General features: G+C 45.5%; 166 protein-coding genes, 3 tRNA genes, 1 other RNA gene and 1 pseudogene. 81 read left to right on the top strand and 90 right to left on the bottom strand.

What is annotated here, in order from left to right:
• Positions 1 to 126: 126 nt before the first annotated feature.
• The 4 genes from HMPREF9446_RS07725 to HMPREF9446_RS07710 all read right to left on the bottom strand — a co-directional run bounded on the left by HMPREF9446_RS07725 (position 127) and on the right by HMPREF9446_RS07710 (position 1,687).
• Positions 127 to 199, bottom strand: a tRNA-Gly gene (locus tag HMPREF9446_RS07725).
• Positions 200 to 207: 8 nt separating this feature from the next.
• Positions 208 to 290, bottom strand: a tRNA-Tyr gene (locus HMPREF9446_RS07720).
• Positions 291 to 362: 72 nt separating this feature from the next.
• Positions 363 to 857 carry a 6,7-dimethyl-8-ribityllumazine synthase gene (gene ribH, locus HMPREF9446_RS07715; protein ID WP_009125023.1) on the bottom strand — a complete coding sequence of 165 codons (495 nt, stop codon included), beginning with the start codon at positions 855 to 857 and terminating at the stop codon, positions 363 to 365.
• Positions 858 to 1,003: 146 nt separating this feature from the next.
• The gene (locus tag HMPREF9446_RS07710; protein ID WP_039968768.1) at positions 1,004 to 1,687 is read right to left on the bottom strand and encodes a tetratricopeptide repeat protein; all 684 of its coding nucleotides are present in this window, start codon (positions 1,685 to 1,687) and stop codon (positions 1,004 to 1,006) included.
• Positions 1,688 to 1,845: 158 nt separating this feature from the next.
• Between HMPREF9446_RS07710 and recF the strand changes: the two genes are divergently transcribed.
• Both recF and HMPREF9446_RS07700 read left to right on the top strand, forming a co-directional pair.
• Positions 1,846 to 2,955, top strand: a complete 1,110-nt coding sequence (gene recF, locus HMPREF9446_RS07705) for a DNA replication/repair protein RecF (RefSeq protein WP_009125021.1) — start codon at positions 1,846 to 1,848, stop codon at positions 2,953 to 2,955.
• On the top strand, positions 2,952 to 3,242 hold the full coding sequence (locus HMPREF9446_RS07700) for a DUF721 domain-containing protein (RefSeq protein WP_009125020.1): 291 nt from the start codon (positions 2,952 to 2,954) through the stop codon (positions 3,240 to 3,242). Before recF ends, HMPREF9446_RS07700 begins: the two co-directional genes overlap by 4 nt.
• Before the next feature lie 58 nt (positions 3,243 to 3,300).
• Here HMPREF9446_RS07700 and HMPREF9446_RS07695 read toward each other — a convergent pair whose 3' ends face one another.
• From HMPREF9446_RS07695 to gap, 6 genes are all read right to left on the bottom strand, one after another.
• Positions 3,301 to 3,837: a 5-formyltetrahydrofolate cyclo-ligase gene (locus HMPREF9446_RS07695; RefSeq protein WP_039968767.1), complete on the bottom strand. Its 537-nt coding sequence runs from the start codon at positions 3,835 to 3,837 to the stop codon at positions 3,301 to 3,303.
• Positions 3,749 to 5,494 (bottom strand): S41 family peptidase, encoded by a 1,746-nt coding sequence (locus HMPREF9446_RS07690; RefSeq protein ID WP_039968766.1) that lies wholly within the window; start codon positions 5,492 to 5,494, stop codon positions 3,749 to 3,751. Before HMPREF9446_RS07690 ends, HMPREF9446_RS07695 begins: the two co-directional genes overlap by 89 nt.
• Positions 5,495 to 5,586: 92 nt before the next feature.
• Positions 5,587 to 6,027 carry a dCMP deaminase family protein gene (locus HMPREF9446_RS07685; protein ID WP_009125017.1) on the bottom strand — a complete coding sequence of 147 codons (441 nt, stop codon included), beginning with the start codon at positions 6,025 to 6,027 and terminating at the stop codon, positions 5,587 to 5,589.
• Between the two features lie 14 nt (positions 6,028 to 6,041).
• The gene (locus tag HMPREF9446_RS07680) at positions 6,042 to 6,560 is read right to left on the bottom strand and encodes a DUF4847 family protein (protein ID WP_009125016.1); all 519 of its coding nucleotides are present in this window, start codon (positions 6,558 to 6,560) and stop codon (positions 6,042 to 6,044) included.
• Positions 6,557 to 8,614 (bottom strand): M3 family metallopeptidase, encoded by a 2,058-nt coding sequence (locus tag HMPREF9446_RS07675; protein WP_039968765.1) that lies wholly within the window; start codon positions 8,612 to 8,614, stop codon positions 6,557 to 6,559. Before HMPREF9446_RS07675 ends, HMPREF9446_RS07680 begins: the two co-directional genes overlap by 4 nt.
• A 139-nt stretch (positions 8,615 to 8,753) precedes the next feature.
• The gene (gene gap / locus HMPREF9446_RS07670) at positions 8,754 to 9,764 is read right to left on the bottom strand and encodes a type I glyceraldehyde-3-phosphate dehydrogenase (RefSeq protein ID WP_005835458.1); all 1,011 of its coding nucleotides are present in this window, start codon (positions 9,762 to 9,764) and stop codon (positions 8,754 to 8,756) included.
• 140 nt (positions 9,765 to 9,904) lie between these two features.
• Here gap and mscL point away from each other — a divergent pair, with 140 nt between their 5' ends.
• The 4 genes from mscL (at position 9,905) to guaA (HMPREF9446_RS07650) (ending at position 13,544) form a co-directional block, all read left to right on the top strand.
• Entirely contained in the window at positions 9,905 to 10,342 is a 438-nt protein-coding gene (mscL, locus tag HMPREF9446_RS07665) for a large-conductance mechanosensitive channel protein MscL (RefSeq protein WP_039968764.1), read from the top strand.
• 11 nt (positions 10,343 to 10,353) lie between these two features.
• Positions 10,354 to 10,566, top strand: coding sequence for an HU family DNA-binding protein (locus HMPREF9446_RS07660; protein WP_262360193.1), 213 nt, complete (start codon positions 10,354 to 10,356; stop codon positions 10,564 to 10,566).
• Between the two features lie 76 nt (positions 10,567 to 10,642).
• The gene (gene guaA, locus HMPREF9446_RS07655) at positions 10,643 to 12,196 is read left to right on the top strand and encodes a glutamine-hydrolyzing GMP synthase (protein WP_009125011.1); all 1,554 of its coding nucleotides are present in this window, start codon (positions 10,643 to 10,645) and stop codon (positions 12,194 to 12,196) included.
• 40 nt (positions 12,197 to 12,236) lie between these two features.
• The gene (gene guaA, locus HMPREF9446_RS07650; RefSeq protein WP_009125010.1) at positions 12,237 to 13,544 is read left to right on the top strand and encodes a glutamine-hydrolyzing GMP synthase; all 1,308 of its coding nucleotides are present in this window, start codon (positions 12,237 to 12,239) and stop codon (positions 13,542 to 13,544) included.
• 68 nt (positions 13,545 to 13,612) lie between these two features.
• Here guaA (HMPREF9446_RS07650) and HMPREF9446_RS07645 read toward each other — a convergent pair whose 3' ends face one another.
• Complete coding sequence (locus tag HMPREF9446_RS07645) at positions 13,613 to 14,275, bottom strand: Crp/Fnr family transcriptional regulator (RefSeq protein WP_009125009.1); 663 nt, start codon at positions 14,273 to 14,275, stop codon at positions 13,613 to 13,615.
• A gap of 161 nt (positions 14,276 to 14,436) precedes the next feature.
• Here HMPREF9446_RS07645 and HMPREF9446_RS07640 point away from each other — a divergent pair, with 161 nt between their 5' ends.
• The 5 genes and pseudogenes from HMPREF9446_RS07640 (at position 14,437) to HMPREF9446_RS07625 (ending at position 20,098) form a co-directional block, all read left to right on the top strand.
• Positions 14,437 to 15,033, top strand: a complete 597-nt coding sequence (locus tag HMPREF9446_RS07640) for a MarC family protein (protein ID WP_009125008.1) — start codon at positions 14,437 to 14,439, stop codon at positions 15,031 to 15,033.
• A gap of 4 nt (positions 15,034 to 15,037) precedes the next feature.
• Positions 15,038 to 15,157: pseudogene (locus HMPREF9446_RS19075) on the top strand (HAD family hydrolase); the annotation flags it as partial.
• Positions 15,158 to 15,428: 271 nt separating this feature from the next.
• Entirely contained in the window at positions 15,429 to 17,369 is a 1,941-nt protein-coding gene (locus HMPREF9446_RS07635; RefSeq protein WP_009125004.1) for a glycogen debranching enzyme N-terminal domain-containing protein, read from the top strand.
• A 15-nt stretch (positions 17,370 to 17,384) separates the two neighbouring features.
• On the top strand, positions 17,385 to 18,653 hold the full coding sequence (locus HMPREF9446_RS07630; protein ID WP_009125003.1) for a glycosyltransferase family 4 protein: 1,269 nt from the start codon (positions 17,385 to 17,387) through the stop codon (positions 18,651 to 18,653).
• Between the two features lie 17 nt (positions 18,654 to 18,670).
• Positions 18,671 to 20,098: a glycoside hydrolase family 57 protein gene (locus HMPREF9446_RS07625; RefSeq protein WP_009125002.1), complete on the top strand. Its 1,428-nt coding sequence runs from the start codon at positions 18,671 to 18,673 to the stop codon at positions 20,096 to 20,098.
• A gap of 368 nt (positions 20,099 to 20,466) precedes the next feature.
• Here the strand turns inward: HMPREF9446_RS07625 and HMPREF9446_RS07620 are convergent, their stop codons facing one another.
• Positions 20,467 to 22,038 (bottom strand): DUF4270 domain-containing protein, encoded by a 1,572-nt coding sequence (locus tag HMPREF9446_RS07620; protein ID WP_009125001.1) that lies wholly within the window; start codon positions 22,036 to 22,038, stop codon positions 20,467 to 20,469.
• A gap of 22 nt (positions 22,039 to 22,060) precedes the next feature.
• Positions 22,061 to 22,885, bottom strand: a complete 825-nt coding sequence (locus tag HMPREF9446_RS07615; RefSeq protein ID WP_039968763.1) for a glycogen/starch synthase — start codon at positions 22,883 to 22,885, stop codon at positions 22,061 to 22,063.
• A 319-nt stretch (positions 22,886 to 23,204) separates the two neighbouring features.
• On the opposite strand from HMPREF9446_RS07615, the gene panC reads away from it, so the two are divergent.
• On the top strand, positions 23,205 to 24,050 hold the full coding sequence (gene panC, locus HMPREF9446_RS07610) for a pantoate--beta-alanine ligase (RefSeq protein WP_009124999.1): 846 nt from the start codon (positions 23,205 to 23,207) through the stop codon (positions 24,048 to 24,050).
• Positions 24,051 to 24,074: 24 nt separating this feature from the next.
• The gene (gene panD / locus HMPREF9446_RS07605) at positions 24,075 to 24,428 is read left to right on the top strand and encodes an aspartate 1-decarboxylase (RefSeq protein WP_009124998.1); all 354 of its coding nucleotides are present in this window, start codon (positions 24,075 to 24,077) and stop codon (positions 24,426 to 24,428) included.
• Between the two features lie 85 nt (positions 24,429 to 24,513).
• On the opposite strand, the gene HMPREF9446_RS07600 is transcribed toward panD, so the two are convergent.
• From HMPREF9446_RS07600 to HMPREF9446_RS07525, 16 genes are all read right to left on the bottom strand, one after another.
• Entirely contained in the window at positions 24,514 to 26,823 is a 2,310-nt protein-coding gene (locus HMPREF9446_RS07600) for a bifunctional dihydroorotate dehydrogenase B NAD binding subunit/NADPH-dependent glutamate synthase (protein WP_009124997.1), read from the bottom strand.
• A 523-nt stretch (positions 26,824 to 27,346) separates the two neighbouring features.
• On the bottom strand, positions 27,347 to 28,621 hold the full coding sequence (gene serS, locus HMPREF9446_RS07595) for a serine--tRNA ligase (RefSeq protein ID WP_009124994.1): 1,275 nt from the start codon (positions 28,619 to 28,621) through the stop codon (positions 27,347 to 27,349).
• A gap of 143 nt (positions 28,622 to 28,764) precedes the next feature.
• Positions 28,765 to 29,034 (bottom strand): 50S ribosomal protein L27, encoded by a 270-nt coding sequence (gene rpmA / locus HMPREF9446_RS07590; protein ID WP_009124993.1) that lies wholly within the window; start codon positions 29,032 to 29,034, stop codon positions 28,765 to 28,767.
• 22 nt (positions 29,035 to 29,056) lie between these two features.
• Positions 29,057 to 29,374 carry a 50S ribosomal protein L21 gene (rplU, locus tag HMPREF9446_RS07585; protein ID WP_009124992.1) on the bottom strand — a complete coding sequence of 106 codons (318 nt, stop codon included), beginning with the start codon at positions 29,372 to 29,374 and terminating at the stop codon, positions 29,057 to 29,059.
• A gap of 206 nt (positions 29,375 to 29,580) precedes the next feature.
• Positions 29,581 to 31,581 carry an HAD-IA family hydrolase gene (locus HMPREF9446_RS07580; protein ID WP_009124991.1) on the bottom strand — a complete coding sequence of 667 codons (2,001 nt, stop codon included), beginning with the start codon at positions 31,579 to 31,581 and terminating at the stop codon, positions 29,581 to 29,583.
• A gap of 321 nt (positions 31,582 to 31,902) precedes the next feature.
• Complete coding sequence (locus HMPREF9446_RS07575; RefSeq protein WP_009124990.1) at positions 31,903 to 32,787, bottom strand: TraB/GumN family protein; 885 nt, start codon at positions 32,785 to 32,787, stop codon at positions 31,903 to 31,905.
• Between the two features lie 97 nt (positions 32,788 to 32,884).
• Complete coding sequence (locus HMPREF9446_RS07570) at positions 32,885 to 33,397, bottom strand: C40 family peptidase (RefSeq protein WP_009124989.1); 513 nt, start codon at positions 33,395 to 33,397, stop codon at positions 32,885 to 32,887.
• 4 nt (positions 33,398 to 33,401) lie between these two features.
• Complete coding sequence (locus tag HMPREF9446_RS07565) at positions 33,402 to 34,118, bottom strand: ABC transporter ATP-binding protein (protein WP_009124988.1); 717 nt, start codon at positions 34,116 to 34,118, stop codon at positions 33,402 to 33,404.
• Positions 34,119 to 34,205: 87 nt separating this feature from the next.
• Positions 34,206 to 35,696, bottom strand: a complete 1,491-nt coding sequence (locus HMPREF9446_RS07560; RefSeq protein ID WP_009124987.1) for a DUF5687 family protein — start codon at positions 35,694 to 35,696, stop codon at positions 34,206 to 34,208.
• A gap of 83 nt (positions 35,697 to 35,779) precedes the next feature.
• Positions 35,780 to 38,599, bottom strand: coding sequence for a M16 family metallopeptidase (locus HMPREF9446_RS07555; protein ID WP_039968762.1), 2,820 nt, complete (start codon positions 38,597 to 38,599; stop codon positions 35,780 to 35,782).
• A gap of 73 nt (positions 38,600 to 38,672) precedes the next feature.
• On the bottom strand, positions 38,673 to 39,476 hold the full coding sequence (kdsA, locus tag HMPREF9446_RS07550; protein ID WP_009124985.1) for a 3-deoxy-8-phosphooctulonate synthase: 804 nt from the start codon (positions 39,474 to 39,476) through the stop codon (positions 38,673 to 38,675).
• 78 nt (positions 39,477 to 39,554) lie between these two features.
• Positions 39,555 to 40,481 (bottom strand): diacylglycerol/lipid kinase family protein, encoded by a 927-nt coding sequence (locus HMPREF9446_RS07545; RefSeq protein ID WP_009124984.1) that lies wholly within the window; start codon positions 40,479 to 40,481, stop codon positions 39,555 to 39,557.
• Positions 40,482 to 40,580: 99 nt separating this feature from the next.
• Complete coding sequence (gene miaA, locus HMPREF9446_RS07540) at positions 40,581 to 41,501, bottom strand: tRNA (adenosine(37)-N6)-dimethylallyltransferase MiaA (RefSeq protein ID WP_039968761.1); 921 nt, start codon at positions 41,499 to 41,501, stop codon at positions 40,581 to 40,583.
• Between the two features lie 311 nt (positions 41,502 to 41,812).
• Positions 41,813 to 42,433, bottom strand: a complete 621-nt coding sequence (locus HMPREF9446_RS07535) for a LysO family transporter (RefSeq protein WP_009124982.1) — start codon at positions 42,431 to 42,433, stop codon at positions 41,813 to 41,815.
• Positions 42,430 to 42,708 (bottom strand): LysO family transporter, encoded by a 279-nt coding sequence (locus HMPREF9446_RS07530; protein ID WP_009124981.1) that lies wholly within the window; start codon positions 42,706 to 42,708, stop codon positions 42,430 to 42,432. Before HMPREF9446_RS07530 ends, HMPREF9446_RS07535 begins: the two co-directional genes overlap by 4 nt.
• Positions 42,709 to 43,054: 346 nt before the next feature.
• Entirely contained in the window at positions 43,055 to 43,951 is an 897-nt protein-coding gene (locus HMPREF9446_RS07525) for a helix-turn-helix domain-containing protein (protein WP_039968786.1), read from the bottom strand.
• A gap of 152 nt (positions 43,952 to 44,103) precedes the next feature.
• Here HMPREF9446_RS07525 and HMPREF9446_RS07520 point away from each other — a divergent pair, with 152 nt between their 5' ends.
• Positions 44,104 to 45,963: an SLC13 family permease gene (locus tag HMPREF9446_RS07520; RefSeq protein WP_009124979.1), complete on the top strand. Its 1,860-nt coding sequence runs from the start codon at positions 44,104 to 44,106 to the stop codon at positions 45,961 to 45,963.
• 22 nt (positions 45,964 to 45,985) lie between these two features.
• Here HMPREF9446_RS07520 and HMPREF9446_RS07515 read toward each other — a convergent pair whose 3' ends face one another.
• The 16 genes from HMPREF9446_RS07515 to HMPREF9446_RS07435 all read right to left on the bottom strand — a co-directional run bounded on the left by HMPREF9446_RS07515 (position 45,986) and on the right by HMPREF9446_RS07435 (position 67,890).
• Complete coding sequence (locus HMPREF9446_RS07515; RefSeq protein WP_009124978.1) at positions 45,986 to 47,194, bottom strand: hypothetical protein; 1,209 nt, start codon at positions 47,192 to 47,194, stop codon at positions 45,986 to 45,988.
• A gap of 49 nt (positions 47,195 to 47,243) precedes the next feature.
• Positions 47,244 to 47,888, bottom strand: coding sequence for an ATP-binding cassette domain-containing protein (locus HMPREF9446_RS07510; protein ID WP_009124977.1), 645 nt, complete (start codon positions 47,886 to 47,888; stop codon positions 47,244 to 47,246).
• Positions 47,889 to 47,903: 15 nt separating this feature from the next.
• Positions 47,904 to 49,457, bottom strand: a complete 1,554-nt coding sequence (locus HMPREF9446_RS07505; RefSeq protein WP_039968785.1) for a DUF4836 family protein — start codon at positions 49,455 to 49,457, stop codon at positions 47,904 to 47,906.
• A 23-nt stretch (positions 49,458 to 49,480) separates the two neighbouring features.
• Positions 49,481 to 50,179 (bottom strand): 16S rRNA (uracil(1498)-N(3))-methyltransferase, encoded by a 699-nt coding sequence (locus tag HMPREF9446_RS07500; RefSeq protein ID WP_009124975.1) that lies wholly within the window; start codon positions 50,177 to 50,179, stop codon positions 49,481 to 49,483.
• Between the two features lie 4 nt (positions 50,180 to 50,183).
• Positions 50,184 to 50,759: a bifunctional nuclease family protein gene (locus HMPREF9446_RS07495; protein ID WP_009124974.1), complete on the bottom strand. Its 576-nt coding sequence runs from the start codon at positions 50,757 to 50,759 to the stop codon at positions 50,184 to 50,186.
• A 33-nt stretch (positions 50,760 to 50,792) separates the two neighbouring features.
• On the bottom strand, positions 50,793 to 52,037 hold the full coding sequence (locus HMPREF9446_RS07490; RefSeq protein WP_009124973.1) for a nucleoside permease: 1,245 nt from the start codon (positions 52,035 to 52,037) through the stop codon (positions 50,793 to 50,795).
• Positions 52,038 to 52,313: 276 nt separating this feature from the next.
• Entirely contained in the window at positions 52,314 to 53,495 is a 1,182-nt protein-coding gene (locus HMPREF9446_RS07485) for a class I SAM-dependent rRNA methyltransferase (RefSeq protein ID WP_009124972.1), read from the bottom strand.
• A gap of 95 nt (positions 53,496 to 53,590) precedes the next feature.
• Positions 53,591 to 54,286, bottom strand: coding sequence for a 3'-5' exonuclease (locus HMPREF9446_RS07480; RefSeq protein ID WP_009124971.1), 696 nt, complete (start codon positions 54,284 to 54,286; stop codon positions 53,591 to 53,593).
• A gap of 12 nt (positions 54,287 to 54,298) precedes the next feature.
• Positions 54,299 to 54,871, bottom strand: a complete 573-nt coding sequence (locus tag HMPREF9446_RS07475) for a DUF5063 domain-containing protein (protein ID WP_009124970.1) — start codon at positions 54,869 to 54,871, stop codon at positions 54,299 to 54,301.
• A gap of 335 nt (positions 54,872 to 55,206) precedes the next feature.
• Positions 55,207 to 56,928 carry a RagB/SusD family nutrient uptake outer membrane protein gene (locus HMPREF9446_RS07470; protein WP_039968760.1) on the bottom strand — a complete coding sequence of 574 codons (1,722 nt, stop codon included), beginning with the start codon at positions 56,926 to 56,928 and terminating at the stop codon, positions 55,207 to 55,209.
• A 22-nt stretch (positions 56,929 to 56,950) separates the two neighbouring features.
• Positions 56,951 to 59,938 (bottom strand): SusC/RagA family TonB-linked outer membrane protein, encoded by a 2,988-nt coding sequence (locus HMPREF9446_RS07465; RefSeq protein WP_407707625.1) that lies wholly within the window; start codon positions 59,936 to 59,938, stop codon positions 56,951 to 56,953.
• A gap of 775 nt (positions 59,939 to 60,713) precedes the next feature.
• The gene (locus HMPREF9446_RS07455) at positions 60,714 to 62,612 is read right to left on the bottom strand and encodes a glycoside hydrolase family 35 protein (protein ID WP_009124966.1); all 1,899 of its coding nucleotides are present in this window, start codon (positions 62,610 to 62,612) and stop codon (positions 60,714 to 60,716) included.
• Positions 62,613 to 62,668: 56 nt separating this feature from the next.
• Positions 62,669 to 63,913 carry a YyaL domain-containing protein gene (locus tag HMPREF9446_RS07450; protein ID WP_039968759.1) on the bottom strand — a complete coding sequence of 415 codons (1,245 nt, stop codon included), beginning with the start codon at positions 63,911 to 63,913 and terminating at the stop codon, positions 62,669 to 62,671.
• A 47-nt stretch (positions 63,914 to 63,960) separates the two neighbouring features.
• Complete coding sequence (locus tag HMPREF9446_RS07445) at positions 63,961 to 65,679, bottom strand: DUF4091 domain-containing protein (RefSeq protein WP_245532256.1); 1,719 nt, start codon at positions 65,677 to 65,679, stop codon at positions 63,961 to 63,963.
• Between the two features lie 150 nt (positions 65,680 to 65,829).
• A complete protein-coding gene (locus HMPREF9446_RS07440) occupies positions 65,830 to 67,407 on the bottom strand; it encodes a DUF4874 domain-containing protein (RefSeq protein WP_009124962.1) in 1,578 nt (525 codons plus the stop codon).
• Positions 67,408 to 67,605: 198 nt separating this feature from the next.
• The gene (locus tag HMPREF9446_RS07435; protein ID WP_009124960.1) at positions 67,606 to 67,890 is read right to left on the bottom strand and encodes a RagB/SusD family nutrient uptake outer membrane protein; all 285 of its coding nucleotides are present in this window, start codon (positions 67,888 to 67,890) and stop codon (positions 67,606 to 67,608) included.
• A gap of 163 nt (positions 67,891 to 68,053) precedes the next feature.
• Here HMPREF9446_RS07435 and HMPREF9446_RS07430 point away from each other — a divergent pair, with 163 nt between their 5' ends.
• The 5 genes from HMPREF9446_RS07430 (at position 68,054) to trxB (ending at position 74,043) form a co-directional block, all read left to right on the top strand.
• Entirely contained in the window at positions 68,054 to 68,503 is a 450-nt protein-coding gene (locus HMPREF9446_RS07430) for a sigma-70 family RNA polymerase sigma factor (protein WP_009124959.1), read from the top strand.
• A gap of 374 nt (positions 68,504 to 68,877) precedes the next feature.
• Entirely contained in the window at positions 68,878 to 69,489 is a 612-nt protein-coding gene (locus HMPREF9446_RS07425; protein ID WP_009124957.1) for an HU family DNA-binding protein, read from the top strand.
• Between the two features lie 298 nt (positions 69,490 to 69,787).
• Positions 69,788 to 72,292: an FtsK/SpoIIIE family DNA translocase gene (locus HMPREF9446_RS07420; protein WP_009124956.1), complete on the top strand. Its 2,505-nt coding sequence runs from the start codon at positions 69,788 to 69,790 to the stop codon at positions 72,290 to 72,292.
• 90 nt (positions 72,293 to 72,382) lie between these two features.
• The gene (locus HMPREF9446_RS07415; RefSeq protein WP_009124955.1) at positions 72,383 to 73,015 is read left to right on the top strand and encodes a LolA-like putative outer membrane lipoprotein chaperone; all 633 of its coding nucleotides are present in this window, start codon (positions 72,383 to 72,385) and stop codon (positions 73,013 to 73,015) included.
• A gap of 77 nt (positions 73,016 to 73,092) precedes the next feature.
• Positions 73,093 to 74,043 (top strand): thioredoxin-disulfide reductase, encoded by a 951-nt coding sequence (gene trxB / locus HMPREF9446_RS07410; protein WP_009124954.1) that lies wholly within the window; start codon positions 73,093 to 73,095, stop codon positions 74,041 to 74,043.
• 290 nt (positions 74,044 to 74,333) lie between these two features.
• On the opposite strand, the gene HMPREF9446_RS07405 is transcribed toward trxB, so the two are convergent.
• Both HMPREF9446_RS07405 and HMPREF9446_RS07400 read right to left on the bottom strand, forming a co-directional pair.
• Positions 74,334 to 75,035: a Crp/Fnr family transcriptional regulator gene (locus HMPREF9446_RS07405; protein WP_009124952.1), complete on the bottom strand. Its 702-nt coding sequence runs from the start codon at positions 75,033 to 75,035 to the stop codon at positions 74,334 to 74,336.
• Positions 75,036 to 75,271: 236 nt separating this feature from the next.
• A complete protein-coding gene (locus HMPREF9446_RS07400; protein WP_039968781.1) occupies positions 75,272 to 77,461 on the bottom strand; it encodes a glutamine synthetase III family protein in 2,190 nt (729 codons plus the stop codon).
• A gap of 249 nt (positions 77,462 to 77,710) precedes the next feature.
• Between HMPREF9446_RS07400 and HMPREF9446_RS07395 the strand changes: the two genes are divergently transcribed.
• From HMPREF9446_RS07395 to HMPREF9446_RS07365, 7 genes are all read left to right on the top strand, one after another.
• On the top strand, positions 77,711 to 79,972 hold the full coding sequence (locus tag HMPREF9446_RS07395; RefSeq protein ID WP_009124950.1) for a DUF5686 family protein: 2,262 nt from the start codon (positions 77,711 to 77,713) through the stop codon (positions 79,970 to 79,972).
• 58 nt (positions 79,973 to 80,030) lie between these two features.
• A complete protein-coding gene (gene coaW, locus HMPREF9446_RS07390) occupies positions 80,031 to 80,867 on the top strand; it encodes a type II pantothenate kinase (RefSeq protein ID WP_009124949.1) in 837 nt (278 codons plus the stop codon).
• 164 nt (positions 80,868 to 81,031) lie between these two features.
• A complete protein-coding gene (gene rpsA / locus HMPREF9446_RS07385; RefSeq protein ID WP_009124948.1) occupies positions 81,032 to 82,822 on the top strand; it encodes a 30S ribosomal protein S1 in 1,791 nt (596 codons plus the stop codon).
• Between the two features lie 223 nt (positions 82,823 to 83,045).
• Positions 83,046 to 83,960 carry a ribonuclease Z gene (locus HMPREF9446_RS07380; RefSeq protein ID WP_009124947.1) on the top strand — a complete coding sequence of 305 codons (915 nt, stop codon included), beginning with the start codon at positions 83,046 to 83,048 and terminating at the stop codon, positions 83,958 to 83,960.
• Between the two features lie 200 nt (positions 83,961 to 84,160).
• Positions 84,161 to 84,715, top strand: coding sequence for an RNA polymerase sigma factor (locus tag HMPREF9446_RS07375; RefSeq protein WP_009124946.1), 555 nt, complete (start codon positions 84,161 to 84,163; stop codon positions 84,713 to 84,715).
• 47 nt (positions 84,716 to 84,762) lie between these two features.
• Positions 84,763 to 85,128 (top strand): hypothetical protein, encoded by a 366-nt coding sequence (locus HMPREF9446_RS07370; protein WP_039968757.1) that lies wholly within the window; start codon positions 84,763 to 84,765, stop codon positions 85,126 to 85,128.
• Positions 85,129 to 85,157: 29 nt separating this feature from the next.
• On the top strand, positions 85,158 to 85,631 hold the full coding sequence (locus HMPREF9446_RS07365; protein ID WP_039968780.1) for a hypothetical protein: 474 nt from the start codon (positions 85,158 to 85,160) through the stop codon (positions 85,629 to 85,631).
• 175 nt (positions 85,632 to 85,806) lie between these two features.
• Here the strand turns inward: HMPREF9446_RS07365 and mazG are convergent, their stop codons facing one another.
• Entirely contained in the window at positions 85,807 to 86,601 is a 795-nt protein-coding gene (gene mazG, locus HMPREF9446_RS07360) for a nucleoside triphosphate pyrophosphohydrolase (RefSeq protein ID WP_009124943.1), read from the bottom strand.
• A gap of 1 nt (position 86,602) precedes the next feature.
• Entirely contained in the window at positions 86,603 to 87,655 is a 1,053-nt protein-coding gene (locus HMPREF9446_RS07355) for a DUF3810 domain-containing protein (RefSeq protein WP_009124942.1), read from the bottom strand.
• 100 nt (positions 87,656 to 87,755) lie between these two features.
• On the opposite strand from HMPREF9446_RS07355, the gene HMPREF9446_RS07350 reads away from it, so the two are divergent.
• Complete coding sequence (locus tag HMPREF9446_RS07350) at positions 87,756 to 90,398, top strand: valine--tRNA ligase (RefSeq protein WP_009124941.1); 2,643 nt, start codon at positions 87,756 to 87,758, stop codon at positions 90,396 to 90,398.
• 65 nt (positions 90,399 to 90,463) lie between these two features.
• Here the strand turns inward: HMPREF9446_RS07350 and HMPREF9446_RS07345 are convergent, their stop codons facing one another.
• The 4 genes from HMPREF9446_RS07345 to HMPREF9446_RS07330 form a co-directional block, all read right to left on the bottom strand.
• Positions 90,464 to 92,875, bottom strand: a complete 2,412-nt coding sequence (locus HMPREF9446_RS07345) for a glycoside hydrolase family 9 protein (protein ID WP_009124940.1) — start codon at positions 92,873 to 92,875, stop codon at positions 90,464 to 90,466.
• 5 nt (positions 92,876 to 92,880) lie between these two features.
• Complete coding sequence (locus HMPREF9446_RS07340; RefSeq protein WP_009124939.1) at positions 92,881 to 93,810, bottom strand: ThuA domain-containing protein; 930 nt, start codon at positions 93,808 to 93,810, stop codon at positions 92,881 to 92,883.
• On the bottom strand, positions 93,807 to 94,292 hold the full coding sequence (locus HMPREF9446_RS07335) for a hypothetical protein (RefSeq protein WP_009124938.1): 486 nt from the start codon (positions 94,290 to 94,292) through the stop codon (positions 93,807 to 93,809). The genes HMPREF9446_RS07340 and HMPREF9446_RS07335 overlap by 4 nt, the downstream gene beginning before the upstream one ends.
• Positions 94,293 to 94,596: 304 nt before the next feature.
• Complete coding sequence (locus tag HMPREF9446_RS07330; RefSeq protein WP_039968756.1) at positions 94,597 to 95,187, bottom strand: RNA polymerase sigma-70 factor; 591 nt, start codon at positions 95,185 to 95,187, stop codon at positions 94,597 to 94,599.
• Between the two features lie 132 nt (positions 95,188 to 95,319).
• Between HMPREF9446_RS07330 and HMPREF9446_RS07325 the strand changes: the two genes are divergently transcribed.
• From HMPREF9446_RS07325 to HMPREF9446_RS07300, 6 genes are all read left to right on the top strand, one after another.
• The gene (locus tag HMPREF9446_RS07325) at positions 95,320 to 96,336 is read left to right on the top strand and encodes a FecR family protein (RefSeq protein WP_039968755.1); all 1,017 of its coding nucleotides are present in this window, start codon (positions 95,320 to 95,322) and stop codon (positions 96,334 to 96,336) included.
• Positions 96,337 to 96,645: 309 nt separating this feature from the next.
• Complete coding sequence (locus tag HMPREF9446_RS07320; RefSeq protein WP_245532255.1) at positions 96,646 to 100,005, top strand: TonB-dependent receptor; 3,360 nt, start codon at positions 96,646 to 96,648, stop codon at positions 100,003 to 100,005.
• Between the two features lie 13 nt (positions 100,006 to 100,018).
• Positions 100,019 to 101,968, top strand: coding sequence for a RagB/SusD family nutrient uptake outer membrane protein (locus HMPREF9446_RS07315; RefSeq protein WP_009124933.1), 1,950 nt, complete (start codon positions 100,019 to 100,021; stop codon positions 101,966 to 101,968).
• A gap of 23 nt (positions 101,969 to 101,991) precedes the next feature.
• Positions 101,992 to 102,708 (top strand): DUF3823 domain-containing protein, encoded by a 717-nt coding sequence (locus HMPREF9446_RS07310; RefSeq protein ID WP_039968779.1) that lies wholly within the window; start codon positions 101,992 to 101,994, stop codon positions 102,706 to 102,708.
• A gap of 20 nt (positions 102,709 to 102,728) precedes the next feature.
• Positions 102,729 to 105,743, top strand: coding sequence for a glycosyl hydrolase family 28-related protein (locus HMPREF9446_RS07305; protein ID WP_009124931.1), 3,015 nt, complete (start codon positions 102,729 to 102,731; stop codon positions 105,741 to 105,743).
• Positions 105,744 to 105,751: 8 nt separating this feature from the next.
• Entirely contained in the window at positions 105,752 to 106,075 is a 324-nt protein-coding gene (locus HMPREF9446_RS07300; RefSeq protein ID WP_009124930.1) for a glycosyl hydrolase family 28-related protein, read from the top strand.
• A gap of 86 nt (positions 106,076 to 106,161) precedes the next feature.
• Here HMPREF9446_RS07300 and HMPREF9446_RS07295 read toward each other — a convergent pair whose 3' ends face one another.
• The 5 genes from HMPREF9446_RS07295 to lnb all read right to left on the bottom strand — a co-directional run bounded on the left by HMPREF9446_RS07295 (position 106,162) and on the right by lnb (position 114,197).
• Positions 106,162 to 106,608 (bottom strand): hypothetical protein, encoded by a 447-nt coding sequence (locus HMPREF9446_RS07295; RefSeq protein WP_009124929.1) that lies wholly within the window; start codon positions 106,606 to 106,608, stop codon positions 106,162 to 106,164.
• 89 nt (positions 106,609 to 106,697) lie between these two features.
• Positions 106,698 to 107,792: a DUF6340 family protein gene (locus HMPREF9446_RS07290; RefSeq protein WP_009124928.1), complete on the bottom strand. Its 1,095-nt coding sequence runs from the start codon at positions 107,790 to 107,792 to the stop codon at positions 106,698 to 106,700.
• A 179-nt stretch (positions 107,793 to 107,971) separates the two neighbouring features.
• Positions 107,972 to 111,298, bottom strand: coding sequence for a preprotein translocase subunit SecA (gene secA, locus HMPREF9446_RS07285; protein WP_009124927.1), 3,327 nt, complete (start codon positions 111,296 to 111,298; stop codon positions 107,972 to 107,974).
• A gap of 113 nt (positions 111,299 to 111,411) precedes the next feature.
• Complete coding sequence (locus HMPREF9446_RS07280) at positions 111,412 to 112,980, bottom strand: alkaline phosphatase family protein (protein WP_009124926.1); 1,569 nt, start codon at positions 112,978 to 112,980, stop codon at positions 111,412 to 111,414.
• Positions 112,977 to 114,197: a lipoprotein N-acyltransferase Lnb gene (gene lnb / locus HMPREF9446_RS07275; protein ID WP_039968753.1), complete on the bottom strand. Its 1,221-nt coding sequence runs from the start codon at positions 114,195 to 114,197 to the stop codon at positions 112,977 to 112,979. The genes HMPREF9446_RS07280 and lnb overlap by 4 nt, the downstream gene beginning before the upstream one ends.
• Positions 114,198 to 114,746: 549 nt before the next feature.
• On the opposite strand from lnb, the gene HMPREF9446_RS07270 reads away from it, so the two are divergent.
• The 15 genes from HMPREF9446_RS07270 (at position 114,747) to HMPREF9446_RS07200 (ending at position 130,625) form a co-directional block, all read left to right on the top strand.
• On the top strand, positions 114,747 to 115,478 hold the full coding sequence (locus tag HMPREF9446_RS07270) for a type III pantothenate kinase (RefSeq protein WP_009124923.1): 732 nt from the start codon (positions 114,747 to 114,749) through the stop codon (positions 115,476 to 115,478).
• Positions 115,465 to 116,727 (top strand): hypothetical protein, encoded by a 1,263-nt coding sequence (locus tag HMPREF9446_RS07265; protein ID WP_009124922.1) that lies wholly within the window; start codon positions 115,465 to 115,467, stop codon positions 116,725 to 116,727. The genes HMPREF9446_RS07270 and HMPREF9446_RS07265 overlap by 14 nt, the downstream gene beginning before the upstream one ends.
• Before the next feature lie 46 nt (positions 116,728 to 116,773).
• Positions 116,774 to 118,096, top strand: a complete 1,323-nt coding sequence (locus HMPREF9446_RS07260) for a hypothetical protein (RefSeq protein ID WP_009124921.1) — start codon at positions 116,774 to 116,776, stop codon at positions 118,094 to 118,096.
• A 4-nt stretch (positions 118,097 to 118,100) separates the two neighbouring features.
• Positions 118,101 to 118,727, top strand: coding sequence for an LPS export ABC transporter periplasmic protein LptC (gene lptC, locus HMPREF9446_RS07255; RefSeq protein WP_009124920.1), 627 nt, complete (start codon positions 118,101 to 118,103; stop codon positions 118,725 to 118,727).
• A gap of 4 nt (positions 118,728 to 118,731) precedes the next feature.
• Complete coding sequence (locus tag HMPREF9446_RS07250) at positions 118,732 to 119,988, top strand: hemolysin family protein (protein ID WP_009124919.1); 1,257 nt, start codon at positions 118,732 to 118,734, stop codon at positions 119,986 to 119,988.
• 122 nt (positions 119,989 to 120,110) lie between these two features.
• Positions 120,111 to 122,249, top strand: a complete 2,139-nt coding sequence (locus HMPREF9446_RS07245; RefSeq protein WP_009124918.1) for a SurA N-terminal domain-containing protein — start codon at positions 120,111 to 120,113, stop codon at positions 122,247 to 122,249.
• 214 nt (positions 122,250 to 122,463) lie between these two features.
• Positions 122,464 to 123,504 carry a 23S rRNA (adenine(2503)-C(2))-methyltransferase RlmN gene (rlmN, locus tag HMPREF9446_RS07240; protein WP_009124916.1) on the top strand — a complete coding sequence of 347 codons (1,041 nt, stop codon included), beginning with the start codon at positions 122,464 to 122,466 and terminating at the stop codon, positions 123,502 to 123,504.
• Positions 123,505 to 123,572: 68 nt separating this feature from the next.
• Positions 123,573 to 124,631, top strand: a complete 1,059-nt coding sequence (locus HMPREF9446_RS07235; protein ID WP_009124915.1) for a DUF4837 family protein — start codon at positions 123,573 to 123,575, stop codon at positions 124,629 to 124,631.
• 1 nt (position 124,632) lies between these two features.
• A complete protein-coding gene (pdxA, locus tag HMPREF9446_RS07230) occupies positions 124,633 to 125,730 on the top strand; it encodes a 4-hydroxythreonine-4-phosphate dehydrogenase PdxA (protein WP_009124914.1) in 1,098 nt (365 codons plus the stop codon).
• A gap of 1 nt (position 125,731) precedes the next feature.
• Positions 125,732 to 126,988: a sigma-54 interaction domain-containing protein gene (locus HMPREF9446_RS07225; protein ID WP_009124913.1), complete on the top strand. Its 1,257-nt coding sequence runs from the start codon at positions 125,732 to 125,734 to the stop codon at positions 126,986 to 126,988.
• Entirely contained in the window at positions 126,975 to 127,499 is a 525-nt protein-coding gene (locus HMPREF9446_RS07220) for an LptE family protein (RefSeq protein WP_009124912.1), read from the top strand. The genes HMPREF9446_RS07225 and HMPREF9446_RS07220 overlap by 14 nt, the downstream gene beginning before the upstream one ends.
• 7 nt (positions 127,500 to 127,506) lie before the next feature.
• On the top strand, positions 127,507 to 128,325 hold the full coding sequence (locus tag HMPREF9446_RS07215; RefSeq protein ID WP_009124911.1) for a hypothetical protein: 819 nt from the start codon (positions 127,507 to 127,509) through the stop codon (positions 128,323 to 128,325).
• Between the two features lie 4 nt (positions 128,326 to 128,329).
• Positions 128,330 to 128,710: a preprotein translocase subunit SecG gene (secG, locus tag HMPREF9446_RS07210; RefSeq protein WP_009124910.1), complete on the top strand. Its 381-nt coding sequence runs from the start codon at positions 128,330 to 128,332 to the stop codon at positions 128,708 to 128,710.
• A gap of 152 nt (positions 128,711 to 128,862) precedes the next feature.
• Complete coding sequence (locus tag HMPREF9446_RS07205; RefSeq protein ID WP_009124909.1) at positions 128,863 to 130,254, top strand: MFS transporter; 1,392 nt, start codon at positions 128,863 to 128,865, stop codon at positions 130,252 to 130,254.
• A gap of 17 nt (positions 130,255 to 130,271) precedes the next feature.
• Complete coding sequence (locus tag HMPREF9446_RS07200; protein ID WP_039968778.1) at positions 130,272 to 130,625, top strand: PqqD family protein; 354 nt, start codon at positions 130,272 to 130,274, stop codon at positions 130,623 to 130,625.
• 97 nt (positions 130,626 to 130,722) lie between these two features.
• Here HMPREF9446_RS07200 and HMPREF9446_RS07195 read toward each other — a convergent pair whose 3' ends face one another.
• From HMPREF9446_RS07195 to HMPREF9446_RS07185, 3 genes are all read right to left on the bottom strand, one after another.
• Positions 130,723 to 131,775, bottom strand: a complete 1,053-nt coding sequence (locus tag HMPREF9446_RS07195) for a DUF4831 family protein (RefSeq protein ID WP_009124907.1) — start codon at positions 131,773 to 131,775, stop codon at positions 130,723 to 130,725.
• 124 nt (positions 131,776 to 131,899) lie between these two features.
• Entirely contained in the window at positions 131,900 to 133,009 is a 1,110-nt protein-coding gene (locus HMPREF9446_RS07190) for a lactonase family protein (protein ID WP_009124906.1), read from the bottom strand.
• A gap of 279 nt (positions 133,010 to 133,288) precedes the next feature.
• A complete protein-coding gene (locus HMPREF9446_RS07185; protein WP_009124905.1) occupies positions 133,289 to 136,114 on the bottom strand; it encodes a glycoside hydrolase family 3 N-terminal domain-containing protein in 2,826 nt (941 codons plus the stop codon).
• 161 nt (positions 136,115 to 136,275) lie between these two features.
• Here HMPREF9446_RS07185 and ssrA point away from each other — a divergent pair.
• Positions 136,276 to 136,674: a transfer-messenger RNA gene (gene ssrA / locus HMPREF9446_RS18250) on the top strand.
• Positions 136,675 to 136,837: 163 nt separating this feature from the next.
• Here the strand turns inward: ssrA and HMPREF9446_RS07180 are convergent.
• Positions 136,838 to 140,890, bottom strand: a complete 4,053-nt coding sequence (locus HMPREF9446_RS07180) for a hybrid sensor histidine kinase/response regulator transcription factor (RefSeq protein WP_039968777.1) — start codon at positions 140,888 to 140,890, stop codon at positions 136,838 to 136,840.
• Between the two features lie 247 nt (positions 140,891 to 141,137).
• Here HMPREF9446_RS07180 and HMPREF9446_RS07175 point away from each other — a divergent pair, with 247 nt between their 5' ends.
• The 7 genes from HMPREF9446_RS07175 to HMPREF9446_RS07145 all read left to right on the top strand — a co-directional run bounded on the left by HMPREF9446_RS07175 (position 141,138) and on the right by HMPREF9446_RS07145 (position 156,581).
• On the top strand, positions 141,138 to 143,789 hold the full coding sequence (locus HMPREF9446_RS07175; RefSeq protein WP_009124902.1) for an alpha-L-rhamnosidase: 2,652 nt from the start codon (positions 141,138 to 141,140) through the stop codon (positions 143,787 to 143,789).
• Positions 143,790 to 144,333: 544 nt separating this feature from the next.
• Positions 144,334 to 147,489, top strand: coding sequence for a SusC/RagA family TonB-linked outer membrane protein (locus HMPREF9446_RS07170; protein ID WP_009124899.1), 3,156 nt, complete (start codon positions 144,334 to 144,336; stop codon positions 147,487 to 147,489).
• A gap of 12 nt (positions 147,490 to 147,501) precedes the next feature.
• Positions 147,502 to 149,190 carry a RagB/SusD family nutrient uptake outer membrane protein gene (locus HMPREF9446_RS07165; protein WP_039968752.1) on the top strand — a complete coding sequence of 563 codons (1,689 nt, stop codon included), beginning with the start codon at positions 147,502 to 147,504 and terminating at the stop codon, positions 149,188 to 149,190.
• Positions 149,191 to 149,237: 47 nt separating this feature from the next.
• Positions 149,238 to 149,594 (top strand): DUF5018 domain-containing protein, encoded by a 357-nt coding sequence (locus HMPREF9446_RS07160; RefSeq protein WP_245532254.1) that lies wholly within the window; start codon positions 149,238 to 149,240, stop codon positions 149,592 to 149,594.
• A gap of 70 nt (positions 149,595 to 149,664) precedes the next feature.
• The gene (locus HMPREF9446_RS07155) at positions 149,665 to 151,098 is read left to right on the top strand and encodes a glycoside hydrolase family 28 protein (RefSeq protein ID WP_009124896.1); all 1,434 of its coding nucleotides are present in this window, start codon (positions 149,665 to 149,667) and stop codon (positions 151,096 to 151,098) included.
• Positions 151,099 to 151,252: 154 nt separating this feature from the next.
• Positions 151,253 to 153,961, top strand: coding sequence for a glycoside hydrolase family 2 protein (locus HMPREF9446_RS07150; RefSeq protein ID WP_009124895.1), 2,709 nt, complete (start codon positions 151,253 to 151,255; stop codon positions 153,959 to 153,961).
• A 13-nt stretch (positions 153,962 to 153,974) separates the two neighbouring features.
• On the top strand, positions 153,975 to 156,581 hold the full coding sequence (locus HMPREF9446_RS07145) for a beta-mannosidase (RefSeq protein WP_009124894.1): 2,607 nt from the start codon (positions 153,975 to 153,977) through the stop codon (positions 156,579 to 156,581).
• Between the two features lie 33 nt (positions 156,582 to 156,614).
• Here HMPREF9446_RS07145 and HMPREF9446_RS07140 read toward each other — a convergent pair whose 3' ends face one another.
• The 3 genes from HMPREF9446_RS07140 to HMPREF9446_RS07130 all read right to left on the bottom strand — a co-directional run bounded on the left by HMPREF9446_RS07140 (position 156,615) and on the right by HMPREF9446_RS07130 (position 159,953).
• The gene (locus HMPREF9446_RS07140) at positions 156,615 to 157,037 is read right to left on the bottom strand and encodes a Fur family transcriptional regulator (RefSeq protein WP_009124893.1); all 423 of its coding nucleotides are present in this window, start codon (positions 157,035 to 157,037) and stop codon (positions 156,615 to 156,617) included.
• Positions 157,038 to 157,048: 11 nt separating this feature from the next.
• Positions 157,049 to 158,989, bottom strand: a complete 1,941-nt coding sequence (locus HMPREF9446_RS07135; protein ID WP_009124892.1) for a heavy metal translocating P-type ATPase — start codon at positions 158,987 to 158,989, stop codon at positions 157,049 to 157,051.
• An 82-nt stretch (positions 158,990 to 159,071) separates the two neighbouring features.
• Positions 159,072 to 159,953 carry a hypothetical protein gene (locus HMPREF9446_RS07130; protein WP_009124891.1) on the bottom strand — a complete coding sequence of 294 codons (882 nt, stop codon included), beginning with the start codon at positions 159,951 to 159,953 and terminating at the stop codon, positions 159,072 to 159,074.
• A 206-nt stretch (positions 159,954 to 160,159) separates the two neighbouring features.
• On the opposite strand from HMPREF9446_RS07130, the gene HMPREF9446_RS07125 reads away from it, so the two are divergent.
• From HMPREF9446_RS07125 to HMPREF9446_RS07090, 8 genes are all read left to right on the top strand, one after another.
• Positions 160,160 to 161,524 carry a DUF5690 family protein gene (locus HMPREF9446_RS07125; RefSeq protein WP_009124889.1) on the top strand — a complete coding sequence of 455 codons (1,365 nt, stop codon included), beginning with the start codon at positions 160,160 to 160,162 and terminating at the stop codon, positions 161,522 to 161,524.
• A gap of 18 nt (positions 161,525 to 161,542) precedes the next feature.
• Positions 161,543 to 162,334: a phosphonoacetaldehyde hydrolase gene (phnX, locus tag HMPREF9446_RS07120; RefSeq protein WP_039968775.1), complete on the top strand. Its 792-nt coding sequence runs from the start codon at positions 161,543 to 161,545 to the stop codon at positions 162,332 to 162,334.
• Positions 162,335 to 162,365: 31 nt separating this feature from the next.
• Entirely contained in the window at positions 162,366 to 163,454 is a 1,089-nt protein-coding gene (locus HMPREF9446_RS07115; RefSeq protein ID WP_009124887.1) for a 2-aminoethylphosphonate--pyruvate transaminase, read from the top strand.
• 170 nt (positions 163,455 to 163,624) lie between these two features.
• Positions 163,625 to 164,665, top strand: a complete 1,041-nt coding sequence (locus HMPREF9446_RS07110) for a L,D-transpeptidase (protein WP_009124886.1) — start codon at positions 163,625 to 163,627, stop codon at positions 164,663 to 164,665.
• A gap of 84 nt (positions 164,666 to 164,749) precedes the next feature.
• Positions 164,750 to 165,460 carry a murein L,D-transpeptidase catalytic domain family protein gene (locus tag HMPREF9446_RS07105; protein WP_009124885.1) on the top strand — a complete coding sequence of 237 codons (711 nt, stop codon included), beginning with the start codon at positions 164,750 to 164,752 and terminating at the stop codon, positions 165,458 to 165,460.
• Positions 165,461 to 165,543: 83 nt separating this feature from the next.
• Positions 165,544 to 166,890, top strand: coding sequence for an MATE family efflux transporter (locus HMPREF9446_RS07100; protein ID WP_009124884.1), 1,347 nt, complete (start codon positions 165,544 to 165,546; stop codon positions 166,888 to 166,890).
• Between the two features lie 42 nt (positions 166,891 to 166,932).
• A complete protein-coding gene (dinB, locus tag HMPREF9446_RS07095) occupies positions 166,933 to 168,021 on the top strand; it encodes a DNA polymerase IV (RefSeq protein ID WP_009124883.1) in 1,089 nt (362 codons plus the stop codon).
• A 63-nt stretch (positions 168,022 to 168,084) separates the two neighbouring features.
• On the top strand, positions 168,085 to 168,459 hold the full coding sequence (locus tag HMPREF9446_RS07090) for a YccF domain-containing protein (RefSeq protein WP_039968751.1): 375 nt from the start codon (positions 168,085 to 168,087) through the stop codon (positions 168,457 to 168,459).
• A 76-nt stretch (positions 168,460 to 168,535) separates the two neighbouring features.
• On the opposite strand, the gene HMPREF9446_RS18895 is transcribed toward HMPREF9446_RS07090, so the two are convergent.
• Complete coding sequence (locus tag HMPREF9446_RS18895; protein ID WP_009124881.1) at positions 168,536 to 168,673, bottom strand: hypothetical protein; 138 nt, start codon at positions 168,671 to 168,673, stop codon at positions 168,536 to 168,538.
• A 278-nt stretch (positions 168,674 to 168,951) separates the two neighbouring features.
• Between HMPREF9446_RS18895 and HMPREF9446_RS07085 the strand changes: the two genes are divergently transcribed.
• Entirely contained in the window at positions 168,952 to 171,648 is a 2,697-nt protein-coding gene (locus tag HMPREF9446_RS07085; protein WP_039968750.1) for a transglutaminase domain-containing protein, read from the top strand.
• 28 nt (positions 171,649 to 171,676) lie between these two features.
• Here the strand turns inward: HMPREF9446_RS07085 and HMPREF9446_RS07080 are convergent, their stop codons facing one another.
• The 4 genes from HMPREF9446_RS07080 to HMPREF9446_RS07065 form a co-directional block, all read right to left on the bottom strand.
• Entirely contained in the window at positions 171,677 to 172,435 is a 759-nt protein-coding gene (locus HMPREF9446_RS07080) for a copper homeostasis protein CutC (protein WP_009124878.1), read from the bottom strand.
• A gap of 79 nt (positions 172,436 to 172,514) precedes the next feature.
• On the bottom strand, positions 172,515 to 174,053 hold the full coding sequence (rny, locus tag HMPREF9446_RS07075) for a ribonuclease Y (protein ID WP_009124877.1): 1,539 nt from the start codon (positions 174,051 to 174,053) through the stop codon (positions 172,515 to 172,517).
• A gap of 124 nt (positions 174,054 to 174,177) precedes the next feature.
• The gene (locus HMPREF9446_RS07070; RefSeq protein ID WP_039968749.1) at positions 174,178 to 174,468 is read right to left on the bottom strand and encodes a cell division protein ZapA; all 291 of its coding nucleotides are present in this window, start codon (positions 174,466 to 174,468) and stop codon (positions 174,178 to 174,180) included.
• Between the two features lie 13 nt (positions 174,469 to 174,481).
• Positions 174,482 to 174,775, bottom strand: coding sequence for a hypothetical protein (locus HMPREF9446_RS07065; RefSeq protein ID WP_009124875.1), 294 nt, complete (start codon positions 174,773 to 174,775; stop codon positions 174,482 to 174,484).
• Between the two features lie 542 nt (positions 174,776 to 175,317).
• On the opposite strand from HMPREF9446_RS07065, the gene HMPREF9446_RS07060 reads away from it, so the two are divergent.
• The 4 genes from HMPREF9446_RS07060 to HMPREF9446_RS07045 all read left to right on the top strand — a co-directional run bounded on the left by HMPREF9446_RS07060 (position 175,318) and on the right by HMPREF9446_RS07045 (position 177,145).
• Positions 175,318 to 175,593 (top strand): DUF2141 domain-containing protein, encoded by a 276-nt coding sequence (locus tag HMPREF9446_RS07060; protein ID WP_245532253.1) that lies wholly within the window; start codon positions 175,318 to 175,320, stop codon positions 175,591 to 175,593.
• A gap of 12 nt (positions 175,594 to 175,605) precedes the next feature.
• On the top strand, positions 175,606 to 176,187 hold the full coding sequence (locus HMPREF9446_RS07055; RefSeq protein ID WP_009124873.1) for a hypothetical protein: 582 nt from the start codon (positions 175,606 to 175,608) through the stop codon (positions 176,185 to 176,187).
• Positions 176,188 to 176,255: 68 nt separating this feature from the next.
• Positions 176,256 to 176,540, top strand: coding sequence for a winged helix-turn-helix domain-containing protein (locus HMPREF9446_RS07050; protein ID WP_039968748.1), 285 nt, complete (start codon positions 176,256 to 176,258; stop codon positions 176,538 to 176,540).
• 23 nt (positions 176,541 to 176,563) lie between these two features.
• A complete protein-coding gene (locus HMPREF9446_RS07045; RefSeq protein WP_009124871.1) occupies positions 176,564 to 177,145 on the top strand; it encodes a 5'-methylthioadenosine/S-adenosylhomocysteine nucleosidase family protein in 582 nt (193 codons plus the stop codon).
• On the opposite strand, the gene HMPREF9446_RS07040 is transcribed toward HMPREF9446_RS07045, so the two are convergent.
• Positions 177,142 to 177,501, bottom strand: coding sequence for a YbaN family protein (locus HMPREF9446_RS07040; protein WP_009124870.1), 360 nt, complete (start codon positions 177,499 to 177,501; stop codon positions 177,142 to 177,144). The genes HMPREF9446_RS07045 and HMPREF9446_RS07040 overlap by 4 nt on opposite strands.
• A gap of 35 nt (positions 177,502 to 177,536) precedes the next feature.
• On the opposite strand from HMPREF9446_RS07040, the gene HMPREF9446_RS07035 reads away from it, so the two are divergent.
• From HMPREF9446_RS07035 to HMPREF9446_RS07025, 3 genes are all read left to right on the top strand, one after another.
• Complete coding sequence (locus HMPREF9446_RS07035; protein WP_009124869.1) at positions 177,537 to 178,412, top strand: pyridoxamine kinase; 876 nt, start codon at positions 177,537 to 177,539, stop codon at positions 178,410 to 178,412.
• Positions 178,413 to 178,548: 136 nt separating this feature from the next.
• On the top strand, positions 178,549 to 178,881 hold the full coding sequence (queD, locus tag HMPREF9446_RS07030; RefSeq protein WP_009124868.1) for a 6-carboxytetrahydropterin synthase QueD: 333 nt from the start codon (positions 178,549 to 178,551) through the stop codon (positions 178,879 to 178,881).
• Positions 178,868 to 179,413 (top strand): 7-carboxy-7-deazaguanine synthase QueE, encoded by a 546-nt coding sequence (locus tag HMPREF9446_RS07025; RefSeq protein ID WP_009124867.1) that lies wholly within the window; start codon positions 178,868 to 178,870, stop codon positions 179,411 to 179,413. The genes queD and HMPREF9446_RS07025 overlap by 14 nt, the downstream gene beginning before the upstream one ends.
• Positions 179,414 to 179,529: 116 nt before the next feature.
• On the opposite strand, the gene HMPREF9446_RS07020 is transcribed toward HMPREF9446_RS07025, so the two are convergent.
• From HMPREF9446_RS07020 to HMPREF9446_RS07000, 5 genes are all read right to left on the bottom strand, one after another.
• A tRNA-Trp gene (locus tag HMPREF9446_RS07020) sits at positions 179,530 to 179,602 on the bottom strand.
• 75 nt (positions 179,603 to 179,677) lie between these two features.
• Complete coding sequence (locus HMPREF9446_RS07015; protein ID WP_039968774.1) at positions 179,678 to 180,253, bottom strand: uracil-DNA glycosylase family protein; 576 nt, start codon at positions 180,251 to 180,253, stop codon at positions 179,678 to 179,680.
• 52 nt (positions 180,254 to 180,305) lie between these two features.
• The gene (locus tag HMPREF9446_RS07010) at positions 180,306 to 182,402 is read right to left on the bottom strand and encodes a KamA family radical SAM protein (RefSeq protein ID WP_009124865.1); all 2,097 of its coding nucleotides are present in this window, start codon (positions 182,400 to 182,402) and stop codon (positions 180,306 to 180,308) included.
• A gap of 138 nt (positions 182,403 to 182,540) precedes the next feature.
• Positions 182,541 to 183,173 (bottom strand): hypothetical protein, encoded by a 633-nt coding sequence (locus HMPREF9446_RS07005; protein WP_009124864.1) that lies wholly within the window; start codon positions 183,171 to 183,173, stop codon positions 182,541 to 182,543.
• 283 nt (positions 183,174 to 183,456) lie between these two features.
• Complete coding sequence (locus HMPREF9446_RS07000; protein WP_009124862.1) at positions 183,457 to 184,101, bottom strand: AlbA family DNA-binding domain-containing protein; 645 nt, start codon at positions 184,099 to 184,101, stop codon at positions 183,457 to 183,459.
• Between the two features lie 149 nt (positions 184,102 to 184,250).
• Between HMPREF9446_RS07000 and HMPREF9446_RS06995 the strand changes: the two genes are divergently transcribed.
• The 3 genes from HMPREF9446_RS06995 to HMPREF9446_RS06985 all read left to right on the top strand — a co-directional run bounded on the left by HMPREF9446_RS06995 (position 184,251) and on the right by HMPREF9446_RS06985 (position 186,564).
• Positions 184,251 to 184,427 carry a histone H1 gene (locus HMPREF9446_RS06995; protein WP_009124861.1) on the top strand — a complete coding sequence of 59 codons (177 nt, stop codon included), beginning with the start codon at positions 184,251 to 184,253 and terminating at the stop codon, positions 184,425 to 184,427.
• Between the two features lie 95 nt (positions 184,428 to 184,522).
• Positions 184,523 to 185,785, top strand: a complete 1,263-nt coding sequence (locus HMPREF9446_RS06990) for a putative DNA modification/repair radical SAM protein (protein ID WP_039968747.1) — start codon at positions 184,523 to 184,525, stop codon at positions 185,783 to 185,785.
• Positions 185,782 to 186,564 (top strand): TIGR03915 family putative DNA repair protein, encoded by a 783-nt coding sequence (locus HMPREF9446_RS06985; protein ID WP_009124858.1) that lies wholly within the window; start codon positions 185,782 to 185,784, stop codon positions 186,562 to 186,564. Before HMPREF9446_RS06990 ends, HMPREF9446_RS06985 begins: the two co-directional genes overlap by 4 nt.
• A 15-nt stretch (positions 186,565 to 186,579) precedes the next feature.
• On the opposite strand, the gene HMPREF9446_RS06980 is transcribed toward HMPREF9446_RS06985, so the two are convergent.
• Both HMPREF9446_RS06980 and HMPREF9446_RS06975 read right to left on the bottom strand, forming a co-directional pair.
• A complete protein-coding gene (locus tag HMPREF9446_RS06980) occupies positions 186,580 to 187,560 on the bottom strand; it encodes a lytic transglycosylase domain-containing protein (protein WP_009124857.1) in 981 nt (326 codons plus the stop codon).
• Between the two features lie 39 nt (positions 187,561 to 187,599).
• Positions 187,600 to 188,325, bottom strand: a complete 726-nt coding sequence (locus HMPREF9446_RS06975) for an SDR family NAD(P)-dependent oxidoreductase (RefSeq protein ID WP_039968773.1) — start codon at positions 188,323 to 188,325, stop codon at positions 187,600 to 187,602.
• Between the two features lie 341 nt (positions 188,326 to 188,666).
• Here HMPREF9446_RS06975 and HMPREF9446_RS06965 point away from each other — a divergent pair, with 341 nt between their 5' ends.
• Positions 188,667 to 189,131 carry a MaoC family dehydratase gene (locus HMPREF9446_RS06965; RefSeq protein ID WP_009124854.1) on the top strand — a complete coding sequence of 155 codons (465 nt, stop codon included), beginning with the start codon at positions 188,667 to 188,669 and terminating at the stop codon, positions 189,129 to 189,131.
• Between the two features lie 2 nt (positions 189,132 to 189,133).
• Complete coding sequence (locus tag HMPREF9446_RS19070; protein WP_087943552.1) at positions 189,134 to 189,340, top strand: hypothetical protein; 207 nt, start codon at positions 189,134 to 189,136, stop codon at positions 189,338 to 189,340.
• On the opposite strand, the gene HMPREF9446_RS06960 is transcribed toward HMPREF9446_RS19070, so the two are convergent.
• Entirely contained in the window at positions 189,286 to 189,639 is a 354-nt protein-coding gene (locus HMPREF9446_RS06960; protein WP_009124853.1) for a nitrous oxide-stimulated promoter family protein, read from the bottom strand. The genes HMPREF9446_RS19070 and HMPREF9446_RS06960 overlap by 55 nt on opposite strands.
• 332 nt (positions 189,640 to 189,971) lie before the next feature.
• Between HMPREF9446_RS06960 and HMPREF9446_RS06955 the strand changes: the two genes are divergently transcribed.
• From HMPREF9446_RS06955 to nfo, 3 genes are all read left to right on the top strand, one after another.
• On the top strand, positions 189,972 to 190,454 hold the full coding sequence (locus HMPREF9446_RS06955; protein ID WP_009124851.1) for a PepSY-like domain-containing protein: 483 nt from the start codon (positions 189,972 to 189,974) through the stop codon (positions 190,452 to 190,454).
• Positions 190,455 to 190,587: 133 nt separating this feature from the next.
• The gene (locus tag HMPREF9446_RS06950; RefSeq protein ID WP_009124850.1) at positions 190,588 to 190,896 is read left to right on the top strand and encodes an MGMT family protein; all 309 of its coding nucleotides are present in this window, start codon (positions 190,588 to 190,590) and stop codon (positions 190,894 to 190,896) included.
• Positions 190,897 to 190,939: 43 nt separating this feature from the next.
• Positions 190,940 to 191,773, top strand: a complete 834-nt coding sequence (gene nfo / locus HMPREF9446_RS06945) for a deoxyribonuclease IV (protein ID WP_009124849.1) — start codon at positions 190,940 to 190,942, stop codon at positions 191,771 to 191,773.
• Positions 191,774 to 191,839: 66 nt separating this feature from the next.
• Here the strand turns inward: nfo and HMPREF9446_RS06940 are convergent, their stop codons facing one another.
• On the bottom strand, positions 191,840 to 193,138 hold the full coding sequence (locus HMPREF9446_RS06940) for a rhamnogalacturonidase (RefSeq protein ID WP_009124848.1): 1,299 nt from the start codon (positions 193,136 to 193,138) through the stop codon (positions 191,840 to 191,842).
• A 177-nt stretch (positions 193,139 to 193,315) separates the two neighbouring features.
• On the opposite strand from HMPREF9446_RS06940, the gene HMPREF9446_RS18670 reads away from it, so the two are divergent.
• A complete protein-coding gene (locus tag HMPREF9446_RS18670; protein ID WP_148345755.1) occupies positions 193,316 to 193,564 on the top strand; it encodes a Rossmann-fold NAD(P)-binding domain-containing protein in 249 nt (82 codons plus the stop codon).
• Here the strand turns inward: HMPREF9446_RS18670 and HMPREF9446_RS06935 are convergent.
• The 10 genes from HMPREF9446_RS06935 to HMPREF9446_RS06890 form a co-directional block, all read right to left on the bottom strand.
• Positions 193,520 to 193,909, bottom strand: a complete 390-nt coding sequence (locus HMPREF9446_RS06935; RefSeq protein WP_009124847.1) for a VOC family protein — start codon at positions 193,907 to 193,909, stop codon at positions 193,520 to 193,522. The genes HMPREF9446_RS18670 and HMPREF9446_RS06935 overlap by 45 nt on opposite strands.
• On the bottom strand, positions 193,906 to 194,373 hold the full coding sequence (locus tag HMPREF9446_RS06930; protein WP_009124846.1) for a GNAT family N-acetyltransferase: 468 nt from the start codon (positions 194,371 to 194,373) through the stop codon (positions 193,906 to 193,908). Before HMPREF9446_RS06930 ends, HMPREF9446_RS06935 begins: the two co-directional genes overlap by 4 nt.
• Positions 194,374 to 194,405: 32 nt before the next feature.
• Positions 194,406 to 196,031: an RluA family pseudouridine synthase gene (locus HMPREF9446_RS06925; RefSeq protein ID WP_009124845.1), complete on the bottom strand. Its 1,626-nt coding sequence runs from the start codon at positions 196,029 to 196,031 to the stop codon at positions 194,406 to 194,408.
• A gap of 39 nt (positions 196,032 to 196,070) precedes the next feature.
• Complete coding sequence (locus HMPREF9446_RS06920) at positions 196,071 to 196,949, bottom strand: SDR family NAD(P)-dependent oxidoreductase (protein WP_009124844.1); 879 nt, start codon at positions 196,947 to 196,949, stop codon at positions 196,071 to 196,073.
• A 15-nt stretch (positions 196,950 to 196,964) separates the two neighbouring features.
• Positions 196,965 to 197,603, bottom strand: a complete 639-nt coding sequence (gene aat, locus HMPREF9446_RS06915) for a leucyl/phenylalanyl-tRNA--protein transferase (protein WP_009124843.1) — start codon at positions 197,601 to 197,603, stop codon at positions 196,965 to 196,967.
• Entirely contained in the window at positions 197,603 to 199,822 is a 2,220-nt protein-coding gene (locus HMPREF9446_RS06910) for an AAA family ATPase (RefSeq protein WP_009124841.1), read from the bottom strand. Before HMPREF9446_RS06910 ends, aat begins: the two co-directional genes overlap by 1 nt.
• Before the next feature lie 16 nt (positions 199,823 to 199,838).
• On the bottom strand, positions 199,839 to 200,147 hold the full coding sequence (locus HMPREF9446_RS06905; protein ID WP_009124840.1) for an ATP-dependent Clp protease adaptor ClpS: 309 nt from the start codon (positions 200,145 to 200,147) through the stop codon (positions 199,839 to 199,841).
• A 55-nt stretch (positions 200,148 to 200,202) separates the two neighbouring features.
• Positions 200,203 to 200,886 (bottom strand): glycine zipper domain-containing protein, encoded by a 684-nt coding sequence (locus HMPREF9446_RS06900; RefSeq protein WP_009124838.1) that lies wholly within the window; start codon positions 200,884 to 200,886, stop codon positions 200,203 to 200,205.
• A 94-nt stretch (positions 200,887 to 200,980) separates the two neighbouring features.
• Positions 200,981 to 201,772: a M48 family metallopeptidase gene (locus HMPREF9446_RS06895; RefSeq protein WP_039968770.1), complete on the bottom strand. Its 792-nt coding sequence runs from the start codon at positions 201,770 to 201,772 to the stop codon at positions 200,981 to 200,983.
• 109 nt (positions 201,773 to 201,881) lie between these two features.
• Complete coding sequence (locus HMPREF9446_RS06890; protein WP_009124834.1) at positions 201,882 to 202,730, bottom strand: TrmH family RNA methyltransferase; 849 nt, start codon at positions 202,728 to 202,730, stop codon at positions 201,882 to 201,884.
• Between the last annotated feature and the right edge of the window lie 221 nt (positions 202,731 to 202,951).

Below are 202,951 nucleotides of genomic sequence, written 5' to 3'. Positions count from 1 at the left end.
AATACAAAATCCCTCAGGTTTTTACGTTGACCCAGTTTAACTCACACGGTTAAACCAGCGTTATCAAACCATCTATAAAAAAGAAATCCTGAATGTCAATTGCTTGACTTTCAGGATTTTCTTAAGAGCGGAAGACGGGGCTCAAACCCGCGACCCTCAGCTTGGAAGGCTAATGCTCTATCAACTGAGCTACTTCCGCAATTTTAGTGGGCAAAGATGGATTCGAACCACCGAAGGCGTAAGCCAGCAGATTTACAGTCTGCCCCATTTGGCCACTCTGGTATTTGCCCTTTTGCTTTTGAGAACTACTTCAAATCTCTCATTGAGTAGGTTTGTTTCTCAATTGCGATGCAAAGGTACAACTATTTTTGTAAACTCCAAGCAAAATCGATCATTTTTATTGCAGTAATTGCACATTCATCTCCTTTGTTACCTAATTTGCCACCGGCACGATCCTCTGCTTGCTCCATTGTATTGGTGGTAATTAATCCGTAAATAACTGGTACATCGCCAGCTGCGTTTAATTGAGTGATTCCTTGGGTGGCACCCATGCAAACATAGTCAAAATGTGGAGTATCTCCTCTGACAACGCAACCAATTGCAATAACTGCATCCACTTCGCTATATTCGATGAGTTGATTGGCTCCGAAAGTGAGTTCAAAACTACCGGGTACGGTTTTTACCTGGATATTTTCTTCCTTTGCTCCATGTTTTTTTAATGTATTTAATGCACCTTCCAACAGTGCGCCGGTAATATTGAAGTTCCATTCGGATACAACAATACCGAATTTCATCTTTTCAGCATTGGGAACGGAACTAAAGTCATACTCCGAGAGATTGTGATAAGCTGTTGCCATAATCGTTCAAAATTAAAAATTAAAGAATTTAGGAATTAAAAGGGGGAGGAGAAAAAAAGGCACGGATTACACGAATATCACGGCCAATGTTTTCCGTGTTTCCGTATAATCCGTGCCTGAAATGTCTTATATATATATAAGGTATATTACTTCTTCAATAATTTAGCCTGTTCGATATATTTGTCGATATCCATAGCCTGATAAGACCGGAAGTATTTATCCTTAATGCTGGTGTATGCTTGGATGGCATCATCATACTTTCCTTGTTTTACCAGAATCTCTCCGGCTTGCAAAAGGAAGATGGGGCTCAATGTATTGTTGTCTGCTTCATTGGCAGCTTTCAACAGCATGGAAGCGGCTTTGTCCAACTGACCGAGTTGGGCGTAGCAGTTACCCATTGCGCCTTTGATGGAGGGAGCTACCATTTGGTCGTCAGCATCGAAACTATCCAATGCTTTTACAGCTTCGTCATATTTACCGAGATGGGCATAGCAGATACCCATGTAAGCTTTTGCCAAATTGGCGGCTTTTGTGCCACTGTAATCGTCAGCGATCTTTGCAAAACCTGCGAAACCGATGCTGTCACCATTCAAGGCTTCTGCGTAAGCGTCTGCTTCAAAATATTCCTGACCTTTGAACAAGGCAGCCTGTGCTTTCTCCTCACGCGGGTCAGCATAAAGGTGCTTGTACATTACTACACCGGCTATGATAATGATTATCGCTACGATAGCACCGATGATTGCTTTTTTGTTCTTAATGAAAAATGCCTCCGATTGTGTCAATGCGTCTTCCACGTTTAAGGCTTCATTCGCTTTTTTTTGTTCTGCCATTTTATATATTCTTTTTGTTATTATTCTTAGATAGCTATTTCGACCCGCAAAAGTAACTTTTTTATGGCTATCAACGAAATTTAGTGGCATCTTTTTTTATTTTGCTTCCGAAAACCCCGAAATTCTTCTTACTTTTGCCTCAAACTCATTGTTGTTATATGATACTAAAGCGTATATCTATACTTAATTATAAGAATTTAGAGCAGGTTGAGCTCACTTTCTCACCTAAGCTGAATTGTTTTTTCGGACAGAACGGCATGGGAAAGACCAATCTGCTGGATGCTGTATATTTTTTATCTTTCTGTAAGAGCGCCGGTAATCCCATTGATTCCCAAAACATCCGCCATGAGGCAGATTTTTTTGTTATCCAAGGGTTTTATGAGGCATCCGACGGTACTCCGGAGGAGATTTACTGTGGAATGAAGCGTCGGCAGAAGAAGCAGTTCAAACGGAATAAGAAGGAATATACACGTCTGTCGGACCATATCGGTTTCTTACCGTTGGTAATGGTATCGCCTGCCGATTCGGAACTGATTGCCGGAGGCAGCGAGGAACGCCGCCGTTTTATGGATGTGGTCATTTCACAGTACGACAAAGAATATCTGGATGCACTGATACGTTATAATAAAGCACTTGTACAGCGGAATACATTGCTGAAAAGCGAACAGCCTGTAGAGGAAGAACTGTTTTTGGTGTGGGAAGAGATGATGGCACAAGCCGGTGAAGTTGTTTTTCGTAAGAGGGAGGCCTTTATTCAGGAGTTTATCCCTATCTTCCAGTCTTTCTATTCATTTATCTCTCAGGACAAGGAGCAGGTAGGATTGTCGTATGATTCCCATGCCCGTGATACCTCCTTGTTGGAAGTGCTGAAAGAAAGCCGGGTACGTGACCGTATTATGGGGTATTCCTTGCGGGGAGTGCATAAGGATGAGCTGAACATGCTTCTGGGAGATTTTCCTATAAAGAGAGAAGGGTCGCAAGGGCAGAACAAGACCTATCTTATAGCTCTGAAGCTGGCGCAATTTGATTTTCTGAAACGTACGGGAAGCACCGTACCTTTATTGCTGTTGGATGATATTTTTGATAAGCTGGATGCATCGCGGGTGGAGCAGATAATCAAACTTGTGGCAAGTGACGGTTTCGGACAGATTTTTATAACAGATACAAATCGTGAACATTTGGACCGCATCTTGCATAAGGTGGGCAGTGACTATAAGATGCTCCGTGTAGAACAAGGGATTGTTTCAGAAATGGAGGGTGAGATATGAAACGGAATAATGCTGAACAGATAGGTATCCTTATCCGTAACTTTCTCAGACAAGAGAGTTTGGAGTCTCCGCTGAACGAACGGCGGCTTATAAGTGCATGGCCGGAAGTTTTGGGACCGACCATAGCCTCTTATACCCGTGAACTTTTCATTAAAAACCAGGTGCTTTATGTGCACCTGAGTTCTGCTGCCCTTCGCCAGGAACTGATGATGGGACGTGATTTGCTGGTGCGCAACCTGAACCGTCATGTAGGGGCACAGGTGATTACCAATATCATATTCAGATAAGTTGGAGTGTCATTTTCAGTTCGTCTGTCCTTTTTATTTTAAAACCTTCCCTTTCTTTTCATTGTGTGATGACTTCATCCATGCGGATGTCGAAAGGTTCCGCAGGGACTTCTTCTACGATTTGAAACGGAAAACAAATGCCTGCCTTGTAGGCTGAAGGAATACGCGGTAATAATCGGTCATAGTATCCCTTGCCACGTCCCAGGCGGTTTCCCTTGAGATCGAAAGCTACACCGGGCACGACTATGAAATCTATGTCGGCATAGTCGGTAAATAACTCTCCGGTTGGTTCTTCAATGCCATAAGAGCCGGTAGCCAAATCTTCCGGACCGGTATATTTCCGTAATTCCAGATCGTCACCGACTACTACCGGGAGCAGTATTTGCTTGGATTTGCTCCACTTTTTTACAAAATCATGCGTATCTACTTCATCGTTGAGCGAATAGTAGAGCAATACTGTGTTTGCCGCCCTAAAAGCCGGGTGGGCTTCAAGGGTGGCAAGTATTTCAGCAGACCGGGAGTGACGCCAAGTGGAAGATCTGTGTCGGGTCTTCAACAAAGCTACCTGCCTGCGCAGTTCTTTTTTTCTTTCCATCATCTTCTTTTTCCTCCTTTAAGGGTATGTCTTCCAGAGCTTTCGGGAATGCTTCTCCATTCTTCAGAATTTCAAGGGCTTTCTTGACGGTTGCATCACTTTGGTTGATGTAACGGATATATTGCTCTCTGCCCAATATGTTGTAAATGATGTTGCCGTAAAGACTTTTTTCCAACAGCTTGTATGATTTATGAATCAGAAGATTGCGTCTCTTGATGCCTTTGGAGTCGGCAAAACGTATAAACTGTTCTACAATTCCTTGACGGCGGAGATACTTTAACAAGTCTTCTTCGTTTTCAAATTCACTCAGCTTGCTGCGGTTACGGTCTGTGTATTGGAAACTGAACTGTAGGATCACCCCTTTATTGCTGACCTCGATCAGGTAAGAAGAAACTCCGGTTGTGTCTTGTGGAACGAATACATCCGGCATGATACCGCCGCCGCCATAAACGGGACGTCCCAATCCGGTGGAATAACGTTCGTTCTCATTCAGTTTGATACTGTCTTTGGAGAAAAACTCTCCGTGTTCATAACGGTTGATCCAGTCCATTTCGTATTTGCTGTCTTTGCCGCTTTCGTAGGGGCGTTGGATGCAACGTCCCGAAGGGGTATAATAGCGGGCGATAGTCAGACGGATGGCGGAACCGTCACTGAAGTCAATCGGCTGTTGTACCAGTCCTTTGCCGAAAGAACGGCGGCCGACGATGGTTCCACGGTCATTGTCCTGGATGGCTCCGGCGAAGATTTCACTGGCAGAAGCGGAACCTTCGTTTACCAGAACTACCAAGGGCAGTTTCTGGCAACTGCCTGTACCGTTGGCATATTCTTCCATACGCGGATACTTGCGTCCTTTGGTGTAGACTATCAGTTTTCCTTCGGGCAGGAATTCATTGACCATGCGTGTGGCTGCTTCCATATAGCCGCCGGTGTTGTCGCGCAGGTCAATGATCAGGCCTTTGCATTTGTCGTGGCTTAATTGGGCGATTGCGTTCAGTAGCTCCACATGGGTAGTTCGTCCGAACTTGCTGATTTGTATATAGCCGAAGTCGTTATCCAGCATGTAGGCGGCATCGATGGTATTCTGAGGGATGTCGCCGCGTACAATCGTAAAATCGAGCAGCTCTTTGTCTGTAGCACGTTTGATGCTTAATTTAACTTCACTTCCTTTCGGCCCTTTCAAGTTGCGCATGGCTTTTTCATTGGTCAGTCCTTTGCCGACAAACAGGCTGTCGTTTACCATGACGATGCGGTCTCCTGCCATCAACCCTACTTTCTCGGAAGGACCTCCGGGAACCACCTGGTTGATGTGTATCGTATCTTCCTGAATAGTAAACTGCACACCGATGCCACTGAAGCTACCTTCCAGTTCGGAGTTTACCTCTTCTAAGTTCTGTGCCGGGATATAGGTAGAGTGGGGGTCAAGTTCCGCCAATATCTGCGGCATGGCCTTTTCTACCAAATCCGTCATGTTGACAGTGTCCACATACTGGTCGTCAATGACGCGCAGTAAAGCATTCAGCTTGTTGGACGAGCCGTTGATGATGCCCAGCCGGTTACCGGCAAAATGTCTGGCATAAAACGTTCCGATAAGAATACCCGCCACTACACTGATGGCAATAACGAGCGGCATAAAGCGGGAAGTGTTTTTTGTACTCATATCTTTAAGTTGTTGGCTACGAGCTACAAGCTACAAGTTGTGGCGTGGAGCTGCGTAGGTTTTCGTTTATAGTTTGTTTATGGCTTTACTTGTCACTTGTCACTCATAGCTATATACACCACTTCAATACCGGCACGTTTCAATAGCTCAATACCATCCTCCAGCCTGTATTTTTCAGAATAGACTACCCGTTTGATACCTGCCTGTATGATCAGTTTGGCGCATTCTATACAAGGCGAGGCCGTGACGTACATGGTGGCTCCGTCGCTGCTGTTATTTGAACGGGCTATCTTGGTGATGGCGTTGGCTTCGGCGTGGAGCACGTAGGGCTTGGTCACATTATTCTCGTCTTCGCAAATATTCTCAAAACCGGCTGGAGTACCGTTGTATCCATCCGATATAATCATTTGATCTTTCACTATCAGTGCACCTACCTGACGCCTTATGCAGTATGAATTTTCAGCCCAGATACTTGCCATGCGTATATAACGCTTGTCCAGTGCTTCTTGTTTGGCTTTAGCAGAATTGTTCATGTCTTTGTTGTTTTTTATTGGGCGGCGAATCCCATAACCTTGGTTGTATTCCCATCTTTAAAGTAGAGGGTCAATGAATTGGAGTCTCCTTCGTATTTGAATACGTTGGGCAATCCGTTGATGAACGCCCTGCCCAACTGATCCTTTTCCGAGCCGCTTACTTTCCCGGTAATGCTGATGGTGCGCTTGTTGCCGTCAACGACAACCCGGGCATTGTTGATGCTTGCTTGAAATCCGTGCGCCTCTGCGGTGCCGGTAGTCTCTCCGTTCACGTTGGCAAGATTGAAGTCCAGGACGAAATTCCCGTCCTGTTTCAGCCTGTCGCGGCTGGTCTCTTCTTCCTTTTCACTTCCCCACAAGCCCTCATAGAACTGTCTTTTGCTGCCTTCCGTAGTCAGGCGGGTCAACTTCCACGTTTTTCCGTTGAAGATTTCCAATACATCATCCTCATCGTTGCAAGCGCTGAACGTGAAAAGCATCACGAACGTCAGCAGGAGGCTGCCGATTGTTTTTATATTCATTTTCCCTGTCATTTCTTTATACCGTTTCTGATTAATAATGCATCGATGCTAGGCTCCTGTCCGCGGAAGCGCCTGTAAAGTGTCATCGGGTGTTCCGTCCCCCCTTTGGAAAGGATGTTTTCACGGAATGAAGCCGCAGTTTCCGGATTGAAAATCCCTTTTTCCTTGAATAAGGAGAAAGCGTCCGCATCCAACACTTCTGCCCATTTATAGCTGTAGTATCCGGCGGAATATCCTCCGGCAAATATGTGGGAGAATTGGGTACTCATGCATGCTTCTTCTACGGAAGGAAGAATCTGTGCCTTTTCCCATGCTTTCTTTTCGTATGCTTTGACATCACCTTCGAATGGGGTGCTGCGTGTGTACCAGGCCATGTCGAGCAAGCCGAAGCTGACTTGGCGCAAGCATGCGTAGGCCACATTGAAGTTGGATGAATCGACAATACGCTGTACTAATTCATCCGGAATCAGTTCTCCGGTCTGGTAGTGGCGGGCAAATGTATGGAGAAACTCTTTCTCAATGGCAAAATTCTCCATAAATTGGGAGGGGAGTTCCACAAAATCCCAATATACGTTGGTTCCGCTCAGACTTTCGTAAGTAGAATTGGCGAATATGCCATGAAGGCTGTGCCCGAACTCATGCAAGAAGGTCTCCACTTCCCCGAAGGTTAGCAGGGCGGGCTTGTCTTGTGTCGGCTTGGTGAAGTTCATCACGATGGAGATATGCGGACGACTGTTTTCACCGGTCTTTTCATCTGTCCACTGTCCTTTATAGCTTGTCATCCAGGCTCCGGAACGTTTGCCGGCTCTTGGATGGAAATCGGTGTAGAACACGGCGAGGAACTTACCGTCTTTGTCGAAAACTTCGTAGGCATCCACGTCTTTATGGTAAACGGGTATGTCCGGATTTTTTTTGAAAGTGATGCCATATAGTCTGGTTGCCAGACCGAATACACCTTCCTTCACTTTGCCCAATTCAAAATAGGGGCGCAGCATTTCATCGTCGATGTTGAATTTCCGGTCTTTCAGCTTGTGGGAGTAATACGTCCAGTCCCAGGGCATCAGCACAAAATCTTCTCCTTGCAGGCTACGGGCGAGGGATTGTACCTCAGTGTATTCCTGACGGGCGGCGGGAGTGTAGGCTTCCAATAGCTGGTTCAATAATTTATAGACAGCGTCGCTGTTCTGTGCCATGCGCTCTTGCAGGTTATATTCGGCGAAATTGGCATATCCCAAGAGTTGGGCAATCTCCATGTGGACATTGACGATTCTCTTTACAATCTCCAGATTATTGCAGGCATTGTCGTGGGTGCATTTGGTATTATATGCCATGTAGAGTTCGCGACGCAAGTCACGATTGTCGGCGTACATCATAAAAGGACCGTAGCTGGGGGCTTGCAACGTAAAGACCCAACCTTCAGCCCCTTCTTCTCCGGCTACTTCGGCTGCTGCCTCTACAGCGCTTTCCGGGAGTCCGGACAGTTGCGATTCTTCAGTCAAGACAAGCCGGTAGTCGTTTGTCTCTTTCAGGTTGTTTTCACCGAACTGCAGGGTCAGCAGGCTGAGTTCTTTGCATAGCGTACGGTATTTTTCCTTGGCTTCTCCTTGCAGATTGGCACCGTTGCGGACGAAACCGTTGTATATGTCTTCCAGAAGTTTGGTTTGTTCCGGGTTCAACTCTTCCTTTCCGCGCCGGTCATAGACGGTTTTGATGCGTGCAAACAAGTCTTCGTTCAGGCTGATGTTGTTTTCGTGCTCGCTCATCATAGGCATGATTTCTTTGGCAAGCTCCTGAAGTTCGTCATTGGTCTCCGCACTGAGCAGGTTCCCGAATACGGTATTGACATTGTGGAGCAGTTCACCGGACTTCTCATAGGGCAGCACGGTGTTGCTGAAAGTCGGGACTTCCGGATTGTGGACGATGACGTCTATCTCTGCGTTCTGGCGGCGGATGCCTTCATGGATGGCAGGCATGTAGTCTCCGGTCTTTATTTTGTCGAACGGAGTGGTGCCGTGAGGCGTGGAGTATGTTTCAAAAAAAGGATTCTGACTCTGTATATTATTCATAAAATAAGCAATATTAGCGTTAGGGTAATCTTTATCATGACCAAACGGTCTGATAAAAAACGAACTAACTGCAAAATTGCAAAAAAAATAGGCGACTTCCACAGAAGCCGCCTATTTTTTATTATTTTCTAACTGTATATTAGCAGTTAACTGATGCCATGTGAGCGATCAGGTCAAGAACCTTGTTAGAATAACCGATTTCGTTATCATACCAAGATACAACCTTAACGAAAGTATCAGTCAAAGCGATACCAGCTTTAGCGTCGAAGATAGAAGTGCGAGTGTCACCCAAGAAGTCAGAAGAAACAACTGCATCTTCAGTGTAACCCAGAACACCCTTCAATTCGCCTTCAGAAGCTTCCTTCATGGCAGCGCAGATTTCAGCGTAAGTAGCGGGCTTAGCCAAGTTAACTGTCAAGTCAACTACAGATACGTCCAAAGTCGGAACACGCATAGACATACCAGTCAATTTGCCGTTCAATGCCGGGATAACTTTACCTACAGCCTTGGCAGCACCGGTAGAAGACGGGATAATGTTGCCGGAAGCAGCACGACCACCTCTCCAGTCTTTCATAGAAGGACCGTCAACTGTCTTCTGAGTAGCAGTTGTAGAGTGAACAGTAGTCATCAAACCATCAGTGATACCCCATTTGTCGTTCAACACCTTAGCGATAGGAGCCAAACAGTTGGTAGTACAAGAAGCGTTAGATACGAATTGAGTACCCTTAACGTAAGTCTTTTCGTTAACACCGCAAACGAACATCGGAGTGTCGTCCTTAGAAGGAGCAGACATTACAACATATTTTGCGCCAGCCTCGATGTGAGCTTGAGCTTTGTCTTTGCTCAGGAACAAGCCGGTAGATTCAACAACGTATTCAGCTTCTACTTCGTTCCATTTCAAGTCAGCCGGATTTCTTTCTGCAGTGATGCGGATAGCCTGGCCGTTAACAATCAATTTGCTGTTTTCAACGTCTGCTTCGATAGTACCGTCGAATTGACCGTGCATAGTGTCATATTTCAGCATGTAAGCCAAGTAATCTACCGGGCAAAGGTCATTGATACCTACGATCTGAATATCGTTTCTCTTCATTGCAGCGCGGAATACGAAACGTCCGATACGTCCGAATCCATTAATACCTACTTTAATCATTTTGTTTAAACTTTTAAGGGTTTTATAATGTTTAAAAATAAACTTTCGCTTACAAATTGCATTTCTTTTCGATTTGCGGTGCAAAAGTAAGAAAATGTTTTTATATTCGTAGCCAAAATCATAATTAAATAATTGAAAAGATGGGAAAAAGTTCATTTTTGCAGGAATTTAAGGCTTTTGCCATGAAGGGCAATGTGATAGACATGGCCGTCGGTGTGATTATCGGTGGGGCATTTGGGAAAATTGTCTCTTCCATCGTGGCAGATGTGATTATGCCTCCTATAGGACTGCTGGTGGGCGGTGTCAACTTTACGGATTTGAAGTGGGTGCTGAAACCTGCCGAAATGGTGGATGGAAAGGAGATTGCCGCCGTAACGCTGAATTACGGCAATTTCTTGCAGGTAACCTTCGATTTCCTGATTATAGCCTTCTCTATCTTCATGTTCATCAAGTTGTTGACCAAGCTGACTGAAAAGAAGAAGGAAGAGGCTCCTGCCGCTCCTCCGGCTCCCCCTGCACCGAGCAAGGAAGAGGTGCTGCTGACCGAAATCCGTGACTTGCTAAAAGACCGGAAGTGATGGCCTTCTAGCTGGAAAACGGGTGCAGTGTGCATCTGGATGGTCTGGGGTCGTTTTACTACAAGTTGAGTTGTGCCGGAAAAGGGGGCGATAGCCCCGAAGAGGTAAGTGTAGAGCAGGTGCAGGCAGTGCATGTGCAGTTCATTCCCGAACGGAGCAAACAAACGGACGGCTATCGCCGTGTGCTGGGTGAAGGCGTGGAATTGGTGGAATTAGGGAAATAAATCGCGGATTTTACGAAATATTCCCCTACTTTTTTCTACTTTTGCAAATCATTTATTAAAGTCTATACGGATTTATATGCAAGAGAAGATTATTATTCTTGATTTCGGTTCGCAAACCACGCAGCTCATCGGCCGCCGGTTGCGCGAACTGAATGTCTATTGCGAGATTGTACCTTACAACAAATTTCCATACGGGGATGAGAGTGTAAAAGGAGTTATCCTTTCGGGTAGCCCCTTTTCTGTTTATGATGAGAGTGCATTCAAGGTGGATTTGAGCGGGATTCGCGGGAAATATCCCATTCTGGGTATCTGCTACGGTGCACAGTTTATCTCTTACAGCAACGGCGGACGGGTGGAACCGGCCGGTACCCGCGAGTACGGGCGTGCCCATCTCGGTTCTTTCGATTCGGGGAACATCCTTTTCAAAGGGGTAAGGAAGAATTCCCAGGTGTGGATGAGCCACGGAGACACGATTACCGCCATTCCCGATAACTTCAAGATTATAGCTTCTACGGATAAGGTGGCGATTGCCGCTTACCAGGCGGAAGGTGAGGATATGTGGGGGGTGCAGTTCCATCCGGAAGTGTTCCATAGCGAGGACGGTACGCAGATGTTGCGCAACTTCGTGGTAGATGTTTGCGGTTGCAGTCAGAGCTGGAGCGCCGCTTCGTTTGTAGATACCACCGTGGCCGAACTGAAGGAACAGCTTGGCAACGACCGGGTTATTCTGGGACTGAGTGGCGGCGTGGATTCTTCGGTAGCCGCTGTGCTGCTGCATCGTGCCATCGGCAAGAACCTGACCTGTATCTTCGTGGACCACGGGCTGCTCCGTAAGGATGAGTTCAGGAATGTGATGAACGACTACGAGTGCCTGGGGCTGAACGTGATTGGCGTGGATGCCAGCGAGAAGTTCTTCAAGGATCTGGAAGGGGTGACCGAACCCGAACAGAAGCGTAAAATCATCGGCCGCGATTTTATCGAAGTCTTCGATGCCGAAGCGCACAAGATAACCGATGCCCGCTGGTTGGCGCAAGGAACCATTTATCCCGACCGCATCGAGAGTCTGAACATTACGGGCAAGACCATCAAGAGCCATCACAACGTGGGCGGCCTGCCCGAGGAGATGAATCTCCGTCTGTGCGAGCCGTTGCAGTGGCTGTTCAAGGACGAAGTCCGCCGCGTGGGACGCGAATTGGGAATGCCCGAACATCTGATTACCCGTCATCCTTTCCCCGGTCCGGGACTGGCTGTCCGCATCCTGGGAGATATAACACGGGAGAAAGTACAGACCCTGCAGGAAGCCGACGATATTTTTATCCGGGGCTTGCGCGACTGGAAAGTGAAGGATGCCGACGGCAACGAGACATCGCTCTACCATCAGGTTTGGCAGGCGGGTGTCATCCTTCTGCCCGTACAGAGTGTGGGCGTGATGGGCGACGAACGTACCTACGAACGTGCAGTGGCCTTGCGTGCCGTCACTTCCACCGATGCCATGACCGCTGACTGGGCGCATTTGCCCTACGAGTTTCTGGGCAAGGTGTCCAACGATATTATTAATAAGGTGAAAGGCGTGAACCGTGTGACATACGACATCTCTTCAAAACCACCCAGCACCATAGAATGGGAATAAGACCGACTGAAATTATTAACTTAAAAACCAATATAGAAGAATGAAGCAGGATATGATTGTGATTCTGGATTTGGGAAGTCACGAAAACACGGTGCTTGCCAGAGCGATTCGTGCGTTGGGGGTATATAGCGAAATCTACCCGCACGACATTACCGCCGCCGAACTGAAGGCCTTGCCGAACGTGAAAGGTATCGTCATCAATGGCGGTCCCAACCATGTGGTTGATGGGGTATCCATCGACGTATTGCCCGAGATTTACGAAGCAGGATTCCCTGTAATGGCTGCCGGACACGACAAGGCGCTGTGCGAAGTGAAGCTGCCGCAGTTTACGGATGACGTGGAAGCCATCAAGGAGGCTGTGAAATCTTTCGTATTCGATACTTGCAAGGCTGAAGCCAATTGGAACATGACGAATTTCGTCAATGACCAGATAGAGCTGATACGTCGCCAGGTAGGTGACAGGAAGGTCTTGCTTGCCTTGTCCGGTGGTGTGGATAGCTCCGTGGTAGCCGCTTTGCTGCTGAAAGCTATCGGCGACAAGCTGGTTTGCGTGCACGTGAACCACGGGCTGATGCGTAAGGGCGAATCGGAAGCCGTGGTGGAAATCTTTGGCAAGGAGCTGAAGGCTAACTTGATATATGTGGATGCCACAGACCGTTTCCTCTCCAAGCTGGAAAACGTGGCCGATCCGGAACAGAAACGCAAGATTATCGGCGGGGAGTTTATCCGTGTTTTTGAGGAAGAAGCCCGTAAATTGGACGGCATCGACTTCTTGGGACAAGGTACCATCTATCCCGATATTGTAGAGAGTGGCACAAAGACAGCCAAGATGGTGAAGTCCCATCACAACGTGGGCGGTCTGCCCGAAGACTTGCAGTTTGAACTGGTAGAGCCGTTGCGCCAACTGTTTAAGGACGAAGTGCGTGCATGCGGCGTAGAGCTCGGATTGCCGTACGAGATGGTTTACCGTCAGCCGTTCCCCGGTCCTGGATTGGGCGTACGCTGTTTGGGAGCCATTACCCGCGACCGTTTGGAAGCTGTGCGTGAGTCGGATGCCATTCTGCGTGAAGAATTCCAACGGGCAGGCCTGGATAAGAAGGTATGGCAGTACTTCACGGTAGTGCCCGATTTCAAGTCTGTGGGTGTACGTGACAATGCGCGTTCTTTCGACTGGCCCGTCATTATCCGTGCCGTCAATACGGTGGATGCCATGACCGCTACCATCGAACCGGTAGATTGGCCCATCCTGATGAAGATTACCGACCGTATCCTCAAGGAAGTGAAGAATGTCAACCGCGTTTGCTATGACATGTCTCCGAAACCCAATGCGACCATCGAGTGGGAATAAAAGAACTGTTATGATATAGCAAAGCCCGGAGCATTGCCCCGGGCTTTGCTATATTATTATATAAACGGTTAGAGCAGGTTTTTCGCTTCCGGAATTACGATTTCCCCGCGGTGCAGCTCCAACAGTCCGGCTTCCTGCATGCCATTCAGTGCTTTTGATACCCCCATACGGGTGTCATTGACCACCTGTGCAAGTTCCTCCATCTTTATTTTTAGGATTTTTTCTCCTGCCGGACGTTCAATATGGGTCAATATAAAACTGGAGATGCGCTGTTCCAATTCTCCTGTTGTTTTTTCCCAAAGGCGTCCATTCAAGTTTTGGGCACGATTGCTGATAATATTCATATAATTCAGCCGGAATATTTCATATTTGAACAGCTCGTTCAGTACAAATGCCTTGCTGACGCTAACGGTGTGTACTTCGCTATATGCCGCATAGGTTGATACGTACGCTGTATTCATGCCGAACAAAGATTGCGGCTCTATCAGATAGGGGGCCTGGAAGTACTCTGTAAAGCTGTAAGATGCATCTGCCGACGAGGTGGATGAGGCAACTTCTCCCTTTAGGATAAATACGAGGCGGTCACAAGGGGTCTCTGGCTTCAAAATGGTTTCACCGGCCTTGTGCTTGGTGAAGTGTAGCTTTACCTTGCCTAATATGCAGGTCAGGTCTTCTTGGGCTAATCCTTGAAAGAGTGGAAGTTGCAATAAAGTATCGAACATTGTATCCATATAGTTTCTTCTTCTGGTTCAAAACAAAAGTAGGTATTATCAAGGTGTATCGTAAACTCTTTGCTTCTCTTTTTGTTTTTTTTATTATTTCTTAAACGTGTTGCCCAATCGCAGCATATTCTATATTTATTTCGTTATCTTTGCAGAAAAAAGGTGTCTATATGTTTTCAGCATTTAATTGGCAGCAGATGACCAGTGCTTTTATCGTACTGTTTGCAGTGATAGATATTATCGGCTCTATCCCTATCATCATTAATTTGAAGGAGAAGGGGAAAAATGTAAATGCTTTGAAGGCAACATTGATATCGTTTGCTTTGTTGATAGGCTTTTTCTATGCAGGCGACATGATGCTCAAGTTGTTCCACGTGGATATCGAGTCGTTTGCCGTAGCAGGGGCATTCGTTATTTTTCTGATGTCGCTGGAGATGATTCTTGATATAGAAATCTTCAAAAACCAGGGCCCCATCAAGGAAGCTACGTTGGTGCCTCTGGTGTTTCCGCTATTGGCAGGAGCGGGAGCTTTTACCACTTTGCTTTCACTGCGTGCCGAGTATGCCAGTGTCAACATTATCATTGCATTGGTGCTGAATATGATATGGGTCTATTTCGTGGTCAGCATGACAGGGCGGGTAGAGCGCTTCCTGGGCAAGGGAGGCATCTATATTATTCGTAAATTCTTTGGCATCATTCTGCTGGCTATCTCCGTGAGGCTGTTTATGGCTAACATCTCATTGTTGATTGAAACCTTGAACAGGTAAGGCTATGATCAGGAATATAGTTTTTGATTTTAGTGGCGTGATTGCCGGCATTAATCGTGAGAAAGCTGTGGAGGCGTTTATCTCGTTGGATTTGGAGGATGTGGATGTACGTGTGAACGGGTTCGGACGTTGAGCCCGCATACCATAAATTACTTGAAACCGCCATGCATTGATGGAATGCGAAGATACCGGACATTCCGTTCTGCTTCACTGGATATATTACCCATTTGGTAAAATCCTGTTTTTTGTACAATACTACGGATTATTTGACTAAAAGCCAAAAAAAAACTGACTTTTTATTTTGCCTGTAATCTTTAATTTGTATTTTTGGGCATCGCTACATGCCTTGTAGCGCATGATACCTGAATAATTAACCTTTAAAATAATGCACAACTATGAGTTATTTACGATTTGACAAGACCCTGATGATTAATCTGGAGGAATCTTTGCCAAGGGAGATACTTCGGACAAACAAATCGGGGGCCTATCATTGTACGACAATTGTAGATTGTAACACACGCAAATATCACGGCCTGTTGGTGATGCCTGTACCCAATCTCGACGATGAAAATCATGTGCTGCTCTCTTCTTTGGATGAAACGGTGATTCAGCACGGTGCAGAGTTTAACCTGGGGTTGCACAAATATCAAGGAAACCACTTTAGTCCCAACGGACATAAGTATATCCGCGAATTCGACTGTGAAAATATCCCGGCTACTACCTACCGTGTCGGAGGGGTGATCCTCCGTAAAGAAAAAATCTTTGTACACCATGAAAACCGGATTCTGATCCGTTATACCTTGGTTGATGCCCATTCGGCGACGACACTCCGGTTCCGTCCTTTCTTGGCATTCCGCAGCGTACGTGAATATACACACGAAAACGCGCAGGCGAACCGTGATTACCAGTTGATAGAGAATGGTATAAAGACTTGCATGTATCCCGGCTATCCGGAACTTTTCATGCAGTTGAACAAGAAGAATGAATTTCATTATGCGCCCGATTGGTATCGGGGCATTGAGTATCCGAAAGAACAGGAACGCGGATATGATTTCAATGAAGATTTGTACGTACCCGGATATTTTGAGGTGGATATAAAGAAAGGGGAAAGTATCGTCTTTTCGGCCGGTATTTCCGAGATCTCGCCGCGTAAACTGAAACAGGCTTTCGAGGCTGAAGTTGCCGACCGTACCCCGCGTGACAGTTTCTATCATTGTCTCAAGAACTCTGCGCACCAATTTCATAATAAGCAAGGAGAAGAACATTATGTACTGGCCGGTTATCCGTGGTTCAAATGCCGTGCCCGAGACTTGTTCATCTCCCTGCCCGGCCTTACACTGGCTGTCGATGAACAAGATGAGTTTGAGGATGTTATGAGAACAGCGGAAAAGGCGATTCGCCAGTTTATCAATGGAGAGCCCTCTACTTATAAGATCTATGAGATGGAGCATCCGGACGTGTTGTTATGGGCTGTCTGGGCTTTGCAGCAATATGCCAAGGAAACTTCGCGTGAGCATTGCCGGCAGATGTACGGAGCATTGCTGGAAGAGATCATAGACTATATTCTCGACCGGAAACATGATAATCTTTTCTTGCATGAAAACGGGCTGCTCTATACGAACGGCACGGAGAAAGCTGTGACATGGATGAACTCTACGGTTAATGGCCGTCCTGTTATCCCCCGTACCGGATATATTGTGGAAGTGAACGCTTTGTGGTATAATGCACTCCGCTTTGTAGCTGACATGGTTCGGGAGGGTGGAAATACAATCCTGGCGGACGCTCTGGACGGACGGGCCGAAGTTACCGGAAAGTCTTTTGTGGAAGTGTTCCGTAATGAGTATGGCTATCTGTTCGACTATGTGGATGGTTATATGATGGATTGGAGTGTTCGTCCGAACATGATATTTGCGGTGGCTTTCGATTATTCCCCGTTGGACAGGGCGCAGAAGAAGCAGGTACTCGATATCGTGACAAAGGAGTTGCTGACTCCCAAGGGGCTGCGTACTTTGAGTCCTAAGAGTGGCGGATACAATCCTAACTATGTCGGTCCCCAGATTCAAAGGGATTATGCTTATCATCAAGGCACCGCATGGCCCTGGCTGATGGGTTTCTATATGGAAGCGTATCTGCGTATTTATAAGGTGAGTGGCGTGTCGTTTGTTGAAAGATACCTCATTGGTATGGAAGATGAAATGACTTCTCATTGTATCGGTGCGCTGCCTGAACTCTTCGATGGCAATCCTCCGTTTGTAGGAAGGGGAGCAGTATCTTTTGCCATGAATACGGCAGAAATCCTGCGTATCTTGAAGTTATTGTCTAAGTATAATTTATAGAAAGGAGGATTGAAGATGAAAGTTTTAATGTTTGGATGGGAATTTCCTCCCAAAATATATGGCGGCCTTGCGGTTGCTTCTTATGGAATAACTAAAGGATTAAGCTTGCAGGGTGATGTGGAAACTACTTTCTGCATGCCTAAACCTACGGGTGAAGAAGAAAATTTCTTGAAGATAGTGGGCATGAATCAAGTGCCTGTCGTGTGGCGTGATGTTGATTATAATTATTTGAAGTCTCGTTTGACGGGTAGCATGACACCGGAAGATTATTACGCTTTCCGAGACCATATTTATGCAGACTTTTCTTATATGTATGTCAATGATATCGGTTGCATGGATTTTGCCGGCGGTTATCCCGGAAATCTGCATGAAGAGATAAACAATTTCTCTATTATCGCCGGAGTTGTGGCACGGCAGCAGGAGTTTGATATTATTCATGCCCATGACTGGCTGACATATCCTGCCGGAGTACATGCCAAGATGGTAAGCGGTAAGCCGTTGTGCATCCATGTGCATGCAACGGACTTTGACCGTTCGCGCGGGAAAGTCAATCCTACCGTTTATTCCATGGAGAAGAACGGTATGGATCATGCAGATTGCATTATGTGTGTGTCTGAACTGACCCGTCGTACGGTTATCAATGAATATCATCAGGATCCGAAGAAGGTGTTTGCCATGCACAATGCCGTTTATCCGCTTTCACAGGAATATCAGGACATTCCGCGTCCCGAGCATGCCAAGGAGAAGGTGGTGACGTTCCTGGGACGTATCACCATGCAGAAGGGGCCGGAATATTTTGTGGAAGCTGCGGCACTCGTGTTGAGGCGTGCCCGTAATATCCGCTTTGTCATGGCAGGTTCGGGTGACATGATGGATGCCATGATCAATCTGGCTGCCGAACGCGGCATTGCCGACCGGTTCCACTTCCCGGGATTCATGAAGGGCAAGCAAGTGTATGAGGTTTACAAGAACAGTGATGTATTCGTTATGCCTTCCGTATCCGAACCTTTCGGTATTGCTCCGCTTGAAGCGATGCAGTGTGGAACTCCCTCTATCATTTCGAAGCAGTCGGGATGCGGTGAGATTCTCGATAAAGTGATCAAGACTGATTATTGGGATATCCATGCAATGGCCGATGCTATTTATTCTCTTTGCACGAATCCGGCCCTGTTCCAGTATCTGCAAGAGGAAGGCAAGAAGGAAGTGGATGGAATCACCTGGGAAAAAGTTGGCTTGAGAATCCGCGCCCTCTATGAGGATGTATTAAGAAACTATGGTAAATAACAAAAACAATAATAGAAATGAGAACTATCTGTCTTTATTTTGAAATACATCAAATCATTCATTTGAAACGTTACCGTTTCTTTGATATAGGCGTAGATCATTATTACTATGATGATTATGCCAATGAAACCAGTATAAACGAGGTGGCCGAGCGTTCCTATATCCCGGCGTTGAATACCTTGATTGAGATGGTGAAAAATTCCGGAGGTGCATTTAAGGTAGCTTTGTCCATCTCCGGGGTAGCTTTGGAACAGCTTGAGATTCATGCACCTGCCGTTATTGACTTGCTGCACCAGTTGAATGATACCGGCTGTTGTGAATTCCTGGCAGAACCTTATTCTCATGGCCTTTCTTCTTTGGCTAATGAGGATTGCTTCAAGGAAGAGGTAATGCGTCAGAGTGCCAAGATGAAACAAATGTTCGGTAAGGCTCCGAAGGTATTCCGCAATTCCAGCTTGATTTATAATGATGAAATAGGTGCGATGGTAGCTGGCTTGGGATTCAAGGGTATGCTGACCGAAGGAGCCAAACATGTGTTGGGGTGGAAGAGTCCGCACTATGTATATCACTGCTCCATGAATCCTAACTTAAAGTTGCTGTTGCGTGATTTCAAGTTATCCGATGATATCAGTCTGCGTTTCTCCAACTCCGAATGGAATGAATATCCTTTGTTTGCCGACAAGTATATCAATTGGATTGACGCCTTGCCGCAAGAAGAGCAAGTCATCAACATCTTTATGGAACTTTGTGCTTTGGGTATGGATCAGCCGTTGTCTTCCAATATTTTGGAGTTCTTGAAAGCGTTGCCTAACTGTGCCAAGGAAAAGGGGATCACTTTCTCTACTCCGACAGAAGTCGTGACCAAGTTGAAGTCTGTTTCCCAATTGGATGTTCCTTATCCGATGTCATGGGTGGACGAAGAAAGGGATACCAGTTGCTGGCTGGGTAATGTTATGCAACGTGAAGCGTTCAACAAGCTGTATAGTGTTGCCGAACGTGTACATCTTTGCGATGACCGCCGTATCAAGCAGGATTGGGATTATCTGCAGGCAAGTAATAACTTCCGTTTCATGACTACCAAAAGAAGCGGTGTCGGTTTGAACCGCGGCATTTATGAGTCTCCTTTTGATGCGTTTACCAACTATATGAATATTCTTGGTGACTTCATTAAGCGCGTTGATTCCCTCTATCCGGTAGATATTGACAATGAAGAATTGAATGCTTTGTTGACCACTATCAAGAACCAGGGGTATGAAATAGAGGAGTTGCACAAGGAACTGGAAAAGGCGCAAGCCAGATTGGAAAAGGAGAAGGTGGCAGAGAAGAGGAAAGAAGCGAAGGCTGCTAAAGCTATTGCTGAGAAGCCTGCCAAGGCTCCGGCAAAGAAACCTGCCGCTGCGAAGAAACCCGCTGCCAGGAAGACAGCCAAAAAGGTAGCTGAATAATCAGTCTGCCGACTAAGATTTACCGAAGGGTGTATGGAAGCGTCTCTAAAAATCCTATACAGATGGCTGGTATCAGCCGTGATAAGGCGAACCTTACTGCCGGACACTCCGTATGCCGTATTGAGAATTATGAAGGCGTAGGGATGCTCTGTCCCGATTGGTTACGGTCATGAAGGAAAGGGCTACCCAACAAGTTTTGAAACCATGAACTTATCATTTGAAGTTCAAGCATATTAAAAGACTAAAGAAAGGGTCGTATCCTTACTCAATACAGAGTTTGATACGACCCTTTTAAATGTTATAGTTATAAGCTGTAACTTTGGGGAGTGGTCATTTTAGTTTTGCCCCCCTCTTCCTTTATTTGTCAATTATTTATTGAATCTTGTATAAGTAACCTCTAATTTCAGAGATTCTCCTTCGGGCCCACCTTTCAACTTGGCATATCCGGGCTGTAAATCATTCTGAATACCAGTTATATTCTTGTTCTGGCTTGTATTGTCATAGATTACATTAACTGGTATGAGCAATACCTTATCCCAGTCTTTGGTTGCCTCATCAGACTTCCATTTCTCTTCCCAGGCGGCTTCGTCCCATGCAGTTCCTGCTTCTTCCTTGGCTTTTTTCTTGGCAGCTTGTTTTTCGTTGATGCAAGTGGTAACCAGACGGGCTATATTCCTGAATGTGTATTGGTTGGTAGCCACGTTGTTGTGTGTTACAGTAAATGAGGTTACATTATCCACTACCTTGTTTTCTTCAAAGAACGTCTTCAGATCTTGCTTCCGTATCAGTAACACATCGTTGGGCGCACTCATGTTGAATTTATACTTGTCTTCTTGGTTATAGTTGGTGAATGTCAGTTTCACGGCATTCAAGGTATCTTGGGATAATTCCTTATATATATCATCGTATGGCATGGTAGCTTGGGTGAAAATACCTGCAGGAGACTTGATGTAGGTATATCCCTTTTCATCTATTTTCTTTTGGAGCAACTCGGAATTCTGGAATTGGTTTGCCTGAATTACTTCCTTGGTAGAAGCAAAGACGGTATTCATGCTATAATACAAAGAATCTTCATCACTGTTTTTCTTTTTCAGCTTCACTCCGGTCGTATCATTTACATAGTGAAAACGGAATTGCATCTGCAAGTCCACACGGTCTATATACAGGATGGTTCCATCTCCATAGTCGGTCTTTATATATACACCTTTGAACACGTTCTTGATAAAATTCTCCGCATTGGCAAAGAAGTCGTTTTCTTTCCTCTCAAATGCACGGTTCAATTCCAGAATCCTGTTTCCGAATTCTTTGCTTTGCGGGAAAGTGATGTTAGGATAAAAAGTTTTGTTTCCACTGGCATCTGTTGCATTTCTTACCGAGTCGGGAACGGATGTATCATAAGCCGAATACGCTTTGCGACCGAGTAATTTAGGAGAATATTTGTCGTAGTAGTTTTCCGGGTTGATGTTGGTGTAATAAGCGTCCCCCTTGGTAAGTTCCTTATCGCCGTTTAATTCATAAACGCTCATTCGGCATGCGTTCAGCGAGTCACCGAACCAGCTGGAATAGTAAATTACCAATTGGGTTGAGACAACAGAGTCTCCGGCCATGATACCGCTTCCGGTTTTGGTTTTCTCGTCATATTGGTAAAGTTTCGGAAAAGTAAAATTATCCGTACAGTTCAGTTGGGTCAGAAAGCTGGCCTCATAGTCTCCGAATCCGTTAGGATCCGGGTCTGTAAACTTTCCTACATATCCTGTACTGGTTTTTGCATATACTGCTCCTGCCGGGACCGATTTTGTCTCTACTTCAAAAGTCGTAGTATGTGCCGATATACCATCAGAGCCAGGCAACATATCTATACCTAACGTTCCTGTGTTGTCATCACATCCGAAGAAAGTCAGGACTGCCAAAAGCAATGTTCCTATATATTTTACTTTCATAGTTTTAATTGTCTAATCAATTTTATTTCTGTTCTGCTTCCCAAACCTTGTCATAGAAATCATTGCAAGCTTCAGCTAAATTATCGGGAGTCTGATAATCCAGTATTAGTTTTCCCGATTGGCGTGCATATTCCAATATCTCTTCATTGACATGTTCACTCTGCTGGATAACACCGTCCGAATAATCTACGGCCAATTTACAAAGTGTAACATAATCAATGGGTTCCGTTAAGCTGGCTATGTCTTTTTTGCTGACGCCTTTCAGCAACAGTTTGCTGGCAAAGTCCGCATGGAAGGGTTGTTTGAATTCATCGTCAAAAAGAGAGAATACCACTTTGGCGTCTCTGAAAGACGGTTCGTCTTTATAAGCTTTCTTGATGTATAGAGGCGCTAAAGCAGTCATCCAACCTTGGCAGTGGATCACGTCCGGACACCAGCGCAGTTTCTTGACGGTTTCCAATACGCCACGGGCATAGAAAATGGCGCGTGCGTCATTGTCCTCGTATTCTGCACCATTTTCATCGGTTGCCTGCAGGCGGTTCTGGAAATAGTCATCATTGTCAATGAAGTAAACCTGCATGCGTGCAGACTGGATAGAAGCAACTTTGATGATGAGCGGATGGTCGGTATCGTCGATGATAAGATTCATTCCGGAGAGACGTATCACCTCATGCAGTTGGTTTCTGCGTTCGTTGATATTGCCCCATTTTGGCATAAACGTTCTGATTTCTCTGCCTTTTTCTTGAATTGCTTGAGGCAGGTTCCTGCCTACAAGTGACATTTCTGTTTCTGAAACGTAGGGGGTAATTTCTTGTGTAATAAATAAAACCTTGTTCGCCTTTGTCATAATAACAATGTTCTCAATTATTTTGCAAAGAGAGTGCGAACCGAATGCAATCGGGTTTACACGAATTGCTGAGGTGAAGCCTCTCTCCGCTTTTTTTTGCAAAGATATAAAAAAAAACGGGCAATAAAGCAAATAGAGCTCCTCTATAATTCCTTATGAATTGTTAAGAGCTTGTGTGTCAGTTGATAAGAAATAGTGTGAGAACGCTAAAAGCCGGATGACTTTTGCATTAATTTACGATATTTCTTCTTTATATGGTAAATAATAGCTTATTTTGCACCGCTTTTGCGAACAACTAAGTTTTATATAACCAATAAAAATGGAAATAGTACATACTATCAAGGACTTGCAGGCCGGACTTTCGGCTTTGAGAGCCCAGGGCAAGAAAGTGGGCTTGGTGCCTACGATGGGTGCCTTACATGCCGGTCATGCCTCATTGGTGAAGCGTTGTGTGGCAGAGAATGATGCTGCAGTAGTAAGCGTTTTTGTAAATCCGACTCAGTTCAATGACAAGAATGATTTGGTAAAATATCCTCGTACGCCGGAGGCTGATTGCCGTTTGCTGGAGGATTGTGGCGCCGCGTTTGTTTTTGCGCCTTCGGTAGAGGAGATGTATCCGGAACCGGATACCCGCCAGTTCAGCTATGCGCCTCTTGATACGGTGATGGAGGGAGCATTTCGTCCGGGACACTTCAATGGTGTTTGTCAGATCGTGAGCAAACTGTTTGATGCGGTGAAGCCGGACCGGGCTTATTTTGGCGAGAAAGATTTTCAACAGTTGGCCATCATTCGCGAGATGGTTCGTCAGATGAAGTTTCCATTGGAGATTGTGGGTTGCCCTATTGTCCGTGAAGACGGCGGGCTGGCTTTGAGCAGCCGCAATGCCCGCTTGTCTGTTGAAGAACGTAAAAACGCCTTGAAAATTTCGCAGACTTTATTTGAAAGTCGTACCTTTGCAACTTCGCATACGGTAGCCGAAACACAGAAGTTTGTAGAAGATGCCATTGCGGCTGTTCCCGGCCTGCGGCTGGAGTACTTCGAACTGGTGGACGGAAACACGTTGCAGAAGATTGCCGATTGGGAGGATACTTCCTATGCAGTGGGCTGTATCACAGTGTTCTGCGGAGAGGTTCGTCTGATTGACAACATCAAGTACAAAGAGTAATAAACTAAAAAAAAGACCAATCTTATGATGATTGAAGTGTTGAAGTCGAAAATTCATTGCGCCCGCGTCACGGAAGCCAACTTGAATTATATGGGGAGCATTACGATTGACGAGGATTTGATGGATGCCGCCAACATGATTGCCGGTGAAAAGGTGCATATCGTGGATAATAATAACGGTGAGCGTTTTGAAACCTACATTATTAAAGGTGAGCGTGGCTCGGGAAAGATTTGTCTGAACGGTGCCGCTGCCCGTAAGGTACAACCGGATGATATTGTTATTATCATGTCGTATGCTTTAATGGATTTTGAAGAGGCCAAGTCGTTTAAACCGACAGTGGTTTTCCCGGATCCGGCAACAAACCGGGTGGTGAAATAAAGTTCTTCTTGAGATATATAAGAGAAGCCCCGCTTGCACTTCATGCAGACGGGGCTTTTCTTTGTCGTTGGTCTTTCGGATTGTCTTATTGGTTATTCAGTTGCTCATGCATGGACGCGGCAGCTTTTCGTCCGTCTCCCATGGCAAGGATTACGGTAGCGCCTCCACGCACGATGTCACCTCCGGCAAAGATGGTCGGGATGGACGACTGCATGCTGTCGTTGACCGCAATGGTTCCCTTCCGTCCCAATTCCAGTCCTTTGATGGAACTCGGGACAATCGGGTTGGGAGATACGCCTACGCTGACGATGGCAAGGTCGATGTCGATGGTTTCTGTGGCTCCGGGGATGGGTACGGGACTGCGGCGTCCGCTGGCATCCGGTTCACCCAACTCCATCTTTTGGAGGATGACCTGTTTCACGGCACCCTTCTCGTCGGCGATATATTCAATCGGGTTGTGGAGAGTCAGGAACTCCACACCTTCCTCTTTGGCATGTTTCACCTCCTCGATACGTGCCGGCATTTCTTCTTCCGAACGGCGGTAGATGATCATGGCACGCTCTGCACCGAGGCGACGTGCGGTACGTACGGAGTCCATGGCTGTATTGCCGCCGCCAATTACTGCTACGCATTTGCCGAAAGGTACCGGGGTATCAGAATCCTCACTGGCGGCATCCATCAGATTGACACGGGTCAGGTATTCATTGGATGAGAGGATATTGATGGAATTTTCGCCCGGAATGTTCATGAAGTTGGGCAGTCCGGCTCCGGAAGCTACGAATATGCCTTTGAAGCCTTCCTCTTCCAGTTGCTCTACGCTGATAGTCTTGCCGATGATGCAGTCCTTGACGAACTCAACTCCCATTTTGGCAAGGTTGTCAATCTCCACATCCACCACTTTGTTGGGCAGGCGGAATTCCGGGATACCGTATTTTAACACACCGCCGATTTCGTGCAGTGCCTCGAATACGGTGACATCATAGCCGTACTTGGCCATGTCTCCGGCAAACGAAAGACCGGCAGGGCCCGAGCCGATGACAGCTATCTTGATCCCGTTTTTCTCTTTGATTTCCGGTACGGAGATTTGTCCGCTTTCTCTTTCGTAATCGGCGGCAAAGCGTTCCAGATAACCGATGGCTACCGGCTTTTCATTCATCTTCAAGTGAATGCATTTGGATTCACATTGCTTTTCTTGCGGGCAGACACGGCCACAGACTGCCGGCAACGCGCTGGTTTCCTTCAGTGTCTTGGCGGCTTCCAAGAACTCTCCGCGTTCAATATTCTTAATAAAACGGGGGATGTCTATGCCTACGGGGCACCCTTCCATGCAACCGGGATTGGCGCAGTCCAGACAACGTTTGGCCTCTATCAAAGCCTGCTCTTCCGTCAGTCCTTGATTTACTTCCTCTTTACGGCTGTGCGAACGGTATTCTGCATCCAGTTCGTTCATTTCCACGCGGGGGATGGCGGTACGCTCTTTGGCTTTCATGGATTTGCGCAATTCCTGGCGCCAGGCTGCATTCCGGCTTTTTTCGTCCGTTTCCTGCACGTTTTCACCGGTTGCCTGGCAAGTCTGCGTTTCTTCCAGCTTGTGCATTTCTTCGCGTTCGATGCTTTTGAAGGCTCCCATGCGTTTCAGCATTTCGTCGAAATCGACCTGGTGTCCGTCAAACTCGGGACCATCTACACAGACAAACTCGGTTTTTCCGCCGATAGTGATGCGGCAGGCACCGCACATTCCCGTTCCGTCCACCATGATTGTATTCAGTGACACATCGGTGGGAATTTCATATTTTTTGGTCAGTAAGCAAACGAACTTCATCATGATGGCGGGACCGATGCAGAAGCATTTATCTACATTCTCGCGTTTGATGACCTCTTCCACACCTTCCGTTACCAGTCCTTTACGTCCGTAGGAGCCGTCGTCTGTCATGATAATGACCTCGTCAGAGCTTTCACGCATTTCTTTTTCAAGAATGATCAGCTCTTTGGTGCGGCCTGCAAGTACGGTAATCACACGGTTACCGGCAGCTTTCAATGCCTGCACGATGGGGAGCATCGGTGCCACGCCTACGCCGCCTCCGGCACAGACTACGGTTCCGAAGTTCTCGATGTGGGTGGCTTGTCCCAGCGGGCCCACAACATCCGTAATGTAATCGCCTTCATTCAGTTCGCAAAGGCGGGTAGAAGAGAGACCCACTTCTTGTACTACCAGAGTGATAGTGCCTTTGGCGGGGTCGGCAGCGGCGATGGTCAAAGGCATGCGTTCACCTTTTTCGCCTACACGTACAATTACGAAGTGACCTGCCTTGCGTGATTTAGCAATTAACGGTGCTTCAATGACTAATTTGAAGACCTTTTCAGAGAAATGTTCTTTGCTAATGATTTTATTCATTATCTAATAATTTTGTTGGTATAATTACGTAATTACTTTCAGAATGTTATTTTTTGCAAAGATACGGGTTATTTGATAATTTCCTATAACTGTGTCCCGATTCCTTGTAATTTCTTTCAATAAATGTGTGTTTCTGTTCATTGTGCGCATGGTATGGCAGGCGTTTGTCGTATCGAATAGTTTGTGGCATGGCATTGGACTCTTTAGTAGCCGAAGATTTAAACGGGATAATGAGAGAAATTGTTCAAGGGAAGAATAATGACAGTGGAGAGCGGATACGGGGGATGTGTATAGTTGGCGGGTATAGAAAAGAGGGTGAATATGTCAAAACTAAAATACCATTCCCAAAAAGTTACAGTTTATAACTATAATACTTAAAAGGGTCGTATCAAGCTCTGTTTTGAGTAATGATACGACCCTTTCTTTAGTCTTTTAATAGGCTCAAATTTCAAATGATAAGTTTATCGTTTCAAAATTTGAGTTTTGACATACCGCCCCGTAATTATGGTATTCAGCCTTTGGGTCAGTCAATCATGTCAAACCCGGTATAAGGAACCAGTGCTTTGGGGATGCGGATGCCTTCCGGAGTCTGGTTGTTTTCCAGCAGGGCGGCTACGATACGCGGCAAGGCCAATGCGGAGCCGTTTAATGTATGGCAGAGTTCCGTTTTCTTTTCTGCCGTACGGTAGCGGCATTTCAGACGGTTGGCCTGGTAAGTGTCGAAGTTGGAAACGGAACTTACTTCCAGCCAGCGTTTCTGTGCTTCGGAATATACCTCGAAATCGAAGCAGAGGGCAGACGTGAAGCTCATGTCACCGCCGCAAAGGCGCAGGATGCGGTACGGCAACTCCAACTTTTGGAGCAGTCCTTCCACGTGGTCCAACATTTCCTGGTGAGATTGCTTACTGTGTTCCGGCTTGTCGATGCGCACCAGCTCCACTTTGGAGAACTCGTGCAGGCGGTTCAAGCCGCGTACATCCTTGCCGTATGAACCGGCTTCGCGGCGGAAGCATTGGGTATAGGCACAGTTCTTGACAGGCAACTGCTTTTCGTCCAGAATAACGTCACGGTAAATATTGGTTACGGGAACTTCGGCGGTAGGAATCAGATAAAGATCATCTACTTCGCAGTGATACATCTGTCCTTCTTTGTCGGGCAACTGGCCTGTGCCATAACCGGAAGCGGCGTTTACCACTGTCGGCGGCATTATTTCCGTGTAGCCGGACTTGCGTGCCTCGTCCAGGAAGAAGTTGATAAGTGCGCGTTGCAGTTGCGCGCCTTTGCCTTTGTAAACCGGGAATCCCGCGCCTGTAATCTTGACGCCCAGGTCGAAATCAATCAGGTCATATTTCTTTGCCAGCTCCCAATGGGGCAGTGCGTCTTTGGGAAGTTCGGTTTCCATGCCACCCATTTTTTCCACTACATTGTCTTCTGCGCCCACGCCTTCGGGCACGCTGTCGTATGGTATGTTGGGGATGGTGTAAAGCAAATTCTGCAAGTCTGTGGCAGCCCTGTCCATTTCAGCCTGCAGTTCTTTGTTGGCTTCTTTCAGTTCGGCTACGCGGTTCTTGGCGGCTTCGGCTTCCTCTTTCTTGCCTTCTTTCATCAGTTGCCCGATGGATTTGGAAAGGGCGTTGACCTCTGACAGGTTCTTATCTAGAATGGTTTGAGTATTGCGTCGTTTGTTGTTTGTTTCCAGCACTTGTTCGATGGTTTCTTTGGCATTCTTGAAGTGCTTCTTTTCCAACCCGCGGAGCACCGCGTCGGTGTTGTCTGTAATTTGTTTAATGGTAAGCATATCTTATACTTGTTTTTATGATACTCGGTTTTGTGAGTGCAAAGATATAGAAAAAACAATTAAGCTGTTGTTTTTACATAAAAAGAAAGGGATGCAATCCCTATAAGATCGCATCCCTTTACTTTATTTTCTTGTTCGGAAACTTATGCTTCTGCATTTTCGGCAGGAACGATAGATACATAGCGTCTATCTTCTCTACCTACCTTGAACTGTACAGTTCCATCTACTAAAGCGAAAAGAGTGTGGTCCTTACCCATACCGATGTTGTTGCCCGGGTGGAATTCAGTACCTCTTTGACGAACGATGATGTTGCCTGCTTTGCAAGCTTCGCCACCAAATATCTTAACGCCTAATCTCTTGCTCTGTGATTCGCGGCCGTTCTTAGAACTACCGACACCTTTTTTATGTGCCATTTCTTCTTACTTTTTTAATTGATTAAGCTACTACTTCAGTAATTGTTAACTCTGTGAATTGTTGACGGTGACCGTTCAACTTGCGGTAACCTTTTCTTCTTTTCTTGTGGAAAACAAGAACTTTGTCACCCTTTACCATGCTGGATACTACCTGGCAAACAACTTTTGCACCTTCTACAGTAGGAGCACCTACAGTGATAGTACCGTCTTTGTCCACTAAAAGAACTTTCTCGAATTCTACTGTTGCACCGTTTTCTGCTTCCTGCATGTGGTGTACAAACAGCTTCTTGCCAGCTTCTGCCTTAAACTGCTGACCGTTGATTTCTACAATTGCGTACATTCTTATATATAATGTATAAGTTAGCTCCGTCGGGTGGTTTCTAATCACTTAGAATACTCTTGATTGAACCCGGTGCGGAATAATCGGGCACAAAAGTACAGTTTTTATTCTGAATAGACAAATGTTTCCTTGCTTTTTTCCTTATTCTTCTCTCCGGACAGGAAGGACAAGCAGAACCTCAGCCGTAAGAAAAAGAGGATGCCGTGCTACAGGGTAAATTTCAGCAAGTAAACAATGGCTACTGTCAGTGCCACTACGATGGCAGCAGAGGCAATAAGCAGTATCAGGCTGTATATCAGCATGAGTATGGTACGCCAAAAGCTTTTCCACCAGCTACAGTGGTATAGTTGTTTGTAATCCCAACAGAATAGGACGAAAATGAGCCATAAGGGCAGTTCGTACAGATCGTAAACTTGTGCATGACCGTTGAAAGGTAGTACGACAATGCTTAGCAGAAGTATCTGGCAGGCAATATAGGCCTGTATGAAGATATGTTCCGTCGTATTATAGTTCAGCTTGTATTTTCTGCGCCGGAAGGCCAGTTGGGTGGCGATGGCAAACAGCGGCAGGGTAGCTATGATACGGAATGCTTTGTTGCCGTGTCCCCAGCTTTTCAGCAGGTTCCATACTTTCAGCAGGAAAGGAGACTCTTGGAGGAATCTTTCGAGTTTATTCCCCACTTCCGAAGTGTCTTTTTCGAATTTGTCAAAAAGTTTATCCTCGTCATTGCCGTTTGGGCACGTTGGTGTGGCAGAGGCTGAATCGTTTTTCTGTTTTATCTTGTCCAGGCTTTTGTCCAGGCTCTTTATTGTGATGGCAAGGGCTTCCTTTTTTTCTTTGGAGACGGTGTTCCCCATTTTTTTCTTGAGCTCTTCTTGGGCTGCGATGATTTCTTCTTGTTCTGTTTGTTCGGACTGTTCTTTTCTGTTTAGTGCGTCCGGGTCAACCAGTTGCACGGTCATGATGTAGAGAGCCGCAAGAATGAACAATGTTTGGAACGGCCGGAAATATTCCACGCGTTTTCCTCCGATGAAATCTCTGATCATATATCCCGGACGGTAGAGTAGTTCCAGGAGAGTGCGTCCGAAACCGTTGTCTATGTTGAAGAAACCTCCGGCAATGTTTCGCAGGGCGTTGCTCAACCGATAGCGGGGAGTGTTGCGGCTCTGGCCGCAACGGTTGCAATAATTACCGGTATAAGTCGTTCCGCAATTCAGGCAAATGTTTGTTTCATTATTGATGGGGGGAGTTTGCTTTCCCCGTATCAGCTTGATGTGGAATGCGCGCAAACGTACTTTGAAAGGATGATACCATGGGTTGATGAAACTCCTTGCCTTATCGGGTAAGATTCTCCTTTTTTGTAAGATTCCCCATAAGGCCAGCATGAAAAGAGTTGGGAATAAATAGCTGTCGATTACATCCAGTTCTTCAATCGCGAGCCAGAACAAAAAAAGCAGGAGCAGAGTTTGCCAGACGCTTATCATTTTCTTTTCCCGGGAAGGGACAGGGGGCGTGTTCTCGGGGCAGACCGGCTTTTCGATTTCATATGCGGAAGGTTTTTCTTCCTTGTCTTCCAGTAGCTCGTTGAGGGTACTCATGATTTTCCAGTGCGGGTATTTTCCCAGCTCCTTGGCAGTGGTTACTCCGTGGGTTACTCCGGCAAAGGCAACGCCGGCTGCCTGGGCTGTTTCGGCATCTACCGTACTGTCACCGATATAGAGTGTTTCTGCCTTGGTGGCATGCAGCTGTTTGAGGGCGAAAAGCAAACCCTCGGGTGAGGGCTTGGCTGTTTTTACATCTTCACCGCCGACTATGATATTCATGAAATTGGCGGGGAAATGCTGATCCAGCAGTTCCTTGATGCGATAACGGTATTTGGTAGAAATGATTCCGATGCGTGCACCCGAATCTTTCAGGGCTACCAACACTGACTTGGTTTCCAGGAATAGTACGGTGTTTACGGTCATGTGCGTATCTGCTTCTTTGCGATATTCTTCTTTGAAACCGGCCAGTTGTGTGGCATCCGTTATTCCTGTAAGGATGGAGAAGGAATCTTCCAGAGTTTTGCCGATGGTGCGTTTTATGTCATCATCCGTTACTTCCGTATATCCATGCCGGGTGAGCACGATTCGAAAACAAGTGACGATGCCACGTGATGAGTCGGCGAGGGTGTAATCGAAGTCGAAGAGATAAGTTGTGTAATTCATTGCCACTTTTTGGGGCAAAGGTAATGTATTCGAAGTAAAATTATGGATAAATCAATGTAAAATTAACCTGTTGGCGGAGCTACCGTTTGGGACGATATTATATGCTTCCTGGGATAGTACCTTCTGATAACTTCCCTGGAAGCTGCCGGGAAAACTTCCGGAGTTAGGACTAAAAAGTGGCAGAGTTACAATAAAACTCTGTTCGCAGCCTGCGAACGGATATTCACAGGTTGCGAACATGTATTCACAAGCTGCGAACGGATATTCATAAGCTTGGAATAAAGTTTTCTGTTAGAGAAAGTGCCAGAGAGAATTTGATGTTTATTTCATGGCTTCAATGGTATATCCTTGTCCTTTCAGTAGATTCAATACACCGTTGCTGCCGGGCAGGTGTCCGGCGCCGACCACAAAGAGGGTGGGGGCTTCTGTCATGATGGAAGGCATCTTTTCTACCCATGCCTTGTTGCGGTTGTCGAGCAGTGCTTCCATTTCTCCGGGCAAGGGGTCGCAGGAGTTGCCGTCGCGTTCTTCCATCAATTGCAGCATGGCGTCAAGGTCTTGCTTCTCGTAAGCTAAAATCAGCCGTTTGGACTGATCCACGCTTTTTTCAATGTCACTTGCCATACAGTAGAGCAGAGTGGCCTGACGACGCAGGGGCTGGTTGTTGAAAAGGATATCGATTTGCGATTGGGCGGTTTCCAGCCCGCCTACTTTCTTGCCTTGCTGCCCGGCCTGTTGCTGGAAATATGCGTCCAAGGATGTTTGGGGATTAAACCCCGGAGTGTGTTTCATGAAAATCAGTACGGTCAGTTGCTGGCTGATGGCAGCAGGCTTTAGCCGGGCCAGCATGGCAATGTCCACCATCATGTTTTCTTTTACCGCTTTGCCTATTTCTTCATATTGTTCCGAGGTGAACAGGCTCTGCAGGGTGGTGTCTTTAGGCAACATCATTTGCTGTTGCATGCTTTGCATGGCAGCGGGCTGCATCAAATCTGCCATTACGATTTCGCCATACACTTGTGAGGTTTCATTCATGGCCTGCGGCATGGCGGCAATGCTGTCTTTGATGCTGAGCGGTGACAGATGATAAGTTCCGAAAATGTAAGATGGCTTTTCCAGTCCCTTGCCGGATATTTTCCATAAGAGTTGCGCGTTGGCACTTAGTGCAAAGCTGATGCACAAAAGGATTCCTAAAAGTTTTTTCATTGTCTTCTTCTTTTTTGTTATTGGATTTGTTCTGAATTATCGGTCGGAAGAAGTACAATTAAAATCACAAAAGGAAAGGATTCTTTTTGAAGGAATGCTATTTGATTCTTCCTCCGCAAAGCCAGTGCCGGGTATAGTATTGCTCTTTTAGGTCGCTGACAATGACCCCTTGGCTGGTACTGGCGTGGATAAATTTCCCGTTTTTAAGGTAAATGCCTACGTGGGCTACTTTCTTGCGGGAAGAACGGCTGGTGAAAAACACCAAATCTCCCTCACGTAAATTACGGCGGGACACTTTGTGGCTTTCCTTCAATTGCCCGTCTGTACTTCTTGACAGACGGGTGTGGTAAACTTTCTTATAAAGTTGGGATACTAATCCGGAACAGTCTGTCCCACGCTTGTTGTCACCGCCTGCCCGGTAAGGGGTTCCTATCCACTCGGCGGCATTGATGTACAGTTTGTGGTTGTCTTCCAATTCTATATCCACTCCTAAGCGGACAGAAGCCTGTGCCAATGCCTTGTAGTCAAGACGTGGCGCGGAAGTGCGGCAGGAACTGAATCCGATTAACAGACCGGAAAGAATCGCTATATAAGAAAGGTATCGCTTCATATTATTATATTTCTTCTTCTACCCCGATGTTGAAATACGCTTCCAGTTCTTTTTCGGCAGAGTTGTTTTCGTTTTTGATATCGCGGATGATAGCGCCGTACTCCAACAAGGCGATACGGGGACACACATCTACCGTGTGGTTCAGATTATGGCTGGAGATGATAACGGTGGCCCCGTGCTCTTCATTGTATTTCTTCAGCAGATGCTTGATGATGGACTGGGAACTGGGATCGAGGAAGTTGAAAGGTTCGTCCAGTATCAGCAGTTGCGGGTGGTGCAGCATGGCAGAAATGATACCGATCTTCTGTTTGTTTCCCATGGAAAAGTTGCGGATGAACTTCTTCTGTCCCATCACTTCGCCGTTCATGAATCGTTCGAAGGGAGCGAGGCGTTCATCTACTTCTTCTTTTTTCAGTCCGTACATCTTGCCGATAAAGTAGAAGTATTCTTCGGGGGTCAGATAATCAATCAGGAATCCGTCGTCTATGAAAGCACCGGTCGTATTTTTCCATTCTTCGCTCTTGGATACTTCGATGCCGTTGATGGTGACGTTACCGCCATCGGCTTTCAGTAAATCCAGAATGAGGCGGAAGAGGGTGGTTTTTCCGGCACCGTTGTTACCTACCAGTCCCAGCATGTCACCTTGCGGGATAGTGTAGCTTTCTATATTTACGGCGATTTTTTCGCCGAACTTTTTCTGAAGGTTATTTATTTGTATCATAATCGAGTTCTTTATTCATTCTCCTCCCCAGAAGGGGAGAGTTGTGTTAGCTATATATCTATATGTAAATCACTTTTTGATGCAAGGTTACCGTTGACGGCTGTTTCTGAACCCTTCCATATTCACGTAGCGCCGTTTTATGAAACGTTGATATACATTCTTCAGCCAGAAACGTGAGGTGGTGATAAAGATAAGGCCTATGATGGTGAATATCCATTCCGTTGTGGCTTTTTCGAAAAAAAAGTCCAGTACAAAAAGCATCAGCAGCGGTACACCGAAGGCTGCGAATGAAATGAGGTTCTGCATTCCCGTACCTACATTGCGTTGAGTCATCTTGTTGTTCAGATCGGTAGTCTTGTTGTTATAGACCGCCATCTGGAACATACAGAAATAGACAAATCCGGGGATGAAGAGGAACCATGAGATGAGCCCCATGAAACTGATTTTTCCCATGATTGCGGCGGGGAGCATCAGTAGCAACGGGAACAACTGCCCTGCAGTGTATATGGCATATTTGGCTTGCAACAAGGCGTAGATACTTTCTTTGCGGCTCATCAGGCCGTCAATGTAGTTGCCTTCATACCCCATGATGGTACTCAGGAAGAGGATACCGAAAAGGGTGTAGTTGTACATTACCCAAAAGTTTCTCATGTTTTCCTGATGAATGTCGGTGAAGGCAATCATGGCGCTGAACATTACGACTACACCGCCCGCTGAATAGAGTGCGCGTTTGCAAATCTTGTTGCGTAACAGCAGTTTGAGTTCCAGTCTCATGTATTCGCCCACTTGTCCGTAACGTTCCAGGAAGCGGTATTCGGACACATGCTTTACCTGTACGGTGGTTTCTTCTACTTTATTTATTTCATTGTACACCATGTGGCTGATTACCATGCGGTCTGTCAGGTATAATAGGGCAATGACTGCTACGGTTCCGATGAAAGTCAGAGGATCAGCTTGTATAAAGCCCTCGCCTACAGTGGTGGAGAATTCGAATACCGGACTGTGCTCGGGTATGAACATGGCTGCAGCGATGGCTCCATATACACCTACGGGTAACAGTAGCCAAAGGAAGCGTTCGCTCATCAGGGTACGGCACAGCAAGAACCAGTAGTTGTTGATCAGCATCAGCAGCCAGATGCCTAATATATAGGTTATTACTCCGGTTACTCCGTAAAAGCGGGCAACGGTAAGAATGGCAAAGGGAACGAAGAAGAAAAGCCAAAACAAGTTGTATGTATCCATGCCGGAACGGATCAATAAGATATCGATGAGCCGGCTACGTTTGATGGGCAACAACATGTAGGGTTTCACTTCTTGTGTAGGCGTTTTCTGGAAGGGCAGGCGGGTCAGGAAATCTAGGGCGAGGATAAACAACAACCCGGCATTCAGTATGTGATAGGCTTCTTTTGCTTCTCCTTCGAATGCAAAAGCAAAGGAAGTACCGAAAAAGATGAGGTACCCTGCCCAGAAGGCTATCATCAAGTAAATCCAGAATTTGGCGAACCGGCTTTTCTCGTACATCGGATTACGCTTGTCGGCCAGTTTACCGTGTCGGCGCAGTTCTAAAAATAGGTTCATTGTGTGTAGTTGATTTAATGGATGTATAAAAAGGGCTGCGCTACCTTTTTAAAGAACAACGCAGCCTTTTTTGTTGTTGGTGCTTATTTTTCTTCCGGACTTATCATTGATACCTCAATCTCATTCTTTTGCTTGAACAATTCATCTGCAAATTTCTGGATATCTTTTACGGTTACACTATTGACTATCCGGTCATAGTCTTTTATCGGATTCATGCCGGTAAACAAGTACTCGTCAATACTGTTCAGCCAGTATCTGTTTTCTTTCATGTCTTCAGTATGTTTCTTCAGCATGAATTCTTTCACTTTGTTCAAGTCAGTTTCGGACGGACCGGCTTTTGTGATGTTTTCAAGTTCGGCGAAGATTATCTTCATCAGTTTTTCTCTCTTTTCGGGTGCCGTCTCGAATATGACTTGGAGAATAGCTTTTTCCTCGGGATATTTGATTAACTGGCCACCTACATATACGCCGTAAGTACCGCCTTCATCTTCACGCACTTTAGCCGTATAGACCAAATCAAGAATCTGGCAGGTCATATTCAATAGGATATTGTTTCTTAAATCATACTTACAGTCTCCGTTCAACAATACAAAGTTCGAAGCTTTGGCTGTTTCTTGCTTCCTGATGAACTCGTTCTTGTAAACACCTTGCCGCATGTCGATTTTGTTGTCCTTAAAAGTCTCTTTGCGGTTGATGGCGGGCAGGGCACCCAGGTATTCTTCAATCAAAGGTTTCATCTGCTCTACATCCACGTTGCCTACAAAAATGAAAGTAAAGTCACTGGCGTCTTTGAAACGGTCATTGTACATTGACAGGATTTTGTCATAATCCATTTTGTCAATCATGTCGGCCTTGATTCTCACCTTTCTTGGGTGTTTCATATAAATCCCTGCTTGTACAGAGTCACTGAAAGCCACCTGCGGGTTCATTTCCATGTTTTGCAATGCAGCTTTATTGCGGTTTTTGTAAGATGCGAAAGCGTCGTTGTCACGACGTGGAGCCGTGAATGTCAGATAAGTAAGCTGCATCATCGTTTCAAAATCTTTCGGCGAACAGCTGCCGTTGACAGCCTCGGTCTTGTCACCGATGCCATAGCTTACGGAAGCTTTCTTGCCTGCCAGTACCTTTTCCAGGTCAACGGCGCTGAAGTTACCCAGACCACCGACTCCGACGGCATCCAATCCGTTGATATTGATAATCTCCGAATCGGGGAACAAAGAGCTGCCGCCCAAGCTTACGCCTTTCATACGGATTTCATCGGCTTTGAAGTCTGTCTTCTTGATGATGACCTTAACTCCATTTGAAAGCGTCATCATGGTAGTACCGAATGCGTCGTCCGTTGTTTCGGATACTATCTTACCACCTTTCGGGGCTGCTTTCATTAACGGTTCATCCGATACTTTATCTACGTAGGCAGTCAGCTTTTCAGCTTTTATGTCCTTCAATATCTGTTTGATGGCATTCTCTGACGGCATTTTCAAACCTTCTTTCTGAGGACCGAGTATGGCAACCACCTGATTGCTGTCGGTTACCAGTTCCTGCATCATCTGATTCAAGGCTGTTACCGGGATGGCGGGAGCTATTTGGTTGATGATGGTATATTCGTTTTCGATACCCGGGATAGGTTCATTGTCGAGGAAATGGCGTACATACTCGTTTACGTACTCTTCGTTTTTACGTTTGTCACGTTCGTTGTAAGCTGATTCCAAATGGCGTAGGTATTCGGCGCGTGCACGGTTATATTCAGTTTCGGTAAAGCCGAACTGGCGTGCGCGTTCTGTTTCACGGAGAAGGGTTTCAATACCGTTTTCAATGGCATCTTCTTTACAGACAACAACACCGGTAAAGGCACCTTTCGTCTTGGCTACAAAGAAGTTGGCGTCATAAGCTCCGGCATAGATATACGGAGGATTGGCTGTTTGCGCTAACTCATTCAAACGGGCATTCAGCATATTGGTAATGAGGTTAGCGGCATAGTTTTGTATCAAATATCCCATATTGCCTTTTTGGTCATCCGGTATGGCCTCATGCTTGTTGAAGATGATTGCTTGGATATTGGGCTGTTCCTTGTCCTGATAAACGATGACGATGGGGTCTTTATTGTCGTTTACCGGATAGTATTCACGTTTGGCGCCATTGGGCTGGGCGGGAATATCCGAGAAAATCTTTTTTATTTGAGCTTCGATGGCATCCACATCCACATCACCTACTACAACAATCCCTTGTAAGTCGGGGCGATACCACTTTTCGTAATAATCCCTTAGCGTCTGAGGTTTAAAGTTCATGACTACGTCCATTGTTCCGATAGGAAAACAGTGGGCATATTTTGTACCCTCAAACATTATCGGAAGCATCTTTTCCTGGAAACGCTGTATGGCGCTCATGCGGGTACGCCATTCTTCATTGATGACGCCGCGTTCCTTGTCGATTTCCTTTGGGTCCAATGTAAGGTCGTTACTCCAATCATGTAAGATCAGCAGACAAGAATCAATCGCTCCCGGAGTGGTGACGGGAACGTTGGAGATATTATATACAGTCTCGTCAATGGAGGTATATGCATTCAGGTTTTCTCCGAATTTCACTCCGATCCGTTCCAGATATTGCTTCAGGGCATCACCGGGAAAATGAGTGGTCCCGTTGAAGCACATGTGTTCCAGGAAGTGGGCAAGACCGCGCTGGTTGGCTTCTTCCTGTATAGACCCTACTTTCTGGGCAATATAGAAATCCGCCCGGTTGGCGGGAAGATTATTCTTACGGATGTAGTAGGTCAATCCGTTGTCCAGTTTACCTATGCGGACATTTTTGTCCACCGGGATGGGCGGCATTTGCTGCGCAGATACCTGTTGGAAGTTGCAGCAAACTATCAATGCAACCATCCATAAATTACGTAATAAATGTTTCATAATCTGAAATTAATTTGTTCTTGTCCTATTGGTCGGATGCCAGGATTATAAAATCACAGCATACAGGAAAAAATTATTCTTTAACTGCCTCACGGATACGGACTAACTTTGTCAACAGGCCTTCCAGCAAGTCAAGTTTCAGCATGTTGGCGCCATCGCTTTTGGCGACAGCAGGGTTTTCGTGTGTTTCGATGAACAGCCCGTCGGCACCTACGGCCACGCCGGCTTTTGCCACAGTCTCGATGAGTTGGGGCATTCCCCCTGTGACACCGCTGGTCTGGTTGGGTTGTTGCAGGGAGTGGGTAACGTCCAGGATGACGGGGAATCCGAATGTTTGCATCTCGGGAATGCCCCGGTAGTCAATGACAAGGTCCTGGTAGCCGAAAGTGGTTCCACGTTCGGTAAGCATGACGTTCTTGTTTCCGGCTTCCACTACTTTGTCTGCGGCGAAACGCATGGCAAGAGGGGAAAGGAACTGGCCTTTCTTGATATTGACCGTCTTGCCTGTTTGGGCGGCGGCGACCAATAAGTCGGTCTGGCGGCACAGGAAAGCAGGTATTTGCAGTATATCTACATATTCGGCTGCCATCGTGGCTTCTTCTGCCGCATGAATGTCGGTAACTGTAGGTATTCCGAAAGTATCATGTACTTTTTTCAGTATTTTCAGTGCTTTCTCGTCACCGATACCCGTGAATGAGTCCAGACGTGAACGGTTGGCTTTACGATATGAGCCTTTGAATACGTATGGAATCTGTAGCTTCCCGGTAATGGTTACAATACGTTCGGCAATGCGCATTGCCATTTCTTCTCCTTCAATGACACAGGGACCTGCCAATAGGAAAAAGTTTCCGGCAGGATTGTTTTTCAATTCAATCATACATTATTTGTGATTAATGATTCGTAATTCGTGATCAATGGTTGGTGGACAATAAAACATCGATCGCGAATTACTCAATCAGTTCGGTATTATCAAAGTGACAGCTTCGTGCAATACCCCGATATCTAACGGGAAATGACGGTCCAGAATACGTCCGTCCAAGTCAACACAGGCATTTTGTGCGCGGAGCACTTTTACTTTCTGGGTGCGGTAGGGCATTACTACTTTATGGTTCAGTATCCTTCCTTGGATAAGCATCCATAACCCCGACCAGAGTTGCAGCAGTTCCGGACGGTAGATTACGGAAACGTCCAGCCAGCCGTTATAGGGTACGGCGCTGGGCACCTGTCCGTAGCCCCACGCACTGCCAATGCAGACGGTCATGATGCGCCCGCGTATGTGTTCACCGTTTATTTTAAGGTGCATTCGGTATAATTTACGTTCAAAGATGATGGAGAGCAGCGCCATGAAATAAGATAGGAATTTTACTCCCCAGAAACGTTTGCATTGGTCGGTTATCTTCACGATACGTGCCCCGAGACCTATGTTGATGGCGTTCAGGAAGTAGCGTGTCAGGTGTTTCTCGCCGTCATAATAGTAGCAGGTCCCCACATCTATTTTTCTCCGGCGGTTGTTGATGATACAATCTACGGCTTTCTTATATTCGGAACTCATTTCCCAATAGTCGGCAAAATCATTTCCTATGCCGTTGGGAATGATGCCGATGGCAATCTCTTCTTTATTTTCGGCATTGGAAAGCATGATGCCGTTGACGGCGTCGTTCAGTGCACCGTCACCGCCTACGATAACGATTGTACGGTAACCGTTGTTTGCGAGAATTCCGGCCAAACGTTCTACCGAACCGAACCCTTCGGACTGTACGTAGTCGTATGACACACCTTTGCTGTCCATATATTCTTTGATTTCTTTCCACCGTTTTTGCACTTTCCGTGTTCCGGCCTTGGGGTTGTATATTACTCCCCACTTTTCGGGTTCTACACTCATGGGTCTATTTACGATTTAACTATTTACGATTGAAACTATTCTCTTTATCTATGTTTCGTTTTTGACTTTTGACTGTCGCGCGTCACATTGACAAAGATACTAAATCTCTTTGAGTTTTGACTTTACAAACTCAATCTTTTCTTCCATTGGCCAGCGGGCATCCATCCAATGGATGGTAAATCCACGGCGTTCCATACCACGGAACCAGGTCATCTGCCGTTTGGCAAACTGATGAATGGCTATTTCCAGATCATGGAACATTTCATCGTATGTCAGTTTACCAATGACATAGAGAGTCAGATACTTGTATTCCAACCCATAATAAATCAAGTCATCCGGTCGGATACCCTGTCCTATCAAGTAGCGAACTTCATCTACCATCCCTTCGTCTAGACGTTGGCGCAGGCGGCGGCTTATCTTTTCCCGGCGCAGTTCCCGGTCAATATCGACACCGATAATGAGGCTGTCCAGTTTCGGGAACGAGCGCTCATCTACCGGGGTATGTGCGTAGTACTCCTCTATTTCGATGGCGCGAATGGCACGCTTAGCGGTATCTACATCTGTGGTATTGTGCAGGTTTTTATAGGCTTTCAGCATTTCCGTCAGTTCTTCCAATGACTTGTCTGCCAAGCGTGCGCGCAATTCCGGATTTTCCGGTACGGGCAATAACTTATATCCTTTCAGGACCGATTCCAGATACATGCCGGTTCCTCCACATACAACGGGCAAGCAATCTTTTTGTTTAATAGTCTCGTAGGCGTCCAGGAAATCACGCTGATATTCGAAAACATTGTATTTATACCCTGGTTCGGCAATGTCGATAAGGTGATAGGGGATTTGTTTTCCGTTTACGGTATAGTCGGCAAGATCCTTACCTGTACCAAGGTCCATGTGCCGATAGATTTGCCGGGAATCGGCGCTGATGATTTCCGTATTGAGTTCGGCAGCCAGTGCGGCGGCAAAGGGAGTCTTTCCGGATGCGGTAGGACCTAATATGGCGATTAAATCATAGTCAGGCATATACAAGTATTTGTTAATCCGACTACAAAGATAATGTAAAAATCTGATTTGTTGGATGAAGATAAAACTCATTCTTACCGCTAAATCTGAAAAAGGACGTGAAAAACGAGGGAGGACTTCTTAAATGATGTTATGAAACATGCTTTTTTTCTTGGATAATTTGTAAAAATGTCCGGAGTCCGTATCTTTGCAATGTGTTTTTCATAGTATTAGATTTAAGGTTAACAAAGGTTGGAGTACAGCGGTACTCCTTTTTTTATGTCTTTACTTTTCGATTTTCCTTTTTTATGAGCCGGTAATGCCCTTCAACTTTATAGATTGCAGAAGAATGAAACGAATACCGGCACGCTTAAGTCGATTAATATTCCATGGAATATGGCTATGGGGATTACTTCCTTTCCGGAATACCGGGTGATGGTGGGTAAGAGTACATCCATAGAGTTCACTCCTGCGGCTGAAATGGGGGCTAATTTTCCAAAGTATTTTCTGATTAACGGTGTGCCTAGCAGAGCCATCATTTCACGGAATATATTGGCTAATAATGCTATTGTCCCCAATTCAGTAGCGAGTTGCAAACCGATGGAGGGTTCCTTGAACTGAGTAATCAGGATGGAGGACAATGAATAATAGGCAAATCCGCTACCTACTGCCATGCACTCGAATACGCTCCATTGACTCAATAACAAGCTGGCGAAAGCTGAAAACAACAAAGTTCCTGTGATGGTGGCCATCGGGACCAAAAGCATTTTAGGACGCAGGCTTTTGAGCAGTTCCTTCAATTTCTTATTACTTCCGATGCTGATGCCTACTTGAAACATCAATGCATAGAGTACATACATGGAAAGTTCGTGCAGGTTAAACTGGAAATCACTGAATACCCCCAGCAGGCAACCGGCACAGAAAAATGCAACAACAATCAAACTTCCTTTCATTTTTTTTCTCCTTTCTTGAAAAATAGGTGAAACACTGTAAATGAGGCCAACATACTTCCCGTAATGCTTGACGTAGCCAATACGGCAGCCTGCCATCCGAACTTTCCCAGATTATCCACAATCAAACGGTTGGAACCGATGGAGACTCCCAAGACGAAAAGCAGCAGGAAAATGGTGAGGGAGGTACTTTTCTCTATTTTCTGTAATATTTGTACATTGCGCATCAGATATCCAACGCCGATTCCTATAAACATGGTAGATATAATAGTGAACATAAGAATTAGTTTTTAGTGAGTACATAAGTTTTATCAAGCTTCCCGAAAGGAAACTGACACACAGATATTTCCATCTTCTGCCCTAAGAGGATGGAAGTTGTTGAATGTAATAAAGGAGAATTTAGATGAATCCGCTGAACCAATGTACGTGCACGATAAAATGACTGCATAAGGATTGGTTGCTCCATGCAGCATTGTGCGTATTGTATGTGGTGAAAGACTGGTTCATATCATTTTGATTTCGGGTGCAAAGATAAAGCTTCTTTGCATAATTTCCAAATAAATATTCAATAACCGGTCTTTCTTCTTAGGAAGATATGTTTTAATGTCCTTATATCAAGGTACTTTAATTGCTTTGTCTGTATTCGTTGGGTGAGCAGCCTACCACTTTCTTGAATAGCCGGGTAAAATGCTGCGGATATTTGAAACCTAATTCGTAGGCTATTTCACTGATGGACTTGCTGGAATCAAAGATTCTTTCCTTGGCTGTGTTTATCAGTTTTAATTGAATATGCTCTTGGGGAGAATTGCCGGTCTCTTTCTTTATCAGATCTCCGAAGTAGTTGGGAGACAGATGCAGCTGTTCTGCGCAATATTGTACGGAAGGCAGGCCGATGTCTTGTGGCTTGTCTGACAAGAAGTAGTCATTTAATAGATACTCAAATTTGGTCAATATATCCTTATTGACATTGCTTCGGGTAATGAATTGCCTGTCATAGAAGCGCATGCAGTAATTCAGTAATAATTCTATATTATTGACTATTAAACTTTTGCTGTGTTTGTCGATAGAATGTTGTAACTCTGCCTCAATATTGTGCAGGCATTCTATTATTATTTTGCGTTCCTGCTCTGACAAGTGTAATGCTTCATTTGATTCGTAAGAGAAGAAAGTATAATGGGGCATCATGCGGGCCAGGGAAGTACCCCGAAGCAAATCTGGATGGAAAACTAAGGCGTAACCTTTAGGCTGGAATACTTTTTGGTTATTGGCGATACCCGCTATCTGTCCGGGAGCCAGAAATACGAGAGTGCCTTCCTGATAGTCATAATAATTACGTCCGTAGCGGAGATCACCGCATTTGACGTCTTTCAGGAATATCGTATAAAACCCGAAACGCTGGCGACTGTGCATTCTCGGTTTGCACTTGGAGAAATCAATGACACTAACCAAAGGGTGCAATGTTTCTTGTCCCAACATTTCATTGTATTGGCATACATGATCGAGTTTGATGAGCTCTTCCATATTCATTCATTTTTGTGGTTACGGCAAAGTTAATTCATTTTTGCATATAAAGTTGCGTAATCAGTAATAATGGTAAGTGTTTCTGTATTTTGTATAAACGATGGCTTTCGGGATATGGAGGAAATAGGTATATTTGTACCAAAAATATTCTTATGCTGATTACCCTGGTTATCTTGATTCTTTCTGCGGCATTTTTCGTGTCGGGTAAAGTCCGTTCGGACATTGTTGCGCTGTGTGCGTTGATAGGTTTGCTCATTTTTCAAATTCTGACTCCTGACGAGGCATTGTCCGGCTTTTCCAATTCCGTAGTTATTATGATGGTGGGGCTGTTTGTGGTGGGTGGCGCCATATTCCAGACCGGTTTGGCGAAGATGATAAGCTCGCGCATTCTGAAGCTGGCGGGCAAAAGCGAGTTGAGGCTATTTTTGCTGGTGATGTTGGTTACTTCAGCTATCGGTGCTTTTGTCAGCAATACAGGAACGGTTGCCTTGATGCTTCCTATAGTCGTGAGTCTGGCGGTTAGTGCCGGAATGAATCCGGGACGTCTGTTGATGCCTCTGGCTTTTGCAAGCAGCATGGGTGGTATGATGACGCTTATCGGTACTCCGCCGAACCTTGTCATTCAGAATACACTGACCGGAGCAGGGTATGCGCCGTTGTCTTTCTTCTCTTTCTTGCCTGTGGGCATTGTCTGTGTGGTAGTGGGCACATTGGTGTTGTTGCCTCTGACGAAGTGGTTCCTTTCTAAAAAAGGAGGGAACGATGAAGGTTCTTTGGCGGGAAAGTCACTGAACCAGTTGGCTAAAGAATATGGATTGTCAAGCAATTTGTTCCGTCTGCGTGTCCTCAATGACTCCCGGCTGATAGGTAAGACGGTCATAGAATTGGATATACGCCGCAAATACGGGTTGAATATTCTGGAAGTGCGCCGCGGTGAAGTTTCCCAGCATCGTTTCCTGAAAACGGTTACGCAGAAACTTGCATCGCCCGATACGACGATATGGGTGGGGGATGTACTCTATATCAGAGGTGACGTAGTGGACGTGAATCGTTTTGCTGAAGATTTCCTGTTGGAAATGATGGACGGACATACGACGGAAGAAGCGGCCAACGCCGACAAATCTTTGGACTTTTATGATATAGGTATCGCTGAAATAGTGTTGATGCCTTCCTCCCGGATTATTAACCAGACAGTGAAAGAGGCGGGATTCCGTGACAAATTCAATGTGAATGTGCTAGGAATCCGCCGTAAGAAAGAATATATCCTGCAAGATCTGGGCAATGAACGTATGCATAGCGGTGATGTCTTGCTCGTGCAGGGTACCTGGCAGGATATTGCGCGTCTGAGCAAAGAAGATACGGATTGGGTGGTATTGGGACAGCCTTTGGCCGAAGCGGCTAAGGTCACTTTGGATTATAAGGCTCCGGTGGCTGCGGCTATCATGATACTGATGGTAGCGATGATGGTGTTCGATTTTATCCCTGTAGCTCCGGTGACGGCTGTCATGATAGCCGGATTGTTGATGGTACTGACCGGATGTTTCCGAAATGTGGAGGCTGCTTATAAGACCATAAATTGGGAGACTATCGTGTTGTTTGCCGGTATGCTGCCTATGTCGCTGGCACTTGAGAAGACCGGTGCTTCGGAATATATCTCCAGTAGCCTGGTAAGTGGGTTGGGCAGTTATGGTCCGGTGGTATTGATGGCCGGCATCTATTTTACCACTTCCTTGATGACCATGTTCATCAGTAATACGGTAACGGCGGTATTGATGGCGCCTATTGCCCTTCAGAGTGCCGTGCAGATAGGAGTAAGTCCGGTTCCTTTCCTGTTTGCGGTAACAGTGGCGGCAAGTATGTGTTTTGCTTCCCCGTTCTCTACACCGCCCAACGCATTGGTGATGCCGGCAGGACAATATACGTTCATGGATTATATCAAAGTCGGACTTCCGTTGCAGATTATTATGGGAGTGGTAATGGTATTTGTGCTGCCGTTGTTATTCCCGTTTTAAGACTTTTTCCGATATGCAGGAATTATGATTTTTCTCCTTTTCGGATATTTGTGATTTTCCTGCGTATTGCGAGTATGTTGAGCAGGGATACAACCATGAACAGAACAAGCCCGACCAGGATACAAGGCAATAGCGAGCCGGTTTCCAGTTGTGGAAAAAATTTTTGTATGACTTCTGTATAGTAAGTACGTATCCAACTTACGCAACCGATAGAAAATAATAATACCAGTACGTTCAATCCCGCTGTAAGGATGTTGTAGGGGAGAGCTACTTTTGTGGGACTATACCCTATCAGCAAAAGGTTCTCCAATTTCACGCTGTTTTTTTGGAGTAGCAGGAAGATGCTCAGCATCAAGATATAGAAGGAAAGTATGCTGATGAATAAGCCTACGCCTATGACAATGCCGGTGACAAGACGCAGGAAATAAGTAGTTTTTCCGGCATCCAGGCTGTCGCCTTCGGTTTCGTAATTGTTTTTCTGGAAGTAGCTTGTAATGGCTGTATCCGTGGGATTCTTTACTTCGACGATGAGGCGGGAAGGTTGGGCTTCTTTTTCCGGAGCAAAGGTCCGGTTGGCCCAGCTCATGAAAGATTGCGGAACAAGAATCGTGTTCAGGCGGTTGGAGAATCCCACGATGTTGCCTTTGTATTGTTCGGTACGCCCGTTGCCACGCATCATGATATCCATTTGTATCAGGCTCATCAATCCTTCCGACAGTTTCGGGAGACTACGGCTTTGTGCGAAGCCAAAGTTGTAAAGGTTCAGATAGTTGCGTGGAATGATGATGGGAATGGTATGGCTGTCTTCATCAAAGTGCCACTTGTCAAGATTTACATCTACATATTCGTTGGGAACAGATTCAAAAAACATTTCCGTGGAAAGATGAATGCTTGCCTCCTGCATTCCCAGTCCGGCGGAAACCTTGAAAAGGGAAGGAGTAAAGGCACCCACGCTTTTTGTAAAAGACTGTGCTTCCAGTTCTTTGATTTCCTTTTTGGAGAAGGTATTGCTTTTCCCGGTAAAGTTGCCGAGGGTACTTATTTTTTTGGTGGCGATGATATAATCCTTCTTCATGAAGCTGTCCCCCTGAGTAAATACAGGGAGGACGTCACGGTAGAATTGCACGCTTAGTAATACAATCATCATGCCGAAAAGATTGGCAAGAAAGAAGCCCGTCAGTTGTCCGATGCTGATGTGCCGGCGAAGAAGTTTCCAAATAAGTCTGTTCATCTGTTTATGTACGATTTACGATTGAAAGTGGCTCGTTGATTGTGTTTTGTCAGAGTTTCAGGATGCTGTCATAGTGCAGTTGCAAATGCTTTCCGATGGAGGTTACGATGACTCCCGCACCCTGGCGCCCTGCTTCCTCTGTGAGCAGGTTGCCCATGACGGTTCCGTTTCCATCATCCAGATGGCTGACGGGTTCGTCCAGGAATATGAAGTCAAAGGGTTGGCAAAGGCTGCGGATAAAAGCGACACGTTGCTGCTGGCCGAAAGACAGTCTGGCAGTTTGTTCATTCATTTTGTCTGCCATTCCCAAGGCTTCGAAGAGGGCAAGGATTTCCTTTTTCTTCTTATAATTGGTGAGCTGGTTCTTCAACTGTACGTTTTCGAAGGCAGTAAGTTCGGGAAAGACACGCAGCTCTTGAAAGAGAATACTGAGAGAATGTTTTCGGATATCCACCCATTCATCAGTGGAGAGTGAACGGATGTTCCGGTCATCGAAATTGATCAGTCCTTGATAGTCGTATCGATACCCGTATATGTAGCTGCAAAGTGATGATTTCCCGGTACCGGAAGCGGCCTCTATCAAATAATGCTTCTCCTTGTGGAATGCTATGTCTTGATGCCATACGTCTGAGAGGATGGCATCACGGTCAGCAAACACTTGGGGTAGTGTTTGCTGTAAGTGAATGCTGTACATTGTCTGGATTCTTGTTTACAATCCTGCAAACTCCTTGACGAAGTTTACAATCTGCTTCAATGCGTTTACGTCCTTGTCTTTCAGTTGCAGGGTGATGTTGCCCTTGTCACCGTCACTGGTTGCTTCCAGATAAGAGATGCTGTTTCCCAGTGAATAATACATATTGTATTCCGCTCCACCATATTCTACCAGCATTTTGACGACAGGCAAGTCAAGCACTGCTTCTGCGTTGATGACAAATGCAGAACGCTTTCCTTTCAGAGTGGAGGCGTAGTCTGTATCTTTGACGGAAGGGTCAACGGTCTTGCAGATGTTTTTATACAATAACTCGTCGTTGGTGGCATACATTTGTTTGTCACGTACACCGAAGAAGATGTTTATGTTGCGTGACTTATACACATATTCATCTTCATTGAGTTTCACGATGTCTTCCCCGCGTTTCAGTCCCAGTTCGGCTTTCTTCTCATAAAGGGCTTTCAGCGGGGCATTGTTCTTTACGCTGGCATAAGCCAGGAAAGAAGGGGCATTGCTCATGGTTACATTGATAAGGCCTACGGTAAGGTCGTTCTGGAATGTGCTGAACAGGTCTTTTACTTCAGCGGCTTTGGTGATGGAGAATTCGTTGCGGAACTGTTCGTTTTCCTGCAGCACATTATAAAATTCCTCACCGTTTATGCCGATGCCGAGCAGGGCCACAGTGGACTTCGGGAAGTATTTTACAAATGTGTTTTCGATGGGGCAAGTGCTTTTCATCTGTTTTTCGAACATGGCTTTCAGCTCCGGACTTTCTGTATAGTTCTCTATCTGCATGTCTATCTTGCCTTTTTCAAAAGAGAGACTGCCTAAAATCATCAGGTCTTTCAAGTCTATATTCTGAGGCATGCCGAAGTTGATTTGTTTGGCATACGCACCGAGTATGCTGGAGGGAGAGATGAACATATTGACGTCCCCGCTCTGTTTCTGCATCTTTTTGAAAGCTCCGCTTTTGTTGATGCTGTTTTCTTCGGTTTGCTTCAGCAGGGCAGTGATGCCTTCCTTGACTTTGTCTAGCTGCGCAGCTTTTTGGTAGTTCACGGCCAGTAGGGTGGTGGCATTAAAAGCCAGTAAGGTCTGTTTGTTGACCTCGACAAAACTGTAGCCGTCTCCTTCGGTAATAGGGGCGTCCAGAATTTCCTTCCGGGTTGCTTCAAGGAAACTTTTCAATTCGTTTTCGTCATTTACTTTGGCTACTACGGTTGTATAGTCAAAGGTGGGTGCGCTGAAGATATAGACCGGTGCGGTTACGTCAACACCAGATTTTGACGGGTCTTTCATGACAGCTTCCAACTGTTGGAAAGTTGCCGCATTCATACCACTTTTCATGGCGTCTGTCAGCTTCGCCAACGCCTCTTTGTTGTCTTTGTCATTGATTCCCGCTTTTTCAGCTATAGACTTTAGACTGACAGACATGACTTTGGTGGCGTCAGCGGGAATGGCATTGGTATATTCTGCTGCCTTTTGGGAACAAGAGCTTGCAAACACGATCAGCACTGCCAGTACCGGAAGGTGGAGAAATAGACTTTTTTTCATATCATTATAGTTTTGATAAATATTCATTGATTTTGTAGATTCAAGATATGGCAGGCAACGAGTGCAGCGGTCTCAGTACGCAGTCGTGACCTGCCCAGACTGATTGGGATATATCCGTTTGCCAACGCAGTCTTTACCTCCTCTTCACTGAAATCCCCCTCGGGACCGATAAGGACAAGGGCATCTTCCCCCTTGTGGAGGATGTCCTTCAACAAGGGCTTTTCTCCCTCATAGCAGTGGGCTATGAATTTCTGTCCTTCAAAAGGCTGGGTGATGAACTTGTTGAAGTCCGTCATTTCATTCAGCTTGGGCAAACGCGCCTTGAGAGATTGCTTGATGGCGGAAACCAATATTTTGGAGATGCGCTCCGTCTTGATTACTTTTCGTTCGGAGAAGCGGCAGTTCAGGAAAGTCAGTTCATCGAAACCTATTTCAGTAGCTTTTTCGGCAAACCATTCTGTGCGGTCCATATTCTTGGTGGGTGCCATGGCTATGTGTAGATGGGCATCCCACAGAGCAGGTTGCGGAAGTGTTTCCACGATGTTGACAAAGCACCTTTTGTTCGTGGCGGTACTGATCTCTGCACGGTAGAAGTTGCCGTTCCCGTCTGTCAGGGTCACTTCGTCCCCTGCTTGCAGGCGCAGTACGCGTACGGCATGTGCGGCTTCCTCTTCGGGCAGTTCATTGCATTTCTGTATGTCGGGTGTATAAAATACGTGCATGGAGTTATAGATTATTTTTGCGTTGATTGATTTGATCTCTCAGAAGGGCGGCACGTTCATAGTCTTCTTCTTCAACAGCTTTCTGCAAGGCGGCTTTCAGAATTTCCAGTGCATCTTCTTCGGGCAGTTCTTTCTGCCCGGGTTCTTGGTTGTTATCGGCACTTTCGCCGGTTTTTAACCGTTCCGCTTCTAAGATTTCCTCGTAGATGAAGATGGGGGCATTCATCCGTAGTGCCAGTGCCACGGCATCACTTGTGCGTGCATCGACACGGAGAATGGTTTCATCTTCTTTTAAATAAAGATAAGAGTAGAAGACACCGTTATCTACTTTATAAATAAGGACACGCATCAACTGCACTCCCAATACTTCAAGTACGGAAGCAAACAGATTGTGTGTCAGCGGGCGAGGGGGCACGATTCCTTTCAGTTCGATGACCATTGCCTGTGCTTCAGAAGCGCCTATGATAACCGGAAGCTGGCGCTTGCCGTTTACTTCGCCCAAAACCAGCGCATAAGCGCCTACTTGCGCTTGGCTGTTAGAAATGTTCAGCACTTGCAGTTCTACTTTTTTCTTGTTCATTCAAATCTATACTTAACCTGTTTCTCAACCCGTTTACTTTTCGGGGGTATGCTTGTAGCGGAACACTGCTCCGAACAATAGACCGATAACTAAGGCGTATCCCGCAAAAATCAACCAGACCGGAGTCCACTCTCGGCTGATAAGCCCTCCACCATCGGCATATACGGAAAAAGCATCTACTACGGCTCCGCTTGCATATCCTCCAATAATGGCTCCTATTCCGTTTGTCATCATAAAGAACAATCCTTGTGCGCTGGCTCGGATGCTGGGATGCGCTTCCATTTCTGTGAATAAGGAACCGGATACATTGAAAAAGTCAAACGCCATGCCATAGACTATCATGGAGAGTATGAGCATCCAAAGTCCGCTTCCCGGGTCTCCAAGCCCGAACAGTCCGAAGCGGAATACCCAGGCAAACATACTGATAAGCATAACACGTTTGATACCGAAATGTTTCAGGAAGAACGGTATGGCAAGGATGAAAAGTGTTTCGCTCATCTGCGAGATGGAAAGTAAAATGACGGAATGCTTCACACCGAATGAGTCGGCATATTCCGGTATGGAGGCAAAAGAGCTCAAGAAGAGGTCTCCATAAGTGTTGGTAATTTGCAGTGCGGCTCCCAACAGCATGGAAAACAGAAAGAAGATGGCCATTTTCTTTTGTTTGAACAGGATCAGTGCATCCAGTCCGAATGCGGAAAGCATCGTTTTGCCTTCGCTGCGCATCGGCGGGCAGGCCGGGAGAGTGAAAGCATAGCATCCCAGCAGTGTTGCCGAAGCGGCGGCTACGTAAAGCTGTGCCACACCGGTTTTAAATCCGGTTAAATCAACGGCCCACATGGCACAGATGAACCCCACGGTTCCCCACACGCGGATGGGAGGAAAATCTTTGATCAGGTCCATCTTGTATTTCTCCAAGGCATTGTAGGATACGGTGTTTGCCAGAGCCAAGGTGGGCATATAGGCAAGCATATTGAGCAGCATGGCCCAATACATGTGGCTGTATGTTGTAGCAGTGGATGCGTATATCAGAGCACCGGCACCGATGAGGTGCAGGATGCCGTAAAGTCGTTCGGCGTTGACCCATTTGTCGGCAATGATACCGGTCAGTCCGGGCATGATGATTGAAGCGATACCCATGGTCGCAAAGATTGCGCCGATTTGCCCTCCTTCGAAATGAAGAGTGCCGCCCATGTACCCGCCTAATGAGATGAGCCATGCTCCCCAGACAAAAAATTGCAGGAATTGCATGGCAGTGAGTCGGAATTTGATGCTCATAATATTAGCTTTTTGTATTTTTTGTTATGTATATAAATGCAAATGTACGATGAGGCGGGGAAAAATGCAAGTCTCGTGCAGAGTTTTATTTGGATAACACTGGTATATAAAAAAGAAGGCTATCTATCCCAGACAGCCAATCTTTGTTAACCTTAAATCTAATACCATGAAAAACACAGTGCAAATATATAAGGTTTATGTTATACAACATAGAAAAATGACGAGAAATAGCGATTTGTTAACATGATTTAGCAATAAACCGCTATTTCCTTGTCTTTATTCCACGTAAAGTACCAAACCTTTCAAGTATTCTCCTTCGGGGTGATAGATGTTCACAGGGTGGTCGGCAGGCTGTGTCAGTTGGTGCAGGATGCGGACGCTGCGTCCGGACATGGCAGCTGCGGTGAACACGGCAGTACGGAAATTCTCTTTGCTGACAGCTTGTGAGCAGGAGAAAGTGAAAAGGATACCACCCGGTTTGATTTTTTCGAATGCCTTGACGTTGAGTTTGCGGTAACCTTGCAAGGCATTACGCAGGGCGTCACGGTGCTTGGCAAAGGCGGGAGGGTCAAGCACGATGAGGTCGTACTGGTCACCCATGCGGTCCAAGTATTTGAAGGCGTCTTCAGCGTATGCGGCATGACGGCTGTCACCGGGAAAGTTCAGTTCGATATTTTTGTTGGTCAGGTCGATGGCCTTGGCAGAACTATCTACGGAATGTACCAGTTTGGCGTCGCCTCGCATGGCATATACTGAGAAACCTCCGGTATAGCAGAACATGTTCAGTACGCTGCGGCCTTTGGCATAGCGTTCCAGCAATGAACGGTTTTCCCGTTGATCGACAAAGAAACCTGTCTTCTGGCCTTTCAACCAGTCTATATGGAATTTCAGGCCATATTCCATGGCGACATTATCTGTGCTTCCACCTTTCAGAAAACCGTTTTCCGGATACAGGTCGGCTTTGAAGGGAAGGGTGGTTTCCGATTTGTAGTAGATATTGTCTATCTTGTCTCCCAATACTTCCGTAAGGGCATCGGCAATAACCATACGGTCAAGGTGCATACCGGCAGAGTGGGCTTGCATGACAGCGGTGCGGGCATAGATGTCGATGACGAGTCCGGGCAGGTTGTCACCTTCTCCGTGCACCAGACGGTACGTGTTGTTGACAGGGTTTTCGGCAACGCCGATGCCGCGGCGCATTTCGTAAGCGATACTTAACTTGCGCTTCCAGAAGTCTGCATCAATCTCCTCGTCCTGGCTGAAGGTCAGAACACGTACTGCGATGCTGCCAATCTGGAAATGTCCTTTGGCGATAAAATCCTTTTTTGAAGTATAAATTTCAACCACTTCCCCTTCTTCCGGTTCTCCGTCAATGTGTGCGATAGCACCGGAAAACACCCAAGGATGGAAACGTTTTAATGACTCTTCTTTGCCCGATTTGAGATATACTTTATACATAATATATAATTAAAGCCTCACCCCGGCTCCTCTATGGGAGGAAAGAAAGGGGGAAGTGGCTGTTGTTACTGTTTTTTCGTTTATCATGAATGATGTCAATCATTCTCTTTTTTCCCTTCTTGATTCTTTTCTTCTCCTTCCGCTCCTCTTTCTTCTCCCTTCTTTTTCGGAGAGGGGTCGGAGGGGAGGCTCTCGATTTCAAAATCACCTGTTCTCTTCAATTCCTGCAGCTTGTTGTAGATGTTGAGACATGCCCAGGCATCGGTGGCCGCATACAGTTTTTGGGATTCACTCAGTACGTCGGCTTCCCAGTTGGAGAGGCGTTGGCTTTTTGATATTTTCTCTCCGAAGAGGATGCCGTATATTTTTTGCAGGCTTTTGTCTTGAATGCCGAAGGTCCGTACGTATTCTTGCAGTTCGATGCAGGCACGCTGTTCAAAGGGCGCTCGTTTGTGCAACATCATGAAATCATCCCGCAAGGAGAGACCTACTTTGGTCACACCGGGGGTTTCCAGCAGTGTAATGATGGGCAGTGTCAGCCCGGTAAGGTTCAGGCGAAACAAGAAACAATGTTCTTCTGAGGAGACTTGCAACAGGGCTACTTTGTGAGAGTGTCCTTTAGTAAAGGACGGACGCGTTTCACTGTCGATACCCAGCAGGGGGCATCCTTTCAGGTAGGTTACCGCCTTTTCCGCTTCCCACGGCGTCTGCACAACGTGTATCTGTCCGGGGAAAGAAGCTTTGGGCAAGTCTTTCAGTGTATCTTTATCTATTGTTCTTTTTATGACCATAATTTCATGTTTTTAGTCCATATAGGACTCATCTTCTGTGGCATTACCATTCATGTCTTCCTCATCTTCTCCCTGTGCATACTTCACATCGTGCAGGGCACGCAAAGTATTGACAAGCTTCTGTCCCCAATAAAGTCGAAAATTTTCCTGACAGATGGCAAGGGAGTCATTCATGGTCTCGTTCAGCCCCAGCTGGAAAACGAAGATGAAGTCTTTGATGTCTTGGTAGATATCCGCCAGGTCTTCCGAAATGTATTTGGTTATGGGCTGGTCGCTGTATTTCATGTCCGACACGAATACATCCAGATAATCGTCCTTTTCGGCCAGGATTCCTGCAATGTTCATACGGAGTACTTCGTATGTCTCTTCTGTCACGTAGGTTTCGGGAGCTTCGTCGCCTATCGTTTCACACTCCGGCAACAGGGAGGTCTTGAGATAGAGCAACGGAAGAATCTTCAGGGACGTATCGACAAAAACGGAGCGCTTTGTCCCTTCCGCCTGTTCCAGGAATTTGCAGAATTCGGCGGCTACGGTAACGAATTCCACTACATTACGGTCGAATATCACTTGACTTTCTTTTTTCATATCTTCTTGCCATTTTGGAATGCAAAGATAATGCAAACCAAATACAAAACTTTCATACTCGTATGAAAAAGTTGTGTAGAGGTTACGGGCAGTCTCCGTTTTTATTCTTTTTTCACGACATGCTATTCTGTTTCTCTCGGTTTTCCGCGGTTCTCAATGACCGGTTTGTGAAGGGTTCGTATATCATTTCAAAGTAAAGATAGGCTTTTCTTTTCACATGTTGCGTGTTTTTCATAAATAAGAAAATCTCTATATCAACCTTCGGAATGGGTGATATAGAGATTTTTTATCATCGTTTTTTAGATAGATTCTGATCAGCAGGTAGAGATTGTGGGTTAATTCAGTATCACTCCGCTATTGTCTGTCGGGTTTTGGGTCAGAGTACCCGGGTAAGCATTAATGGCATTCTGTGGAATGTAATAAGTTACACGGTAATCTGCGGCTAGGATTTCTTCGTCCTGTCTATGCGGTCCCGGATACTGGCGTTTTAAGGACTTGCCGTTGCGGAATACATCATAACTGCGTTCTGCCTGGTAGGCCAATTCCAATTGGCGCTCCTTGTCTATCCTGTCACCGGCGTTGTTTGCATCCAGTGATGCATATCCGGCTCCCGGAATGGATCGCTCCCGAATCAGGTTCAAGTCTGACAGCGCTTTATCGTATTGCCCTAATTTGGCATAAGCCTCCGCACGGTTCAGATAGATTTCACCTAAGCGGCTGATGATGGGTGAATGGAGATGTGAATCTTCACCCTCACGAGAACATTTGGTGATATAGAACTGCGGATATACGCGGTTTAAGGATATGAAGTAGTCCAGCATTCCTTGATATGTTTTTCCGTTATAGTTGATCGAATACACTTCCTCTTCTTCATTTACAGGGGACAGTGTATAGGTGGCGCCTTCCGCATCTTTGCAAGTTACCGTAGAGCCACTGCGCGTCGCTTCAAACTGTGCGTAGTTTGATACCGTTTCAGATTCTTCTTTGATAAATCTGAAAACCAGCTGATTACCCTCTTTATAGGTAGGCTCGATAAAGGCAGCGCGGGCATCTACAATTTTGTAATGGTCCGGACGCCAGTCATTGCGGCCTGTTTCGTTCAGCAGGTCAATGTATTTGGCGCTGGCAAACATTTCGCCCCATCCCATGCCACCGATGTTGGCGTACATGCCGCCTATACCGTAATAGTGGTCATAACCCGAAAACTCAGAAGCCACACGCTTGACTACGAAAATGGATTCGTCGTTGTTTTCCGGTTTCAGCGTGTTGTATTTCATGAAGTCTTCACGTCCCAGTAAATCGTAGTCACCAGACTTGATAACTTCGTCGGCATATTCTACAGCCAGCCTTGCATATTCCTGGTTCGGTTTTTCATAAGTACCGCTCATGTATAGATAAACACGGGACAGCATGGCTTGTGCGGCACCCTTGGAGGCGTATGCAGGACCTTTGTTGATTGTCATTAGGCTTTCGGCTTTCTTCAAGTCGTTGATGACCTGTTCATAGGTTTCTTGTACGGTGGCACGGTCTTCCAGAAAGAGATCTGTCATGATGTTGTCCGGAGTACCGTTTACGATGGGCACACCCAGATTCTTGTCCGGAGCCTGATAGTATGGCCGTCCATAAGCACGGACAAAATAGAAATAGAGCATGCCGCGCACATAGTAGCATTCACCCAACTGGTTGTCGATTTCTGCACTTTGTCCTTCTTTAATCATGTTGATGATGTTTGAGGCCTGTGCGATTCCTTTATAACCATAATCCCAGAAACTCTGGAGGCGGTAGTTGTTGGGGGTACGCGAGAACGAGATAAATTCATAGAACGCGTCGGTAGAGCTACCGCGGATCATCATGTTGTCACCTGCGTACTCACCACAGCGGTGCATGGGGTCCGACCAGGTTTTTAATTGTGCATATACTCCATTCATCAGGGCATCCAGGGATGCGGAAGGGTCGTTGGTTATTTGCTCAGCAGCCATAGAACCGTATGGCAGTCTTTCAATGTCGCAGGCAGTCAGCGCTGCTGCCGCGAATACGATGGTTAATATCTTTTTCATTACTTGTCTTTCTTTTTTAGGGTTAGAATGTAACATTTAGACCGAACATGACTCTGCGGACGGACGGATATATCCCCGGGCCGGCAGTTCCCATAACAGCACCGTCAGAGGCCGGAACTTCAGGATCTACTCCGGAGTAGTCTGTTATGGTAAACAGGTTTTCGCCTGATACGGAGAAGCGCAGGCTTTGGATGCCATAGCGTTTCAGATCGAGGTTGTAACCTAAAGTCAGCGAACGCAGTTTCAGATAGTCGCTGTCTTCCAGATAGCGTGAAGAGGCGGAGTTGCCCTTGTCTTGGTTATTGTATTTGGCTACCGGATGTGTTGCGATGTCACCCGGTTTCTCCCAACGGCTCCAGCCTTTTTGCAACTTCATTTGGTTACGGTCGGTGTATGTACCGTCGGAATCGTATTCCTGGCGTGAATAGTTATAGATTTGTCCGCCCATGGAATAACCGAATACTGCGCTCAGGTCAAAATTCTTCCAAGTCAAAGAGGTAGAGAATCCACCGAAGATTTTAGGATTGGAGGTTCCAAGCTTGTAATAATCGGCTTTCGAGTAATCCGAAGTGGTTACTTTCTGTCCGTTTTCATCATCCATATACCACATGGGAGCACCATTTTCGGGGTTTACGCCCGCCCATTCCTTGCCATAATAAGTGTCGATGGGCTCACCTACTTCCAGGCGTCGGTTGATAGTGCCGGCAATGGTACTTCCGTCGCTGATGATTACAGGAACCACGGCATAGCTGCCGTCAGCTTGTTTCTGCGAATAGAGGTCTCTTAACTCATTTTTGTTATGGGCTATGTTGAATTCTACATTCCAGTTTAAATCTTTGTTGCGGATGATGTCACCGCCCAAAGAGAACTCAAAACCTGTATTACGCATTTTACCGATATTCTTGTAGATGGAGGTTACACCGGTCAAGCCTGTAACAGGTACATTGTAAATGATATTGTCGGTATTCTTGATGTAATAATCAAAAGTCATGTGCAGGCGGTTGTCGAAGAAGGCTGCATCCGCACCGATACCGGTGGTAAATGTCTTTTCCCAGGTAAGATCCTCGTTACCGATTACGGAAATCAAGGCTCCGGCCTGTGTGTTGTAACTTGAAGATACGGAATACAGGTCATATTGCGGATAAAGAGCCCCCGGACGGTTACCTACAGAACCGTAGGACGCGCGTAGTTTCAGGTTGTCTACCCAGTCGGCGTTGAACCACTCTTCGCGGTTGATGATCCAGCCGGCACTGACCGAGAATAGATTGCCGTATTTGGCGTTGGTCCCTAAGTTGGAAGCTCCGTCACGACGGAACATTACTTCTCCTAGATATTTATTGTCATACGTGTATTTCCAGTTGGTGAAGTAAGATTGCACAGCCCATTCGGTACGTGCACCTCCTATGGATTCGGGGACGGAAGTGACGTCCATTACCTGGAAGCCCGGAATGAAGCCGGTACCGTTTCCGGCAAAAGTCTTGGCGGTATAGTCTTTGAACTCGTAAGATACGTGACCGTTGATGGAGTGCTTTCCGATCAATTTGCTGACCATCAAGTTCTGGTTGGTATAGCGTCGTACCACTTCGCTGCGATATTCATATAAACGTCCGTTCACACCGGAACCGGCGTTTGAACGTGGGTCTGTGTAGCTATGGCTGGAATAGGTGATGAGTCGGTAGTTGTTTACGGAAGTAAATTTAAGCCAGTCTGTTATCTGGACATCGAAGTCGAGATTACCCATGAATTCATAGTTGGTGGACTCACCATAGTTACCATAACTATAATCCAGCAAATAGTTGGTGTTTTGCGCATTGACCCATCCGCTGTAGCGATGAGGCACCAATTCGCCGTTTTCATCGTATGGACTGTCCCACGGCAGCATGGAGTACATGGCTGTAACGGAATATTGCTGGTCGTAAATGTCACGGCGTGAACCGCTTAATGAAGGTTTGATGGTCAACCACTTATACGGCTTGTAGCTGGTACGCATACGGAAGCTGTATCGGTCATAGTCGTATCCTTTCACGGCGCCTTTTTCATCATAGTAGCCTATGGAGAAATAGGACTGGAGCTTGTCTGTACCTCCGGAGATCGCTATGTGGTAATCTTGCGTGAATCCGGTCTGAGTGGCTAAGTCCCACCAGCTGAAATTACTGTTCCGCAATTCCGGATTCCAGCGGGTAAATGCTATCTCATTGGCGTTTTGGAAAGAAGCATAGTAATCGTACAACTCAGCGCCGTCCATGACTTCAAGGTTACCGTTGTTTACGGTGCTGATACCCATTTTGACTGACGCGTTTATATTCAATTTCCCTTCACGTCCTTTTTTGGTAGTTACCACGATTACACCGTTGGCTCCTTCGGAACCGTAGATGGCGGTGGAGGCTGCGTCTTTCAGAACAGTCATGCTTTCGATGTCTGCCGGGTTCAAGTCGCCGGCGCTGCTACCTACAATAACACCGTCGATGACCCATAACGGTCGTGTGCCGCCACTCAACGAGGCTTGTCCGCGGATAACGACGGCACCGCTGGATCCCGGTTGTCCGGATCCCGGAGCGACATACACTCCCGGTACTTTACCGTTCAGCATGTTTTCTACAGAGGGAGTAGTGATGTCCTTTAGCTTGTCGCTTTTTACGGTACTCATAGCTCCTGTCAAACTTTCTTTGCGCTGTGTGGTATAACCTACTACTACGACTTCGTCTAATGTTTCAGAGTCTTCTACCAGTTTGATGACCTGTGTCCCCTCTGTTGCTTTCGTTTCCATGCTCTTATATCCTATATAAGATATAACGAGAGTAGAACCTATCGGTGCGTTCAGTTCATATTCACCGTCTAAATTTGTAATGGTACCATTGGTGGTACCTTTTACCAATACATTGGCTCCGATAATAGGTTCTCCATTATTGGCATCAAGAATTTTTCCTTTGATTTTTGTGGTCTGTTGTGTGATGGCAGGTAGTAAATCTACCGGGTCTGTGGGAATGGCGAACGATGGAATAGACATCATCCCAAAGACACCTGCTAGCAAGGTGTACTTGCCGGTCTGGGTTAATCTTTTAATTTTCATAAGTCTTTCTTAAGGTTAATAAATGCGTAATCTTTTGATTATTAATAAGGAATGAATGGAATGGAAAAGTTCCAAAAGGACTTGGCTTATTCATTCCTTTTAATTATCGGGGCAAATATAATGATATTCTTTAAACATTAATCTTTCTTTCACAAAAAAATATAAATCAATCGCAAATTCACCTTTCTCCTTTAAAAAAAACATAAACATTTTGATGAGTCATATTATTAAATTCCTATCCGTCCGGTATATATAAGGTAGAAAATGCGATAGAAAAATAGAAAAGGAACAAAACCTCTCCCTCGCCACAGCCTTTGTGATAAATAAGCCAAGTCCTTTTGGGACTATCTCTATAATTTGATTCATTTCGATAAGTTGCCACTTTAATTTTGTCCTCCTTTGAAAGATTGTTCATGAAGTTTTGTTTCAGAAATGAATATCCTTGAATGGTTCGTTGTTTTAGGTTTATTCGGCTAACTGTGCGCTGAGGTCATTTCGGATGAACGTAATGGTATGTAAAATCGTCTTTTTACCTAAACTTGTAAAGACGAAAAAATGTGTTGGCAATGGACAACATAATAAGAAAGATAAAAACATACTATCCTGTGTCGGATGATTCTTTGAACGCCTTGGCGGGGTGTTTTGAGTAAATGGAAACTGTCGCCAGCATAGCCGGCGACAGTAGAATATTATGAAGAATTTGTTGTATGGCGTTTTACAGTTTACCTGTCTCCAAGTTAGTCAATATCGGAATCTTCACTGTACCGACCCTCTTCTGTATCTTTTCGTTCAATTGGTCGAAGATAACGATTTCGTTTATACCTTTCTTTAACCATACACCGGGAACGAACAAAGTCTGCTGAGGCCCTACCTGCCAATAACGTCCAATATTGATACCATTGACAAAGACGATGCCTTTGCCCCAATCTTTCATATCAAGAAAAGTATCTCCGGTTTCTTGCAAGGTAAATGTACCTTTATAGAGGGATGGCTTGCCGACCAAGGCATTTGCACTGCTCCCCATAATCGATGTTACGGTGTTCGCAGGCATTTTTTCAAATGCCGGAACTTCGCTCATGGGCAGCTTCGTCATTTCCCATTCGCCTTCTATAAAGTTGTCGTCAATCTTTACGGGACTGATGATTCCTTTGTTGTTGTGTACTATTTCCGAACCGTAGTTAATGCGTCCCATATTTTCTACTAAAATTTCTAAATTGCCGTTGAACGGAATTTCAATATCCATTGAATATTTTTTGTTGTAACGGTTCAGACGACCGACAAACTCCCCGTCCACATATACCGTAGCGTAATCGCGCAATCCTTCTATGGTTAGCTTGCCGCTGATGGGCTGATTGAAGTGACGTCTGTAGAGCACATAGCCATAGCCCTGATTCAATTCTTCGAATGTCAACGGTTTATCGCCTTGTACGGCTTCCTGTGTTTCAGTTATGGCGAGCAAGTCGGCCACTTGCTGTAGTTCGATGGAAGGTATCTCTATGAGCGGGAATGCTTTCGGCGCTTCGGGCAAGGGATAATCTACATATCTTTTTATTACGTTACGGATTGAATCGAATTTCGGGGTCACCCATCCCGCTTCACTGATAGGAGCATCGTAGTCATAGCTGGTAAGGTCAGGCTGAATGTCATGCTTCTTGTCATAGTTGGCACCGCTGGTAAAGCCGAAATTGGTTCCGCCATGCACCATGTAGTAATTGAAAGATACACCATTTGCTAGGTATTTCTCGGTCTGACGGGCTATGGTTGATGCTTTAACCTGTGGGTGAGGTTCGCACCAATGAGCTAGCCATCCGGGATAAAATTCGGCTACCATATAAGGCCCTTGCCCGCCATTGTACTGGTTCACGACCTTCTTCAGATTTTCAATGTTGTTTTCACCATTGGCTGTAGGCAAAGCGCCCGGTACATAACCGCCTTCAAATAACCAGCTGCCATCGGAAGTAAACATAGGTACATCAAATCCAACTTCCTTCAGTTGCTTGATGATTTTAGCGTTATAAGCGCGATGCTCTTCCAAAGTAATGTCTTTTCGTTGGGATACGTAAGAACCGAACTCGTTCTCTCCTTGTACCATGATAATAGGACCACCTTGAGTGATTTGTAGTTTGCCTACCTCCTTATACAACCGTTCCAGATATAATTTGGTATATTTCAAGAATTGTTCATTGTCACGTCGCAGTTCCATGCCTTCCACATTTTGCAACCACCAGGGATAGCCGCCGAATTCCCATTCGGCACAAACATAAGGGCCGGGACGAAGGATTACCATCAGTCCCTCTTCTCCGGCAATACGGATATATTCCGCCAAGTTACGGTCACCGCTGAAGTCCCATTTCCCAGGCTCCGGTTCATGTAGATTCCAAAATACGTAAGTCGCCACGGCATTTAATCCCATAGCTTTCAACATCTTCATACGATGCCGCCAATATTGATGCGGAATACGTGCGTAGTGCATTTCTCCGGAAATAATCCGGATAGCCTTTCCGTCATAAACAAATTGTCCTTCTTTGACTTCAAAACGGTGCTTGTTGCTGGATTGCGCAGTAAAGGTGAAAAACATGCTAAGCAGCAAGAATAAAAACGTGTATTTCTTCATAACTTTTTTGAATTGGATTTATGTATTTCTTTGATTCTGATTTTTGTACTCTGAAATTATTGAGCTAATCTTTTGTAACGGCACAAAGCCTCCAGAAAATAGTAGTCGGCATATACCAACGGCTTGTCTATCTCAGAACGATGCGGAAGACTTCCTACACTATGTTCCAGCAAGAAACAAGCATTGCCGCCTATTGGGGCCATATAAGCAGGAGAAGCCAGACTGTGGAGCATCTTTACGGCTGTTTTCACGTACTTTTTCTTACCCGTAAGTTCGCCTAGTTCAAACAGTGCGGAACATGTAATGGCCGCCGCCGACACATCTCTCAGTTCTTCGCCTGCATATTGTGCTGCATACGATTCACCTTCGGGCATATACCCTTTCTTTCCGGCATTGAAATCCCAGGCTGGTATCAGGTCCTCAGGCAGTTGTTTTAAGAAAACCTTTACCGCCTTTTCCGCAGCCGACAGGAATTTCTTGTTTCCCGTCTCACGATAGACCATAGTATAGCCGTATATCGCCCACGCTTGTCCGCGCGACCAAGTAGAATTGTCGCTGTAGCCTTGACAAGTAGCTTGATTCAAAACCTTTCCGCTCAAAGTGTCGTAGTTCACCACATGATAAGTGGTGAAATCTTTGCGGAAGTGGTTTTTCAGCGTACTCTCCGCATGTGTCACGGCTACGTTGCGATAACGGTTGTCACCCGATACACGGGAAGCGTAAAACAGCATTTCCAGATTCATCATATTATCTATGATGACGGGATAAAACCATTCGGTGGTTCCATTCCAAGCCTTCCGGTAGTTCCACGATTTAATGGTGCGTGTCCGTTCGCTGAAACGGGATGCCAGCGAACCGGCACTTTCGACAAGAATATCCTTGTATGAAGGCTCGGAAGCCAGACGCTCGGCGTTGCCATAGCTGCAATACATCATGAATCCCAGGTCATGATGTCCGGTAAATGTTTTCAGCCGTTCCAGCGAAACAGTCCATTTTCGTGCTTCCGTTTTCCACTTTGGATCTCCGGTCAGTTCATACAGATACCAAAGACTGCCGGGGAAGAAGCCCGGAGTCCAGTCGTACATGCCGGTAGTAACTAGCTTGCCTTGTTCGTTCATGGTGCGCGGATAATTACGTCCATTCGGTTCGCCAATCAATTGCAGCATCTTTTCGGTTTGCGCAACCGCAAATTCCGTACACTCTTTCAAGAAATCATTCTTCGGCTTGTTTTGTGCCTTTAAGGACATGGATTGGAAAGAGAGCAAGCCAAGCAATAGTAAGGATGAAAATAATGTTTTCATTTCGATAGTAATTTATTGTTTGGATAAAAATTCACTTTGTTTTCTTTTTACTTGTTAAGAAAAGTGTTCAGCCTTTTAATGTCCTCGCCCAAAGTGGAGGCGTTAATCTTTTTGTAAGCAAAAGGCTTTAACAACTTTTCAATGCTCTTGGCATAACGGGGATTTTGCTTCAGCACTTGTATCTTCTCAAATATCTGTATCCCCTCCACCAGTTTTTCAAAGCGGACAGACGATTGGTTGTCAGGATACATGATATAAGTATCTCCTGCCGCCCATGTGTGAAAGCGGGTATCGACTTCCGGCGATTCCACCCAGCTGTTGTATGCCCAGCGTAGGTAGCCGTCCACTCCACGTTCTGCAGCTATCGGACCGAAAGCGGATGCCTCTACCGGTTGTGAGAAAGTAAAAGTGTTGGGCCATGACTCCGTGCAGCAAGTATAGAAAGTCGTTATCTTTCCTTGTTGGCGACGTGCATCCACCACTCCGTCGGGATATTGGGCATCGTAGGCGATGCAGAGATCGAACAGTTCGTCTTCAAGTTCGGCATGATAGTTTCCGGCAAGTGATATTTTATAGTCAGGATCAGCCTTGCGGATAACTCTTAAAGCTGCCTTCATACTCTCTGTAGGACGTTCGTCCATGGCGATGATGGTATGTTCGAACCAGCCTTTTGCTTTCAGATGAGCAGCAAAAGCAGATAACTTGTTTACCCAATAGTCATCGAACTCGGGTTTGTTTACATTCATCTTCTTGTCCACCATGGAGTTGGTCGCTTGGTCGTAATAGCGGAAGGAGAGTTCCCAGGGAATGACGGAATAACAGTAGATGTAAGGACCTACGCCACACTGTTGCATAAATTCCACCCAACGATCGAATACCGTGAAGTCGTACATCCACGTGCCGTCTGCTTTCTTTATTTCGGTAATCATGTTTTCAAAATAGTCGTAAGTCTGTCCGTTCCAAGGTTTGTGGGTAATGGAAGCGGTGATGCCGCGTTGTCCGGCACGTGCTAGCCGCTGCATAAGCGGGCGCATGGCTTCGAAGTGTTCCCGGCTCCACAAAGGTACGTTTGTTACGCGTGCCACCGCAAAGGGATTCTGCCACAAGTCCAGATGGAATTTGCGCTCTTCGGGCAGTGCCATTGTACGATTAATCACCCGGATTGTAAACGGAAGTATGCTGCATTCCCTGCCTTCGCATTCCACTCTTATCCTGCCTTTGTAAATGCCGGAAGCCGCATCGCGCGGCACGTCAAAAGTTATCCACGCCGGACGTACGGTACGCGCCTCATAGTACAGTGTGCGTATAGGCTCTATGCGATCGGCAACGAGGGCGGAATCAAATAAAGTCTTGTCCGGACGATAACCGCAACCGCCGCCATCCTTGTTCAGTTCATCGGTCATCACATAGCGCATGAATCCGGTAGTTTGTTCATCCGTCCAGCGGCATCCTTCCTGCTCTTCCACTTCAAAACGCAGGTTGCCTTCTTCTTCTCCCGACCATACCAGGAACTTGGCATGCAGGCGTTCGCCACGCCAGGCGGTCAGGGTCAAGCCCTTTGAGAGTTTACTGCTTATGGGGCAGATGAACTTGTCTGTTTGCAGATTGGCGTCTCCCCAGGCGGCCTGTAGGTTCTTGGAGGTTTTGTTCCATGCCGGGTCGTCGGCATGAGGAACACCCGATTCTGTCACATCTTGTGCCATTGTACTCCCTGCCAAAAGTGAAATAAAGAGACAGGCACAAAAAGAAAGGAAATGTTTTTTCATTGGATATAGTTATTTTTAAAGTAGGTATTGCATGTTGGGTAAAAACTCCATTCCGTCAAGGGAGGAATCACTTCCTCGTCTGTCGGCTTTGCGAGAGAGAAAGCGGGGAAATATTCCGATAAAAGAAAGAGTAACGCAAATTTCATGATATTATTTATTTTCTACACTCACTTCCGTCAGCACATTGATGCCGTAGCGACCTCCTTCAGCCACAGTCCATGTCGTATTCCCGTTGGCGCAACGGATGGCATAACGGGAATCGTACATCAGCCGTTCCGAAGCATCGGCTATCCACAATCCCAGTCTATACTTGCCGGAAGCCATATTTTCGGGCAGATTGCATGTCAAGGAAATGGTATGAAGCAAAGGCTTGCATTCGGGGTCGGAAGGGTCGAACGGTTGCCAATCTATCGGATTCACCAATGCGGCATCCAGTTCCGTCACCCGTCCGGTATTATCTATCAGTACGGGGTGTATCGTATGTTCACCGAATACGGTAGCGAAGCCCCTATTTATCAAGGTCAGTTTCATCGGATTTTCCTTTCCGGTTTTCAGTGCAGCAGGCATTTGCAAAGATTGCAGTTCAAGGCGATAGCCCAAATGGTCGCGTACGTAGTCAAACACATTGCGTTCTGTCCGGCTGCCGTCTTTCAGACGGAAATATCCGGCAGAGACGGGCATGTTGTATTTCTTCAGAGAATCTTCGTTAATCATCGTTTCCTTCCACACCATCATGGAGTAACGCGGAGGATTGTTCTCGTCAGACTGATTGTTGGCATGTTGTTCTTTGTAGTTATGTATCACGCTGAGTGATGTGAAATGCTGCAAGAAAAGCCGGCGTGCAGCCTGCATACCGTCGATAATCCATCCTGCCGAAGGGCTGTCGGGGTCGGCACCCACGCTCCAGAATCCCCAAGGCAGCTCACCATCTACCACTAAGTAGGGTGATTCTTTTACTATCTGGTTAAAGTGGGACGTGCCCTCGTGCATGTCGCCATCCCAGCGGTCGGGGCGGATTACGATGAAATCGTCATGGAAAGAGATGCGCTTATAAAGTTCCGGTTTGTCCTTCAGTATATTCTTATATTCAGGCACACGCACTTGTACATTCTTTTCCTGCGGAACCACGTCAAGCAGTTTCTCAAGAATGGCACGTTTGGCTTCAAGTGAGTTTTCCAACCCATGAATAGAACTGTGCCACTCTCCCCAAGCACCTATCAAGCCGGCCTGTACCACCAGAATCAAGTCTTTGTTGTCTTGAAGTATCGGTTTCAATTGGTCGAGATGCCGTAATATCTGTTCGGCGGTAGGTCCTATGGGAGAACGTCCCATAAAGTCTTTTTCGTAAGCAAAACGGAGTACGCTCTTCTTGCCTTGACGACGCAGTTCGTCAAAATAGGCTTGCATGGTAGCAAAATCGTTTTCCGTTAATATTTTGTCGGCAAGAAAGGTTAGGTAGAAATAGCTTTGTGAAAGCGATACGCTGTCTGAAGCATATTTTTCCGAGAGTTGTGCCAACTGTTTCGCAGGCTTATCCTTATCCAAAGCCACGTCCAGGGCAGTTTCAAGTCGAAACCCTCTTCCGGGGTTATAGAGTCCGCATGTGCCTTGGGGAGCATCGGCACAGATGCCTTCGAACTTTATCGTCCGTTGTCCGTTACCACAACTGATTGCCAACAGGCAGAACACAGCGACACATACGCTGCCATATATCCTTTTTATTGTCATAATCGTTTTTCAGGTTATTAGATGCCATATCCTGCAATGAATTTCCAAAGATAAGAGAAAAAATGTTGCAAGGAAAATTGGATACGGTTTATTTGTGAATTAATGAATACAAATAAAGTCCGGTATGTATTACACACGCCGGACTTCTATTAAGCGAAATACAGATATGATTATTCTTTGTTTTTAGAATCTACATTATCAGAATCCCGGGTTTTGCACAATCTTTCCTTGACCGTCGCGGATGGTAGCCACCGGAATGGGCAGAAGTTCATATACATACTTTCCGTCTTCCATACGCTGCACGTTAGTGGTGGAATAACCGGCATATTCGTTCTTCTTGATGGCCATTTCGACATAGCGACCATGGCGGATGAGGTCTTGACGGCGTACACCTTCCATGTAGAACTCGTGTCCGCGCTCTTCAAGCAGCTTGTCGAGGTACTTATCTACCGTGCCGATTTCATCATCGGTGAAAGCAGGCAATTTGCCGTGTGCCAGCGGTCGTTGTAGTGTGCCAAAGTCAGCGTGGTGTTCCAGTCGAAGTCACGCGTCTGGATGTTGGCTGTGTTCAGTGTAAGTTCAAAACCGCTACTTTGTGTAGAACCGGCGTTATCGGCAATATTGCTGATTTCATTATAGAACGGAAGTGGTGCAGGAAGTGTTTGCCACTTTTTGGGAGAAGCGTGAGTCGTTGCTCGTCAACTCGTCGCTCAGTGCATATCTTTTCCGCATGGTTTACCACCGAGTATTGAATAAGTTTGCCAAGGAGGATGCCATGCACCGCGCCGACGAACGTTTCTGCCAGGATATGAACGGTCTTTTTTATGATGAAGAGCCCTTCAGCCTTGAAGAATTGCAGCAACGCATTGAGGCTGCTTTGGCATCCTTGCCGGAAACTTATCGCGAAGCGTTTATGCTCTATCGCATACAGGGCTTGGAGTGCAAGGAAGTAGCGGCACGGTTGGGAGTGTCCGACAAGCTGGTGTACTACCGTGTGCAGCAAGCCGTAAAACTGTTGGAGCATAGTCTGAAAGATTATTTGCCGCTGGCATTGTTGTTGCTCTCAACACACGTAAACTATAGTCATTCCCTTTAGCCGATTCTGTGTTATCCCAAGAAACTTTGAATTAGATGATCTTTTAAAGAACTCATTCGCACATTTATATACTTTCATCCGCAAAAGATAGGCTTTTCATTGCCAGAACATCTGTTTTTCATTATCTTTGCATCTGCAGTTTGCGATTGTGCACAGATGTGAGACTCCTTTTTCATATCAGTGAAGAAGAAGTATCTCAACCATGAAGAGGCTGTTCCACACCTGTGCACAGTTCTTGTTGTTAAGGACTTGGCAGAAGAAAGAGCATTTCCTTGCGTAAAGGAAACCTGTTCTTTGCATAAGAAAGATGGTTACCTTGTGCGAGAAAAGCCTGCAAACGGAAAAGGAAATGAACCGAAAAAGGAGGAAAGAACATGGCGATTTTATTTGATTGGTACGAAAACCCGAAGACAAAAGACAGGCAGGGAGAGGAGTTGACCTTACATCCCCGAATCAGACTGAACGGCTCTATTACGACAGACGAGCTGCGCAGGCATATACAGGAGTATTGTTCGCTGACGGAGACGGATGTACTGGCTGTGCTCGATGCACTGTCGCATTTCGTGGGGGATGCGCTGAGTGAGGGCAGGCGGGTACATTTGGACGGCATTGGCTACTTTACTCCTACGCTGACCTGTACGGAGCCGGTGACATTGGAAACAAAACGGAAGAGTACCAAAGTGAAGTTGAAAAGCATCAGTTTCCGTCCGGACAAGGCATTGCGCAGTGAAATAGGAATCCTGAAGGTGAAGCCTCTGAAATTGCGGAATCTGACTAAAAAGAAGTTGACCGATGAGGAGGTGCGCCAAAAAGTAGTGGGGTATCTGCATACACACGATTTCATTACCCGCAGTGATGTGCAGGGGCTGTGCGGCATGACGCGTACGACCGCGGCCCGGCAGGTCAAGCGGCTTTGTGAAGAAAATGTATTGGTAAATAAAGGATTGCAGAAACAGCCCGTTTATTTTCTGAAGAAAACGGAATAGAGACGGATCCTGTTTTTGTGGGACGCGTAACCGGTGCAGGTAAAATGTGTCTGTATACCTGCATTGTGTTTGCTTGTATGCGGTAAAGTGCAGCAGGTCAAAATGTTGTATAGTATCGTGTAGGCATGCAAGCAGCATGTGTGATGAAACTCGGGTAATCCTTGGGTTTGAATTCAAGTTATGGCAGGTTTGAAACTGCCCGTAACCTGTGGGGCGGAAAATTAAAGGATGAAACAACATGGTAAAAGGATAGTTTTTTATTACTTTTGCAATCGATTCTCATAGATATCTAAGAAATATGGCAAAGAAAAATTCTACAACCAAAGATACGGAACTGTCACTCTCGTTTTTCGGGAAATTGGCGGCTATATTCAAGAGTGAAACGGTGCATTTTGTTATCGGGTTGATTCTTGTAATCTTTTCTGTCTATTTATTGCTTGCTTTTTCATCGTTCTTCTTTACGGGGGCGGCTGACCAGAGCATTATTGACGGAGGGAATGCACAGGAGTTGGCTTCCACGAATAATGGAGTGAAAAACTATGCCGGCTCACGCGGAGCACAATTGGCCAGTTATCTGATAAATGACTGTTTCGGTATCTCGTCTTTTTTTATCCTTGTCTTTTTGGCTGTAGCCGGATTGAAGTTGATGAAGGTGCGTGTGGTGCGCCTATGGAAGTGGTTTATCGGCTGCTCATTGTTGCTGGTGTGGTTTTCGGTCTTTTTCGGTTTTGTATTTGTGGACCATTACAAGGACTCGTTCCTTTATTTGGGCGGTATGCACGGATATAATGTCGGAAATTGGCTGGTGTCGCAGGTAGGAGTGCCGGGAGTATGGCTGATTTTATTGGTGACGGCCATCTGTTTCCTGATCTACCTGAGTGCGCGGACTATCATCTGGTTGCGGAAATTGTTCACCCTCAGCTTTCTGAAGCGTAAGGAGAAGGCGGAGAGTACACTGGGAGAGACACCGGAGGAGTTTAAGACCTCTTGGGGAGCGAAAGAAAAGCCATTCGTACCGCAGTCTGAGAACCGGGAAAAGGAGGAAGTTATTGTGCCGGAAGAGAAACCGGGAGAAGAGGAGGAAGAAAAGGGTTCTTCAAATGAGATAACTCTCGACTTGGGAGGAGATGACGGCAGGGTAAGGCCGGCTAGGGCGGATGACGGGGATGTGACTATGACTTTTGAGACTTCGGCGGTGGAAGCGGAACCTCCTTTGCGGGAACAGCCGGTGGAGAGGGAACCTGCATTCCAGATTGAAAAGACGGAGGAAGAAGAGTATGTAGGCACTGAGAAAGAACCGTATAACCCTCGCCTGGATCTGGAAAGTTATCATTATCCTACAATAGACCTGATGAAGCATTATGATGATAACGGTCCGACGATTGATATGGCTGAGCAGAATGCCAACAAGGACAAGATCATCAATACATTGCGTAGTTTCGGTATAGAGATAAGTACCATCAAGGCTACTGTAGGTCCTACTGTGACGCTTTATGAAATTACTCCCGAACAGGGTGTCCGTATTTCTAAAATCCGTGGTTTGGAAGATGATATCGCCCTCAGCCTTTCGGCGTTGGGTATCCGTATCATTGCGCCTATTCCCGGCAAGGGGACTATCGGTATCGAGGTGCCGAACTCAAATCCGAAAATCGTGTCCGGTCAGAGTATCATCGGTAGCAAGAAGTTCCAGGAATCTACCTATGACTTGCCCATCGCATTGGGTAAGACCATTACGAATGAAGTGTTTATGGTGGATTTGTGCAAGATGCCGCATGTGCTTGTTGCCGGTGCCACCGGTCAAGGTAAGTCTGTGGGACTGAATGCCATTATCACTTCCTTATTATATAAGAAGCATCCGGCGGAATTGAAATTTGTGCTGGTTGACCCCAAAAAGGTGGAATTCAGCATCTACTCTGTGATTGAACATCATTTTCTTGCAAAACTGCCCGATGGAGGGGATGCGATCATTACGGATGTAACCAAGGTGGTGCAGACCTTGAATTCTATCTGTGTGGAAATGGATACACGTTATGACTTGTTGAAAGCCGCTCATGTGCGCAATATCAAAGAGTATAACGAGAAGTTTATCAACCGTCGTCTGAACCCAGAAAAGGGACATAAGTTCATGCCGTACATCGTGGTAGTGATTGATGAGTTCGGTGATTTGATTATGACTGCCGGTAAGGATGTGGAATTGCCTATCGCCCGTATCGCCCAGTTGGCGCGTGCCGTAGGTATTCACATGATTATTGCGACGCAGCGCCCTACTACCAATATCATTACCGGTACGATCAAGGCGAACTTCCCTGCGCGTATCGCTTTCCGTGTATCGGCGATGGTCGATTCACGTACTATTCTTGACCGTCCGGGAGCTAATCAGTTGATCGGGCGTGGTGATATGCTGTTCTTGCAGGGAGCCGATCCGGTGCGTGTTCAGTGTGCTTTTATCGATACGCCGGAAGTGGCGGAAATCACCAAGTATATAGCCCGCCAGCAAGGATATCCCACCGCTTTCTATCTGCCTGAATATGTGGATGAAAATGCGGGAGGCGATTTGGGAGACGTGGATATGGGGCGTCTGGATCCTTTGTTTGAAGATGCTGCCCGGCTGGTGGTGATTCATCAGCAAGGTTCTACGTCGCTTATACAGCGTAAGTTTGCTATCGGCTATAACCGTGCGGGACGTATCATGGATCAGTTGGAGAAAGCAGGTATTGTGGGTCCTGCACAAGGAAGTAAGGCGCGTGAGGTGTTCTGTGTGGACGAGAATGATTTGGAAATGCGTCTGAACAATTTGAATTAGTAATGGGTTAGATTTTTAGGGTGAAGGGTGAATCATCGTGTATAGCTTTCATTCATAATTCATGGCTTGAACTTTATAATTCAAAACAATATGTTGAGAATCAATCCGATTTTGTTAAGTATTGCTCTGTTGCTTTTGTCTGTGCCGGTATTGGCGCAGCAACCGGATGCGAAAGAGGTTTTGGAACAGGCTGCCCGGAATTTCAGGGAAGCGGGGGGCATAAAGGCTGCTTTTACGGTTCGTACGTCCGAAGGTGCTTCTACGGGTACGATATGCTTGAAAGGAGATAAATTCCTGCTGGAGGCGGAGGGGACAACCACTTGGTTTGACGGACATACGCAATGGAGCTATCTGGCTTCCAGTGAAGAAGTGAATGTGTCCGAACCTACTCCCGAAGAGTTGCAGAGCATTAACCCTTATGTTTTCTTGTCTCTTGATGAGCGCGGATATAAACTGAAATTAGGGAAGATGGACAATGCGCAGGATCAGTCTCTCTATAAGCTTGTATTCACCGCTACCGACCGGAAGCAGGACTTGCAGTGCGTCATCTTGTACGTGGCGAAAGATTCTTTTCGCCCTGTACGTGTCAGTATGGCGCAGCGGGGAGGAGAGACCGTTGTGATTATCATTAATTCTTACCGGACGGGACAGGTGTATCCGGACAGCTTTTTTGTGTTTGACAAGAAAGCCTATCCTACAGCGGAGATTATTGACTTGAGATAGACGAAAAGGGCGGATTCTTCGATGAATCTGAATGATAAACAACTTTAATTGCGAATTTTAGAATAGTAAATAACATTATGATGGAAACAGAAAAAGTAAAATGTCTGATTATTGGTTCCGGTCCTGCCGGATATACAGCTGCTATTTATGCAGGCCGTGCTAATCTTTCACCGGTGCTCTATGCAGGATTGCAACCGGGTGGACAGTTGACTACGACTACGGATGTGGAAAACTTCCCGGGTTATCCGGCTGGTATCGGTGGTCCGGAATTGATGGAGGACTTGCGTAAGCAGGCAGAACGTTTCGGTGCCGACTTGCGTTATGGCATTGCTACTGCTGCCGATTTGAGCAAAGCGCCTTATAAGATTACCATCGATGAGGAAAAGGTGATTGAGACGGAGACGCTTATCATTGCTACGGGTGCTGCCGCCAAATATCTGGGACTCGATGATGAAAAGAAATATGCCGGTATGGGGGTCAGTGCTTGTGCCACTTGCGACGGTTTCTTCTATCGTAAGAAAACGGTAGCCGTTGTTGGTGGTGGAGACACTGCCTGTGAGGAAGCGGTCTATCTTGCCGGATTGGCATCAAAGGTTTATCTGATTGTCCGCAAACCTTTCTTACGCGCCTCCAAGATTATGCAGGAGCGTGTGATGAATCATGACAAGATTGAAGTATTGTTTGAACACAATGCCGTAGGCTTGTTTGGAGAGAATGGTGTGGAAGGTGTACACTTGGTGAAACGTATGGGCGAACCGGATGAAGAACGTTACGATCTGGCTATCGACGGTTTCTTCCTGGCTATCGGTCACAAACCGAACTCGGATATTTTCAAGCCTTATGTAGATACGGACGAAGTGGGTTACATCATTACCGAACCCGATACTCCGCGTACCAAAGTTCCCGGTGTGTTTGCTGCCGGTGATGTGGCCGATCCTCATTACCGTCAGGCGATTACCGCTGCGGGCAGTGGTTGTAAGGCAGCTATTGAAGCGGAAAGGTACTTGTCGGCAAAAGGCATCATTTAAAGACCGGAAGTTGGCGAAATAGGATTAGTGATTGATAGTTTGCGGTGTGATGGCGCATCCTGTTAATCACTAATCTTGTTTTATAATCAATGGATTTCCATCTCATCTACACATATCCGAAAGGATGATGCGGTAGCTGATTCGGATGTCTGGCAGCATCCGGAAAAGAAAAAGAATAAGTTGGCCAATAAGAGTAGGTCTGATGTGCTTTTATGATTTCAGCTAGTGTTAAGTTAATAAATTGTGCATATAGGAAGAGGTCATTAACGGAGTGGGGGACCGGTTAATTGTTATCCTATCTTGCTTATCTTTTTAAGTTTTTCTTCGTCGATGATCTTGATTTTGCGTCCGTCAATGGTAATTAGGCGCTCTGTGGCAAATTGTGATAGTGTACGGATGGCATTGGAAGTGGTCATGTTAGACAAGTTGGCAAGATCCTCACGCGAAAGATATATACTCAATGTGGAACCGTCTTCTTCAAGTCCATAACTTTCTTTCAAGAAAATCAGAGATTCGGCCAAACGTCCGCGAATGTGTTTTTGAGTCAGGTTTACGGTACGTTCATCAGCGATACCCAAGTCTATGGATAATTGTTTGATGAAGAACAGGGCAAGATCATTGTTCTGCGCAAGCAGTGTCATGAGGGCGGTCATAGGTATCTGGCAGACAAGTGAAGGCTCGAATGCAGATGCTGCGGTAACATAATCTGTCTTTGCAAAATAAGGACGGTAACCGAAGTATTCAACAGGTTTTATCATGCGGATAATCTGGCTTCTGCCACCTACACCGTCTTTATAGATTTTTACTTTCCCGCTCAATAGGCACATCAAGTGGGTAGGTGTCTCACCCTCACAATGGATAACTTCGTTTTTCTTATAATTTTGGAGCGTGAAGTGGTTAGCAAGAAATTCCCGCTGCTCTCCGTTTAGAGGAGACCATATATCCGCAATCAACTCCGGAACATTAATATCAGACAAGTTTATTTTTACCATAAATGCTGCAAAACTGTGTTATACAGCACAAATGTAAAAAGAAAAAATTAAATATTACGCAAAGGGGAGGAAAAAGATGTAGGAGAGGAAAAAATGGGAGGTATCTATTTGCTATTTTACGATATACGATGTACGATTGAAATTTGTTTTTCAAAAGCGCTGTCTGTAAGCGGCTGTCCTTTGATTTTGAGGGTACTATCAATCGTACATCGTAAAATCGTAAATATAGCAGGTTATCATTTGGTGAACAGCAGTTCCCTATATTTAGGCAACGGCCATATTTCATCGTCTATTTCCATTTCAAGATGGTCTATATGGTCGCGGATGCTGTCCAGATATGGGCGTACGTTTTCTTCGTATGCGAAAGCCCTGTCCTTATAGTTGTCCATGTGGTTGGCGACTTTACGGGCTTCGGTCATGTCACGCACCAGCATTTTGATGGCGGTGACCCGTTGTGAAATCTCACGGATAAGTTCCTTTCGGTCGGCGGCAAGAACTTCATATTCTTCCGGGGAGAAGGTTTCACGCAGCCCTCGCAAGTTTTCCAACAAGCGGTTCTGGTAAATGACGGCGGTCGGCACGATATGGTTGATGGCAAGATCACCCAATACGCGGCTTTCTATTTGTACTTTCATGGTGTATTTTTCCAACTCCACTTCCAGGCGGCAGGCAAGTTCTATCTCATTGAAGATATGTTCGCCGATGAGTACGGAACGGGATTGGTTGTCCATGTAGTGCATCAAAGCTTCGGGAACATGACAGATGTTGGTCAGTCCGCGGCGGGCGGCTTCTTCTTTCCATTGTTCAGAGTAACCATCTCCTTCAAAACGGATCGGTTCGGAAGAGATAATCGTTTCTTTGAGGATGCGGAAGATAGCTTCATCCTTGCCTACGCCTTCCTCCATCAGTTTGTCGATAGACACTTTGAATTCATTCAGCTGGTTGGCCATGGCTGCGTTGATGGCGATCATTGCGGCGGCGCAGTTGGCGGTGGAGCCGGCGGCACGGAACTCGAAACGGTTACCTGTAAAGGCGAATGGAGATGTACGGTTACGGTCTGTGGTGTCTAGCAGAATCTCAGGGATGCGGCCGATACCCAGCTTCAGCGTGGTTTTTTCTTCAGCCGTCATCTTGCTGTTGCTGACTTGGCGGGCTATCTCGTCAAGAATATTAGATAATTGTGTTCCCAAAAAAATGGACAGAATGGCCGGAGGAGCTTCGTTGGCACCCAAACGGTGGCTGTTGCCTGCACTCATGATGGAGGCGCGCAATAAGTCCTGGTTTTTGTAAACCATCATCAAGACATTCACCAGGAAAGTGAGGAAAAGCATATTGCCTTTCGGGTTCTTGCCGGGTGCGAAAAGGTTGACGCCCGTATCGGTACAGAGTGACCAGTTGTTATGTTTACCCGAACCGTTTACTCCGCTATAAGGTTTCTCATGCAGCAATACGACAAAGTTATGTTTGCGGGCGATACGTTTCATTAAGTCCATTACCAGTTGGTTGTGGTCGTTGGCAAGGTTGGCGTTTTCAAAAATAGGGGCCAATTCGAACTGATTAGGCGCTACCTCGTTGTGACGTGTCTTGACCGGGATTCCCAGTTTGTGGCATTCTATCTCCAACTCTTTCATGAATGCGGTGACACGTGGGGGAATAGAACCGAAGTAGTGGTCTTCCAGCTGTTGGTCTTTGGCGGAGGAATGCCCCATCAATGTACGTCCTGTCAGACAGAGGTCCGGGCGGGCGTTGTATAGCGCCAAGTCAACAAGAAAGTATTCCTGTTCCCAACCCAAGTTGGTATAAACACGTGTTATGTTTTTGTCGAACAGCTGGCATACGTCTGTTGCTGCTCTATCTACGGCAGCCAGTGCTTTGAGCAGCGGGGTCTTGTAGTCCAGTGCCTCGCCGGTATAAGAAATGAATATGGTAGGAATGCAAAGAGTCGTATCTACCACGAATGCGGGGGAGGAAACGTCCCAGGCGGTGTATCCACGAGCTTCGAAGGTGTTTCTGATACCTCCGTTGGGGAAGGAAGATGCATCCGGCTCTTGTTGGATGAGCAGTTTGCCGGAAAAACGTTCGATGACTTCCGTACCTTCTCCGAATTCAATGAAGCCGTCATGTTTTTCGGCTGTTCCGTCTGTCAGAGGTTGAAACCAGTGGGTGTAGTGGGTGACATTAAGGGATTTTGCCCAACTTTTCATGCCGTTGGCTATCAAGTCCGCCATTTCACGATTGATGGGAGTACCTTTTTCAATAGCATCTGTCACAGCCTTGTAGGCTTCCCTGGGCAGGTACTCCTGCATTTTCTTACGATCAAAAACATGACTGCCATAATAGTCGGACAGTTTGTTTGAAGGGGGAGTGACTTCAAGAGGTTGACGATTGGCAAGCTCTTGCAAAGCAAAAAAACGCATTTTTGACATATGAGTCTCTTCTTTTATTGGTTGTTGGGCGCAAAAATACATGTTTTTTCTAAACTACCCCCTAAATAATAGGGGTATTATTGAAAAAATAGTGTTTTTTTTGATGATATACCCCCTAAAAACATAGGGTGCTGTCTGAAAAATGATTTCAGATGATATCGGTGGCATCGGGATTATGTCTTTTGTTTATGGTTGCATAAAGGTGTACTATAGCATTTTTTTTTTATATTTGCCCCTGTCTATAAAGAGATGTTGCGGTTGAAACGTTTATTGTTTATATGGATTGGGATTTGTTTCCTGTTGTCAGGTTGGCAGAAGGTAAGAGCAGTACCTGCGTCTTATCCCAATGACATATTGGTACGTTCAGCCGATTCCATCATGGATAAAGTCATCTTTTTTGCCCCTTTCTATGAGCGTATCGTAGATAGTTACAAAGCAGAATTGTATATAAAAGGGCGGGTGAATATCCGGAAGAAGAATCATATTCTTCGTTTCATACCTTCAATGTTCCGTATCAGAAAAGGTGTGAAGGAATATATGATGGAAACCTATAGTGACTTGCATTTCACTTCCCCAAACATCTACGACCAGAAGATAAAGGCGACGGTTGGCACAGCTTCCGAATTTTGGGATTTGGATGGGCGTCTGCCGGAATATTTTCATATAAATATTTATTCTTCTACCTTATTATATGATAAGCTGCTTTCTCCCTTGGCTCCCAATGCGAAGAAATATTATACTTACCGTATTGACACGGTGATGGGAGAAAGGCATAATCTCCGCTATAAAATTCGTTTTATGCCGAAAAGCAAAAGCTTTCAACTTGTAGGCGGATATATGGTAGTTAGCGATAATGTGTGGAGCGTCCGTGAGATCAGGTTTGCGGGACGTAATGAAATGTTGCGTTTTAACAATCTGGTGCAGATGGGAGGTGTGGGGGAGTCGGACGAGTTTCTTCCTGTACATTATGATATAGATGCTACTTTTCGTTTTTTGGGCAATGTGGTGGACGGTAATTATACAGCGGTACTTGATTATAAGGACATTGTTCAGCGCGACCCTTCCGTAAGGCGGAAAAAAAAGGAGAAAAGCAAGTATGATTTGTCTGAATCTTACACCTTGCGTAGCGATACGAATGCTTCTCAGCGTGATACGGTTTATTTCAATGAGATACGTCCTGTTCCCTTGTCCGCCCATGAAAAAAAACTGTATCAGGACTACTTCTTGAGGCGTGATACTCTTCTCTGGAAAAAGAAACCGAAGAACAAGAATCTGGAATTCTGGGGACAGATCGGTGATGCGTTGATTAGTCGTTATACAGTGGATCTTGCAAAGATAGGAAGTGTGCGCTGTTCGCCGTTGATAAATCCGTTCTTGATGAGTTATAGTGGTAAGAACGGTTTTTCTTACAGGCAGGAGTTCAAGTATAATCGGCTGTTTAAGGGAGATCGTTTGTTGCATGTTGTTCCCAGAATCGGTTATAATTTTAAGGAACGGATATTCTATTGGCAGGTAAGGTCTGACTTTGATTATTGGCCGCGTAAACGGGCGGCTTTGCATATTGACTTCGGTAATGGAAACCGCATTTACAGCAGTGAGGTACTGGATGACTTGAAGGCTATTCCGGACAGCTTGTTCGATTTTAATCAGATACATCTGGATTATTTCAAGGACTTATACCTGAATATACGCCATAGTTGGGAAATAGTCAATGGACTGACGTTGGAACTAGGGCTTTCCATGCACAGGCGTACGGAAGTGGAGCGCTCCAAATTTGTTCCGAATTACCCAAGCATGCCACCTACCAAATCGGCGCAAGTGGCGGATGGAGGCTCATCGTTTTTTCCCAATTTTGACCCGAATATCTTGAATAAGTTTCGCCATACCTATAATAGTTTTGCACCGCGGGTCAAGGTCTCATGGACTCCGGGACAATATTATTATATGAATGGGGATCGTAAGATTAATCTCCATTCTAAATATCCTACCATTTTAGTGGACTGGGAACGGGGTATCAATGGGGTGCTCAATAGCAGCGGTTCGTATGAGCGGATAGAGGTGGATTTGCAGCATCAGATTCCTTTGGGACTGATGCGTGACCTTTATTGGCGTTTGGGGTGGGGAGCATTTACCAATCAGGAAGAACTTTATTTTGTGGATTTTGCCAATTTGCGGCGTTCCAATCTTCCTATGGGATGGAGTGATGATATAGGTGGAGTCTTTCAGTTGCTGGACGGACGTTGGTATAACTCATCAAGGAAATATTTGCGGGCACACGTCACGTATGAGGCCCCTTTTCTTCTGCTTCGCCATCTGATGAAATATACCCAATATGTATTGAATGAGCGCTTGTATCTGAATACTTTGGTTGTACCTCACTTGAAGCCTTACGTTGAGGTGGGATATGGTATAGGTACACATATTTTTGACTTCGGATTGTTTGCCAGCTTTGCTAACTGGAAATATCAGGAAATAGGCTGCAAGTTTACGTTTGAGCTGTTTAATAGATAAGGTCTTTATGGGCATGCATCCCGCAAATTCACTATCTTTGTCCCCAAATACTGAAACTATGGGAATCGTAATAGGAATAGATGTTGGTGGAAGTACCACTAAAATAGTGGGCATTAATGGAGAAAGAATACAGTCTCCCATGTTTATTACGGCCGCTGATCCGGTGACTTCTTTGTTCGGGGCATTTGGAAAGTATATTTATGATAATGGCATTCAGTTGTCTGATGTGGAGCAGGTGATGTTGACGGGTGTGGGAAGCGCTTTTGTGGATAGCCCGCTATATGGACTGCCCACCCGTAAAACGGATGAATTTTTGGCCAATGGTCTTGGAGCCCGGCATGCAACGGATATAGACCGTTTGATTGTGGTCAGTATGGGTACGGGGACTTCTTTTGTAAGAATTGATGGGGACCGGATAAGACATATTGGAGGTATGGGCATTGGTGGTGGAACTTTGCAGGGACTTTCACGCTTGCTGTTGAAAACCCATGATATTCACAAAGTGGCAGACTTGGCGTTAAAAGGGGATGTGACCCGCATCAATCTACAGATTGGTGATATATGTAATACGGCTTTGCCGGATTTACCGGTAAATGCCACAGCTTCTTTGTTCGGGAAAGCAGATAGCAATGCATCCCAGGAAGATATTGCCGGTGGTATCATTTATACTGTGCTTCAAACCATTGGCGGCGCTGCTGTACTTTCGGCTTTGAACAGTCCGGTTAAAGATTTTGTCCTGATAGGAAATCTTACGCAACTTCCCCAGTGTCGTGAAGTTTTTTCCAGGATGGAAAGTATCTATCACGTACATTTCCATATACCGCCTTATGCTGAATATAGAACGGCGATAGGAGCTGCATTGGCATATATAAAGGAAAGAAAAGAACGGGAATAGTATGATGGAGCCGGGTGATTTTGTGGCTTAATTGGCTACTTAGCAGGCGTTTTTGAGCACGTTTTGTTTGCAGTTCAAGAAAATACTCCTATCTTTGCGCCCGATTTACTAATGAGTCAACATAAAGTCTCACTTAATTAACGAGTTAAACAATTTATTTATTAATGGAAAATTTAAAGAATGTAGCTCCTATTGAGGATTTCAACTGGGATGCTTATGAGAACGGTGAAACCGTAACAAGCGCAAGTCACGAAGACTTGGAAAAAGCGTATGACAACACGCTGAACAAAGTTAACGACCGCGAGGTAGTTGACGGAACCGTAATCGCAATGAACAAGCGTGAAGTAGTTGTGAACATCGGTTACAAATCAGACGGTATCATTCCGATGAGTGAATTCCGTTATAATCCTGAACTGCAAATCGGTGATACTGTAGAAGTATATATCGAAAATCAGGAAGACAAAAAAGGACAGTTGGTTCTGTCTCACCGCAAAGCTCGTGCTACCCGTTCTTGGGATCGTGTTAACGCTGCTTTGGAAAACGAAGAAATTATCAAGGGTTACATCAAGTGCCGCACAAAGGGTGGTATGATTGTAGATGTATTCGGCATCGAGGCTTTCTTGCCGGGTTCTCAGATCGACGTGAAGCCTATCCGCGACTACGATGTATTCGTTGGCAAAACTATGGAATTCAAGGTTGTTAAGATCAATCAGGAATTCAAAAATGTGGTTGTTTCTCACAAGGCTCTTATCGAGGCTGAACTGGAACAGCAGAAGAAGGAAATTATCGGTAAACTTGAAAAAGGACAAGTTCTTGAAGGTACCGTTAAAAATATCACATCATACGGTGTATTTATTGACTTGGGTGGCGTAGATGGCCTGATCCATATCACTGACCTTTCTTGGGGCCGTGTCAGCGATCCGAAAGAAGTGGTTGAACTCGACCAGAAACTCAATGTCGTTATTCTTGATTTCGATGATGAGAAGAAGCGTATCGCTCTTGGCTTGAAGCAACTGACTCCGCATCCTTGGGATGCTCTTGATCCTGACTTGAAGGTTGGCGATCACGTTAAGGGTAAAGTTGTTGTTATGGCTGACTACGGTGCATTCATTGAAATCGCTGCCGGTGTTGAAGGTTTGATTCACGTATCTGAAATGTCTTGGTCACAGCACTTACGTTCTGCACAAGACTTCATGAAGGTGGGTGACGAAGTTGAGGCTGTAGTTTTGACTTTAGACCGTGAAGAACGTAAGATGTCTTTGGGTATCAAGCAACTGAAAGCTGATCCTTGGGAAACTATCGAAGAAAAATATCCTATCGGTTCTAAGCATACAGCTAAGGTTCGTAACTTCACTAACTTCGGTGTATTCGTTGAAATCGAAGAAGGTGTTGACGGTTTGATCCATATCTCTGACCTGTCTTGGACTAAGAAAGTAAAACATCCGTCTGAATTTACTCAGATTGGTGCCGACATCGAAGTTCAGGTTCTGGAAATCGATAAGGAAAACCGCCGCTTGAGCCTTGGTCATAAGCAACTCGAAGAAAATCCTTGGGATGTATTCGAAACTGTATTTACAGTAGGTTCTGTACACGAAGGTACTATCATCGAAATGCTGGATAAGGGTGCTGTTGTTGCTTTGCCTTATGGTGTAGAAGGTTTCGCTACTCCGAAACACCTCGTTAAAGAAGACGGCTCACAAGCCCAATTGGATGAGAAACTGGAATTCAAAGTGATTGAGTTCAACAAGGATGCTAAGCGTATTATCTTGTCTCACAGCCGTATCTTCGAAGATGCTGCCAAGGCAGAAGAAAGAGCAGAAAAGAAAGCTGCTAAGAAAGCTGCACCGAAGAGAGAAGATGCTCCTTCTATCCAAAACCAGGCTGCATCTACCACTTTAGGTGATATCGATGCTTTGGCTGCTTTGAAAGAGCAAATGGAAGCTGGAAAGAAGTAATCACTTCTATATATAAATAAGGTAAGGGCACTTGTGTAAACAGGTGCCCTTTCTTGTTTTATATTTTGGTAGAATTTTGAGGAATAGAGACTGTTTCTTTATTTTATGACTATCTTTGCAAAGTTTGAATTGGCAATAGAATTGGCCGGCAAGCAATTTTTTACTATTGCCGGATTAAAGGCGCTTCTGTAAAAAGAGATAAGGATTGTTTTAACGTAGCATCATGGAAAAGTTTGACTTGCATATACTCGGTTGTGGTTCCGCATTGCCCACAACACGTCATTTCCCTACTTCGCAAATTGTGAATATGCGCGATAAGTTGTTTATGATTGATTGTGGGGAAGGAGCGCAGCTGCAGTTCCGTAAATCACATCTGAAGTTTTCACGTTTGAATCATATCTTTATCTCCCATTTGCATGGGGATCATTGTTTTGGCTTGTTGGGGCTGATCTCCACCCTCAATCTTTTGGGACGTACAGCCGAATTACACATTCATTCTCCAAAAGGTTTGGAAGGCCTGATGATACCCATGCTTGATTTTTTCAACCGCCAGATGACTTATAAAGTGATTTTCCATGAGTTTGGCACAAAAGCGGCTGCAGTTATTTATGAAGACCGCTCATTGACGGTGACTACCATTCCGTTGCGTCATCGCATGCCCTGTTGTGGCTTTTTGTTTGTTGAGAAGCAGCGTCCTAACCATATTATCCGCGAAATGATAGACTTCTATCAAGTGCCTGTATATGAGTTGAACCGCATTAAGAATGGAGCCGATTATGTAACTCCGGAGGGAGAGGTCATAGCGAATGCACGTTTGACACGTCCTTCTGAAACTCCCCGCAGTTATGCATATTGTTCAGATACCATTTATTTGCCTTCTGTTGTAGAACAGATAAAAGGAGTCGATTTGTTATTTCATGAAGCTACTTTCGCCGATGAAGATGCGCCGCGTGCCAAGGAGACATTTCATACAACAGCCACGCAGGCTGCACAGATAGCCAGGGATGCAGGGGTGAAAAAATTGATGATAGGGCATTTTTCTGCCCGTTATGAGGATGAAAATGTCTTGTTGAAAGAAGCGGTTGCCATCTTTCCGGATACACAGCTTGCTAAAGAAACGCTTTGTGTATCGGTATGAATCAAACTTTTCGTAACTTTGCGCTAGTCGAAGATAAGCTGCGAATCAGCATAAAAAATGAACGGGTTCATTTTGTTTTGCTTTCGGTTTAGATAAATTCCTCACGTTCGTAAGAAGAAAAGAGTTTCTTCTTATCTCGCTTAATCGGAATTTTGCGTTATCTTTGGCAGTCTAAAATAACAAATGCGATTAGAATATTTATGGACCCTTCCTATAATGAACGCGAAGTGTTGGCCCTCTTGCAGGATGAAAGTACACAGAAGCGGGGATTTGAGATGATTGTCGCCCAATATAGCGAACAGCTGTATTGGCAAATCCGTCGTATGGTACTCTCTCATGACGATGCCAACGATTTACTTCAGAATACTTTCATTAAAGCATGGATGAGCATTGATTATTTCCGGGCAGAGGCGAAGTTGTCGACTTGGCTCTATCGCATTGCTTTGAATGAATGTCTTACTTTTCTGAATAGACAGCGTGCTACAGCTACAGTATCGTTGGATGATCCGGAGGCTGATGCCCTTCAGAAATTGGAAAGCGACCCTTATTTCTCGGGAGACAAGGCGCAAATGGTTTTACAGAAAGCCCTGCTTTCTTTACCGGAAAAACAGCGTATGGTGTTTAACTTGAAATACTACCAAGAAATGAAGTATGAAGAAATGTCGGAAATCTTTGGTACTTCCGTAGGTGCCTTGAAAGCTTCCTACCACCATGCCGTGAAGAAAATAGAAAAGTTTTTGGGTGAGGAGTATTAAACCTTTGCCCGGCAATGATGTCTAAACTAACAGAGAGGAGAAAGCTTATGAAAGAAGAAGATAAAATACTGAAAAAGGTGGGAACGGAAAATCCTTTCCGCGTTCCTGACGATTACTTTGAGAATCTTACTTCGGAGGTGATGAGCCGGCTTCCAGAAAAAGAGAAACCTGCCATTCTGCAAAAGGAACCGACAAGATGGGAGAAAGTAAGACCATGGTTGTACATGACCGCCATGTTTATCGGTGCGGCATTGATCATCCGGGTGGCCTCTTCAGACCGTACTCCTGCTATGGATCGTGTAGCCAATGATGACACAGAGATGGAGATAGAATATATCAATACGGTTTTGGAAAACTCGATGATGGATGATTATTCCTTATATGTATATCTTGCAGATGCTGAAACAGAGTGAGAAAAGAACTTAACTGAATGAAAAGAACAATGAAAAAGCTAATCATTTTATTTGTAATGATGTGTGGCATGATGCCCTTGCTTTGGGCGGCGGACGGATGTAACCAGCGCTTGACCCAAGATGAATTCCGTGCCAAGCAGAAAGCCTATATTACGGAGAAGGCCGGTTTAACCAAGGAGGAGGCCGCTAAATTCTTTCCTCTTTATTTTGAGTTACAGGACAGGAAGAAGCAGCTGAATGACGAGGCGTGGAGTCTGATTCGGAAAGGGAAGAATGAGAATACTACCGAAGCGCAGTATGGAGAAATTATGGAAGGCGTCTATGATGCCCGTATCGCTTCTGACCGCTTGGATAAAACATATTTCGATAAATTCAAGAAGATATTATCCTGTAAAAAGATTTATCTGGTACAGAGAGCAGAGATGCGTTTTCATCGCGAACTGCTGAAAGGGATGAATAAGAAAGGAAATGTTCCTCCAAAGAAACCGCAAAGGAATAAATAATACCGTAAGGGGAAATTTAAGCAGCCCCTAAACAGAAAAGGCGGTCAAAACTCAAATTTTGAAAATATGAGCTTATAATTCGAGCATATTAAAAGACTAAAGAAAGGGTCGTATCCTTACTCAATACAGAGTTTGATACGGCCCTTTTTATAATCTGTAACTTTGAGTGGAGTGGTCATTTCTTAGTTTCCAGCGCTTTTGCTTCCTCCCACAATTTATCCATTTCTTCCAGTGTCATGTCATGCAAGTCTTTTCCTTCCTTTATGGTATGGGCTTCCAGATAATTGAAGCGGTTGATAAATTTCTGGTTCGTTCGCTCCAATGCGTTGTCCGGGTTGATTTTATAGAGGCGGGCAGCATTGATGAGACTGAACATGACATCCCCGAATTCAGCTTCTGCCTTCTCCTGGTCCATGTGGGCAACTTCTACCTGGAACTCCTGGATCTCTTCTTTCACTTTGTCCCATACCTGTTCACGCTCTTCCCAGTCGAATCCTACGTTACGGGCTTTATCCTGAATACGATAAGCCTTTATGAGTGAAGGAAGGGCGGAGGGCACACCACTCAGTACGGTTTTATTGCCGTCCTTCTCTTTCAGTTTCAGTTGTTCCCAGTTCTCCGAGACTTGTCCGGCTGTTTCTGCCTTCACATCACCGAATACATGGGGATGACGGAAAATGAGCTTCTCACAAAGGCGGTCACAGACGTCTTTCATGTCGAAATCACCGGTTTCACTGCCTATTTTAGCATAGAAAGCTACATGGAGCAGCACATCGCCCAGCTCTTTACAGATGTCATTCTTGTCATCGCGCATCAGGGCGTCACAAAGTTCGTAGGTTTCTTCTATGGTATTGGGGCGCAGACTTTCGTTCGTTTGTTTACGGTCCCAGGGACATTTCTCGCGGAGTTCGTCGAGTATGTCAAGGAAACGGCCAAAGGCTTCCATTTGTTCTTTTCTTGAATGTGGCATCTCATTTATTGTTTTTATATTCTTCGTATGAAATAAGCAGTCCTATTACTTCGGAGTAATTCTTGCGACCGCTTTGTATTTTGTTTCCTTTCAAGTATAAGTCATAGATCCAGTCTTGAATGTCACCGATCAGTGGGCTGTATTTTGCCATCCAATATTCCTGGTTGGTTTGTGCCAGTTCGATGATCTCCGGACGTATGCGTCTGAAGAGCCGGGTATACTCTTCTTCATTCATTAGCCGACGGGCATTTCCCAATACATGGGACAGCACGGAGAGATAACCGCTGAAGCGGATTCCTCTGGCTTCCGAACGGGTACATACTTGATAAGCATAGAAATTTGCTTCTGCTTCACTCGTGATTCCCAGCAAGTGCGCCAGCTCATGGGCGTATGTGGCAGGATACTGAGGCGGAAGCAAATCGCCGTTCAGGGTAAATTCGCAGAAGAAAGGTCCCATGCTGCCCGTCACTCCAACCATGGAGATTAACGGGGTGAACAGCATGGTCTTTACCCGCGGAGACTGATGGGGAGGGCGGTGTACGCCTAATGAATGACTGATCCGGTCATATCCGCGGACGCTCTCCCGGCAAACCAATGGTTCGTTGATGGAAGTGACCTGTACATAGGAGGCATTCAGACTATCTACATAACTGTTTACAAATCTCTGGAAATTCTCCGGAGTATAGGCTGTATAGGGAATGCCTGTCCTTCCGTAGAAATCTTTTTGCGAGTAGTTCAGCCCCCATGCCAGGTAGAACCATGCATATACCCATAGCAGATATTCAACGTCATTCCACAGAATACGTTTCCAGCTCTTTTTCCGGTAGCAACGGGCATAGACAGGATAGACGATGATTCCAATGATACTGAGAAAGATGAACAGGTCTCCTGTCGCAAAGGGGACAAGACGTGAAAAAGAGGACAGACAGTAAGAAATAACGGGATATACAGATTGTGCATAAACGTTTCCCCACAAAGGGATGAGTTGCGTAGCCCACGTAATAAACAATAGTATGCCCAATATCGCATATCTTATTTTTAGCCTATATCTCATAGTGAACTCTCTTTTGTAGAGGCAAAAATATGCAATTAAATTTTAATTCATTAATTTTGCGCCCATTATTCGCAATAAATTAATTATAGAGATAAAAAACATGGAATTAGCAAGTAAGTACAACCCCGCTGACGTGGAGGGAAAGTGGTACCAATATTGGTTGGACCACAAATTATTCAGTTCGAAACCCGATGGTCGTGAGCCTTACACTGTCGTCATTCCGCCCCCAAACGTCACCGGTGTGTTGCACATGGGACACATGCTTAATAATACCATACAAGATATTCTGGTACGCCGTGCCCGTATGGAAGGCAAGAATGCCTGCTGGGTGCCGGGAACCGACCATGCATCCATTGCTACCGAGGCCAAGGTGGTGAACAGACTTGCCGCACAAGGTATCAAGAAGACAGACCTTACCCGCGACGAGTTCTTGAAGCACGCTTGGGAGTGGACGGACGAACATGGCGGTATCATCTTGAAGCAGCTCCGCAAATTGGGCGCTTCCTGCGATTGGGACCGTACAGCTTTCACTATGGATGAAAAACGCAGTGAAAGCGTGCTCAAAGTTTTTGTTGACTTGTATAACAAAGGTTTGATTTACCGCGGTGTCCGTATGGTGAACTGGGATCCCAAGGCGCTGACCGCACTTAGTGATGAGGAAGTAATCTACAAGGAAGAGCACAGCAAATTGTATTACTTGAGGTATAGGGTAGAAGGTGACCCCGAAGGACGTTATGCAGTGGTTGCTACCACCCGCCCTGAAACCATCATGGGAGATACAGCCATGTGTATCAATCCGAATGACCCCAAGAATACTTGGTTGAAGGGTAAGAAGGTGATCGTTCCGTTGGTAGGTCGTGTCATTCCGGTTATTGAGGACGATTATGTGGATATCGAGTTCGGTACCGGTTGCTTGAAAGTGACTCCTGCCCATGATGTCAACGACTACATGCTGGGTGAGAAATACAATTTACCGAGCATTGATATTTTCAATGATAACGGAACGCTTAGTGAAGCTGCAGGCTTGTATGTCGGTATGGATCGTTTCGATGTGCGCGAACAGATTGAAAAGGATCTTGCTGCTGCCGGACTGTTGGAGAAAGTGGAAGCCTATACGAACAAGGTAGGCTGCAGCGAACGTACCAACGTGCCCATCGAGCCGAAGCTTTCCATGCAATGGTTCCTGAAAATGCAGCATTTTGCTGATATGGCGTTGCCTCCGGTGATGAACGATGAATTGAAATTCTATCCTGCCAAGTATAAGAATACTTATAAGAACTGGCTGGAAAATATCAAGGACTGGTGTATCAGCCGTCAGTTGTGGTGGGGACACCGTATTCCCGCCTATTTCCTGCCGGAAGGTGGTTATGTGGTGGCTGCCACTCCCGAAGAGGCTTTGAAGTTGGCTAAAGAAAAAACGGCGAATGAAGCTTTGACTTTGGATGACTTGCGTCAAGACGAAGACTGCCTGGATACTTGGTTCTCTTCCTGGTTGTGGCCCATCTCTTTGTTTGACGGCATCAACAATCCGGGCAACGAGGAGATAAACTACTATTATCCTACCAGCGACTTGGTGACCGGTCCGGACATTATCTTCTTCTGGGTAGCCCGTATGATTATGGCAGGCTATGAATATGAAGGTAAGATGCCGTTCAAGAACGTTTATTTTACGGGTATTGTCCGTGACAAGCTGGGACGTAAGATGTCCAAGTCGTTGGGTAATTCTCCCGATCCGTTGGATTTGATCGAGAAATACGGTGCTGACGGCGTACGTATGGGAATGATGCTTTCGGCTCCTGCCGGTAACGATATCCTCTTTGATGATGCGCTTTGCGAGCAGGGACGTAACTTCTGCAACAAGATATGGAACGCTTTCCGGCTGATTAAAGGTTGGACGAATGGCGAGGGTACGGTAAGCGTCCCCGCAGATGCACAGATAGCAGTACAATGGTTCAACCTGCGTCTGGAAGTTGCTTCTGCCGAAATAGCCGATTTGTTCAGCAAATACCGTTTAAGCGAGGCGCTGATGGTGGTTTATAAACTTTTCTGGGACGAGTTCTCTTCCTGGCTGCTGGAGATTGTCAAGCCGGCATACGGCCAGCCTGTCAATGGGTTTATCTATACTGCCGTGCTCAGCTCTTTTGAGCGTCTGCTTGAATTGCTGCATCCTTTCATGCCTTTCATTACGGAAGAACTCTGGCAGCAGTTGCGCGAACGCAAGCCGGGTGAAAGCCTGATGGTTCATGAAATGTGCAAGATAGACAAGAATGCTTGCTCTGAGCCGCTTCTTCAGGAGTTCGAGATAGCTAAGGAAATCATCGGTAATGTCCGTACGATCCGTGCGCAGAAGAACATCCCGATGAAAGAGGCGCTTGAACTTCAGATTGTCGGTATCAATCCGGTAGAAAGCTTGAATCCTGTTATAGTGAAGGTGTGTAACCTTTCTGCTGTCAATGTGGTGGAGGCCAAGGCAGATGGTGCCGCTGCCTTTATGGTGGGTACTACCGAATATGCAGTGCCTTTGGGTAATCTGATTGACGCTGAGGCTGAGATTGCCCGTATGGAAGCGGAACTGAAGCATAAGGAAGGCTTCTTGCAGGGGGTATTAAAGAAGTTGAACAATGAGAAGTTTGTGAACAATGCTCCCGCTGCTGTCCTTGAAATGGAACGTAAGAAGCAGGCTGATGCGGAAAGTATCATTAAGTCGCTGAAAGAAAGCATTGCCGCGCTGAAGAAGAGTTAAAGGTTGAGCCTTTTACCTGAATATATGACCAGCCTCTGAATCATTATGTTTCAGAGGCTGTTTTTTTATTTAAACAACTCTGCTATGCACCACATTAATCTTGCTGTGGTATGTGTCCAGATTTCCTTGTAGGTACAGTTGTTCTGCATGGGGAAGTAGGGCTCGTCATCATTCTCAAAGGTCTCGATTCCGACAGGCACGGCGCCCACGACGTTGCCTGCATAAGCACCATAAAGTGGAGGATAATCGTATCCGTCTCCATATACGGTACTCATGGCAAAAGGATTATATCCTAAGATGTATTCCAGCTGGCGGGTGGCGATATCTTTCAGTTGCCGGTCGTCCAATAGGCGGGCGAGGATAAAGGCTGCCTTGGCTTTTCCCATGACTACCGCATGGAATCCTCTGAATTGGTAAGCGACTGGAAAACGGCGCAGATAGAAGCCTTTGGACAGGGGAATGCCATTGCGCACCTGTGCATTATACTCTTCCAGGCTGGGCAGTCCTACTTGGTCTCCTTCATGATACAGGTTGCTGTAATCCGTGTTGTTTACTTCATATATGGCACTTGGCAACACTTCGTAGGGAGCAATCGTACGGGCGATATCACGCAAGTAGTCGGCATAAGCCTCACAGGCATTTTGCCATAAGGGGGCATCTGCATGGGTAGGGGAGTCGGTCAGCAACATGGAAAGTCCTTCGACCATGAGATGTTCCTGGCTTTGATGGTAATAGGCCAGGATACGCTTCTTACGGGTTGATTCGTAGAAAAATCCTCTCAATGGAATTTTCCAGTCGGTGCGTCTGTCCAATTGTTGGCAATCCATGACGGTACGTGCCAGTCTGGCAGCCCAGTCCAAGTAATATGAGTCTTGGGTGAGGCGGTACAGGCGCATGGCGGTTACTGTTGCCAGCGCATATAATTCTGCCTCGTTGTTTCCGGTTCTTTGCGTATCGAGCAGGTCAATGGCAAACTGAAAATCTTCTATGGCACTGTTACGGCACCAACGGGCAAAGACCGGGTCTTTCTTCTCGAAGTGAGGTACGGCAAGGGCACAGTAGGAAGCGGACTTAAGGTTGTCGGTGGGAGTATTCCGGGCTTCTGCCTGCATATCATCTTTGTCTCCGCGGATATTTTGGGTCCAGATGCCGATAATCAGTCCGCCAAGGCGGTAACCGTCACCGAAACGGGTACGCAGAATCCAGTTCAGGCCCCAACGTGCCTCTTCCAGCAAACGTTCATAGAAAATGCTGTCTTTCCCTTGTACGGTACCGGCCATTTCCAAAAGGGCAATGCCCGATTCGGCGGTATTTCCGGTTCCTTGTGTCAGGTCGGCTGCATCGTGCCAACCTCCTGAAACACTTATGCTTCGTCCGTCCGGATGATACATGAAGACATCTTGGTGGCATTCCTGGTGAATGCCCGGCTGGTCGAAACCGCATCGTTCGGAGAAGAAGAAGTTCAGTGTATGCCAGGCGGTAGATAGGTAAGCGCTGTTTCCGATGGGAAATGGCTTGGAATGAATGTCACCTATGGAAATCGTATATTGTCCGGGAGTGTTGAAGTCACTGAAGTCCAGCAGCAGGAAGCCTTTGTCCTGTTTCTTGTCTTTGTGTTGAGGAATTCCGGTGCCTTGATAAACGGTCTGCCCCGTGGCGGCGTCACATAGGTAAAATGTATCTTGTTTCACATTTTGTACCAGTGCCTGCTTGCGTGCGTCCAGTTTGTACCCGCTGTGGCTGTAGGCAATGGCGTTTTTACGCAAGTCGAATCCCCGGCTGTTCTCCGCTTCGACTTTCTCGATGCGCATGTCATCTATATAGAAGCTCATCTTTTCATCGGCTCCGGCAGGAGCACCCGCCAGCATGATGTTTACGGAGAATCCGGTGACACAGTCACGGTATAGGTCGGGCATCTCCCAGACAATGTGTTGCCATTGGTTAGGATAGACTGTCTCAAAATGCTGGCCTTCAAATCGTCCCGGGGTAGGCATAACCTTTTCCCCTTCATTGTATAAGGTAAAGCCGGCAAAGGTAAGATAGACGCCCGGTGCATCTACGTATACCCAAACGGAAAAGCGGTTGTATTCCTGTAAGTTCTCACGGTTGAGGGGACGTATGATTTCAGGGGTGGCATAGTTGCGGTTGGTCGGGTTCTTCTTTCCCAATGAAGCGGGGGTATCCAGCCGGATACTGCCTTTGCCGGAAATTGTGACCTGCCGGTCTATATGTATGCTTCCCGGTCCTGTATGGCGTAAGGCGGTAAAATCCTCTGCAAGGGGAAGCTCGCGGCTTTTCAGGACTTTCTTTTTGTACCATCGCGTCAAGCCTGCATGTTCGGGATTGGCTTTCATGATGCGGTGCACATAGTTGCTTTCTTTGAGCTGCTTTTCCAATTCAGCGTCGGGTTTCCATGGAGATTGTGCTTCGGCCTGTATGCACAATACCAACAATAATAGGTGTACGAGGTGTTTCATGGCATTCAATGTTTGGTGTCAGGATAAGCGTGGAAAGGAGCCTTGAACTCGGGGCGGAGTGTGCAGGTGTCTTCCAGTGGGAAGTCGGCGGGCGCCTCCTGTGTTACAGTTCCGGTCGCTGCCCATTCACAGCCTCTTAATAATGTAACTTGAAAACCGGTACATAACATGGAATAAATCATATTGGGATCGTTTCCGCAATGTCCCAAAAGGTCAACAAATACACGCCCTTTTCCGTATTTTACTGTCCACATCAATGGTTCATGGCGTCCGCGTTCGTAAGCGGTGGCCAGAATCTCCATGTCCTTGACCGGTCCGCGCAGACGGGTGTAGATTTCGTCTTTAAAATGTTTCCACCGGGGACGCAGGCCCTTGAGTATAGGATGGCTTGGGGCATGATGTTCAATGAGGGTCTCGTGCTGCAATCCATGGTAACCTGCATATCCCGGAGAATAATCATAGACGTATTGTCCGTCTTTCAAGTAGAGGTAAGGGCCGTCCTTTTCATTGCGTCCGTCCCAGGCGCCCATGCCGATAATTTCGTTGTACTCTTTCCAGTCTGCCATAGGGACGACGGAAGAGTGTATCACGACTACGCCACCGCCATTGGTAACGTATTTTTCAAAGTCCTTGCGTACGGATTCTGTCCATGTGGCTCCGCCGTAGTTGATGACGACCAGGTCATACTTGCTGAAGTCCGGTTTGAATGTGCTGATGTCCCCTCCAAAATTGGGAGTGAATGCAAAATCCACTTTGAACATACCGCTGTTTTCAAGTATCTGCTTCATGGCTTCGCAGGCGCCTTCCCAATAATGGCTGCCATCTTGTCCGGCTATCATCATGGTCTTGATTACTTTTGGGGGTTGTGCTTGCACAGGGGAAAGTATCCCTTTGAAAATGAGGAAAGTTATGATGAGAATGATTTTTGTTTTCATTTGTTGGAGGATTTGAAGTTTTTATTTGTCGGGTTCCATTCGATTCGATCATGACAACGTACTGTCTGCAGGTTGTATCCCCGCTCATCTACGCTGAATTTTCCGTCTTTGAAGTAAGAGATATAGAGTTCGGAAATACCGTCGTTGTTCCGGTCCTCTACCAACAGATTGTATTTATCGGTAACATAGACCTCATCCGACATATATTGCACCTCTTTGGTGTAATAGTCAACGATTACATAATAAGCTTTGAAGAGGTCGAAAGTAGGATAATGTCCGTTGTCCCGTCCGAAGAGCATGACTTCTTCCAGAGAATCATCCCCGTCCATGTTGGCAAGGACGGATTGTTGGAAAAAGAATCCCTTTTTCTGCGCCTGTGGAGGAATTCTGTCCCATCCTTCCTGATGAGCCGTTACTTTGAACTGTGCTTGTGCACTGAAGCTGTACCCCAGCACCAGCAAAAGGTAAAATAGTTTTTTCATTTGACGTGTTTTTAAGTTATATAAATGTTTGGTTCATCAAATATAATGTTTTCTCTTTACAATAAAGACAAACGGGAATGTTATTTTCCTAAGCTGTCCGGCGGATTTAATATAAGGGATGGCCGGGATATCAATGGAAAAGTGCCGGGATGTTAGGAGAAAAAGTCTGTGGTATAAGGAGAAAACTTCTCTGCAGTAAGATGAAATCTCTATTCAAAGGCTGCGAACGGATATTCACAATGCTTGAATATATATTCGCAGTGTGTGAATACATGTTCGCAAGTGCTGAATAGACTTTGGACTTTTAATTGAAGGGGGCAGGCTTGGCAGTAAGCAAGAGCAGTAATACAGGCAGGTAGTCCTGTAACTTGACTCTTAATATTTTCAGTGATTGCTGTATGCGATAATCCACTGTTTTAGGAGATACGTCAAGTATTTCCGCTATCTCTTTGTAGCTGAGATTGCGGAAGCGGTGCATGATGAAAGCTTCCCGGTAAGACGGTGGAAGTTCTTCAATAGCCTGCTGGATATGCTTGCTCATTTCATTGACCAGATATACGTCTATATCTTCAAGTGTATTGATCATCCTTTCGTGATAAGCGGTATCCGCCCGTTGCTTTACCTCGTTCTGTACGACCCGGGTCATGGAACGGTGATAGACGGCTTTGAACAGATATTGTTTGAGGGAATATTCTATGATGGGTCTTTCACGATTTTCCCAAAGCCATAACATCACATCCTGGACAATCTCCTCGGCATCTTCCAACCGGACGAAGCGGTAACAGTAAGTACATAGGATGGGATAGTATTTTTGAAATAACTTATCAAAAGCTTTTCTGTCTCCTTTCTGCATTGAAAACAATAGAGAGGTATCTTCTGATGTCGTATTTTTCATGGCAAAAGCTTCATTATTATTTTGCAAAAATAGCTTATTTTCAAATAAAACACTAATTAGTATAAAATAATTTGCTATTTTGTTTAGGAATCCCTTTCTCCCGTTGGTCTTATGAGTAAAGAAAGAAAAAATATGGTAAAAAGAGAGGAGATAGAAGATTTATTGCTTCAATATTATGAAGGGGTGACAACAGAAGAAGAAAGCCGGTGGATTGAGGAATGGCTGTCGGCTTCTGATGAGAACCGGAAGATGGGACGGCATATTCAGACGATCACCTTGGCTGCCAATGTAGCGCAGGTGTCTTCAAAGATAGATGTAAAGAAGGCTTTGGCAAGTACTCATCGGAAGATGCGGCATAAGAAAACAGGTAGGTATCAAAGATTCTTTAGAGGGATGCAACGGGCGGCCGCCATTTTATTTGTTCCCTTGCTCGTGTCATGGTGTGTACTTTATCGGGATAGTGACAGTAGGATGGCAGAAATGATTGAAGTAAGGACGAATCCGGGGATGACAACTTCCATTGACTTGCCGGATGGATCGGTTGTTGTTTTGAACTCGTCATCTTCTCTGCAATATCCTTCTCGTTTTTCGGCCCAAGAAAGGAAAGTGAAGTTAGTGGGCGAGGCATTCTTCTCTGTGGTAAAAGATGATGAAAAGCCATTTGTGGTTGATGCGTTGAACCGTTCGGAGATTATAGTTCATGGGACGGAATTTAATGTTGATGCTTATAGAGAGAATAAGATTGTACAGACAACTTTGGTATCGGGTAAGGTCAGTTTTGCTTATTTGGACGGGGAGCGAAAGAAAAGCTTGTTGATGCAGCCCGGACAGAAAGCCATTTATGATATTGAACAGAACAAAGTCGTCGTAAAGAAGGCTAATGTAGATGTAGAAACGTGCTGGAAAGACGGATGCTTGATTTTTAAGAATACTCCGTTTGAAGATGTACTGAAAGAGTTGAGCAAACGGTACAATGTAACATTTGTATTGAAGAATCCTGCACTGAAGTATAATTCTTTTACGGCAACCTTTGTCAGACAACGTCTGGAGCGCATCTTGGAAATTTTCCGGATATCTTCCAACATACAGTTTAAGTTTGTTGAAGACGACAACATAAATACAGAGAAACAAATAATAGAAGTTTATTAACCTTTAAAAGAAATGATACAATGAGAAACGGATATCTTTAAAAAACATGCAAGAAAATGTTGGCGCATTTTCCTGCATGAAAACAGTAACTTTTAAATATCTGTTTGGCGACAGATAAAGTAACTTTATTTTTTCACTAGAAATCAGTACAAAATTATGAAAAACCACATTTGTATCCAATCATTTAGGGCAAAAAATGTCCTGGTGAGATGCATAGAAAAAATTCCTCTTGCTATGAGATGTACATTATTTATGCTATTTTGTTTGGTTGGCATGACCTTTGCTAATGATGGCTATGCTCAAAAAACAATGGTAAACATTACTCTGAACAATAAAACGGTTGATGAGGTATTGACCGAGCTGGAACAGGGTACTGAATTTGTTTTCTTTTATAATAATAAACAGGTGGATGTCAAACGTCGGGTGTCGGTCAAGGCAACCAACAAGACTATATTCAAAGTTCTGGACGATGTTTTTAAGGGGACGAATATCGCTTATAAAGTATTGGACCGCAATATAATCCTGTTCGATAAGGCTGTAGGTGCAGATGGAGTGCAGACAACGTTGCAGAACATAACCGTTAAAGGCTCCATCGTTGATGCCTCCGGTGAACCTGTCATTGGCGCCAGTATTTTGATGAAAGGAACCAGTAACGGTGTCATTACTGATATTGACGGTAATTTCACTTTAAGCAATGTGGCTCCTGCTGCAACGCTTGTTATAAGCTATGTCGGTTATAAGACTCAGGAAATCAGTGTAAACGGTAAGACTTCTTTTAAAATAACTCTGGTAGAAGATGCCGAGGTCTTGGAAGAAGTTGTGGTGGTGGGCTATGGCGTTCAGAAGAAGCAATCTTTGACGGGTGCCGTGACGGCTATCAAGTCGGATGATATCCAGACGACCAAGACGGAGAACCTGGTGAACAATATTCAGGGTAAGATGCCGGGATTGTTGATCAGACAGAAGACGGGTGAACCGGGAACCTTTGACAACATGATCAGTATCCGTGGTTATGGTGACCCGCTGGTGGTTATTGACGGTGTTACCCGTGAAAAGGATGAATTGGCGCAACTTAGTTCTGAAGACATCGAAAGCATCTCCATTCTGAAAGATGCTTCGGCAGCTATCTACGGTATGAATTCTGCCAATGGCGTGATCATCGTTACCACTAAGAAAGGTACGGCCGAAAAAACACGTATCTCTTATTCCGGTTTGTTTGGCATGAAGCATGCTACAGGTATGGAAGAGACTGTAGATGCCTATACATTCCGTTTGATGGAGAATGAAATGTCCCGTAACGGCAAGAAAGCTGAAGTTTATTCGCAAGACATATTGGATAAATACAAGAACGGTGTAGAGGGCTATCAGGACTGGGATTGGCTTGACATGTATATGAACAAGACGGCTTTCCAGACATCCCATACGCTGTCTTTGCGTGGAGGTACAGAAAAGGTGAAATATTTTGTAAGCCTCGGATACAATCGTGACAACGGTTTGCTGAAGAGTGGCATACAATATTACGAACGCTATAGTTTCCGTACCAATGTTACAGCCGAATTAGCCAAAGGATTGAGCATGAACGTCAAGGTGTCAGGGCGCTGGGATCAGACACAACGTCCGCGTGAGGATTTTATGTGGACTTTTAAGACGCTGTTGGTAAATGACCGTGGTGTCGGTCCGTATGCTATGGGTTCTACCGATCATTTCTCGGATATCGCTCCTGAAAGCAAGAATGCCGCTGCATTGGTTGATCCGAATATTGATGGATATCGCCGGAATCGTGGACTGACTTACAATGCTGATGTTGATTTGACTTGGAAAGTGCCTTTCGTGGAAGGTTTGAGCTTGGGATTGCTTGGCTCTTTCAATGGAAACAACCGTAACAACTCCGAATTGCAGAAGTCCTATAAGTTGTATGACTATTTCACCAACACGCCTACCAAGACTTTCGGTGAAGACCATTACAGGAATACCATGGGTATCTTCCAGAAATTGTATGGACGTGTACAGGCCAATTATGCGCGTGCATTCGGCGACCATAATATTAATGTGACCGGTGTGGCAGAACTTTCCGGAAGCCGTTACGATGAACTTCAAGGTTTCCGCAAATATGCCGGTTATTACAGTAACGACATACTTAACCAAGCGGATGCAAGTACAGCTACCAATAGTGGTTATCGCAATGAAACACGTCTGGCCGCTTATTTGATGCGTGCCAATTATGATTATGCAGGCAAGTATTTGTTGGAAGTTGTTGCCCGCTATGACGGATCCTATCGTTACGCTCCGGGACACCGTTGGGCTTTCTTCCCTTCAGTCAGTGCCGGATGGCGCATTTCAGAAGAAAAGTTCATGAAAGAAAAACTCCCCTTCATCACTAATTTGAAGTTGCGCGGTTCTTATGGAAAGAGTGGTTACGATGCAGGTAATCCGTTCCAATATATAGCAGGTTATACACAAGCCTCAAAAAGCAATAATCCTTTTGGTTATGTATTTGAAGGTTCTAACCAGACAATTGGTATGATGGCTCCGGGCGTAGTGCTTGATAATCTTTCCTGGGTGGTGTCAAAGACCGCAAACATTGGTCTGGATGCAGAGTTGTGGAACGGCAAACTGTATGGTACGGTTGAATTCTTCCGTCGGAAAAATGAAGGGCTTTTGGCAAGCCGCATACAGGATATTCCCAATACATTCGGTGCAAGTTTCCCGCAGGAGAATATTAACTCCAATGAAAATATGGGTTTTGAACTGGAAATCGGTACCCGGGGAAAAATAGGTAAGGATTTTGGATATACAGTCAGTGCCAATTATACATTTGTGCGTGAAAAGAATCTGGAAGTGGAACATACCCCTTACCGCAGTTCCATGGACCGTTGGCTTTACGGAAAAGATCATCGTACTATCGGCGGATTCTGGGATCACAGTGGCGGTGGTATGTGGATTCAGAAGTATGACGGACAGTTCTCTTCTTTAAAAGAACTTGAAACAGCTCCTCTTTATGGTGGCGGTAATGGTAATTCTATGATGCTTCCGGGTGCATTCCGCATTATTGACCAAAATGGTGATGGTGTCATCGATATGTATGACATGAAACCGGAATCACGCCGTGCGGGAGCCAATCCTCCTTATCAGTTTGGCTTGAATATCGGCCTTACTTACAAAGGATTTGACTTAAACTTGTTGCTGCAGGGAGCTGCCGGGTATGTTATCGGCTATGCCAACGACGACGTGTTTGGGTATGGATCAAAGACCAATCCTACATTGATGAAGAAGTACATGGACCGTTGGCATACAGCTAATGTTACTGACGATCCTTACAATCCTTCTACCCAATGGATTTCCGGAAAGTATCCTGCTTTGCGCCGTGACTTTACCGGTACGTTGGACAATGGTAACAGCTGGGGTAACGGTGCTATCAGTTTCTGGAATCCGAATGCTACTTATCTGCGTTTGAAGAGTTTGGAAATTGGTTATACACTGCCGAAGAGTCTCACCAAAAAAGTCGGTATCAGTGATTGCCGTTTCTTCTTGAATGGTTTCAATTTGTTGACTTGGTGTAACTCCTTATTGAAGGATGCCGATCCCGAACGTGAAGAACGTGACTGGGGGGCCAGCCTTGCCTATCCGTTGATGAAATCCTATAATATAGGTTTGAATATTAATTTTTAATACTTAAATTCTTATGAAAAAAAATATATTGTCCTTGGCGCTGTGTGCCCTCGTAGGATTTTCCGGTTGCGATAGCTTTCTGGATTTAGAACCGCTTGACAAGGTTTCGGGCGACAGACTGACCGAAACTGACGGCGGCATAAAAGCTTTGTTGGCTAATGTTTATGCGACTGTTCCTATGGAAGATTTTGTGTTCCGTCCCTATACTGGTTTCAATGCCCGTGATTATGACGGTGTTAACGGTTCAAGTAACATTGCTTTCCTTTCTGATGAGGCTGCCCGTAGTGAAGGTGGAGGCGGTATTACAGAATCGTTCGAGTACTGGCCTTACGGTGATATCCGCCAGGTGAACATTTTTATCGAAACAGTGAAGTCTTCGCAGGAAAAGGGCATTCTGAATGCCGAAGATGCTACGCGCATGGTAGCTGAAGCCCGTTTTGCCCGTGCCTATATCTATTTCGGGCTGGCTAAACGTTATGGTGGCGTGCCTATCATTGACCGTGTACAAGACGGTGATTATGTTCCTGGTAATGGAGATGTACTGAGAGTGCCTCGTAGTACCGAGTCTGACACCTGGAAGTTTATTATTAAGGAGTTCGGCGAAGTGGCCGGCGACCTTCCGACAAGTACAGACGGCTATCGTTTCACTAAATGGGGAGCATTGGGAATGAAGTCGCGTGCTGCCTTGTTTGCAGCTTCCTTGGCTAAGTATTGGGACAAAGCCGCTTTGGCAGGTGAGGCTGTTACTCAGAAGCTGGTAGGCATTGACAAGTCCGAAGCAGATTTCTTCTATGGTGAGTGTATTTTGGCTTCCGAGGAGATTATAAACAATTCCGGGAAATCGTTGTATGCAGCCAATCCTTCTTCTGTGGCAGATGCGGTGAATAATTATCAGCAACTGTTTTTAAATACTCCCGACAATGAAGTCCTGTTGGCCCGCGGTTATGCGGATGGTACGACCAATCCTAATCAGGGACATAGCTGGAGCCTGTATTATACTTTGGCCCAAGTCAATCCGGGTGCCTTGCGTTACGGGCGTTTCAGTCCTACACTTGATCTGGTGGACCTTTATGAAGATTATACCGATGACGGTACAGGTAAGAGTGCCCCTATCAAGACCCGTGCGGACGGTATGGAACAAAATGTAACGAGAGTTCAGTTGGAGGGTAGTATCAAATTGACCGATCCCTATATCCAATATGAGGATCTTTCCGCACCGTTCAAAGGTAAAGATGCCCGTTTGCAGGCCAGCATCATTGTGCCGGGAGCTACATACGCCGGAACCAGAATCCTGATGCAGGGAGGCTTGATTGACCCAAACGGTAAAATCTTCATTTACAACAATAACTCGGCTCTGGGTAAGGACGGTAAGACTTATTTCGCTTTTGGTGCTGAAGGTACCGCTTCTTATTCCGGCTTTGGTAACTTGGGCAACAGTGAGAACGGCAATTACACCACTACCGGCTTCTCGGTACGTAAATACATGGAAGAGTTCAAGACACTGTCCAGCAATTATAATTCCGTGACTACTCCGTTCATTGATATCCGTTTGGCTGAAATCTATTTGAACTATGCCGAAGCGGTAGTGGAAAGCGGTAAGGGTGACAAGGGGAAAGCCGCTGAATATCTGAATGCCCTGCGTCATCGTGCGGCTCATACGGACAATATTCCGTTGACATTGGAAAATGTACTGAAAGAACGTCGGGTGGAACTGGCTTTCGAAGGCAAGCGTTTCTGGGATATGGTACGTCGTCGTGAAAACCATCAGTATTTTGATGCAGGCATGCGTTCGGCCTTGGTCCCGATGATCGATTTACGTCAGGATACTCCGAAGTATATCTTTGTCCGTGCCAATTTCCATGGAGATGAATTGCAAAATGGACGCACATTCACTCCGCAGAGCTATTACAGAAGTATTCCGGGTATATCAAACAATGGATTGGTACAGAATCCAGGTTATTAACATGCTTAAATTCTTTGATGATTATGAAAAAGTTAACATTATTGGTTGCAAGCTGTCTGCTGGCATTGACTTCTTGCGAAATAGATAATTATGAAGCTCCGAATGCCTCTATTCACGGTTCTATTTTAGATGAAAAGACGAACGAATTGATAGGTACGGATATTCAGGAGTGCGGACTTACGGTAGTGGAACTTGGATTTGACAATCCGGAAAACCAGAGCTGGAAAATCATGAATACCGGTGAATACCGCAATAACATGGTATTTGCTGCCGAGTACAACATCCGTTTTGAAAACGGCAATTGTTATCCTTTTGAGGAAAAGAACGTACTTGTTAAAAAAGGTGATAATACGAAGGATTTCAAGGCAACTCCGTATATTCGTATCATTAATCCTAAGATTGAGAAGAACGGCAATAAGATGATCGCGACTTTTTCTTTGGAAGGCGGCAAGGGAAATGAGAAGCTTGCTTCGGTCCAGTTATTTGCTTTCTCGGATCAATGGGTAGCCCACAGTATCCGTTTTGGATTGAGCAGTGGTACAGATGTGCAGAACTTCAGCCCTGCTATCGATATAGATCCGGCACAGACCTATACGCTGACCATTGATTTGGATAAAGATGCAGGCTCTTTCAAATATACCGGAAAGAATTACTATTTCCGTATTGGTGCCTTGGCAAGTGTTGATGGGGTCGGTACCGTGCGCCATAACTATAGTCCTTTGGTAGTAGTTCCTTTCTAAAATCCAAATTATTACTAACCATGATGAAACTGAAAACTACTTTGTTAATGCTGTTAGGGGTGATATGTACCCAGCTTTATGCGGTACAACTGCAATCTATTTATCCCCAGAAACCCGATGATCCGGAAGCTTTTTATTTTACTCCGGAAAACTATCAAATAAAAGCAGACGGGAAGATGGATGTGTCGGATGCTTTGCAGGCTGCCATCAATCAAGTGAAGAAGGAGAAGAATTTTGGAATTCTTTTCATTCCCGAAGGCAAGTATAAGATAAGCAAGACCATTTATATTCCTGGAGCTATCCGTCTGATTGGATATGGGAAAAAACGTCCGGAGTTTATTCTGGCCAAAAATTCTCCGGGATTTCAGAATGAGGTCCCTACGGATAAGGGAAAGGCAAAATATATGTTTTGGTTTACCGGTGGACTGGTAGAAGAGGGGGCTGCTCCCCGTGACGCCAATGCCGGTACGTTTTATAGTGCGATGTCCAATATCAACCTCCGTATAGAAGACGGCAATCCGCATGCAGTCGCATTGCGTACGCATTATGCGCAGCATAGTTTTATCAGTTATGTTGCGGTGCATATAGGTAAAGGAAAAGCCGGGCTCTTTGATGTCGGCAATGAGATGGAGAATGTGGCTTTCTATGGAGGTGATTATGGTATCTATACAACAAAAGCTTCTCCGGGATGGCCTGTGATGATGGTTGATTCTTATTTTGAAGGACAACGCATCGCGGCGCTTCGCTGCCAGGAATCTGGTTTGGCAATGGTGAATTTATATGCCAGGAATGTACCGGCGGTGTTTGATATTGATTCTAATTATTGTGACAAGCTTTTTCTTGAAAACAGTTATTTTGAAAATGTAAGTGGCCCTGCTGTAGTCATTACCAATGAGAACAACAGCAACAACCAGATTACTTTCCGCAATGTATATTGCAAAAATGTACCTGTCTTGGCAAAATATACACGCAGCAACACAGATACAAAAGTCTCCTATAAAATCTATAGACTGAAATCATACGACCACGGTCTCCAGATGGACAGTATGGTTGACATGCCGGAATACAGGACTTTGCTGGATGTTGAACCTATACAGAAGTTTCCTGCCGCCTTATTGACGGATATCCCTGCATTACCTTCGATGACGACTTGGGTGAATCTCCGTGAGCTGGGCGCAAAAGGAGATGGAGAGACCGATGACACGAAAGCCATTCAAGCGGCCATTGACCAGTATGACAATATCTATGTTCCCCAAGGATGGTATCGTATTACTGAAACCTTGAAAATGAAACCGAATACCAAACTGATAGGGTTGCATCCTTTTGGTACTCAGTTCCGTCTGGATGAAAGTACTCCTGCTTTCAGTGGCTTCGGCGGACCGAAGGCAATGGTGGAGTCTTCTGTAGGCGGTGCTAATATGTTGGTGGGCATTGGCATCAATACCGGTGGTATAAACTATCGTGCGGTAGGTGTGAAATGGATGGCAAATGCGGATTCGTACATCAATGATGTGAAGTTTGTAGGTGGCCATGGTGGTATGTGGAAACCGAAACCGGGTGTCGCCGCTCCCAAAGGGTGGTGGGACAGACCGGCGCGCGTCAGCACTCCGGATAATCCTGTTTCCGCCTCCGGCATGGACCTTGCCTGGGACAACCAGTATTGGAGCTTGTGGGTCACTAATAACGGTGGCGGCACTTTCAAGGACATCTGGACTGCGAGCACTTATGCTACCAGCGGTTTCTATGCAAACAATACCAGTACTCCGGGACGTATCTACGCCATGTCTATCGAACATCATGTAAGGAATGAGGTGCGTTTCAATAAGGTTTCCAATTGGAAGGTGTATTGCATGCAGACTGAGGAAGAAAGTCGTGAGAGTACCGAGTGCCAGCCTATTGAGATGGATGACTGCAAGGATATGACCTTTGCCAATCTGTATATGTTCCGTGTAATCCGTGTGAACGAGCCCTATCACAGCTCCGTGCGTATTCGTAACTGCGAGAACATTGCTTTCCTCAACCTGCATAATTATTCACAGATTAAATACACCAATAATATTGCAGTCTTTGATGTAAATAAAGATATCGACATCCGTCCATGGGAACTTTCCCGTCTGATAGTGACCGGTAAGGAACCGCACCGGCAGCCTATTGGCAATGAGGTGAATAAAGTTAACCAGTTGGCTTCCGATTTTGATTTTACTGAAGGCATTGCGCGCGACAGTAAAGGCAATGTCTATTTCTGCGACCATCGGATGCGCCGTATTTTCAAATGGTCTGTGGATACGAACAGTCTTTCGTTGATTGCCGATTTTCCCTGGAAGCCCTCTAACCTGGCATTTGACTCTGAAGACAATCTTTTGGTATTGTTCCGCTACGATGTCCAGCCCGGCTATCTGATTGACGGCAAACCTGAGCAGATGCCGGTAATGCCCGATACGAAGGGAACTTCATTCAGTGGATACGGCAACTCCGGTTTTACGATGAGGGTCTATGCCATGGATCCGGAAAATCCGGAAGAAACAATCAGGTTGTTGCCCCGTGTGCCTATGGGGCAGGTGAAAAATGTACATAAAGCATTGTATCCTTCCAATCGCTGGAGAGATTTCCATGATTTCAACGAAGTATCGGTATATGTGCCCGAAATGTGCTTCCTGGCGCCGGATGGCAAGACTATTATTCCCCATTACTTTGATTTGTCCCGCAGTTCCTCTTTATTGGAGGCTTATCCGGGTAAACCTTTCTACACTTCTGATGAGTATGACCGTAGAATGGTGAAGATGGATGTAGCTGACGATGGTACACTTTCTAATCTGAACTATTTTGTAGAACAGGGAGAGTTCGGTTCGGCCGTAGATCAGGATGGTAACCTGTATGTGGCTGACGGAGAAATCTATGTCTTTGACAAGGATGGCAAGAAAAAGGGGATAATCCGTGTTCCGGAACGTCCTTCCACATTGCAATTCGGTGGTAGGGACGGTAATACCTTGTTTATAACGGGGCGTTCCAAATTCTTTGGTGTACGCATTAAATAGTATAGGCAATGAGACGTTATCATGCAATCAGGTTTTTGCTGATAGCCTGTTGGATTATCAGTAGCGTATCAGTCGGCCGGGCTGCCGGAAGCAGTTCCGTATATACTCAGAAGCCTGATGATCCGGAGGCTTTCTATTTTACTCCGGAGAATTATGCTTTCAAGGCTGACGGAAAATCAGATGTGACCGAAGCGATTCAGGAGGCGATCAATCAAGTGAAGCGCGAGAAAAACTTCGGTATCTTGTTTTTGCCGGAAGGCAACTACCGCATCAGCAGGGACATCTTATTCGTAACTACGGCCCGTTCCGTTTATGGTATAAAGATCAGGTAAGACTGTGGTGTACGATGCGAAAGAGCCCTTGCAATATATTGCAAGGGCTCTTTTCAATATAGGATTTGGAATATTATTCACAAAATTTATTTTTCCAACAGATTTTTCAAGAAGGCATCCAGCTCTTCGTCCAGTCCTTTCAGGAGTTCGTCATTCACCAATAGGGTATCGTCGTCCATCAACAACAGTTCGGCAAGCGTTTCCTTCTCATCATCTACCAAGACAAACGAGAATGGTTTCAAGATGGTCAGTTTGTCGAACGTGCCTGCATTCTTCATGTTGCAGAGTAGGGTCGGGAGAATACGTTCCATACTCTCGTAGAAGTCATCCCCTTCGTAAGCCGTCCATTCTTCAATGGTGACGTTGGCCAGTTCCTCGTCTTCATCATCAAAGATAGCCAACTCTCCGGAGTTCTGATTGGGTTGTAGATGAATATCCGTAACAATAGTTTGCTCGCAGCCGCAGGTATATCTGCTGATTGCTTTTTTAATGGTTTCCTCAAGGAGTGATAATGACGATTGACTGAGCTTCATATAATTTCTTTCTTAATGGTTGTTCAAAGGTAGGGAAAATAATGAATAATAAATAATGAATAATGAAAAAAGTTATATTTCTTCCTCTCTCATTCATTAAATCGGTTCATTTGGGCCTTCAAGCGTGTCAGTCCCTCTTTCCTTTCTTGCAATTCATCTACATAAAGACTGATGAGGATGTAGTATGAGATTGTACTGTCACTTATTTCATCCTTTTCTTTTTTATCGACTTTGCTTATTTCACGGGCAATTTGTTGTGCTTTCAGCGCCCATTCCGTAGCGGTATCTATGCTGTCCTGCATTTCATATCCCATGGCTATGTTATAGGCGGAGTACATCTTTTGCTTTCCTTTTTTTGCCTCGAAATTCTTTTTCCATAATTGGACGGCTTCCGCCCAATTCCCTTCTTTGGCATATACGGCTGCATCACGCATGTTTACTGACCCGCCTTGAAACAGGTAGCGGTTGGCAGTCTTCCAATGGGGGAGGAGGCGTTTTACCGGAACTGTTCCGGCAAATTCCGATGCTTGCTTTATTAAATCATTTTCACCGATGAGGCGGGCACGGACAGAGGCCTCCCCGTTGCCCATCTCTTCCCAGAATATACTGTCATTGTTGTTTATGGTCACCATGGGCCCCTTGCGGTTGGGCAGATATATTTTTACTGTGGGATATACTTTTACGTCCACCGTACCGTAAAAGGCTCCCCAATCGCGTAGATAACTTATCTTACGGGTAGAACGCATCTGTATATTTTCCAGGGCAATCAGAAAATCTACGTCCAGGTCCTGGATGAGCTTGCTTGCTTCTTCCCGGCTCAGTGTACTTTCTCGTGGAGTGATGTCTTTGCTGCGCAGGGCAGAGTCACAGATGACGACCTCTTCAAAATAGTTTTCATTGGCTAAGGCTTCAGCCAGGGCTTCAGTCGTTAGTCGGGCATCCCCGTTGTAATAGTTGGTGAGCCGTGCTATCTCGTTTTCTTCTTTTTTTTCAGCCTCTTCGCTGACAATCAGCTTGTTGTCGGGAACTTCCGGCATATTATTCACGATGGCTACCCGTTTCAGGGTAGGAGGAAAGCTGACTTCTGCCGGAAGCATATAGTCTATGGACAGTTGTTCCACGCTTTGGCAGCTACTCAGAAACAGCATGCCGGACAATAACAGATAATAGTAATGTTTGGCCATAGTTTATTACTTTTGTTCCAAGTAACAAAAGTACTCTTTTAGATGAATATACAAAAGCAGGAACAAATAAAAAATGTGATAAAGTGGTAACGGGCAGGATGATAATGTAATAGGGTGATAGAAGCATAAACATGGCGTTTACCGTTCTATCACCCTATTGTTATAGTTCACTTACTATGTCAGGCGTTTTTTCCGTGGCAATTCTTGTATTTTTTGCCACTGCCGCAAGGACAGGGATCGTTGCGTCCCACGGTCTTTTCGGCACGGATAGGTTCGCGTTTGGGCTGTTCACGCGTATCTTGTGCTGCGGCCGCTTGTTGGTTGGGGTCATTCAGGTCCACTTTCTGCTCGCGATACTTGCTCATGTCCTGGCGTTGCTCGGGAGCGGCCTGGCGTACTTCTACCTGGCGGGGGGCTTGGGGTGCTTCGGCCGGGGCTTCCTGTACCGGTATTTGTCCGCGCATCAGGATAGATATCGTCTGGTTATTGATCTTATCTACCATTGTATCGAACAAGTTGACGGATTCCAGCTTGTAAATCAACAGCGGGTCTTTCTGTTCGTAACTTGCATTCTGTACGGAATGTTTCAAATCGTCCAGTTCACGTAGATTCTCTTTCCATGCTTCATCGATGACATGCAGCAAGATCGATTTCTCAAAGGCTTTCACGACTTCCTTGCACTCACTTTCGTAAGCGGATTTCAGATTGCAGGAAATGTTGTACATACGTTTGCCATCCGTGATAGGAATCAAGATGTTTTCGTACATATGCCCTTGAGTTTCATAGACTTGTTTGATGACGGGATAAGCAATCTGTGCCATACGTTCGGTCTTGCGTTTGAAGAGCTCCATGGCTGCGTCGAAAGCCCTGTCTGCCAGTCGTTCTTTCTTTTCGTCCTTGAACTCCTCTTCGGTGAAAGGTGCCTCCATGGCAAGAGTCTGCAATAAATCCATCTTGCAGTTTTCGTAGTCGGGTGCTTCGATGGCGGCGGCGCAACGGTCCCAGATCATATTTACGATATCCATACCGATACGTTCACCCATCAATGCATGGCGGCGTTTGGTATAGACAACGGTACGTTGCTTGTTCATGACGTCGTCATATTCCAGCAGGCGCTTACGGATACCGAAGTTGTTTTCTTCCACTTTCTTCTGTGCACGTTCGATGGATTTGGAAATCATTCCGTGTTCAATCATCTCGCCTTCCTTGAAACCGAGCTTGTCCATGACACTGGCGATGCGGTCGGAAGAGAAGAGGCGCATCAGGTCATCTTCCAAGGATACGAAGAATACGGATGAACCCGGGTCGCCTTGACGGCCGGCACGACCACGCAACTGGCGGTCCACGCGACGTGATTCATGGCGTTCTGTACCGATGATGGCAAGACCTCCCGCTGCTTTTACTTCCGGACTCAACTTGATATCGGTACCACGGCCCGCCATGTTGGTGGCGATAGTTACGGCACAACTCAAACCGGCTTTGGCCACAATGTCTGCCTCCTTCTGGTGCAACTTGGCATTCAATACGTTGTGCTCAATTTTACGCATGGTCAGCATCTTGCTCAGCATTTCGGAAATTTCTACAGAAGTGGTACCTACCAGTACAGGGCGTCCGGCTGCTACCATCTTTTCGATTTCTTCGATGACGGCTTTATATTTTTCGCGTTTGGTTTTGTAAACGCGGTCGTTCATGTCGTTGCGGGCAATGGGGCGGTTGGTCGGGATTACCACTACATCCAGTTTGTAGATGTCCCATAACTCACCTGCTTCCGTTTCGGCGGTACCGGTCATACCGGACAACTTATGATACATGCGGAAGTAATTCTGCAAAGTGATGGTCGCAAAGGTCTGGGTGGCAGCTTCCACTTTCACGCCTTCCTTGGCTTCGATGGCCTGGTGCAGACCGTCAGAGTAGCGGCGGCCTTCCATGATACGTCCGGTCTGCTCATCCACGATCTTTACCTGTCCGTCGATTACCACGTATTCATCATCTTTCTCGAACATGGTGTAAGCCTTCAGCAACTGGTTGATGGTGTGTACACGTTCGCTCTTGATGGCATAGTTGGTCATCAGTGCGTCTTTCTTTTCAAGGCGCTGCTCGTCTGTCAGGTCTTTTTCGTTCTCCAGGGCAGAAAGCTGGGCGGTGATGTCGGGTAACACGAAGAAAGTCGGATCTTCGGAGTTGCCGCTGATCAAATCTACGCCTTTGTCGGTCAGATCCACACTGTTCAGCTTCTCTTCAATCACGAAATACAGCGGGTCTGTCACCTCGTGCATGCGCTTGTTGTTCTGCTCCATGTAGATTTCCTCGGTCTTGAGCATACCGGCTTTGATACCTTGTTCGCTGAGGAACTTGATCAGCGCTTTATTCTTGGGCAAGCACTTGTGGCTGCGATATAAAGCGAGGAATCCCTCTTCTACATCTTTTTTGTTGTCCGAAGCAATCAGTCGTTTGGCATCGGCAAGGTATTGTGTAGCCAGCTTTTTCTGGGCCTCTACCAACCGCTCGACTTGCGGGCGGAGTTGTTCGAAAAGCTGGTCGTCGCCTTTAGGTACCGGACCGGAGATAATCAGCGGAGTACGGGCATCGTCAATCAATACGGAGTCCACCTCATCGACGATGGCGTAGTTGTGCTGGCGCTGCACGAGGTCTTTCGGGCTGATGGCCATGTTGTCACGCAGGTAGTCGAAACCGAATTCATTGTTCGTACCGAAAGTGATATCTGCCAGATAAGCCTTGCGACGGGCGTCGGAGTTAGGCTGATGCCTGTCGATGCAATCCACGCTCAGTCCGTGGAACATATAAAGAGGACCCATCCACTCGGAGTCACGTTTGGCCAGATAGTCATTGACTGTCACCACATGCACGCCGTTTCCGGTCAGGGCATTGAGGAATACCGGCAAGGTGGCTACCAGCGTCTTACCTTCACCTGTCGCCATTTCGGCGATTTTACCTTTATGCAATACCACACCGCCGAACAACTGTACGTCATAATGTATCATATTCCATACGGTATCGTTTCCTCCTGCCATCCAATGGTTCTGGTAGATGGCTTTGTCACCTTCAATGCGTACGAAATCTTTGGTTGCGGCAAGATGGCGGTCAAATTCGGTAGCTGTAACCACCACTTCCTCATTTTCGGAAAAACGTTTGGCGGTTTCCTTCACAATGGAGAAAGCGACGGGCAACACTTCATCAAGGGCCTTTTCATAAATCTCCAATATTTCTTTTTCGATCTTGTCAATCTGGTTGAAGAGCTCTTCACGCTGTTCCAACTCTGTATTTTCAACGCTGGCTTTCAGTTCTTCCACTTTGGCGCGCTGTTCGTTGGCCGAGTCATGGATATAAGCTTTCAGTTCTTCAGTCTTGGCGCGCAGGGCGTCATTGTCGAGTTTGGCAACTTCGGGGTAAGCAGCTTTGATTTTCTCCACCCACGGTTGTATTTCTTTCATGTCGCGTGTGGATTTGTTGCCGAAAATCGAGCTTAAAAATTCATTAAATCCCATTATATATCTGTTTTTATTATTATTACGATTGGGTTGGGAGATACAGCTTTCCTGCATTCCGTTTGCAAAGTTACATTAAAATGCTGATTTCCCAGTGATTTACAGAAGGTTTTTTAGAAATCAAGAGGGGTAGCGGTGCTTGCGTTAGGGGCACGGATGCGCATCACGCTGGCCAGTGTGGGGGCGATACGGCTGACGCTGACAGGTATGCGGACAGTCTCTGCCTTTATACCGGTGCCCAGTAGAATCAATGGGGCAGGAATGGCGGCTGTACGTACCACGCGGTTGTCTGTACTGTTTTCCTGCATGATGGTCCATCCCGGCAATACGTCAATCAGCAAGTCGCCGGAGCGTTTGCGGTGAAATCCGTTGCGCATGCGCTCTATCTGTGGTGACCAGGGACCCAAAAGCAGGCGTTGGGAGGAATATACTTCATTTACTCCACTGAACTGTACAAGAAATTCGGCGGCTTTTTCCTGTATTTCGGTCAAGCTCAGCTGTTTGTTTTCGATGAGCTTGTGGTTCAGGTAAATTTGCTGGTTGTAATAGGCCTCTACATATTGTCCCTCACCGTAGGTTGCCATGAGGTACATATTCAGCAGAGTAGCGCACCGGTTCAGGTAAAACTCACCGCCGGGTACACGGTAAATACCTGCGTCGGCTGTCTCCGCATCGGCATATCCGGTGGAAGTGATACAGAAAAGTACGTTATGTAATCCTATCTTGCGCTCTATGAGGTCCAGCAGGGAGGCGATGCTGCGGTCGAGGCGGACATACGTATCCTGCATCTCCATGGCGCACTCTTGTACACTGCGGTGGTTGTAGTTCCCTGCATAATAGGTCAGCGACAGCAGGTCGGGAGTTTCGTCTTGCCCCATGGTGCTCTTGTTCAGCAATTCTTCGGTCAGCAGGTTGACCTCTTCGTTGATGAAAGGGCTGGTAATCAGCCGGCGGAACTTATTGATACGCTCGCTGTCCAATTTATATTTAAATGGCTCTGTACGCCATTCGGGTAGAAATGTATAGCTGGTGATGGGGTGTGACGGTGTCCACACTTTGTCCTTCATGCGGAAGTCGGGTGACTTCCGTTCATTGTATTGGCTGAGCCACCATGGGAATTCGCTGTAATAGGTAGTGCTACACCACTTTCCGGTATTCTCGTTGAGCCAGAACGCGCCGTTTCCTGCATGGCCTGCACCGAAGATGGCGGCGTCGCGGAAAGGGGCGATGGCATAGACCAACCCTTTGTTGCGTGTCGCTATTTTCAGTTCATCGGCAAGGGTGGAGGTTAAAAGCCGGGAAGGGGAAGTGCTTTCATCGGTGTAGTTCCCCATGAAGTCGGAATCATCCACGCAATTGACGGGACGGAGCGTGCCGGCATCCAGCCAGTTTTCGGCAATGACACCGTTCACGGAAGGGGTGCTTCCTGTATAAATGGCTGCAATGGCCGAGGCTCGGTCTGTTCCGCAGAAAGGGAATTCTGCCTGGCGGAACACCTTGCCCTCACGCATTAACCGCTTGAAGCCTTTTTCTCCATATAAGGACGAGAACGCTTCCATGTAATCCGTGCGCAACTGGTCGATGGTCAACGCTACTACCAGTTTGGGGGTAGTAGGCAGCGGTTGGGCTTGTAGGCCACCGAACGTCAGTGCAAGTATGGAAGTTATCAGTCCTTTTTTCATGATGGTCGTTTGTATGTGAGAATAAGGTTGCTCGCAGAACGTATCAGCAAACACAGTGCCAAAGGTAATACAGCCAAGTCAATTCTTTGCGGAATTATCGCCCAAAAGCATATAAAAAGTGTTAAAACGACAAGATCCGCTATCATATACCGGCTTGTTTTCTTTTTTCGTACCCTGTTGAGCATGCAGGGGAGGCACAATAAATGGAACGGATGGAACACGAACAGCAGGTAGTTGGGGCTTACCGCAGGGTGTTGTGAAAAGAGTGCCAGGAATGCCAGGATGCATCCGGCTACTCCGGCGGCAAAGAACAGGATGAGGTCGATGCCCCAGAGTGTCTTTCCCTTACGGATGCCGTAGATGGTGGCGGCTGTGACTATGACGAACAGCAGCAATGCCGATTGCATGGGACTGATTCCGCCGGTCTGGAAGTCGGCGGCTGTTTTTCCGGTTATCACAACTTTCTCTTCGGAGGTAACCAACGGGCGTGCCTGTCCTTTCTTGTCAAGGATGCGGGCGGTATTGAAATATTCCTGCACGTTGAAGGGGATGAACATCATCTCTCTCCGGCTGATGGGCTTGTCGGCTTTGCTGCCCATGCACAAGTCCATGCCGAAGCGTGACCACAAGTGGCCTTCACTATATTTATGCAGCAAGTCCCGGTAGGTGACTCCCGTATTGCTGTCGGTCATATTGTCAGCATATTGCAATGTGCCGTCAATGGATTTCTCTATCTGGTCCCGTGGGCGGGTGGCGCAGTTGTCATAAAAGAAATTGTAACGGTACACCCGGTTTTCGGGCCGGTAGTTCTCTTCCAGCCGGTTGATGAGCCGTTCTTTCTCGTCTTGCGTGAGGTTCAGCGTCTGCTGCCAGACGTCGCGTCCCAAAGAATGGTATTCAGAGACAAAGTGTCTGTAGTTTGTGGCTCCCAATTGATAGTCGGTGTCTCCCAAGGCAAAGCGAAGGGTGAAATTGGGGGTGTTGAAATCGAATATGCCGTAATTGAAAACGGCGTCAATGCCACGTGTGAGGTTCTCGTAGCGAATGGCAGTGTGTCCGAAAAGATAATAGATTTCACCGCCCGGGGCGCATGTCAGCAGGCTGATGCGTATGGAGTCGGGGGTGCTTTCTCTTTGCGCCTGCATTTGGGCAATGGCCGGATAGGGGCATAAAAGAAAGAATATGAGATATAGGGAAATGTACAAATTCTGTTTCATGCTGCAAACTTACAATATTTCTCTGAAATAGACGAATAAAAATCGGCCGTTGTTTTATCATGGACAGTTCATGACGGAAAAATAAATCCGGTATGAGCTGTCTGCCGGTAATGCATCATCTGTTTGCCGGGAGTGCATCATCCGTTTGGCGCTAACGCATCATCTGTTTGGCGCTAACGCATCATCCGTTTCGTTGCTTCTCCATTCTTTCTGGGCTTTCGCCTGTTCTTTTCAAAATCTTTCCCCTTAGATATACGGATAGTATATCTTATCTTCTTATTAGTTATGTTGTGTCCGTTTGGTGGCGCAAGGGGTGGCGCAAAACTTTTGTAAAGTGCTGTGCTGCAATGCGAAACTATGGCGCAAAGCGTGTCCAAAAAGTGGCGCAAGAAAGATGATGTTTTTTGTGCGATCCTAAGTGCTTGATAGGTAGTATGTTATTCTGTATTTGGAACGAATGGCTAAAAGGCGGTAAGAATGTCTTTGCATCATGTTCTGTTATCTGAAATAAAATTGTAACTTTGCGCCGCTAAAAAAGTATGCAAAGCAGTGAACCTTATAGTGGATATAGGAAATACCGTTGCCAAGATTGCAGTGTTTGCAGATACGGGCATTGTGGAAGTCGTTTATGATTCCAATGCCGGTTTGGAACACCTGCTTGAAGTTTGCCGCAGGTATTCCTGCGACAAGGCTATTGTGGCTACTGTCATTGATTTGAGTGAACAGGCTCTGGCGCAGCTGGCCTCGCTGCCTGTCCCTCTGCTTTGGCTGGACGAGAAGACCCCGTTGCCGGTAGAGAATCTTTATGAAACTCCCCGGACGTTGGGGTATGACCGTATGGCGGCTGTGGTGGGGGCTAATGAACAATTTCCCGGTAGGGATTTGCTGGTGATTGACGCGGGCACTTGTATTACCTACGAGTTCATTGATGCCATGGGACGTTATCATGGCGGAAACATCTCTCCCGGTTTGCAGATGCGCTTTAAGGCGCTTCATCAGTTTACCGGAAGGCTTCCGTCCGTTTCTGCCGAAGGGCGTCTGCTTCCGATGGGAAAAGATAGCGAAACAGCCATCCGGTCTGGAGTGTTGAAAGGCATCGAATATGAAATTTCAGGTTACATTATGGCTCTTAAGCATAAATATCCTGAACTTTTGGTTTTTTTAACGGGCGGCGATGATTTTTCTTTTGATACAAACTTAAAAAGTATCATCTTTGCAGACAGATTTTTAGTGTTGAAAGGATTAAATCGAATTTTAAACTATAATAATGATAGGATATAGACAAACACTTTTGGTGCTCTTGCTCACGATATTATCAGGAGTGGCAGTCGCTCAAAATAATACAAATTCTCCCTATACACGATATGGATATGGACAGTTGGCTGACCAAGGTTCGGGTAATAGCAAGGCTATGGGTGGTATAGCCTATGGGTTGCGGGACAAGTATCAAACCAATTTCGTCAATCCGGCGTCCTATACAGCGGTGGATTCATTGACTTTCATCTTTGATGGCGGCATTTCTTTGCAGAATACGAATTTCAGTAACGGTACGGTAAAACTGAATGCCAAAAATTCGAGTTTCGATTATATAACTATGCAGTTCCGTGCGAGTAAATGGGCGGCTATCAGTTTAGGATTGTTACCCTATTCGAATGTGGGATATAACTTGGGAAAGACAACGGAAAACCCCGATGTCCCCTCCAGCTCGAGTGTCGTATCCTATTCCGGTGATGGCGGTCTGCATCAACTTTATTTAGGGGCAGGATTTAAAATAATTAAAAATCTTTCCATTGGCGCAAACTTTTCTTATCTTTGGGGAGATATAACGCAGACTACGTATGAAAGTTTTCCGTCTGACGCGTCGATTATGCCTTTTACGAGAGCCTTTAATGTGGCAATCAAGAGTTATAAACTTGATATCGGGGCGCAATATACACATCAGTTCGGGAAGAAACATGCAGCTACTTTAGGGGTTGTCTTCTCTCCGGGACATAACCTGAGCAATGATGCTTATGTGCAGGACCAGACGGGAAATACAACAACGGGAGCTACTGTCAGTACCCGGGATTCTGTGATTACTACGGGACTGCCTACCACGCTGGGTATAGGAGTGACGTATGTATATGATGACCGTTTGACGGTGGGGGCTGATGTCATGTTTCAGAATTGGGACAAGACTACTTTCATGAATCAGAAAGATGCGCTGTGTAAACGTGGAAAAATAGCGGTTGGTGCGGAGTTCCTTCCCAACCCGATGGGCAGAAGCTATCTTTCACATGTAAAATATCGTTTGGGAGCCTATTATTCTAAGCCTTACTATAAGATACACGGTGAGCGTGCCGCCGATGAGTATGGCCTGACAGCCGGATTCGGCTTGCCGATACCGAGAACCCGTTCGGTCTTGAGCCTTTCGGCGCAATACGTAAGGACACAGGGGAAACAGGCGGCGTTCTTGAACGAGAATACACTGCGTATCTGTGTTGGAGTAACCTTCAATGAACGTTGGTTCTTCAAACGTAAAGTCGATTGATGATAACGAATAGACAGAAAAATATAACAACTAAAATTTAAATACAATGAAAATTAAGACGCTTGTGGCTGTTTTACTCCTTTCGGGTGGAGTAACCACTACTTTCGCACAGAGTGATTGTAATGCTAATAGTAGTATCTCGCACGAAGCCGTAAGAGCAGGCAATTTTAAAGATGCTTATGCTCCGTGTATGGCCGTACTGAAGGATTGTCCTACGTTGAGGTATTATACTTTTACGGATGCCCAGAAGATTCTGATCGGTTTGATGAAACAAAACAAGGATCGTAACTCAGCGGAGTATAAGAAGCTTTTTGACGAATTGATGAGCGTACATGACCAGAAGATTCAATATCTTCCTGAGTTTTCCAAGAAATACAAGACAGGAATACCCAGCCCGGCATCTGCATTGGGTACAAAGGCGGTGGATTATTTGCAATATGCCCCGGCTCCGGATCTTAACCAAGCTTATGCCTGGTTGAAAGAGTCTGTAGATGGCGCAAAGGGTGAATCCGACGGTGCCGTACTTCACTTTTTCTTAGATGTATCTATGCAGAAGGTTAAAGCTGACACGAACCATACGGATCAGTTCTTCCAAGATTATATTGATGCTTCCAAGTATGCGGATGATGCGATTGCCGCTGAAACAAAGGAAGCGAAGAAGAAAAACCTGCAGGCTATTAAAGACAACCTGGTAGCTATGTTCATCAACAGTGGTGTTGCCGATTGTGAATCATTGCAGAATATCTATGGCCCGAAAGTAGAAGAGAATAAGACAGACTCTGTATTCTTGAAAAAGGCTGTTGCCATCTTGAAAATGATGAAGTGTAATGAGAACGAAGCCTATTTCAAGGCATCTGAATATTTGTATAACATCAACCCGACCGCCGATGCTGCGGTAGGTGTGGCAGCCATGTATTATAAGAAAGGCGATTTTGACAATGCGGTGAAATTCTTCGACGAGTCTTTGGCTAAGGAAACAGACAATGTCAAGAAAGCTGAGATTGCTTACGCTGCTGCTGCCGCCTTGATGCAGGCTAAGAAATTGTCGCAGGCAAGAAGCTACTGCCAGAAGGCTATCAGCTTCAACGAAAGTTATGGTGACCCTTATATCCTGTTGGCCCAGATGTACGGATCGAACCCTAACTGGAGTGACGAGCCTGCTTTGAATAAGTGTACTTACTTTGTTGTCATCGACAAGTTGCAACGTGCGAAATCTGTAGATCCGAGTGTAACGGACAGAGCGAATGAACTGATTTCTACTTACGCGCGCCATACTCCCCAAGCCAAGGACCTCTTCATGTTAGGTTACAAGGCAGGAGACCGTATCACTATCGGCGGTTGGATCGGTGAATCTACAACCATTAGATAAAACTATGTCGCTACAACCCATTAACGTTGTTTATCATAGAAATACGAGCATAACCATTGTCCTTGGGGCAATGGTTATGCTTCTTTTATTTTCTTCTTGTTCGGGACGGAAAAAAGACCTGGGCGCTGCTATCACCGAACGTGACTCCTTGCCTGTGATGGACACCCGTGGAGTGACCACATTGATTTCCGATTCGGGAATAACCCGCTATCGCATCAATACGGAGGAATGGCTGGTCTTTGACCGTAAGAATCCTCCTTATTGGGCGTTTGAGAAGGGGGTCTATCTGGAGAAGTTTGATTCGTTGTTCCAAGTGGAAGCAAGTATCAAGGCAGATACGGCCTATTTTTACAACAAGGAAGAATTGTGGAAGCTGATGGGCAATGTTGATGTAAAGAATCTGAAAGGCGAACGCTTCAATACGGATTTGCTGTATTGGGATCAAAGAAAGCAGAAGGTCTATTCGGACCAGTTTATACGCATAGAACAGCCGGACCGTATCATAACGGGGCGCGGCTTTGAGTCCAACCAGCAAATGACCGTTTATACTATCCGCCAGCCGGAAGGCATCTTCTATGTCGATGAAGAAGCCACTGCTGCTGACACCCTGAGAACTGATACCGTCAATTGATATTATGGATACCATCATCTATTTGTTGATAACCATGGCTTTCTCCGCCTTCTTTTCCGGTATGGAGATTGCTTTTGTTTCTGTGGATAAGTTACGCTTTGAAATGGAACGGAAGCCCGGTGTGACATCGGGCATTTTGACCTATTTCTTCCGTAATCCCAACAACTTTATTTCCACTATGCTGGTGGGAAACAATATTGCACTGGTCATTTACGGTATTCTCATGGCCCAAATCATTGAGGCCAACTTGTTGGCGGGGGTGATTTCCAATCATTTTGTGATGGTATTGGTACAAACTGTCATTTCTACTCTGATTATCTTGGTAACCGGTGAATTCTTGCCGAAGACGTTGTTCAAGATTAACCCTAACCTGATGCTGAGGGTATGCGCGGTCTTTTTGTTCATCTGTTACGTCATTCTATTCCCCATATCGAAGTTCGCTTCCGGTTTGTCTTATCTCTTTTTGCGGATATTCGGCATGAAGATAAATAAGGAGGATTCTGCCAAAGCCTTCGGTAAGGTTGATTTGGATTATTTCATCCAGTCGAGCATCGAGAATGCCGACAGCGAGGAGGAATTGGATGCTGAAGTGAAGATTTTTCAGAATGCCCTTGACTTTTCGAATATTAAGATACGTGATTGCATCGTACCCCGTACGGAGGTGGTTGCGGTCGATTTGACCACCTCCTTGGAGGACTTGCGGAATCTGTTTGTGGAGTCCGGAATCTCCAAGATAATTGTATTTGACGGAAACATAGATAATGTAGTGGGGTATATCCACTCTTCCGAGATGTTCCGTAATCCGGATGATTGGCGGAATAATGTAAAGGAAGTCCCCATTGTCCCCGAGACAATGGCTGCGCATAAGTTGATGAAACTGTTTATGCAGCAGAAGAAAACGATTGCTGTCGTGGTGGATGAGTTTGGCGGTACGTCGGGCATTGTCTCGCTGGAAGATCTGGTGGAGGAAATCTTCGGAGACATTGAGGACGAGCACGACAATACATCCTATATCTGCAAGCAGATCGGGGAGCATGAATATGTGCTTTCGGCCCGTTTGGAGATAGAAAAGGTGAATGAAACGTTCGGTCTGGACTTGCCGGAATCGGACGACTATCTGACAGTGGGCGGGTTGATCTTAAACCGCTATCAGAGTTTTCCGAAATTACACGAGGTGATTGCGGTAGGCGGCTATCAGTTCAAAATAATTAAGGTGACGGCTACCAAAATAGAGCTGGTACGCTTGAAAGTCGTTGAATAATTCTGTTTGGACGTAATTTTTTAGAGAATAAATAGATGCGTATTAGCATTTTTTGTATCTTCGTGCGCTAAAATGAACATGAAAAGAAAATAATAATAAACAAATAAATCGTATTAACTAAAATGGCAACATTACAAAACATTCGGTCGAAAGGACCTTTATTGGTGATTGTTATTGGTTTGGCGCTGTTTGCTTTCATCGCAGGTGACGCGTGGAAAGTGCTTCAGCCACACCAGTCACAAGACGTAGGTGAAGTGAACGGGGAGACTGTTTCCGCTCAAGATTATCAGGCAATGGTAGAAGAATATACAGAAGTTATAAAATTCTCCAGCGGCATGAACGCATTAAGCGACGAGCAGACCAACCAGATCAAAGACGAAGTATGGAGAAGATATGTAGAAAACAAGCTGGTTGAAAAGGAAGCGAAGAAACTGGGATTGACAGTGTCTAAAGCTGAACTCCAGGCCATCATTGATGCCGGTGTGCATCCGATGTTGCAGCAGACTCCGTTCCGTAACCCGCAGACCGGTGCTTTTGACAAAGATATGTTGAAGAAGTTCCTTGTAGATTATTCTAAGATGAATAAGGCTCAGATGCCTTCTCAATATGCGGAATACTACGAATCCATGTATAAATTCTGGTCGTTTATTGAAAAGTCACTTGTACAGGCACGTCTGCAAGAGAAATACCAGGCTTTGATTACCAAGTCTTTGTTCTCCAATCCGGTAGAGGCACAGGATGCTTTTGACGGAAGAGTGGATCAGTCAGACCTGCTGTTGGCTGCCATTCCTTATACTTCTATTGTCGATTCTACGATTACTGTTACGGATAGTGACTTGAAGGCTGCATACGACAAGAAGAAAGAACAGTTCAGACAATACGTGGAGACCCGTAACATCAAGTTTATCGATGTACAGGTAACTGCAAGCCCGGAAGACAAGGCTGCTATCCAGAAGGAAATGGAAGAATATACGGCTCAGCTGGCCGGTACTCCTGCCGACTATACGACTTTCGTCCGTTCTACAGGCTCTACTGTTCCTTATGTGGATCTGTATTATACTGCAAAGTCTCTGCCCGCTGATGTCGCAGCCCGTCTGGATTCCGTATCGGTAGGTGGCGTATATGGCCCTTATTACAATGTAACCGACAATACGATCAATTCTTTCAAGAAACTGGCTTCCGCTACATTGCCCGACTCTATCGAGTTCCGCCAGATTCAAGTGGTGGCTGAAGACGCTGCCAAGACTAAATCTTTGGCGGACAGTATCTACAACGCAATCAAGGATGGCGCTGATTTTGCGGAAGTGGCCAAAAAATATGGCCAGACAGGTGAACCTACCTGGATTTCTTCTGCCAATTACGAAGGTGCACAGATTGACGGTGATAACTTGAAGTATATTACTACCATTACCACGCTGGCACAGAATGAATTGACTAATCTGGCTCTGGGACAGGCCAATGTGATCCTGCAGGTTACTGGCAAGAAGGCAACCAAGGATAAATACAAAGTGGCTGTTGTAAAACGTCCTGTTGAATTCAGCAAGGAAACTTACAGCAAGGCATACAATGACTTCAGCCAGTTCATCGCTGCCAACAACACGTTGGAAAAAATGGCTGCCAATGCGGAAGATGCAGGTTATAGACTTTTGGATAAGACAGACCTGTATAGCTCTGAACACGGAATAGGGGGTGTAAGAGGTACGAAAGATGCGTTGAAATGGGCGTTTGAGGCAAAAGCCGGTGAAGTTTCTGGATTGTATGAATGTGGCGAAAGCGACCGTATGTTGGTTGTCGGCGTGGCAAGCATCGTTCCGGAAGGTTATCGTCCGTTGGCTTTGGTTAAAGACCAGCTGAGATTTGAGATTCTCCGCGACAAGAAAGCCGAGAAGATTATGGCTGACATGAAAGCTGCCAATGCAACTTCATTCGAGCAGTATAAGAATATGGCAAATGCAGTGAGTGACTCTGTGAAGCACGTCACTTTTGCCGCTCCTGCATATGTTCCGGCTTTGCGCACCAGCGAGCCGTTGGTAAGCGCTTACGCTTCTGTTGCCGAACTGAATAAGCTGAGCGCTCCGATCAAGGGTAACGGTGGTGTATTTGTCCTTCAACCTTATGCAAAGGAAAAGCTGAACGAAACATTCAACCAGGAGACAGAGGAAACCACATTGGCTGCTATGCATGCTCGTATGGCAAATCAGTTCATGAGTGACCTCTATCTGAAAGCCGATGTAAAAGACAAACGTTACTTGTTCTTCTAAGAATAGGAATATGTAAAAGAAAGAAAAGCCGTCCGGCAACACCGGACGGCTTTTTCATTGTCCGGACATTTCATTTTCCGGCCGTGGCATTGCCTTTGTGCTACTTTATTTTTACCTTTGCATAAATAAATGATGATGACTGTTTTCATTCTTTCATTCTCTCATTCTTTTATTGCTAATTTCGTGCTTTGCGCGGTTAAAAAACTTTTAGAATATGCAGAAACAACCTCTTTTAGGCTTGACGCTTTCCGAATTGCAGTCTGTGGTAAAGAATCTGGGGATGCCCGGTTTTGCTGCCAGGCAGATTGCCTCATGGCTCTATGACAAGAAAGTGACTTCCATCGACGAGATGACCAATTTGTCATTGAAACACCGTGAATATTTGAAAGATGCCTATGAAGTAGGGGCTGCGGCTCCTGTAGATGCCATGCGCTCTATAGACGGTACGGTGAAATATCTCTATCAGGCGGGTGAGGGGCATTTCGTGGAGGCAGTCTATATTCCGGATGAAGACCGTGCCACGCTCTGTGTCTCTTCCCAGGTAGGTTGTAAAATGAACTGCAAGTTTTGTATGACCGGCAAACAAGGCTTTACAGCCAATCTGACCGCCAACCAGATTATCAACCAGATCAGCTCGTTGCCGGAACGCGACAAGCTGACCAATGTAGTGATGATGGGAATGGGAGAGCCTTTAGATAATCTGGATGAGGTTTTGAAAGCGTTGGAAATAATGACCGCTTCTTATGGCTATTCATGGAGTCCCAAGCGTATTACCCTTTCTTCCGTAGGCTTGCGGAAAGGGCTACAGCGCTTCATTGAAGAGTCCGATTGCCATCTTGCTGTCAGCCTCCATACTCCGGTCCCCCTTCAACGCCGGGAACTGATGCCTGCCGAGAAGGCTTTCTCCATAACGGAAATTGTAGAATTGCTGAGAAACTATGATTTTAGCAAACAGCGCAGACTGTCTTTTGAATATATTGTCTTTAAAGGCGTGAACGATTCCCTGCTCTATGCCAAAGAATTGTTGAAACTGCTGCGCGGCTTGGACTGCCGGATCAACTTGATCCGTTTTCATGCCATACCGGGCGTAGGTTTGGAAGGAGCGGATATGGAAACGATGACCACTTTGCGCGATTATCTTACTTCGCACGGTTTGTTCACGACCATACGTGCCTCTCGCGGTGAGGACATATTTGCCGCATGCGGTATGCTTTCCACGGCTAAACAGGAGGAGAATAAACAAGAATTAATATAAATTATTAACTTTAGCATGGAGGATATACGCATTCTTCGTAGCTTTGTGAAAACTAAAAATATAGAGATATGAAAAAGCACCTGTTTTATTTAAGTATGGCTCTCGTGCTGGCACTTTTTACCTCGTGCGGCAATGGCAAAAAGGGAGTGTTTACTCCGACTTCAAGTGGTCGTGCGTACGAACTTCTGGTGGTGGTTGCCCCCGATGTGTGGGAACGTCCTGCCGGCAGGGCCTTGTTTGATGTGCTCGATTCTGATGTGCCGGGGCTTCCTCAGTCTGAACGTTCATTCCGTATAATGTACACGTCTCCCGCTAATTATGATGCAACGTTGAAGCTGATCCGCAATATCATTATTGTCGATATAAACAAAGATCTCTATACACAGCCTAAATTCAAGTATGCGAAAGATGTATATGCCGCTCCGCAGTCCATCCTGAATATTCAGGCACCGGACGAAGCTTCTTTTGAAAAGTTTGTAGAGGAGAACAAACAGGTGATCATAGACTTCTTTACCCATGCGGAGATGAATCGGCAGATTGCCGTGCTGAAAGACAAGCACAGCGATTATATAGCTACTAAAGTGAAGAGCATGTTCGATTGTGATGTTTGGGTACCGGGTGAACTGACTTCCACAAAGGAGGGCAAAGATTTCTTCTGGGCAGGAACGAACGCCGCTACCGGAGACCAGAACTTTGTTATCTATTCTTATCCCTATACAGACAAGGATACATTTACCAAGGAATATTTTGTCCATAAGCGTGATTCTGTGATGAAAGCCAATATTCCGGGTGCAAGGGAAGGCATGTATATGATGACCGATTCCTTGATGACCGATGTGCACCCCATCAGCGTGCAAGGGGAGTATGCTCTGGAGGCTCGCGGCCTGTGGCGTATAAAGGGGGACTTCATGGGCGGCCCGTATGTGTCTCATACACGTCTGGACAAGGCAAACCAACGCATTATCGTATCCGAAATATTTATTTATTCACCTGATAAAATGAAACGTAATCTGGTTCGTCAGATGGAGGCTTCGCTTTATACCTTGAAGTTGCCTGACGGCAAGCAAGAAGGGGCGGAGATTCCGGTGAACGTAGCCGCTAAAGATTCTACTAATAATAAAAAATAAGATGGAAGACAATAAAATAAGAGTCGGCATTACACAAGGCGACATCAACGGGGTGGGCTATGAAGTGATTCTGAAAACATTTGCAGATCCTGTGATGCTCGAATTATGTACACCTATTATATACGGTTCGCCTAAAGTGGCTGCATATCATCGTAAATCCCTTGACCTGCCTACTAATTTCAGCATTGTAAATTCTGCTTCGGAGGCGGTGAACAACCGTCTGAGCGTAGTTAACTGTACGGATGATGAAGTAAAGGTGGAGTTCTCCAAGCCAGACCCGGAAGCGGGAAAGGCCGCGTTCGGGGCATTGGAAAAAGCCATTGAGGAGTATCGGGAAGGATTGATAGATGTCATTGTCACGGCTCCTATCAACAAGCACACCATCCAGTCGGAGGAGTTTTCCTTTCCCGGCCATACGGAATATATCGAACAGAAATTGGGAGACGGCAGAAAAGCCTTGATGATTCTGATGAAAGATGACTTCCGGGTGGCGTTGGTAACCGGACACATTCCTGTCAGCCAGATTGCATCGGCTCTTACCAAGGAGTTGATACAGGAAAAACTGACTATCTTCAACCGTTCTTTGAAGCAGGACTTTGGCATTGGCGCTCCGCGTATTGCCGTCCTTTCTCTGAACCCGCATGCCGGAGACGAAGGATTGCTTGGAACGGAGGAACAGGAAATCATCATTCCCGCCTTGACGGAAATGGCGGCTAAAGGAATGCTTTGCTATGGACCTTATGCGGCGGACGGCTTTATGGGTTCGGGAAACTTTACCCATTTTGACGGTGTATTGGCTATGTACCATGACCAGGGGCTGGCTCCGTTCAAGGCTTTGGCTATGGATGAAGGGGTGAATTATACGGCAGGACTTCCTGTGGTGCGTACTTCACCTGCCCATGGCACGGCGTATGACATCGCAGGAAAGGGGATGGCTGCGGAAGATTCTTTCCGTCAGGCAGTTTATGTTGCCATCGACGTGTTCCGTAACCGTCAGCGTGATAAGGCGGCCCATGCCAACCCTTTGCGCAAACAATATTACGAAAGGCGTGACGACAGCGATAAATTGAAGCTTGATAGCGTAGAAGAGGATTTATAGTATGACGAAAGCGGAAATACAACAAGTAAAATTACGTTTTGGCATTATTGGTAACAATGAGGCATTGACGCGTGCAATCGATATCGCCATTCAGGTGGCGCCTACCGACTTGTCCGTGCTGATTACCGGTGAGAGTGGTGTGGGAAAAGAGAGTTTCCCGCAGATTATCCATCAGTACAGCCGGCGCAAGCATGGACAATACATTGCTGTAAACTGTGGTGCCATTCCGGAAGGAACCATTGATTCCGAATTGTTCGGTCATGAGAAGGGTGCCTTTACGGGAGCCATTGGTGAACGGAAAGGTTACTTCGGTGAGGCAAACGGCGGAACTATCTTTTTGGATGAAGTCGGCGAACTGCCTTTGCCTACCCAGGCTCGTCTGCTCCGTGTGCTTGAGAGCGGAGAGTTTATCAAAGTGGGGTCTTCCAAAGTAGAGAAAACCGATGTGCGTATTGTTGCCGCTACCAATGTGAACTTGACGCAAGCCATTGCCGACGGTCGTTTCCGTGAAGATTTGTATTACCGTCTGAATACGGTTCCCATTCAAATTCCCCCTTTGCGCGAGCGTGGGGAAGATGTAGTATTGCTCTTTCGTAAATTTGCATCGGACTTTGCCGAAAAATACCGTATGCCTGCCATTCAATTGACGGAAGATGCCAAGCAAATGCTGCTGTCTTACTCGTGGCCGGGCAATGTGCGCCAGTTGAAGAATATCACGGAGCAGATTTCCATCATTGAGACGAACCGTGAAATCAATTCCGGTATTTTGAAAGGGTATTTGCCGGAACAGAATAATGCGCAACGCCTTCCGGCATTGTTTGGCGTCAAGGGTTCCAAAGGATTTGAAAGCGAAAGGGAAATACTCTATCAGGTACTTTTCGATATGCGCCAGGATGTGACGGAACTGAAGAAGCTGGTGCATGAGATTATGACGGAACGGGCCAGAGGAGTAGTAAGTACTCCGGCGGTTGCTGCTTCCGCCTATTATACTCCGAATGCTCCGGCGGTGGCTCCTCCGGTAACATCCGGTGTGCCCACGATTATACATCCTTCGGTAAAACCCTCTCCGGCCATAGATGATGATATCCAGGATACGGAAGAATATGTGGAGGAGTCTCTTTCGTTGGACGAGGTGGAGAAAGAAATGATACGGAAGGCGCTTGAGAGACATCACGGCAAGCGTAAAAGTGCGGCGCAGGATTTGAACATCTCCGAGCGCACCTTATACAGAAAGATAAAAGAATATGGATTGGATTAAAAAAATAGCACCGTTTGCCGCTTTGGCAGTTCTGGTGTGTGTGGTATATTCTTGTAGGATATCTATGGGGCTGGCTCCGATCAGCTCTATCGACTATAGCAAGGTAAAGACTATCTCCATTGCCGATTTCCAGAATCGTGCGGAATATGTGTATGCGCCTTTGGCTACGGAATTTAACCAGAAGCTGAAAGATATGTTTATACAGCAGACTCGTCTGCGGCTTGTGAACAGTGGCGGTGACCTTGAAATAGACGGTGAGATAACCGGTTACAACCAGTATAATGAGTCGGTGGATGCCAGCGGTTATTCTTCGAAGGTGAAACTGACATTGACCGTCAATGTGCGCTATGTAAACAATACCAATCATGAGGAAGACTTTGAGCAGCAGTTCTCTGCTTTCCAGACTTATGATTCCTCACAGCTGCTGACGGCCGTGCAGGATAATCTGATAACCTTGATGGTGAAAGATATTACAGAACAAATATTTAACGCAACTGTAGCTAACTGGTAATTTAGGAATGACATCTGCACATTTGCAACAATGGATTCAGCATCCCGAGATGTTGGATAGGGAAACCTTATATGAACTGCGTACTTTGGTGACACGTTATCCTTATTTCCAGTCGGTTCGTTTGCTGTATCTTAAAAATCTCTATTTGATGCACGATATCAGCTTCGGCACTGAATTGCGCAAAGCGGTATTGTACGTCGCAGACCGTCGCGTGCTGTTCTATCTCATCGAGGGTGACAGGTATGCCCTGAAGTCTCAGAAACCTTCTTTGTCTTCTTCCAAAGTGATGGAGGACGAGCCTAGCGTGGACCGTACGCTTTCATTGATAGATGCCTTTCTGGCTACCGTTCCGGAGGAACATTCACAGAATATGGAGTTGGACTATGCGATGGATTATACCGCTTATCTGATGCAGGAGGAAGCGGCCGGGCAGCCGGATGTCCATGCGGATGATAGGGCGGAAGCCCCCAAGCTTCGGGGCCATGAGTTGATAGACGGCTTTCTTCAGAAGAGAGACTCGGCGGATATGCGTCTGCCCGAAGTGGCGGAAGGGGAACCTGCCAGAGAGTCGGAAGACATGCTTGAAGAAGAAACCGGAGAAAAGGGTGAGGAGGAAGAAAAAACTTCCGGAACAGCTTCCAATGAGGAACTGGATGACAGCTGTTTCACGGAAACGTTGGCTAAAATCTATATCAAACAGCACCGATATGACAAAGCACTTGAAATTATTAAAAAATTAAGTTTGAATTATCCAAAAAAAAATGCTTACTTTGCAGACCAAATCAGATTTTTGGAGAAATTGATTATTAACGCTAAATCAAAATAACAAAATGTACTTATTATTAGTTATCTTAATGGTGATTGCATCTGTGCTGATGTGCTTCATTGTGCTGATTCAGAATTCCAAAGGAGGCGGTCTGGCATCAGGCTTTTCATCATCCAATCAAATTATGGGTGTACGCAAGACTACAGACTTTTTGGAAAAGGCGACATGGACTCTGGCTGCAGTCATGGTAGTCTTCAGCATTGCTTCTGCTTATACGGTTCCTGCTTCTTCCTCTAAGGGTGGAGATGTGATTTTGGAACAGGCACAGCAGGAAGAAAAGACTAATCCTTATAATATGCCCGTAGGTACGGCTGCTCCGCAGGCTGAAACTCCTGCTGCTGAAACGGCTCCTGCCGCTCCTGCCGAACAACCTGCAGGTGAATAAGGCGGAGTGTGGTGCAGTGCAGATGATTTCTGCTTAATGAAATAAGAAAAAGGTTGATGCCCGGAAAGGCATCAGCCTTTTTCCTTTTAAGCAAGGATTTGTTTATCTTTGTTGCCAACAATGTAATTTGATTATTAAATCTAAATAATATAATGACAGAACAACTTAAACTTAAATTGAACGACTCCAAGGCAACTCGTTGGGGAGCGTTGGTGATTGTTGCCTTCACGATGATGGCGGCCTATTATGTAAATGATGTGGTGGCTCCATTGAAGACAATGTTGGAGACTGACCTGGCTTGGACAAGCACGGACTTTGGCTTCTTTACAGGAGGCTATAGTTTCTTGAATGTGTTTTTTTTGATGCTGATTTGGGGAGGATTAATTCTGGATCGTTTTGGCATCCGTTTTACCGGAAAGTTGGCAACTATCCTGATGGTAGGAGGAACAGCCTTGGAATATTACGCAATGACCGGGCTTGCCGGTGCAGATGCGACGCTCTTTGGGGTGAACGAGATTCTGGGCTATAAAACTGGGGTATTCATTGCTTTTACCGGATATTCTATCTTCGGTGTGGGGGCTGAAGTTGCGGGAATCACTGTTTCTAAAATTATAGCCAAGTGGTTTAAAGGCAAGGAACTGGCTACCGCTATGGGGGTGCAGGTGGCTTTGGCGCGTATCGGTTCGCAGGCCGGTTATGCTGTAGCCATTCCTATGGCACGCGCTTTGGGAATATCGACTCCGGTATTATTAGGCTTGATATTGCTTTTAGGCGGTATGATTGCTTTTTTTGTTTTCTCAGTGATGGACAAGAAACTGGACAGGCAGATGGAAGCTGCTGCTATAGCGGCCGGTACAGAAGGTGAGGAAGAAAAGTTTTCATTCAAGGATGTGAGGAATATTCTTGGTAACCCGGGTTTTTGGCTGATTGCCTTGCTGTGTGTATTGTTTTACTCATGTGTATTTCCTTTCCAGAAGTTTGCTTCTGAATTGATGATTCTTAAATATGGTATTGATGAGAACGTAGCGGGGGCTTTTGCGGGACTGCCGGCGTTGGGTGCGCTGATCCTGACTCCTGTTTTTGGCGGTTTTATTGATAAACGTGGAAAGTCGGCTTCTATCATGTTGTTGGGATCGGCCATGCTGATAGGTGTACATTTCATCTATGCCATTCCTTTCATCCAATATTGGCTGGTAGCTATCGTGCTGATGATTGTCTTGGGCATTGCTTTTTCATTGGTGCCGTCTGCCATGTGGCCGGCAGTAGCCAAGATATTTCCGGTCAGCCAGTTGGGGACAGCCTATGCTCTGATTTTCTTTATTCAAAATATCGGTCTGTGGGGTATTCCTACCTTGATAGGTAAAGTGCTTGATGTATATTGCATAACGGGTAAGAATCCTGACGGGACGAGTATATACGATTATACAATACCGATGTGTATCTTTACCGGGATTGCCTGTTTGTCTCTTGTCATTGCCTTGTTATTGAAAAGAGCGGATAAGAAATACGGTTATAAGCTGGAAGAACCTAATATTCAGAAATAAGTATGGGCGGATATAATATGGAAACACCCGAAGGAAAAGTCAGTCTGTTGGATGCTGTTCCGGTGCGCTGCGGACATATTACGGCCGAATGGAAAGGAGAGTGCATTGTACTCGCCTATCCCCGTTTCAAATATGAATGGATGAGACGTTTTCTGTTGCCTAAAGGGATGTCCCCGGACATCCATGTGACGCTGGAAGAACATGGTACTGCCGTATGGAACCTGATAGACGGCAAGCGTACGGTACGGGAGATTATCTCGTTGCTTGCAGATCATTTTGGGAAGGAAGAGCATTACGAATCACGTGTCACTGCTTATGTGATGCAATTGAGGAAAGACGGGTTTATCCAATTGACCATTCAAAGAAACTGAAAAACCGGAATTAAGGAACAATGAAGGCTGTGCAAAATCAGAGGATGTATTGACTCTTGACTTTTGCACAGCCTTTCATTTGTGTATAGGGCTTATTTTATTCTCTATCTACTTTTACCAACCCTCCTGTTGCTGTGTCGAATACTACTTTTACGGTAGAGTTTTTATTAAATAAAACCGGTGCCAGATATTCTATAGTTCCAAATTGAGTGACAGGAAGTTCCTCTTCAAACAATTTCTTGTTATTCCGGGTCAAAGTAACTTTGGCTCTGCCCGGCACATTATAGGCAACCCCTTCCAGTTTCTTTTTACTTTCCTCCACACCGGATATGTCGGGAGTTTTAAGGTCGGTTACGCTGATGTAATAGGGTTCGCCGGCAAGGTCGTTATCGGCCACTACTCCCAGTTTCTTGGAGAAGCGGAAAGCAACTTCGTTGTTCATTTCTTTCGGTGTGAGGCGGACCGTGAATGTTTTGGATTCAGCTTTTGTGGTACCGGAGAACATTTCCATCATGGCACGTTCCTGCATATTCAGATTATCGAGCATAAGTTTGAGCTGTGCACCGTCTTTGGGCATATTGTCTGCTTCACCGCGCAGCAAGGCATTCTTGCTCTCGCGGATGTTATAAATTTCTTTGGCAACCAGTTCAGCCATCTTGGCGCTGGAGCTGGACATCAAAATCTCTTCTGTCAGGAAACGGCGCGGATCCAGATCAGCTTCGGGAGTTTCGGCCTTTGAGGGATTCGGCCCTGTCTGCTGGCCGCTGAAGGGCATATTGATGGAGCGTACGATACCGTCTTCAGTAAGCTCCATGAGCGGAGCTACGGTTTTGTCTTTCAGCTTGACGAAATATACATTCTCCTTATCCGGCACACCGGCTACACGGGTTTGTATCTTGTCCAGTGTCCAGTACTCGTCCGGTTCGGCAGATACATTGTTGAGACGCAGGTAGCGGTCGGCATATTTGCAGAATTCACCGGGGGTATATGTATGCTTGGTGGTCTGAAGGACAATTTCGATTTCAGTTTTGGGCAACAGATAAGTCACTCCATAATCTTTGCCACGCATTACACCGGCGGTAACTTCTGTCTGTGCATAAGTGCTGCAGGCAATCAGCAAGGCAGATAGTCCTATTAATTTCTTTTTCATATCGTTGGATCTGTTTATATCACATGAATTAAAAAACAAAGTTAGCGAAGTTCTTCTATTCTCAACTTCCTGTTTACGAAAGATTAACTAATGGAACTTTTATGGCCGGTTTTCCACGGGATATTTATTGTATGAATTGTACGCAGACCGGTTTGTCAACCTCAATGTCCTGGTGTGTATCTTTCAGCAGTCCGGTCGTTGCATCACGTTCGTACACCTGGATAATGTTGCTGTCACGGCATGCGGCAAGCAGGTATTTGCCGTTCGGCGTAATATTGAAATGGCGCGGGTGGATGCCGGTTTTCTGATAGCCTGCTTTGGCCAGGGTGCCGTTTTCCGGGTTGACGGCAAAGATGGCGATACCGTCTTCCTGGAGGCGGTTGCTGGCATAGAGGTACTTTCCGTCCGGGCTGAGGTGAATGTCTGCACTGCCGCGGGCGGCTACGGTATCGGCCGTGATGGTCTGCATCTGTTCCAATTTGCCGTCGTCATAACGGAAAGCGATGACCTTGCCGGATAATTCGGTAATGAGGTAGGCGTATTTCCCGTCCGGGCTGAACGTCAGGTGGCGCGGTCCGGAATCTGCTTTGATGTCGATCGTTTCGGCAGAAAGATGGGGGACGATATCCTTGGGATGCAGGACGAAACGCAGAAGGCGGTCGGCACTGAAGTCGGTGGCAAAAATATATTTCCCGTCCGGTGAGAAAAGGGCACAATGGATGTGAGGTACAATCTGGCGCACGGTGTCGGGACCGGTGGCGCTACCCATGAACAGTGTATCTACAGGTGCTAAGGTGCCGTCCTTGCGGAGGCCAAAGACGGACATGGTTCCGCCGCTGTAGTTGGCTGTCAGTACTTCTTTTCCGTTGGTGGCCACATAGCAGGGATCGGCACCCAGGGTCGGTTGGGTATTCAGCAGGCGAAGGCTTCCTGTTTCCTTGTCGAAAGCAAGGGCGCTGAGGGCGGCCGTGCTGTCGTTCATTTCACTGACGGCATAAACAAATTTTCCGTCTTCGGACGGAGTGAGGTAGGAGGGATTGGGCAATTCCACGACGCTGAGAGGGGTGGCGGCTCCCGTTTCCTGATTGAAGCGGAAGGTATAGATGCCTTTACTTGTTCCGTTGGTATAAGTACCCACCAACATGGAAAGTTCATCCGAAGCTTTATTTTCTGTTTTTGAAGGCGTACAAGCGGTTACACTTAATCCAAGCATGCAGTAAAGAAGGGTTTTCATGGTCAATGTGATTATGGTTTCTGCAAATTTAGTGGAAATATGCGGATAAAAGAAAGCTTTGCAAGGAATTCAATGTGGAAGACGAGGCGGATCTATAAAGAAGCGGTGTGATATGAAAGGATAAATTCCACCATGTTAATAGAAAAGTGCTTCAAGATAAGGAGAAAAGTTGTTCTTCATTAAGAGAAATCTCTGTTCACAGTGTGCGAATACATGTTCGCAAGGCTTGAATATATATTCGCGCCGCTTGAACAGGCATTCGCACGCTGCGGACAGAGTTTATTCCAGTTTCACTTCTGCCACTCCTACGCGGTCGTCATTCAAGACGATACGCAGGTCGCTGGCAGTGGTACCTTTGAATGAATAAGAGACCAGCTTGCCATATTCGCTGACGGTGCCCGAATATACGGTCAGGAATTGTCCGCCTCCTCCCGAAAGCTGTATCTCGAAATGGGCAGGCAGATTGTTGTCACGTGTGAAGGCGATGGACACTTTATCCGTCTTGCTTCCGTTTTTCAACGCAAAGGTAATGTAATCTCCTTTATTGCCTTGCCATGCTGTATTGATTTTTCCGTCGAGTACGTTCCCTGTACTTTCCGGATTAGTACTGGCACTGACACGGCTGGCCGATTTCCGGGACTCAATGGCCTGGGTGCGGGTCTGATAGTCTTCTACGGTCAGCAACCCGTTCAGACGGATGTCTTCGGAAGATGCCCCTGCCATGATGGCGAAGTCACCCGGCTCTACTACCCGCTTCATGTCAGCATCAAGAAGTTCCAGGTGCTTGCGGTCAAGAATGAAGGTCACCTCTTTGGTTTCTCCCGGTTCAAGGTGGATGCGTTCAAATCCGGCCAGATTCTTTTCGTAAGTGGTGACGCTGCTCAGCACATCCCTGGTGTAAAGTTGCACTACTTCGTCTCCGGCGTATTTTCCGGTATTGGTGACTTTCAGACGGACGGTCGCTTTTTCGTTGGGCGTGATGACTTTGGGAGTGATTTCAAGATTGGAATATTCAAATGTAGTGTAGCTCAATCCATAGCCGAAGGGGTAGAGTGCACCGTTGATACGCGACATGTTACCGTCCGGTCCCGCATTCTTTCCGCCATCTATTTGCGAGGCAGGCTTGCAGGGGAAGTTGAAAGGAATTTGTCCGACGGTCTTCGGGAAAGTTACAGTCAGTTTACCTCCGGGGTTATAGTCTCCGAACAGAATGTCGGCGAGGGCTACTCCTCCTTTGGAACCCGGATACCATGCCTCAAGGATAGCGGGAACGTATTTGTCCGCCCAGTTGACAGACAGCGGCCGGCCGTTGATAAGTATCAGTACCACGGGCTTTCCTGTGGCTTGTACGGCTTGTAGCAATTGCAATTGGCGTCCGGGCAAATCCAGGCTGCTGCGTGATTTGTTCTCACCGCAGGTACGCTGTCCGCCGCCCAGTACAACCACAGCTACATCCGCCCGACGGGCATTTTCTACGGCTTTGTTTATTTCCGCCTGTTCGTCGGGTGTCAGAGGATAGTCTATGATCTCACTTTCGGGCCAGTTGGCATCTACCAAGTCACAACCTTTGGTATAAAGTACTTCGGCTTTGCCGTTCACTTTGTCCTGGATGCCTTTCAGTACGGTAGTGACTTCCACTGCCAGAGGACCGTAGTGGGTAAGTGCATAACCGTCTTCATCGGCATTGGGACCGCACACGGCAATCTTCTTTACCGTATTGATATTCAATGGCAATGTACTGTTCTCGTTCTTTAGCAGGACAACGGACTCGCGGGATGCCTGTAAGGCTACCGCTTCATTTTCTTCCTTTTCCACTTCCTTGTCGGCACCGGCAAGGTCGGTCTGGTAGGGAGCATCGAACAGCCCTATCAGGAATTTCACCCGGAGAATGTCACGCACGCGGTCATTGACGGTTTCTTCGTCCAGTCCGCCCTCTTTCACCAACTCGCGGAGAGGGAGTACAAATGAATCGGGGGAACGGAAAGTGCAGCGTACGTTCAATCCGGCTTCCACACTTTGGCGTACAGCTTCTTTCATGTCTTTGGCAGTACCATGTTTGGTGTAAAGATATTCCACGGCATCACTGTCCGATACTACATAGCCACGGAACCCCATTTCATCACGCAGGCGGGTGGTCAGCCAGTAGTAGCTTCCTTGGATGGGAATGCCGTCATAATCGTTGTATGAACTCATGACTCCAAGTAGTCCGGCCTCCTTGATGACCCTTCTGAAGGGATAGATGTGGATATTCTCCACTTCGTGCGGAGACGTCTGCGGATCAACGCGTGCCATGCCTTCACGGGCGCCTTTGTTGTTGCTGTATGCGGCGAAGTGTTTTCCGGTAGCCGCTACATGTTGTTGCAGTCCGCGTACCATTTCGATGCCCAGTTCGGCTACGAGGTAGGGCGATTCTCCGTAAACCTCTTCGTAACGTCCCCAACGTTGGTCACGCCCTACGTCGAGAATGGGAGCATAGACATTGGTATAGCCCAACATACGCGCTTCACGTCCGGTGATGAGCCCTACCTTATGGATGAGTGCGCGGTTCCATGTATGTCCCAGTCCCAGTTGGGTGGGGAAGTTGGTGGCCTTGTAACTTTCCACTCCCCGGATACCTTCATTGGTGAAATCTACAGGGATTCCGAGACGGGTCTCTTCAACGAAGAAACGCTGCACTTCATTCAAGGCCCATGCGTGGCGGGAAGCGGGCCAGACGTTTTCGTTGTCCGAGGGAGGCAGTCCCCATTGCTGGAAACCGTTCAAATGTTCGTCAATGGCCCCGATGCCGTCTTTCCATAGCATTTGTTTCCATTCGGGAGTGGGCAGGGCATCTTTTAATACTCGTTTGTAGCCATAAAGGGTGACCATCTGGCAGGTCTTCTCGTCCAGTGTCATCTGCTTCAGCAGATCCTCGACACGGGCATCGACAGTAGCGGCGGGGTCTTCATATACATCCATTACCCCGTTCTTGTTGAAGTCAATCCAACCTTTATGATACATTTCACTTTTCGTCGGCTTATAGGTTGCCGGTACTTTCATCGTTTTTTGTGCCGTAAGCAAAGCGCTGTTGCTTAGCAATAGGACGGCTGCAATCAGTTTTCTCATGGTGATCTATTTTTCCTTTGGCACAAAGATAGGTGATTCTTATCGTAAAACAGGTGCAAAATAATCCGTATTTGCTTCTTATATTTTCCATATATGCGAAAGATTTCGTATCTTTGCAGCGGTGAAGCAGGATATATCCTGTGCATCATGGATAAGAACATGGGCTTGACTGGATTTGACAGCGGGCAGAAATGGTAAGTAAGCATGCAGTGCGTCGTCGATTGGCACTTAAATCTCAGTCTTCAAAATTTTATCTGGCGAAAACAATTACGCTCTCGCTGCTTAATCGAAGTATAGTAGATTGAAGCTTAATCCCGGCACCAGGTGCTGGGACGTGACATCACTCGGAAGCTGTTGCTCCGAAGCATTCCGGTAAAGTGGTGCAGTCAAATCGGGGATAGTCAGTGCCAGCCTCGTGGCGCGGATGAAAATTTAGAGGATAAGGTTACGGTTGATGGCTTTGGTTCTGCCGTAACACGAAAATTCAGGCAAAGATAAGCATGTAGAAAGCTTATGATTTCCTCGTTTGGACGAGGGTTCGATTCCCTCCAGGTCCACAATATCGTCAAAGAGGCTACTGATTCACAGTAGCTTCTTTGATTTTAATTTCTTGATTTCCTGTTCCTGCTACATTTATACCATAATGGCCTGTCGGGCATTGTTGAAAATCTCATCATGTGGTTTCCTTCTGTTTATCTGTAGAAATTGCAGTATTGGGCTGCTTTAGTTCAGAGAGTTGTCTTTTTGTTTATTTGTTTCTCTATATTCTTTCGGAGTTTGATTAAAGTGTTTCGTAAACTCCTTATAAAAATGTGAACGGCTGGTGAATGCCGTCCGATACATGATTTCTTGTATGGTCAATGTGGTCGTCAATAATAGTTTTGCAGCATGGCCGATTCGCTGTTCTTTAATAAAATCATTCGGAGGTAGTTGGTTCAGATGCTTAAACTTACGGTATAAATTTCTGCTACTGGTTTGCATGGATTCGGCAAGCTCATCAGGACCGAATTCTGTATTGTCAATATTGTTGTTGATTATTTCTATGACAGTTTGCAGGAACATTTTGTCTTCATTCTGTAGAAGTTGCCCGCCACTGAATTCAAAAGCACTTGCCGCAGAATTATAGTACTGTTTTAGCTCAGCTTGTTTTTTTATCAGTTGTTTAATGATGCTTTTTAGATAGTGGGTATTGAAAGGCTTGGGTATATAAGCATCGGCACCGGATTCGATTCCCTCTATTTTCTCATCTGTAGTGTTTTTGGCGGAAAGAATAACTAATGGGATTTGTACTGTATGTTTATTGCTTTTAAGCTGCTTGGTGAGCGTTATGCCGTCAATTTTGGGCATCATGATATCTGTAATGATAAGATCTGGAGTCTTTTGTTTTAATATGGCCAACCCTTTTTCCCCATCTTCTGCTGTCAGAATGGAATATTCATCAGAAAGTATATCTTTTAGCATCCACAATAATTCTTTGTTGTCATCAATAATCAGAATGGTAGATTCCGGCTGATTGGGCTCTTTCGCCGCAATGGTTTCTTCGGCTGTTCTTATCTCTGCATCCATTCTTGACGATTCGGATATAGAAGAGTTGTTTGGTGTGTTTTCTAATGGTTCTGTGATTTCAAGCAGAGGCAGCTTGACTATAAACTCAGCATACTTATTGACTTCACTCTTTACTTCAATGGTACCTTGGAGCAGTTCCACCATGCTTTGACATATGGCAAGCCCCAAACCGTTTCTGGATGACAAACCTTTGATGCTGTTCTCTTTGATATTATCGAGTACACTATAGCGGTTGAAAATAAGCGGGATAATTTCTTTACTGATACCTTTTCCCGTATTATAAACTCTGATATTTAGTTCATTGCCGCAAGTGTTTATATAAATGCGAATCTTACCATTTTCAGGGGTATATTTAAAGGCATTGGAGATAAGGTTATTCAGAATTTTTGTAAAGCCACTGTTGTCACTCTTCCATGTGATATCCGGAACGATGTCCGTTTCCAGATGGATATGGTTTTGCTCTGCCAGTTCATCAAATGATTCTATGATCTTGTTTGCCAGTTCACTGATGTTCAATTCTTGTATATGACATATCTGGTTGCCGGTTTCCATGCGGCGGAAATCGATGACTTCCTGTATCAGACTGTTAAGGCGTTCTGTATTTGATTTAATAATCTGGGCATATTTTTTTATGAATACATCACTGTGTTCGTAATGGAGTATCCTTTCGCAGGGACCATAGATTAGAGTTAGCGGTGTGCAAAATTCATGTGTAATATTGGTGAAGAAGCGTAGTTTGCCTTCATACATTTCTTCTTTATATTTTTCATTCAATCTTCTGGTTATGGAAGATTTTCTTCGTTCGTATTTCCACCGGATATATCTAAATATACCTAATCCCATGCCGATGGTCAATAATACATATATTATTTGAGCAAGGGCGGACTGATACCATGGAGGAAGAATTATCAGATGGATACTTTGAGTTAGATTTTCATTATTGTTGCTTCCATCATTGTATTTTACCTTTAAATAATAATCTCCAGGGGGGATATTAGTGAATTGGGCTTCGTTGGAATGTGTGTCTATCCACACATCGCTGAAGTTTTCTAATTTATACGAATACCTGCTGTTTTCTCCATTGATGAAATCCATAGCTACAAAAGAGACGGAAAAAAAATTCTGGTCATGATTTAAGATAATTGCGTCCTTATCTCCTTTAGTTCTCTTAAAATTGGCTATATTGTAGTCTTTATTGAAAATTTTAAGTTTGGTGAAATATATTTCCGGAGTAAATTCTTTCTTGTTTCTTTCTTCATTTTTTATCCATACGATTCCATCTACTCCTCCAAAAAAATATCTGTTTTGAATGTTATCTTGGAAAAAAGCATTATCGCTGAATTCTATTACTTTTAATCCCGTTTTATGATTGAAAATCCGGAAAGAATTCTTTATCGGGTTATACAGGATAAGCCCTGTGTTACTGCTGAGCCATAAATTACCCTGAGGGTCTTCTGCTATTCCATGAATAGTATTGTTGGGCAGCCCTGCATTCTCATTGAAGTTTATATAGTCATATTCCCCATTGGGAAGTATCTTGAGTTTGGTCAATCCATAACTGCTGCCTATCCACATGTTTTTGTTCTTGTCTTGATGAATACAAAGAATATCATTCATCGGAGCGATGCCATTCTTGTCAAAAGTAATGAGCCGGTAGGATTCCGTCTGGGTATTTAAACGTATAACACCATTACCTCGCATGCCAATCCAGAGGATGGAGTCGTTTTCAGGATAAATGGAGTATATCTGGTTATATTGTTGCCTATTGGGGACTCTAAAATAGACCGCTCGTATATTTTCAGCTTTAATGGTATTTTCGTGAACAGTGAAACTAATTCTAAGTAAGGTGCTTCCTGAACCGACCCACAATAAGGAATCACATGTTTCACTCATAGAATGTACTCTGGCAATTCTTGTGGGCGTATTATTGATAAGTGTATGTATTCTCTTGTCTTTATAGGAATAGTAATTTAGCTCTGGCCCATCAGAACCGATCCATAAGATGGAATGCGTCTTGCTTGGGGCAAAAGCGAAAACGGCATTGTTTGTTAATCCGTCATGAATGGTGAAGTGGGATATATTTGTCGTTGAATATTCTTTTATCGTATCATAATTTCTTATTTTAATGATACCATTGTCTTTGGTCCCCAACCACAGTGTGTGCTGATGGTCGGTATGAATAGCCCGGATAGGTCGCTTTTTCGTTATGGGCAATTGGCTCAATGATATGTTATTAAGTGTGTATTCATCTTTGGTCCACGCATATATGCCTTGGCCATCTGTGCCAATCCAAATGATGTTTTGTTGTTCGTCTTTCCATAATGAAAACACACCGCAATTGATTTCTATTTTTTCTATCTCATAGTTTTTTGAAGCATCAAGTCGAATAAGGCCATTTGTCTTGAATCCAATAAGCAGATCTTCATTGTCAAAAATGATAGCCCCTATTTCTCCACTTTCATTGATTAATTGATGTAGGTCTTTTATGAATCTGACCCCATGCTGAGTAATACAATAAATCTTACCTGCAGAATCGACAAATATAATTCTATTGTTATGATTAAATGCATATTCAATAGGATGTGTATGCTTGAAGTCTGAGTGTCTTTTGATTTGAGGCTGTGTGGATGATGCATAAGAAACGGTATATCTCTCCAGGACACCTTGATGATTGATCCATATAGTGTCTTGTGCATCTATTAACATACCCGAAACCGTATTGTGTTCTATCCCTTTTTGAACAGGAAGATCTATGAATTTATTTTCAATCTTTGAGTATAAAGATATGACATCTGGCTTGCTGAGTATATATAGATTATCATGGCTGTCTTTTGCCATATAAGAGTTTTCGCCAAATTCGTTATATGATTCTTCAATGACATTACTTTGTTGTGACAATTTGTTCAATCCCCATTTGGTGCTGATCCATAAATAAATACTATCTGTTTCAATAATATTTTTAATCACATTACTTGATAAGCTGTTTTGGTTGTTGATGTCAGGCTTATATATGTAGATATTCCGGCTGTCATACATGTTAAGCCCATCGTATGTGCCAATCCATAAAAAACGTTCATCATCTTGAAACAAGCAAGTAACCGAACTATTGGATAGTCCGTCACGGTTACTGATTTGCCTAAGATTATATGGGTAAATATTGTTTGTTATACTATATAGTAATAACAATAGTAAAGTGAAATGTTTTTTCATAAGTATTATCTCGATTTTGATATGCTTACCGAACACAAATATATCTATTTTTTATTTTATGAATAAAAAAAATACTTTTTCTTTTGGGCAAGATTGCGCAAGCAATGTATAGTTGCGAAAGAGAATACAAAAGTGGCAAGGATGACTACATCCGGAGAGGTGCTAACTATATTATTGGCAGACGTGAGAATAATAATATGTGTAATATAACCTATTTTTGTGGTTATGATCAAAGCATGGTTCTATTATGAAGCGTATATTGTTTTTCTTCTTTTTAGCAGCGTTAAAGTTATCCTTATATGCAATGGAAGTAGATTATCTTAGGTGTGAGTATCTGGCGGTTCCGTTGGGAGTGGATGTCTCTTCTCCGCGATTGACTTGGAGACTGCCTGATGGGGTTGACAGCCAGAAAATATACCGGATAGTTGTAGGGACAGATTCTGTAGCTGTTTCCCATGGATCCGGGAATTGTTGGGACTCAGGCAAGATATTCTCTTCTGATGTCCTGGCAGTTTATTCGGGGGAGCCTTTGGAACCCTATACGCGATATTATTGGAAAGTGGACGTGTGGGATACCTCTGGAAACCGTTATCACAGTGGCATCACTTATTTTGAAACAGGAGTTATGGATGAATGCAACTGGAAAGGTAACTGGATATCAGATACTCATAATATTCATCTAAAACCGGCTGCTTATTTTAGAAAGAATTTTGCAATAAAGCATAAGATTAAAAGTGCACGTGCCTATATTGCCGTTGCAGGTCTATATGAACTCTATATCAACGGGGCAAGGATTGGTGACCATCGTTTAGATCCTGCTTATACCCGTTTTGATAGACGCACTTTGTATTTGACACATGATGTAACGGGTATGTTGAAGCACGGCGATAATGCCATTGGAGTGTTACTGGGAAACGGGTGGTATAATCATCAATCTACCGCAGTATGGAATTTTGATCAGGCTCCATGGCGTGGCCGGCCTAAATTTTGTATGGATATACGTGTCGTGTATGATGACGGTAATGTGGAATTCCTTTCTACCGGTTCTGACTGGAAGACCTCTTTAAGTCCGGTTATTTTTAACAGCATTTATACGGCTGAACATTATGATGCACGTTTGGAACAGGTGGGATGGAATACTCCGGACTTTAATGATGAGGCATGGAAAAATGTAAGTTGTACTTCTGCCCCTTCACGTGTAATCAGATCACAACAGATGGAGCCTGTCCGAGACGTGGAAACCCTTTATCCTGTATCAATGATAAAATCCTCTCCTTATAGCTATTTGTTTGATTTTGGGAGAAATATAGCAGGTGTTAGCGAGCTGACAATAAAAGGAAAGCCAGGAACGGAAATTCGTTTAAGCCATTCGGAAAGAATAGGGGATGATAACAAGGCTGATATGTCGAATATTGATTATCATTATCGTCCCAAAGATGATTCAGACCCATTTCAGACAGATATTTTCATATTGGGCGAAACGGGTGAAGGTACCTTTCGTGCACGGTTTAATTATAAAGGATTCCAATATGTCGAGATATCAACAAATGAACCGGTTGAACTTTCAGAAAACAGTTTGAAAGCTTATTTTATGCATAGCGATGTGGCATCCGTAGGAAAAATATCTTCTTCCTGTGAACTTTTGAATAAAATTTGGAAGGCTACGAATTCATCTTATTTATCAAATCTGTTTGGGTATCCTACAGATTGTCCTCAAAGGGAAAAAAATGGGTGGACAGGAGATGCGCATATAGCAATTGAAACGGCACTCTATAATTATGACGGAATCACGATTTATGAGAAATGGCTGGCTGATCATCAGGATGAACAGGCTCCCAATGGAGTGCTTCCTGCTATTATTCCTACCGGAGGATGGGGGTATCATTGGGGGAATGGAGTTGACTGGACCAGCACGATAGCTATTATTCCTTGGAATATTTATTTATTTTATGGTGATATACATCTGCTCGCATCTGTATATGATAATATAAAAAGATATGTAGATCATTTGCGGTATATGTATCCCGACGGTATAACGGATTGGGGGCTGGGAGATTGGATTCCTATTAAGTCCCGTTCGGAAAAGGCATTGACATCATCTATATATTATTATGTAGATACGGATATATTGGCCAAAGCTGCGAAATTATTAAATAAGGAAGCCGATTACAAAAAATATTCAGATTTGGCTCAGGAAATAAAAGATGCTATCAATACTCGTTTTTTAAATAGAAAAACCGGTATTTATTGTAGCGGAAGTCAGACGGAATTAAGTGCCCCTCTATATTGGAATATTGTTCCTGAGGATATGAGGGAATTAGTTGCCGGAAAACTGGCAGAGAAGGTCAGGAAAGATGGAACTATGGATGTTGGCCTATTGGGAAGCAAGACTATTTTAAATGCTTTAAGCATGAATGGGTATGTGGATATTGCCTATCAATTGGCATCTAAAGAAACTTATCCGTCTTGGGGATGGTGGATAAAAAATGGGGCAACCACTCTTTATGAGAATTGGCGTATTGACGGTAAAAAAGATATCTCATTGAATCATATTATGTTTGGTGAAATTAGCGCTTGGTATTATAAGGCTTTAGGTGGAATATTGCCAGACCCTTTATCGCCTGGTTTTAAACATATAATATTGAAACCTAATTTCGTGTCCGGACTGGATACTTTTGAAGCAAGGCATACTTCTTTGTATGGGGAGATTGTCTCTTCTTGGAGACAAAATAAGAATAAGATAAGTTATACGGTAACAGTTCCTTCAAATTGTACTGCATCATTATATATAACTGCATTTCATAAGGTGAAATGTAAAGAGCTCAATTTGAATGATGTGGTACCAAAGGAAGCTATAACCTTAACCACTGGAACCTATCATTTTGAGATACGCAAGTAAATGTTTTAGCTCTATTTTTTCAGTATATATCTGTCTTTTATTATCAGTTCAAAGCCTGCGAGTGGATGTGGATATTCACTCGTAGGCTTTGATAGGCTGTTTCTGCAACTTTTCCCTGCGATGTGCTTTTGAATAATGTGCTTATTATTCATGGATTAGTCTTTCCCTGTATTGGATGTTGTCAAAAATGTACGTTTTAAAGCCATGTCTATATTCACTATATTAATGACAGGATTGGGCATATAAAGGCTTTGTTGATAGGCTAATTTTGTGATGAGAACAATATAGGATAACAAGTTCCTAATCGTACATTCATTGGTATTTAAGGTAAAGATTGTAAAAGAGAGAGGGGGTAAGGATTGTAAAAACATGATTTACCCACTCCTTTCTCGAAAAATGGAAAGTATTTGTTTAACCTTTAAAAAACAATATAAATATGGAAAAACATCCTCCTTGATTTTAGTATGATAAGAAGATAATCTGATCAAATTTATTTTTCTTCAATTTGGTTTTATAACTATTTCTAATATTAAAATACACAATTATGCAAGAAAAACTTAATGTTCAAAAGAAAATGATTCTTAGATATTACTGGCTGGAAGATTTCATGCCATTTACTAAGAAATCAATTTTAACGGCGGCATTTTTGTCGTTTGGCTTTATTGCAGCTACCAGGGCGTATGCTGTTGAAGACAGTCAAACTCACAGCACTGTATTAAATACACAAGGGATTACACAAACAACAAAAAAATTGACGGGAAAAGTTCTTGATGCCAGAGGTGAAGCTATTATCGGTGCAACCATTAAAGTGAAAGGTACTGCTCAAGGTGCTATCTCTGATATAGACGGTAATTTTAGCTTGTCTGTTGATGATTCTAATCCGACAATTGAAGTTTCATATGTAGGTTTTCAGACTCAGACTTTGAAAGCAATGGTTGGAACTCCTTTAACTATTACATTGCAGGAAGATTCTAAACTGTTGGATGAAGTCGTTATTGTTGGTTACGGTACTCAGAAACGTATGACAATGAGTTCTGCGGTAGCCACTGTCCAGGGAGATAAAATCAAAGCTCCGGTGGCAAATGTTTCCAACCAGTTAGGAGGGCAGATTCCGGGCATTATTACCCGGCAGACTTCTGGTGAACCAGGTAAAGATGCAGCAACTGTATTATTGCGTGGTAATAAGCCTTTGGTATTGGTAGATGGCATTGAACGTCCGTGGGAGAAAGTAAATCAGGCAGATATTGAGTCTATTTCAGTTTTGAAGGATGCTGCTGCTGTCGCACCTTATGGTTTGAAAGGAGCTAATGGTGTGATTTTGATTAATACAAAGAGAGGAAAAGAAGGAAAAGTTTCTTTGACATATGATGGTTCGGTAGGTTTTCAGACGCCAATGAATATACCTGATTTCTTGAATGCTTATGATGCTTTGACTTTGTACAATGAAGCGTTGAAGATGGACGGACGTGAAAAAGAAATGTATAGTGCTGAAATACTGCAAAAATACAAGGATGGGACTGATGATCGGTATAAAAATACAGATTGGATGGACGAATACATGAAGACTACTACAACCACTCGTCATAATCTGTCATTAAGTGGTGGAAATAAATACATTAATGCATTCGCTTCTTTTGGCTACATGTATCAAGGTAGTATGATGGGGAAAGATACTGGATATGACAGGTTCAATCTACGCTCAAATGTTGATTTCCACCCAATAGATATTACAAAGGTTAGTGTAGATATCAATTTAGCCTATGATACAAAGAAAAGCCATTATTATGATGGCAAGAAGATGATGGAAGATTTATATCGCTTATGCGCTCCGACTGTACCTAATATGGTAGGTGGTAAACCTGCTATGCAAGGGGGCGGTTCAAGTATGTATATGGGTGTTCATGATGGCGCAGATAAGACATATAATAATAACTTTCAGAATATAACAGTTTCTTTGGACCAACAATTACCTTTCTTGAAAGGATTGTCTGCAAAGGCGTTATTTAGTTACGACCGTCAGATATATGATGCAAAAGAATGGCAATATCCTTTTACTGCTTATGCGTATAATGATGCAGGAGAAATAGAAGAACAACAAGGCGGTGAAGCAAAACCATCTTTAAATGTAACAAATAAGCAATGGACTTACTATACAATCCAAGCTCATTTGAATTATGAAAGGACATTTGGGAAACACGAGGTAGGCCTGTTGGGGGTATTTGAAAGAAGATGGGGAAATATTTTTGAAACTAAAGCTGGAAGAAAGAACTATGATTTTTGGATTCCAGAGTTAAATATGGGAAGTCCTATTGCAGAGTTTATCAGTAACTCCGGTACTACAAGCCGTTTTGGTCAGCAAGGTTATGTTATGCGTTTGAATTATAATTATGCCCAGAAATATATGCTTGAATTAGCAGGACGTTATGACCAAACTTACCAGTATGCTCCTGATCGTAGAAGTGCATTTTTCCCTTCTGCGTCTGTTGGTTGGAGACTCTCGGAAGAGCCGTTTATTAAAGATAATTTTTCATTTATCAATAATTTGAAGTTACGTGCGTCTTATGGTAAATCTGGTAATCCTGTAGGAGATGCTTTTGCTTACTTGGCTCAATATAAGATAGAAGGTGGAGCTGTGTTTGGTAAAGACCCTGTTCAATTACAGGCATTGTCTGAGGGAGCGGAACCGAACCTCTTTTTGACTTGGGAAAGTGTATGGAAAGCTAATATCGGCTTGGATATTAATTTGTGGAATGACTTGTTGTTTGCAGAATTTGATGTATATCGTGATAAACGTTCTGATAAAATATTGAGTCCTAATGCAATTGTTTCTACAGAATACGGGGTAGGATTAGCGAAAGAGAATGCAGGTAAAGATGAAAGATATGGTTTTGATGCCTCACTAGGTAGTCATTATACATTTAATTGTGGTCTGAAAATGACTAATACGTTCTCTTTTGGGTTTACTCGTGATAAACAAATTGAAATCCGTGAAGCTGCAGGTACAAAGAATAACCCAAGAAAGCGTAAAACAGGTCAACCTAGTGGACGTACATGGGGATATAAAGCTGCCGGATTATTCAAAGACCAGGAAGATATAGATAATTGGGCTTATCAAAAAGGTGTATTGCCGGGTGATATTAAATATGTAGATATTAATGGCGATGGAAAGATTGACAGTGAAGATCAAGTGATTATCGGTTTTAATGAGACACCAGAAGTGATGTGGGGATATAATCTCCGTTTAGAGTATAAGAATTTTGACTTGTCTATGTTTGTCCAGGGAGCAGGTGGGTCTGATTATTATTTGGGTAGCAATGGAGACCGAAACGTGCGTTATCCTTTCAGAGATGCTATTCATCCACGTCGTGAACATTTGGATTCATGGACCGAATCTAATCCGAATCCAAATGCCAAATATCCTCGTCTGTCAGCTTCTATGCGTAATCAAAACTATGAAACGTCCTCTTACTGGATGGTAAACACTACCTACGTAAAGTTAAAATCATTACAAATCGGTTATACTTTTAAGCCTGAATTATTGAAAAAAGCAAAAATGCAAAGCTTGCGTCTATATGCGGATTTTTATAATTTGTGGACTATTTATAGTAAAATGCCGGATGATTTTGATGTTGAAAATCAAGCGTTTAATTCGTATCCTCAGCAGTTTATCAGTTCATTTGGTGTAAATGTAACCTTTTAATTAATTGTAGTTATGAAAAAAGTAATATATAGTATCTTTTGTTCCCTACTTTTGCTGAATTCTTCATGCACAGATTTTATGGACAATATTAAACCTACTTCCTCTGTAACGGATGAAGGAATATGGTTGACAGAGTCAAGTGCAATGTTATTCATGAGTAAAGTATATAGAGAACTGGATGGAACCTATTATAAAGTAAATGGATTGAATGATCATGCACTGGACATCTTGTTTACAGATGACTGTATCCAGATTGGTGAAAAAGATTCAAATAAATGGAATTTGTTTGATTTTAATTCCTCTTCTGCGCCACTTGATAGATGGGGAAATAGATATACCGCTATTCGTCGGGCTAATATTGCATTAAAGAATCTGTCAGATTCTCCACTTTCTGAAAAAGTAAAGGAACGTTTAATAGGAGATGCCTATTTTTTACGTGCGATGTTTTATCTGGAACTTTTCCGTTATTATGGCAGCGCTATATTGATTGATAAACCGCTTGATCGTAATACAGATGATATATTTTTAGCACGTGCCACTCCTGAAGCAACTTTACAATTTATTATTTCTGATTTTCAAAAAGCTGCAGAGCGTTTGCCGATAACTGTTTCTGATGAAGAATTGGGACGCGCAACAAAAGGAGCGGCTTTAGGAATGATGGCTGCTACCTATTTGTATGCCGGTGGTGTCATTGATGCTAAATATTATGCAGATGCGGCTAAAACAGCTCGCATATTAGTAAATGGTGATTTAAAAGGAACCTATTCTTTGTATCAAGAAGGATTTGCGGAAATGTTCTATGAGGAAAATGAACATAACAGTGAGGTTATATTTGATATCCAATACGCATATCCGTATCGTTGGTCAAGTGCCCAGACTGTGTTGGCGCCTCCCCAGCCGGGAACACCGGCTGAATATGGTTGGAGTAAAGATCACCCGACTGCAAGTTTGGCGGATGAATTTGAGATGATAACCGGCGAACCCTTTGACTGGAGTAATCCTGAACATGCGGCAGCACCATATGAAAATCGGGATAAACGTTTCTATGCAACTCTTCACTATAATGGTAAGCCTTGGAAAAATAAAATTTTATATACTGCTCAAAATACTCCAACCAATCTGAATTTGAAGGAGAATCCTAATGGCATGTATAGTGCTGATAAACCTTCATGTACAAAGACTGGATATTACATTGGCAAATATATGAATGAGAAAGTGCTTTGTGGATATGATAATCGCGGACGTGGTGTTGGTGGTGGCCACAATTTTATTGTGTTGCGATATGCTGAAGTTTTGTTAACATTGGCAGAAGCTGAGAATGAAGTAAATGGACCTACAAATGAGGTATATAGCGCTATCAATGAAATTCGTGCCCGTGCAGGATTACCAGGTCTTCCGAGTGGCTTGAATAAAGATGAGATGAGAACACGCATTCGTCATGAACGTCGTGTAGAATTGGCGCTTGAAGGTAAAAGATGGTTTGATATCCAGCGTTGGAAAATAGGAGAAGAGGTGTTGAATAAAGATGCGGAAGGTTGTCTTGTTACTTATGTGAAGCAATTGGATGGATCGGTAGTTCCTACTTATGAAAAGGTTTTTGTTGCTAAAAAAACGTTTATGGCACCTCGTGATTATTTACTGCCGATACCTCAATCAGCACGCGATAAGAATCCTAATTTAGACCAGAATCCGATGTGGTAATTGTATAATTTAAGAGAGTGGACAATATGAAGAAAATATTATTTTTTATGTTTATTGCTTTGACATTTACTTTAATGTCATGTGGAGATGATGACTATACAGTGGATGCGGCATACGAGAAGGCCGAGATTACTAATGTAACATTATATGGTAGGAATGAAGCTGTAATGAGTGATAAAACTCAGATTGATTCTGAAGCAGGTGCCATTACTGTGTCTTTGAAAGCGGACGCAGATATTACAGACCTCAAAATGGTAGCAACCATATCTGCCGGTGCCACTTTAACTCCGGGTATGGCTGTAGGTTTTCAAGACTATTCAAGTCCGAGGACATATACTGTAACATCACCGGGAGGAACAGTTGTAAAACAATGGACGATAACAGTAGCTCCTGCTACTAATTAAAATGAATGAATGTGATGAGGCTGTGCCAAAAAACAATTTTGTCACAGTCTCATCCTTTTAAAGGATTGGTATGATGAAAAATATGATTATATATAGTCTGTTATGTTTTATCTCATTATTTTTTTCATGTACAGGCAAAGAACATGGTAATTCAAATGTAGCGATTGATGAATATGAAATTTATGCAGATGGCAAAACTATAACGACCCGTGGTCTTCAAAAGGCCATTGATGATTGTTCTAAAAATGGAGGTGGGATAGTTTCTTTGCCCGCGGGTGAATATTTAACGGGAACTATTGTACTGAAAAAGAATGTAACTTTAAAATTGGAAGAAGGTTCAAAAATCATAGGAAGTAGGAATATTTCAGATTATCCGGATAAAGGGAGGCGTAAGGCTTTAATATTTGCGGAAAAATCAGATAATATATCTATTATAGGTAGAGGTGAGATAGACGGTAATGGTGCTGCTTTTAATCAAGGTAATGATGCGCCCAATCGGCCTACTTTGGTACTTTTACTTGATTGTAATAAGGTGAAGGTAAATGGGGTGAAATTATCGAATTCGGGATTTTGGACATTCCGTTTTGTTCGTTGTGATGGAGTCGATATAAGCAAGGTTTATGTAGAAGGACATGCAAATTGGAATAATGACGGATTCGACATTGAAAGCAAGAATGTAACCATTAGAGATTGTGTGCTTGATACGGATGATGATGCAATTTGTTTTAAAAGTGAAGATCCGAATTATGTAGTTGAAAATATAACAGTGACAAATTGTAATCTTTCTTCTAACTGTAACTATATTAAATTCGGTACTGCCAGTGCAGGAGGTTTTCGTAATATCAGGGTTTCTGATTGCATTCTTCATAAGTGTAGCAAGTCTTTGTTGCGTTTTTGGGAAAAGCGTGTGCCTGGTGTTACTAATCCCATAACAGGTATTGCAGGGATGGCACTTGAGGTTGTAGATGGTGGTTTCATGGAGGATGTTATGATTTCTGATTTGACAATGGAAGATGTTCAGACTCCTGTCTTTATTCGTTTGGGTAGACGTAAGCATTCAGACAACTCATACTTGAAGAATATACAAATAAAGAATATTACGGCAACTTCTGTAAGTTATGTTGCGAGTTCCATTACAGGTGTTCCAGGACTCCGTGTTGAAAATGTTGAAATTAGCGATATCGATTTCAGGCTGAAAGGAGGAGGCAAAATCATAGATACTCAAGCTGAAGTTCCCGAAGCTGAAGAGGAGTATCCGGAGAATAGGATGTTTGGGGTTATGTTACCTGCTTATGGTTTTTATGTCCGGCATGCAGACAATATTCGTTTTATAAATACGAAACTTTCAATAATTGGTAATGAAGAAGAAAGATATGCTTTCGTTGCGGACGATGTGAATGGACTGGAGATTATTAATTCGACATTGCAGTCTCCATTCAGTGAACTTTCTGCGGTTCATTTAAAAGACTGTAAGAATGTAAAGGTACCGGAGGAGCTACAATAGTTTGGCGATTCTACTTTTTTGTATGTGTTTTCGTCAAAAATGTATGCATCCGGTCTATTTGTCGTTAGTATCCATATCTGGCAAGAATCGTCATGTCCGTCATCCGTTCATTTCCTATCTTTGTTTTCAGATATGAATAAATTTAAATTATGTCATGAATAAGTTATTGTTTTTTTTCGTTCTCTTTCTTTCCTTTTCCTCTTCCGGTTGGAGTATTGTTCCCAATTACTCCAGGTCCGGGGATAGAATATGGCTTGACTCAAAAGAAGTCCACCAAGGTTCCTTTACTTGGAAAATGATGCGTGCCGATGATGTTGCTTCACCTTCGGAGACGATCTCGTCTCCGGGCTATGATGCGAGTAACTGGCTTCCCGCTATCGTTCCCGGTACTGTATTGAATTCTTTGGTTCATAACGGTACGTATCCCGAGCCCTATTTTGGTCTGAATAATAAGTTGGAATCCGGTAAGATTCCTGATATTTCCCGGGTCGGTCGTAGCTTTTATACTTACTGGTTCCGTACAGAATTCGAGGTACCCTCTTCTTTTTCCGGCAAGCAGGTGTGGTTGCATCCGGCCGGCATCAATTACCGTGCGGAAGTGTGGGTTAACGGTAATCTTCTGGCTACCATCAACGGCATGTTCACGGACGCCCACATCAATGTGACGGATTTTGTCCATGTCGGTGACGGTAATGTTCTTGCCGTTCTTGTCTATCCTGTTGACATGCCGGGTACCACGATGCCTAAGCCCTGGGGAGCCGCCGGTGAATTTCATAACGGTGGTAACGGCAATATCGGTTTGAACACGACCATGCTGATGTCCGTGGGTTGGGATTTTACTTTTATGGACGGTATCCGTGACCGCAACACCGGCATCTGGAAAAGCATCTCTCTGTACTCTACGGGGGGCGTTTCGCTCCGTCATCCTTTTGTAAAGTCCGAACTTTCGAAGCCCGGCTATGATATTTCCCGTGAGACCCTTTCTGTTGAGGTGGTCAACCCGCTGAATACTACGGATACTGTCAGCGGGGTAGTGCGCGGTGAGATTGTGGGTGAGGGTATCGTTGTTGAGAAGCCGTTCCGTATTCTTCGCGGCGAAGAGCTTACCTTGACTTTCACTCCCGATGAGTTTCCCCAACTGACCATTCGTTCTCCCCGCCTGTGGTGGCCTATCAACAAGGGTCCCCAGAATCTTTATGAGCTTAAGATGAGTGTCTCCGTGAAAGGGGTTGTCTGCGATTCGGTCCGTACACGTTTTGGTATTCGTGAGGTTACCTCCGACACAGCCACTCCTGACGGTTCACGTGTCTTTTATGTCAACGGGCGTCGCCTTTTTATCCGTGGAACCAACTGGATTCCTGAAGGCATGCTTCGCAGTTCGGACGAACGTACCTATGCCGAGTTGCGGTATACTCGTCAGTCGGGTATCAACCTTATTCGTCTCTGGGGCGGTGGCATTGCCGAATCCGACTACTTCTACCAACTTTGTGACGAGATGGGTTTCCTTGTCTGGCAGGAGTTCTGGTTGACGGGCGATACTCGCCATCCTCAGGACCGTGCCCTTTATCTCAGCAATGTGTCCTCTACCGTGAAACGTATCCGCAACCATCCTAGTCTGGCGTATTACGTGGCTTCCAACGAGAGTTCCGAGGTTAGCGGTACCCGCCGTTTGCTTGATGAACTTGACGGTACTCGCGGTTACCAGATGCAATCAGAGTGTGCGGGTGTCCATGACGGGAGCCCTTACAAGCAGGTGAATCCAATGCAGCATTATGAGAACACCGCTTCTTCCCGTGGCAGTCGCGTTGACGGTTTCAACCCGGAATACGGTGCTCCCACCCTTCCTACCGTGGAGATCCTGCGTGAGATGATGCCTGAGTCTGATCTGTGGCCTGTGAATAAGTCTGTCTGGGACTATCTTGACGGCAACGGTTTTCATCTGATGTCTAGCCTGTACACCGATCTGGTCAACAATTATGGTGCTTCTTCTTCCATAGAGGAGTTTGCCCAGAAGGGACAGTTTGTCGGTGCAATGAACTCCAAAAGTATCTGGGAAGTCTGGAACTATAACAAGCTTGACTACGGCGACCGTTTCTGCTCGGGGCTTTTGTTCTGGTACCATAACTGTCCGGTCCGTCAGGTCAGTGCTCGGATGTGGGATTGGTCTCTGGAGCCTACCGCTTCCCTTTATCATACAGCCAATTCCCTAGAGCCCTTGCACGCCCAGTTTGACTATCTGAAGAATACCGTTTCTGTCGTAAATGACTATTACCTCTCCTTTAAGGGGTATCGTGTCGTGGCTGAGGTGTACGACATCAACAGCAAGAAGGTCCTTGCGGACTCGGCTGTCATAGACCTCCCTTGCGACGGTGTTGTCAATGATGCCCTTTGCCTTCATTTTCCGGAAGATATTTCTCCGGTCCACTTCATCAAACTTCGTCTGAAAGACGAAACGGGCAATGAGGTTTCTTCCAACTTCTATTGGCGTTCTACGGACAGCTACGAGGGACGTGAGAGTCTGACAGGTCCTGCCACCTCTGGCTTTGAATCCTTGTCATTGCTGAAGCGTGCGTCTTTGCACACTTCCTGTCATCTCCGTCGTACGTCAGATAAGTGTTTTGTGGATATTACGCTCCGCAACGTTTCTGGTTCCATCGCTTTTTTCAACCAGTTGCAGCTTCTTGACCGTGATTTAAGTCCCGTCCGTCCGTCCTTCTATACTGATAATTTCTTTTCTTTGTTACCGGGTGAGAGCAAGTGCGTAACGATTGAGACTGCGATTAAGAACTTATCCTGTAATCCGGTGCTGGTAGTAAAGGGATGGAATATAGAACGTAAACAGATGCATTTAAACGTTTTTTAAAAGATAAGTGAGAATGAAAAATAAGATTTTGCTTACTGTGTTATTTATAGCTTTTACTTCGGTTTTTTATGCACAGCCAGTTTGCCGGTACTTGCATGAAGGATGGAGCTTTCGTCAGGCGAGGGGCATGAATTGGTATGAGGCAAGTGTTCCGGGAACAGTACACACTGACTTGATCAATCATAAACTGATAGATGATCCTTTTTATAGGCTTAATGAACGTGGTGTTCAATGGGTAGATAAGGAAGATTGGATTTATCGGACTGAGTTTGACGTGACTCCGGAACTAATATCTAAAAAAAACATTGTATTATGTTTTGAAGGATTGGATACTTATGCCGATGTAACGTTGAATGGTGAGAAAATTCTTTCTGCTGACAATATGTTTCGTGAGTGGAAAGTAGATATTAAACCTTTTTTGAAATTACGTGGTAACATATTGCAGGTCTATTTTCATTCTCCTATTAAAAAGGCTATGCCACAATGGGAGTCTGTACCGTTTCAATATCGTAGTTCAAATGACCAGTCAGAAAATGGAGGGATATTTGACCGTAAAGTTGGTGTATTTGTCCGTAAGGCAGGGTATCATTTTGGATGGGATTGGGGACCTCGTTTGGTGACTTCAGGTATATGGCGTTCCGTTTGTATAGAAGCCTGGAATGATGTACGATTGATAGATAGCTTTTATAATCAGAAATCTGTTACAGCGGAGCAGGCTGTCATCGATGTTACAGTAGAGGTGCTTGCGGATATGGAGACGGAAGCGGATATTTCCATACTAAACCATACGGACAGTTGTATGGAAATCCAAAAGACGGTTCATCTCAGTGCAGGGCTTAATAAAATCCCGGTATCGTTCATAATGAAGAAACCTCATCTTTGGTGGACTAACGGGTTAGGAGAGCCTTTCTTATATGATTTTTCTACCATTTTAGAGTTAGATGGAAAGAAGATAGACCGGAAAAAAGAAAAATTGGGTATCCGTTCTTTAAAAGTAGTGACTGCTCCCGATAAATATGGTGAAAGTTTCTATTTTGAACTGAATGGCAAACCTTTATTTGCCAAAGGCGCAAATTATATTCCCTGTGATAATTTTTTAACGCGAGTTACAGATTCCATATATGAAAAAACGATTCAAGATGCTGTCAGTGCCAATATGAATATGCTTCGTGTATGGGGAGGTGGTGTCTATGAAAAAGATGTTTTTTATGATTTATGTGACAAGTATGGTATTTTAGTTTGGCAGGATTTTATGTTTGCGTGCAGTGTATTCCCTGCCGAGGGTGAATTCTTGGAAAATATCCGTAAAGAGGCTATTGACAATGTACGCAGATTACGCAACCATAGTTGCATAGCACTTTGGTGTGGAAATAATGAATGTTTGGACGCATGGTTTAACTGGAATTGGAAAACAACTTATGATAAACAAAATCCTGTTTATTCGGAAATTATTTGGAAGCAGTTCAAAGACCAATATTTTGTAACATTACCTGCGGTTGTGGAAGAGTATCACCCGGGAGCTTGCTATCGTAAATCTTCTCCTTATGCGGATGACAACGGTACGCGTAATCATGCAGTAGGAGATATGCATTATTGGGAGGTGTGGCAAGGTTTGAAGCCTCTCTCTGAATTTAGTCATGAACGTAGCCGTTTTTTTAGTGAATATGGTTTTCAGTCTTTTCCGGAGTTTGAATCTATCAAACGATATGCTCCTTTGGCGGAGGACTGGAATTTGACTTCGGAAGTAATGATGTCCCATCAGCGTGGCGGAATAAAGGCAAATCAACGTATTAATGACTTTCTATTGTCGGACTACCGTCAGCCTAAGGACTTTCGTTCTTTTACATACATGAGTCAACTATTACAGGCTGATGCCATGAAGATGGCAATGGAAGCACATCGTCGGGATATGCCTTATTGCATGGGGTCATTGGTGTGGCAGCATAACGATTGTTGGCCGGTAGCTTCATGGTCTAGTCGTGATTTTTATGGCCGATGGAAAGCACAGCATTATTTTACGGTAAAGTCCTTTGACGACTTATTGGTATCTCCGATAGTAGAAGGGGACATATTGAAGGTATATGTTGTATCTGATAGATTGAAAAAAACTTCGGGGACTTTGATGGTTCGTATTATCAGATTGGACGGGACAGGTGTTGTAAGAGAAATAACCGGAAAAGTACCAGTTCCTGCTAATACGAGTACGGTAGTCTGGAATGAAAAAGTAGAGGCATTGCTGAAGGGAACGTCGAGAGAAGATGTCGTTGTGCATGTGGCTTATCAGGATAAAGGCGGCAGAGAATATACGAATAATTATTTTCTTGCTAAACAGAAAGATATGCATTACAAAGACGCATTGATCCATAGAGATATAGCTGTAGTTGAAGGAGGCTATGAAGTGACTCTTGCGTGTGATGTTTTTGCCAGGGGGGTCTTTCTTTCAATTGAAGATGACATTGATAATTTTGTATCAGATAATTATGTGGATTTATTGCCGGATAAGCCTGTGAAGGTAAAGGTTGTCACAGGTTTGCCATTGTCGCAATTTGCCGAAAGGTTACGTATCGTTTCGTTTTCGGATGCAGTGGCGAAATCCGGGGTGGAGACTTGGAATAGATAAGTGGAAATATGAGTTGATTTTTAGGGATATAATTCATGAATGTTCTGCGCAGTCCGGACAGACGCCTTTCAATACATAATTGATACTGCTCAGTGTAAACCCTTGCGGCAGATTCACAACCGGAGTGGGAATATTTTTAAAACAGAAAGTCTTGTTGCATTTTTCACAATGGAAGTGTGTATGCAGGTCGTTCATTTCACAGGCACAACTATCACTGCATACGGCGTACTTGAAGGATTTTGTTCCGTCGTCAATGCAGTGTATGAGATGATGGGACAGAAATAGGGTAATAGTACGGAATATGGTTGATTTGTCAACCGTATCCAGTATATATTCAAGGTCTAGCAATGAAACAGAACGGTTGGCCTGCATCATGGCTTTCAGTACTAAAATGCGTATGGCAGTTGGCTGTATCTCTCTCTTCTTCAACAAGTCCAAATATACATTTTCTTCCATTATTAATTCTCCTATTTAATAAGTTTCTGTATCCGTACGGCATTTACTATCGCAATAAGGGCAACACCTACATCCGCAAACACAGCTTCCCATAGTGTGGCCAGACCGCCGGCGCCCAATATCAGAACGAGCAGTTTTATCCCGAAGGCCAGAGAGATGTTTTGCCACATAATCTTTCGGGTCTGTTTGCCTGCACGAATGGCAGTCGCTACCTTGGAGGGTTGATCGGTCTGTATTACCACATCTGCTGTTTCAATGGCAGCGTCGCTGCCCAATCCTCCCATGGCGATGCCTACATTGCTAAGCGCAAGAGCCGGAGCGTCATTGATGCCGTCACCTATAAAGGCGATTTGGTTTCTTGAATCTTGGCGCAATTCCTCCACGTACTTTATCTTGCCGTCGGGTAGCAAGTCACCGTATGCTTTTGTAATGCCTAACTTCTGCGCGAAGTTAGTTACAATGCTCTGTCTATCTCCTGAAAGAATCTGAATATTATTGATATTTAAAGCTTTCAATTCTTCAACGGCTTGGAAAGCATCTTCTTTCAGACTATCTGATAATAACAAATAACCGGCATATTCTGTTCCGATGGCACAGACCACAATCGTATCTGGAATGGCTGACAGCTCTTTCGGATAACTAACCTGATACTTGGATAGCAGGCGGATATTCCCTACTAATATGCGTGTTCCCTCGATGTTTGTTTCCAACCCGTAGCCGGCAATTTCTGTTACTTCCGTTGTGGAGACCGGCGTTATATTCTTTTCTTCGGCGTGGTTTACAATGGCTTTTGCAATCGGATGTGTACTGTTCCGTTCTACTGAAGCAGCCAGTCGTATCAGTTCCTCTTTGGATATGCCGGGTTGCGTTTTGCAGAGTTGCACATTAAAGGTGCCTTTGGTCAATGTTCCTGTCTTATCGAAAACTACGGTATTGATTTTGGTGATGGCATCCAGGTAATTTCCTCCCTTAAACAAAACTCCGAGACGGGACGCGGCACCTATACCCCCGAAATATCCCAATGGAATGCTGACTACCAATGCGCATGGGCAAGAGATAACCAGAAAGACCAATGCTCTGTAAAGCCAGTCGTTGAAAGTAAAAACAAATGAGGCGTCTGTCAATGAATAGATGAATGGAACCAGTACGATCAGCACTGCCAGTCCTGTGACTATCGGTGTATAGATGCGGGCAAATTTCCGGATGAACAGTTCTGCCGGGGCCTTGCGTTCAGAAGCATTCTGTACAAGTTCCAATATGCGTGACAGAGCACTTTTTTCGAAAGTCTTTGTTACTTGTATTCTGACAACCTTATCCGTTGCAATCATCCCGGCAAGCACATACTCACCTTTCCGTATGTTGCGTGGACGGCTTTCTCCCGTTAGCGCCGATGTATTGAATGCGGCAACTTCATTCAGCATTCTGCCATCCAGCGGTACCCTTTCTCCGGCTTTTACTTCGATGATTTCACCGATTTGTACATTTTGGGGGACTTCGACAATAGATTCATTATCCCTGATTATTGTCGCTACTTCCGGACGAACGTCCAACAGGGCACTGATGTTTCGTTGAGCTTTGTTTACTGCCTTGCCTTGAAACATTTCTCCCAAAGAGTAGAAGAGCATCACGGCTACTCCCTCCGGATATTCCCCTATATAGAAAGCGCCGAGAGTAGCAATAGACATAAGGGTGAACTCACTGAATATATCCTTTTGTAAAATGCTTTCCCAGGCTTCTTTCATAACCGGCAGTCCCACCGGCAGATAGGCCAGCAGATACCAGCCGAAAGCGATATACTCTTCCTGGAAGAAGCCGATATCCATTGCCTGGATGGCTATACCTCCCAAAAGTAACAAACCTGCTACTGTAATTCTCCAGTAGTCTTTGAGCAATGTATTTTTCTTTTCTTTTTTTACAGGATGTCCTTGTGTGCAGCAGCAATTGCAACTCATTATATTTTTCCTCCTTTTTTATTTTCTGATGCAAAGGTAGTGGAAAAGAGATGCAACTAAGTTGCAAAGCGTGCTGGTTACATTATATTTCAAGCATTTTCTTTTCTCTTTCCAGATCCTTCTCGTTCAGTAACGGGGAAGGTACAGAACAGGTTTTGATAAAGTCTCCCGGTTGGCATGTATAGTTATAATAGGACATTTGTTCGTCTGTCAGTTTATCTTGTGGTATCAGTTCCCCTTTCAGTTCCAGGAAATCGTCCATGCTGGTGCTGTCTGAATATTTGATGAAAAGTATTCTTCTTGCTATCGGGTTTCGGTTGTAGTCCAAACATAGATACAAGCCTTTCAGCATATGCGGGAAGTCGTACATCGGCAATTGCAGGTAGATGGTGAACAATGCTAGCTGAGGTGTTTCCCGTTCATTGAACATGATGTATGCATTCTGATGGTTGTTGAAGATGGCGGTACCAAAATGGGTGGTATTGTAGGCACTCATGTGCATTACTTTTACATAATCATTGTTTTCGGAAGGAGTAACCAGATAAGGCTCCACTTTCAATGCATTGGATGAGGAAGAAAGACTGTAGCTGACATATATACCGCTGTAGTTATATACTTCCTGAGCGGAATGGAGCATCTCTTCGGCCATCATATCCAGAAAAGGATTCTCCTTTTGCCCTGTGGCCGGTGTAGGTTCCAGACTGAATAACTGTTCTTTTAATTCTTTCAGAGAACCTAACAGGCGTTTTTTCGAGACATTGTTTACTTGGGAAAGAGCGTAATCCAAGGCTTCTTCTTCCGTATTGCCTTTCCTTATGGTACCGATGTAGGTCGGGAGGACGCTGGAATAAAGAGAAGACAGGACACTTGCCGCCATATTGGTATGGTCGGCTATTTCTTTCATCTTGACTCCTTTGTTACGCAGATATTCAATGCGTTTGTATATGTCTAAAAGTTCGTTCATAATGGTTGTATCAATGATAATTGATTGAAAATGTGTACAAAGAAAAGCTCTTGTTGTTATGCTTCCGTTACATTAATATTTCATTAATGTTACATAATAAAGTGTTGTTTTTATGAAGTTTATTAATAATGAAAATTCATTTTTAGTGTGGTTGAGCTCTTCTACCTTTGCTGCCGGAATCAAAAAACAAATCAAAAATCAAGTGTATGTTTATTGGAGAAAAAAAAGACATAAGTTCAAATAAAAAACTGTCCGATGCTTTGTTTATCCTCTGGGCCGGAGGTGCGGCTTTACTTTCTTATTCATTGGTATATGCTCTGCGTAAACCGTTTACTGCCGCTACCTTCGACGGGCTCGATTTCTTTGGGATGGATTATAAGACGGCTACCAGTATTATACAGATTTCGGGCTATTTTATTTCTAAGCTGATAGGTATCAAGGTGATATCCGAATTGAAAAAAGAGAACCGGCTGAAGTTCATTATATTTTCTGTAGCGATAGCAGAACTTTCATTGGTGTTATTTGGCCTGCTTCCACAGCCTTTCAATGTTTTCGCTTTATTCTTTAACGGGCTTTCGCTGGGGTGTATGTGGGGGGTGATATTCAGTTTCTTGGAGGGACGTCGTGTTACGGACCTGTTGGCAAGCCTTATGGGACTGAGCATAGCTATCAGTTCCGGTACGGCAAAGTCTGTGGGGCTCTTTGTGATGGATAACCTTCATGTCAGTGAGTTCTGGATGCCTGCTTTTATCGGAGCCATTGCCTTTCCGCTGCTTTCGTTGCTGGGTTGGTTGATGACCCGCATGCCGCAACCTACCGCTGCCGATAAAGCCCTACGTGCAGAGCGTGTGACGTTGGACAGCCGGGCACGTCTTGGTATTTTTAAGAGTTTTATGCCGGTTCTTCTGATGCTGTTCTTTGCCAATCTGTTCATTACTGTCTTGCAGGATATAAAGGAAGATTTCTTGGTGAAGATTTTGGATGTGGAGACTGCGGGACTCTCTTCATGGGCATTTGCCAAAGTGGATGCAACGGTCACCTTGATTATTCTATTCGTCTTCGGGTTGATGTCTGCTGTAAGAAGCAATATAAAAGTATTGTGTCTGCTGTTGATGCTTGTCACCTGCGGTACACTGACATTGAGTTATATAGCTTTCAATTATGATGAGTTGCGAATTCCACCGATGACTTGGCTCTTTCTTCAAAGCTTGTCGCTTTATACGATTTATCTGAGTTTCCAGACCCTTTTCTTCGAGCGTTTCATTGCTTGCTTCAGGATTAGGGGAAATGTGGGATTCTTTATCATCACATTGGATTTTATCGGCTATACCGGTACGGTTGTTGTCCTGATATTCAAAGAGTTTTTCAATCCGGACATCAACTGGTTGGATTTCTATAACTTGATGTCGGGTTATGTAGGCATAATATGCAGTGTCGCTTTCCTCTGTTCTGCTGTTTATTTGATACAGCGTTACCGCAGGGAGAATATGTCGGGACCGGAGAACTTTTCACTTTTTCGTTCGAGCAGGCTGGCCCGCCAAGGGAATCCTTTACTTTTTGAGACAAAATAACAAACAGATAATATGAAAATGAAAAAAATTGAATGTATCATTATGGATTGGGCAGGTACAGCTGTCGATTACGGCTGTTTTGCTCCGGTAGCCGCTTTTGTTGAAAGCTTCAAGGCTATTGGGACTCCTGTTACCGCTGCTGAAACGCGTGCACACATGGGATTGACCAAAATAGAGGAAATTCGTGCTTTGTTTCAGATAGAACGTGTAAAGACGGAGTTTGAAGAGAAATTCGGCCGTCCTTGTAATGAAGAGGATGTGTTGGCGCGTTATGCGGAATTCCAGCGGGTGCTGTTTGCCTCTTTGGAAAGCTATACGGAACCTATTCCCGGGGTGGTAGAGACTATTGCCGCATTGCGCGTACAGGGCATCAAAGTCGGTTCGACAACAGGCTATACCCGTTCTATGATGGATGTCGTATTGCCCGCTGCTGCTGCCAGAGGATATGTGGTGGATAATTGTGTAACTCCCGATGGGTTGCCTGCCGGCCGCCCTGCCCCATATATGATTTATAAAAACATGATGGAACTTGCCGTTTCTTCTACAGACTGTGTGTTGAAATATGGCGATACTATTGCCGATATAAAAGAAGGTGTCAATGCCAAGGTATGGACAGTAGGTGTGGTGCTGGGCAGCAACGAATTGGGGCTGACAGAAGAGGAAGTGGGCTCCATGCCTGCCACCGAACTTGAAGCCCGTAAAACGGAAGTACGCCGTCGGATGTCGGATGCCGGTGCCCATTATGTGGTAGATACCATCAGGGAGCTTCCGGCCGTCATTGAAGAAATAAACAGAAAACTCAGCCATTAAAATAATTGATAAACTTAAAACTTAGAAACAGATGAAACCATACATTTTATTGACCCCCGGTCCCCTCACTACCTCCGAAACAGTCAAAGAAGCTATGTTGACCGACTGGTGTACATGGGATGAAGACTATAACGTGCATATTGTGGAAGAAATCCGCAAATCGCTTGTTGCCCTGGCTACCGGCCATACCGATGAATATACTTCCATCCTTTTACAAGGCAGTGGAACATATTGCGTGGAAGCGGTTATCGGAAGTGTCATAAAGCCGGGTGACAAGCTTCTTATCTTGAGTAACGGTGCCTATGGTGACCGTATGGGGAATATCGCCGAATATCATGGCATCAGTTACGATATGCTGGCTTTTGATGAAACGGAACAGGTTTCTGTCAGCTATGTAGATGATTATCTGTCACATAATGCAGAGATTACTCATGTGGCTGTGGTACATTGTGAAACGACCACCGGTGTGCTGAATCCGTTGGAAGAGATTGCACACCTCGTGAAAATACATGGAAAGAAACTGATAGTAGATGCTATGAGTAGCTTTGGCGGAGTTCCTTTGGACGTGCAGAGGCTAGGTATAGATTTTCTCATCAGCAGTGCCAACAAATGTATCCAGGGAGTTCCGGGATTTGGTTTCATTATAGCTCGCAAGTCGGAACTGATGCATTGCAAGGGGGTGTCTAAATCCTTGTCACTTGATATTTACGACCAATGGGAGGCTATGGAAAAGGGACATGGGAAATGGCGTTTCACTTCTCCTACGCACGTGGTTCGTGCTTTCAAGCAGGCTATGGATGAATTGGCGGATGAAGGTGGAGTTGAAGCACGTCATAATAGATATTGCGAGAATCATGAGGTACTGGTCAGTGGGATGCGTTCCTTGGGTTTCAAGACATTGCTTCCGGATGCAATTCAGTCACCGGTCATCACTTCTTTTCTTTATCCGAATGAGGATTTTGATTTTAAGTCTTTCTATGTACAGTTGAAAGAGAGGGGTTTTGTGATTTATCCGGGCAAAATTTCACAGGCTGATACTTTCCGCGTCGGTAATATCGGAGATGTTTATCCGGAGGATTTCAAACGGCTGATAGAGGTTATCCGGGAATGTAAATATTAAGCAGGCGGGCAGAGTCTGATTTCTGCCGGCAGTTTTATAATTGTTTCATGCGGGCGTCAACAATTATCAGGGGATAGTCGTTATTCATTAAAAAAAAATATATCTTTGTTCTGTAGGGATAAATATATCATGTTACTTATGGACAATCCCCTAAAATAAATTTCGTCAAGATGAAACATAACTCCCTTTTAGCCTTTATGGCTGTCTTGTATTTTGTCCTTGCCGCCTGTAATGGGAGGCAGGGACAATCTGCATTCATTGTTGTGCCGGAGGCAATCCTGCCGGACTCCACTTCAGCCGATACGGTAGTGGTGGAACTCCCTTTTCAAGAAAAGTTATTGACAGCTGACGAGATAACCCTTGCTAAAGAACTGTTGTACGATAAATATACGCTGGAAGATTCTTATCCGTATAAGGATACGGTACGTTCCTTCAAGTGGGAAGTGATTCGTAATTGTCTGGCCTATATTGAGAATATGCAGCGGGACACGGCAAGATGGGTGGTATTGCAGAATTATAAGAATTTGAACCGGGAGGCTCCGTTGGTGCGTAAGTTTGTCAGAGATGCTTATCGCCGTGTGTCTGATACGTTAGGCGTGGAACGTTATCAGTCCGTTCCGTTGTACCTGCCTGCTGATACGGTGGTGCCCGAACGTTATGGAAGAGACGGGACCTTGGCGCATCTGACGGGAGAGGAAGGGAGTTTCTGCCGGATACGTCCCGTTACTCTTGAAGATGAATGGCTGGCACCCCGCCGTTACTTGAAGTTGCTGGGTGATACTACCGTTTTTAACCATGTGATTTTTGTAGATCGTTTGGACCAGAATATCACTACGCTGGAACGTACCGGGGATGGTGAGTGGAAAATACGCAGCATGAATCCGGCCACTACCGGACGATATGCTCCACCCTATGCACAGGAAACGCCGTTGGGGATGTACCTGCTTCAGCAGAAGAAGTCGCGTATGGTCTTTTTGAAAGATGGTTCTGCGGCAACGGGAGGGTATGCACCTTATGCCAGCCGTTTCACGAATGGAGCCTATATTCATGGAGTGCCGGTCAACGTACCCCGTACTTCTATGATAGAGTATAGTTGGTCATTGGGGACGACGCCCCGCTCGCATATGTGCGTGCGCAATGCTACCTCGCATGCCAAGTTTGTTTTTGACTGGGCGCCTGTAGAGCATTCTCTGGTGGTAGTTATTGAATAGACTTGTCTTTTTTAACTATCTGTGTAATAGATGTATGAGGAAAATACCTAACTTTGCCGCCGTTATTGTCCGCTTAGAAAAAGTATGCAACGATTTATCTTGTTCATTGTACTTCTGTTTGTTCCTTGTTCCCTGTTTTTGGGAGGCAAGCCGCCGGTTGGTATGGCAGAGGCACCGGGTCCGGGAGCTATGACTGAAGCCAGGGCCTGTGCCGATCTTTATCGTTCCATGAATTTGGAGGGGATAGTAAACTGGAAAGCTTTCCGGCAGGCGGTGGCGGGATATAATAAAATAGAGGGCCGGAAGCGGGAGGTACTTACTTTGATTGATTTTTCCCGCCCTTCTACAGAAAAGCGTCTGTATGTCTTTGATATGAAACAGCGTAAGTTACTTTTCTCGTCAGTCGTTTCCCATGGGAAAAATAGTGGAGACACCTATGCCACTTCCTTTTCCAATGAATACGGCTCTTATAAAAGTTCGTTGGGCTTCTACCTTACGGAGGCCACCTATCAAGGGAAAAACGGATATTCACTGATTTTGAATGGATTGGAGAAAGGCATCAATGATCGGGCTCGTGAACGTGCCATTGTCATGCACGGAGCAGCCTACGCCAACCCTTCGGTAGTGAGCAAGGGAGGACGCCTGGGCAGAAGTTTCGGATGTCCTGCCGTCCCGCAAAAACTTTCCCGTCCCATCATTGATGCCATCAAGGGAGGAAGCGTGATGTATATTTACGCTGAAGTACCTGATTATCTGGCTCACAGTGCCGTGCTGAAAGATTACGGACAATTATGAAAAGGGTAATCTTTTGATATGCATCAATTCTCCTGAACACATCTTTTGTTACTTTTGTGCCCGATTTTAGGGACATCAGATTTATGGCTACATCTAGAGAAATGACGGAGGGCAAGGCGCTTCCGCTGATTTTCAATTTTACGTTACCTCTGTTGTTGGGTAACCTGCTACAACAGACTTATTCGCTGGTAGATGCAGCGATTGTAGGTAAGTTTTTAGGAATAGACGCTCTGGCTTCGGTCGGGGCAAGTACTTCGGTCGTTTTCCTCATTCTGGGTTTTTGTAATGGATGTTGCGGAGGTTTCGGCATTCCGGTGGCACAGAAGTTTGGTGCAAGGGATTATGGCACGATGCGCCGTTATGTGGCTGTCAGCTTGCAGTTGGCTACAGTCATGTCAGTCGTGATTGCCATAGTCACAAGCCTTTTTTGCGCTGATATTCTGCGTATGATGAGTACGCCGGAGAATATATTTACGGGAGCCTACTATTACCTGCTGATTACCTTTATTGGGGTTCCCTGCACTTTTTTTTATAATTTGCTGTCCAGTATTATCCGTGCTTTGGGAGACAGCAAGACGCCGTTCTGGTTTCTGCTTTTCTCGACGGTATTGAATGTCCTGCTCGATTTGTTCTGTATCCTTATATTGGATTGGGGGGTGGCGGGGGCGGCCATCGCCACGGTCTTTTCGCAAGGCGTGTCGGCTGTATTGTGTTACTTCTATATGGTACGGCACTTTGACATGTTGAGAATCACTCCTGCCGAAAGGAAGTTCGACGGAGCCTTGGCAAAGACTCTGATGTACATCGGTGTGCCGATGGGATTGCAGTTCTCCATTACGGCCATCGGCAGCATCATGCTGCAAAGCGCCAATAATGCTTTGGGAACGGCTTGCGTTGCCGCATTCACTGCCGCCATGCGTATCAAGATGTTCTTTATGTGTCCTTTCGAGAGTCTGGGAATGGCGATGGCAACTTATAGCGGGCAGAATTATGGTGCGGGCAAACCGGAGCGTATTTGGTCGGGAGTGAAGGCAAGTGCCTTGATGATGATCATTTACTGGGCATTTACTTTCTGTGTATTGATGTCGGGAGCCGGAACATTTGCCTTGCTTTTCGTTGAAGCTTCTGAATTTGAGATTCTGAAAGATACGGAGTTGTTCCTGCATATATCCGTTTCCTTCTTTCCGGTTTTGGGCTTGCTGTGCATATTGCGCTATACGATCCAGGGGGTTGGCTTTACAAATCTTGCCATGCTTTCCGGTGTTTCGGAGATGATTGCGCGTATATTGGTCAGCTTGCTGGCTGTACCTGCATTCGGCTATGTAGCTGTCTGCTTCGGTGATCCCACTGCATGGGTCTTTGCGGACGCTTTCCTGATACCGGCCTTTATTTATGTTTATCGCCGGATATTGTCCATGAAGAAAAATTAGTGTATCTTTACTCGAAAGTGAAGATAGGCAACTGAAGTTACGATGACCGGACGAAAGATTATTCACATAGACATGGATGCGTTTTACGCTTCGGTGGAGCAGCGGGATAATCCCGGGTTGCGAGGCAAACCGATTGCCGTGGGGCATGCGGAAGAGCGGGGAGTAGTGGCTGCGGCCAGTTATGAGGCGCGTCGTTTCGGAGTGCGTTCAGCCATGTCGTCGCAGAAAGCAAAGCGCCTCTGTCCCCAGCTCATCTTCATTCCGGGGAGGATGGAAGCGTATAAATCCGTTTCCCGCCAGATACATGAAATATTCCATGAATATACCGATATCGTCGAGCCTCTTTCTCTGGATGAGGCTTTTCTGGATGTGACGGAAAACAAACCCGGCATTTCGCTGGCTGTGGATATTGCCAAGGAACTTAAACAGAAGATAAAAGAACGGTTGAATTTGGTTGCTTCGGCCGGCGTGTCCTATAATAAGTTTCTGGCCAAGATAGCTTCGGATTACCGCAAGCCCGACGGACTCTGTACGATTCATCCCGACCAGGCCCTGGAGTTTATAGCCCGGTTGCCTATCGAGAGTTTTTGGGGAGTGGGACCGGTGACGGCAAAGAAGATGCATCTTCTCGGCATCCATAACGGAGAACAGTTACGTGCCCGTTCCTTGGATATGCTGATCCGCGAATTTGGCAAGGTAGGGGCTGCTTATCATGACTTTGCACGGGGAATTGACCTGCGTCCCGTAGAGGCGGTGCGTATCCGTAAATCCATCGGGTGCGAGCATACTTTGGAGAGGGACATAAATAGACGCTCTTCGGTCATCATCGAATTATATCATGTTGCGGTTGAGCTGGTGGGACGTCTGGAGCATAAAAACTTCCGGGGGAATACGTTGACATTGAAAATCAAGTTTCATGACTTTAATCAGATAACCCGTAGCATTACCCAATCCAGAGAACTGATATCCCTGGATGTCATTCTGCCTTTGGCAAAACAATTATTGAATGAAGTGGATTATGAGCAACATCCCATTCGCTTGATCGGGCTGTCTGTCTCCAATCCGCGTGAGGAGGGGGAAGAGAAGGGAGGGGTATGGGAACAGCTGAGTTTTGAGTTCAGTGATTGGTGAGCAAGGTTTGTCATATCGAGAATTTATTATATATTTGTGTTTATAACTAAAAGAGATGGGCGTATGGGATGTTTGATGAATGTATTATGGTTGGTATTCGGCGGTATTTTCACTGCCGTTGAGTATGTGTTGGCCAGTCTTTTGCTGATGATTACTATTGTCGGTATTCCTTTCGGCATGCAGACCATGAAGATGGCAGGACTTGCCTTGTGGCCTTTCGGCAAGGAGGTGCGTAGCGGAGAACGTTCAAGCGGCTGCCTCTATCTATTGATGAATGTGTTGTGGATATTCCTGGGCGGCATTTGGATTAGTCTTTCTCATTTGGGATTCGGAGTGCTGTTGTGCATTACCATTATCGGCATTCCCTTTGGAATGCAGCATTTTAAATTGGCTGCTTTGGCACTCACTCCTTTTGGAAAAGACATAGTGACGGTTTGAGTGGTGCCTATTAAAAAGACAAGGGCGGAAAACTGCATCGTTTTCCGCCCTCATTCATTTTATTTAAAGGTGTTGTTTACATGGTAATGGACTGCTTTGCAAGCAGTTTTTGAAGTTTGCCATTCAAAGCTTGGCACATAGTTCCGTTTCCCATTGCTTGATAGCGTTTGATACGGTACTGTAACATAAAAATTTCATTTGCATTCTTTTTCATAATCGTCTTTTTTTTTGCTTCCCGCGTTTCGGAAAGCGGATTCTACATCTTTTATTGTTTTCTCTTATTAACACTGCAAAGATACGAATTGTTCTTGAAAACATGTTCTATAACATAAAAAATATTCGTATAATATCCATTATAGGGGTGAATTCCCCTGTTTTTGCTATTCAGATATTACAGAACGGTTACAGAAACTCCACTTTTTCTTTATTCGAAATAAGAATTCAAATATAATCCCTATTTTTGCAGTCCAACCTTAATAATAAATATGTATTATGAGACGAACTACACGACTTCTTGGACTTCTGGGGCTGATATGCCTTTTGACCGCTTGCGGTGAATCCCACTTTATGACGGATGCCTCTTACCGTCAACGCGTGGAACAAGATTTTCAACAGAGAAAGGCTTTGTTGCCCCAGGGCGAATTGTTTTCCATTTTTGATACGGACTTGTCAACTTATGAACAGGAGGCCTTGGAGTTTCTTTATGCTTATATGCCTCTGGTCGATATAGCCGATTATCCGGGCGAGTTTCATCTGATGAATGTACGTGCCGCGCAGAAAGCGGAAAAAGAGATGCCTTGGGGAAAGATTGTCCCGGAAGAGATTTTCCGGCATTTTGTACTCCCTGCACGGGTGAATAACGAAAATCTGGATAGCGCACGGGTTGTGTTCTATGAAGAACTGAAGGACCGGGTGAAATCTCTTTCCCTGTACGAGGCTATCCTGGAAGTCAATCATTGGTGCCATGAAAAAGCAATCTATACGCCTTCCGATGCCCGTACCAGTTCTCCGCTGGCCACGGTACGCACTGCGTACGGACGCTGTGGAGAAGAATCCACCTTGCTGGTTGCTGCCTTGCGGTCGGTAGGTATTCCTGCACGGCAGGTATATACTCCGCGTTGGGCGCATACGGACGATAACCATGCATGGGTGGAAGCCTGGGCCGATGGCAAATGGCATTTTCTCGGAGCTTGCGAACCCGAACCGGTTCTTGATCTGGGATGGTTCAATGCCCCTGCCAGCAGGGGGATGCTGATGCATACCAAAGTGTTCGGGCGTTATGAGGGTGCAGAGGAAATCATGTCCGTAACCCCCAACTATACGGAAATCAATGTGATTGATAACTATGCGCCGACTGCCAAGGCTTCTGTTACAGTGAAGGATGGGCAGGGAAATCCGGTAGATGGTGCACGCGTGGAGTTCAAATTATATAATTATGCGGAATTCTATACGGTGGCCACCAAGCAGACTGATGCTTCCGGCATGTGTACTCTGACTGCAGGGAGAGGAGACATGTTGGTGTGGGCGTCGAAGGATGGACGTTTTGGCTTTGCCAAGCTCTCTTTCGGCAAACAGCCGGAGTTGACGGTGACACTGGACAGGAAAGAAGGGGATAACTTTGCCATGGATATTGATGTGGTGCCTCCCGCAGAGAGCGCCAACCTTCCCGAAGTGACACCGGAGCAGCGTGAGGAGAACGACAGGAGACTGGCTTACGAAGATTCCATCCGCAACGGGTATGTTGCCACTTTCATGTCGGAAGAGGCGGCACGTACTTTTGCAAGACAGTACAAGCTGGATGTAGACGCAGCGGTAAGAATCCTGGTCGCTTCCCGTGGCAATCATCGGACCATCCGTGATTTCATGACCCGCCTGCGCTCTGAAAAGTCCAAGAAAGGGGGCATTGACCTCCTGCAACGGATTTCCGCGAAAGATCTTCGTGACGTCAGTCTGGAAGTGCTGGTTGACCATATGCAGTCTAATGTACGTACCGGTGCGGACTATTTCCGCAGATATGTCCGCAATCCGCGTGTAAGCAATGAAATGTTGACGCCGTATAAATCTTTCTTCAAGAAGGTCGTTTCAAAGGAAGATATGGAAACCTATGTGGCACAGCCCATGAAGTTGGTCACTTGGGTAGCGGAGAATATCAGGGTGGATAAGGACTGTAATCTGGGAGGCTCGCCTGTTTCACCGGAGGGAGTATGGAAATCCCGTGTGGCGGATCCGCACAGCCGCGATATATTCTTTGTTTCCATGGCACGCAGCATGGGCATCCCTGCACGTATTGACGAAGTGACCGGCAAAGTCCAGCTGATAACCGATGAGGGTGCGGTAGATGTGGACTTGGACTCTGATCCGGAAGAACTTGTCCTTCTGGAGGAAAGAGTTTCTTTGAAAGGTAAGCTTGTTGCCAACTATTCACCTGTCAAATTGCTGGATAATCCGAAGTATTATTCCCATTTCACTATTTCCAAGGTCACTCCGCAAGGTAACTTGCAATTGTTGTCATATGACGAAGGTGATATCGACATGGGTGGCGGAGCCACATGGAGCAACTTGTTGAAAGAGGGCACGGCATTGGACGCCGGGGAATATGTTCTGGTAACCGGGACCCGTCTGGCAAGTGGTGCGGTACTTTCTAAGGTGACCGCTTTCAACGTGCTTCCGGGAAAAACGACCGATATCGAGTTGGTGATGCGCGAAAGCAAGGATGAAGTACAAGTGATCGGCAATTTCAATTCCGAGTCTCTTTTCACACCGCTGCGCGAGGATACTGCATCGGATGTCCCGTCGAAGGAAAGCTTGTTGCAGGCTTGTGGCCGCGGGTATTTTGTAGTGGGGATTTTGGGAGTCAACCAGGAACCCACCAACCATGCATTGCGCGACATCGCCGCTTTCAAGGCTGATTTGGAGAAATGGGGACGGAAGATGGTATTGCTCTTCCCGAATGAGGCGCAGTCCAGGAAATTTGTCAAGGAATCTTTCCCGGATTTGCCTTCCACTATTATTTACGGTATAGATACAGACGGTATTTCCGGACAAATAGCCGAGGCTATGAAGTTACGGCATAAAGACAGCTTACCGATATTTATCATTGCCGATACATTTAACCGGGTAGTGTTTGTATCACAGGGTTATACCATCGGTCTGGGTGAGCAGCTGATGAAGACGGTACACGGGCTTTAATACGAAGAGGAAGTTGAAAACAGAATGACTACTCCGAAAAGCTGCAGAGAGAGGCTATTGTTCGCCTCACACGCTCTGCGGTGGTTACAGGCCGTGAGTATTCGTCGATATGTACGGTGCCGCCCATGGAGACTGCCTCGTTATGGTAGGCCATGTCACTCTTCAGAGTCTCCCTGGCCGAGAAATGGAATTCACGGATACCGGTTTCTGCGGCGATATGTGCGATATTCGTTTCATTCACTCCACATCCGGCCAATAGGATGATACGTCCGGCGGCCTGTTTCTGCAAACCCTTCAGCAGAGGTATGCCTTGCTCTGCCGTAGGTTGTTGGCCGGAAGTGAGGATACGGTCACATCCCAGGCTGATAATATCCTCAAGCGCCTTTTGTGGATTGCGGCAGACATCGAAAGCCCGGTGGAAAGTGACGGACATGCCTTGGGCGGCTTCCATCAGCTGTTTCATCAGAGGAATGTCTATATCCCCTTTTGCCGTGAGGCATCCGAATACAACTCCGTCTGCCCCCAACCGGCGGGCGTTGTCTATGTCTTTCAACATGATTCGTTGCTCTATCGGCGAGTAGAGGAAGTCACCGCCGCGCGGACGGATGATGACATGTAGCCTGGTTGCGGTCAGTGTTTCGCGCGCTACGATGATATCTCCGTAAGAAGGGGTTGTGCCGCCTTCGGGAATGCCTGCGCATAGTTCCACCCGGCCGGCGCCTCCGGCCTGTGCGGCGAGGCAGCTTTCTACGGAATTTGCGCAAACTTCAAATTGATACTTTTCCATTTTATATCGCTTTTGAATGATAAAGGGTGAATCTTTCCATTCACCCTTTATTTTCTATTTCATTTGGTATGTTTTGCTTTTACTTGGCATAGCTCACTGCACGTGTTTCGCGGATTACGGTAATCTTGACCTGTCCCGGATACGTCATTTCATCCTGTATCTTCTTGGCTATTTCACCGGAAAGGTTCTCGGTTGCCTTGTCGTCAATCTTGTCTGCACCGACAATGACACGCAATTCACGTCCGGCCTGGATAGCGTATGTCTTTGTTACGCCCGGATAGGACATGGCGAGTTGTTCAAGGTCGTTCAAACGCTTGATGTATGCTTCTACGATTTCGCGGCGGGCTCCAGGGCGTGCGCCGGATATGGCGTCGCATACTTGTACGATGGGAGCCAGCAGGCTGGTCATCTCCACCTCGTCGTGGTGTGCGCCGATGGCATTGCAGATATCCGGTTTTTCCTTGAACTTCTCGGCAAGCTTCATACCGTAGAGTGCATGCGGCAATTCCGGTTCTTCATCGGGTACCTTGCCTATATCGTGCAATAGTCCGGCACGTTTTGCTTTTTTGGGATTGAGCCCCAGTTCCGACGCCATCACAGCACAAAGATTGGCCGTTTCGCGGGCATGCTGCAACAGGTTCTGACCATAGGAGGAACGATATTTCATCTTACCGATGATACGGATGAGTTCCGGATGCAGTCCGTGGATACCCAGGTCGATCGTGGTACGCTTGCCGGTTTCAATGATTTCTTCTTCCACCTGCTTGCGCACCTTGGCAACTACTTCTTCGATACGGGCGGGGTGAATACGGCCGTCTGTTACCAACTGGTGCAATGCCAGACGGGCAATTTCACGGCGAACCGGGTCGAAAGCAGAGAGTACGATAGCTTCAGGAGTATCATCTACAACGATTTCCACACCGGTGGCAGCTTCAAGGGCACGGATGTTACGACCTTCACGGCCGATAATACGTCCTTTGATTTCGTCTGATTCGATATGGAATACGGTAACGGAGTTCTCGATAGCCGTTTCAGTGGCTACACGTTGAATGGACTGTATCACGATGCGCTTGGCTTCCTTGCTTGCCGTCAGTTTGGCGTCATCCATGATGTCGTTGATATAAGATTGCGCCTGGGTCTTGGCCTCTTCCTTCAGCGACTCTACCATGCGTTCTTTGGCCTCTTCGGCGGAAAGCCCGGAGATGGCTTCCAGTTTTTCGATTTCCTGGCGCTGCATGTGCTCCAGTTCTTCTTTCTTCTTGTCGACAATTACCAGTTGGGCTTCCAGGTTTTCTTTTACCGCTTCCGCTTCCAGTTTCTTGCGCTGGATTTCTTCCTGGCGTTGGTTCAGCACCAGTTCACGTTGTTTCAGTTTGTTCTCCGCTTGCTGTATCTTTTGGTTGCGGATGGAAACTTCTTTTTCCAGATCCGCTTTCTTGTTCAGGAATTTTTCCTTTACTTCCAGCAACTTGTTTTTCTTGATTACTTCTGCCTCCGTTTCGGCTTCTTTCAGAATACTGTCGTATTTGGACTTCAAGCCATGCTTGAAAAACATATACGAGGCAAATCCTCCGACAATGAAGCAGGCAATGGATACGAGTATTGTAACTACTGTCATTTTATTAATTTGTTTTAGTATATAAATAAAAAAGCACTGTATAAAAGCCTGTCCGTGTCAGGGACGGAGCTTTCGTACAGTGCGCGAATATTCTCTCTTTCCGACTGAATGGAAGGATTGAGGCTTATGGTTCTTTAAAATAGGCCTCCAATACTTCGGTCAGTTCCTTTATCTTGGTCGTATAAGGTTCAGTATCATTACGGTCTTTCAACTGTAGGTTTTCCAAAGAAAACTGATAGGCCACCATGGCTATGATTCTCTCCGGAGATACATTCTGATAATGCTCCCTATACGCATTGAGCCGGATATCTACCTGCTTGGCGGCTTCTCTTACCTTTTCCTCATCCTCGCGGTTGATTGTGAGAGGGTAGGAGGCTCCTGCCATCTGCAGGTTTATCTTTATCTTATCGTTCATACATCCTTCTTTTCTATTCATTCAATAAAGCGATGCATTTATCGACTTCACGCACTAATTTTGACAATCGCAGTTTCGTCTCTTTCACGTCACTGCCGTTAAGGCTGATTGCCGTAGCTGTTTTTAGGTTCGTGTAGTTAATTTCCAGTTCGTTATAGTCAGCTTGCATCTTTTCGCACTCTTCTTCTTTGGCTTCGAGAAGTTGCTTTAGTTCAGCATTTTCGCGCTTTAATTCATCGTGCAGATAGATTAAATGTCGCAGTCTGGCTTCAAAGGTACTTAATAGCTTCTTTTCTTCGTCTGTCATTACTACACCAAAATTGTACACAAAAATACGATTAACTTGGAGATTACAAAAACTTTTCGGGGAAAATATGCTGTGGAAATGCCGAAATAACCGAAATGATGCATGAAAGACTGGTTTCTGGGGAGGGAAGTAGGGTGCCGGTCTTTCAAGATATGCGGGCAGGTATGGAACTGTTTGCTCTTTAGAAGGATTTTATTTCTTTCTTTTCGAACGTTTAGCGTCTCCGTTACTGCAAACTAATCGTCCGACGACTGTTTAATTATCGTCCGACAGCTGTCGGATGATAATTAAACAATTGTTGGACGATAATTAAACAGTCGTCGGACGATTAGTTTTTAGTAAGGCGGGGATTACTTCTTGGTGTTTCTGATACTACTTTATAGGGATGGTTGGAATAGTCGGTAGTAAAGGAAAGGAGGAAGTTAAGAATTCTATAAAATAATTTATAAAATAATTTGGTTTATAAAATAAACTACTTATCTTTGTGTCGGAGCTCGAGTCCGAAATGTGTTTTTAGTATGTGTAACTTAAAGAGAATGCTTATGAAAACGATTGTTTATAGAAGTATGGCGGCAGTTCTTCTCTGTGTATTTGCGTTGGGCGTAGCTGCGCAAGGAGTTCTGAAAGTGAGGGTGACGAACATCCCTTCTGCTGTGGGGAAGCTCTATGCTTTCCATGATGAAAACGGTAATTATCAGTTGGATAAGGAAGACGGAATTCCGTCTGAGTATTGCGCGATGGCGGATGTGGAGGTGAGTGCCGACACGAAGCAGGTGGAGGTAGCGCTGAAGCGGGTATTAAAAGTACGTAACAAATAAGACGGCAGGAAAATGGAAGAAAGAAAGCTGAATGAGAAAGAGAGCTTGGAGCTCATCGCTCGGATGATACAGAATACGAAGAACAGAATGGCGGAAAATTCAGGGACACCTTTTCTGCTGTGGGGATATATGACGGTGATAATCTCGTTGCTGGTTTGGTTCCTGTTGAAAGAAACGGGCAATAGCGATTGGCAATTCCTGTGGTTCCTGCTTCCGGTCATAGCCTTTCCTGCTACGTTGTGGAGTCAGCGGAAGGCTCGGAAAACGGTAAAAACCTACATAGACCGTGTTGTAGGTTATGTGTGGACGGTATTTGGCTTAGGTGGTTTTTTGGTAACGTGCATAACTGTGTTTGTAGGTAACATTCCTGTTCTGTTTACCGTTTTGCTGTTGATGGGAATGGGGACCGCTCTGACCGGGCTGATTATAAGAATGAAGGTGGTTGCCGTAGGAGGTGCGTTGGGAGCCCTGCTTTCGATAGGCTGTTTTTACGTGCCCGGTATGAACCAGATACTGTTTTTTGCATTGGCTTTTGTCTTTATGATGGTGATTCCCGGACATTATTTAAATAGAATGGCAAAACAGGATAAATAAACACTTTTGATTATGGAAGAAAAAATGTTTAAAGATTGAAGTCAATAGAAAAAAATGAAACAATTGATATGTTTAAAGAACTGAACCCTTTGCTCCATGGCGAACTGCGGCTTGCGGTGATGTCGTTGCTTATCAGTGTCGAGGAGGCTGACTTTGTCTATATTCGTCAGCAGACCGGAGCTACGGCGGGCAATCTCAGCGTGCAGATTGACAAGCTGAGCAAGGCAGGCTATGTGGAGGTGACAAAAACTTTTAAAGGAAAGATGCCTTGTACGCTTTGCAGGATTACTTCGCAGGGGATAGATGCTTTTGAGGAGTATGTGGAAGCGTTGAAGAGTTATATCATGAAATAATTACTGGAAAAGATAAACAAAGTATGAGAATCTTGGTTACTTACGCCGTTCAGGGCGAATTTACGGAATTGAAGTTCCCCGGTCTGATAGGGGAGGAGGAAGTGCAGATAGGCTATCTCCGTACAGGAGTGGGAAAGGTGAAATCGGCCTTTTATCTTACAGAGGCCATTAACCATGCGCAGCCGGACCTGGTGGTGAATGCAGGCACGGCAGGTACTGTCAGCCACCGGGTGGGAGACATTTTTGTATGCCGTCATTTTATAGACCGCGATATGCAGAAACTGACCGATCTGGGAATGGAGTACGAGATTGATTCTGCCGGACTGCTGGTCGAGAAAGGTTATTGTCTGCATTGGCAGGGTGAGGGGATATGTAATACGGGAGACACCTTCCTGACGGAACTCTTGGATGTGCAGGGTGATGTGGTGGATATGGAAGCGTACGCGCAGGCAATGGTGTGCCGTGCCAAGAAAGTTCCGTTCATTTCCGTGAAGTACGTGACGGACATTATCGGGCAGAACTCCGTAAAGCATTGGGAAGACAAACTGGCCGACGCGAGGAGAGGATTGGGGGAATTCTTTGAGAGGCTGGGAGGAGCGGTTTAATTGAGTGTCTTGAATGACAGGATATGCCAGCTTACTCCCGCCGCCACGAGGAACATCACTACTTTCACCCATACCAGTGGTATGAGAAAGAAGATGCAGTAAATCATGGTTCCCCACATCAGCAGCAGGGAGATGATTTTGGCCCGCAGCGGGATGGCCTTGTTCTCACGGAAATTCCGGATATAGGGACCGAAGTGTTTGTGGTTCAGCAACCATTGGTACAGACGGGGCGAACCTCTGAAATAGAGGGCCGCCGTGAGCAGCAGAAAAGGAGTGGTAGGCAGCAGGGGCAGGAATATGCCGATGATGCCGAGTGCGAGCGAGACTGTTCCGAGGATGATGCAGATGGTTTTCATGCGGCAAATGTAGAAAAAATAATGATACAGATAATATGTATGCGAATAAAGTAAAGAAGGTGGTTGCCGTCCATGACCTTTCGGGGGTAGGACGGGTTTCTTTGACAGTGGTCATTCCCATTCTTTCGTCTATGGGGTTTCAAGTGTGTCCGTTGCCCACGGCGGTATTGTCCAGCCACACCCAGTATCCGGAGTTCTCTTTCCTTGACCTGACGGACGAGATGCCGAGGATTATTTCCGAATGGAAGAAGTTGGGAATACGGTTTGATGCTTTTTATACCGGTTATTTAGGCTCTTCCCGCCAAATACACATCGTTTCGGATTTCATCGATGATTTCCGCGGGTCGGACAACCTGGTTGTTGTGGATCCTGTGCTGGGAGATAACGGAAGGCTCTATACCAACTTTGACCGTGCAATGATTGATGAGATGAAGCATCTCATCACCAAGGCGGATGTCATTACTCCCAATTTGACGGAACTGTTCTATCTGCTGGATATACCTCATAAAGAACAGAATACGGACGAGGAATTGAAAGCGTATCTCCGTATGCTTTCCGACTGTGGCCCCGAAGTGGTAATCATTACCAGTGTTCCGGTCCTGGATGACCAACACAAGACCTCCGTGTATGCCTACAACCGGAACGGTGACCGTTATTGGAAAGTAACCTGCCCTTATCTGCCGGCTCATTATCCCGGTACGGGAGATACTTTTACCAGTGTCATCACCGGTGCCTTGCTGCAGGGAGATAGCCTGCCCATCGCGCTGGATCGTGCTACGCAGTTTATCCTGCAGGGGATTCGGGCCACTTTCGGCTATGAATACGATAACCGGGAAGGCATTCAGCTTGAGAAAGTACTGCATAATCTGGATATGCCTATTCAGGTATGCAGTTATGAATTGATTGGTTGATACTCTGTTAAAATCAACGGACTTACCCGTTTGATTTGCATGGTAAGTCCCGAGTTTTTTGTACTTTTGCTGCCGCATCGAGGTGACATTAGATGCGGCAACTCAATAACTATATATTAATTAGCGTATTAACAGTATGTACACAGTCATTAAACGCATGGAAGTGTCGGCAGCCCATAGCCTGCAGCTTTCCTATCGCAGCAAATGTGAGAATCTGCATGGTCACAATTGGATTATCACTGTCTATTGCCGTTCCAAGGAACTGAACGCAGATGGAATGGTCATCGATTTTAGCCGGATCAAACAGGTGGTGAAGGAGCAGCTGGACCATCGCAACCTGAATGAGGTTCTTCCTTTCAATCCTACCGCTGAGAACATTGCCCGCTGGATATGCGACCAGATACCTGCCTGTTTCAAGGTAGAGGTGCAGGAGTCCGAATCAAATATAGCCGTTTATGAGAAAGATTAACGAAATATTCTACAGCCTGCAGGGAGAAGGGTTTCATACGGGGACTCCGGCTGTTTTTATCCGTTTTTCCGGTTGTAATCTGAAATGTTCTTTTTGCGACACTCAGCATGAAGAAGGATGTTTGATGTCGGATGACGAGATTATGGAGGAGGTAGGGAAATATCCTGCCGCCACCGTGATTCTGACAGGCGGGGAACCCTCTCTCTGGATTGACGGTGAATTTGTTGACCGTCTGCACCGGGCAGGCAAGTACGTCTGTATCGAAACCAATGGTACGCGTTTATTGCCCGGCAATATAGACTGGGTGACTTGTTCGCCCAAGCAGGGAACCAGATTGGGGATTGCCCGCATGGATGAAGTGAAAGTGGTGTATGAGGGGCAAGATATTACTGGTTATGAACAATTGCCCGCCGCACATTTCTTTCTTCAACCTTGTTCTTGTAATAATATCGGAGAAACGGTGGATTGTGTGATGCGTCATCCCAAGTGGAGACTGAGTTTGCAGACGCATAAACTGATAGATATCCGATAAGGTACATTTGTCTTGGTTCCATTCATCAATGAAATGAGGCTTTGGGGGATGCGCTGCGTTTGACGGAGCAAAAAAATAAATAGCTGCAAGTGATTACTTACAGCTATTTATCGTTGCACGGGAGGAGAGGCTCGAACTCCCGACACCCGGTTTTGGAGACCGGTGCTCTACCAACTGAGCTACTCCCGTATTTGCGGCTGCAAAGGTAATGGAAACTTTTAAATATACAAGTAACTTGGACTTTAATTTTATACGGAAAGTTGCTTACAACATTTGTAAGTCCTGATACATAATGCGATATGCGGCGGCTTTTTTTTCCAAAGCCAGTGGATAAGCTCTCGATGAAGAGGGCATCCGGTAGAGACGCATGGGCTTGTTTTCGAATAGGAACTCCGTAAAATCACCCACTTTGGGCTTTTCAATGGAAAATTGTGCACAAAGGGTGTCGGTAGCCTTTTCGCCGGTAGTGACAATGGCTTGACACTGTGGCAGCTGGTGTAGCAGGGCTGGAATATCCGTAGGCTGCACCACCTCCAGGAATTTGTCCGAGGCATTGTCTTGCAAACGGCGGACGGCGGAAGCCGTATCGAACAGTGCGATACCTTTTTCTTGCAGGAAGCTTGCCAGCCTGTCTTTGCAGAAAGCTTTTTTTGTCTTTTCAACGAAATACTCCTTGTCATTGAAAAACAGGTATCCCACAATCCGCCACATGTCGTTGTTCCAGTTAGGGTAGTAAAATTCCATGGACCACCGTTTTTTTTGCGGCGGAAAACTCCCCAGCATCAGCAGGCGGGCATTGCCGGGGAGAAAAGGTTCTAAAGGATGCTGCTCTATTTCCATACTTCTCTGGTTCATTGTTGCGCCTGCAAAAGTACGGATTATTTTGGAAATGCTATCCGGCTATTTCCAGATTAGTCATTTTCTCGGTAATCCGGAAAGGAAAATCCGGATACTCGTAGAGACTGAAGCGGGATTCTGTTTGGCCTTCCGTGTAGTTCCAGATGGTGGCATATTCTTCCACATCTTCTCCCATGGCCTGTAACTGGCGCAGATAGGAGGCTATGGATTTGTTTTCCACGATATACACTTGCCCCAGCCGGTCTATGATGGGACTATGCCGGCGCGTGCCGTCATGGTCGAAGCACAGGATGCGCTTTCCATCGGGAGTGATGCCTACCGTACTGAAGGTCATGCTTTTGCCTATGGCGGGAAGGTTGAGCACATTGCGGTCGGTGGCAAGAAACGGCAAATGATGTGTTTTCAGGAAACGGCGTATGCAGGCAGCCGGGTCGGCAGCTTTTTCAAGCAGTACGGCCAGATTGTGTGCATCTTCTTTGGATAGTTTTCCAAAACGTTTCTCCTCCTGTTGCTCCTGTACGGAACGGCTGTTCGGGGCAAATACTGCGTTGTTTTCTTCAAAACCTTTTACGGAGAAAGTGTAGTAGCAGACTACTCCGAGTTGGTTGAGTATTTGGCGGAGCCGGGTGGTATGTCCCCGGCGGGAAGCAGCCACGTTATATACCAGCTGGTTGTCGATCAGCCAGCCTGCAGCCAACAGCTTGCGTATCCCTTCAGCGGCTTCGGGAGTCACTTCGAGCGGGGTCTGGAAGTGGGTCTGGATGATGAACTGCCGGATGCCGATGGTAGAGGCTTTCTCTTTAAACTCCCGCAGTATTTCCACTAGCTCGTCATTGATTCGCATGGGCAGATAGGCGGGGAGGCGTGAGCCGAGGCGGATGCGTTGCAATTCTGCGTATTTTTCTCCTTCGGGACGTTCAAGGTTCGCTTTCCGCTTGCGGGAAGCCATGCGGTAAACAGCATCCAGAATGTTGCGCAGCGTTTTGTTCTGGCTCATCAAGGCATCCCCGCCGGTGATAAGGATGTCGCGCAATTGTGCGTCTTCCTCAAAATAAGCCATCAGGCGGCGCAGTTTCTTTTCCCAGCTTTCTTTGGGTCTTAAAGTATCGAACTCAAAATTGAGCCGCTTGCTTTGAAAATCGTACATGCGCTGGCAGGATGCGCAGAGTCCTCCACAGGCACGTCCCATAGTGTCGGGGATGAGGATGGCGACTTCCGGATAGCGGCGGTGAATGTTGTGCCCGTCGGGCAGCAGCCAGCCGGCGGCATTGGGTTTGCCTTCTTCCACGGTATCTTCCCGTTCCCAGGCATGGATTTGCCCGTAGGTTTCCACCAATTGGGGGGAGTAGAGGATATAGCTGCGCAAGGCTTCATCGTCATATCCACTTCCGGTACAGTCCAACAGAGACAGATAATAGGGAGTGGCAAAGAAGGGCATGCCTTTCTTGCGTGCTTTGGATAGCAGATACATGGTTTCTGCGGAAAGGGAATTGCCAAGGAAGCGGTTCAGTTCTGCGGGACTCTTGACTGCCATGGAGAGATGGAAACGAAAGTCGTTCCACCATTCACCGACAAGACGGAATTTTTCTTCATAGCTGGTTCCTTCTTCAAAGCGGAAACGTGATGACGGATTCTTGCGGTGGTCTATTTTTTGTACCAGTGCGTGCAGAATCCGTTTTTTGTTTCCGGCGCGGATCTGTTGCACGTCTTCGTCCAGTCCGGTAGCCCAGCGTTCGGTCAGTGTTCTGACTTTTTGTGCGGAAGGCAGGACGGGTACGGGTTGCCGGAGGCGCTTGAACTGTTGGAACAAGTCGATGAATAGATCTGTTTCTGTTTCTTCTTCCCATTGTCCGGTCAGGAAGGAATGCAGCATTGATAAAGTGGATATGGGCAGTTGTTCTCCGGTGGAGAGCTCGTGTATTTCCTGCCCGTCAAATTCAATCAAAAGTCGAATTTGCTTACCGGCCTCGCTTTCCCTTTCCGGATGTCCGGCGATGTACTCCGAAAGGCGGGCCTTGAAAGCTTCTGTATGGTCGCTTTGTGCTGCGATGCTTACCAGTTCGGGAAGTTCGTGCCGATAAAGTTGTTCCAGTTGTGAGAGAGTGAGTGCAAGCATTTTCTTTTGTTTCATAAGCGTTTATATTTAAATTGTTTGCTAAATATAATAAAAAAAAGCGAAGAATTTCTTCCTCGCCCGCTTTCTTGCGAAATACTTTATAGTTCTTTTTCTTTTGGTAACAAAAACAACTTTTGACGTTGAAGTTGCAAGTTACGCCTTGCTTTCTTCTGTGTTTTTTTTCTTCGACTCTTTCTTTGCCAACATCACAATGTTATATACATACTCGGACATCCATTGTTCGGAGTATCCTAAACGTTCTTTATACTGGCGTACTGTCATGGCTGTTTTGTGCACGTCGTCTTTCTTCCAGACGGTTTTTGTGCAGACATCATGTACGGTCTTTTCCGTCATGCCGCGCAAGGCGCCTTTGAAGATGGAAGGCATGCGGAACTTCCATTGCATCAAATTGCCCATCAGCATCATCAAGTCGTTGGAGAAACCTTGGTACATGAAAAGATAGCCTTGTACGTCATTTTGTGTACGGCAATGCTTCTTGACCGATGCGTCGATTTCCTTGAAGAAATTTTCACTGATTCCATAGTCCTGCATCAGCATTTTGCGCGAGGCGCTTTTTTCTGCCTGTCCCAGACGTCCTCCCTGTGTAGGGATTTTGAACAGACGCTTGAAGTTGGCAACGTCAGGTACAAAGCGGATATTGGTAATTCCCAGATTAACGGCTATTACGGACTGGAAGTAAACGCGTGTCAGCGATACGAAGTCCTCTACATTCTTGGAAGAGATTTCTTCGCTGTTTTTGTTGAATAATTTGGTAAATAAACCCATATTAAATTGTGACTAATGAATTATAAATTATAAATTGCTTGGCAATTATGGTTGCAAAAGTACGAAATAAGTTGATTTACACCAACAATTGCCCGATTCTTAATTTATAATTTATGCCTCGACCCATGAGCCGCTTGAAAAGTAAACCTTTGCTTGCGTTTCGGTAAAAGGGAAACAGATATTCTTTATCCCGGTATTTTTTTATTGGAAAATAACCTTGCCGGACATATTGGTCTTACGGGAAAACACGGTTAGAGGAGAACTTGAGGTGCTTTGTAACCGGTCAGCCTTTCAGCCTGAAATGGAATTTATGTCCTTCGAACACAGGTTCTACGATGTCGTAACGGATAAACTTAGCCAACAGATGTTCTGCAGAACGGCGGGAAAGATGTGCCAGACGGCAGTAACGGTTTAATGATAACCGGTCGTTCTCTTCCAAAAGGTCAAGCAGTAACTGTTCCCGTTCAGTGTATTCCATCAACTCTCCTTTAGGGCTCACGCTTTGTTGCCACACGCGCAGGTGGACGGGAGTTGCCAGAATGTTTTCATCTTTAATACGGATATAGGCGAGGTATTTGCCTGTCTCGTCTTTGGCGTACACTGGCTTTTGTCTGCTTTCATCAATCTGTACCACGAGTATGCTGCGTCCTTCCGCTTGGTAAGTCTGCATGCTGTAACTCACTTCCGGACGGCAATACAGTTTGGCTGCCGCTTCTATCATATATTGTTCTTCATCCGAACGTACGCCGGCTATTTTCCCGTTATCCTTTACTCCGATGAGCAGCCTGCCCCCGTCGGTATTGGCAAAGGCGGAAAGAGTCTTGGCAATCTTTCTTGCATCAGAAATTTCAAATTTGAAATCCTGCTGCTGATGCTCTCCTTCAGCGATGAGAGCGTGTATATAATCGGTATTGGTAAGCGTTTTCATGTTTGCAAAAGTAGAGAAAAAACACGTATATGTCCTTTTTTATGCCCATTTTACGGAATATTTCAAAAAAAAAATCGTTTTTCTGCATTTATTTCAAGAAAGAATGTATTTTTGCCAGACATTATTAACGAAGTAATTAAAAAAGGATTATGAAAGAATTAGTTGAAAAAGTAGCTGCATTATATGCAGACTTCTCAAAAGATGCAAACGCTCAGTTAGAAAATGGTAACAAAGCAGCAGGAACTCGTGCCCGTAAGGCTTCTTTGGAAATTGAAAAAGTGATGAAAGAATTCCGTAAAGCATCTTTGGAAGCATCTAAGAAGTAAAAAAACAAAAGCATATCTCGTGCTGTGAAAGACTACCATGATTGGTGGTCTTTTTTTGTTGTTAGAAGTATTATTGCTACATTTGGCGCAAGTATATGGATGAAAATGTGCTCAATAAACTGAAGATACTGGCGGAGTCGGCGAAGTATGACGTCTCTTGTGCTTCCAGCGGTACAGTGCGCTCCAACAAGTCGGGCATGCTGGGCAATATCGTAGGCGGATGGGGCATTTGCCATAGCTTTGCCGAGGACGGGCGTTGCATCTCGCTGCTCAAGGTGATGCTTACCAACTATTGCATCTATGATTGTGCCTATTGCATCAACCGTCGCAGCAATGATCTTCCGCGGGCCACTCTTTCTGTCAGTGAGCTTGTGGACTTGACCATGGAATTCTACCGGCGCAATTATATAGAAGGACTGTTTCTCAGTAGCGGTGTGGTACGTAATCCGGATTATACTATGGAACGTCTTGTCCGGGTGGCCAAGGACTTGAGGACAATACACCGCTTCAACGGCTATATCCATCTTAAAAGTATTCCGGGAGCCAGTCGTGAACTGGTGAACGAGGCCGGGCTGTATGCGGACCGTCTCAGCGTGAATGTTGAAATTCCGAAGGAAGAAAATCTGAAGATGCTTGCACCCGAGAAAGACCATAAAAGCGTGTATGCTCCCATGAGGTATATCCAGCAAGGAGTACTGGAAAGTTCGGAAGAACGTAAGAAGCATCGTCATGCACCCCGTTTTGCCCCCGCCGGGCAAAGTACCCAGATGATAGTGGGGGCCACTGCGGAAACGGACAAGGATATTCTGTATCTCTCTTCTGCCCTTTATAAAGGACCGACAATGAGGAGGGTATATTATTCGGGCTATATCTCCGTGAATACATACGATACGCGCCTGCCCGCTTTGAAACAACCCCCGCTGGTGCGTGAGAACCGTCTTTACCAGGCTGATTGGCTGTTGCGGTTTTATGGATTCAAGGTAGAGGAGATAGTGGATGACGCTTATCCGGACCTTGATCTGGAACTGGATCCTAAACTGTCATGGGCTTTGCGCCATCCCGAACTGTTTCCGGTGGATGTGAACCGTGCCGATTATGAAGTGTTGCTTCGTGTGCCCGGTATCGGGGTAAAGTCTGCCCGGTTGATTGTGGCTTCCCGCCGTTTTTCAAAGATAGGATTCTATCAGCTGAAAAAGATTGGGGTTGTGATGAAGAAGGCACAATATTTCATTACTTGCAGTGAACTTCCGATGAAGACTGTAAACGAGATGACCCCTCAGGGGGTACGAAACCTGTTGCTGCCGAAACCTAAAAAGAAAATTGATGAACGACAATTGACGATTGATTTTGGAGAATGACCATCTTTCTATATGATAATACGTTCGAAGGATTGCTGACTTCTGTCTTTGAGGCTTATTCACGTCGCACTTTTCCGGATGCCTTGCTTCCGGTGGGAGAGCCGTTGCCCTTGTTTCATGATGAAGTCTTTACCGTAATGACCGATGAAGAAAAGTCGGGGCGCGTGTGGCGTGGGTTGCAAAAGAAACTTTCGTCATCTGCCTTGACTTGTCTGGCCCAGTGTTGGTTGGCTGAAGAAGAGGAAACCGCTTTGCTTTTGTTTCGTTACATCCGTAAAGCTATAGATGCTCCCCGTTCCATTGAGACAAACTTTTCCGATCCTGATGTACTGGCCTTTTCGCGTATGTGGAAGCGTGTGGATTGGGAACGTTTGCGCCTGCTTCAGTTTGTACGTTTTCAGAAAGCGGCGGACGGAACTTTTTTTGCTGCTGTGGAACCGGAAAAGAATGCTCTTCCTTTGGTTACAGGACATTTTAAGGATCGCTTTGCCGACCAACGATGGCTGATTTATGATATCAAACGTGCCTATGGGTATTATTATGACTTGAAGGAAGTACGTGAAGTGACTTTTGATGAAGATAGCCGTGAAGGGCATCTTGTTACCGGATTGCTGGACGAGAGTGTGATGGACAAGGATGAAAAGCTTTTCCAGTCTCTGTGGAAAACATATTTTAAGGCTATCTGCATTAAGGAACGGCTTAATCCCAGGAAGCACAGGCAGGATATGCCGGTGCGTTACTGGAAGTATATCACAGAGAAGCAGACAAACCGGAGCTAAAATCTCTTTTCTGTTTTAGTTGATTACCCACTTCTTGTTGTAGGGCACTGTCTTTTTGGGATTGTAGTGCATGCCTGCCTGTGTAGGTATCTTCAATATGTATGTACGTCCGCTTTTGTTCATTAGAGTGATGTCACGCAGCCACGGATTGGCGTCTTTGAGTTGGGCATAGGTGATACCTTTGCTTTTGGCGAATCGGGCCAGATTGTCTATGCCCGAGTTAACGCTGACTTCCGTGTAGGGAATTGGTGGATAGAGATGTTCGCGTTTCAGCAGGAACCCATATTGCTGCGGATTACTGATAACGGCTTTGGCTGCCAACAGACGGAACATATAGCGTGATGTCTCTTCCACCAGCCACAAATCGGCGGCCTGATCCACCATCTGTTTCTGCAATTGAGTGGAGATGCGGCCTTGCCCGGCATTATATGCGGCGGCCACGCAAAGCCAGTTGCCATACTTGGCATAGGCCTTTTTCAAATATTCGCAGGCTGCTTTTGTCTCTTTCTCTATGTGGTAACGTTCATCAATGTTGCTGTTCACTTCCAATCCGAATTCTCGCCCTGTGGCAGGCATGAACTGCCATAAGCCGGATGCGCCTGCAGGTGACTTGGCGAGAGGATTGAGATTACTTTCTATTACGGCCAGATATTTGAAGTCATCAGGCAGTCCGTTGGCTTTCAGTATGGGTTCTATGACGGGGAAATACCGATTGGCACGTTTCACGGTGAGCATGGTGGTGGAGTGCATATACGTGAAGGACATCAGTTCACGGTCCATGCGTTCACGGTGGTCGTAGCGCAACAAGTCTATTTCTTGTCCGGCAAAGGAGATTTTCTCCGGTACGGCGGGAGAGGTCACGCAGTAAGGCACTTCGGATTTTACCGAGTCACGTTCCGGGTCCAGGGTGCTGCTTCCGGCAAGGAAGGGTAGGGTGGAACCGGCGCATAAGGCGATGGCGGCTGTAACTGCTATGTGTTTTGAATTTCTTTTCATGTTGGGACTGTTTATGTTTTGTGGCGTGAAGATACGAAATCAATTCTTTATGGGCAACCTTTCCCATAACCATCGTGGAATCATCCGCCAGAAGAATACCAATATCCGGTAGCGTCCGTCAATGACGGCTATTCGCTTTTTCCGGTGTAAGGCATTGACTATGTGCCGTGCCACGCTATCTGCTTGCATCAGCATAGGGTACTTGCCGTTTCTTAATAGGTCGGTGGCAACAAAGCCCGGGCGGATATCCGTAAAGTGAATATTAAGATGCTGCATGCCCGATAATTGTGCCAATGCATCTATATAGGTGTTCTGGAACCGCTTGGTGGCAGAGTATGAGGGAGCAACTCCCAGGCCTTTGGTCCCTGCAATGGAACTGATGACGGCAATGTGTCCGCATCCTCTCTTTTTGAAATAGTTGAATGCGCAGGTTACCATACGGATAAATCCTTCCACATTGGTACGCGCCGTATCCAACTCTGTTTCCGGGTTCAAATCCCGGTTCTGGAAACCTACTCCGGAACTGAGGAGAAAAAGGTCCATATCTCCCAGTCTCTCTATCAACTGCTGTAATCGTGCGGGGGCATCCTCATCCGTTACATCTATTTGCTGTATATCAATTTGGGTGGGGGCACCGGTTTGCAGGGTCTTCAAAGCTTCTGTCCTTCTGCCGGCAATTCCTATGTGCCATCCTTGCTGTACCAGCAATTTGGCTACTTCTTTTCCTATGCCGGAGGTGGCGCCTACAATAATGGCATGTTTCATGGTAGAATTTGTTTTCTGTTTTTTCGTCAGGGTAGTGGAACAAGATTGCTCCATATTGGCATTAGTCATCATATTTGATAACAAGAACAACGCAAATATACGTTATTTTCAGATATATATGTGGTGACAGAAGCCAGAAATAAGAATAAATATGATTTTTTGAATGCGAAAAAGGTATGCCTGCGTTTTGCACTTGCTGGAATTAAAAGTATATTTGTTACCGTTTTTTACGTCTCGGAAAGAAAGGGTATGAAGACGGACGTATTGTCCGTTTCAGTGGAAACTGACGATACTTGTCGGGTATGGGACGGGATTCATTTATTAAATAATATCAAAAAATAATGGAAAAAGTGATTATCAACTCGTATGAGGATTTTGAAAAGCTGGTAGGCCGGCAAATTGGTGTTTCAGACTATGTGGAACTTCCGCAGGAGCGTATCAATCTTTTTGCCGATGCAACTTTGGATCACCAGTGGATTCATGTGGAACCGGAACGTGCTAAAGTGGAGAGCCCCTTTAAAAGTACCATAGCGCATGGATATCTGACTTTGTCTATGTTGCCTTACTTGTGGAACCAGATTATTGAGGTGAATAACCTGAAGATGATGATTAACTATGGCATGGATAAGATGAAATTCGGGCAGGCTGTATTATCCGGACAGAGTATCCGGCTTGTTGCAGAATTGCAGTCTCTGGCGAATTTGCGTGGAGTTGCCAAGGCGGAAATCAAGTTTGCCATCGAAATCCAGGGTGAGAAAAAGAAAGCGCTCGAAGGAGTGGCAATATTCCTTTATTATTTCAACTGATTATGCGTAAAATGTTATGCCCCCAATGTAAGGTGGGGGCATTTTTTGTGATGAACGAGCGTGGGGAACGCCTGCCTGTTTATGTCTCTGACAAAGGGGAGATTGTGCCAAAGGACGCAACAGCCTCGTTGGAGGGATATGATTTGAGTGAGGTTTACTGTTTTTCTTGTTCTTGGCACGGATCTCCCAAACGCTTAGTCAGATTCTGACACAGGCATTCTCTCCATAAGTGGCGGAATGCTGCGGCAGGATGATAAAACAACATTCGGGGCCCAGCATACCGCATTACTTCACGCATCCGTTCTTTCATTTCCGGTTTGTAGCAATGAATGGTGCAAAGTTTGCACGTGGATTTTTTTTCTCCGAAAGGACAGCGGGAAAGTCGTGCATGTGAATAGTCCAATAGTTCGCGACATTGGGGACATAGTTTCTTGTTGCCTTCTTTTTTCCGGCAATATAGCCGTATCATTTGCTCTACGGTTTGTTTTTCTTGTTCTATACGGGACATAAATTGCTATTCATTCACATGGAATGCAAATATAGAATTTTATTTTGATTGGAGCATCTTTTGTCGCCAATTGTGCAACATAAATGCTCGGTAGATATGTTTTCTGGTGTGAGTGTAAGGAATTTCATGATATTTGTTTTGGTTGAGTTCTCCGATTGATAACTTTCTGTTCTCTTTTTGTACTGTATCTCTGTTTGCTGTTTCGCCTTCAAGAAGCAAAGATAGTAAGAATACTTGTATAATTCCACCAACAGGTATGGATTCTTGTTTCCCCGGGAAACATTCTTTGGATTACTCTTGTTTAGCTACGGATAACAATAATCCGATACGATATGAGTAAATTGAAGTTTTCTTTTTTGATACTGATGCTGGCGGCGTCGGTTTCGGCCTTTGCCGATTGGGCTCCTGTCAACGTACAGGAAGCGCTTAAAAAAATGTATCCTGCGGCGAATGATATTGCCTGGTCGCAAGATGGATCCTATTATGTTGCGGATTTTATGAGGAACGGTTTCGATACAAGGGTATGGTTTGGCGCTAATGCCCAATGGGTGATGAAACAGACGGATTGGGCGACCATGGATGAAGTGCCTGCTGCTGTATATAACGCCTTTGCTGCCAGTGAATATTCCGGTGGTATGGTACAGAATGTAACGTGGGTTCAGTTTCCCGAATGGCAATCTATTGTAGCTGTAGAAGTCGGTATGGCGAACAGTCAGACTAAATATCAGATATTGTTTACTCCGGATGGTGGGATAATACGCGTTCGCAATGTGACTTATATGTATAATATCCTCGGTGCAAGTACATTCTTGTAAACAGGCCTGCCTATCTCCGGTCATGTTTTTGTTTGGAAAACGAAAATAAGTCGCACCTCGGCAGAATAAAATGAACTTGTTTATTTTATTCTGCCGAGGTTTGCGTTATCTTTGCCTTGAAAAATAAGATTTCATGGATAAGGATCTCTTTCAGAAGGAAGTTTATAATGTAGTTGCCGCCATCCCCCCGGGACGTGTGCTCACTTACGGGCAAATAGCTTATCTTTTGGGAAAACCTCAATATTCCCGTATGGTAGGGCATGCTTTGCGCAATGCATCTTCAGGCTTGGGGCTGCCTTGCCATAGGGTGGTGAACAGCCAGGGAAGATTGGTTCCTTTTTGGGAGGAACAGCGGGGATTACTGGAAAGTGAAGGTGTAAAGTTCCGCGGAAACGGGTGTGTGGACATGAAGGTGTCCCAATGGGAATTTATGAAAGAATAATCTTCTGTAGAAACAGACATGGTTTACTAAATATAATAGAATTATGAAATTTATAGGTGCACACGTATCAGCCGGCGGCGGAGTTGAACAGGCTCCCGGCAATGCTCACGAAATAGAGGCAAATGCATTCGCCCTCTTTACCAAGAACCAACGTCAGTGGGTGGCAAAGCCTCTGAGTGATATAAGTATCAGCCTTTTTAAGGAAAATTGCGAGAAGTACGGTTTCGACTCCCGCTATATCCTTCCTCATGACAGTTATCTGATAAATTTGGGGCATCCCGAAGAAGAAGGTCTGCAAAAAAGCCGTGCCGCTTTTCTGGATGAAATGCAGCGTTGTGAAGAACTGGGACTGAAACTGCTGAATTTTCATCCGGGCAGCCATCTGAATAAAATTTCTGTGGAAACATGTTTAGACCGGGTGGCAGAATCCATTAATATGACTTTAGCTAAGACCAAGGGTGTTACAGCAGTAATCGAGAATACTGCCGGTCAGGGGAGCAATGTAGGAAATGAGTTTTGGCAACTGAAGCATATCATTGACCGGGTAGAAGATAAATCGCGTGTGGGAGTCTGTCTTGATACTTGCCACACTTTTACTGCCGGTTATGATATCGTGAATGAATATGACAAAGTATTCGGAGAGTTTGATGCGACAGTCGGTTTCGGTTATCTGCGCGGCATACACCTGAATGATTCCAAGAAAACTATGGGCTCCAGGGTAGATCGTCATGACAGTATCGGAAAAGGGTTGATTGGTCTGGATTTCTTTAGACGTTTCATGCAGGATGAACGTTTCAATGACATGCCCGTTATTTTGGAAACACCCGATGAATCTCTTTGGGCAGAAGAAATTAAGTTATTGAGAAGCTTTGAATAGTAATTGGTGATTAGTGATTTGTCTTTTCATGCAGAACAGATAAGACAAATCACTAATCATGGATTATCAGTTATTTACTTTTACTTTGTCCCACTTGAAGTTTGAGATGATTTCCTTGTCGCATTTTCCGTCTTTTGCTCGGATATTCAGATTTTCGAAGGTAAAGTCTTTCAGCTGGTATTGGTCAGATCGGCTGACATTGAAGAATACATCACACTTGAAGTCAATATTGCGCATCGTCACATTGTTGGAATAGGACATTGGCATATCCTTACGGCCTTTCAAGTCAAAAAACTGAGTCCAAGGTTTGATATAGAGAAAGCTTTTGGCACTTCCCGTAATGTCTTCCACCAAAATATATTCGTAATGCTGGGGAGTATCCGGACGCATCTTCAGCCATAACAGGCGGCTGGCATTACTGATTTTGCAACGGCGTAGGATAATATTGCGGTTATAGACGGACTCGCTTCCGAACGTCAGTCCGCTATGGCAAAAACCGTATGTACAGTCTTCAATGATAATGTTGCTGTTTCCACCGTTGTTAGGGTCCTTGTCTGCCCAAGGTCCTTTGCCGCCTTTCAAGGCTACGGCATCATCGTTTACGGACATATAGCAGTTTTTTATCAATACATTCTTGCATACATCGAGGTCAACCGCATCGCTGCTCGGGGCCTTTACCGGAGCTGATGGAGCAAAAATGTGCAGGCCGAGCAGTTTTACATTGTTGCAACGATAAATGTGTGTTGTCCAAAAAGGAGAGTTGATAAAATGTACCCCTGAAAGCTGCACATCGTTACTGTTGGAAATGTAGATTAGCCGGGGACGCAGTTCATCCATATTGGTGCATTTGGGAATGACCTTGCGGCGTAGCCAGAATGATTTCCAGTAACGTTCTCCGTTGCCGTTAATGGTTCCTTTACCGGAAATAGTGAAGCCATCCACCCGGTCGGCATTGACCAACGCTGCAAAATATTTCAGACTTTGACCTTCGATGCGGGTATCTACAATCGCAAAGTTGCTGATGTCGTCACTGCCTTTCAGCATGGCGCCTTCTTCTAAATATAAATGTGTTCTCGGTTTGAAGAAAAGAGAACCGCTGAGGAAGGTACCTTTGGGGATAATAATGACACCACCTCCCTTTTGGGAAGCCAGGTCAATGACCGCTTGTATTTTTTCCGTTTGCAGGAGGGTACTGTCATTGACTGCACCGTAGTCGGTGATCCGGTATTTTCCTCCCAATGTCTCTATATTGACAATGTTGTTTTGTCTGAACCAATCGGGAATAGGAGTTCCGTCGGGAAACTTTTCCTGACCGAAGGTTTGTAAACTAATGAATACGGTGAATAGTAATGCGATGAATTTCATGTTGAAAAATTAAGTTTAAAATCAAGGATTGAATAATAATGCAAACATAGGAAACTTAGAGGAATGCCCTGCGGAAAGTGATGATTTTAATTCTGTATAAAATGACTTTTTCTTGTAGACGGGATTTTACGAACTAAAAAACAGGCTGATTTGTTGTTTTGTAAAAAAGTTGCAGTTATGAGAATAGGTATTAGTGGCGCTTCCGGATTTGTCGGGAAGAACTTGACGGACTACCTGGCAAAGTGCAAGCATCAGATTATTCCTTTGGGCAGGGGACCTTTGCGGGAAGATTCTTTTCAAGAGTTGGTAGAGATAATAGAAGATTGTGGTATCGTCATCAATCTCTCGGATGCTTCTATCAATCCGGGCTGTTTCGCGCCCTTAGGCTTTGAAAACGCACTCGATGCGGTTGCCGTCGGGATCTAAAACTACACTTTCAAAATATCCGTCTCCGGAAGTACGGGGTTCTCCCGCAATGGTATATCCTGCGGAGCGCAGCAATTCTGTCTGTTGAAGCACGGCCTCTTTGCTTTCAAACGAAAAAGCGAAGTGAGTGAGCCCTCGTCTGTTTTCCTCGATAGGAGTATTCCGGATATCGGTTCTACTCATTAATTCTAAATCCGTACCTCCTTCAAAACGGAGAAAATAGGATTCGAAGCCCTTTTTCGGGTTGATGTATTTTTCATTACTGATTCCCTTGAAGTAGCGGGTATAAAACTCTTTCATTTCTTCCAGTCGGAAAGTCCAGATAGCAATATGATGTATTTTCATAAGTAGGGTGTATTGAGTGTATATAAATCAAGTTTCCATTGCAAGTGTAGAATAGGAAAAGGTTTTCCTGTAGAGTCTGTCTCGTCACGGCCGACAATCTTGAAGCCTGAATGTTGGTAGAACAGACATGCCTGCTCATTTTGTTCGTTGACATCTACTTTGTGGATGTGCCTTTCGTGAAGGGCATAAGCCATCAACTGTTTTCCATATCCTTTGCCTTGTTCGTCGGGATGTACAAATAGCATTTCAATGAGTTCACCGCCTAATCCCATAAAGGCTGCTATCCTTTCTTCCTGGTTGCGGATGATATAAAGTTCTACGGTGGGGAAATACTGTTCCCGTATCAACGGTTTATAAAACAGGATGTCTTCTTCGGCCAGAAAATGATGGGTGCTCCGTACTGAGGCTTCCCATAGGGTAAGAAGCTCGTCATAATCTTGAGGGGTAGGTTGGGTTATTTCCATTTGTTGTTTTTGTATAGATGTTGTGTTTACTTTTAGAATCCGGCTTTTTTAGTCAGTTTGATTGTTTCGCCCGATATCGGATGTATGAATTCTATGGTTTCAGCGTGCAGGCAAAGCCTGTCTGCTTTTTTGCCATAGAGTTCATCGCCTATGATGGGGCAATGCAGCCCCAGTGGATGGGCTGTATGTATGCGTAGCTGATGTGTACGTCCGGTGTGCGGGTACAGGGAGATACGAGTGATGTTTCCTTTCCGTTCCAGTACTTCAAAATCCGTAATCGCCACTTTTCCGTGTTCTGTATTCACCATCTGCCGCGGACGGTCAAGGAGATTCGGGCAAAGTGGCAATTCTATGGTTCCTGTATTTTGTGGAACAATGCCGTCCAGCAAAGCGATGTATCGCTTTCTCACGGTCCGCTCCTTGAATTGTGCCTGTAGGTTTCGGTGTACTTGCTTGGTTTTGGCAATGATTAGTAAACCGGAAGTTGCCATGTCAAGGCGGTGTACAATCATAGGTCCCTCTGCATCGGGATATCGCTGGCGCATCAGGCTATAGACAGAAATGGCCTCTTCCTTGCCGGGAACAGAAAGCATGCCTGCAGGCTTATTGATTACTGCAAGCCATCGGTCTTCAAAGATAATCTCCAGTTCCTTGGGGATGAATCGCATGCTGCGTAACATCGGATTTTCTTCTACTTCCAATCCCTGCAGCATGTGCCGTAGTATGGGTTCGCACTTTCCTTTGCATGCAGGATAGTAATGGCCGTGATGGCGTATTTCAGTCTTGGGAGAAGCTCCCCACCAGAATTCTGCCATAGCAATCGGTCTCCAATGATGAAGGTAGGCTTGTTGCAGTAGTTTGGGAGCGGCACATTCACCGGCTCCGGCAGGTGGAGTTTTATGTGCGGTTTCTGCGAAGATTTCGCAAAGAGTTCTGGTCTCTCCCTTGTAATTCAGCATTTTGAATTGCCTGAATAGCTTTTGTTGAAGTGCGGCAGAGCGTTTTTTCCGTTCAGCTTTCAGTTGTTGTATTTCCTCTTCATGGAGAATAATCCGGCTTCTCATGGAGCTGATTTTCTCTTTCCAAGCACGTTCCATGCGTTTATATTCGGCTTTCTGGAACTGGCTTTCGCGTATCAGTGCGGCCTCTTCTTCCAAGGAGAGTGGAGAACTTTGCCTTTGTGCTTCCCGCCGTTGTTTGGCTGCCTTCATTTGCTGCCGTTCTTTGTTCAATGCGTTTTGCGCGTCCTGTTCCAATACTGACAGCTTTGTGACTGATTTTTGGAAATCCTTGTCTTCTTCCAGTTGCTTGATGCGGATATTGATTTGTGAAATCTGTTCTTCTCCGATCTTGAAGAATCCTTGCGGCTGTAACAGGTCATATACAGGCGGAACAAAGAACGGATGCATGTTGTTTCCGGCGAGGATGCCGGAGAAAGCGGCTAAATATCCGATTTCTCCTTGACTTGTCTGCACTATCAGTACGCCGAACATTTTGCCTTGTTCCAATTCATGTTTCCATTGCGTCTGCTGGTTGAGGTAGTCTTGTACTTCTTGGGCCGCCAGCTTGCAGAGCGGATGGGGCGTATAGCAGAAAGGGTAAGTGAACCTTTCCGGTAATGGAATGTCATTGATGGAAGTGGTGAACCGGTGTAACATAATGGCGCAAAGATAAACATTAAGTTTTAGGAATTACGGTTATTCAGTATAAATCATCTTTTTGGTCATGCCTCCGTCAACCGTGATGTTTTCTCCATTGATGAAATCATTTTCTTCTTGGCAAAGAAATACACAGATGCGGGCAATGTCCTCTGGCTTTCCCACTCGTCCGGAGGGGTGCTGTGCATGGTCTTCCAGGCGTAGTTGGCCGTAATCATGATTCTGTATCCAACCCGGTGAAATGGAATTCACCGTGATATGTTGCTTGGCAAGGGACATGGCGAGAGCGTGTGTCAATGAATAGATACCGCCTTTGGAGGCTGCGTATCCTTCGCTGTCGGGTTCACTCATCAGATAACGTGTGGAGCAAAGGTTGATGATTCTTCCGTATGGATTGGCGTTTGTCTGCTTTTTGCGGTGTACGGCCAGTGCATGCGACGTAATGAATACCGGACGCAGGTTGACCGACATTATTCTGTCAAAAGCTTCAACGTCTGTTTCCGTGAGCGGGGAGAATTCGCTGATACCTGCGTTGTTGATGATAACGTCAATATCTCCCCATTCGTTGAAGAGGCTCTGCATGCAATGTTCCAGTGCGTCTTTGTCACTGATATCGACGGGGTAGAATGCCGCTCCGGTTTCTTGGGCGGTTTGCTGCCCGGTGGTTTCGTTCATGTCACAAAAAGCCACCCGGCAACCGGTCCGGCAAAAAGCCTGTACGATAGCTTTGCCTATGCCCCCGGCTCCACCGGTGACGAAAATCCGTTTCGTTTGTGAAATCTGCACTGCGGCATCTTCCGGCTGCTTGGACTTGTTTTGGGGAACGGGTGACGCTTTTTTGTACTTACGTTCTCTTTCCCAAGCGGCCTTTCGTGCCTGGTATTGTTCCATCTGGTTTTCAAGATAGTTGTCTGCCATATCTGCTCTCTGTTTTTATTGTTCAATGTATTTCATGTATTCCTCATAACTGATGTGCCTGCCACCCATTGAGAGGAGATGGGGAGTTTCGAACTGGCAATCTATCATCACTCCGCCAAGTGACCGGAAAGTGGCGGCAAGATGTATCAGTGCCAGTTTTGAGGCATCGGATACCAACGAAAACATGCTTTCGCCGAAAAAACAACGCCCTAATGTCACTCCATAAAGTCCTCCTATGAGACGTTCTTTGTCCCATACCTCTACGCTGGCGGCAAATCCCTGCTCGTGCAGGCGGGTGTAGGCATCCATCATATCTTTGCCTAACCAGGCTCCTTCCATGTCGATGCGCAGATTGCCGCACGTCTGGATCACTTCGCGGAATGCCTGATTGAAAGTAAGCCTGTACTTTCCCTTGTTGATGAGGGTGCGCATGGAGTGAGAGATGTGGATTTCGTCTGGAAAGATCACAAAACGATCCATCGGACACCACCATTGGATCTGGTTCTCGCGAAAAGCATACCATGGGAATATGCCGTTGGAATAGGCGAGGATGAGCCGGTCGATGGAGAGGTCACCGCCTACTGCGAGCAATCCGTCTTCGTCTCCGTAGTGCGGGTCGGGGAATGCGAGCTTTTTTGTCAGTCTGAAAACCATTACCGTAGCTTTAGTTCGTTCTCTTCTATTTCTATACGGACTTTGCCTCCTGTTTTCAATGAACCGAACAGGATTTCGCGCATGAATAGCGGTTTCAGTCGCGAGGCGATGACGCGGTCTATTTCACGGGCACCGTATTCTTGGGTAACCCCTTGCTCCAACAGCCAGCTGTGTGCTTCGGGACTGAATTCCATTTCGACCTGGCGTGCAGCCAGCTTGCTGCGCAGTTCGCCGAGTTTCTTGTCGAGGATGCGTGTTGCCATCTGCCTGTCCATGTCGTGAAAGACTACTGTTGCCGATAGCCGGTTGATAAACTCCGGCTTGAAAGTTTTCTTTACCTGCTTCAACATGGCTTCTCCGGAACTAATCCGGCTATTGAAGCCTACAGATGCCTGGCGGGCGAATTGTGCTCCGGCATTGGAGGTCATGATAAGTATCACATGGCGGCAATCGGCTTTACGGCCTTTGTTGTCGGTCAGTATGGCATAATCCATTACTTGCAGCAGGATGTTGAAGACATCGGGATGCGCTTTCTCTATTTCATCGAGCAGCAATACACAGTTTGGGGTTTTACGGATGGCGTCAGTCAGAAGTCCGCCATCTTCGTAGCCTATATATCCGGCAGGGGAGCCAATGAGTTTTGCTACGGTATGCTTTTCAGTATATTCGCTCATGTCAAAACGCTGCAGGGCAATTCCCAGTTCTGTTGCAAGCACTTTGGCTACTTCTGTTTTACCTACTCCGGTCGGACCTACGAAAAGCAGGCTTGCCAGTGGCTTGTTTTCATCCATCAGTCCGGCTTTGGACATTTGCACGGCTTCCACAACTTGGCGTACAGCCTCGTCTTGTCCGTATATCTTGGCGCTGATGCGTGGATGCAGGGTCTCCAGCGAGGCAGTGTCTTCTTCTTTCAAGGCAAGGGTATCTACTTTGCAGATACGTGCCAGGACATCGGTAATCAAAGCCTTGTCCACAGTCTGTTTCTTTTTCCGTTTAATGGGGTGCATTACCCGGTAGGCTCCGGCTTCGTCTATCAAGTCAATGGCCTTGTCGGGCAGGAAACGGTCGTTGATGAATCGTGCGCTGGCTGAGACGGCGTAGGGAATCACACCGTCTTCGTAAACCACCCCATGAAAGGTTTCGTATTTTTCTTTCAGCCCCTCTATGATATGTACGGTTTCCTCAATGCTTGGTTCCAGGATGTCTATCTGCTGGAAACGGCGCACCATTCCTTTGCTTCCCGCAAAGTAGCGGTTGAACTCTTCGTAGGTCGTAGATCCGATAAAACGGATATCGCCAGTCTCCAGATAGGGTTTCAACAGGTTGGAGGCATCCATTGAACCGTCTCCCGTACGTCCGGCGCCGATCAGGTTGTGTATTTCGTCAATATAAATAATGGCACGGCCTTCGTTGCGTACGCCTTCCATGATGGTTTTCAGTCGTTTCTCAAAGTCTCCCCGGTACTGCGTTCCGGCAAGCAGACTGCCCAAGTCGAGTTCGTATATGCGGCAACCCGCCAGACGTTCGGGAACATTGTCCGCCTCTATCCGGGCGGCAAGTCCGTAGGCAAGGGCGGTCTTGCCCACTCCGGGTTCACCTATGTGCAGAGGGTTGTTCTTTTCTTTGCGGCAGAGTACCTGGACCGTTCTCTCCAGTTCAGCTTCACGGCCTATAAGCGGATTATGATTTTCCAGGATATCGTTGAGGCAGGTTACGTAGTTGCGCCAAGGTTCGCTTTGCTCTTGTATGGAGGAAGTGGCGGCCCCGTCCGGTTCGGCATCTTCATAATCGGAAATCAGTGAACTTATAAAATCGGGTATCTCGTGGCTTACGGCATCTTTCAGTAAATAGCATGCCAGGGAGTCTTCCAGTTGGAGCATACCTTGCACGAGGTGGGGAACATCCAGTTCCTCGGCACCGGAGTAGTCGGTCATCAAGTAGGCATGTTGCAGAAGCTCATTGAGTTGGGCGGATATCTCCAGTTCATATTCCATTTCTTGGGGAACACTTTCCATTTCCGTCCGGAGGTAATTCTCAATGCTGAGGGAAAAACTGTGAATGTCGAAGCAGAATTCTCCCAAGGCATTTACGAAAGGTGTTTGCTCCATAAATGCACTCAGCAGGTGTTCCGGGGTAACGAATTCGTGCCGGTACTGCATTGCCTTATGCTGTGCGGAAGTAAAAGCACGATTCACAGCTTCTGTATTTTTTATATTCATATTCTTCTTTATTTTTTTATTCTTTCTCCGGAGTCACTGTGAGCCGGAGCGGGAAACCTTCATTACGTGCCATGCGTGTGGCTTTCTGAACTTTAGACTGGGCGATGTCATACGGATAGATACCTACCACGGCCGATTGGCTCTCGTGTACTTTCATCATCAAAGCCTCGGCTTCGGCAGTTGACTTGAAGAATACAGCGGTAAGTATTTTCACTACAAATTCCATGGTAGTAAAATCATCGTTGTAGATAGTCACCTTGAAACGCCGTGGCTCGCGGAGGTCTGTACGTTCTCTTTCTTTATAGGAGGATTGTTGCTGTTCCATTGCTTGTTTTTTTGCTGTCCAATTGATAAACTTGCCGTTTATGGAAGTCGCTCAGTCACCGTTGTGTCTGTAACGAGAATTCCTGCCAGTCGTATTCTTGACCGTATTCGTCGGCTACGGCAATATGTATGATTATTTCTCCGGTCTTTATCCGTTCTCCGGCATTGATGTTGGCGGTATATTTCACTCCATTGTGCGGGGTTATCTGTTCTATCATGACGGAAGGTGAAATATAGATACGCTTCATTCCTGTTGTTTCTGCTACTATGGGAACCACGTTATAAGCCGTTTGAGCGCCTTCATTGATAATTTCAAAGATAACTTTACTGCTTTCTCCGGAACTGATTATATGATTGCGGTCGGCATCAATAAAGCGTATGTTCCGTATCTTCAGACAGTCGGTTGCCGAGGGCGCTTTCTGTGCTTCGGAGCAGGTAGGGTAAGGCTGGGTTCTCTCTACCCGATAGCTGTATTCTTCGGGTTGTTTCGGAGCCGTTGCGGCATTGCCGATGGCTGCTCCTGCAACGGTTCCGATGATTGTCCCGATGGCAGAACCCCGGTAGCCGCCTCTCCATCCTCCGTTACTGTCGCCTATCAGTCCACCGATGGCACCGCCTATATTGCCTCCGATGGCAGCTCCGGTGAATATGGCTCCGGAGTCGCCCGATGCCATCCGACCGGTGCCGCAGCTGCTGCAGACGATGGCTAATGCCAGAATTCCTATAAAAGTCTTTTTCATCTTATATTCTCCTTCTCGTTTAATTGGGGTATGGTTATTGGAGCAACAAGCTCCGGGTAGCCGGTCTTTCCGGAAAGATTACTGTCCGTTGGATTTACTTGTATTTGGCCTTAATCTCCGGCAATGCCTTTTGTATGTCATTGATGCGGCGGGAGTCGCTTGGGTGTGTACTCATCAGTTCGGGCACTTTGGCTGTTGTCCCTGCCGACATCTTTTGCCAGAACTTGACGGCTACATCCGGATTATAGCCTGCCATGCGCATAAAGATGAGTCCCATATAATCTGCCTCTGATTCGTGCTTTCGAGAGAAAGGCAGCATTACTCCGTATTGTGCGCCTACACCATATACTTGCTTGGCAATGGTCTGCATGGCGGTGCTTTTTTGCGAGAGCGACTGATTCAGTATCTGTGCTCCATATTGCGCCAGTATCTGTTGGCTCATGCGCTCATTGCTGTGCTTGGCTACGGCATGTGCCACTTCATGTCCGATAACTACCGCCAGTTCATCGTCTGAAGAGACCAGCTTCATCAGTCCTTCATATACCACGATTTTTCCACCGGGCATGCAGAAGGCGTTTATCTGGTTATCCTTCACTAAATTGAATTCCCATGAGAAGTTTTTCACTTCATCGGCCAGTCCGTCCTGTTTCAGATATTGTTCGGTGGCTGCCGCAATTCTTCTCCCCACACGTGTCACCATCGCCGATTGTGTTGCAGAGCCTGACTTGGGAGCGCTCTTTATATAGTCCTTATACTGGGTCAGGCTGGAGGTCAATACTTCCTGGTCCGAAACCAAAAGAATCTGTTTCCGTCCGGTGACGGGCACAGAACCGCATCCTGCCAACATGAGCAGGAAGGCGGTCAATACGGCAATTTGTTTCTTCATATCATTTTGACTTTGCTGTTTTATGATACAAAGGTAGGGAAAGAATTGGAAAGGTTCTTCTTTATATTTTGAATTTATGTTATCGATTGTAGTGAACAAAATGTTTCCCTTAGTCAAATATCTTGTTTCCTTTAGCTAAACATGTTGTTTCCCTTAACCCTTGGGCACGAAGTTGCCAGAAGGCCACGGCAGACGCTGCGGCTACATTGAGCGAGTCAACGCCGTGTGACATGGGGATACGGACTACATAATCAGCTTCGGTAATTGTTTCGTGCGGTAGCCCGTCGCCTTCGGTACCCATTACGATGGCGAGTTTGGGCTCTGCCGTCAGAACCGGATCGTCGATAGAGATGGAATGGTCGCTGAGTGCCATGGCTGCCGTACGGAAGCCATATTTGTTCAGCCCGCTTAAAGAACCGTCCAGCCAAGTCCAGGGCAGGAGGAAGACGGAACCCATGGATACTCTGACCGCACGCCGGTTCAGCGGGTCGCAGGAGTTACGTGTCAGTAATACCGCATCTATTCCAAGGGCGGCAGCCGAACGGAAGATGGCTCCGATATTGGTGGTGTCCACCACACCGTCAATAACTACGATACGCCGGGCTTCCCGGCATACCTCTTCCACGCTTGGCAACATGCGCCGGCGCATGGCGCAAAGTACACCACGGGTCAGTACATATCCGGTCAGGGTGGCCAGCAGTTTCCTGCTGCCTGTATAAACGGGGATGTCACCACAACTTTTGATAATGTCGGCTGCATCTCCGGTGATGTGGTTGTGTTCGCACAAGAGTGCCAATGGTTCGTAGCCGGCGTTCAAGGCTACTTTGATGACTTTGGGACTTTCGGCGATGAATATTCCTCTGGAGGGCTCAAGGCGGTTGCGCAGCTGGGCTTCGGTCAGAGTGCTGAATACTTCTGCTCCGGGATGGGTCAGGGAAGATATTTCTATGATAGGCATATTTTTAATGTTTCAATATTGGTTTGGACATGAATGTTCTATGTAATGGATACAAAGTTAGAGAATTTTGTGGGAATTCAGCTTAAAAGTCCTTGTTCCCGCGCATGCTGCTCTTTTTCGTGCATACATTCCATGAATGGGATTTTTAGGAAATTCATGTTTGCATATTGGTTCGCTTTGTATATATTCCTTAATTCCGCAACACTATTATAAATATAACT

It is taken from the genome of Bacteroides fluxus YIT 12057, from assembly GCF_000195635.1.
GTDB lineage: Bacteria > Bacteroidota > Bacteroidia > Bacteroidales > Bacteroidaceae > Bacteroides > Bacteroides fluxus.
The sequence above is the reverse complement of the archived record's forward strand: the minus strand, read 5'-3'. Positions and strand labels throughout refer to the sequence as shown.

Coding starts and splice junctions, on each gene's coding strand:
- ribH (WP_009125023.1), bottom strand. CDS start 857: ATGGCAACAGCTTATCACAATCTCTCGGAGTATGACTTTAGTTCCGTT.
- HMPREF9446_RS07710 (WP_039968768.1), bottom strand. CDS start 1,687: ATGGCAGAACAAAAAAAAGCGAATGAAGCCTTAAACGTGGAAGACGCA.
- recF (WP_009125021.1), top strand. CDS start 1,846: ATGATACTAAAGCGTATATCTATACTTAATTATAAGAATTTAGAGCAG.
- HMPREF9446_RS07700 (WP_009125020.1), top strand. CDS start 2,952: ATGAAACGGAATAATGCTGAACAGATAGGTATCCTTATCCGTAACTTT.
- HMPREF9446_RS07695 (WP_039968767.1), bottom strand. CDS start 3,837: ATGGAAAGAAAAAAAGAACTGCGCAGGCAGGTAGCTTTGTTGAAGACC.
- HMPREF9446_RS07690 (WP_039968766.1), bottom strand. CDS start 5,494: ATGAGTACAAAAAACACTTCCCGCTTTATGCCGCTCGTTATTGCCATC.
- HMPREF9446_RS07685 (WP_009125017.1), bottom strand. CDS start 6,027: ATGAACAATTCTGCTAAAGCCAAACAAGAAGCACTGGACAAGCGTTAT.
- HMPREF9446_RS07680 (WP_009125016.1), bottom strand. CDS start 6,560: ATGACAGGGAAAATGAATATAAAAACAATCGGCAGCCTCCTGCTGACG.
- HMPREF9446_RS07675 (WP_039968765.1), bottom strand. CDS start 8,614: ATGAATAATATACAGAGTCAGAATCCTTTTTTTGAAACATACTCCACG.
- gap (WP_005835458.1), bottom strand. CDS start 9,764: ATGATTAAAGTAGGTATTAATGGATTCGGACGTATCGGACGTTTCGTA.
- mscL (WP_039968764.1), top strand. CDS start 9,905: ATGGGAAAAAGTTCATTTTTGCAGGAATTTAAGGCTTTTGCCATGAAG.
- guaA (WP_009125011.1), top strand. CDS start 10,643: ATGCAAGAGAAGATTATTATTCTTGATTTCGGTTCGCAAACCACGCAG.
- guaA (WP_009125010.1), top strand. CDS start 12,237: ATGAAGCAGGATATGATTGTGATTCTGGATTTGGGAAGTCACGAAAAC.
- HMPREF9446_RS07645 (WP_009125009.1), bottom strand. CDS start 14,275: ATGGATACAATGTTCGATACTTTATTGCAACTTCCACTCTTTCAAGGA.
- HMPREF9446_RS07640 (WP_009125008.1), top strand. CDS start 14,437: ATGTTTTCAGCATTTAATTGGCAGCAGATGACCAGTGCTTTTATCGTA.
- HMPREF9446_RS07635 (WP_009125004.1), top strand. CDS start 15,429: ATGAGTTATTTACGATTTGACAAGACCCTGATGATTAATCTGGAGGAA.
- HMPREF9446_RS07630 (WP_009125003.1), top strand. CDS start 17,385: ATGAAAGTTTTAATGTTTGGATGGGAATTTCCTCCCAAAATATATGGC.
- HMPREF9446_RS07625 (WP_009125002.1), top strand. CDS start 18,671: ATGAGAACTATCTGTCTTTATTTTGAAATACATCAAATCATTCATTTG.
- HMPREF9446_RS07620 (WP_009125001.1), bottom strand. CDS start 22,038: ATGAAAGTAAAATATATAGGAACATTGCTTTTGGCAGTCCTGACTTTC.
- HMPREF9446_RS07615 (WP_039968763.1), bottom strand. CDS start 22,885: ATGACAAAGGCGAACAAGGTTTTATTTATTACACAAGAAATTACCCCC.
- panC (WP_009124999.1), top strand. CDS start 23,205: ATGGAAATAGTACATACTATCAAGGACTTGCAGGCCGGACTTTCGGCT.
- panD (WP_009124998.1), top strand. CDS start 24,075: ATGATGATTGAAGTGTTGAAGTCGAAAATTCATTGCGCCCGCGTCACG.
- HMPREF9446_RS07600 (WP_009124997.1), bottom strand. CDS start 26,823: ATGAATAAAATCATTAGCAAAGAACATTTCTCTGAAAAGGTCTTCAAA.
- serS (WP_009124994.1), bottom strand. CDS start 28,621: ATGCTTACCATTAAACAAATTACAGACAACACCGACGCGGTGCTCCGC.
- rpmA (WP_009124993.1), bottom strand. CDS start 29,034: ATGGCACATAAAAAAGGTGTCGGTAGTTCTAAGAACGGCCGCGAATCA.
- rplU (WP_009124992.1), bottom strand. CDS start 29,374: ATGTACGCAATTGTAGAAATCAACGGTCAGCAGTTTAAGGCAGAAGCT.
- HMPREF9446_RS07580 (WP_009124991.1), bottom strand. CDS start 31,581: ATGAATTACACAACTTATCTCTTCGACTTCGATTACACCCTCGCCGAC.
- HMPREF9446_RS07575 (WP_009124990.1), bottom strand. CDS start 32,787: ATGAAAAAACTTTTAGGAATCCTTTTGTGCATCAGCTTTGCACTAAGT.
- HMPREF9446_RS07570 (WP_009124989.1), bottom strand. CDS start 33,397: ATGAAGCGATACCTTTCTTATATAGCGATTCTTTCCGGTCTGTTAATC.
- HMPREF9446_RS07565 (WP_009124988.1), bottom strand. CDS start 34,118: ATGATACAAATAAATAACCTTCAGAAAAAGTTCGGCGAAAAAATCGCC.
- HMPREF9446_RS07560 (WP_009124987.1), bottom strand. CDS start 35,696: ATGAACCTATTTTTAGAACTGCGCCGACACGGTAAACTGGCCGACAAG.
- HMPREF9446_RS07555 (WP_039968762.1), bottom strand. CDS start 38,599: ATGAAACATTTATTACGTAATTTATGGATGGTTGCATTGATAGTTTGC.
- kdsA (WP_009124985.1), bottom strand. CDS start 39,476: ATGATTGAATTGAAAAACAATCCTGCCGGAAACTTTTTCCTATTGGCA.
- HMPREF9446_RS07545 (WP_009124984.1), bottom strand. CDS start 40,481: ATGAGTGTAGAACCCGAAAAGTGGGGAGTAATATACAACCCCAAGGCC.
- miaA (WP_039968761.1), bottom strand. CDS start 41,501: ATGCCTGACTATGATTTAATCGCCATATTAGGTCCTACCGCATCCGGA.
- HMPREF9446_RS07535 (WP_009124982.1), bottom strand. CDS start 42,433: ATGAAAGGAAGTTTGATTGTTGTTGCATTTTTCTGTGCCGGTTGCCTG.
- HMPREF9446_RS07530 (WP_009124981.1), bottom strand. CDS start 42,708: ATGTTCACTATTATATCTACCATGTTTATAGGAATCGGCGTTGGATAT.
- HMPREF9446_RS07525 (WP_039968786.1), bottom strand. CDS start 43,951: ATGGAAGAGCTCATCAAACTCGATCATGTATGCCAATACAATGAAATG.
- HMPREF9446_RS07520 (WP_009124979.1), top strand. CDS start 44,104: ATGCTGATTACCCTGGTTATCTTGATTCTTTCTGCGGCATTTTTCGTG.
- HMPREF9446_RS07515 (WP_009124978.1), bottom strand. CDS start 47,194: ATGAACAGACTTATTTGGAAACTTCTTCGCCGGCACATCAGCATCGGA.
- HMPREF9446_RS07510 (WP_009124977.1), bottom strand. CDS start 47,888: ATGTACAGCATTCACTTACAGCAAACACTACCCCAAGTGTTTGCTGAC.
- HMPREF9446_RS07505 (WP_039968785.1), bottom strand. CDS start 49,457: ATGAAAAAAAGTCTATTTCTCCACCTTCCGGTACTGGCAGTGCTGATC.
- HMPREF9446_RS07500 (WP_009124975.1), bottom strand. CDS start 50,179: ATGCACGTATTTTATACACCCGACATACAGAAATGCAATGAACTGCCC.
- HMPREF9446_RS07495 (WP_009124974.1), bottom strand. CDS start 50,759: ATGAACAAGAAAAAAGTAGAACTGCAAGTGCTGAACATTTCTAACAGC.
- HMPREF9446_RS07490 (WP_009124973.1), bottom strand. CDS start 52,037: ATGAGCATCAAATTCCGACTCACTGCCATGCAATTCCTGCAATTTTTT.
- HMPREF9446_RS07485 (WP_009124972.1), bottom strand. CDS start 53,495: ATGTATAAAGTATATCTCAAATCGGGCAAAGAAGAGTCATTAAAACGT.
- HMPREF9446_RS07480 (WP_009124971.1), bottom strand. CDS start 54,286: ATGGTCATAAAAAGAACAATAGATAAAGATACACTGAAAGACTTGCCC.
- HMPREF9446_RS07475 (WP_009124970.1), bottom strand. CDS start 54,871: ATGAAAAAAGAAAGTCAAGTGATATTCGACCGTAATGTAGTGGAATTC.
- HMPREF9446_RS07470 (WP_039968760.1), bottom strand. CDS start 56,928: ATGAAAAAGATATTAACCATCGTATTCGCGGCAGCAGCGCTGACTGCC.
- HMPREF9446_RS07465 (WP_407707625.1), bottom strand. CDS start 59,938: ATGATGTCTATTCCATCGTTCGCCATTCCCACAGACCCGGTAGATTTA.
- HMPREF9446_RS07455 (WP_009124966.1), bottom strand. CDS start 62,612: ATGAAGAAATACACGTTTTTATTCTTGCTGCTTAGCATGTTTTTCACC.
- HMPREF9446_RS07450 (WP_039968759.1), bottom strand. CDS start 63,913: ATGAAAACATTATTTTCATCCTTACTATTGCTTGGCTTGCTCTCTTTC.
- HMPREF9446_RS07445 (WP_245532256.1), bottom strand. CDS start 65,679: ATGAAAAAACATTTCCTTTCTTTTTGTGCCTGTCTCTTTATTTCACTT.
- HMPREF9446_RS07440 (WP_009124962.1), bottom strand. CDS start 67,407: ATGACAATAAAAAGGATATATGGCAGCGTATGTGTCGCTGTGTTCTGC.
- HMPREF9446_RS07425 (WP_009124957.1), top strand. CDS start 68,878: ATGGCGATTTTATTTGATTGGTACGAAAACCCGAAGACAAAAGACAGG.
- HMPREF9446_RS07420 (WP_009124956.1), top strand. CDS start 69,788: ATGGCAAAGAAAAATTCTACAACCAAAGATACGGAACTGTCACTCTCG.
- HMPREF9446_RS07415 (WP_009124955.1), top strand. CDS start 72,383: ATGTTGAGAATCAATCCGATTTTGTTAAGTATTGCTCTGTTGCTTTTG.
- trxB (WP_009124954.1), top strand. CDS start 73,093: ATGATGGAAACAGAAAAAGTAAAATGTCTGATTATTGGTTCCGGTCCT.
- HMPREF9446_RS07405 (WP_009124952.1), bottom strand. CDS start 75,035: ATGGTAAAAATAAACTTGTCTGATATTAATGTTCCGGAGTTGATTGCG.
- HMPREF9446_RS07400 (WP_039968781.1), bottom strand. CDS start 77,461: ATGTCAAAAATGCGTTTTTTTGCTTTGCAAGAGCTTGCCAATCGTCAA.
- HMPREF9446_RS07395 (WP_009124950.1), top strand. CDS start 77,711: ATGTTGCGGTTGAAACGTTTATTGTTTATATGGATTGGGATTTGTTTC.
- coaW (WP_009124949.1), top strand. CDS start 80,031: ATGGGAATCGTAATAGGAATAGATGTTGGTGGAAGTACCACTAAAATA.
- rpsA (WP_009124948.1), top strand. CDS start 81,032: ATGGAAAATTTAAAGAATGTAGCTCCTATTGAGGATTTCAACTGGGAT.
- HMPREF9446_RS07380 (WP_009124947.1), top strand. CDS start 83,046: ATGGAAAAGTTTGACTTGCATATACTCGGTTGTGGTTCCGCATTGCCC.
- HMPREF9446_RS07375 (WP_009124946.1), top strand. CDS start 84,161: ATGGACCCTTCCTATAATGAACGCGAAGTGTTGGCCCTCTTGCAGGAT.
- HMPREF9446_RS07370 (WP_039968757.1), top strand. CDS start 84,763: ATGAAAGAAGAAGATAAAATACTGAAAAAGGTGGGAACGGAAAATCCT.
- HMPREF9446_RS07365 (WP_039968780.1), top strand. CDS start 85,158: ATGAAAAAGCTAATCATTTTATTTGTAATGATGTGTGGCATGATGCCC.
- mazG (WP_009124943.1), bottom strand. CDS start 86,601: ATGCCACATTCAAGAAAAGAACAAATGGAAGCCTTTGGCCGTTTCCTT.
- HMPREF9446_RS07355 (WP_009124942.1), bottom strand. CDS start 87,655: ATGAGATATAGGCTAAAAATAAGATATGCGATATTGGGCATACTATTG.
- HMPREF9446_RS07350 (WP_009124941.1), top strand. CDS start 87,756: ATGGAATTAGCAAGTAAGTACAACCCCGCTGACGTGGAGGGAAAGTGG.
- HMPREF9446_RS07345 (WP_009124940.1), bottom strand. CDS start 92,875: ATGAAACACCTCGTACACCTATTATTGTTGGTATTGTGCATACAGGCC.
- HMPREF9446_RS07340 (WP_009124939.1), bottom strand. CDS start 93,810: ATGAAAACAAAAATCATTCTCATCATAACTTTCCTCATTTTCAAAGGG.
- HMPREF9446_RS07335 (WP_009124938.1), bottom strand. CDS start 94,292: ATGAAAAAACTATTTTACCTTTTGCTGGTGCTGGGGTACAGCTTCAGT.
- HMPREF9446_RS07330 (WP_039968756.1), bottom strand. CDS start 95,187: ATGAAAAATACGACATCAGAAGATACCTCTCTATTGTTTTCAATGCAG.
- HMPREF9446_RS07325 (WP_039968755.1), top strand. CDS start 95,320: ATGGTAAAAAGAGAGGAGATAGAAGATTTATTGCTTCAATATTATGAA.
- HMPREF9446_RS07320 (WP_245532255.1), top strand. CDS start 96,646: ATGGTAAACATTACTCTGAACAATAAAACGGTTGATGAGGTATTGACC.
- HMPREF9446_RS07315 (WP_009124933.1), top strand. CDS start 100,019: ATGAAAAAAAATATATTGTCCTTGGCGCTGTGTGCCCTCGTAGGATTT.
- HMPREF9446_RS07310 (WP_039968779.1), top strand. CDS start 101,992: ATGAAAAAGTTAACATTATTGGTTGCAAGCTGTCTGCTGGCATTGACT.
- HMPREF9446_RS07305 (WP_009124931.1), top strand. CDS start 102,729: ATGATGAAACTGAAAACTACTTTGTTAATGCTGTTAGGGGTGATATGT.
- HMPREF9446_RS07300 (WP_009124930.1), top strand. CDS start 105,752: ATGAGACGTTATCATGCAATCAGGTTTTTGCTGATAGCCTGTTGGATT.
- HMPREF9446_RS07295 (WP_009124929.1), bottom strand. CDS start 106,608: ATGAAGCTCAGTCAATCGTCATTATCACTCCTTGAGGAAACCATTAAA.
- HMPREF9446_RS07290 (WP_009124928.1), bottom strand. CDS start 107,792: ATGGCCAAACATTACTATTATCTGTTATTGTCCGGCATGCTGTTTCTG.
- secA (WP_009124927.1), bottom strand. CDS start 111,298: ATGGGATTTAATGAATTTTTAAGCTCGATTTTCGGCAACAAATCCACA.
- HMPREF9446_RS07280 (WP_009124926.1), bottom strand. CDS start 112,980: ATGAAAAAAGGACTGATAACTTCCATACTTGCACTGACGTTCGGTGGC.
- lnb (WP_039968753.1), bottom strand. CDS start 114,197: ATGAAACAGAATTTGTACATTTCCCTATATCTCATATTCTTTCTTTTA.
- HMPREF9446_RS07265 (WP_009124922.1), top strand. CDS start 115,465: ATGATAGGATATAGACAAACACTTTTGGTGCTCTTGCTCACGATATTA.
- HMPREF9446_RS07260 (WP_009124921.1), top strand. CDS start 116,774: ATGAAAATTAAGACGCTTGTGGCTGTTTTACTCCTTTCGGGTGGAGTA.
- lptC (WP_009124920.1), top strand. CDS start 118,101: ATGTCGCTACAACCCATTAACGTTGTTTATCATAGAAATACGAGCATA.
- HMPREF9446_RS07250 (WP_009124919.1), top strand. CDS start 118,732: ATGGATACCATCATCTATTTGTTGATAACCATGGCTTTCTCCGCCTTC.
- HMPREF9446_RS07245 (WP_009124918.1), top strand. CDS start 120,111: ATGGCAACATTACAAAACATTCGGTCGAAAGGACCTTTATTGGTGATT.
- rlmN (WP_009124916.1), top strand. CDS start 122,464: ATGCAGAAACAACCTCTTTTAGGCTTGACGCTTTCCGAATTGCAGTCT.
- HMPREF9446_RS07235 (WP_009124915.1), top strand. CDS start 123,573: ATGAAAAAGCACCTGTTTTATTTAAGTATGGCTCTCGTGCTGGCACTT.
- pdxA (WP_009124914.1), top strand. CDS start 124,633: ATGGAAGACAATAAAATAAGAGTCGGCATTACACAAGGCGACATCAAC.
- HMPREF9446_RS07225 (WP_009124913.1), top strand. CDS start 125,732: ATGACGAAAGCGGAAATACAACAAGTAAAATTACGTTTTGGCATTATT.
- HMPREF9446_RS07220 (WP_009124912.1), top strand. CDS start 126,975: ATGGATTGGATTAAAAAAATAGCACCGTTTGCCGCTTTGGCAGTTCTG.
- HMPREF9446_RS07215 (WP_009124911.1), top strand. CDS start 127,507: ATGACATCTGCACATTTGCAACAATGGATTCAGCATCCCGAGATGTTG.
- secG (WP_009124910.1), top strand. CDS start 128,330: ATGTACTTATTATTAGTTATCTTAATGGTGATTGCATCTGTGCTGATG.
- HMPREF9446_RS07205 (WP_009124909.1), top strand. CDS start 128,863: ATGACAGAACAACTTAAACTTAAATTGAACGACTCCAAGGCAACTCGT.
- HMPREF9446_RS07200 (WP_039968778.1), top strand. CDS start 130,272: ATGGAAACACCCGAAGGAAAAGTCAGTCTGTTGGATGCTGTTCCGGTG.
- HMPREF9446_RS07195 (WP_009124907.1), bottom strand. CDS start 131,775: ATGAAAAAGAAATTAATAGGACTATCTGCCTTGCTGATTGCCTGCAGC.
- HMPREF9446_RS07190 (WP_009124906.1), bottom strand. CDS start 133,009: ATGAAAACCCTTCTTTACTGCATGCTTGGATTAAGTGTAACCGCTTGT.
- HMPREF9446_RS07185 (WP_009124905.1), bottom strand. CDS start 136,114: ATGAGAAAACTGATTGCAGCCGTCCTATTGCTAAGCAACAGCGCTTTG.
- HMPREF9446_RS07180 (WP_039968777.1), bottom strand. CDS start 140,890: ATGAAAAAACATTTCACTTTACTATTGTTATTACTATATAGTATAACA.
- HMPREF9446_RS07175 (WP_009124902.1), top strand. CDS start 141,138: ATGAAGCGTATATTGTTTTTCTTCTTTTTAGCAGCGTTAAAGTTATCC.
- HMPREF9446_RS07170 (WP_009124899.1), top strand. CDS start 144,334: ATGCAAGAAAAACTTAATGTTCAAAAGAAAATGATTCTTAGATATTAC.
- HMPREF9446_RS07165 (WP_039968752.1), top strand. CDS start 147,502: ATGAAAAAAGTAATATATAGTATCTTTTGTTCCCTACTTTTGCTGAAT.
- HMPREF9446_RS07160 (WP_245532254.1), top strand. CDS start 149,238: ATGTTTATTGCTTTGACATTTACTTTAATGTCATGTGGAGATGATGAC.
- HMPREF9446_RS07155 (WP_009124896.1), top strand. CDS start 149,665: ATGATGAAAAATATGATTATATATAGTCTGTTATGTTTTATCTCATTA.
- HMPREF9446_RS07150 (WP_009124895.1), top strand. CDS start 151,253: ATGAATAAGTTATTGTTTTTTTTCGTTCTCTTTCTTTCCTTTTCCTCT.
- HMPREF9446_RS07145 (WP_009124894.1), top strand. CDS start 153,975: ATGAAAAATAAGATTTTGCTTACTGTGTTATTTATAGCTTTTACTTCG.
- HMPREF9446_RS07140 (WP_009124893.1), bottom strand. CDS start 157,037: ATGGAAGAAAATGTATATTTGGACTTGTTGAAGAAGAGAGAGATACAG.
- HMPREF9446_RS07135 (WP_009124892.1), bottom strand. CDS start 158,989: ATGAGTTGCAATTGCTGCTGCACACAAGGACATCCTGTAAAAAAAGAA.
- HMPREF9446_RS07130 (WP_009124891.1), bottom strand. CDS start 159,953: ATGAACGAACTTTTAGACATATACAAACGCATTGAATATCTGCGTAAC.
- HMPREF9446_RS07125 (WP_009124889.1), top strand. CDS start 160,160: ATGTTTATTGGAGAAAAAAAAGACATAAGTTCAAATAAAAAACTGTCC.
- phnX (WP_039968775.1), top strand. CDS start 161,543: ATGAAAAAAATTGAATGTATCATTATGGATTGGGCAGGTACAGCTGTC.
- HMPREF9446_RS07115 (WP_009124887.1), top strand. CDS start 162,366: ATGAAACCATACATTTTATTGACCCCCGGTCCCCTCACTACCTCCGAA.
- HMPREF9446_RS07110 (WP_009124886.1), top strand. CDS start 163,625: ATGAAACATAACTCCCTTTTAGCCTTTATGGCTGTCTTGTATTTTGTC.
- HMPREF9446_RS07105 (WP_009124885.1), top strand. CDS start 164,750: ATGCAACGATTTATCTTGTTCATTGTACTTCTGTTTGTTCCTTGTTCC.
- HMPREF9446_RS07100 (WP_009124884.1), top strand. CDS start 165,544: ATGGCTACATCTAGAGAAATGACGGAGGGCAAGGCGCTTCCGCTGATT.
- dinB (WP_009124883.1), top strand. CDS start 166,933: ATGACCGGACGAAAGATTATTCACATAGACATGGATGCGTTTTACGCT.
- HMPREF9446_RS07090 (WP_039968751.1), top strand. CDS start 168,085: ATGGGATGTTTGATGAATGTATTATGGTTGGTATTCGGCGGTATTTTC.
- HMPREF9446_RS18895 (WP_009124881.1), bottom strand. CDS start 168,673: ATGAAAAAGAATGCAAATGAAATTTTTATGTTACAGTACCGTATCAAA.
- HMPREF9446_RS07085 (WP_039968750.1), top strand. CDS start 168,952: ATGAGACGAACTACACGACTTCTTGGACTTCTGGGGCTGATATGCCTT.
- HMPREF9446_RS07080 (WP_009124878.1), bottom strand. CDS start 172,435: ATGGAAAAGTATCAATTTGAAGTTTGCGCAAATTCCGTAGAAAGCTGC.
- rny (WP_009124877.1), bottom strand. CDS start 174,053: ATGACAGTAGTTACAATACTCGTATCCATTGCCTGCTTCATTGTCGGA.
- HMPREF9446_RS07070 (WP_039968749.1), bottom strand. CDS start 174,468: ATGAACGATAAGATAAAGATAAACCTGCAGATGGCAGGAGCCTCCTAC.
- HMPREF9446_RS07065 (WP_009124875.1), bottom strand. CDS start 174,775: ATGACAGACGAAGAAAAGAAGCTATTAAGTACCTTTGAAGCCAGACTG.
- HMPREF9446_RS07060 (WP_245532253.1), top strand. CDS start 175,318: ATGAAAACGATTGTTTATAGAAGTATGGCGGCAGTTCTTCTCTGTGTA.
- HMPREF9446_RS07055 (WP_009124873.1), top strand. CDS start 175,606: ATGGAAGAAAGAAAGCTGAATGAGAAAGAGAGCTTGGAGCTCATCGCT.
- HMPREF9446_RS07050 (WP_039968748.1), top strand. CDS start 176,256: ATGTTTAAAGAACTGAACCCTTTGCTCCATGGCGAACTGCGGCTTGCG.
- HMPREF9446_RS07045 (WP_009124871.1), top strand. CDS start 176,564: ATGAGAATCTTGGTTACTTACGCCGTTCAGGGCGAATTTACGGAATTG.
- HMPREF9446_RS07040 (WP_009124870.1), bottom strand. CDS start 177,501: ATGAAAACCATCTGCATCATCCTCGGAACAGTCTCGCTCGCACTCGGC.
- HMPREF9446_RS07035 (WP_009124869.1), top strand. CDS start 177,537: ATGTATGCGAATAAAGTAAAGAAGGTGGTTGCCGTCCATGACCTTTCG.
- queD (WP_009124868.1), top strand. CDS start 178,549: ATGTACACAGTCATTAAACGCATGGAAGTGTCGGCAGCCCATAGCCTG.
- HMPREF9446_RS07025 (WP_009124867.1), top strand. CDS start 178,868: ATGAGAAAGATTAACGAAATATTCTACAGCCTGCAGGGAGAAGGGTTT.
- HMPREF9446_RS07015 (WP_039968774.1), bottom strand. CDS start 180,253: ATGGAAATAGAGCAGCATCCTTTAGAACCTTTTCTCCCCGGCAATGCC.
- HMPREF9446_RS07010 (WP_009124865.1), bottom strand. CDS start 182,402: ATGAAACAAAAGAAAATGCTTGCACTCACTCTCTCACAACTGGAACAA.
- HMPREF9446_RS07005 (WP_009124864.1), bottom strand. CDS start 183,173: ATGGGTTTATTTACCAAATTATTCAACAAAAACAGCGAAGAAATCTCT.
- HMPREF9446_RS07000 (WP_009124862.1), bottom strand. CDS start 184,101: ATGAAAACGCTTACCAATACCGATTATATACACGCTCTCATCGCTGAA.
- HMPREF9446_RS06995 (WP_009124861.1), top strand. CDS start 184,251: ATGAAAGAATTAGTTGAAAAAGTAGCTGCATTATATGCAGACTTCTCA.
- HMPREF9446_RS06990 (WP_039968747.1), top strand. CDS start 184,523: ATGGATGAAAATGTGCTCAATAAACTGAAGATACTGGCGGAGTCGGCG.
- HMPREF9446_RS06985 (WP_009124858.1), top strand. CDS start 185,782: ATGACCATCTTTCTATATGATAATACGTTCGAAGGATTGCTGACTTCT.
- HMPREF9446_RS06980 (WP_009124857.1), bottom strand. CDS start 187,560: ATGAAAAGAAATTCAAAACACATAGCAGTTACAGCCGCCATCGCCTTA.
- HMPREF9446_RS06975 (WP_039968773.1), bottom strand. CDS start 188,325: ATGAAACATGCCATTATTGTAGGCGCCACCTCCGGCATAGGAAAAGAA.
- HMPREF9446_RS06965 (WP_009124854.1), top strand. CDS start 188,667: ATGGAAAAAGTGATTATCAACTCGTATGAGGATTTTGAAAAGCTGGTA.
- HMPREF9446_RS19070 (WP_087943552.1), top strand. CDS start 189,134: ATGCGTAAAATGTTATGCCCCCAATGTAAGGTGGGGGCATTTTTTGTG.
- HMPREF9446_RS06960 (WP_009124853.1), bottom strand. CDS start 189,639: ATGTCCCGTATAGAACAAGAAAAACAAACCGTAGAGCAAATGATACGG.
- HMPREF9446_RS06955 (WP_009124851.1), top strand. CDS start 189,972: ATGAGTAAATTGAAGTTTTCTTTTTTGATACTGATGCTGGCGGCGTCG.
- HMPREF9446_RS06950 (WP_009124850.1), top strand. CDS start 190,588: ATGGATAAGGATCTCTTTCAGAAGGAAGTTTATAATGTAGTTGCCGCC.
- nfo (WP_009124849.1), top strand. CDS start 190,940: ATGAAATTTATAGGTGCACACGTATCAGCCGGCGGCGGAGTTGAACAG.
- HMPREF9446_RS06940 (WP_009124848.1), bottom strand. CDS start 193,138: ATGAAATTCATCGCATTACTATTCACCGTATTCATTAGTTTACAAACC.
- HMPREF9446_RS18670 (WP_148345755.1), top strand. CDS start 193,316: ATGAGAATAGGTATTAGTGGCGCTTCCGGATTTGTCGGGAAGAACTTG.
- HMPREF9446_RS06935 (WP_009124847.1), bottom strand. CDS start 193,909: ATGAAAATACATCATATTGCTATCTGGACTTTCCGACTGGAAGAAATG.
- HMPREF9446_RS06930 (WP_009124846.1), bottom strand. CDS start 194,373: ATGGAAATAACCCAACCTACCCCTCAAGATTATGACGAGCTTCTTACC.
- HMPREF9446_RS06925 (WP_009124845.1), bottom strand. CDS start 196,031: ATGTTACACCGGTTCACCACTTCCATCAATGACATTCCATTACCGGAA.
- HMPREF9446_RS06920 (WP_009124844.1), bottom strand. CDS start 196,949: ATGGCAGACAACTATCTTGAAAACCAGATGGAACAATACCAGGCACGA.
- aat (WP_009124843.1), bottom strand. CDS start 197,603: ATGGTTTTCAGACTGACAAAAAAGCTCGCATTCCCCGACCCGCACTAC.
- HMPREF9446_RS06910 (WP_009124841.1), bottom strand. CDS start 199,822: ATGAATATAAAAAATACAGAAGCTGTGAATCGTGCTTTTACTTCCGCA.
- HMPREF9446_RS06905 (WP_009124840.1), bottom strand. CDS start 200,147: ATGGAACAGCAACAATCCTCCTATAAAGAAAGAGAACGTACAGACCTC.
- HMPREF9446_RS06900 (WP_009124838.1), bottom strand. CDS start 200,886: ATGAAAAAGACTTTTATAGGAATTCTGGCATTAGCCATCGTCTGCAGC.
- HMPREF9446_RS06895 (WP_039968770.1), bottom strand. CDS start 201,772: ATGAAGAAACAAATTGCCGTATTGACCGCCTTCCTGCTCATGTTGGCA.
- HMPREF9446_RS06890 (WP_009124834.1), bottom strand. CDS start 202,730: ATGCCTATCATAGAAATATCTTCCCTGACCCATCCCGGAGCAGAAGTA.